199 protein-coding genes, 2 tRNA genes and 5 pseudogenes (2 of these 206 only partly in view) are annotated in these 226,692 nt (G+C 63.7%); 95 read left to right on the top strand and 111 right to left on the bottom strand.

The window, feature by feature from the left end; translation table 11 throughout:
• Positions 1-1,115, top strand: partial view of a serine hydrolase gene (locus LRP30_RS43995; RefSeq protein WP_249758870.1) — the 3' portion only. The gene continues 310 nt to the left of window position 1, outside the view; 1,115 of the gene's 1,425 nt are visible here — the last part of the coding sequence; its start codon lies off the left edge, out of view; the stop codon is at positions 1,113-1,115.
• Between the two features lie 69 nt (positions 1,116-1,184).
• On the opposite strand, the gene LRP30_RS43990 is transcribed toward LRP30_RS43995, so the two are convergent.
• Positions 1,185-2,555: an MmgE/PrpD family protein gene (locus tag LRP30_RS43990; protein ID WP_249758869.1), complete on the bottom strand. Its 1,371-nt coding sequence runs from the start codon at positions 2,553-2,555 to the stop codon at positions 1,185-1,187.
• A gap of 122 nt (positions 2,556-2,677) precedes the next feature.
• Here LRP30_RS43990 and LRP30_RS43985 point away from each other — a divergent pair, with 122 nt between their 5' ends.
• Positions 2,678-3,793 (top strand): FUSC family protein, encoded by a 1,116-nt coding sequence (locus LRP30_RS43985; protein ID WP_249758868.1) that lies wholly within the window; start codon positions 2,678-2,680, stop codon positions 3,791-3,793.
• 1 nt (position 3,794) lies between these two features.
• Here the strand turns inward: LRP30_RS43985 and LRP30_RS43980 are convergent, their stop codons facing one another.
• The 12 genes from LRP30_RS43980 to rpsT form a co-directional block, all read right to left on the bottom strand.
• Positions 3,795-4,445 (bottom strand): 2-hydroxychromene-2-carboxylate isomerase, encoded by a 651-nt coding sequence (locus tag LRP30_RS43980; RefSeq protein WP_249758867.1) that lies wholly within the window; start codon positions 4,443-4,445, stop codon positions 3,795-3,797.
• Positions 4,442-4,930: a DUF2867 domain-containing protein gene (locus tag LRP30_RS43975; protein ID WP_249758866.1), complete on the bottom strand. Its 489-nt coding sequence runs from the start codon at positions 4,928-4,930 to the stop codon at positions 4,442-4,444. The genes LRP30_RS43980 and LRP30_RS43975 overlap by 4 nt, the downstream gene beginning before the upstream one ends.
• The gene (locus LRP30_RS43970; RefSeq protein ID WP_249758865.1) at positions 4,927-6,321 is read right to left on the bottom strand and encodes an MATE family efflux transporter; all 1,395 of its coding nucleotides are present in this window, start codon (positions 6,319-6,321) and stop codon (positions 4,927-4,929) included. Before LRP30_RS43970 ends, LRP30_RS43975 begins: the two co-directional genes overlap by 4 nt.
• A gap of 263 nt (positions 6,322-6,584) precedes the next feature.
• Positions 6,585-7,880 carry a UDP-N-acetylglucosamine 1-carboxyvinyltransferase gene (murA, locus tag LRP30_RS43965; protein WP_249758864.1) on the bottom strand — a complete coding sequence of 432 codons (1,296 nt, stop codon included), beginning with the start codon at positions 7,878-7,880 and terminating at the stop codon, positions 6,585-6,587.
• 124 nt (positions 7,881-8,004) lie between these two features.
• Positions 8,005-8,472, bottom strand: a complete 468-nt coding sequence (locus tag LRP30_RS43960; RefSeq protein ID WP_249758863.1) for a hypothetical protein — start codon at positions 8,470-8,472, stop codon at positions 8,005-8,007.
• A 289-nt stretch (positions 8,473-8,761) separates the two neighbouring features.
• A complete protein-coding gene (gene gyrB, locus LRP30_RS43955) occupies positions 8,762-11,197 on the bottom strand; it encodes a DNA topoisomerase (ATP-hydrolyzing) subunit B (protein WP_249758862.1) in 2,436 nt (811 codons plus the stop codon).
• A 256-nt stretch (positions 11,198-11,453) separates the two neighbouring features.
• Positions 11,454-12,194, bottom strand: coding sequence for a hypothetical protein (locus tag LRP30_RS43950; protein ID WP_249758861.1), 741 nt, complete (start codon positions 12,192-12,194; stop codon positions 11,454-11,456).
• A 109-nt stretch (positions 12,195-12,303) separates the two neighbouring features.
• On the bottom strand, positions 12,304-13,440 hold the full coding sequence (gene recF, locus LRP30_RS43945) for a DNA replication/repair protein RecF (RefSeq protein WP_128930361.1): 1,137 nt from the start codon (positions 13,438-13,440) through the stop codon (positions 12,304-12,306).
• Positions 13,441-13,530: 90 nt separating this feature from the next.
• Positions 13,531-13,896 carry a DUF559 domain-containing protein gene (locus LRP30_RS43940; RefSeq protein ID WP_128930360.1) on the bottom strand — a complete coding sequence of 122 codons (366 nt, stop codon included), beginning with the start codon at positions 13,894-13,896 and terminating at the stop codon, positions 13,531-13,533.
• Between the two features lie 127 nt (positions 13,897-14,023).
• Entirely contained in the window at positions 14,024-15,142 is a 1,119-nt protein-coding gene (gene dnaN / locus LRP30_RS43935; RefSeq protein WP_091898217.1) for a DNA polymerase III subunit beta, read from the bottom strand.
• Between the two features lie 387 nt (positions 15,143-15,529).
• Positions 15,530-16,939, bottom strand: a complete 1,410-nt coding sequence (gene dnaA / locus LRP30_RS43930; RefSeq protein WP_249758860.1) for a chromosomal replication initiator protein DnaA — start codon at positions 16,937-16,939, stop codon at positions 15,530-15,532.
• A gap of 1,246 nt (positions 16,940-18,185) precedes the next feature.
• Complete coding sequence (gene rpsT / locus LRP30_RS43925) at positions 18,186-18,452, bottom strand: 30S ribosomal protein S20 (protein ID WP_028178125.1); 267 nt, start codon at positions 18,450-18,452, stop codon at positions 18,186-18,188.
• A 360-nt stretch (positions 18,453-18,812) separates the two neighbouring features.
• On the opposite strand from rpsT, the gene LRP30_RS43920 reads away from it, so the two are divergent.
• The 3 genes from LRP30_RS43920 (at position 18,813) to LRP30_RS43910 (ending at position 20,955) form a co-directional block, all read left to right on the top strand.
• Positions 18,813-19,130 carry a hypothetical protein gene (locus LRP30_RS43920; protein ID WP_091898220.1) on the top strand — a complete coding sequence of 106 codons (318 nt, stop codon included), beginning with the start codon at positions 18,813-18,815 and terminating at the stop codon, positions 19,128-19,130.
• A 158-nt stretch (positions 19,131-19,288) separates the two neighbouring features.
• Positions 19,289-19,945, top strand: coding sequence for a peptide-methionine (S)-S-oxide reductase MsrA (gene msrA, locus LRP30_RS43915; protein WP_249758859.1), 657 nt, complete (start codon positions 19,289-19,291; stop codon positions 19,943-19,945).
• 263 nt (positions 19,946-20,208) lie between these two features.
• The gene (locus tag LRP30_RS43910) at positions 20,209-20,955 is read left to right on the top strand and encodes a polysaccharide biosynthesis/export family protein (protein WP_249758858.1); all 747 of its coding nucleotides are present in this window, start codon (positions 20,209-20,211) and stop codon (positions 20,953-20,955) included.
• 159 nt (positions 20,956-21,114) lie between these two features.
• Here LRP30_RS43910 and LRP30_RS43905 read toward each other — a convergent pair whose 3' ends face one another.
• The 4 genes from LRP30_RS43905 to LRP30_RS43890 form a co-directional block, all read right to left on the bottom strand.
• Positions 21,115-21,597: a hypothetical protein gene (locus LRP30_RS43905; protein ID WP_249758857.1), complete on the bottom strand. Its 483-nt coding sequence runs from the start codon at positions 21,595-21,597 to the stop codon at positions 21,115-21,117.
• Between the two features lie 238 nt (positions 21,598-21,835).
• Positions 21,836-22,510: a dienelactone hydrolase family protein gene (locus tag LRP30_RS43900; protein WP_249758856.1), complete on the bottom strand. Its 675-nt coding sequence runs from the start codon at positions 22,508-22,510 to the stop codon at positions 21,836-21,838.
• A gap of 178 nt (positions 22,511-22,688) precedes the next feature.
• On the bottom strand, positions 22,689-23,024 hold the full coding sequence (locus LRP30_RS43895; RefSeq protein ID WP_128947860.1) for a hypothetical protein: 336 nt from the start codon (positions 23,022-23,024) through the stop codon (positions 22,689-22,691).
• Between the two features lie 24 nt (positions 23,025-23,048).
• On the bottom strand, positions 23,049-23,813 hold the full coding sequence (locus tag LRP30_RS43890) for an alpha/beta fold hydrolase (RefSeq protein WP_249758855.1): 765 nt from the start codon (positions 23,811-23,813) through the stop codon (positions 23,049-23,051).
• A 503-nt stretch (positions 23,814-24,316) separates the two neighbouring features.
• Between LRP30_RS43890 and LRP30_RS43885 the strand changes: the two genes are divergently transcribed.
• The 3 genes from LRP30_RS43885 (at position 24,317) to LRP30_RS43875 (ending at position 28,591) form a co-directional block, all read left to right on the top strand.
• Entirely contained in the window at positions 24,317-24,808 is a 492-nt protein-coding gene (locus LRP30_RS43885; RefSeq protein ID WP_036002624.1) for a (2Fe-2S)-binding protein, read from the top strand.
• Complete coding sequence (locus tag LRP30_RS43880; protein ID WP_249758854.1) at positions 24,805-27,090, top strand: molybdopterin cofactor-binding domain-containing protein; 2,286 nt, start codon at positions 24,805-24,807, stop codon at positions 27,088-27,090. Before LRP30_RS43885 ends, LRP30_RS43880 begins: the two co-directional genes overlap by 4 nt.
• 406 nt (positions 27,091-27,496) lie before the next feature.
• On the top strand, positions 27,497-28,591 hold the full coding sequence (locus LRP30_RS43875) for an HD domain-containing phosphohydrolase (RefSeq protein WP_091898237.1): 1,095 nt from the start codon (positions 27,497-27,499) through the stop codon (positions 28,589-28,591).
• Positions 28,592-28,643: 52 nt separating this feature from the next.
• Here LRP30_RS43875 and LRP30_RS43870 read toward each other — a convergent pair whose 3' ends face one another.
• Together LRP30_RS43870 and LRP30_RS43865 are read right to left on the bottom strand one after the other, a co-directional pair.
• Positions 28,644-30,224 carry an AMP-binding protein gene (locus tag LRP30_RS43870; RefSeq protein WP_249758853.1) on the bottom strand — a complete coding sequence of 527 codons (1,581 nt, stop codon included), beginning with the start codon at positions 30,222-30,224 and terminating at the stop codon, positions 28,644-28,646.
• Between the two features lie 224 nt (positions 30,225-30,448).
• On the bottom strand, positions 30,449-30,859 hold the full coding sequence (locus LRP30_RS43865; RefSeq protein WP_128947864.1) for a VOC family protein: 411 nt from the start codon (positions 30,857-30,859) through the stop codon (positions 30,449-30,451).
• Positions 30,860-30,986: 127 nt separating this feature from the next.
• Here LRP30_RS43865 and LRP30_RS43860 point away from each other — a divergent pair, with 127 nt between their 5' ends.
• The 5 genes and pseudogenes from LRP30_RS43860 (at position 30,987) to LRP30_RS43840 (ending at position 34,058) form a co-directional block, all read left to right on the top strand.
• The gene (locus tag LRP30_RS43860; protein ID WP_128940656.1) at positions 30,987-31,961 is read left to right on the top strand and encodes a tripartite tricarboxylate transporter substrate binding protein; all 975 of its coding nucleotides are present in this window, start codon (positions 30,987-30,989) and stop codon (positions 31,959-31,961) included.
• Positions 31,962-32,107: 146 nt separating this feature from the next.
• The gene (locus LRP30_RS43855; protein WP_249758852.1) at positions 32,108-32,383 is read left to right on the top strand and encodes a DUF3551 domain-containing protein; all 276 of its coding nucleotides are present in this window, start codon (positions 32,108-32,110) and stop codon (positions 32,381-32,383) included.
• A 107-nt stretch (positions 32,384-32,490) separates the two neighbouring features.
• Positions 32,491-32,955 carry a metalloregulator ArsR/SmtB family transcription factor gene (locus LRP30_RS43850; RefSeq protein WP_249758851.1) on the top strand — a complete coding sequence of 155 codons (465 nt, stop codon included), beginning with the start codon at positions 32,491-32,493 and terminating at the stop codon, positions 32,953-32,955.
• An 11-nt stretch (positions 32,956-32,966) separates the two neighbouring features.
• Positions 32,967-33,299: pseudogene (locus LRP30_RS43845) on the top strand (SRPBCC domain-containing protein); the annotation flags it as partial.
• A gap of 21 nt (positions 33,300-33,320) precedes the next feature.
• On the top strand, positions 33,321-34,058 hold the full coding sequence (locus LRP30_RS43840) for a DUF899 domain-containing protein (protein ID WP_249758850.1): 738 nt from the start codon (positions 33,321-33,323) through the stop codon (positions 34,056-34,058).
• 180 nt (positions 34,059-34,238) lie between these two features.
• Here the strand turns inward: LRP30_RS43840 and LRP30_RS43835 are convergent, their stop codons facing one another.
• Positions 34,239-35,483, bottom strand: coding sequence for a serine protease (locus tag LRP30_RS43835; RefSeq protein WP_249758849.1), 1,245 nt, complete (start codon positions 35,481-35,483; stop codon positions 34,239-34,241).
• Between the two features lie 195 nt (positions 35,484-35,678).
• Between LRP30_RS43835 and LRP30_RS43830 the strand changes: the two genes are divergently transcribed.
• The 4 genes from LRP30_RS43830 to LRP30_RS43815 all read left to right on the top strand — a co-directional run bounded on the left by LRP30_RS43830 (position 35,679) and on the right by LRP30_RS43815 (position 37,993).
• A complete protein-coding gene (locus tag LRP30_RS43830; RefSeq protein ID WP_128940651.1) occupies positions 35,679-36,296 on the top strand; it encodes a hypothetical protein in 618 nt (205 codons plus the stop codon).
• Positions 36,283-36,657, top strand: a complete 375-nt coding sequence (locus LRP30_RS43825) for a transcriptional regulator (RefSeq protein ID WP_130212267.1) — start codon at positions 36,283-36,285, stop codon at positions 36,655-36,657. The genes LRP30_RS43830 and LRP30_RS43825 overlap by 14 nt, the downstream gene beginning before the upstream one ends.
• Positions 36,658-36,683: 26 nt before the next feature.
• Positions 36,684-37,424 carry a di-trans,poly-cis-decaprenylcistransferase gene (locus tag LRP30_RS43820; RefSeq protein WP_091898445.1) on the top strand — a complete coding sequence of 247 codons (741 nt, stop codon included), beginning with the start codon at positions 36,684-36,686 and terminating at the stop codon, positions 37,422-37,424.
• Between the two features lie 83 nt (positions 37,425-37,507).
• The gene (locus LRP30_RS43815) at positions 37,508-37,993 is read left to right on the top strand and encodes a cyclic nucleotide-binding domain-containing protein (RefSeq protein ID WP_249758848.1); all 486 of its coding nucleotides are present in this window, start codon (positions 37,508-37,510) and stop codon (positions 37,991-37,993) included.
• Here LRP30_RS43815 and LRP30_RS43810 read toward each other — a convergent pair.
• Positions 37,932-38,759, bottom strand: coding sequence for a metallophosphoesterase (locus LRP30_RS43810; protein WP_249758847.1), 828 nt, complete (start codon positions 38,757-38,759; stop codon positions 37,932-37,934). The genes LRP30_RS43815 and LRP30_RS43810 overlap by 62 nt on opposite strands.
• A 158-nt stretch (positions 38,760-38,917) precedes the next feature.
• On the opposite strand from LRP30_RS43810, the gene LRP30_RS43805 reads away from it, so the two are divergent.
• Together LRP30_RS43805 and LRP30_RS45335 are read left to right on the top strand one after the other, a co-directional pair.
• On the top strand, positions 38,918-39,604 hold the full coding sequence (locus LRP30_RS43805; protein ID WP_091898451.1) for a DNA-3-methyladenine glycosylase I: 687 nt from the start codon (positions 38,918-38,920) through the stop codon (positions 39,602-39,604).
• 218 nt (positions 39,605-39,822) lie between these two features.
• Positions 39,823-40,116, top strand: a complete 294-nt coding sequence (locus tag LRP30_RS45335) for a hypothetical protein (protein ID WP_091898453.1) — start codon at positions 39,823-39,825, stop codon at positions 40,114-40,116.
• A gap of 170 nt (positions 40,117-40,286) precedes the next feature.
• On the opposite strand, the gene LRP30_RS43795 is transcribed toward LRP30_RS45335, so the two are convergent.
• From LRP30_RS43795 to LRP30_RS43775, 5 genes are all read right to left on the bottom strand, one after another.
• Positions 40,287-40,502 carry a hypothetical protein gene (locus tag LRP30_RS43795; protein WP_249758845.1) on the bottom strand — a complete coding sequence of 72 codons (216 nt, stop codon included), beginning with the start codon at positions 40,500-40,502 and terminating at the stop codon, positions 40,287-40,289.
• A gap of 204 nt (positions 40,503-40,706) precedes the next feature.
• Positions 40,707-42,155: a HAMP domain-containing sensor histidine kinase gene (locus LRP30_RS43790; RefSeq protein ID WP_249761968.1), complete on the bottom strand. Its 1,449-nt coding sequence runs from the start codon at positions 42,153-42,155 to the stop codon at positions 40,707-40,709.
• Between the two features lie 104 nt (positions 42,156-42,259).
• A complete protein-coding gene (gene dinB, locus LRP30_RS43785) occupies positions 42,260-43,360 on the bottom strand; it encodes a DNA polymerase IV (protein WP_249758844.1) in 1,101 nt (366 codons plus the stop codon).
• A gap of 233 nt (positions 43,361-43,593) precedes the next feature.
• Entirely contained in the window at positions 43,594-44,427 is an 834-nt protein-coding gene (locus LRP30_RS43780; RefSeq protein WP_249758843.1) for an alpha/beta hydrolase, read from the bottom strand.
• Between the two features lie 234 nt (positions 44,428-44,661).
• Complete coding sequence (locus LRP30_RS43775; protein WP_249758842.1) at positions 44,662-44,775, bottom strand: DUF305 domain-containing protein; 114 nt, start codon at positions 44,773-44,775, stop codon at positions 44,662-44,664.
• A 592-nt stretch (positions 44,776-45,367) separates the two neighbouring features.
• On the opposite strand from LRP30_RS43775, the gene LRP30_RS43770 reads away from it, so the two are divergent.
• Entirely contained in the window at positions 45,368-45,709 is a 342-nt protein-coding gene (locus tag LRP30_RS43770; RefSeq protein ID WP_249758841.1) for a hypothetical protein, read from the top strand.
• Positions 45,710-45,728: 19 nt separating this feature from the next.
• Here LRP30_RS43770 and LRP30_RS43765 read toward each other — a convergent pair whose 3' ends face one another.
• Positions 45,729-46,076, bottom strand: coding sequence for a hypothetical protein (locus tag LRP30_RS43765; RefSeq protein WP_249758840.1), 348 nt, complete (start codon positions 46,074-46,076; stop codon positions 45,729-45,731).
• 1,013 nt (positions 46,077-47,089) lie between these two features.
• Between LRP30_RS43765 and LRP30_RS43760 the strand changes: the two genes are divergently transcribed.
• Positions 47,090-47,650, top strand: coding sequence for a hypothetical protein (locus tag LRP30_RS43760; protein WP_249758839.1), 561 nt, complete (start codon positions 47,090-47,092; stop codon positions 47,648-47,650).
• On the opposite strand, the gene LRP30_RS43755 is transcribed toward LRP30_RS43760, so the two are convergent.
• The 13 genes from LRP30_RS43755 to LRP30_RS43695 all read right to left on the bottom strand — a co-directional run bounded on the left by LRP30_RS43755 (position 47,621) and on the right by LRP30_RS43695 (position 65,540).
• Positions 47,621-47,697, bottom strand: a tRNA-Arg gene (locus tag LRP30_RS43755). The two genes, LRP30_RS43760 and LRP30_RS43755, sit on opposite strands and share 30 nt — an antisense overlap.
• A 163-nt stretch (positions 47,698-47,860) precedes the next feature.
• Positions 47,861-48,916 (bottom strand): diguanylate cyclase, encoded by a 1,056-nt coding sequence (locus LRP30_RS43750; protein ID WP_249758838.1) that lies wholly within the window; start codon positions 48,914-48,916, stop codon positions 47,861-47,863.
• Positions 48,916-52,005 carry an EAL domain-containing protein gene (locus LRP30_RS43745; protein WP_249758837.1) on the bottom strand — a complete coding sequence of 1,030 codons (3,090 nt, stop codon included), beginning with the start codon at positions 52,003-52,005 and terminating at the stop codon, positions 48,916-48,918. The genes LRP30_RS43750 and LRP30_RS43745 overlap by 1 nt, the downstream gene beginning before the upstream one ends.
• A 169-nt stretch (positions 52,006-52,174) precedes the next feature.
• The gene (locus tag LRP30_RS43740) at positions 52,175-53,260 is read right to left on the bottom strand and encodes a branched-chain amino acid ABC transporter permease (RefSeq protein WP_249758836.1); all 1,086 of its coding nucleotides are present in this window, start codon (positions 53,258-53,260) and stop codon (positions 52,175-52,177) included.
• Complete coding sequence (locus LRP30_RS43735; protein WP_128940641.1) at positions 53,257-54,267, bottom strand: branched-chain amino acid ABC transporter permease; 1,011 nt, start codon at positions 54,265-54,267, stop codon at positions 53,257-53,259. The genes LRP30_RS43740 and LRP30_RS43735 overlap by 4 nt, the downstream gene beginning before the upstream one ends.
• Positions 54,264-54,986 carry an ABC transporter ATP-binding protein gene (locus LRP30_RS43730; protein WP_128940640.1) on the bottom strand — a complete coding sequence of 241 codons (723 nt, stop codon included), beginning with the start codon at positions 54,984-54,986 and terminating at the stop codon, positions 54,264-54,266. Before LRP30_RS43730 ends, LRP30_RS43735 begins: the two co-directional genes overlap by 4 nt.
• Positions 54,983-55,759 carry an ABC transporter ATP-binding protein gene (locus LRP30_RS43725; RefSeq protein WP_249758835.1) on the bottom strand — a complete coding sequence of 259 codons (777 nt, stop codon included), beginning with the start codon at positions 55,757-55,759 and terminating at the stop codon, positions 54,983-54,985. The genes LRP30_RS43730 and LRP30_RS43725 overlap by 4 nt, the downstream gene beginning before the upstream one ends.
• 181 nt (positions 55,760-55,940) lie before the next feature.
• Positions 55,941-57,125, bottom strand: a complete 1,185-nt coding sequence (locus LRP30_RS43720) for a substrate-binding domain-containing protein (RefSeq protein WP_249758834.1) — start codon at positions 57,123-57,125, stop codon at positions 55,941-55,943.
• A 106-nt stretch (positions 57,126-57,231) separates the two neighbouring features.
• Positions 57,232-59,268, bottom strand: a complete 2,037-nt coding sequence (locus tag LRP30_RS43715; RefSeq protein WP_276017366.1) for an acyl CoA:acetate/3-ketoacid CoA transferase — start codon at positions 59,266-59,268, stop codon at positions 57,232-57,234.
• Between the two features lie 107 nt (positions 59,269-59,375).
• The gene (locus LRP30_RS43710) at positions 59,376-60,686 is read right to left on the bottom strand and encodes an MFS transporter (protein WP_249758833.1); all 1,311 of its coding nucleotides are present in this window, start codon (positions 60,684-60,686) and stop codon (positions 59,376-59,378) included.
• Between the two features lie 195 nt (positions 60,687-60,881).
• Entirely contained in the window at positions 60,882-62,318 is a 1,437-nt protein-coding gene (locus LRP30_RS43705) for a sigma 54-interacting transcriptional regulator (protein WP_249758832.1), read from the bottom strand.
• Positions 62,319-62,572: 254 nt separating this feature from the next.
• A complete protein-coding gene (locus LRP30_RS43700) occupies positions 62,573-64,306 on the bottom strand; it encodes an EAL domain-containing protein (RefSeq protein WP_249761966.1) in 1,734 nt (577 codons plus the stop codon).
• A gap of 268 nt (positions 64,307-64,574) precedes the next feature.
• Entirely contained in the window at positions 64,575-65,540 is a 966-nt protein-coding gene (locus LRP30_RS43695) for a sensor histidine kinase (protein WP_128940634.1), read from the bottom strand.
• A 180-nt stretch (positions 65,541-65,720) separates the two neighbouring features.
• Between LRP30_RS43695 and LRP30_RS43690 the strand changes: the two genes are divergently transcribed.
• Positions 65,721-66,560, top strand: coding sequence for a glucose 1-dehydrogenase (locus tag LRP30_RS43690; protein WP_128947889.1), 840 nt, complete (start codon positions 65,721-65,723; stop codon positions 66,558-66,560).
• A 286-nt stretch (positions 66,561-66,846) separates the two neighbouring features.
• Here LRP30_RS43690 and LRP30_RS43685 read toward each other — a convergent pair whose 3' ends face one another.
• Both LRP30_RS43685 and LRP30_RS43680 read right to left on the bottom strand, forming a co-directional pair.
• On the bottom strand, positions 66,847-68,223 hold the full coding sequence (locus LRP30_RS43685) for a cytochrome P450 (protein WP_249758831.1): 1,377 nt from the start codon (positions 68,221-68,223) through the stop codon (positions 66,847-66,849).
• A gap of 222 nt (positions 68,224-68,445) precedes the next feature.
• Positions 68,446-69,681: an LLM class flavin-dependent oxidoreductase gene (locus LRP30_RS43680; protein ID WP_249758830.1), complete on the bottom strand. Its 1,236-nt coding sequence runs from the start codon at positions 69,679-69,681 to the stop codon at positions 68,446-68,448.
• Between the two features lie 379 nt (positions 69,682-70,060).
• On the opposite strand from LRP30_RS43680, the gene LRP30_RS43675 reads away from it, so the two are divergent.
• Positions 70,061-71,473 (top strand): MFS transporter, encoded by a 1,413-nt coding sequence (locus tag LRP30_RS43675; protein WP_249758829.1) that lies wholly within the window; start codon positions 70,061-70,063, stop codon positions 71,471-71,473.
• Between the two features lie 141 nt (positions 71,474-71,614).
• Positions 71,615-72,790: a PHB depolymerase family esterase gene (locus LRP30_RS43670; RefSeq protein ID WP_249758828.1), complete on the top strand. Its 1,176-nt coding sequence runs from the start codon at positions 71,615-71,617 to the stop codon at positions 72,788-72,790.
• 72 nt (positions 72,791-72,862) lie between these two features.
• Here the strand turns inward: LRP30_RS43670 and LRP30_RS43665 are convergent, their stop codons facing one another.
• A complete protein-coding gene (locus LRP30_RS43665; protein WP_249758827.1) occupies positions 72,863-73,165 on the bottom strand; it encodes a hypothetical protein in 303 nt (100 codons plus the stop codon).
• A gap of 193 nt (positions 73,166-73,358) precedes the next feature.
• Here LRP30_RS43665 and LRP30_RS43660 point away from each other — a divergent pair, with 193 nt between their 5' ends.
• Positions 73,359-73,745 carry a helix-turn-helix domain-containing protein gene (locus LRP30_RS43660; RefSeq protein WP_249758826.1) on the top strand — a complete coding sequence of 129 codons (387 nt, stop codon included), beginning with the start codon at positions 73,359-73,361 and terminating at the stop codon, positions 73,743-73,745.
• Between the two features lie 5 nt (positions 73,746-73,750).
• On the opposite strand, the gene LRP30_RS43655 is transcribed toward LRP30_RS43660, so the two are convergent.
• Positions 73,751-74,419 (bottom strand): MBL fold metallo-hydrolase, encoded by a 669-nt coding sequence (locus LRP30_RS43655; RefSeq protein WP_249758825.1) that lies wholly within the window; start codon positions 74,417-74,419, stop codon positions 73,751-73,753.
• Positions 74,420-74,592: 173 nt separating this feature from the next.
• Here LRP30_RS43655 and LRP30_RS43650 point away from each other — a divergent pair, with 173 nt between their 5' ends.
• Complete coding sequence (locus LRP30_RS43650) at positions 74,593-76,194, top strand: alpha-amylase family glycosyl hydrolase (protein WP_249758824.1); 1,602 nt, start codon at positions 74,593-74,595, stop codon at positions 76,192-76,194.
• Between the two features lie 150 nt (positions 76,195-76,344).
• Here LRP30_RS43650 and LRP30_RS43645 read toward each other — a convergent pair whose 3' ends face one another.
• Positions 76,345-78,045: an alpha-amylase family protein gene (locus tag LRP30_RS43645; RefSeq protein WP_249758823.1), complete on the bottom strand. Its 1,701-nt coding sequence runs from the start codon at positions 78,043-78,045 to the stop codon at positions 76,345-76,347.
• A 278-nt stretch (positions 78,046-78,323) separates the two neighbouring features.
• Between LRP30_RS43645 and LRP30_RS43640 the strand changes: the two genes are divergently transcribed.
• Positions 78,324-78,812, top strand: a complete 489-nt coding sequence (locus tag LRP30_RS43640; RefSeq protein WP_249761965.1) for an MmcB family DNA repair protein — start codon at positions 78,324-78,326, stop codon at positions 78,810-78,812.
• Between the two features lie 182 nt (positions 78,813-78,994).
• On the opposite strand, the gene LRP30_RS43635 is transcribed toward LRP30_RS43640, so the two are convergent.
• Both LRP30_RS43635 and LRP30_RS43630 read right to left on the bottom strand, forming a co-directional pair.
• Positions 78,995-79,549 (bottom strand): ActR/PrrA/RegA family redox response regulator transcription factor, encoded by a 555-nt coding sequence (locus tag LRP30_RS43635; protein WP_164934823.1) that lies wholly within the window; start codon positions 79,547-79,549, stop codon positions 78,995-78,997.
• 103 nt (positions 79,550-79,652) lie between these two features.
• On the bottom strand, positions 79,653-80,972 hold the full coding sequence (locus LRP30_RS43630; protein WP_128940626.1) for an ActS/PrrB/RegB family redox-sensitive histidine kinase: 1,320 nt from the start codon (positions 80,970-80,972) through the stop codon (positions 79,653-79,655).
• Between the two features lie 110 nt (positions 80,973-81,082).
• Between LRP30_RS43630 and LRP30_RS43625 the strand changes: the two genes are divergently transcribed.
• The 4 genes from LRP30_RS43625 (at position 81,083) to LRP30_RS43610 (ending at position 85,431) form a co-directional block, all read left to right on the top strand.
• Positions 81,083-81,886: an ABC transporter ATP-binding protein gene (locus LRP30_RS43625; protein ID WP_249758822.1), complete on the top strand. Its 804-nt coding sequence runs from the start codon at positions 81,083-81,085 to the stop codon at positions 81,884-81,886.
• Positions 81,887-82,010: 124 nt separating this feature from the next.
• A complete protein-coding gene (locus LRP30_RS43620) occupies positions 82,011-82,829 on the top strand; it encodes an ABC transporter permease (RefSeq protein WP_128930315.1) in 819 nt (272 codons plus the stop codon).
• A 121-nt stretch (positions 82,830-82,950) separates the two neighbouring features.
• Entirely contained in the window at positions 82,951-84,279 is a 1,329-nt protein-coding gene (gene phaZ, locus LRP30_RS43615) for a polyhydroxyalkanoate depolymerase (RefSeq protein ID WP_128947900.1), read from the top strand.
• Between the two features lie 312 nt (positions 84,280-84,591).
• A complete protein-coding gene (locus LRP30_RS43610; protein ID WP_128930313.1) occupies positions 84,592-85,431 on the top strand; it encodes a SprT family zinc-dependent metalloprotease in 840 nt (279 codons plus the stop codon).
• Between the two features lie 344 nt (positions 85,432-85,775).
• On the opposite strand, the gene LRP30_RS43605 is transcribed toward LRP30_RS43610, so the two are convergent.
• The gene (locus LRP30_RS43605) at positions 85,776-87,989 is read right to left on the bottom strand and encodes a penicillin-binding protein 1A (protein ID WP_249758821.1); all 2,214 of its coding nucleotides are present in this window, start codon (positions 87,987-87,989) and stop codon (positions 85,776-85,778) included.
• 168 nt (positions 87,990-88,157) lie between these two features.
• Here LRP30_RS43605 and LRP30_RS43600 point away from each other — a divergent pair, with 168 nt between their 5' ends.
• Positions 88,158-88,583 carry a DUF1330 domain-containing protein gene (locus LRP30_RS43600; RefSeq protein WP_128947902.1) on the top strand — a complete coding sequence of 142 codons (426 nt, stop codon included), beginning with the start codon at positions 88,158-88,160 and terminating at the stop codon, positions 88,581-88,583.
• Positions 88,584-88,693: 110 nt separating this feature from the next.
• Here LRP30_RS43600 and LRP30_RS43595 read toward each other — a convergent pair whose 3' ends face one another.
• From LRP30_RS43595 to LRP30_RS43585, 3 genes are all read right to left on the bottom strand, one after another.
• Positions 88,694-90,025 (bottom strand): IS1182 family transposase, encoded by a 1,332-nt coding sequence (locus LRP30_RS43595; RefSeq protein WP_091895192.1) that lies wholly within the window; start codon positions 90,023-90,025, stop codon positions 88,694-88,696.
• Positions 90,026-90,229: 204 nt separating this feature from the next.
• A complete protein-coding gene (locus tag LRP30_RS43590; protein ID WP_249758820.1) occupies positions 90,230-91,456 on the bottom strand; it encodes an ABC transporter substrate-binding protein in 1,227 nt (408 codons plus the stop codon).
• A gap of 146 nt (positions 91,457-91,602) precedes the next feature.
• Positions 91,603-92,019 carry a DUF1304 domain-containing protein gene (locus LRP30_RS43585; RefSeq protein WP_206734833.1) on the bottom strand — a complete coding sequence of 139 codons (417 nt, stop codon included), beginning with the start codon at positions 92,017-92,019 and terminating at the stop codon, positions 91,603-91,605.
• A 40-nt stretch (positions 92,020-92,059) separates the two neighbouring features.
• Here LRP30_RS43585 and LRP30_RS43580 point away from each other — a divergent pair, with 40 nt between their 5' ends.
• Positions 92,060-92,590 carry a methylated-DNA--[protein]-cysteine S-methyltransferase gene (locus tag LRP30_RS43580; protein ID WP_249758819.1) on the top strand — a complete coding sequence of 177 codons (531 nt, stop codon included), beginning with the start codon at positions 92,060-92,062 and terminating at the stop codon, positions 92,588-92,590.
• Positions 92,591-92,726: 136 nt separating this feature from the next.
• Here the strand turns inward: LRP30_RS43580 and LRP30_RS43575 are convergent, their stop codons facing one another.
• Positions 92,727-95,516 carry a [protein-PII] uridylyltransferase gene (locus LRP30_RS43575; protein ID WP_128930308.1) on the bottom strand — a complete coding sequence of 930 codons (2,790 nt, stop codon included), beginning with the start codon at positions 95,514-95,516 and terminating at the stop codon, positions 92,727-92,729.
• A gap of 187 nt (positions 95,517-95,703) precedes the next feature.
• Between LRP30_RS43575 and LRP30_RS43570 the strand changes: the two are divergent.
• The 3 genes and pseudogenes from LRP30_RS43570 to LRP30_RS43560 all read left to right on the top strand — a co-directional run bounded on the left by LRP30_RS43570 (position 95,704) and on the right by LRP30_RS43560 (position 97,865).
• Positions 95,704-96,575 (top strand): annotated as a pseudogene (locus tag LRP30_RS43570) (ABC transporter substrate-binding protein).
• A 307-nt stretch (positions 96,576-96,882) separates the two neighbouring features.
• A pseudogene (locus LRP30_RS43565) lies at positions 96,883-97,300 on the top strand (ATP-binding cassette domain-containing protein).
• Positions 97,301-97,355: 55 nt separating this feature from the next.
• On the top strand, positions 97,356-97,865 hold the full coding sequence (locus LRP30_RS43560; RefSeq protein ID WP_164934821.1) for an OsmC family protein: 510 nt from the start codon (positions 97,356-97,358) through the stop codon (positions 97,863-97,865).
• 98 nt (positions 97,866-97,963) lie between these two features.
• On the opposite strand, the gene LRP30_RS43555 is transcribed toward LRP30_RS43560, so the two are convergent.
• The gene (locus tag LRP30_RS43555) at positions 97,964-98,122 is read right to left on the bottom strand and encodes a hypothetical protein (RefSeq protein WP_249761995.1); all 159 of its coding nucleotides are present in this window, start codon (positions 98,120-98,122) and stop codon (positions 97,964-97,966) included.
• On the opposite strand from LRP30_RS43555, the gene LRP30_RS43550 reads away from it, so the two are divergent.
• On the top strand, positions 98,082-98,840 hold the full coding sequence (locus tag LRP30_RS43550) for a hypothetical protein (protein ID WP_249758818.1): 759 nt from the start codon (positions 98,082-98,084) through the stop codon (positions 98,838-98,840). The two genes, LRP30_RS43555 and LRP30_RS43550, sit on opposite strands and share 41 nt — an antisense overlap.
• A gap of 20 nt (positions 98,841-98,860) precedes the next feature.
• On the opposite strand, the gene LRP30_RS43545 is transcribed toward LRP30_RS43550, so the two are convergent.
• Positions 98,861-99,757 (bottom strand): IS110 family transposase, encoded by an 897-nt coding sequence (locus LRP30_RS43545; RefSeq protein ID WP_249761964.1) that lies wholly within the window; start codon positions 99,755-99,757, stop codon positions 98,861-98,863.
• 362 nt (positions 99,758-100,119) lie between these two features.
• Complete coding sequence (gene mutS, locus LRP30_RS43540; protein WP_249758817.1) at positions 100,120-102,861, bottom strand: DNA mismatch repair protein MutS; 2,742 nt, start codon at positions 102,859-102,861, stop codon at positions 100,120-100,122.
• A 216-nt stretch (positions 102,862-103,077) separates the two neighbouring features.
• Here mutS and pcaF point away from each other — a divergent pair, with 216 nt between their 5' ends.
• Complete coding sequence (gene pcaF, locus LRP30_RS43535; RefSeq protein WP_128940398.1) at positions 103,078-104,286, top strand: 3-oxoadipyl-CoA thiolase; 1,209 nt, start codon at positions 103,078-103,080, stop codon at positions 104,284-104,286.
• A gap of 51 nt (positions 104,287-104,337) precedes the next feature.
• Here the strand turns inward: pcaF and LRP30_RS43530 are convergent, their stop codons facing one another.
• Positions 104,338-104,679, bottom strand: a complete 342-nt coding sequence (locus tag LRP30_RS43530; RefSeq protein ID WP_128930302.1) for a hypothetical protein — start codon at positions 104,677-104,679, stop codon at positions 104,338-104,340.
• Positions 104,680-104,873: 194 nt separating this feature from the next.
• Between LRP30_RS43530 and LRP30_RS43525 the strand changes: the two genes are divergently transcribed.
• Positions 104,874-104,963, top strand: a tRNA-Ser gene (locus LRP30_RS43525).
• 193 nt (positions 104,964-105,156) lie between these two features.
• On the opposite strand, the gene LRP30_RS43520 is transcribed toward LRP30_RS43525, so the two are convergent.
• Together LRP30_RS43520 and LRP30_RS43515 are read right to left on the bottom strand one after the other, a co-directional pair.
• On the bottom strand, positions 105,157-105,555 hold the full coding sequence (locus tag LRP30_RS43520) for a hypothetical protein (RefSeq protein ID WP_249758816.1): 399 nt from the start codon (positions 105,553-105,555) through the stop codon (positions 105,157-105,159).
• Positions 105,556-105,700: 145 nt separating this feature from the next.
• On the bottom strand, positions 105,701-106,129 hold the full coding sequence (locus LRP30_RS43515) for a DUF6641 family protein (RefSeq protein WP_249758815.1): 429 nt from the start codon (positions 106,127-106,129) through the stop codon (positions 105,701-105,703).
• Positions 106,130-106,412: 283 nt separating this feature from the next.
• Between LRP30_RS43515 and LRP30_RS43510 the strand changes: the two genes are divergently transcribed.
• A complete protein-coding gene (locus LRP30_RS43510; protein WP_249758814.1) occupies positions 106,413-107,378 on the top strand; it encodes a metallophosphoesterase in 966 nt (321 codons plus the stop codon).
• A gap of 101 nt (positions 107,379-107,479) precedes the next feature.
• Here LRP30_RS43510 and LRP30_RS43505 read toward each other — a convergent pair whose 3' ends face one another.
• The 3 genes from LRP30_RS43505 to LRP30_RS43495 all read right to left on the bottom strand — a co-directional run bounded on the left by LRP30_RS43505 (position 107,480) and on the right by LRP30_RS43495 (position 109,905).
• Positions 107,480-109,069 (bottom strand): IS66 family transposase, encoded by a 1,590-nt coding sequence (locus LRP30_RS43505; RefSeq protein ID WP_249756789.1) that lies wholly within the window; start codon positions 109,067-109,069, stop codon positions 107,480-107,482.
• Positions 109,070-109,138: 69 nt separating this feature from the next.
• The gene (gene tnpB, locus LRP30_RS43500; RefSeq protein WP_249756788.1) at positions 109,139-109,411 is read right to left on the bottom strand and encodes an IS66 family insertion sequence element accessory protein TnpB; all 273 of its coding nucleotides are present in this window, start codon (positions 109,409-109,411) and stop codon (positions 109,139-109,141) included.
• Positions 109,412-109,488: 77 nt separating this feature from the next.
• The gene (locus tag LRP30_RS43495) at positions 109,489-109,905 is read right to left on the bottom strand and encodes a transposase (protein ID WP_249756787.1); all 417 of its coding nucleotides are present in this window, start codon (positions 109,903-109,905) and stop codon (positions 109,489-109,491) included.
• A gap of 187 nt (positions 109,906-110,092) precedes the next feature.
• On the opposite strand from LRP30_RS43495, the gene LRP30_RS43490 reads away from it, so the two are divergent.
• Complete coding sequence (locus LRP30_RS43490) at positions 110,093-112,147, top strand: hypothetical protein (protein WP_249758813.1); 2,055 nt, start codon at positions 110,093-110,095, stop codon at positions 112,145-112,147.
• A gap of 568 nt (positions 112,148-112,715) precedes the next feature.
• Here LRP30_RS43490 and LRP30_RS43485 read toward each other — a convergent pair.
• A complete protein-coding gene (locus tag LRP30_RS43485) occupies positions 112,716-113,618 on the bottom strand; it encodes a LysR family transcriptional regulator (RefSeq protein ID WP_249758812.1) in 903 nt (300 codons plus the stop codon).
• Positions 113,619-113,724: 106 nt separating this feature from the next.
• On the opposite strand from LRP30_RS43485, the gene LRP30_RS43480 reads away from it, so the two are divergent.
• Genes LRP30_RS43480 through LRP30_RS43465 form a run of 4 tightly spaced genes read left to right on the top strand, consistent with a single transcriptional unit; the run spans position 113,725 to position 118,825 of the window.
• Positions 113,725-115,347 (top strand): FAD-dependent monooxygenase, encoded by a 1,623-nt coding sequence (locus tag LRP30_RS43480; protein WP_249758811.1) that lies wholly within the window; start codon positions 113,725-113,727, stop codon positions 115,345-115,347.
• A 17-nt stretch (positions 115,348-115,364) separates the two neighbouring features.
• Positions 115,365-116,216, top strand: a complete 852-nt coding sequence (locus LRP30_RS43475) for an alpha/beta fold hydrolase (RefSeq protein ID WP_249758810.1) — start codon at positions 115,365-115,367, stop codon at positions 116,214-116,216.
• Positions 116,179-117,624: an MFS transporter gene (locus LRP30_RS43470; RefSeq protein WP_249758809.1), complete on the top strand. Its 1,446-nt coding sequence runs from the start codon at positions 116,179-116,181 to the stop codon at positions 117,622-117,624. Before LRP30_RS43475 ends, LRP30_RS43470 begins: the two co-directional genes overlap by 38 nt.
• Positions 117,625-117,637: 13 nt before the next feature.
• Entirely contained in the window at positions 117,638-118,825 is a 1,188-nt protein-coding gene (locus LRP30_RS43465; protein ID WP_249758808.1) for a Xaa-Pro peptidase family protein, read from the top strand.
• Between the two features lie 581 nt (positions 118,826-119,406).
• Here the strand turns inward: LRP30_RS43465 and LRP30_RS43460 are convergent.
• Positions 119,407-120,294, bottom strand: a complete 888-nt coding sequence (locus LRP30_RS43460; RefSeq protein ID WP_249758807.1) for a LysR family transcriptional regulator — start codon at positions 120,292-120,294, stop codon at positions 119,407-119,409.
• A gap of 131 nt (positions 120,295-120,425) precedes the next feature.
• Between LRP30_RS43460 and LRP30_RS43455 the strand changes: the two genes are divergently transcribed.
• The 4 genes from LRP30_RS43455 to atzF all read left to right on the top strand — a co-directional run bounded on the left by LRP30_RS43455 (position 120,426) and on the right by atzF (position 126,489).
• Positions 120,426-122,096 carry an MFS transporter gene (locus LRP30_RS43455; protein ID WP_249758806.1) on the top strand — a complete coding sequence of 557 codons (1,671 nt, stop codon included), beginning with the start codon at positions 120,426-120,428 and terminating at the stop codon, positions 122,094-122,096.
• Between the two features lie 43 nt (positions 122,097-122,139).
• Positions 122,140-123,012 (top strand): MBL fold metallo-hydrolase, encoded by an 873-nt coding sequence (locus tag LRP30_RS43450; RefSeq protein WP_249758805.1) that lies wholly within the window; start codon positions 122,140-122,142, stop codon positions 123,010-123,012.
• Positions 123,013-123,029: 17 nt separating this feature from the next.
• Complete coding sequence (locus LRP30_RS43445; RefSeq protein ID WP_249758804.1) at positions 123,030-124,040, top strand: alpha/beta fold hydrolase; 1,011 nt, start codon at positions 123,030-123,032, stop codon at positions 124,038-124,040.
• 1,066 nt (positions 124,041-125,106) lie between these two features.
• Positions 125,107-126,489, top strand: coding sequence for an allophanate hydrolase (atzF, locus tag LRP30_RS43440; RefSeq protein ID WP_245509258.1), 1,383 nt, complete (start codon positions 125,107-125,109; stop codon positions 126,487-126,489).
• Here atzF and LRP30_RS43435 read toward each other — a convergent pair.
• The 4 genes from LRP30_RS43435 to LRP30_RS43420 all read right to left on the bottom strand — a co-directional run bounded on the left by LRP30_RS43435 (position 126,486) and on the right by LRP30_RS43420 (position 131,111).
• Positions 126,486-127,175, bottom strand: coding sequence for a Crp/Fnr family transcriptional regulator (locus LRP30_RS43435; protein WP_244551260.1), 690 nt, complete (start codon positions 127,173-127,175; stop codon positions 126,486-126,488). The genes atzF and LRP30_RS43435 overlap by 4 nt on opposite strands.
• Positions 127,176-127,278: 103 nt before the next feature.
• A complete protein-coding gene (locus tag LRP30_RS43430) occupies positions 127,279-128,154 on the bottom strand; it encodes an ABC transporter ATP-binding protein (RefSeq protein ID WP_249758803.1) in 876 nt (291 codons plus the stop codon).
• The gene (locus tag LRP30_RS43425; protein WP_249758802.1) at positions 128,142-129,824 is read right to left on the bottom strand and encodes an ABC transporter substrate-binding protein; all 1,683 of its coding nucleotides are present in this window, start codon (positions 129,822-129,824) and stop codon (positions 128,142-128,144) included. The genes LRP30_RS43430 and LRP30_RS43425 overlap by 13 nt, the downstream gene beginning before the upstream one ends.
• A gap of 327 nt (positions 129,825-130,151) precedes the next feature.
• Positions 130,152-131,111 (bottom strand): fatty acid desaturase, encoded by a 960-nt coding sequence (locus LRP30_RS43420; protein ID WP_249758801.1) that lies wholly within the window; start codon positions 131,109-131,111, stop codon positions 130,152-130,154.
• A gap of 1,080 nt (positions 131,112-132,191) precedes the next feature.
• Here LRP30_RS43420 and LRP30_RS43415 point away from each other — a divergent pair.
• The 3 genes from LRP30_RS43415 to LRP30_RS43405 are packed head-to-tail and all read left to right on the top strand — an operon-like array spanning position 132,192 to position 134,153.
• Complete coding sequence (locus LRP30_RS43415) at positions 132,192-133,043, top strand: hypothetical protein (protein WP_249758800.1); 852 nt, start codon at positions 132,192-132,194, stop codon at positions 133,041-133,043.
• Positions 133,044-133,053: 10 nt separating this feature from the next.
• Positions 133,054-133,947, top strand: a complete 894-nt coding sequence (ligD, locus tag LRP30_RS43410) for a non-homologous end-joining DNA ligase (protein ID WP_249758799.1) — start codon at positions 133,054-133,056, stop codon at positions 133,945-133,947.
• A complete protein-coding gene (locus LRP30_RS43405) occupies positions 133,944-134,153 on the top strand; it encodes a hypothetical protein (RefSeq protein ID WP_249758798.1) in 210 nt (69 codons plus the stop codon). The genes ligD and LRP30_RS43405 overlap by 4 nt, the downstream gene beginning before the upstream one ends.
• A 29-nt stretch (positions 134,154-134,182) precedes the next feature.
• Here the strand turns inward: LRP30_RS43405 and LRP30_RS43400 are convergent, their stop codons facing one another.
• From LRP30_RS43400 to LRP30_RS43385, 4 genes are all read right to left on the bottom strand, one after another.
• Positions 134,183-135,382: a site-2 protease family protein gene (locus LRP30_RS43400; protein ID WP_249758797.1), complete on the bottom strand. Its 1,200-nt coding sequence runs from the start codon at positions 135,380-135,382 to the stop codon at positions 134,183-134,185.
• Positions 135,383-135,510: 128 nt separating this feature from the next.
• Complete coding sequence (locus LRP30_RS43395; protein WP_249758796.1) at positions 135,511-135,879, bottom strand: HIT domain-containing protein; 369 nt, start codon at positions 135,877-135,879, stop codon at positions 135,511-135,513.
• Entirely contained in the window at positions 135,876-136,556 is a 681-nt protein-coding gene (locus LRP30_RS43390) for a phosphoribosyltransferase family protein (RefSeq protein ID WP_249758795.1), read from the bottom strand. The genes LRP30_RS43395 and LRP30_RS43390 overlap by 4 nt, the downstream gene beginning before the upstream one ends.
• The gene (locus tag LRP30_RS43385) at positions 136,540-137,250 is read right to left on the bottom strand and encodes a dienelactone hydrolase family protein (protein ID WP_249758794.1); all 711 of its coding nucleotides are present in this window, start codon (positions 137,248-137,250) and stop codon (positions 136,540-136,542) included. The genes LRP30_RS43390 and LRP30_RS43385 overlap by 17 nt, the downstream gene beginning before the upstream one ends.
• Positions 137,251-137,506: 256 nt before the next feature.
• Here LRP30_RS43385 and LRP30_RS43380 point away from each other — a divergent pair, with 256 nt between their 5' ends.
• Positions 137,507-138,637, top strand: a complete 1,131-nt coding sequence (locus LRP30_RS43380) for a hypothetical protein (protein WP_249758793.1) — start codon at positions 137,507-137,509, stop codon at positions 138,635-138,637.
• Here LRP30_RS43380 and prs read toward each other — a convergent pair.
• The 4 genes from prs to LRP30_RS43360 form a co-directional block, all read right to left on the bottom strand.
• Positions 138,549-139,541, bottom strand: coding sequence for a ribose-phosphate diphosphokinase (gene prs, locus LRP30_RS43375; RefSeq protein WP_249758792.1), 993 nt, complete (start codon positions 139,539-139,541; stop codon positions 138,549-138,551). The genes LRP30_RS43380 and prs overlap by 89 nt on opposite strands.
• 183 nt (positions 139,542-139,724) lie before the next feature.
• Entirely contained in the window at positions 139,725-141,008 is a 1,284-nt protein-coding gene (locus LRP30_RS43370) for a PQQ-binding-like beta-propeller repeat protein (RefSeq protein ID WP_249761963.1), read from the bottom strand.
• 315 nt (positions 141,009-141,323) lie between these two features.
• Positions 141,324-141,650, bottom strand: a complete 327-nt coding sequence (locus LRP30_RS43365; RefSeq protein WP_128930284.1) for an antibiotic biosynthesis monooxygenase family protein — start codon at positions 141,648-141,650, stop codon at positions 141,324-141,326.
• Positions 141,651-141,670: 20 nt separating this feature from the next.
• Entirely contained in the window at positions 141,671-142,861 is a 1,191-nt protein-coding gene (locus LRP30_RS43360) for an NADH-quinone oxidoreductase subunit D (RefSeq protein ID WP_091893905.1), read from the bottom strand.
• Positions 142,862-143,074: 213 nt separating this feature from the next.
• On the opposite strand from LRP30_RS43360, the gene LRP30_RS43355 reads away from it, so the two are divergent.
• Both LRP30_RS43355 and LRP30_RS43350 read left to right on the top strand, forming a co-directional pair.
• Positions 143,075-143,860 (top strand): hypothetical protein, encoded by a 786-nt coding sequence (locus tag LRP30_RS43355; RefSeq protein WP_249758791.1) that lies wholly within the window; start codon positions 143,075-143,077, stop codon positions 143,858-143,860.
• 49 nt (positions 143,861-143,909) lie between these two features.
• Complete coding sequence (locus tag LRP30_RS43350; protein WP_249758790.1) at positions 143,910-146,855, top strand: transketolase; 2,946 nt, start codon at positions 143,910-143,912, stop codon at positions 146,853-146,855.
• Between the two features lie 260 nt (positions 146,856-147,115).
• On the opposite strand, the gene LRP30_RS43345 is transcribed toward LRP30_RS43350, so the two are convergent.
• The 3 genes from LRP30_RS43345 to LRP30_RS43335 all read right to left on the bottom strand — a co-directional run bounded on the left by LRP30_RS43345 (position 147,116) and on the right by LRP30_RS43335 (position 149,356).
• The gene (locus tag LRP30_RS43345; protein WP_128930281.1) at positions 147,116-147,556 is read right to left on the bottom strand and encodes a CBS domain-containing protein; all 441 of its coding nucleotides are present in this window, start codon (positions 147,554-147,556) and stop codon (positions 147,116-147,118) included.
• Between the two features lie 142 nt (positions 147,557-147,698).
• Entirely contained in the window at positions 147,699-148,157 is a 459-nt protein-coding gene (locus tag LRP30_RS43340) for a VOC family protein (RefSeq protein WP_249758789.1), read from the bottom strand.
• Positions 148,158-148,402: 245 nt separating this feature from the next.
• The gene (locus tag LRP30_RS43335; RefSeq protein ID WP_249758788.1) at positions 148,403-149,356 is read right to left on the bottom strand and encodes a LysR family transcriptional regulator; all 954 of its coding nucleotides are present in this window, start codon (positions 149,354-149,356) and stop codon (positions 148,403-148,405) included.
• Positions 149,357-149,454: 98 nt separating this feature from the next.
• On the opposite strand from LRP30_RS43335, the gene LRP30_RS43330 reads away from it, so the two are divergent.
• From LRP30_RS43330 to recQ, 6 genes are all read left to right on the top strand, one after another.
• Positions 149,455-150,636, top strand: a complete 1,182-nt coding sequence (locus LRP30_RS43330) for an MFS transporter (protein WP_249758787.1) — start codon at positions 149,455-149,457, stop codon at positions 150,634-150,636.
• Between the two features lie 119 nt (positions 150,637-150,755).
• Positions 150,756-152,315, top strand: coding sequence for an amidase family protein (locus LRP30_RS43325; RefSeq protein ID WP_249758786.1), 1,560 nt, complete (start codon positions 150,756-150,758; stop codon positions 152,313-152,315).
• Between the two features lie 269 nt (positions 152,316-152,584).
• A complete protein-coding gene (locus LRP30_RS43320; RefSeq protein WP_249758785.1) occupies positions 152,585-153,886 on the top strand; it encodes an O-acetylhomoserine aminocarboxypropyltransferase/cysteine synthase family protein in 1,302 nt (433 codons plus the stop codon).
• A 12-nt stretch (positions 153,887-153,898) separates the two neighbouring features.
• Positions 153,899-154,900 carry a homoserine O-succinyltransferase gene (locus LRP30_RS43315; protein WP_249758784.1) on the top strand — a complete coding sequence of 334 codons (1,002 nt, stop codon included), beginning with the start codon at positions 153,899-153,901 and terminating at the stop codon, positions 154,898-154,900.
• A gap of 104 nt (positions 154,901-155,004) precedes the next feature.
• On the top strand, positions 155,005-155,748 hold the full coding sequence (locus LRP30_RS43310) for a polysaccharide deacetylase family protein (RefSeq protein ID WP_128930274.1): 744 nt from the start codon (positions 155,005-155,007) through the stop codon (positions 155,746-155,748).
• Between the two features lie 241 nt (positions 155,749-155,989).
• Positions 155,990-157,855: a DNA helicase RecQ gene (recQ, locus tag LRP30_RS43305; RefSeq protein ID WP_249758783.1), complete on the top strand. Its 1,866-nt coding sequence runs from the start codon at positions 155,990-155,992 to the stop codon at positions 157,853-157,855.
• Positions 157,856-158,054: 199 nt separating this feature from the next.
• Here recQ and LRP30_RS43300 read toward each other — a convergent pair whose 3' ends face one another.
• Entirely contained in the window at positions 158,055-159,068 is a 1,014-nt protein-coding gene (locus LRP30_RS43300) for a 1-aminocyclopropane-1-carboxylate deaminase (protein WP_249761962.1), read from the bottom strand.
• Positions 159,069-159,229: 161 nt separating this feature from the next.
• On the opposite strand from LRP30_RS43300, the gene LRP30_RS43295 reads away from it, so the two are divergent.
• From LRP30_RS43295 to LRP30_RS43285, 3 genes are all read left to right on the top strand, one after another.
• Positions 159,230-159,694, top strand: coding sequence for an Lrp/AsnC family transcriptional regulator (locus LRP30_RS43295; RefSeq protein WP_249758782.1), 465 nt, complete (start codon positions 159,230-159,232; stop codon positions 159,692-159,694).
• Positions 159,695-159,803: 109 nt separating this feature from the next.
• Entirely contained in the window at positions 159,804-160,364 is a 561-nt protein-coding gene (locus LRP30_RS43290) for a carboxymuconolactone decarboxylase family protein (RefSeq protein ID WP_164934775.1), read from the top strand.
• 118 nt (positions 160,365-160,482) lie between these two features.
• Positions 160,483-160,731: a hypothetical protein gene (locus tag LRP30_RS43285; RefSeq protein ID WP_249758781.1), complete on the top strand. Its 249-nt coding sequence runs from the start codon at positions 160,483-160,485 to the stop codon at positions 160,729-160,731.
• 40 nt (positions 160,732-160,771) lie between these two features.
• On the opposite strand, the gene LRP30_RS43280 is transcribed toward LRP30_RS43285, so the two are convergent.
• The gene (locus LRP30_RS43280) at positions 160,772-161,707 is read right to left on the bottom strand and encodes an alpha/beta hydrolase (protein ID WP_249758780.1); all 936 of its coding nucleotides are present in this window, start codon (positions 161,705-161,707) and stop codon (positions 160,772-160,774) included.
• Positions 161,708-161,827: 120 nt separating this feature from the next.
• On the opposite strand from LRP30_RS43280, the gene LRP30_RS43275 reads away from it, so the two are divergent.
• Complete coding sequence (locus LRP30_RS43275) at positions 161,828-162,715, top strand: branched-chain amino acid aminotransferase (RefSeq protein WP_164940673.1); 888 nt, start codon at positions 161,828-161,830, stop codon at positions 162,713-162,715.
• Positions 162,716-162,858: 143 nt separating this feature from the next.
• On the opposite strand, the gene LRP30_RS43270 is transcribed toward LRP30_RS43275, so the two are convergent.
• Together LRP30_RS43270 and phaR are read right to left on the bottom strand one after the other, a co-directional pair.
• Positions 162,859-163,479, bottom strand: coding sequence for a class I SAM-dependent methyltransferase (locus LRP30_RS43270; protein WP_249758779.1), 621 nt, complete (start codon positions 163,477-163,479; stop codon positions 162,859-162,861).
• Between the two features lie 212 nt (positions 163,480-163,691).
• Positions 163,692-164,275 (bottom strand): annotated as a pseudogene (gene phaR, locus LRP30_RS43265) (polyhydroxyalkanoate synthesis repressor PhaR).
• A gap of 304 nt (positions 164,276-164,579) precedes the next feature.
• On the opposite strand from phaR, the gene LRP30_RS43260 reads away from it, so the two are divergent.
• The 3 genes from LRP30_RS43260 to LRP30_RS43250 all read left to right on the top strand — a co-directional run bounded on the left by LRP30_RS43260 (position 164,580) and on the right by LRP30_RS43250 (position 167,765).
• Complete coding sequence (locus LRP30_RS43260) at positions 164,580-165,758, top strand: acetyl-CoA C-acetyltransferase (protein WP_249758778.1); 1,179 nt, start codon at positions 164,580-164,582, stop codon at positions 165,756-165,758.
• 242 nt (positions 165,759-166,000) lie between these two features.
• Positions 166,001-166,726, top strand: coding sequence for an acetoacetyl-CoA reductase (gene phbB / locus LRP30_RS43255; RefSeq protein ID WP_249758777.1), 726 nt, complete (start codon positions 166,001-166,003; stop codon positions 166,724-166,726).
• A 169-nt stretch (positions 166,727-166,895) separates the two neighbouring features.
• A complete protein-coding gene (locus LRP30_RS43250; RefSeq protein ID WP_249758776.1) occupies positions 166,896-167,765 on the top strand; it encodes an EamA family transporter in 870 nt (289 codons plus the stop codon).
• A gap of 94 nt (positions 167,766-167,859) precedes the next feature.
• Here the strand turns inward: LRP30_RS43250 and LRP30_RS43245 are convergent, their stop codons facing one another.
• Positions 167,860-168,282 (bottom strand): cupin domain-containing protein, encoded by a 423-nt coding sequence (locus tag LRP30_RS43245; RefSeq protein ID WP_091893764.1) that lies wholly within the window; start codon positions 168,280-168,282, stop codon positions 167,860-167,862.
• Positions 168,283-168,305: 23 nt separating this feature from the next.
• Positions 168,306-169,073 (bottom strand): hydroxyacylglutathione hydrolase, encoded by a 768-nt coding sequence (gene gloB, locus LRP30_RS43240; RefSeq protein ID WP_128930264.1) that lies wholly within the window; start codon positions 169,071-169,073, stop codon positions 168,306-168,308.
• 108 nt (positions 169,074-169,181) lie between these two features.
• On the opposite strand from gloB, the gene LRP30_RS43235 reads away from it, so the two are divergent.
• Positions 169,182-169,928, top strand: coding sequence for a methyltransferase domain-containing protein (locus LRP30_RS43235; RefSeq protein ID WP_091893760.1), 747 nt, complete (start codon positions 169,182-169,184; stop codon positions 169,926-169,928).
• A gap of 229 nt (positions 169,929-170,157) precedes the next feature.
• On the opposite strand, the gene LRP30_RS43230 is transcribed toward LRP30_RS43235, so the two are convergent.
• The 5 genes from LRP30_RS43230 to LRP30_RS43210 form a co-directional block, all read right to left on the bottom strand.
• On the bottom strand, positions 170,158-170,937 hold the full coding sequence (locus LRP30_RS43230; RefSeq protein ID WP_128930263.1) for a DUF4167 domain-containing protein: 780 nt from the start codon (positions 170,935-170,937) through the stop codon (positions 170,158-170,160).
• Between the two features lie 459 nt (positions 170,938-171,396).
• A complete protein-coding gene (prmC, locus tag LRP30_RS43225; protein WP_249758775.1) occupies positions 171,397-172,278 on the bottom strand; it encodes a peptide chain release factor N(5)-glutamine methyltransferase in 882 nt (293 codons plus the stop codon).
• A gap of 3 nt (positions 172,279-172,281) precedes the next feature.
• Positions 172,282-173,367, bottom strand: coding sequence for a peptide chain release factor 1 (gene prfA, locus LRP30_RS43220; RefSeq protein ID WP_128940358.1), 1,086 nt, complete (start codon positions 173,365-173,367; stop codon positions 172,282-172,284).
• Positions 173,368-173,424: 57 nt separating this feature from the next.
• Complete coding sequence (ptsP, locus tag LRP30_RS43215) at positions 173,425-175,692, bottom strand: phosphoenolpyruvate--protein phosphotransferase (protein ID WP_128940357.1); 2,268 nt, start codon at positions 175,690-175,692, stop codon at positions 173,425-173,427.
• 268 nt (positions 175,693-175,960) lie between these two features.
• Positions 175,961-177,217 carry an aspartate kinase gene (locus LRP30_RS43210; protein ID WP_128930259.1) on the bottom strand — a complete coding sequence of 419 codons (1,257 nt, stop codon included), beginning with the start codon at positions 177,215-177,217 and terminating at the stop codon, positions 175,961-175,963.
• 153 nt (positions 177,218-177,370) lie between these two features.
• On the opposite strand from LRP30_RS43210, the gene LRP30_RS43205 reads away from it, so the two are divergent.
• The 3 genes from LRP30_RS43205 (at position 177,371) to LRP30_RS43195 (ending at position 179,713) form a co-directional block, all read left to right on the top strand.
• The gene (locus LRP30_RS43205; protein ID WP_249758774.1) at positions 177,371-177,838 is read left to right on the top strand and encodes a PH domain-containing protein; all 468 of its coding nucleotides are present in this window, start codon (positions 177,371-177,373) and stop codon (positions 177,836-177,838) included.
• Positions 177,839-177,852: 14 nt separating this feature from the next.
• Positions 177,853-178,626: a bifunctional 2-polyprenyl-6-hydroxyphenol methylase/3-demethylubiquinol 3-O-methyltransferase UbiG gene (gene ubiG, locus LRP30_RS43200; RefSeq protein WP_249758773.1), complete on the top strand. Its 774-nt coding sequence runs from the start codon at positions 177,853-177,855 to the stop codon at positions 178,624-178,626.
• Between the two features lie 187 nt (positions 178,627-178,813).
• Positions 178,814-179,713 (top strand): EamA family transporter, encoded by a 900-nt coding sequence (locus tag LRP30_RS43195; RefSeq protein WP_249758772.1) that lies wholly within the window; start codon positions 178,814-178,816, stop codon positions 179,711-179,713.
• Here LRP30_RS43195 and LRP30_RS43190 read toward each other — a convergent pair.
• The 4 genes from LRP30_RS43190 to LRP30_RS43175 are packed head-to-tail and all read right to left on the bottom strand — an operon-like array spanning position 179,710 to position 182,190.
• Entirely contained in the window at positions 179,710-180,198 is a 489-nt protein-coding gene (locus tag LRP30_RS43190) for a DUF1178 family protein (protein WP_128930256.1), read from the bottom strand. The two genes, LRP30_RS43195 and LRP30_RS43190, sit on opposite strands and share 4 nt — an antisense overlap.
• Positions 180,195-181,073, bottom strand: coding sequence for a carbon-nitrogen hydrolase family protein (locus LRP30_RS43185; protein ID WP_249758771.1), 879 nt, complete (start codon positions 181,071-181,073; stop codon positions 180,195-180,197). Before LRP30_RS43185 ends, LRP30_RS43190 begins: the two co-directional genes overlap by 4 nt.
• Positions 181,070-181,345: a glutaredoxin 3 gene (grxC, locus tag LRP30_RS43180; protein WP_128940408.1), complete on the bottom strand. Its 276-nt coding sequence runs from the start codon at positions 181,343-181,345 to the stop codon at positions 181,070-181,072. Before grxC ends, LRP30_RS43185 begins: the two co-directional genes overlap by 4 nt.
• Positions 181,346-181,392: 47 nt before the next feature.
• On the bottom strand, positions 181,393-182,190 hold the full coding sequence (locus LRP30_RS43175; protein WP_128940353.1) for a ComF family protein: 798 nt from the start codon (positions 182,188-182,190) through the stop codon (positions 181,393-181,395).
• Between the two features lie 231 nt (positions 182,191-182,421).
• Here LRP30_RS43175 and LRP30_RS43170 point away from each other — a divergent pair, with 231 nt between their 5' ends.
• Positions 182,422-183,270 carry a methyltransferase domain-containing protein gene (locus LRP30_RS43170; RefSeq protein WP_249761961.1) on the top strand — a complete coding sequence of 283 codons (849 nt, stop codon included), beginning with the start codon at positions 182,422-182,424 and terminating at the stop codon, positions 183,268-183,270.
• A gap of 132 nt (positions 183,271-183,402) precedes the next feature.
• Here LRP30_RS43170 and mutT read toward each other — a convergent pair whose 3' ends face one another.
• The 3 genes from mutT to LRP30_RS43155 all read right to left on the bottom strand — a co-directional run bounded on the left by mutT (position 183,403) and on the right by LRP30_RS43155 (position 186,086).
• Positions 183,403-183,813, bottom strand: a complete 411-nt coding sequence (gene mutT, locus LRP30_RS43165; RefSeq protein WP_091898958.1) for an 8-oxo-dGTP diphosphatase MutT — start codon at positions 183,811-183,813, stop codon at positions 183,403-183,405.
• A gap of 6 nt (positions 183,814-183,819) precedes the next feature.
• A complete protein-coding gene (gene argJ / locus LRP30_RS43160; RefSeq protein ID WP_249758770.1) occupies positions 183,820-185,061 on the bottom strand; it encodes a bifunctional glutamate N-acetyltransferase/amino-acid acetyltransferase ArgJ in 1,242 nt (413 codons plus the stop codon).
• A 101-nt stretch (positions 185,062-185,162) separates the two neighbouring features.
• Positions 185,163-186,086: a peptidylprolyl isomerase gene (locus LRP30_RS43155; RefSeq protein ID WP_249758769.1), complete on the bottom strand. Its 924-nt coding sequence runs from the start codon at positions 186,084-186,086 to the stop codon at positions 185,163-185,165.
• A gap of 353 nt (positions 186,087-186,439) precedes the next feature.
• On the opposite strand from LRP30_RS43155, the gene secA reads away from it, so the two are divergent.
• Positions 186,440-189,280 (top strand): preprotein translocase subunit SecA, encoded by a 2,841-nt coding sequence (gene secA, locus LRP30_RS43150; protein WP_249758768.1) that lies wholly within the window; start codon positions 186,440-186,442, stop codon positions 189,278-189,280.
• Between the two features lie 335 nt (positions 189,281-189,615).
• On the opposite strand, the gene LRP30_RS43145 is transcribed toward secA, so the two are convergent.
• A complete protein-coding gene (locus tag LRP30_RS43145) occupies positions 189,616-190,059 on the bottom strand; it encodes a MarR family transcriptional regulator (protein ID WP_128930249.1) in 444 nt (147 codons plus the stop codon).
• Between the two features lie 179 nt (positions 190,060-190,238).
• Between LRP30_RS43145 and LRP30_RS43140 the strand changes: the two genes are divergently transcribed.
• The 7 genes from LRP30_RS43140 (at position 190,239) to LRP30_RS43110 (ending at position 197,840) form a co-directional block, all read left to right on the top strand.
• A complete protein-coding gene (locus LRP30_RS43140; protein ID WP_164934772.1) occupies positions 190,239-191,426 on the top strand; it encodes a substrate-binding domain-containing protein in 1,188 nt (395 codons plus the stop codon).
• A 168-nt stretch (positions 191,427-191,594) separates the two neighbouring features.
• On the top strand, positions 191,595-193,109 hold the full coding sequence (locus tag LRP30_RS43135; protein ID WP_249758767.1) for an amidase: 1,515 nt from the start codon (positions 191,595-191,597) through the stop codon (positions 193,107-193,109).
• A gap of 138 nt (positions 193,110-193,247) precedes the next feature.
• On the top strand, positions 193,248-194,105 hold the full coding sequence (locus LRP30_RS43130; RefSeq protein WP_128940348.1) for a branched-chain amino acid ABC transporter permease: 858 nt from the start codon (positions 193,248-193,250) through the stop codon (positions 194,103-194,105).
• A 4-nt stretch (positions 194,106-194,109) separates the two neighbouring features.
• Entirely contained in the window at positions 194,110-195,327 is a 1,218-nt protein-coding gene (locus LRP30_RS43125; protein ID WP_249758766.1) for a substrate-binding protein, read from the top strand.
• 6 nt (positions 195,328-195,333) lie between these two features.
• A complete protein-coding gene (locus LRP30_RS43120; RefSeq protein WP_249758765.1) occupies positions 195,334-196,431 on the top strand; it encodes a branched-chain amino acid ABC transporter permease in 1,098 nt (365 codons plus the stop codon).
• Positions 196,418-197,152, top strand: coding sequence for an ABC transporter ATP-binding protein (locus tag LRP30_RS43115; protein ID WP_249758764.1), 735 nt, complete (start codon positions 196,418-196,420; stop codon positions 197,150-197,152). The genes LRP30_RS43120 and LRP30_RS43115 overlap by 14 nt, the downstream gene beginning before the upstream one ends.
• Positions 197,145-197,840: an ABC transporter ATP-binding protein gene (locus LRP30_RS43110; RefSeq protein ID WP_128930243.1), complete on the top strand. Its 696-nt coding sequence runs from the start codon at positions 197,145-197,147 to the stop codon at positions 197,838-197,840. The genes LRP30_RS43115 and LRP30_RS43110 overlap by 8 nt, the downstream gene beginning before the upstream one ends.
• 228 nt (positions 197,841-198,068) lie before the next feature.
• Here the strand turns inward: LRP30_RS43110 and LRP30_RS43105 are convergent, their stop codons facing one another.
• The 4 genes from LRP30_RS43105 to LRP30_RS43090 all read right to left on the bottom strand — a co-directional run bounded on the left by LRP30_RS43105 (position 198,069) and on the right by LRP30_RS43090 (position 202,654).
• Entirely contained in the window at positions 198,069-199,631 is a 1,563-nt protein-coding gene (locus LRP30_RS43105) for a murein L,D-transpeptidase family protein (RefSeq protein ID WP_249758763.1), read from the bottom strand.
• A gap of 637 nt (positions 199,632-200,268) precedes the next feature.
• Positions 200,269-201,231, bottom strand: coding sequence for an acetyl-CoA carboxylase carboxyltransferase subunit alpha (locus LRP30_RS43100; RefSeq protein WP_249758762.1), 963 nt, complete (start codon positions 201,229-201,231; stop codon positions 200,269-200,271).
• A gap of 302 nt (positions 201,232-201,533) precedes the next feature.
• Positions 201,534-202,490: a site-specific tyrosine recombinase XerD gene (gene xerD / locus LRP30_RS43095; RefSeq protein WP_249758761.1), complete on the bottom strand. Its 957-nt coding sequence runs from the start codon at positions 202,488-202,490 to the stop codon at positions 201,534-201,536.
• Positions 202,491-202,507: 17 nt separating this feature from the next.
• A complete protein-coding gene (locus LRP30_RS43090; RefSeq protein ID WP_074116966.1) occupies positions 202,508-202,654 on the bottom strand; it encodes a histidine kinase in 147 nt (48 codons plus the stop codon).
• Positions 202,655-202,800: 146 nt separating this feature from the next.
• On the opposite strand from LRP30_RS43090, the gene LRP30_RS43085 reads away from it, so the two are divergent.
• The 3 genes from LRP30_RS43085 to LRP30_RS43075 all read left to right on the top strand — a co-directional run bounded on the left by LRP30_RS43085 (position 202,801) and on the right by LRP30_RS43075 (position 205,954).
• The gene (locus LRP30_RS43085) at positions 202,801-203,412 is read left to right on the top strand and encodes a shikimate kinase (protein ID WP_164939658.1); all 612 of its coding nucleotides are present in this window, start codon (positions 202,801-202,803) and stop codon (positions 203,410-203,412) included.
• The gene (gene aroB / locus LRP30_RS43080) at positions 203,409-204,557 is read left to right on the top strand and encodes a 3-dehydroquinate synthase (RefSeq protein WP_249758760.1); all 1,149 of its coding nucleotides are present in this window, start codon (positions 203,409-203,411) and stop codon (positions 204,555-204,557) included. Before LRP30_RS43085 ends, aroB begins: the two co-directional genes overlap by 4 nt.
• A gap of 92 nt (positions 204,558-204,649) precedes the next feature.
• Positions 204,650-205,954, top strand: coding sequence for an HlyC/CorC family transporter (locus LRP30_RS43075; RefSeq protein ID WP_249758759.1), 1,305 nt, complete (start codon positions 204,650-204,652; stop codon positions 205,952-205,954).
• A 50-nt stretch (positions 205,955-206,004) separates the two neighbouring features.
• On the opposite strand, the gene LRP30_RS43070 is transcribed toward LRP30_RS43075, so the two are convergent.
• Entirely contained in the window at positions 206,005-206,274 is a 270-nt protein-coding gene (locus tag LRP30_RS43070; RefSeq protein WP_128940338.1) for a BolA family protein, read from the bottom strand.
• A 129-nt stretch (positions 206,275-206,403) separates the two neighbouring features.
• Here LRP30_RS43070 and LRP30_RS43065 point away from each other — a divergent pair, with 129 nt between their 5' ends.
• On the top strand, positions 206,404-207,036 hold the full coding sequence (locus LRP30_RS43065) for a DnaJ domain-containing protein (protein WP_091893426.1): 633 nt from the start codon (positions 206,404-206,406) through the stop codon (positions 207,034-207,036).
• Between the two features lie 2 nt (positions 207,037-207,038).
• Here the strand turns inward: LRP30_RS43065 and LRP30_RS43060 are convergent, their stop codons facing one another.
• Both LRP30_RS43060 and LRP30_RS43055 read right to left on the bottom strand, forming a co-directional pair.
• On the bottom strand, positions 207,039-208,073 hold the full coding sequence (locus LRP30_RS43060) for a sensor histidine kinase (protein WP_249758758.1): 1,035 nt from the start codon (positions 208,071-208,073) through the stop codon (positions 207,039-207,041).
• A gap of 256 nt (positions 208,074-208,329) precedes the next feature.
• Positions 208,330-209,424 carry a citrate synthase/methylcitrate synthase gene (locus LRP30_RS43055; RefSeq protein ID WP_249758757.1) on the bottom strand — a complete coding sequence of 365 codons (1,095 nt, stop codon included), beginning with the start codon at positions 209,422-209,424 and terminating at the stop codon, positions 208,330-208,332.
• A gap of 77 nt (positions 209,425-209,501) precedes the next feature.
• Between LRP30_RS43055 and LRP30_RS43050 the strand changes: the two genes are divergently transcribed.
• A complete protein-coding gene (locus tag LRP30_RS43050; RefSeq protein WP_128956853.1) occupies positions 209,502-210,722 on the top strand; it encodes a citrate synthase family protein in 1,221 nt (406 codons plus the stop codon).
• 168 nt (positions 210,723-210,890) lie between these two features.
• Here the strand turns inward: LRP30_RS43050 and LRP30_RS43045 are convergent, their stop codons facing one another.
• Positions 210,891-211,550: a DedA family protein gene (locus LRP30_RS43045; RefSeq protein ID WP_128940334.1), complete on the bottom strand. Its 660-nt coding sequence runs from the start codon at positions 211,548-211,550 to the stop codon at positions 210,891-210,893.
• 296 nt (positions 211,551-211,846) lie between these two features.
• On the opposite strand from LRP30_RS43045, the gene cobS reads away from it, so the two are divergent.
• The 6 genes from cobS to LRP30_RS43015 all read left to right on the top strand — a co-directional run bounded on the left by cobS (position 211,847) and on the right by LRP30_RS43015 (position 218,235).
• A complete protein-coding gene (gene cobS / locus LRP30_RS43040; RefSeq protein WP_091893436.1) occupies positions 211,847-212,845 on the top strand; it encodes a cobaltochelatase subunit CobS in 999 nt (332 codons plus the stop codon).
• Between the two features lie 3 nt (positions 212,846-212,848).
• A complete protein-coding gene (locus LRP30_RS43035; RefSeq protein WP_128930232.1) occupies positions 212,849-213,259 on the top strand; it encodes a GNAT family N-acetyltransferase in 411 nt (136 codons plus the stop codon).
• On the top strand, positions 213,256-215,163 hold the full coding sequence (cobT, locus tag LRP30_RS43030) for a cobaltochelatase subunit CobT (protein WP_128940332.1): 1,908 nt from the start codon (positions 213,256-213,258) through the stop codon (positions 215,161-215,163). The genes LRP30_RS43035 and cobT overlap by 4 nt, the downstream gene beginning before the upstream one ends.
• Complete coding sequence (locus LRP30_RS43025; protein ID WP_249758756.1) at positions 215,160-216,251, top strand: esterase-like activity of phytase family protein; 1,092 nt, start codon at positions 215,160-215,162, stop codon at positions 216,249-216,251. The genes cobT and LRP30_RS43025 overlap by 4 nt, the downstream gene beginning before the upstream one ends.
• Positions 216,252-216,479: 228 nt before the next feature.
• Positions 216,480-217,592 carry an NADH:flavin oxidoreductase/NADH oxidase gene (locus LRP30_RS43020; RefSeq protein WP_249758755.1) on the top strand — a complete coding sequence of 371 codons (1,113 nt, stop codon included), beginning with the start codon at positions 216,480-216,482 and terminating at the stop codon, positions 217,590-217,592.
• Between the two features lie 235 nt (positions 217,593-217,827).
• On the top strand, positions 217,828-218,235 hold the full coding sequence (locus LRP30_RS43015) for a hypothetical protein (RefSeq protein WP_128930226.1): 408 nt from the start codon (positions 217,828-217,830) through the stop codon (positions 218,233-218,235).
• A 189-nt stretch (positions 218,236-218,424) separates the two neighbouring features.
• Here the strand turns inward: LRP30_RS43015 and LRP30_RS43010 are convergent.
• From LRP30_RS43010 to LRP30_RS43000, 3 genes and pseudogenes are all read right to left on the bottom strand, one after another.
• Positions 218,425-219,593 (bottom strand): IS3 family transposase gene (locus LRP30_RS43010; protein ID WP_249757655.1). Its coding sequence is split into 2 segments (ribosomal slippage): positions 218,425-219,305 and positions 219,305-219,593, totalling 1,170 coding nucleotides; the frame shifts between segments, so codons are not numbered across the junction.
• A 78-nt stretch (positions 219,594-219,671) separates the two neighbouring features.
• On the bottom strand, positions 219,672-219,923 hold the full coding sequence (locus LRP30_RS43005) for a PilZ domain-containing protein (RefSeq protein WP_091893446.1): 252 nt from the start codon (positions 219,921-219,923) through the stop codon (positions 219,672-219,674).
• 305 nt (positions 219,924-220,228) lie between these two features.
• A pseudogene (locus LRP30_RS43000) lies at positions 220,229-221,515 on the bottom strand (DUF2235 domain-containing protein); the annotation flags it as partial.
• Positions 221,516-221,678: 163 nt separating this feature from the next.
• Between LRP30_RS43000 and LRP30_RS42995 the strand changes: the two are divergent.
• Entirely contained in the window at positions 221,679-222,359 is a 681-nt protein-coding gene (locus LRP30_RS42995) for a hypothetical protein (RefSeq protein ID WP_128946638.1), read from the top strand.
• A 293-nt stretch (positions 222,360-222,652) separates the two neighbouring features.
• Here LRP30_RS42995 and ftsZ read toward each other — a convergent pair whose 3' ends face one another.
• Positions 222,653-223,912 (bottom strand): cell division protein FtsZ, encoded by a 1,260-nt coding sequence (ftsZ, locus tag LRP30_RS42990; RefSeq protein ID WP_128930223.1) that lies wholly within the window; start codon positions 223,910-223,912, stop codon positions 222,653-222,655.
• 52 nt (positions 223,913-223,964) lie between these two features.
• The gene (locus tag LRP30_RS42985; protein WP_249758754.1) at positions 223,965-224,462 is read right to left on the bottom strand and encodes a hypothetical protein; all 498 of its coding nucleotides are present in this window, start codon (positions 224,460-224,462) and stop codon (positions 223,965-223,967) included.
• A 585-nt stretch (positions 224,463-225,047) separates the two neighbouring features.
• Between LRP30_RS42985 and LRP30_RS42980 the strand changes: the two genes are divergently transcribed.
• Together LRP30_RS42980 and LRP30_RS42975 are read left to right on the top strand one after the other, a co-directional pair.
• The gene (locus tag LRP30_RS42980; RefSeq protein ID WP_249758753.1) at positions 225,048-225,323 is read left to right on the top strand and encodes a hypothetical protein; all 276 of its coding nucleotides are present in this window, start codon (positions 225,048-225,050) and stop codon (positions 225,321-225,323) included.
• On the top strand, positions 225,316-226,419 hold the full coding sequence (locus tag LRP30_RS42975) for an ImmA/IrrE family metallo-endopeptidase (protein WP_249758752.1): 1,104 nt from the start codon (positions 225,316-225,318) through the stop codon (positions 226,417-226,419). Before LRP30_RS42980 ends, LRP30_RS42975 begins: the two co-directional genes overlap by 8 nt.
• On the opposite strand, the gene LRP30_RS42970 is transcribed toward LRP30_RS42975, so the two are convergent.
• Positions 226,409-226,692, bottom strand: the end of a protein-coding gene (locus LRP30_RS42970; RefSeq protein ID WP_249758751.1) for a hypothetical protein. It continues 640 nt past the right edge of the window; 284 of the gene's 924 nt are visible here — the last part of the coding sequence; its start codon lies off the right edge, out of view; the stop codon is at positions 226,409-226,411. The two genes, LRP30_RS42975 and LRP30_RS42970, sit on opposite strands and share 11 nt — an antisense overlap.

The following is a 226,692-nucleotide window of genomic DNA, read 5'->3' as shown; positions in this document are numbered from 1 at the left end:
CGCTCGCGCATGGCGAGCCGCTCGCCGAAGTCATGCCGCCGCCGGACGACAGGCAGCCCGCGCTGCTGCCCGAGATCGCCGGTCCGGCGATCGTGCCGCCGCAAAGTCCCGAGCTTGCTACCGCACTCGACCGCGCCTTTGACGAGCCGGCACAGCCGCCTTATCGCCGCACCCGCGCGATCGTCGTGATGAAGGCGGGCCGCGTCATCGCCGAGCGCTACGCCGACGGCATCGGACCGGAGACGCCGCTGCTCGGCTTCTCCATGACCAAATCGGTGATCTCGGCGCTGACAGGCGTGCTGGTGCGCCAGGGCAAGGTCAAGCTCGACGGGCCCGCGCCGGTCGCCGCCTGGAAGCATCCGGATGACCCGCGCTATGCGATCAGCGTCGATCAATTGCTACGCCACACCGCAGGTCTGGCGCTCGGCAGCTCGTTGCAGGCCTCGCTCGGCTCCGCCTTCGAGCCGGTGAACCGCATGAAGTTCGTGGAAGACGACATGGCCGCCTATGCCGCGAGCATGCCGCTCGCGACCGCGCCGGGCACGGCGTGGAATTATCACGACGGCAACACCATCATGCTCTCGCATCTGATCCGCAACACGGTTGGTGGACATCCCGCAGATGCGCTGCGCTTTGCGCGCCGCGAATTGTTCGCCCCGCTCGGCATGCGCCAGGTCACGCTCCAGCTCGACGCTTCAGGCACGATCGAGGGCTCGAGCGAGATGCTGGCATCGGCGCGGGACTGGGCGCGCTTCGGCCAGCTCTATCTCAATGACGGCATCGCCGGCGGCAAGCGCATCCTGCCCGAGGGGTGGGTGAGCTATTCGTCCTCGCCCACGCCGAATGCCTGGGTCGGCATCGGTGCCGGCTTCTGGACCAACCAGGGCGACAGCTTTGGCGCGAAGTTTCGCATCGCGCGCGGCTGGCCGCGCGATGCCTTCTTCGCCAAGGGCACGATCGGGCAGTACACGATCGTGATCCCCTCGGAGCGCCTGGTCATCGTGCGGCTGGGGCGTTCGCCGAACTGGCCGCCCGAAGCAGATGGCGTGTTCGACCTCGTGCGCGACGTGGTGGCCGCAACGCGCGAGAAGGGGAAGATAGCCGGGGCGGATTGAGAGCAGCGGCGGCTCTTCTTACCCTCCCCTGGAGGGCCCTCCAGGGGAGGGTGAGCATGCGCGCTCGAGCTATTGCCTCCCTAGCTCCGTCGCCTTCGCCACGCGGTCGAACCGCTCCAGCGTCATGATCGCATCCGCAAACTTCTCCGCGCGTGCGTTCAGCACGGGCCGCGCCAGCGTCAAAAACTTCTGCTGCATCGCCTTCGTGTCAGGAAACGAATTCGGCTCGCCCGAGGGATCGGCATACAGCCGCTCATGCACGCCATTGTCCGTCGTGATGCTGACGCGGGCGCCGAACGGATGGGTGCGGCCGATTTCGAGGCGGTCGTCCTGCACCACGTCGAACTTGTCGGCGAGGGCGTCGATGGCGGCATCGCCAAGGCGGTTGTAATCGTCCCAGCCGAATGAGCCCTGGTCGAGCGCGAGCGCGCCGGTGAAGAACATCGAGAACTGGCCGCCGACGATCGAGGTCGGATGCCGCTTGGTCGCGGCATCGCCGGTGAGCGTGATGCCGTTACGATGCAGGCCGATCTCGACGCGCTTAACCTGGTCCGGCGTCAGATTGTGCTCGCGCCGCATGGCGATCAGCGCGTCGATCGCCGCATGGGTGTAGCGGCAGCTCGGATAGGGTTTGACGCCGATCTTCATCGTCTCGTAGCTCTTGCCGAGCTCGGCCACCGCTTTGCCCGGATGCGCATCGTCGGTGTAGCCGGCGAGCAGGCCGTGCTTGCCCTCGACCGATTCCGTCGCGCCGACGAAATCGTTGCGCGCCAGTGTCGCGGCGATCACGCCGTTCATCGCGGCGGCGCCGACCTGGTAGCGCTTGTTCCAGGCGCCGTTGACCAGAAATTGCAGCGATCCGGCAGCCTGGCTGCCGGAGACGCCGAAGGCGGCGATGATCTGCTGCTCGGAGAGGCCGAACAGTTTTGCCGCGGCCGCGGCCGCGCCATAGGTGCCGGCGGTCGCGGTCGGATGGAAGCCGCGCGCATAATGCGAGGTTGGATCGAGGGCATTGCCGAGCCGGCAGCAGACTTCATAGCCCACAACGATCGCGGTCAGCACGTCGCGGCCCGACGCGCCGACCATCTCGCCGACCGCGAAGGCGGCCGGCACCACCGGCGCGCTCGGATGCAGCGAGGAGTCGGCGTGCGTGTCGTCGAAGTCGAGCGAATGTCCCAGCGCGCCGTTGAGCAGGGCCGCCACCGCCGGCGTCCAGGTTTTGCCGTCGCCGAACACGGTGGATTCGCCCTTGGCATCGAGCGCAAGCGTTTCCAGCGTCTTCAGCATCGACGGGGTCGATTCCGCCTCGCTGCGGGCGCGGATGGCGCTGCCGAGGAAATCCAGCGTCAGCACTTTGGCGCGATCCAGCACCTCCGCCGGAATATCCTGATATTTCAGATTGAAGACATAGGCGGCGAGCGTTGCGGTTTCGTGGGCCATCGTGTTTCCTCGTTTTGGCCGGCAAGTTAGGCGGGCTGATTTCGCCTTTCAAGCGGCCTTGCGGGGGCGGGCATCAGCCATGCTTTTGCCTGGCGCAAGAGGATCGGACCGGGACGTTGACGATGACACGCGCAAGAGAGCTGCTCGACCGGATCCGGGCGCGACGGACGCAATTGGGGCTGGCGATCCGGGTCACCGTGGCGGCGGTCGCAGCCTATGCCATCGCCACCGCGCTGCATCTGCTCTTGCCGCTCTGGGCGGTGCTGACCTCGCTGATCGTGACCCAGATGAGCGTCGGCCGCTCGCTGAAGGCGACGCGCGACTACATGCTCGGCACTATCGGCGGCGCCATCTATGGCGGCGCCATCGCGATCCTGATCCCGTACTCCGGTGAAGCGGGCCTGTTGGGGCTTCTGGTGCTCTCGGTCGCCCCGCTCGCCTTCATCGCCGCGATCAATCCGAGCCTCAGCGCCGCGACGGTCACGGCCGTGATCGTGCTCCTGGTTCCGACCATGCATCACTCCGATCCCATGACCTCGGCGATCGATCGCGTCAGCGAGGTCGCGGTCGGTGCCATCACGGGCCTGCTCGTCTCCTTCCTGGTGCTGCCCTCGCGCGCGGTGCGGCAGATCCGCGCCAGCGCAGCAAGACTGCTCGAACTGATCGCCGATGCCTTCACCGAACTGCTCGCGGGCCTCACGCGCGGCCGCGACAACGACGCGCTGCACCGGATCCAGGACGGCATCGGCACTGCCATGGTCAGCCTCAACGCGATTGGCTCAGAAGCCGAGCGCGAGCGCGCCGCACGCCTGTCGAGCGGGCCGGATACCGGTCCCTTGCTGCGAACCATCCTGCGGTTGCGGCATGACGTCGTGATGATCGGCCGCGCCACCGTGGTGCCGCTGCCGGCCGAGGTGCAGACGCGGCTCGCAGGTCCACTGACGGAGGTCTCGATGGTGATCGCGCGCTTCCTGCGTTCGGCCGCCGCAGCCTTGCGGGAGGGCGCCGGCGCGCCGCCGCTCCATCCGGTCCACGTTGCGCTCCAGCATTACGCCGAGGCGGTCGCCGCCGTCCGTCACGACGGTCTGATCCGCGGCCAGCCCAGCGACACCGCCGAGCGCTTCTTCGCGCTGGGCTTCTCGCTGGAGCAGATGCACCAGAACCTCTGCGATCTCGATCGCGTCGTCGGCGAGTGGTCGGAGGCGGCGGCCGACAAGCCCGCGCGGGTGGCGGAGTGAGCTAGCGCCGCTTCAGTCCCTTGCCCTGCATGCGCCAGAGCAGGAGGTCGATGCGGTCCTGGCCGAAGAACGGCTCGTTCTCGAACACGAAGGTCGGCACGCCCCAATGGCCGGAGGCGGCGTGGTCCTTTTCGTTCTCCGCGATCACGTGCTCATAGCGATCCGGATCGGCAGTGATCGCGGCGTCCATGGCGGCAAGATCGAAGCCGGCCTTCTCGGCCGCGCGCGCGAGATGATCGCCCTCGTTCCATCCCGCCACCGAACCGTCCCATAGCACGCGCGCGATCGCGTCTGTAAATTCGAGCGAGCGTTCTTCGAGCTGCGCCATCGCGCCCAGCCGGGTCAGGCGGTGGATGTAAGGCTGCTCCACCGCAACGTCGAGCGTCGTCTTGTCCTGCACGATCGGATCGGGCCTCGGGAAGCGGAACGGAATGCCCTCGTGCTGCGCCACGCGCGTGCTGTCGAGCACCACATAGCGAATGAAGTTCGGGCTGGCCTTCTTGAAGAATCCCGGCACGCGGACCGCGAGCGGGTAGACCGGCCGCAGGTTGACCGCGAGGTCATACTCGGCGACGAGCTTCAGTGTCTTGGGCAGGGCCAGATAGCTGAAGGGACTGCGGTAGGAGTAGAAGAGATCGACGGACAGCGTCATCGGGCCGGCTCCACGATGTCTCCCATCATGCTGCGGGCCACGAGCTTGTGGAACGGTACGATCAGCGTGAGGTAGGTACGCCCGAGCAGATTGTTGGTCCGCACCAACGTGGTCAATGTCACCTGATGGTCCGCCCCGTCGCCGGCGACGTCAACCACGACGCGGAAATCGAGATGGTAGTCGTCAAACCCGGCGATGAGCTGTTCCGGCGTTTCGCTCAGCACTGGAAACAGGCCGATCATCCCGTACGGAGCCGGAGCACCTTCGCCTGACGTCTTCAGTCCGAAGGGTTTCACCAGGATGTTGCGCAAGCGCGTCAGCGCATCGATCCAGCGCGGCCCGTGCAGCACCATTCGGGTGCAGGCCTCGCGGGCGCTCAATTGCGTCGCGCCGACCTCTACACGAAAGGCATCGATGAACTGCGCGCCTGATAGCACAGCGCCGGCATCGACATCGGGTGTGACTTCGCGAACCGAGCCTGTCATCCCGCCAGTTTGCGCGTCAGCATGCCAAAGCGCAAGATCAACAGGCCGGCATAAACGAACGATCCGATCGACAGCCCGATCCAGACGCCGACCGCGCCGAGGCTGGCGTGGAAGGCGAGGACCCAGGCGATCGGGAAGCCGACGCACCAATAGCCTGTTGCTGCGAACACAAGCGTCATCTGGGTGTCATTGATGCCGCGCAGGGCGCCGCCCATGATGGTCTGGAGCGCATCGGCGATGAAGAAAGTCGCGCCGACCAGCAAAAGTGTCGCGGTCAGCGCGACGGTCGGCGCGCTGGCCTCGCTGTTGCCGAAGAACAGCCGTCCCAGCTCATAGCGGCCGAGGATGATCGCGACAGTCAGGGCCGCGACGAACGCAATGCCGAGCACGGCGGCAACGAGCCCCGCGCGCCGGACGCCGGCCGGCTCGTTGCGGCCGAAGGCGTGGCCAACGCGCACGGTGGCGGCCATGCCGATGCCGAGCGGCACCATGAACAGCACGGCGGTGACCTGGAGCGCGATCTGATGTGCGGCGAGCGCGGTGGTCGAGATCAGCCCCATCAGCAGCGCCGCCGAGGAGAACAGGCCGTATTCCATCAGCAGCGAGAACGAGATCGGCGCGCCGATCGCGATGAGCTGGCGCATCAGGGGCCAGTCGATCCGCCAGAAATGGGCGAGCGGGTGATAGTCCGCGAACGGCTTTCGCCGTGCGGCAATAGTGAGCGCGGCGAGGAAGGTGCCGAGATTGACCAGCGTGGTCGCAAGCCCCGCGCCGAGCAGGCCGAGCTTCGGCACGCCGAACAGGCCGTGGATCAGGACATAGACCAGCGCGGCATTGGCGGGGATCGCGGCGAGCGTGATCCACAGCGGCGCCTGCGGCCGGTTCACCGCGCTCATCATGCTGCGCAGCGCGATGAAACCGAGCGCCGGCGCAATGCCCCAGGCCAGTCCGTGGAGGTAGCGCTGGGCCAGCGCGGCGGAATCCGGCGCCTGTCCGAGCGCGAGCAGGATCTGCTCGCCATAGAGCGGCGAGGCCATCATCGGCAGCGAGATCAGCAGTGCGACCCACAACCCGACGCGCAAGGAGCGGCGGATCAGCCTGCCGTCGCCAGCGCCGAAGGCCTGCGCGGCGAGCGGTGACACCGCCGACATCAATCCGAGCCCGAAGGTGAAGCTGACGAAATAGACCGTATGCGCCAGCGCCGCCGCGGCCACTGCGTCCTCGCCGAGCCGGCCGATCATCGCGAGATCGGTCGTGATCATCGCGATCTGCCCGAGCTGCGTCAGCATCATCGGCACGGCCAGCCGCAGCGTCTCGGCGAATTCATCGGCGAGATGATTTTGCAGCACGCCGGCTTGCGGCTGCGAATGACGTTGGACGGTGTCGAGCATGGCCGGTCCTTAGCACAGCCGCACGTCGAAAACATGGCCCGCGATCGAGATGCCTCTTCACCCTCTCCCCTTGCGGGAGAGGGTGGCTCGCCGCGTAGCGGCGAGACGGGTGAGGGGTCTCTATCCTCACGAGCGATCTTGCAAGTGGATAGAACCCCTCAACCGGCGCCATAGCCGAAGCTTTGCTTCGGCGTTCTTAAGAACGGCGGCCGAAGGCCGCCTATGCCACCTTCTCCCACAAGGGGAGAAGGAAGAAAGAGCCCTCAGCCCTTCCGTTCCGGCACGCGCTTGATCTTCGCACCCAGTGCGTTCAGCCGTTCCTCGATGCGCTCGTAGCCGCGCTCGATCTGGTCGGCGTTGTTGATGGTCGAGGTGCCCTCGGCGCAGACCGCGGCGAGCAGCATCGCCATGCCGGCGCGGATGTCGGGCGAGGTCATCGGTGCGCCGCCCAGACGGCTGGGGCCGGCGATGATGGCGCGGTGCGGATCGCACAGCACGATGCGCGCGCCCATCGCGATCAGCTTGTCGACGAAGAACATCCGCGATTCGAACATCTTCTCGAACATCAGGATCACGCCCTCGCATTGCGTGGCGGTGACGATCGCGATCGACATCAAATCGGCCGGGAAGGCCGGCCAGGGCTGGTCCTCCAGCTTCGGCACGTGGCCGCCGAAATCGTCCTGGATCTTCAGCGTCTGGTTCGAGGGCACGATGAGATCGTCGCCCTCGACGCGGCAGACGATGCCGAGCCGCTCGAATCCCATGCGGATCGAGCGCAGGTGCTCGACACCGGCACGCACGATGCGCAAGGGCGAGCGCGTCACGGCGGCAAGGCCGATCAGCGAGCCAACCTCGATATGGTCGGGCTGAATGGAGTAGGTCGCTTCCCCCAGCGTCGCCGGGCCGTGCACGATCATGGTGTTGGTGCCGATGCCCTCGATCTTCGCGCCGAGCGCGACCAGGAAATTGGCGAGATCCTGCACATGCGGCTCGGACGCAGCATTGCGCAGGTAAGTGACACCGTCGGCGGCGACCGCTGCGACCAGCGCATTCTCGGTCGCGGTGACGCTCGGCTCGTCCAGGAACACGTCCGCACCGGCGAGCTTCGGCGCACGGAATTCGAGCCGGTCGGTCGCGGTGACCTTGGCCCCCAGCTGCTCCAGCGCCAGCACATGGGTGTCGAGCCGTCGGCGGCCGATCACGTCGCCGCCTGGCGGCGGCAGCATCACTTCGCCGCAGCGGGCGAGCAGGGGACCTGCGAGCAGAATCGAGGCACGGATGCGCACGCACAGCTCGGGGTCGAGATCGGCGGCGCGGATGCTCTTGGCATGGATGCGCAGCGTATTGCGCGCGGTCCACTCCGCCGCGGCGCCGACCGAGCGGATCAGCTCGACCAGCGTCTCGGTGTCGCGGATCCGCGGCACGTTCTGAAGCGTCACCGGATGCTCGGTGAGCAGGGCCGCCGCGATGATCGGCAGCGCCGAGTTCTTGTTGCCGGACGGCTCGATCGAGCCCGAGAGCCGGTGACCGCCCTCGACGATGTATTGGATGGGCGCCACGGGGTTCTCGCTGTCCTGTTGGTGGAGCTGTTTCGGAGGCGGAAACTACAGAGAATTGAGCGCGGGAGCAATTGTGATGGCCGTGGCTCGAGCCCGCCCCTCGGGAGCTTGTGACAGGCGGCCCTTAGAACAACCCGACGATATTTCCGACCACGTAAAGGATGGCAATCAGGATCAGCGCGCCGATCATGACGAAGGAAATTTCGATCGCGATGGCGCCGGTGCCGAGCGTGGCGGCCACGGCGGCGAGGAGCCGCTCTTCACGGAAGATGAGCGCGAGCACCGAGAGCAGGATGGCAAGCAGGCCGAGCGAAATCGCGGTGACTGATGCGGTTTCACTCCAGCTTCGCGCCGCGGATTTTTCGATCCTGGGAGCCTGATACTCGACACCCTTCACCCGCGCCATCACGCGGTCCTTGATGCGATGTCCGGTGTCGACGATGACCTGCTCCGCTGGCGGCGGCGGAAACACGATCGGCACGACCCAACGCGGCAGCACGGCGGCCATCAGCGCCAGCACGCCGACGATGCTGCCGATGATGCCGAGCCGGCGGGATGGCGCGGTGGAACTGGTCATTGCGGAGCTGGTCATGGCGTGAGCGCTTCCCGGCCGGAATGGCCCGCGGGTTCATGCCACTTCGTCGCGCTGGCGGGAGGTGAGGTTCAGGGGAGGCAATGGGAACAGGTCCTCTTGCCACGAGTCGGGTGCGCTCCCTCCCCCGCTTGCGGGGGAGCGTTGGGGAGAGGGTGTCTCCACGATCGAGACAGTCCCTGAGATGAGAGAAGAGAGCCCTCACCCGCCGTGCTCTGCGAGCACGTCGACCTCTCCCGCAAGCGGGAGAGGTGCAGCGAGTGCAGATCAAACCCAACACGACCGGCGATCAGATATCGATCGTCGCACTCAGCGAATGTTCCTGGATGAAGTCGCGGCGCGGCTCGACAACATCGCCCATCAGCTTGGTGAAGATGTCGTCGGCCTCGTCGACCTCCTTGACCTTCACCTGGAGCAGCGAGCGCGCTTCGGAGTCGAGCGTGGTCTCCCAGAGCTGCTCCGGGTTCATTTCGCCGAGACCTTTGTAGCGCTGCAGCGCGATGCCCTTGCGCCCGGAATCGGTGACCGCCTCGAACAGATCGACCGGACCGTGCACCACGTGCTCGCTGTCCTTGCGCCGCAGCTTGCCGGAGCGGGCGTAGACGTCCTGCAGCTTCGTCGTGTACTCGTCGAGCTTGCGGGCCTCGGCCGAGCCGAGCAGCGCATCGTCGATGACAGCCGCTTCCTTGACGCCGCGCACGGTGCGCTCGAACAGGAACCCCTGGCCTTCAACGAATTGACCGACCCAGCCGCGCTCGACCTCCTCGGCCTGGTTGTCCAGCCGGCTCGCGATGTATTGCGCGGCGGCCGCGGCGTTCTCGGGATTGCCGTAGATCGACTTGTTCAGCACGCCGGTGATGGCGGCCTGCTCGACCACCTTGCGGTTATAGCGGCTGTGCAGATTGCGCAGGATGCTGCGAACCACGCGGGCGTCGTCGACCAGCGAGCGCAGGTCGCGGCCGGTGCGGTCGCCGCCGGTGCCGGGAACGAACACGCAATCGTCGAGCCCGGCGTCGATCAGATAATCCTCCAGCGCCCGCTCGTCCTTCAGATATTGCTCGGACTTGCCTCTGGAGACCTTATAGAGCGGCGGCTGGGCGATGTAGAGATAGCCGCCGTCGATGATGTCGCGCATCTGCCGATAGAAGAAGGTGAGCAGCAGCGTGCGGATGTGGGCGCCGTCGACGTCGGCGTCCGTCATCACGATGATCTTGTGATAGCGCAGCTTCTCGACCGAGAAGTCGTCGCTGATGCCGGTGCCGAGCGCGGTGATCAGCGTGCCGATCTGCTCTGACGACAGCATCTTGTCGGGGCGGACGCGTTCGACGTTGAGGATCTTGCCGCGCAGCGGCAGCACCGCCTGGAATTCGCGATTACGACCCTGCTTGGCGCTGCCGCCTGCCGAGTCACCCTCGACGATGAAGAGCTCGGATTTTGCAGGATCCTTTTCCTGACAGTCGGCGAGCTTGCCCGGCAGCGAGGACACCGATAGCGGGCTCTTGCGCGTCAGCTCGCGCGCCTTTCGTGCGGCTTCGCGGGCGGCGGCGGCCTGGATCACCTTGCCGACGATCATCTTGGCTTCGCTCGGGTGCTCCTCGAACCAGGCCTGGAGCGCCTCGTTGAGGACGTTCTCGACCACGGGGCGCACTTCCGAGGACACCAGCTTGTCCTTGGTCTGCGACGAGAACTTTGGATCTGGCACCTTCACCGACAGCACGGCGGTGAGACCTTCGCGGCAGTCGTCGCCGGTCAGTGCGATTTTTTCCTTTTTCGCATTGGCCTCGGCATAGCCGTTGACCTGGCGCGTCAGCGCGCCGCGGAAACCGGCCAGATGGGTGCCGCCGTCACGCTGCGGGATGTTGTTGGTGAAGCACAGCACGTTCTCGTGGTAGCTGTCGTTCCACCACAGTGCGGCCTCGACGCCGATGCCGTTGGCTTCGGAACGCACCATGATCGGCGCCGGCACGATCGCCTTCTTGTTGCGGTCGAGATATTTGACGAACTCCTCGACTCCGCCGGAATAGTGCATCTCCTCGCGCTTCTCGACCGCGTGGCGCGTGTCGGAGAGGATGATGTTGACGCCGGAATTGAGGAAGGCGAGCTCGCGCAGGCGATGCTCGAGCGTGGCGAAATCATATTCGACGTTCTTGAACGTCTGGGTCGAGGCCAGGAACGTCACCTCGGTGCCGCGCTTGCCCGGCGCATCGGCGACGATCTTCAGCGGCGCCACGGCATCGCCATGGGCGAACTCGATGTAGTGCTCCTTGTTGTCGCGCCAGATCCGCAAGCCGAGCTTGCTGGACAGCGCGTTGACGACGGAGACGCCGACGCCGTGCAGGCCACCGGAGACCTTGTAGGAATTCTGGTCGAACTTTCCGCCGGCATGCAGCTGGGTCATGATGACCTCGGCCGCGGAGATGCCTTCGCCCTTGTGGATGTCGACCGGAATGCCGCGGCCGTCGTCGCGCACCGTGACGGAATTGTCGGCGTTGAGGATGACGTCGACGCGCGTGGCGTGGCCCGCCAGCGCCTCGTCAATGGCGTTGTCGACGACCTCGTACACCATGTGGTGCAGGCCCGAGCCGTCGTCGGTATCGCCGATATACATGCCCGGGCGCTTGCGGACGGCATCGAGACCCTTGAGCACGCGGATCGATTCCGCGCCATAGTCGCTCGCGTTGGAGGGCTCGTTTTCGGCACGCGGCTGCCGAGCAGGTTCTGTCATGAGAGGCCTTTGAGATGTCGCCCGAATCAGCGGCGCAAAAGGCGCTGATTTGTAGGCTATTTGTGCCACGAAAGAGGGTTTGCGCCTAGCGCAAAGTATCTCCTCGCAACCCTTTGGGAAGATAGGGTTTTTGGACCGATTTTCAAGGCTTTCGAAAGCCGATACAGGGCGCTGCAAAAAGCGCGATTCGAGGGCCGGTTTGCACCTCGAAAAACCGTTGAATTTGTGGGAACGGAAAGGTCAGTTCCAGGGCCCTTCAATACAGCTGGAGCGGCGGCCACGCCTGACCGTCGCGCCCGACCGTGAGCTCCCAGGTATCGCCGGCGGCGATGGTGAGACTGTTCGCGGTGGCTGGATGGCCCGGCACGCTCAGTCCGTAAGAGTATTTGCCGGGCACGAGATCCAACGCGACCGCGTTCGCGCCGGCGGGGCGCGGGATGGTCCGCTCGTTGATCGTGAGCACGGCTTCCTGCTCGCCGATATTGCTGAACACGAGCTTCGCCTGGCCGGGGCCGGGCAGGACGTTTGCTCGGGTCGCCGCATCCGAATTCTTCTGCACGAGGTGGACCGAGGTGCTGCCGGCCTTGCGGTCGAGCTCCAGCGCTGCCGGCCCGATTGGGGAGACGAAGTCGAGGCGCACGTGGTCGGCGGTGACCACCGTGCCATCCTGTTCCTGCCAGCCGAGCTTTCCGAGCTCGGTGCGATAGAACACGAGGACGTCGCTGAGCCGTGCGGGCACGGTGGCTTCGAGCCTGGTCCGGAGCGGGGCTTCGATGCCCGGCATCACGGTGGTGTGGATCCCGCGATAGCTGTAGCGGGTCGGCGCAGGCAGCTTGGCATCCGGATCCAGCGTGAGCGCGGCAGAAAACAGCGGCGGCAGATTCGACACAAAGGCGCCGGCGCTTGCCGCGAGCAGACAGCTCGCGAAGAGAGCAAGGCCGCACGCAAAAACTTGCCATCGTGCCGGAGCTCGCACCCCAGGCCTCACCGTCGTCATGCTCACGCTCCAAGGATATCGCGCGAGTTGGAAATCTTGCGCGACGGCCGCTTCTCGCGGCCTCAGGCAGCTAGTCGCTGACGGAACCGGGCGGGTTCAATGTGGCGGCCTACCTTCGGGCGGAGACGCGTCCGCTCTCGACGTCAAAGATCTCGCCTCCCGCGCCGATCTCGGCGAAGGCGGCGGGGTCGGCGCCGGTCAGCCAGACCTGCGCGCCGAGCTTCTTCAGCTCCTCGAACAGCGCCGCGCGCCGGTTCGGATCGAGATGGGCGACCACCTCGTCGAGCAGCAGCAGCGGCACGATGCCGGTCATTTCGGCCACCAGCGTCGCATGCGCCAGCACGAGGCCGATCAAGAGCGCCTTCTGCTCGCCGGTCGAGGCATCGCGCGCCGGCATGCTCTTGGGCGCATAGACCACCTGGAGGTCGGTGAGATGCGGGCCGTCGGTGGTGCGGCCGGCGATGGCGTCGCGCGGACGGTTGTCGCGCAGGATCTGGCGGTAGCGGTCCTCGACCGACGTCGCGGTCTCCTGAAGCAGCGCGTTCTCCATCCAGCCGTCGAGCGCGATTTGTGCCGACGGAAACGCCGAGGCTTGCGCGCGCGTATTGAGCATGCCGGTCAGCCGTGCCGCGGTCTGGCCGCGCGTTGCGGCGACCGCGACCGCAAGCTCGGCGGTCTCGCGCTCGATCGCGTCACACCAATGATCGTCGTAATTGCGCGTCTCGAGCAGGCGGTTGCGCGAGCGCAACGAGCGTTCCAGTGCGTTGATCCGGCTGGAATGGTCGCTGTCGATGGCGAGCACCAGGCGGTCGAAGAAGCGCCGCCGCTCCGAGGCCGCGCCCATGAACAGCCCGTCCATCGCCGGCGTCAGCCACACCATGCGGATGTGGTCGCCGAAGGCGGCGGCGGAATTGACCGGCTCGCGGTCGATACGGCAGCGCCGGCTGACGGCGGCGTCAGTGCGCGGCGCATCGATGCCGGTGCCGAGCGTCGCCAGCCCCAGTGCGCCCTCGACCTGCGCCGACACCGCCCAGGAGCCGTCGCCCTGGTTGTCGGCGACGTCTTCCAGCGTCGCGCGCCGCAAGCCCCGCCCCGGCGACAGGAACGAGATCGCCTCGATGCAATTGGTCTTGCCCGCCCCATTCGGCCCGACCAGCGCCACCATGTCAGCCGCCGTCTCGAGCCCCGCCGCCCGATAATTGCGAAACTGCGTCAGCGTCAGGCGATGAATGCGGGAGGGGGTCATATCAGCTCGTCATTGCCGGGCTTTGCTTTCCCTCCCCCCTTGTGGGGGAGGGTGGCGCCTCACGCAGTGAGGCGACGGGTGAGGGGTATCTTACCGCCCGGCAAGCTTTGCAAGAATATCCTCCAATACGGACACGGATTGCTGCAAAACGTCGTTGTTCCAATAGCGCGCGACCGAGAAACCTTCTGCGAAAAGTGCGGCTTCGCGAACTGCATCACGCTGCGATCCCGCATGCTGACTTCCGTCAATCTCGATCACGAGGCGCTTGTCGAAACAGACGAAATCGAGAACGTAGTTCTTGAATGGAACTTGCCGGCGAAACTTGTAGCTGGAGAGCCGACGATCCCTGAGCAAGCGCCACATGGCCGCTTCTGCGTCCGTCGGTTCGTGCCGCATATTCTTCGCAAATTGGCGGAGACGTTTGGGGACTGGCCGATGGGACGGATCTTGCGGCACTAACCCCTCACCCGACCGACTGTGTCTCCTCCAGCCGAGCTGCCCTCTCCCACAAGGGGAGAGGGCATAGCAATGCGCATCGCGTTCGGCTCTAAAGGCAGTCTGCGTTGGCGAGGGAGCACCTCCCTCACACCCGCATCGGCATCAGCACGTACAGTGCGCTCTTGTCGTCGCGGTCTTGCACCAGGGTGGGCGAGCCGGGGTCGGCCAGCCTCAAGGTTGCGACGTCGCCTTCGATCTGGGCGGCGATGTCGAGCAGGTAGCGGGAGTTGAAGCCGATATCGAGGGCGTCGGAGGCGTATTCGACCTCCAGCTCTTCGGTCGCGCTGCCGGAATCCGGATTGGTCACCGACAGCACCAGCTTGCCCGCCGACAGCGACAGTTTCACCGCCCGCCCGCGCTCGCTCGAAATCGTCGAAACACGATCGACCGCGTTCTCAAAATCCTTCTTGTCGACGACGAGCTCCTTGTCGTTGCCCTGCGGGATGACGCGGCCGTAGTCGGGGAAGGTGCCGTCGATCAGCTTCGAGGTCAGCACCACATTGCCGATGGTGAAGCGGATCTTGGCCTGCGACAGCTCGATCGTCATCTCGGCCTCGGTGTCCTCGATCAGGCGCTGCACCTCGCCGACAGTCTTGCGCGGCACGATGACGCCGGGCATGCCCTCGGCGCCCTTGGGCTGGACCAGGTCGAGCTGGGCGAGGCGGTGGCCATCGGTGGCGACGCCGCGCAGGGTCGCCGCCTTGGCGGTGCCGGCGGCGTGCAGATAGATGCCGTTGAGGTAATAGCGCGTCTCCTCGGTCGAGATCGCGAACTGGGTGCGGTCGATCAACCGCTTGACGTCCTTGGCGGCGAGCGAGAACGAGTGCGACATGTCGCCGGCGGCCAGATCCGGGAAATCATTCTCCGGCAGGGTCTGCAGCGTGAAGCGCGAGCGGCCGGCGCGGATCGCCAGCACCGCGCGGTCGCCGTCGGCCTCGAGAACGATCTGCGAGCCGTCCGGCAGCTTGCGGACAATGTCGTAGAACATGTGCGCCGGCACAGTGGTGGAGCCCGCGGTCGCGGTTTCCGCGGGCAGCGTCTCCGTGACCTCAAGGTCGAGGTCGGTCGCCTTCAGCGACAATTTCGCGTTCTCGGCGCGGACCAGCACGTTGCCGAGGATCGGAATCGTGTTGCGGCGCTCGACCACGCGATGGACATGGCCCAGCGACTTCAGCAGTTGCGCGCGTTCGACCGTAACCTTCATTGCACTACTCGCCCGATCCCCAAGGAAAACACAGCGTTGAGAAGGCCGGGCAGCGGGACGCGCGCCACGGCACCGAAGACCCCGAAAAGCCGGATCATTCCTGCCGATATGATCAAAGCTGTCAGGGTCGCGCAAGGTGGCGCGGATGGCCCCCGGATTCAAGGGATCGGGGGCAGTTCCCCACGATTTACCGCCCAAACGAAGGCCGCTGCCCAGGCATAGATATGCTCCCTCGCCCCGCTTGCGGGGAGAGGGTTGGGGTGAGGGGGATTCTCCGCAGGGGAGGTGAGAGTTGGACACGCCGAGAGTCCCCCTCACCCGGAATCCGCGCTGCGCGCGCATTCCGACCTCTCCCCGCAAGCGGGGAGAGGTGAAAGAAATAGGCGTTTATTCCTGAAGCTGGCGCTTCAGCGATTCCACTTCCTCGGACAGCGCGGTGTCCTTGGAGACCAGGGCCTCGATCTTGCGCACGGCGTGCAGCACGGTGGTGTGGTCGCGTCCGCCGAAGCGGCGGCCGATCTCGGGCAGCGAGCGCAGGGTCAGCGTCTTGGCGAGATACATCGCCACCTGGCGCGGGCGCACCACGTTGGCGGTGCGGCGCGAGGACAACAGATCGGAGCGGCTGACGTTGTACTGTCGCGCCACCACGCGCTGGATGTCCTCGATCTTGATCCGCTTGGGCTCCTGTGGCCGGACCAGGTCGCGCACCTCGTGCTCGGCCATCTCCAGCGTCACCGGCCGGTTGTTGAGTTTCGAGTGCGCGAGCAGACGATTGATCGCGCCTTCGAGGTCGCGGCCGTTATGGGTGATGGTGCGCGCCAGATAATGCAGCACCTCCTCGGGCACCTCGAACGTCGCATGGTGGGCGCGGGCCGCGGCAACGCGCGACTTGAGGATGCCGTGCCGCAGCTCCTCGCCGAGCGAGCCCATCTCGACCACGAGGCCGCCGGCGAGCCGCGAGCGGACGCGATCGTCCAGGCTCTCGAGATCGGACGGCGGACGGTCGGCCGCGATCACGACCTGACGGCCGGCGTCGATCAGCGCGTTCAGGGTGTGACAGAACTCGGCCTGGGTCGACTTGCCCTGCAGAAATTGGAGATCGTCGATGACGAGCACGTCGATGCCGCGCAGCGCTTCCTTGAAGGCCAGCGCCGTCTGCGTCTTCAGCGCGGCGACGAAGCCGTACATGAATTTTTCCGCGGTGAGATACAGCACCTTGCGCTCGTTGCCGGAATTGCCGGCCCAGGTCACCGCCTGCAAGAGATGCGTCTTGCCGAGGCCGACGCCGGCATGGATGTAGAGCGGGTTGAACATCACGGGATCACCGCGGCGTCCTTCGGCGACCTGGCGCGCGGCCGCATGCGCCAGCGTGTTGGAGCGGCCGACGACGAAGCTCGCGAAGGTCAGGCGTGGATCGAGCGGCGAGCCGCCGAGCGCGTCGTGATTGGCCGAGACCGGCGCGGTTGCGGTCGAGCGCAGCTCCGGGGTGGGCACGCGGCGCGCCTCGACCGGGGCGGGCGCTTCCTTCGGCTGCGCGACCGGGCGCACCGCCGAGCGGACCGTGAGATCGATACGATGCACTTCCGGCATCTCGGCTTGCCAGCACGACAGCACGCGCTCGGCATAATGGGCCTGAATCCAGCTCTTCAGGAAGCGCGTCGGCACCGAGAGTCGCACGCTCTCGTCCTGCACGCCTTCCAGATCCATGCGCGCAAACCAGCTCGTGTAAACGTCTTCGCCGACGCTCGAGCGCAGCCGACCCTTCACGCGTGACCAGCGATCCTGTTCCATTGTCATCGTCAGAAAACTTCTCTTGAGAGATAAGGTTGCGTTGTGAGCGCCATGCAGGGTTCCTGCCGAAATCCCTGGGGTGGCGCGACCTCAAGCGAGTCCATCATCAGACATGGCTCGACCGTTCGGCGGAAATGCCGCGGGTCAGATCAGCGATGTCAGAGATGGAGGGGTCGCGAGGTCAGCGCGTACTCTGCGCGCCCTCACACGTCGGAGGCTGGTCGCTTGACGGATCGGAGACGGCATCGTCGAAAGAACGAAACTGTGTCAATACCGCGTTGAATCCGTAGGACATGATACCTCCCCGTCCCGCCGTGATTGCTCACGACAAGGTCCTGCGTGTGAAAAGACAGCCGCCCCTGAAAGCCCCAGTCGCGAATGCCCTGCCCGTCTGTACTCGCCGTTCGTTCGGCTTCGCCTCGCGTCTATCGGGGTAGCTTTACGACGTCTCTCATTTGCGCCTGGCGCGAGCGGGACAGTTGAGATCCCGCTTGGAGACATTCAGACAAAGAGCTACCATTCCCACATTGCTATGGGTTTCGAACCGACAATCGCTTGTTGAAGCGTCGCCTACGTGCACACCGCCGCCGATTTGCACGCTCGCCCCGTTTCCAAAACCGCGCTGGTCTCAAGATCGTGGGCGCCGCGAACGACTTAAGGAATACACTAAGCGGAAAGACTCGCAACGAAATTGATTCACACTTGAGGCACCAAAAAACTTGGTCTGCGTTAACGCCGCGCGCGAGTTGTTCACAGGCTCCGAAGCAAGTTTTTGGATTCGTGCGCAGAATCGAAAATGCCGCGCCTCGTGTGACAATTCTCCGCCTACGCCAAAAAACTTTTAAAAATTCGTCACGCACCCGACGCGCGAGCGAATTTTCCAAATGCTTGTCGCTGCTATGTTGATAAGTGATTATTGAGTCATCGCTTTTCGAGACTCGTTTTGCAGGGTAACTCCACGCCGAGACGCGTTCCTGTGAATCTACGGTGTGCAGAAGTTTCGTCGCCCGCGGATTCAATTCGAGCCCGCAGCACAAGGGTTTTTGCAACGCGGTGAAAGTTTCCGCTGTTGCAAAATTTCGGCAGTAAAACTACGGAACGAAGAATAGCGCAGACGTTGCAGATCTTCCAAACCAAAGATCGAACGTGCCGTGGCTGCTTGCGTGAATATGACAGCCAACAAAAAAGCCCGGCGCGATGCCGGGCTGTTTGGCGCGCCGATCGGATCGACCGATCGGATGATGGTGCGAGATTACTTCGCGAGCTTGGCGATCTGCGCGGTGAGGCGCGAGACTTTGCGGCTGGCGTTGTTTTTGTGAATGATGTTGCGCTGGGCGGCGCGCATCAAGGCCGGCTCGGCACTCGCCAGCGCCTTGACGGCAGCGGCGCGATCGCCGGTCTTGATGGCTTCCTCGACGGTGCGCACGGCGCCGCGCATCTGGGTGCGGCGCGACTTGTTGACGGCGGTGCGGCGGGCGATCTTGCGCGTCGCTTTCTTGGCGGAAGTGGTATTGGCCATGGTCTCAATGTCCTTTGCGGTACCGGTCGCGTCTTGGTCGGGTAGCGCCGGCTGCTTGACCGCTGAATCGACGCTCGGATTTAGGGTGTTCGGTTGCTGGGCTGTCCCGGGAACATGAGGCCTCAAAGAGCCTGCACCTGCTCAAAGAACAGCGGCGGCAGGATTGCGCCCACCGCCAGTTGGCGCCCTTATAGAGAGGGTCTTTCGCACCGTCAACGCTTTCGGGAGCTGGAAAACCGGCCTGAACGGGCTGGAGGCGGGCCGTAACGCCCTGAAGAGGTTGAATTTCTGCCGTCGCCCGGCTATTGGCTGGCAACATTCTGGAGGGTCGTCCGATCGCACGACCATGGCAGGTGAGGCATGATCCGCGGCTTTTTCCGACTGATTGGGCTGTTGCTGCTCGCCGGCGGGTTCATCTTCATGGTCTATGACGGCGCCCGCTGGGTGGCCGACCAGACCCTCAAATTCACCCGGTTCGGCCAGTTCTGGAACGACATCAATCAGGCCAGCCAGACCGCGTTCCGGACCTGGGTCGAGGCCAAGGCGCCCTGGCTCTGGACTTCGGTGATCCGCCTGGTGCTGGATCAGCCGGTCTTCGCCGTCCTCGGCATTCTCGGCATTTTGCTGATGATCCTGTTCCGCCCGCGCAAACCGCTGATCGGCTATTCCCGGGATTGAGCTTTCAATTCCGGGGATTGAGCGCGCGCGGGCCGCGTAACAAAGCTGCCTGTCGTTGCGTAGATGCCTATATTCCCACCTGATCGCGAGCACGCCGCCTGAGCGCTCGACCTCTTGAGCTCGCTCACGCGACGGACAGCTCGTTTCGGAGACCAATCATGCTGTTCATGCGCAAGACCACCGCGTTGCCGAGCGCAACTGAGGCGCTGCCCGGCCGTGCGCAAGCCATCCCCACCGCGACCACCCATTTCGTCAACGGCGCGAAGCTGCAGCCGCCTTATCCCGCCGGTCTCGAGCAGGCGGTGTTCGGTCTCGGCTGCTTCTGGGGCGCCGAGCGCAAGTTTTGGGAGCTCGGCGACGGCATCTACACCACCGCGGTCGGTTATGCCGGCGGTCACACGCCGAACCCGACCTATGAAGAGGTCTGTTCGGGCCGCACCGCTCATACCGAAGTGGTGCTGGTCGTGTTCGATCCGAACAAGATCTCCTACGAGAGGCTCTTGAAGACGTTCTGGGAGAGCCACAACCCGACGCAGGGCATGCGCCAGGGCAACGACGTCGGCACGCAGTACCGCAGCGCGATCTATACCTTCAGCGACGCGCAGAAGAAGGCCGCCGAGGAGTCGAAGGCGCTCTATCAGAAGGCGCTCGCCGCAAAAGGGATCGGTGCCATCACCACCGAGATCGCGCCCGCCGGCGAATTCTACTTCGCCGAAGACTACCATCAGCAATATCTGGCGAAGAATCCCGCCGGCTATTGCGGCCTCGGCGGCACCGGAGTGGCCTGCCCGATCGGAGTTGGTGTGAGCGCGTAAGCGTTCACTGCTGCGACAGGCTCGCTGCACCTCTCCCGCTTGCGGGAGAGGTCGCATCGCATCGCAGATGCAATGCGGGTGAGGGCGCTTTCCTCGTCGGGAATCCCTCTGTGGGGACACCCTCACCCCGACCCTCTCCCGCAAGCGGGAGAGGGAGCGCACCAGGGTCCTTGTCGCACTCATGCGTCCAACAACCCGCGCAACGCTTTATTAACCATAACCGGTGCAAGACTGGAGCCGTCTCGTTTCGAGGGATAGGTCCGGTGCCGGTTGCACGCGCGTTTCGATGGTCAATCTTGGCAGCGTCCCTGGCAGCGTCCGCCGCGCTTGCCCTTGGCGGCTGCATGCAGACCGCCGGCCCCGTCACGGTGATGCCGCCGCGCGCCGATCTCGACTCCATGGCCTATGGTCAGCCCTACAGCGCGCCGCAGCCGGTCGTCGTTGCCGACGGTGGCGGCGCCATTGGCGCGCTGCGCAATTCCTTTGCCTCTTCGCCCGCGCCCATGCCGGTCGGCTACGCCGCGCCGATGGCGGCGCCGGTGCGCTATGACTCTTCCTATCATCTCGACGCCGGCGACAGGCTTCGCGTCGTGGTCTACGGCCAGGAAGGTCTCACCAACAGCTATGCGATCGACGCCGGCGGCTCCATCACTATGCCGCTGATCGGTGCGGTGCCCGCGCGCGGCCGCACCACGGCGGGCCTCGCCGGCGAAATCGCCGCACGCCTGCGCAACGGCTATATCCGCGAGCCCTCGGTCGCCGTCGAGATCGAGGCCTATCGCCCGTTCTTCATTCTCGGCGAGGTCCTCGCGCCCGGCCAATATCCTTACGTGCCGAACATGACGGTCGAAAGCGCGGTCGCCATCGCCGGCGGCTTCTCGCCCCGCGCCAAGCGCGACGTGGTTACCGTCACGCACACCGAAGCCGGCGGTGCGATGCGCGCTATCGTCCCCCTCGGCACGCCGCTTGCGCCGGGCGACACGGTGTTCGTCGGCGAGCGCTGGTTCTAGGTTTCCTGGGCGCGCGTAAGCGGGAGCTATGATGCGCAATTGCGCATCAGAGAATCCATTCCTCCACCAACTCTGCCGCACGATGGATTCCGGGCCCGCGCTACGCGCGTCCCGGAATGACAGCTTAGGTGGTATCGACGATTTTTCTCCGCCCGCGACTTACCTTCGAAAATCCAGCCGCCCGTTCGGAAAACACCCGTCGATCCGTGTGGCATCCACCACGCGCCCGACCCATGGCCGTGTGATCGCCGGCGTGGTCAGGTTGATGTACTTGCCGACCAGGCGATCCGCGCCCTCGCGCGCCGCGTCGATCAGTCCGTGCCGGCGGCCATTGTCCCAATCGAAGCGCAGATAGAGGCGGCTTCCTGCGACGCGGATTTCTGCGCGCCCCTGTTTCCATCTGTCCGGCGTGTCGCCCGCAATGGTCGGATCGGCGCCACCGTTCCAGCGGCTCTGCCACCAGCCCTCGAGCGGATCAGAGGGCGAAGCCACGGATGCCCATGCGGCTGCGTTGACGTCGGCTGCATCGCCGGACAGCGATGCTGTCGCGGCATAGGCCCGCACCTCGGAATCGTCAGGCGACGGAACGTCCATGGTTCCGAACGGATTGCGGAGGAAGAGGTGCGTGATGGCGTGCTGCATGACGAAGCTCCGGCGCGAGTTGCTTGATCCGCCAGCTCTATCGCCGCGCGGCATGATGCAGCCACCCGATTTCTGCGAAGCGGGGCAGCGCAACTGTCTCCCAGTCATTCCGGGGCGCGCCTTAGCGCGAACTATGATGCGCAATTGCGCATCAGAGAATCCATTCCACCGCAGAGTCCGCGGCCTAATGGATTCCGGGCCTGCACCGCTTCGCGGCGCATCCCGGAATGACGGCGCGCTACTTCGTCAAATGCTTCGCGAAAAATGCCATGCTGCGCGGCCAAGCGATGTCGGCGCTGGCCTTGTCATAGCTCGCCCGCTCGTCGCAATGGAAGCCGTGCTGCGCGCCCGGATAGACGAAGACCTCCACATCGGGCCGCTTCATCTTGATGGTCTCAACATCGGTCAGGGGAATGCCGGCATCCTTCTCGCCGAAATGCAGCTGCGTCGGCACCTTCGGCGTCTCATCGGCAAAGCGCACGACCGCGCCGCCGTAATAGCCGATCGCGGCCTTGAGGCCCGACAGTCGCGTCGCCGCAACGAAGGCGACGCTGCCGCCAAGGCAAAAGCCGATGATGCCGACGGGGCCGACGCTTCTGGCCGCGTCGATCGCCGCCTGGGCGTCGCGCAGCATCGCGGCCCAGTCCGGATTGGCGACGAATTTGCGCGCCTCCGCGATTTCATCGGGCGAATAGCCCGACTGGAAATTGGGCGCGGTCCGGTCGAAGATCGACGGCGCGATCGCGACATAGCCTTCCCCTGCGAGACGGTCGCAGACCGAGCGGATGTGGTGGTTGACCCCAAAGATCTCCTGGATCACCACCACCGCGCCTTTCGGCGTGCCCAAGGGATCGGCGCGATAGGCGCCCAGCTGGAAATTGTCCGAAGCCGTCAGCTTGATGTCTTGTCCCACGCGGGTTGTCCTTGTTGGTTGATCATTGATTGAGAGTTCGGATTGCTCCACAAACTCGTCATGCCCGGGCTTGTCCCGGGCATCCACGTCTTGTCTCAGCGCGGAAGAACGTGGATGGCCGGGACAAGCCCGGCCATGACGATCCGGAATTGCCGGAATTGTCGGCGCGCAGCCACCCTCACTCCCACATCCAGTTCTCGCCGTAGTCCTCCTTCCATCCTGCCAAGCGTCCATGGCGGAATTGCAGGAACAGGCGGTGGCGATAGGGGATCAAGCCGCTGCCGCCGATGTTGCGCAAAGCGAGGTAGATCTCGTTGCCGGGACGTCCTCGCACATATTGCAGGGGCTGCCCGAGGGCGCGCGCGGTCTGTTCGGCATCCATGCCGAAGGCGAGCGGCGTATTGTTCGACAAGGTCGCGACGAAGGGTCGGCGCGGCGGCATGGTACCGAACGGCTCGGCCTGCGCAGACATCGATAGCAACATCATGCCAGCAGCCAGCATCATCAGCTTCATCGCCTACGTCCTTGCTTGATCGGCCTATCTCGGCAAGTTCTTCAGGAAAGGCTCGACCGCGTCAACAAAAGCCTTGGGCTGATCGATGTTGACGGCATGTCCGGCGGCGGGGATCACGACCTTTTGTGCGCCGGGGATCTTTGCCGCCATGTAGTCGGACGCCGCCAGGAACGGGGTGTCGTCGGCGCCGACCACGATCAGGCTGGGCAACTTGATCTCGGGCAGCAGCTCGATCACGCGCGCGTCGCGCTGGGTCAGCATGCCGCGCGCGGCGAGCGCCAGCCCCCTGGCGTTGCGATGGCTGGCGGTGGCGCGCTCGCGCGTTGCTGATTTCAGCACTTCGAGGCCTTCGCGATCCAGCCGATCGGCGGTGGCAAGCGCCCGCGCGTTCCAGGCTTCGCGGGCGTCGCCCTTCTTGAAACCGGGGCCGGTGTCGATGATCAGCAGCGCGCGGGCGCGCTCTGGGTGGGCGCGATAGAACGCGAGCGACATGTAGCCGCCGAGCGAGAGGCCACCGATGATGGCGCGCTCAGTGCCGACCGCATCGAGGATCGCCGCCATGTCGCCGACAGTCAGCGCTTCACTGTAGGCTTTGGGATCGTCGGGGTAATCGGACTGGCCGTGGCCGCGCATGTCCCACAAGATCAGCTTGTGGTCTTTCGCGAGCGCATCGATCTGCCCATGCCACATCGCCGACGTCGAGGAATAACCGTGAGTGAGCAGCAATGGCGGCCCCTCGCCATGGACTTCGTAATAGATCCCGACGCCGTCCCGATTGATCTTCGGCATTGTTTTCCGCCCTTTCTTTTTTGTTCTAGCCACGACTTCAGTGCTTCACCCTCCCCTGGAGGGGGAGGGTCGGCTCACATTTGAGCGCAGCGAAATGTGAGACGGGGTGGGGTGACAGTCTCTCCACGTCGAACAGTGTTTCTCGTGGAGAGATCACCCCACCCCGCTCGCGCTGCGCGCGATCGACCCTCCCCCTCCAGGGGAGGGTAGGTTCGTCGTTGGCAGCATTCTACTTTGCCAAGTTACCTGGAAGAAACTGCCTGAACGCGATGGCACGCATGTCAGATACACGTGCTGTTGTGTCCAGTGGCTGCGTCGCGCCGTTGGCGCGGCGCACAACGAGCAAGTGCAGAGCTAGCTTTTTCGAGTGCTTCCAAATTGCATTTGCCTCCGCGCGTGAACGCGATCATGCTCGCCGCCAAGGCGGGACGCCAGCCCGGTGGGCGTCCGCCAGACAAGTTGCCGCCGTAAGCGGCTTCATGCACCGGCAGGGGAAGACGCCTATGCCAACTCTCACCATCAACGGGCGGAGTCTGTCCGTGGATGCGGCGAACGACACGCCGCTCCTCTGGGCGATCCGCGAGCAATTGCAGATGACCGGCACCAAGTTCGGCTGCGGTGCCGGGCTGTGCGGGGCCTGCACCGTGCACGTCAACGGCGAAGCCGTGCGCTCGTGCCAGACCATGGTCGGCGACGTCGCCGGCAAGAAGATCACCACCATCGAAGGCCTGTCCGCCAAGGGCGATCATCCCTTGCAGAAAGCGTGGATCGCCGAGCAGGTGCCGCAATGCGGCTACTGCCAGTCCGGGCAGATCATGCAGGCGGCTTCGCTGCTTGCGAAGAATCCCAATCCGACCAAGGAAGAGGTCGTGGCGCATATGGACGGCAATCTCTGCCGTTGCATGACCTATTCGCGGATCCAGAAGGCGATCATGCGCGCCGCATCCGAGATGCGCACCGCGTCCGCCACCTCCAGCGAGCGGAGGCCCACATGAACGAGCATGTGAAGAACATTACCCCCGAGACGACCGATCTCAGCCGCCGCTCCTTCCTGGTCGGCACCGCCGCCACCGGTCTCGTGCTCGGCTGTGCCGGCGTGCCCGGCATCGATTCTGCGGCGGCTGCGGCGCCGGCCAGTTTCGAGCCGAGCGTCTGGTATGCGATCTCGCCCGACGGTCTCGTCACCGTGACCTGCGGCAAGGCCGATATGGGCCAGCACATCGCCTCCACCATGGCGCAGATCGTCTGCGAGGAGTTGGGCGCGAAATGGAGCGACATGCGCGTCGCACTTGCCTCCAACGATCCGAAGTTCAACGATCCCGTGCTGGGCGCGCAGATCACCGGCGGCAGCTGGTCGACCATGATGAACTTTGACGCCATGAGCCGCGCCGGCGCCGCGGGCCGCATGGCACTGACGGAAGGCGCGGCCGCCGCGATGGGTGTGCCGGCCAGCGAGCTCGTGGTGCGCGATTCCATGATCGTGCATCCGAAGTCGAAGAAGCAGATGTCGTTCGCCGAAATCGTGAAAAGCGGCAAAGCGACGAAAACCTTCACGCCGGATGAGCTGAAGGCGATTAAGCTGAAGACGCCGGATCAATACACCATGATCGGCGTCTCGGTGCCGCAGCTCGACATCCCCTCCAAGACCAACGGCACGGCAAAGTACGGCATCGACGTGATGCTGCCGGGCATGGCCTATGGCGCGGTGGTCACGCCGCCGGTGCGCTTCGGCGCCACGGTGAAATCGGTCGACGACAGCGGCGCTAAGAAGGTGCCAGGCTTCATCAAGGCCGTCACGCTCGACGACAAGACCGGAACGACGTCGGGCTGGGTCGTCGCGGTGGCCAGCACCTACGCCAACGCCAAGAAGGCGGCGCAAGCGCTGAAGATCGCCTATGACGGCGGTCCCAACGCCAAGCTGTCGAGCCAGTCGTTGCTCGATGAAGCCATGCGGCTTCAGAAGCTGGAGGATTCCGGCCAGTTCTTCGTCAAGGACGGCGATCCCAACGCCGCGTTCGGCTCGGCGGCAAAAGTGCTGGAGGCGGAATACACCACCAGCATCAACATCCACGCGCCGCTGGAGCCGATGAACGCCACTGCGGAGTTCAAGGGCGACATCCTGCACATCTATTCCGGCAACCAGTTCGCGACGCGCTCCGGCGCGATCGCAGCCGGCGCGGCCGGAATCGATCCGAAGTTCGTGGTCATGCACCAGATGTGGCTCGGCGGCGGCTTCGGCCGCAGGCTCGATGCCGACATGATGATTCCGGCGGTGCAGGCTGCGAAGGCGGTCGGCAAGCCGGTGAAGGTGATCTATACGCGCGAGAACGACATGACGATGGATTTCTCGCGTCCGCTCACCTATCAAAAGGTCAAGGCCGGCGTCGACGGCGATGGCAAGCTCATTGCGATCAGCCACGACGTGGTCTCGGCCTGGCCGACCGCGCGCTGGGGAATCCCCGACTTCCTGACACCATCGGTCGACAAGAAAGGTCCGCTCGATTCCTTCACGGTGAACGGGGCCGACTTCTTCTACACCGTGCCCAACCATTATGTGCGCGCGATCAAGAACGAGCTCGCGCACAACGCCACGCCGTCGGGCCAGCTCCGTTCGGTGGCGCCGGGCTGGACCTTCTGGGCGGTCGAAAGCATGATCGACGAGATCGCGGCGGCGGCGGGCAAGGATCCGGCGCAGTTCCGCATCTCGCTGCTCGATGGCGCGGGCAAGAACGACGGCGGCGCGCAGCGGCTACGCAACACGCTGCTCGCCGCGATGGGGTTGTCCGGCTACGGCACCAAGCAACTCCCCAAGGGAGAAGGCATGGGCGTGGCCTGCGTCTCGTCGCAGGAACGGGCGACTGCGAGCTGGACGGCGTGCGTTGCCCATGTCGCGGTGGCGCCGTCGGGCGCGGTGACCGTGAAGAAGCTCACGGTCGCAACCGACGTCGGCACCCAGGTGCATCCCGACAACATCCGCGCCCAGGTCGAGGGTGCGGCGCTGTGGGGCCTGTCGCTGGCGATGTATGAGAAAGCGACACTCAAGGACGGTGGCATCGAGCAGACCAATTTCGACAGCTACACGCCCTTGCGCATGAGCCAGACGCCCGAGGTCGCCGTCGCCGTGATTGCCAATGGCGAGAAGGCCACCGGCGTCGGCGAGCCCGCGGTGACGGTGGTGGCCCCCGCCATCGGCAACGCCATCTTCAACGCCTCCGGCGCCCGCGTCCGGGCGCTGCCAATCACGGCGGAGGCCGTGAAGGCGAGCATGAAGGCGTGAGGCGGGGCAGGCTGCTCGACAAGGCTGCATGAGATGGTTCGCCGGAGGGCAACCTCCGGCGGATTTCCTTTGGGGTCCCCTGCATCTCCATAACTCGCCGTCATGCCCGGGCTTGTCCCGGGCATCCACGTTCTGCGTGCCGCGGGCAAGACGTGGATGGCCGGGACAAGCCCGGCCATGACGGAGACTGTCAGGGTTAAAAATCCTCTTTGTTATCAATGGCCCGGCTACTGTGCATGGGGTTGTTTTTTCGACTTTTTGTTTGGAGCCGCCCATAGCGGAAATCCCTCAAATTGCGCTCAATTCCGCAGGGTTCCATTGAGCACGCCTCTTAAGGGCCAGAGAACCTGATCCGGCTTAGGCTTAAGGCCAATACTCGTGCTCTCGGTTCCTTTTGGGGAAGTTCATGAACGCCTCAGCCAAACCCGCCGCCAAACGCCGGCTTCTGCTCGCTTCCGACCGGAGCGACGAGAGCAGCGAGCTCGTCAGCATCTTGAAAGCGGTCGGTGAGGTGTCGACGGTCACGACCCAGGACATTCCCGAGAAGCCGTCGCGCGATCTCTCCGGCCTCGTCGTCGACATCAATTTGCGCTCGCCCGAGAGCGTGCAGCGGGTACGCAACAAGCTGCGCGGCGATGCCTATCGGTCGATGCCGCGGCTGTTCGTGCTCGCCGATGCCCTGCATCACGGCACCATGCAGGCCTGGGCGCTGGGCGCCACCGACACCATCTCGCGCCCGCTGCAGGCGGACGCCATCCTTCAGCGCATCCGCTCCGCCTTCCCGGACACCGCCGTCTATGACGCGACCGACCGCGGCAAGACGCTCAACCGCGGCGTCGAGGCGGCGCATGCGGTCCTCGCCAAGATGTTCGAGAAGCTGCCGCTCGGCGTGCCCCTGACCTTCGACGACGTCATTGCCGCCGAGAGCAAGATCCTGAAGGCGATCAAGCACTCCTCGCTGCGCGAATGGCTCACCACGGTCGGCTGCCATCATGTCGGCAGCTATCGGCACTGCCTGTTCGTCACTGGTTTCGCCGTCGCCTTCGCCCAGCATCTCGGCATGCGCGAGGACGACCAGCGCCGCCTGACCCGCGCCGCGCTGCTGCACGACGTCGGCAAGGCCTTCGTTCCCTCCGCGCTGCTCGACAAGCCCGGCAAGCTCACCGACGAGGAGATGGCCGAGGTCCGCCAGCATCCGCGCCGCGGCTATGACGCGCTCGCCGCGCAAGGCGGCTTCCCGCCGGAGATGCTCGACGTCATCCTGCATCACCACGAATTCCTCGACGGCTCGGGCTATCCCAACGGCCTGTCGTCGAACCAGATCAGCGACATCGTGCGGCTGACGACGATCGTCGACATCTACGCCGCCCTGGTGGAGAAGCGTGCCTACCGCATGCCCTTCACCCACTCGCGTGCGTTCACGATGATGGAAGGCATGGGCGGCAAGCTCGACCAGCAGCTGTTGCAGGCGTTCCGCCCGGTGGCGCTGGGGGCGTTTTGATTTCATCGTCGTCCTGGCCTTCGCCAGGACGACGTTGTTGCAAGAGCTCGCGCTACCCCACCATCTTCCTTAGCTCCGCCTTCGCCGCCTTCTCCAGCGTCGAGCGCGGCATGTCGTCGACGAGCCTGATCTCGCGCGGCACCTTGAAGTCGGCAAGGCCAGCGCGGCAGGCCGCCATCACGCGATCATGCAGGTCGGGCGCAGCACCCGCGACGCCGCCCTGCGGGATGATGAAGACGACCGGCACCTCGTCCAGCATCGGATGCGTCTTCGCCACCACCGCCGCCTCGCGCACGCCGGGAACGAGCGCGATCACCTGCTCGATCTCGGAGGCCGCGACGTTCTCGCCGCCGACCTTCAGCATGTCCTTGGCGCGGTCGCCGAATTTGATGTAGCCGTTCTGAAGCCGCTCGACGCGGTCGCCGGTGAGGAAGAAACCGTGCTCGTCAAAACTCTCGCGCGTCGCCTTCTCGTTGTGCAGATATTCGGCGAACAGCGACAGGCCGGGGATGCCCTTGATCGAGAGATTGCCGGTGCCGCCGACGTCCGTCGGCCGGCCGTCGTCGTCGGTGATGCGGATCTGATATTCGCTTGCCGTGCGGCCGATCGACATGGGTATGTTGGGCTGGTCGACCTCGCCGACGATGCCGTGGGTGATGGTCTCCGTCATGCCCCACCAGCCGATGATCTTGACGCCGAACGCGGCGAAGGCCGGCGGCTCGTTGATCGCACTGCCCCACAGGCGGAATTTGTGGTCGTTAGGGATCTCCTGCTCGAGCAGCGCTTTCATGCAGAACGGAATCGTCGAGGTCCAGGTCGAACCGTGCTCGCGCGCGACGCGCCAGAACCGGCTGGCGGAGAAGCGCGGCTGGATCACGCAGGTGGCGCCGACCCACAGCGTCGCCAGCATCGAATAGGCGAGCGCATTGGTGTGGAACAGCGGCAGATAGGTCTGGTGCACGTCGCCGGCATGAAGGTCTTCATGCGCGGCGTTGATCTTGGCGCCCCACAGCGCGTTGGCGTGGGTCCACAGCACCGCCTTTGGGCGCGACGTGGTGCCTGATGTGTACTGCACGCTACACGGCGCGAGTGGATCGGTGGCGCGCCTGGGGCGATCTGCGCTCTCAGTGAACAGGGACTCGAAACTGTCGCCGCGCGCGACCGCTTGCGCCGGCGCTGTGCCCGCATCGTGCGAGGTCACCGCCATCCAGCATATGTTGCGGCAGTTCTGCGCGACAACTTCCGCATAGGCGGGCTGCGTGATCGCGGCGACCGCGCCGCAATGATCGGCGAAGTACGCGATCTCGGCCGGCGCCGAGCGGGTGTTGGTGGTCACCGCGACGGCCCCGAGTTCGACACAGGCAAACCACGCCAGCATCGCCTCGATGCAATTGTCGAGATGGATGAGCACATATTCGCCCGGCCTGACGCCGCGCCTTGCGAGGCCTGCAGCGAGGGCGCCGACCCGCTCGTGAAACTCGCCATAGCTCCAGCGCCGCGCCGGCGCATCGAACGGCGCCCAGATCAGGAACGGATGTGTGCCGCGCACCTCGGCGCGCAGCTTCAGGAGCCATGGCACGTCGAGCCCGTCGAAAGGGCCCACGATTCCGGCGGCGGTCTGTTGAATGGGCATGTGTCCTCCCGTGCAGCCTGCATCTTGATGATGGCTGTCTTTGGATTATTGCGTCTTCCTGCCACCCGATGGCGCGGGAAGCAAATGGCGCGGGGGCGCTCGCTCTCTCCTCCGTCATTGCGAGGAGCCCTTGCGACGAAGCAATCCAGAGTCCCTCCGCGGATGCATTTCTGGATTGCTTCGCTTCGCTCGCAATGACGGCGCTTGAGGCCGGCCGTCAGGCCCTAATCCTCGTACGACGAGATCTCGATCAGGCTGCCATCGGGATCCCGGCAATAGACCGAGCGCAGCGTGCCGCGGGCGCCTTGCCTCGGGCCCGGCCCTTCCTCGATCGCGACGCCATGGGCCTGCAGATGCGCCACCACCTCTTCGGGAGTGGCGGAGGTGAGGAAGCACAGATCCTCGCTGCCGGCGGTTGGGTGGTCCGCGGTGAACCACTCCACCTTGTCGCCATCGCGCGGCCGCACGTTGATCTTCTGGTTACCGAATTGTAGCGAAGTCCGCGGCGCTTTGCCGCCGCCGGGGTCGAACACCTTGACTTCCATGCCGAGAATCTTGCGGTACCACTCCGCGGTGGCCGCAACGTCGGCGACGTTGATCACGAGATGATCGAGAGCTTCGACCTTGACCGGCATGTCTCATCCTTTCGTCGTGATGCGCCCCGTGCACTTTCCGCCTGCGGCAAGCTTTGTTACAACCCCGGCCGACGAACACTTTACAAGATATCCGGCCTTCAAGAACAACACTGGGAGAACCCTTGAGATGATCACTCGCCGTACCGCGCTGGGCCTGCTCGCCGCCAGTCCGCTTGCAGCCACTCCGCTGTCCAAGGCCCTTGCCGCCGATTATCCGGCCCGTCCGGTGAAATGGGTGGTCGGCTATCCGCCGGGCGGGGCCACCGACATCCTGGCGCGGCTGCTCGGCCAGCGGCTGTCGGAACGGCTCGGCCAGCAATTCGTGGTCGAGAACAAACCGGGCGCCGGCAACAATATCGCCACCGAATCGGTCATCAACGCCGAGCCCGACGGCTACACGCTGCAGCTGGTCAACCCGGCCAACTACATCAACGCCTCGCTCTACGCCAACCTGAAGTTCAACTTCGTGCGCGACATCGCGCCGGTCGCCTCATTCCAGCGCGTGCCGAACGTGATGACCGTGAACAAGGACGTGCCGGCCAAGAACGTCGCCGAGTTCATCGAATATGTGAAGGCCAATCCCGGCAAGGTGAACATGGCCTCGTCCGGCAACGGCACCTCGGTGCATCTGTCCGGCGAGATGTTCATGGCCATGACCGGCTGCAAGATGCAGCACGTGCCCTATCGCGGCGCGGCGCCCGCAATCACCGACATGCTCGGCGGCCAGGTGCAGGTGATCTTCGACAACATGCCCTCGATCATCCAGCACATCCGCTCCGGCAGCTTGCGCGCAATCGGCGTCACCACCACGGAACGCTCGCCGCAATTGCCCGACGTGCAGCCGATTGCCGACACCGTCAAGGGCTATGAGGCCAGCGCGCTGTTCGGCATGGGCGCGCCGAAGAACACGCCGAAGGAGATCATCGCCAAGCTCAACAACGAGATCAACACGCTGATGAAGGAGCCCGACATGGCCAAGCGTCTGGTCGAGCTCGGCGGCGAGCCGCGGGTGCAGACGCCCGAGGCGTTCGGCGAGGAGATCAAGGCGGAGACCGAGAAGTGGAAGAAGGTCGTCGAGTTCGCCGGCCTGAAGGTCGAGTAGCGATCTTGTGATGAGCGTGATTGGAGCCCTGCCGTTCGGCAGGGCTTTTTTCTTGCGCGCGCGATACACTTGATCTGGAATAAACCGGCGCGACGAAACCTCGTGAGGATGGTGGTGTATCTCGCCAGCAAGAGAGGAGTTGGATCATGCGCAACACCCAATTGGCGCTGCTGACGCTTGGCGTGACGGTCCTTGCCGGTTTCGCCACTATTCCCCCAGCCGCCGCACGCGACTATCCCTGGTGCGCGCAAGGCGGCGAGTACGACTATCCCGGCGAATGCGCCTACAGCACCTATGAGCAGTGCCAGGCCAGCATCTCCGGCCGGCTGTTGTACTGCGGTCGCAATCCTCGCTTTGGCTACGGCCAGATGCAACCTCAGCCGCGAGTGCACAGCCGCACGCGCGCCGTCGCGCCGTACTAGCGCAACCCACGTTCCCCACTGACCCGCTGCCTGATCACGCGCTCGTGCAGAACCGCGTGCGGAGGTTCTGGCTTGACGCATCCCGATTCGCATTTATACTAAACCTAATGGTTAAGTATCAAGATGAGACGCTGGACCGGACCTTTGCGGCGCTATCCGACCCGACGCGGCGTGCCCTGCTGGCACGGCTTGGCGAGCAGGACAGCCTGTCGGTGAGCCAGCTGGCCGCACCGTTCCCGATCTCGCTGCCGGCGATCATGAAGCATCTCGACGTGCTCACGGATGCGGGCCTGATCCTGCGGGAGAAGACCGGGCGCACGGTCGCCTGCCGGCTCACCGCGCAGCCGATGGAGCAGGCGATGAACTGGCTCAATCGCTATGCGCAATTCTGGTCCGACAATCTCGATCGCCTCGCCGCCTTCGTGGAGGAAGAGACATGGCCAACGCAGCCGTCAACGCCGATCTCAGCGCCGCCGAGCGCCCAACGGAACGCCCAAGCCTCACGCTCACGCGCCGGCTCCGCGCGCGGCCGGAAAAGGTCTACGCGGCCTGGACGCAAGCCGAGCAGCTAGCGCAATGGTTCGGGCCGCCGAACATGAAGCCTGCGACGGTTCGAGCCGAGCTCGACGTCCGCACCGGCGGCAGCTTTCGCATCAGCTTCACCCGTGATGACGGCGAATATTTCGAGGCCGGCGGTACCTATCGCGACGTCGTGCCGAACGAGCGGCTGGTCTTCACCTGGGCCTGGCATTCAACGCCGGAGCGCGAATCGCTGGTGACGATCACGCTGAAGCCGGACAGCGCCGGCACCTTGATGGTCTTCCATCACGCCCAGTTCTTCGACGAAACCGCCCGCGACAACCATTTGCGCGGCTGGAGCTCGTTCTTCGACAAGCTCGATGCCTTTGTCGCCTGATCCCGATCAGAGGAGGACACCATGCAGCAACATCAGATCGTCTCGCGCGAGCAATGGATCGCCGCCCGCAAGGCGCATCTCGCCCATGAGAAGGAGCTCACCGCGGCCCGCGAGCGTCTGGCCGAGGAGCGCCGTGCATTGCCCTGGGTCAAGGTCGACAAGAACTACGTGTTCGACGGACCGAACGGCAAGCTGACGCTCGGCGATCTCTTCAAGGGCCGGCCGCAGCTCGTGGTGCAGCACGTGATGTTCGCACCCGATTGGGACGCCGCCTGCAAGAGCTGCTCGTTCTGGGCCGACGGCTTCGAGCGCATGGTGCCGCATCTGGCCGCGCGCGATACCAGCATGGTTGCGATTTCGCTCGCGCCTGTTGCCAAGCTCGACGCGTTCAAGAAGCGGATGGGCTGGACCTTCGACTGGGTCTCCTCGGGAAGCAACGACTTCAACTACGATTACGAAGTCTCGTTCACACCCGAGCAGATCGACAAGGGCGTGCCGAAGTACAATTTCGGCACCACGCCGTTCTACGGGCCCGATCTGCCTGGCATCAGCGTGTTCTTTCGCAACGAGGCCGGCGAGATCTTCCACACCTACTCATGCTTCGCCCGCGGCCTCGATATGATGAACGCCGCCTATCAGTACCTCGACCTCACGCCGCTCGGCCGTCACGAGGACGGCTTGCCCTATCCGATGGACTGGGTTCGCCTGCGCGACCAGTACGAACCGCAGGCGACCAAGGAGGCGTGCTGCCACGGGTGAGGGGAGCGGTTCGTTTCTCGATGTCGTCCTGGCGAAGGCCAGGACCCATACCGCGGAATCTATCGATGGCGCTCGGTTGTCGTACCGAACGACCAATCTTCGCCAAACCCCTTGTTGGGGTAATGGGTCCTGGCTTTCGCCAGGACGACGTCGGAGGTTAGGCGCGGTCGGTGCCCGCCTTCACCGCTTCGCGTCGGCCTGTTCGGTCGCGTTGCACGAGATCAGCATCGTATAGGGCCGGGCGTTGCCGGCGATGTCGGTCGTCTTGAGCTCGCCCTTCGGCTCGGCGGTCTGGTAGGGCACCACGGAATTGTCGAGGAAGTCGCGCAGCGCGCCGGTCTTGATGGCGAAGTTGATGTTTTCGGGGAGGTTCCCGGTTGCGACCGCGATCCGCAGATTGTCGAGCTTTCCGGTGACCACACCCACGACCTGCCCGGTGGTGTCGAACAGCGGGCCTCCGCTATTGCCGGGCTGCACGGGCGCGCTGATCTGCAGGAAACGCGAATCGTTGCGCATGCCACTGAGCGAGCTCACGATACCGGTGGTCACGGTGAAGTCCGAGCTCAGCAGCCCGTGATAGGGAAAGCCGATCGCGACGACGGAATCGCCGGAGCGGATCGAGCGGTCGCGAATCCGGGCAAACTCCTTGAACGTCGCTGTCGACGGCGCCTGCAAGAGGGCCAGATCGTTGTTTGCATCGCTCGATACGACGCGCAACACCATTGCGGCCTCGCCCGTGAGATTGCCCTTGAGGTCGCTGCAACCCTCGATCACATGGTTGTTCGTGACGATGTGCCCATTGGCGCTGACCACGAAGCCGGTGCCGCTCTTGGATTTGGCGGACTTGCTGGCCGGCGGTGGTGCCTGCTTGTCCGCTGTGGCCGCTGGCTTCGCTGTACCCTTGGTGAAGTCCCCGGCCTTGCTGAGCCCGTCCGCCTTCACCCGCGTGACGCAGTTCGCCAGCGCCGCGACCATGGGTGCCGTCGACGTCAACACGAACTGGAGTGGCTTGCTGCCGTTGGTCGTCACTACCATCAGGCTTGCCTTCTGGAAGGTGCGAGCGACATTGAGGGGCAGGATGGTCGTCACCATGTTGGGGGCGTTGGAGGTCGCAAACAACCTGGCCTGCTCCTGGCCGTCGAAGATGAAGTCGACGGGCGCGGTATCGCCCTTGTTGAAGCGAAAGCCGGGGCTGGCAAGGCTCAGAAGCCAGGAGCCGGCCGCATTCTGCGCGACGACGAGACTCACCCCGTTGGCGTAAGGCGCGGTGGCCGCACAATGCGAGAACGCTCCCGTCTCATCATTGCTGAAAGCACCGCCGATCCAGTTGCCGACATTGACGGAGCCGAACGGTCCCGCCGCATGCGCGACGCTGACGACACCCACGTGCAACAAAGACGCAACGACAAATGACTTAAGCCACATACCAGCCCCCGGAAATGCTTTTCGCTCCATCTTATCTGTGGGACGCGGTGTCGCGCAACCGCCAGTTGTTCTTTCAAGTTCGATCTGGCTGTCGCGACATCCGGGCTTGCCTTTACTCTGCAGTGCTATATACTTTGCAATACAAAGTAACAGGGCTCTGGGTAGCAGGGGCGGAACGAGGTTTTGGCGTTGCCAATGCGCGATCTCGACAAGGCGCTGGCCGACATCGTGACGATCCGCAGCCAGATCGCGGCGGGCACCGCGTTCCGCGGCTACGGCCCGGCGACAATGGCGGCGACAGGTGCCGTCGCGCTCATCACCGCGGTTCTGCAATTCTGGTTGCTCGGCGATCCCACCAGCGAGCCGCTCGACTTCTTCATCGGCTGGTTCATCGCCGCGGTGCTCTCCGGCCTGATCATCGGGATCGAGATGCGCGCGCGCTCGCGCCGCCATCATTCGGGCCTGGCCGATGCCATGATCTATCAGGCGGTCGAGCATTTCCTGCCCGCAGGCGTCGCCGGCGTGCTGCTCGCTGTGGTGATGTGGAAATTTGCAGCGGAAACGCTGTGGCTGTTGCCCGGCTTGTGGCAGATCCTGGTGTCGCTCGGCATCTTCGCCTCCGTCCGCTCGCTGCCGCGTACCGTCGCGCTCGCCGGCGCCTGGTATTTCGTGTCAGGCTTTGCAGTGGTGGTGCACGCCAGCCAAACTCACACGCTATCGCCATGGACCATGGGTCTGCCCTTCGTGATCGGGCAGTCGGTGATGGCCGCCATTCTGTATGTCGCGTCCGGAGACCATGATGTCGAAGTCTGACAGCGCGCCGTTCTCCTATGAAGGGCTCGATCGCGTCATCCACGAGAAGGCGAGGCTCGGCCTGCTGACCTCGTTGATGGCGCATCCCAAGGGGCTGGCATTCGCCGACCTCAAGCAGCTTTGCGGCCTCACCGACGGCAATCTCAGCCGGCACCTTGCCGTGCTGCAGGAGGCCGGCCTCGTCGAGGTGACCAAGGGTTATGAGGGCAATCGCCCGCACACGACCTGTCGCCTCACCAAGTCCGGCCGCCGCCGTTTCCTCGATTATCTCGCCGTGCTCGAACGCCTCGTGCGCGATGCCGCCAAGGCCGCCGGCCGCGAGGCGCCGCCGCTCGGACGCCTCGGTTTCGTTTCGACCTGATCCCCCTTTTGACCGGAGACTTTGTAATGCAAAGTAACCCTGTGTCCTGCGACGACAAGCTTCACGTCGGCATCATCATGGACGGCAACGGCAGATGGGCGACGCGGCGCGGTCTGTCGCGCCTGCGCGGCCACGAGGCTGGCGTCGAGACGATCCGACGCATCGTCGAGGCCGCGCCCAAGCAGGGCATTGGCACGCTGACGCTCTATGCCTTCTCCACCGACAATTGGCGCAGGCCCAAGGCCGAGGTCGCCGCGCTGATGACGCTGCTTCGCTTCTACCTTTCCAATGAAGTGCAGAGCCTGGTCAAGAACGGCGTGCGCCTCACCGTGATCGGCCGCCGCGACCGCCTGCCCGACGGCATCGCCAGCGCGATCGCGCGCGCCGAAGAGGCGACCGCCCAAGGCAGTACGCTGCATTTGCGCATCGCGGTCGATTATTCCGCGCGCGACGCCATCCTCAACGCCGCGGCGAAGGCCGCGGCGCTGACTAGCCTCACCCGCGAAGCGTTCTCGCAGCTCGTCACCGGCGAGGCCGGCCTGCGCGACGTCGATCTCATCATCCGCACCTCGGGCGAGAAGCGGCTGTCGGACTTCCTGCTCTGGGAAGGCGCCTATGCCGAGCTGCACTTCACCGAGCGGATGTGGCCTGAATTCGATGCCGGCGATCTCGCCGAGGCGCTCGCCGCCTTCCATGGCCGCGAGCGCCGTTTCGGCGGCCTCCAGGCGATCATGCCCGAGGAGGTGCCTGCGCTCTCACGCGCGTGACGCCGGCCTTCACTTGGTGTAATTTTGAGCAAGCGCAGGGCGTGGATCCTGCTCTACTGTCGCCGTGAGGGGAGCCTTTGGCGATGCGCGCAGTTCTGGATTATTGCAGCGGCGGGACGGAGCGGCAGGTCAAAGCCGGTACCGTGGTGATCACCGAGGGCGGCACCAGCGGCCATCTCTACGTGCTGATGCAGGGCAAGCTCGAGGTGCTCAAGGGCGAGATGGTGGTCGCCACCGTCACCGAGCCGGGCGCTGTGCTCGGCGAAATGTCGGTGCTGCTGGGCCAGCCACATACCGCGACGGTGCGGGCCTGCTCCGACGCGGTCATCTACGAATTCGAAGATGCCGCCTCGTTGCTCGAGCAGCAGCCCGGCATGGCGCTTCTGATCGCGAAGATGCTGGCCCAGCGGCTCAACGCCGCCAACACCTATCTCGCCGACCTCAAGCGGCAATATGCCGACCACGGCTCCCATCTGGCCATGATCGGCGAGGTGCTGCAGAGCATGATCAACCTGCCGCCGCAGGAGGTCTCGCCAGGCTCGGATCGGCAATCCGATCCAAGGATGTGAGCCAGCCCGGCGGCGTCTCGATGGGCGCGGCGGGTCGCTTTAGCGGCGCGCTCAGGTCGATCCATTGCGCTTCCCCGGCCGCAAGCCAGAACGCCTTGTCCGCACCGAGATCGAGCACGATGTAGGTCGGCGGCCGGCCGGGTTGTAGGCCCGTGTTGAAGACCCAGCTCTCGCCGAGCCGGTCGAACCAAGAGCCATCCCTGATGAAGGGCGACTGATGCACATGGCCGGAGATCACCATCGCCGGCTGATACTGCATGATCCATTGCACCAGCTCGATGTCGCCGAAAAAGCGCTTGCCGCCCCAGCTCGTCGGTGATTCTGCCGGCGGCGCATGGTGCACCCAGATCCAGCGCCGTGGGCGATTGGTGGCGGCGTCACGGAGCTGGTCGACGAGGCGCTGCTTGATCAGCGGTCCATCCCACCATGGGCACACCGTGAACAAGGTGTCGCCGATGGTGAGGCCGTCGCCGTCGCAGGCAATCCCAAGCTCTCGTACCTCCGAGATCCAGCGCGAGATCTTCTCGCCGTCCGCATTGCGTTCATCGAGGTCGTGATTGCCGGAGCAGAGGATCACGCGGGTCTTCGTGGCGAGCAGCGCGAGGTACTTCTTCACCACCACGATCTGCGCGCGGAAATCCACCATCGAGCCGATGTCGAGCGCATCGCCGGCGAAGATCACGAGGTCGAATTGCGGAGCGGCGCTGACCAGCCAGTCGAGCTGAGGCAGCGAATAATGCAGGTCGGCGACGACCAGGCAGCGCATTAAAATCCGTCCGCGGAGGATTGAATATGTCAGGAAATACCAAATGTCATGAAGCAAGAAGCAGGCCAGCACGTCACTCCTTCTTGTCAATCCGCGCAGGCTAGACCGGATCATCGAATTCTGATCTCGTGGCGCACCCTTCAACCGCTCGTGTCCGCATGACCCCCTTCAAGACCATTCGTGCCCGCGCCGAGAAACGCAAGGGCGGGCCTAAGGCGCTGGAGAAGCTGATGCCTAACAAGCCAGACCTCAAGCGGCTGGCGAAGCTCGGCGACGACCGCATCCTCGCCGAGATGACGAAGCGAGTGTTTTGCGCCGGCTTTGCCTGGAGCGTGATCGAGACGAAATGGGACGGTTTCGAAGACGCCTTCCTGCATTTCCAGCCGGCCAAGCTCAGCTTCCAGCCCGAGGAGTATTGGGAAGCCCTGCTGCGCGATGCACGCATCGTACGCAACGGCGCCAAGATCATGTCGGTGCGCGACAATGCCGCTTTCGTGCAGGAGATCGCGAAGGAACACGGCAGCTTCGGCAAGTTTCTGGCGAAATGGCCATCGTCCGACGAGATTGGGCTGCTCGATCTCCTCGCCAAGCGCGGCAGCCGGTTAGGCGGCAACACCGGCCAGATGCTGCTGCGCTTCGTCGGCTGGGACGGTTTTGTGACCTCCAAGGACGTGGTGGCTTGCCTGCGCGATGCGGGTCTCGACATTGCCGAAGAGGTGAAGTCGAAGGGCGATCTCGCCAAAGTGCAGGCGCAATTCAACGCCTGGTCCGAGGAGACCGGCCTGCCCTACACGTATCTGTCACGCATCTGCGCATTGTCGATCGGTGAGGACAGGAGCGAGTAGCAGGCCGATAGAAGGCCATTGGCCGCCGGATCGTGGACATCCTGTGGCGATCCCGTGCCATGAGCGCGGCAGAGGCAGCGCTCGATCACGAAATACATTTCTCAGGAACATTTGTGCGCAGCACTTGTTCGAAGTTTGAGCCAGGCGGCACACCGGCGCAGGGAACGTCCGCTCTGGCTCAGCTCAATGAAACCCGACGTGACAGAACGGAGCAGCTCATGAAGCTCACATCCGAACAAGTGAAGCAGACTGTCAACCAACTCGGTGCTCAGGTGCTGCCCGACGAACATCCCGCCATGCCGCAGCTTAACAGCATGTTCGGTGAGCACACCTTCTTCGTCGACGAGATGGGCCTCAAAGTTCTCGAGCCCACACCGTCGCTCGGTACCGATCGCGAGAGCGGCGAAGTCGTCAGCCTCGCCGATTGGGGCGATTCCGACCTGACCCGCCTGATGGCGCACGAGCCGGAACCGACCGGCGTGATCGTGGTGTTCGAGCATGTGAGGCATTGATCGGCCCGAGCGGGACATTTTGAGACACGTGCGCCACGGTCGGCGAACCGCGGTTCGCTGCTGTGGCGCACGGCTTTAGCGTGCCCGGTCACGTGACAATCAGCTCGGTTGTCTTGTCAACGCGTGTCTTGTCAACAAGTATCTTGCCAACGAGCTTGGTGCCGATCGTGTCATCCGCCACTGACGCTGCGTGCGTAGCGCCACATTTCTCCGCGACGGGCCGGAAACAGCGCGATGATCGTGAGCGAGACCGCATACGAAAGGCAGAAGCAGGCTGCCAAATCGGGAATCTCGTCGATCGAACATGCCAGCAGCCAGCGATGCAGCAGACACACAGTCACGACTGAAGCGAGGGCACCGGCGAGATGAGGCCCGACGACCTTCATGAGGTCTCGATGACGCACCGGGCCGCTTCGCCCAATCAGCCACCACAGGATGGGCGTGCGCACCACTCGCATCGACGTTCGACGCTTGCGCCGGCGGGATCCTCGTGAGAGGCGATTGGGAAAAGACCGAGCTCGAGCTACAGAAGAGGCTGATCGCATCAAGAAACCTGCCGGCTCATTCATTGGGAACCGCGCGTAATAGCGTCAAGCCTCGAGACTTCGCTGTTCTCTTACACTGTTGGTTGCTTCAGCGGGAATCTCGATGGCGATCTGAGTTCCCGGACCCGCCTTGCTCTCGAGTCGCAAGCGCCCGTTGAGCGATGAGGCGACTAAATTGAACGCGATGTGGAGGCCCAGGCCGGCGTTGCCACGCTCCCGGCTGGTCGTAACGAACGGATCGAAGATGTGAGCCTGCAATGGCTCGGGGATTCCGACGCCTTCATCGGCGCAGACCAAGCGGACTGATTTCGGGTCCGGCTGGCTCACCGTGATGACAAACCTGCCGCCGCTTTTGTCAGGATAGGCATGCCCGGCAGTGTTGAGAGCGAGATTGCTGATCACCTGAGCAAGCGCTCCGGGATAGCTGTTGAGCGTGATTCCCGCCGGGCATTGTACGTCGACCGCCAGGCCATGGTGCGACAGCAGCGGTCCAAGCTTGGACGTCAACTCCGACAACCAATCCCTGAGCTCGAACGTGCGCCGGTCCTCATCGGCCTGATGCACGGCGACCTGCCTGAAACTATGCACCATCTCGGATGCGCGGTGCAGGTTGTCGAAGGTCAGGTTGAGCCCCTGCTTGAGCCGGTCAATCCCCTTGGTCAGATCGGATCGCCGGACCGACGCTCCGCCCAATGCATCAGCCATTGCTTGCAGATCAGTCTGCATGGCTGTCGAGGTCGTCAAGGCGAGGCCAAGCGGAGTGCTGACCTCGTGAGCGACGCCTGCCACCAATTGCCCGAGCGAGGCGAGCTTCTCTGCCTGCACGAGGTGCTCTTGGGTTGCGCGGAGATCGCGTAGCGATTTCTCCGAGCGTTCTTTCTCCCGTTGCAGCGCCTCGGACGTTCGGAATTGCTTTCGGGCCCGGTACTCGCGCGCAGCCACGGCATAGAGCGACAATGCGTAGGCGTTTCCGACGAGAGAATGATTGATGAATCGCAGGCCCGTCGGCATCGTCAGCGCGAACGTCTCGGCGACCAGCAGCGCCACCCACGACAGCAGGCAGAAAATCGCCAGCGAGCCGATCCGCAATGGCAGCATGGTCGAGACGAACAGGATGATCATCATCATGCCCGGAGCGGCAAACGTGAAGCCTGACGGCAGCACGAGATAAATGCTCGGCAGGATGCAGCCGGGAATGACGCAGTAGACGAGGAAAATCGTCTCTGCCCACGGCTTCATCCATCGCCGTGACAGCAGCGCGGTCAGCGGGAGCAGCACGAACAGGGCAGTGCCACCGCGGATTGCAAGGGTGGTCGGAACGACTTCGGGGTAGAGCACCCAATCCCAGATGGTGTAGCCGGCATAGGTGGCGGCACCGAGCAGCATCGCGATCTGCGTCCACCCGAGACTGCCTCGGACGTACTGATCGACAAACCGCCGCTCCTCGATGCGGTCTTCGAAGCGCAGTCCGAGGCGTATCAATAAGGCAAGCATCCCAACATCAATCGCGAAAAGGCATGTTTTGATGTCTCTACGACAGGTTTGGCGGCGCGTCGCGGATAAAGATGTCGCGTTCGCCGGGGGGCCGCCGGTCGCGTTCAAATACCCAAGGTCAGCTGAGGCTCCGAAGCGCCGCCGACCTGGAGCGAAGACAGCGAGACCCCCAGTAGCCTGACCCGCTTGGGCAGCGGCATCTCGGCTTCGAGCAGGCCGCAGGCCAGCCGCTCCAGTTCGTCCCGTCCCGCAACCGCCGCTGCGACGGACCTGCTGCGCGTGATGATCTCGAAGTCGGCAAACTTGATCTTCAGGGTGACGGTGCGGCCGCGATTGCCGGTGGCCTCGCAATGCCGCCAGACCTTGTCGACGAGAGGTTCGAGCTCGGCGGCCAGCGCGTCGAACTCGGTGAGATCGGTTGAGAACGTGTTCTCCGCGCCGATCGACTTGCGGATCCGGTTGGCCCGGACCGGACGTTCGTCGACACCGCGCGAGATCCAGTAGTAATAGGCGCCCGACTTGCCGAAATTCGCATTCATGAACTCCAGCGTCTGGTTGCGGATGTCGAGGCCGATGAACATGCCGAGCGCGTTCATCTTCGCACTCGTCGCCGGGCCTATTCCGTGGAACTTGCCGACGGGCAGAGCCTCGACGAAAGCGGGGCCCATTTCCGGGGAGATCACGAACTGACCGTTGGGCTTGCGATGATCGGAGGCGAGCTTTGCCAGAAACTTGTTGTAGGAGATGCCCGCCGAAGCGTTGAGGCCCGTCTCGGCCTTGATCTTCTCGCGGATGCGCAGGGCGATGTCCCGCGCCAGCGGGATGCCTTGCAGGTTTTCCGTCACGTCGAGATAGGCCTCGTCGAGCGACAATGGCTCGATGATGGACGTATGCTCGGCAAAGATGTCGCGGATCTGCCGGCTGATTGCCTTGTAGACCTCGAAGCGCGGCTTCACGAAGATCAGATCGGGACACTGCCGCTTCGCAGTCACGGAAGGCATGGCAGAGCGAACCCCGAACTTGCGTGCTTCATAGCTGGCGGCCGCGACCACGCCGCGTTCCGCAGAGCCTCCGACTGCGACCGGCTTGCCGCGCAGGTCCGGATTGTCGCGCTGCTCCACGGACGCATAGAAAGCATCCATGTCGATATGGATGATCTTGCGGACGGGCGAGGCTTCGCCGGTCACCGTGTCGGATTCGCTCATGGAATGATGATACAATTGAGCGGAGCGAAGCGCGAGGTGGCCCGTGCCCACGCTTCAATGGACGCTTTCGAATGTGCCGCATGATGCATTTCTGCGACCCGTTCGAGCCCGGTGCGCCGTTTGCCGATGCGGCAGGCGCCCGAAGCTGACTTCATCCTGCGGCATGCGCTCTCGCAAGGAACGCGATTCAGAACAAGCAGGTCTTTAAAACAAGCGCTTTCGCAGCGATGCGGTTAGCTCCTCGGGTCCAGCCGGCCCCAAAAGTCAAGGGCCGCGGCGACGATCGCCTCCGGTGCGTCCTCCTGGACGAGGTGCTTCGCATCGGGAATGACTGTGAACGAAGAGTCCGGAATGCGTCGGGCGAGTTCCTTGCCATCTACCAATGGAATGAACTCGTCCTCCTCGCCCCACAGAATGGCGACGGGGCACCGGATCTCGCCGTACCGCCCTTCCACCTCATGCGAATATCTGTCGTCCATCTGTGCGATCTGCCGCCAGAAGGCATTCTGCCCCTCGTCGCCAAGCCATGGCTCTATGTAGGCCCGCATATCCTCCTCGCGCAGGCGGTACTTCACCGCGGCGCTTATGTAGGCGCGCAGAATCGCCTCGTGCACGTAGGCTGGCAATCCGGAGAACACACCCGGGTGCGCCTTTGCTGCCTGGACGAGCACTGAGCCTTGCGGGCTGATCGCGACGGGATCGATCAGCATGAGGCTGCGGTACTCGACGCCGTCCAGTAGATGCGCGCGCAGCGCGGCCGAACCGCCGAAGTCGTGGGCAATAATGTCCGGCCGGTCGATGCGCCAGTGACGCGCGAGAGCGGCGAGCAGGCCGTTCTGGGCTTCGTGGAGGACGTCCGCATCTGGCTTGGCCGATTGGCCGTAGCCCAAAAGGTCGTAGTAGAAAACGCGTCGGTGCCGAGCGAGCCAGGGCACAATCCGACGCCATTCACGCGAGGAGAAGGGCGAGCCATGCACGACAACGGCCGGCCGCCCCTCGCCCGCAACGCCCCAGGCGATGCTCTGTCCCTCAAATGAGAACCGATCCCGTAAGTCCCATCGCGCCATTGCCGTCCTTTCGAATCCAGGAGTCACCGCGATTCAGGTAACGCTGCGGCCAGAGTGCCGAGGTCAGTTCTGATGTGGGCGAGCACAACCTCGATAAGGAACATGGAGCGGGTTGCCACTCCGCTTAGAGAACATATCGACATCGCGATGTGTTCCACGGTTCAGCGCGCCGAGCACAAGACGAAGGAACTCGTGCCGATGGGCAGATTAGCGCGAGCTGCTTTGCGCTGATTTCTACTCGCTGTTGAGCAAGTCCTTCATCTGGACAATCTCAGAAAGCTGGCTTTCGGTGATGCTGCTGCAGAGCTTCTTGATGCGGTCGTCGGTAAGATTGGCTTTGCGGCACATGAGTACGGCGCCTGAGTGTTGGGAAATCATGAAACGGCGCACTACGGCACCACGCGCGCGGTGCATTCGATGCTGGGCTACTCACCGGGCCGTGGGCGATTGGTTGGGTTCTTGACTGGCGCGGCGGATGCTCTGCGACAGGTGGGCGAGTGCCTTTGCCTTCATAGCCGCTGTGATGGTGGTAGCTTTGATCTCGTAGTGGCCTGCTGGGATCGCGATTAACCGATGCAACGATGGAGGCGGAGATCAACTCGATGATCGTCGAAAGAGCCTAATTCCATTGATTGGCTTACCCCATCGCTTACGCAAGCGAAGAGATCGAACGGCCGGACGGCCCCTAACCAATTGAATTTATTGGCGCGCCACGACCGATGAAGATGGGCACTACTGCTTCGCCGTTGCGCTATGATGCCGCGGCCGCCGACGCGATCCGGCCGGATAACCAGCGACGGACTGCGATCTTGCGCTACGCCTCGTGGCGGCTGTCTTCCCGATTTTCGCGGGTGGTCCGGTTCCCTTCGATGGACCAGATCCGGACATATGAACCAAGCATGTGGTACGATTTGTTAGCCGAGTGAATGGCAGGCGGAAAATGGATATTGCCAAGAAGATCATCACAAAGCTCCCGCTGGAGGAGCTATGGAACGAAAAGGGCACTCTGAACGCACGACGCGTCTCGTCGTGCCTGAATGCGGCTGACGTAATAGAGATGCTAAAGGTAGGGACGACCTTTGTCGTCGCTGACGTGGGGAGACCGCCCTACTGGATAGATCCATCGCATCGCTTCGAGTTCTGGAAAACTGAGGTGAAGCCCCGACTTGCAGATTTCGATCAGGCTTTCCTTGACCAATACCCAGGCGGTTATTGCTATTTCGCCTCAAAGTGGCAGCTCGCTGATGAGCTTGCACTGATAGTCGTCGAACGACACCACTGATCGGCAAGCGTGGCACCGATCATGGCCGTCCAGCGGACGGGTGGAACCGTGTCAGAAACTCAGCAATCTCGCTATCACTCGCCTGCCAACGTGGCCCACGTTCGCTTCTCAATAGGGAGAGGCCGAGGAGTTCTAACGGGCAATCGGCCATAAGCTGGAGCGTTCCTTTCTTCGCGATCCAGCGCTCCTCGCCGTCCTTATCGATACGATCAACGGAATATCCAAGTTCGATCAGTGCGAGATACGCTGGGACTTCCGTATTGCCTGCGGCCGCAATGCTTTCTTGCGCCATCTCATCCCCCGTGCCGTCCAGATAGTGTTTGAGTATCGCCTCGTGCTCGCGATCGACCTTGCCTGCGGTCCGCAATGACCGCAATTGCACAAGGGCGCACGTTAGCCCGCGATGCGCATCGGGTGCTTTGGGTTGCGGCGTATGAATTCGTCAACGTCCCGCAATCGTTCTGGCAATGGTTCAGCGTCGGGGTGGCTTCGATAGCTCCAGAAGCGGAAACCTGCTGACCAGAGGGCTTGCACCTTCTGCCATTGTTCGGCGTCGGACCGCTTCGGAGCTTTGAACGACCGACCCATCTCATGGAGACAAGAGCCGCACTGCGGACAAGTCGCGCCCATGTCCGCCCGCACCTTCCACGATTTCCGACACTCGAAGCAGGCATGGGCTATGAGGTAATCGCCTCCGCGCGCCGCACGAGGCGGACGCGGGTCGGCGCGCGTGCCAGTGGAGCGCCGCAAATCCATCCGTCGAGCTTTTTCCCAGCCGCCTACCATCCGGGGAGAATGACAGCGGACCCCAATGTCTGCAATGGGGGCCATTCGCATCGATATTACTAAGTCCACCTTCTCGACCGCTATCGACAATACCCGACCTTACCGACCGAGAGCTGGGCGCGGATCTCGACCGATTAGGACGGCGAGATAAAAGCGACGGTGTCGCTCCATGCCGTCGGAGGTCGTAAGTGTCTGTCTGCACGTCGCTTTGGATGGCACTGCAGCGGCTCCATATGAAGTGGCCTGGTGCCGCTCGAGCCGCAAAAGCATTCAAAATCAACGTTCCGAGCGCCATCGTTCGCAGCGTAGCGTCTTCTTGCGCGTACTCGGCGGATGTCCGGCCACGATCGCATGGAAGGCCACTGCCGGACCAACGGCACGCCGTCAAGGCTCGCGCTGCGCGCGACCGGCTCCGCCGGCTTGCGGCCTTGACTGCGCTTCGCTGGCCCGGCTCTTTTGCTTCCATGCGTTCATGGCCCGCTCTGCGCGATCGCGCTCATGCTGCAGAGAAAGTGCGAGTTCGCAGGGCTACAGCGTGACTTGGCGTAGACATCGGCCGTTCTGCGGATCGGCCCGGCTTGCCACAGTGGCGCCATGGCTCCTCCTCACATCGAGCAGCGCCTTTTACAGCCCAAGCGTCTCGAGGAAGTCTTATCAGGCGTCCTACATCGCCGGAAAGAACGCGCCGAGCGCCGAACGACGCATATCGCCGAATTGCGCAAGCGTGCGGCTGAGGCAGAAGCCAAACTCAAGCGGCTGTACGACGCCATCGAAAACGGGATCGCTGACGTGTCGGACCCAATGCTCAAGGAGCGTGTGACCGAGCTAAAGTCGATCCGCGATCAGGCCCGCGCCGACGCGGAGCGGGCCGAGGGTGCGCTGGATCGGGCTGGGCCGAGCATCACGCCCCAGGCGCTGAAAACCTTCGCCAGCCAAGCCCGCAAGCGGATGCGGACCGAATCCGGCGGCTACCGGCGCGACCACCTCCGCGCGCTCGCCCAGCGTATCGAGGTGGACGCGAAAGAGATTCGCATCATGGGGTCGAAAAGCGTGCTCCCGCGCACGCTTGTCGCCGCATCGAGCGCAAAAACGGCAGGTTTTGGAGTGCCCAGTTTTGTACCGAAGTGGCGCACCCGACACGATTCGAACGTGTGACCTTTGCCTTCGGAGGGCAACGCTCTATCCAGCTGAGCTACGGGTGCTAGTCGAGGCTTCATGTAGCCGATTGGCGAGGGGCGGGCAACCGGTTCTCACCGGCTCGCGCTGGAAGCGTTTTCGAGCGAAATGGATCCGGTTCGCGTAAAGAAAACGCGTCAAAACAAGAATCTAGAGCCCCGTTCCGATTCTATCGGAACGGAAATGGCACTAAGCCGATTTGCGCCGGCCAGGGGCCGGAACCGCTGCGGCCTCCCGGCCGAGGGCGGCGAACTCGGCCAGCACCCGTTCGGCGCAGATGACGCGGTTGCGGCCGAGCCGTTTGGCCACATAGAGCGCCTCGTCGGCCGCGCCGAGCAGCCGGTCGGGGCCGCCATCGGCACCACTGGGAATGTGGCTTGCGACGCCGACGCTGAGGGTGACGTGCTCGCCGGCGCCCATGGCGCCGTGGGCGATCTGCAAGGCCAGGACGGCGCAGCGGATCTCCTCGGCGACGGCGCAGGCGGTATCGCAATCCATGTCCGGCAGGATCAGCGCGAACTCCTCGCCGCCATAGCGGCCGGCGAGGTCGAGCGGGCGCATGGCGTGGCGGCTGACGGCAGCGGCGACCGCGCGCAGGCATTCGTCGCCGCTCTGGTGGCCGTGCCGGTCGTTGAACAGCTTGAAATGGTCGACGTCGACGAATAGCAGCGCCAGCGGCTTCTGCGTGCGCTGGGCGCGGGCCCATTCGCTCATCAGCATCTGGTCGAAGGCGCGGCGGTTCGACAGGCCGGTCAGCCCGTCCTTGGTGGCGAGCTCCTTCAGCGCCATCTCGGCGCGCTTCTGGTCGGTGAGGTCGCGCAGCGTCTCCACCACGGCGATCAGCTGGCCGGCCTCGTCGTGGATCGGGCCGGCGTCGATGGCGAGATAGAGCTGGCTGCCGAGCTTCGGCATCACGCACCAGTTCTCGGCGCTGAAGCCGAGGCCGTTATGGCCGCGCGCGGCATATTCCGAATAGTACTCCGGAAGCTGCTCCGGGCGGTCGAGCGCGACCAGGTCGGCGAGGCAGGGGCGCTTGGTCTCGTAGAAGGCCTGCCAGTGCTTATTGGTGCCGATCACCTCCGAGGCGGTGACGCCGGTCAGCCGCTCGCAGGCTCTGTTCCAGATCACGACGCGGCGCTTCGGGTCGATCACGAAGGTCGGCACCACCAGATGCTGCATCAGCCGCACGGCATAGGAATCGGCGACATCGACGGTCTTGGCCGGCGTCTTCCCTGGCTTCGCCATCAGGCCACCGCCGCCACCGGCAAGACGCCGGGCAAGCCATCGCCGGTGCCGAACAGCTTTCGCACTTCGGTGGCCGGCTTCGGCGCGCTGAACAGATAACCCTGCATCTCCGTGCAGCCGAGGTTGCGCAGCATCTCGCGCTGGGCCTCGGTCTCGACGCCCTCGGCGACCGTGGTCATGCTGCTGGCGGCGGCGATGTTGACCACGGCCTGCACGATGACAGGCGCGCCGTCCGCCTCCGCAATGTCGGCGACGAAGCAGCGGTCGATCTTGATCTTGTCGAACGGGAAGCGCTTCAGATAGCTGAGCGAGGAGTAGCCGGTGCCGAAATCGTCGAGCGCGATGCGCACGCCGACGGCGCGGAGCTGGTGCAGGATCGAGAGCGCCGCATCGTCGTCGCGGATCAGCACGGCCTCGGTGATCTCGAGCTCGAGCCGGCGCGGGTCGAGCCCGGAGGCGGCGAGCGCGCCGGCGATCCGCAAGGCCAGCGTGTCACATTTGAGCTGCACCGGCGAGACATTGACCGCAACGCGGACATGCGCAGGCCAGGTCGCGGCCTCGTTGCAGGCCATGCGCAGCACCCAGTCGCCGAGCTCGCTGATCAGGCCGGTGTCTTCGGCGACCGGAATGAACTCCGCCGGCGACACCATGCCGCGCTCGGGATGGCGCCAGCGCAGCAACGCCTCGCAGCCGGAGACCTCGCCCGAGCGCAGATCGACCAGCGGTTGGTAGTGAATCTCGAAGCCGCCGTTGACGAGGGCCTGGCGCAGATCCTGCTCCATGGCCAGGCGCGCCTTGGCACAGGCGTCCATCGCCGGCTCGAAGAAGCGGTGGGTGCGGCGTCCTTCGGCCTTGGCGCCGTACATCGCAAGGTCGGCATTCTTGATGAGCTGATCGAGATCGGAGCCGTCCTGCGGCGCCAGCGCGATCCCGATGCTCGCGTCGGTGGAGAGCTGATGGCCGAGACAGTGATAGGGCTGCCGGATCGCTTCGTAGATCCGCGTCACGAACGACACCACGTCGGCGGAGGACTGGATCCCGGTCTGGATGACCGCGAATTCGTCGCCGCCGAGCCGCGCAATCAGGTCGTCCTGCTTGAGGCAGCCGCGCAGACGGCCCGCGATCGCTTTCAACAGCTCGTCGCCGACATGGTGGCCGAGCGAATCGTTGATGCCCTTGAATTCGTCGACGTCGATGTAAAGCAGCGCGAACTGCCCGCCGCTGGCAACCTTCGCCAGCTCGCGTTCGATCTGCTCGCGGAACAGGGTGCGGTTCGACAGGTCGGTCAGCGCATCGTAGTGCGCCATATGCGCGATCTTCTCGTGGGCGCGCCGCCGCTCGGTGACGTCATCGACGACGTGGATGAGATAGCGCGGCTCGCCGGCCTTGTCGCGGAGGCCGATCCGGGTCGAGGTGATGTAGCGCAGCCCCATGGCCTGGGTCTGCCAGGGATGCTCGTCCTTGAAGAGCCCCTTGAGAGATTGCAGTGCCTTGTTGTCGTCCTCGGTCACCACCATCGCTGACGGCGTCGGGAAGATGTCGAAGGCGGTCTTGCCGACGACGTCCTCGCGTGACTGGCCGAATTGCTGCTCGGCGACGCCGTTGATCAGCAGATACTGCCGCGTGCGCGCGTCCTTCACCGTGATCTGCGAGGGGATGTGGTCGATGATCTCGCTCAGGAAGGTGTGGTTGCGGTCGCGCTCCTGCTCCAGGTTACGGCGCTCGGTGATGTCTTCAATCGTGGCGACCCAGCCGCCCTGCGCGAGCGGGGTGTTGATGACTTGGAAGGCGCGGCCGTCGGCCAGCTGATGAATTCTCGTGGAGACCGTGCCTTCGGCGACGATCCGCATGACGTCGGCGCAAAATTCCTCGACATTGCCGTCGAACGCGCCACGCTCCTTGCGATGATACATCGCCTCGCGGATGTGACAGCCGGGCTTGATGACATCGTGGGAGAGGCCGAACATGTCAGCGTAGCGGCAGTTGCAAATGACGATGTATCCGGCGGCATCGTACAGGATCAGCCCCTGCGACATGTTGTTGAGGGCGGTGTCCAGCCTCTGCCGCTCGGCCTCGATTCGCTCCTGGGCCTCGCGATTCTGCCGGTTGATCTGTCGGATGATCAGATACAGGATCAGCGCGATTATGGCGGCCGAGAGCGCCGCCGTCGTGACCATGAAGCCGGTCTGCTGCCGCCAGTCCGCGAGTGCAGCCGACATGGTATTGGTCGCGACGATGACCAGGGGAAAATGATTCAGGGACGCGGCCGAGCCGAGCCGCTCCTCGCCGTCGACCGGACTCCTGACGCGGAGCGTGTGCTGACCGCCCTTGGCCAGCACCTTCTGCATCAGCGGCGCATTCTTGAAGCTTCGTCCGATCATCTCTTCGAGATGCGGATAGCGCGCCAGCATCTTGCCTTCGCGATCGAACAGCGAGATCGCCGTGCCCTCGGCAAGCGCGACGGATGCGAAGTACTGCTGGTAGCTGTCCGGATCGATTCGCCGCACCATCGCGCCGAGGAAGGCTCCGTCGGCGCCGTTCAGCCGGCGCGCGACGATCGTGGTCCATTTGTCGATGATGAAGCTGCGGACGGATTCCAGGATGACCGGCTCGGCCGTCGGATCGGATTTGAACGTCTGGAAGTAAGCGCGCGAGGAGACGTTGATCTTCGGCAGCGGCTGGGCCCGCGACCAGTTGATCAGCTCGCCGTCGGCGTCGTAGATCGCGATGTCGCCGAGATAGGACGCCGAACTGATCTTGCTGCGCAGCATCTGGTTCGTCGCGAGCCCGGACATGCGCTCCCGAAACATCGCGGGCGAGGTGATCTCCGGCAGGTTCATCTGCCCGATCACATCGGCAGCGACGACGTCGGAATCTTCAAATTGCTGATCGAAGTGCCGCGCGATCAGCTGCACCGTGTTTTCCAGCTCGCGCTCGCGGTTGGCGAGGGTCCGCTCGCGGAATTCGCCGATGGCCATGGCGGTGACGATGAAGATGCCCGCGACCAGCAACACGCCGCACAGGGTCAACCACAGCACCGGCCCGCGCCGAAGCGCTGCCTCCCAGCCGTTCTTCGCGGCTAGGGACATTCCGGCTGCGATCCCTGACAAGACGTGGCGCATTCCCCCTCCCTGGAAGGGCAGGAATACACCACACAAATGGCCTAAACCTTAGGAAAGCCAGTTACCTAGGCATTAATCCCATTGCGAGATCGCATCCCCATGCAACGACCCGCCGCGCTGCACCATTAATCTTCGCTTAATGCGAGGCGCCGGCGCTCTTGTCGCCGCCGGCCTTGCGCAGCCGTCCGACCACGCCGGTCGGAAAGAAGTAGACGCTGGCGATGAACAGCAGCCCGAGCCACAGCAGCCAGCGGTCGGGATGCAACAGGCCCGGCAGCAGCGGCAGACCGGCTTCCGACGCCGCCGTGGACGCGACGCCCATCAGCGACTGCAAATAGTTCTGGGCGAGGATGAAGATGGTGGCTCCGATGATCGCGCCGTAGATCGTGCCCATGCCGCCGATCACGACCATCAGCAGGATATCCAGCATGATCGAGAAGCTGAGCGAGGTGTCGGGCCCGGCATAACGCAACCACAGCGCATTCAGGATGCCGGCGCTCGCGGCGACCAGCGCCGCGAGGCAGTTGGCGTAGGTCAAATGGAAGACGGTGCGGAAGCCGAGCGCCTCGGCGCGGAAACGATTCTCGCGGATCGCCTGAAGCACGCGCCCGAACGGCGAGTTCACCACCCGCAGCAGAGCCAGGATCATCAGGGCGGAGATGGCGAACACAAGGTAGAAGGTCAGGATGCGGCCGTTGATCTCGAAGCCGAACAGGCTCTTGGAGACCAGCACCGTGCCGGGCCGCAGTAGCTCGGGCAGCTGAAAACTGCGCCCGTCCTCGCCGCCGGTCAGCCAGGAGAGCTGCGAGGCCAGCACCTGGAAGGCGGAGGCGACCGCGAGCGTGATCATGGCAAAGAAGATCGCGGCGACCCGCAGCGAGAACAGCCCGATCGCGAGCGCGAGCAGAGCTGCGAGCGGCAGGCCAATGACGATGCCGGTTGCGACCGCGGTCCAGTTCGGGCCCATCCCGTACAGCGCGATCGCGATCGCGTAGCTGCCGATGCCGTAGAACATGGTGTGGGCGAACGACACCGAGCCGGTATAGCCGAGCAACAGGTCGTAGGACGCGACCAGGGCGGCGAAGACGCAGATCTTGGCCGCGACGTTCAGCGCCTTGGCGCCTGGGAACAGGAACGGCGTCGCCGCCAGCGCCAGGATGATGAGGACGAGAACGAGCGTGAGGACACGGCTGCGCGGCGGGTCACCGGAGAGGATCATCATCGGCTGGTCACCGCATAGAGGCCGCGCGGCCGCCACATCAGAATGGCGACCATCAGCAGGATGTTGGAGACGAGGGCGAGTTTCGGCACGAGGAAGCCGCCGTAATTGGCAACCATGGCCACCAGGATCGCGCCGATGAAGCAGCCGCCGATCGACCCGAGCCCGCCGATGATGACGACGATGAAGATCAGCACGGTGAGGTCGTCGCTCATGGAGGCGTGAACCTGCTCGCGATAGAGCGCCCACATCACGCCGCCGAGGCCCGCGAGTGCCGATCCCGTCATGAACACGCCGAGGAATAGGCGGCGAATGCGGTAGCCGAGCGCCTCGACCATCTCGCGGTTCTCGACGCCGGCGCGGATCAGGAGGCCGAGCTTGGTGCGGTTGAGCACGAGCTGGATCGCGATGAAGACGGCGAGGCCGATCAGCATCGCCAGCACACGGTATTTGGCAATTGCGACGTCGCCGAGGATGAAGGAGCCTCGCAGCGAGGTGGGCAGCGGCATCGGGATGATCTGCGGTCCCCACAGCGCATACAGCGTCTGCTCGGCGACGATCAGGCCGCCCGTCGTCATCAGGATCTGCTTCAGATGCTGGCCGTAAACGGGCAGGATCAGCACGCGCTCGACGATCAGGCCGAGCGCGCCTGATACTGCCATCGACAGCAGCGCTGCCGGTGCCAGCACCGCGAGGTTCACCCACAGCGAATCGGCTTGGATCGAGGCCGCAAACGGCGCCAGCACCAGGGTCGCGACATAGGCGCCGACCGCGATGAAGGCGCCGTGGCCGAAATTGAGCACGTCCATCAGGCCGAACACCAATGTAAGTCCCGATGCCATGATGAAGATCATCATGCCCATGGCGAGGCTCGCGGCGGTCAGCGTCAGCCACGAGCTGGTCGAGCCGATCAGCGGGATCATGAGAAGCGCGAGCGCGACCGGCAGCAGGATCGGCGCGATGTCGCGCTTCGGCTTCGGCAGCGGATCATTTGCGGCGAGTTCAGTCACTGATGCGCCTCCAGGCTCAGGCCGAGCAGTCGCTCTTGCAGCGGCACGTCGGCGGCCAGCGCCGCCATCTCGCCGCGATGGACGATGGTGCCGTTGTCCATCACCAGCACGTTGTCGCCGAGCTCGCGGGCGGCAAAGAAATTCTGCTCGACCAGAAGGATGGTCGCGCCCTTGCGCTTGATCTCCTTCAGGCACTCGATCAGCGCCATCACGATGGCGGGCGCGAGGCCCTTGGTCGGCTCGTCGATCAAAAGCAGCTTGCGCGGCTCGATGATGGCGCGCGCGATGGACAACATCTGCTTCTGCCCGCCCGAGAGGCTTCCCGCCCGCGACAGCCAGAATCGGCGCAGCGCCGGGAAGAAGCCAAAAATCCAGTCGAGCTGGGCATCGTCCAGCGGCCCGTCGCGCGCCGCCAGCACCAAATTCTCTTTCACCGTGAGATCGGAAAACACCGCCATGCTCTCCGGCACGTAGCCGACGCCGAGCCGCGCGATGTCCGGCGTGGCGCGGTTCTCGATGCGTTCGCCGGCGAGGGTAATCTCGCCGTGCGAGGCCTGCCAGAGGCCCATGATGGTGCGCAGCGTCGTGGTCTTGCCGGCGCCGTTGCGGCCGAGCAGCATCGTGGTCTGCCCCTGCGGAACTGCGAGATCGATGCCCTGGAGAATGTGATAGCGGCCGATATGGGTGTGCACGCCGGAGAGTTTCAAAAGGTCGGTCATGCTGCACTCCCTGCAGCCGTCTTGGGTGCTACGCCGAGATAGGCCTCCTGCACGATTGACGAGGCGATCACTTCGGCAGGCGGGCCGTCCGCAACCAGCTGGCCGTTATGCAGCACGATGATGCGGTCGGCGAGCGAGCGCACCACGTCCATCTTGTGCTCGACGAGCAGGATGATCTTGCTCCGGTCCTGCTTGAGCTGGGCGATCAGGTTGAGAACGACAGGCACCTCGTCGATGCTCATGCCGGCGGTTGGCTCGTCGAACATGAAGACATCAGGCTCCAGCGCGATCATCAGCGCTACCTCGAGTTTGCGCTGGTCGCCATGCGACAGCGCGGTCGCGGCGACGCCGCGCCGGCTGCCGAGCGCGACCTGGTCGAGGATGGCGTCGGCACGCGCGATCAGGTCGCGGCGGACCATCCAGGGCCGCAGCATGTCGTAATGGGTGCCGTTCGCCGCTTGCACCGCGAGGCGGACGTTCTCCTCCACGGTGAGGTTCGGGAAAAGATTCGTGAGCTGGAATGCGCGCCCGAGGCCTGCGCGCGTGCGCATCGGCGCGGAATGCTGGGTGATGTCGGTGCCGTCGAACAGGATGCTGCCGCTGGATGCGCGCAGCTGACCCGAGATCAAATTGAAATAGGTGGTCTTGCCGGCGCCGTTCGGCCCGACGATGGCCGTGAGCTCGCCCGGGCGGAACGTGCAGGTGACGTTGTTGACCGCGACATGGCCGCCAAAGCGGATGGTGAGGTCGCGGGTTTCGAGGGTTAGCGGCATTGGAGTCCGGCGAATGATGGGAACGGAGATATATCCGCGATCACGCTGCGCTCCCTCCCCCGCTTGCGGGGGAGGGTAGGGGAGAGGGTGTCGCTGCAGGCGAGAACCCCCAAGAGGAGAAAGCCCTCACCCGGCGCTACGCGCCGACCTCTCCCGCAAGCGGGAGAGGTGAGCACCACACTCACCGCTTGTTGCGAACCGGCACGTCCATGTCCTCGATCTTCAGCTCACGCACCGGCTCGAGCACGGCCCAGGCGACGTTCGGATCGACCTTGACCTTGAAGTGATACATGCTCTGCAGCGCCTGATGGTCCTCTTTGCGGAACACCATCTTGCCCTTCGGGGTGTCGAACTCCAGGCCTTCCATCGCCGTGATCAGCTTTTCAGTGTCGGTCGACTTCGCCTTGGTGACGGCGGCGACGACGGACATCGCGGCGGCAAAGCCGCCCGCGGTGAAGAAGTCCGGCGGCGCGTTGAAGCGCTTCTGGTGCTCGGCGACCAACCAGTCGTTCACCGGGTTCTTCGGGATCGCATAGAAATAGTACGTCGCGCCTTCCATGCCGGGCAGGCCCTTATAGGCGGCGAGCGCCGGCAGGATGTTGCCGCCGGTCGACAGCTCGATGCCGTAGCGCTTCGGATCCATGTCCTGGAGCTTGGCCAGCGGATTGCCGGCGCCGGCCCAGATCACCCAGATCACCTTGCGGCCCGGCTTGTCCTTCAGCGCGTCGAACAGGCGCTGGCCGACAGCGGTGAAGTCGGTGGTCGAGGTCGGGGCATATTCCTCGGCGGCGAGCGTCGCGCCGGTCTTGGCAAGCGCCTCCTTGAAGGCGGCGACGCCGTCGCGGCCGAAGGCGTAGTCCTGCGCCAGCGTCGCCACGGTGACGCCCTGCTTGCCGATCGCGACCGCGTTGGAGATCGCGTCCTGCGAGGAGTTGCGCGCCGTGCGGAAGATGTAGCGATTCCACTTCTCGCCGGTAATCTGATCCGCGACCGCGGGCTCGACGATCAGGATCTTCTTGTTCTCCTCGGCGACGGGGAGAATGGCAAGCGCGGCGGCCGACGAGGTCGTGCCGATCGCGATGTCGGCCTTGTCGTCCTGATAGGCTTCCGCGAGCGCCGCCTTGGCAAGGTCCGGCTTGCCCTGGTCGTCCTTGGTGATGACGACGATCTTGCGGCCGTCGAGCGTCATGGTGCCCTTGGTGGCGTATTCAAAGCCCATTTTCAGGCCGGTCTCAGTCTGCTTGGCATAGGCCTCGAGCGGACCGGTCTTGCCGTAGATCAGCGCGATCTTGAGATCGTCGGCCCGTGCGGATGCGCCCGCGGCGAGCGCGAGGATGGTTGTTGTTATGATGAGTGATCGACGCACGATGGTCCCTCCTGATTTAAAGCTTCTGGCAACAGCGATTTGCACAACACTACGAACATTGCAATTGAACCTTCCGGCGAAGCGGATTTGGCTTTGCCAGCATGCATCATTTTTGGGCCTGCTGCATGGCGCGCGCAACGTCGGCGCCTTCGACCTGCCGCCGATCGGACTGCGCTTCGTCCGCACTCTCGAAGATATGCGGCGCAACGCCGCGCTTCTCTAGGGCTTCGCCGAGCTTGATGCGCAGGAAGCCCGACGTGGTGTAGCGCGATACGCCGGAATAGAAGCGATCGACGAGACTGCGGACCATGGCCGAATAATCGTCCATCAGCTCCGGCAGGATGGAAAAATTGTCATAATTGACGATGGCGTAGACGCGGCGCCCGAGCGGGGCGAGCCTCGCCTCGACGATGGAGGCGATGGTGTCGATCTCGGCCTTGCTACGCAGCGGGTAGCGCTCCAGATTGACGAAGAACAGGTTCTGCTGCTCGTCCAGCGTGAAGCGCTGGTCGAGCGGGATGGTGAGCAGGCGCTCGCGTAGATCCATGAGATCTTCGCGGAAGATGCGGTCGTCCATCAGAACAGGATCGCGCGGGATCAGCGGCTTGAAATCCATCAGGCGCAGGATGTCGCGCTCGACGTCGATGCCGGGCGCAACTTCCGTCAGCTCGAGGCCGTCAGGCCTGAGCTCGAACACGCAGCGCTCGGTGACGTACAGCGTGCGCTGCTTGCGCGCGGCGGCAAACGGACCGCTGAAGGTGACGTGCTCGACGCTATCGACGAACTTGCGTGATTTGGCTTCGTCGAGGATGACGAGCTTGCCCTCATTCACCGCAATGCGCTGCTTGCCCGCGCCGAAGGTGCCGACGAAGATGACCTCCTTGGCATTCTGGCTGATATTGATGAAGCCGCCGGCACCCGCAAGTTTTGGCCCGAACTTGCTGACATTAAGGTTGCCGGCGCGGTCAACCTGGGCGAGGCCGAGGAAGGCGGCATCCAAGCCGCCGCCGTCGTAGAAATCGAACTGATAGGGCTGGTCGATCACCGCCTGTGTGTTGATCGCCGCGCCGAAATCGATGCCGCTCGCCGGGATGCCGCCGATCACGCCCGGCTCCGCCGTCAGCGTGATCAGATCGATGATCCGCTCCTCGTTGGCGACCGAGGCGATCCCCTCGGGCATGCCGATGCCGAGATTGACGACGCTGTTGGCCTTCAATTCGAGAGCGGCCCGGCGGGCGATGATCTTGCGCTCGCTGACCGGCATCACCGGCAGCGAGGCGGCACGGACGCGGATCTCGCTCGAGAACGCCGGATTGTATGGCGTGCCGAAGGTCTGCCAATGGTTCTCCGGCTTTGCCACGACGACGCAGTCAACGAGAATGCCGGGAATCTTCACTTGGCGCGGATTGAGGCTGCCGGCTTCGGCGACGCGCTCGACCTGGGCGATGACGATGCCGCCGGAATTATGCGCGGCCATAGCGATGGCCAGCGCCTCCAGCGTCAGCGCCTCCTTCTCCATGGTGAGGTTGCCGTCGGGATCGCCGGTGGTGGCGCGGATGATCCCGACATTGATCGGAAACGTCCTGTAGAGCAGGCACTCCTCGCCGCGCAGCGTGATCAGCTCCACCATGTCCTCGGTGGTGCGCGCGTTCAGCTTGCCGCCGCCGTGCCGGGGATCGACGAAGGTGCCCATGCCGACGCGGGTGATGTGGCCGGGCCGCCGCGCCGCGATGTCGCGGAACAGATGGGTGATGACGCCCTGCGGCAGGTTATAGGCTTCGATCTGGTTCGCGATCGCGAGCTGCTGCAATTTCGGCGCAAGGCCCCAATGCCCGCCGATCACGCGGCGGACCAGGCCCTCATGCGCGAAATGATTGAGGCCGCGCTGCTTGCCGTCGCCCTGGCCGGCCGCGTAGACCAGCGTCAAATTGCGCGGCTTGCCCTGCGTGTAGGGCGCATCGCCCTCGTTGGAGAGATAGAGCTCCTCCAGTGCGATGGCGATCTCCTCGGCAAAGCCGATGCCGACGAAGCCGCCGGTCGCCACCGTATCGCCGTCGCGGATCAGCATGACCGCCTCGGCCGCTGTGACGACCTTGCCCTTCTCGGAATTGCGCAGGTAAGGCAGAGCTGGGTGCTGGCTCACGGCGTTCCTCCCGATCGTTTCGACCGCATGCCGTTGGTGCCTGATCCTATCGCGAGAAGCCGCCCTGGAACAGGCTGCTCCTCGCGCCGGAAGGCCTGATGGGACAATCAGCCCTGAACTATCTTGCGCGTTTCGGTGGCAAAGTAGACCGACACGACAGTGATGAGTGCCAGCGCGATCATGTAGAGCGAGATCGGCCAGGTCGCCGGCGCGTAGGCCGTCATCAATCCCGTCGCGATCAGCGGCGACAGCGCGCCGGCGAAGATCGAGGCGAGGTTGTAGCCGAGCGAGACGCCGCTATAGCGCACCTTGGTGCCGAACAGCTCCGACAGGAAGCTTGCCTGCGGGCCATACATCGCGGCGTGGCCGACGGCGAGGCCCAGCACGATCGCGATCCAGGCATATTGCGGGTTCTTGGTCGCCAGCAGCATGAACAGCGGGAACGACATCAGCGCCGAGAACACCGCGCCGAAGATGTAGATCGGCCGCCGTCCGACGCGGTCGGAGAGCGCGCCGAAGGCCGGAATGGTGAAGGTCTCGATCGCCGCGCCGATCAAGACGCCGTTGAGCATGTCCTGCTTGTTCATGCCGAGCGATTGCGTGGCATAAGCGAGCACGAAGGTTGCGTAGATGTAGAAGAAGCCGTTCTCGGCAAAGCGCGCGCCCATCGCCAGCAGGATGTTCTTGGGATACATCCGGATCGCGTCGACGATCGGCATCCTCACTTCTTGCTTGGTATCCTTGACCTTCTGGAACTCCGGCGATTCCGCGATGGTGAAGCGGATCCACAGGCCGACCAGCACCAGCGCGATCGAGAACAGGAACGGGATACGCCAGCCCCAGGCATAGAGCTGCGCGTCGGTCAGCATCGAAGACACCACCGAGAATACCAGCGTGCCGAGCACGAGGCCGAGCGGTGCGCCGAGTTGCGGCCAGCTGCCGTAGAAGCCCTTCTTGTCGGCGGGCGCATGCTCGACCGCCATCAGCACCGCGCCGCCCCATTCGCCCCCTAAGCCAAAGCCCTGGATCAGGCGGCAGGTGACGAGCAGGATCGCAGCCCAGATGCCGGCGGTCTCGTAGGTCGGCAGAAAGCCGATCGCCGCGGTGGCGGCGCCCATGATCAACAGCGTCAGATAAAGCATGGTCTTGCGGCCGATCTTGTCGCCGTAATGGCCGAATACGACGCCGCCGAGCGGGCGCGCGATGAAGCCGAGCGCGTAGGTCGCGAACGCCAGCAGCGTTCCCATCATCGGATCGAAGGTCGGAAAGAACAGCTTGTTGAAGATCAGCGCCGCGGCAGTGCCGTAGAGGAAGAAGTCGTACCACTCGATGGCCGTGCCGATCAGGCTCGCGGTGGCGACGGTGACGTGCGAGGGCTGTTTGGCCTGAAGCTGATGGACCGAGATCGCTTCACTCATCTTGCGTCCTCCCTGGTTGCGAATGCGCGTGTGCAGCACGCGTCATTGTGCAAGAGCGAAGAGCAAGGTCCGCGCCAGATGGCGTCAATTGGTGCAAATGGGCGAAAACACAGCAATTTCAGTGGAGTCATCCGGACAAAGCGGCAAGCTGCGCTGTCCGGAATCTGAGACTCCGGACAGTCCGTGTCTCGAAACTCAGACGGAAGCCGGCCCCGCGGCGAGGCCGAACTTGGCGAGCTTCTTGTAGAAGGTGGCGCGCGAGATCCGCAGCATCCTGGCGGCCTCGGAGATCTGGCCGTTGCTGGCGGCGAGCGCCTGTTCGAGCGTGTGCTTCTCGAACTCGGCCTCGGCTTCGGCATAGGGCACGACCGTTCCGGCCGGGCGTTCGGGCGCAGCTAGCCTGACGTCGGCACCGACGGGAAGGATGCGAACGAAATCCTCGCCGGTCAGCCGCCCGGAATCGCTGAGGATCAGCGCCCGCTCCAGGATGTTGCGCAGCTCGCGCACGTTGCCCGGCCAGTCATAGCGCGCCAGTGCGGCGAGCGCGCTCGGCGTGATCCGGGCGCTGACATAGTCGCCGGACGCGCTGATGTCCTCGAGCAGCCGGGTGCAGATATCGGGAAGATCATCCAGGCACCGGCGCAGCGGCGGCAGGTCGATCGAGAGCACGTTGAGGCGATAGTAAAGATCGGGGCGGAACGTGCCCTCGCTGACGCGCTTGCGCAGATCCACATTGGTCGCGGCGACCACGCGCACGTCGACCCTGGAAATCTTGTCCGAGCCGAGCGGCTCGATCTCGCGCTCCTGCAGCACGCGCAGCAGCTTGGCCTGCAATTGCAGCGGCATCTCCCCGATCTCGTCGAGGAACAGCGTGCCGCCGTCGGCAATGCGGAATTTGCCCTCGCGCCCCCTGCGGTCGGCGCCGGTATAGGCGCCCGGCGCGGTGCCGAAGAATTCCGACTCGATCAGCGTGTCGGGAATCGCGGCGACATTGACGCTGACGAACGGCTTCTCGGCCCGCGACGAGGCGTTGTGGATCGCCTGCGCCAGCATCTCCTTGCCCGTTCCGGTCTCGCCGGTGAGCAGCACCGTGACGCTCTGCCGCGCGGCGCGGCCTGCCAGCTCCTTGGCCTGTGCGATGGCCGGTGTCGTGCCGACGAAGTCGGCGAAGGTGAAGCGCGCCGCGCGGGCGTTGGACAATTGCCGCCGCGCCAGCCGCAGATCGCTCTCGAGCTGGGCGACGCGGGCGAGCAGGGGTTTCAGGCTTTCGAGGTGGTCATAGAGCACGAAGCCGATCGCGCCGATCACCTTGCCGTTCTCGTCCTCGATCGGCATGCGGGTGACGACCAGTTGCTCGCCGCCGAGCTCCATGATGTCGAGTAGGATCGGCTCGCCGGTCTCGGCCACCTTCCGCATCAGGCTGTTCGGAATGACCTCCTCGATGGGACGGCCGATCGCCTCAGAGGTCCGCTTGAGCCCGAGTGCTGTGAGGTATTTCTCGTTGACGTAGACGACCCGCCCGCCCCGATCGATCGCGATCGCGCCCTCGCAGAGCTTTTCCAGCCGCTCGAACAGCGTCTCCATCGCGCGCGCACGAAGATAGGCGGGGTCGCTGATGGAGGAGGCGGGCATGACGTACCTCGCGGGAAGTCTGGCTGTGTATTACCAAAAGGGCAGTAATTTCAAAGGGGGAATTGGGTTGCTTGCCGGGTCGTCCATTCCCGGCGTCGTCCTGGACAAGCGCAGCGAAGCGGAGTGCAGATCCAGGACCCATTACCCAAAAGGTGGTTTGGCTTCGTGGTTACCAGCTCGCGCCACAACCCCTTCCCGGGGTAATGGGTCCTGGCTTTCGCCCGGACGACATTGAGGGTGTTGCCGTCGCACCCCTACCTTCGATACCCGCTCGCCCGCGAATAGCCCTGGCGGTTCTGCTGCATCGGGCGGCTTGCCACGTTGACCCGCGCTTCGCTGGCCACCGTCGTTGCGAACTTCAGCTCCTCCAGGAAGATCGGCCGGGAGAAGTAATAGCCCTGAGCGTAGCGGATCTTGGTTGCGGCCTGGAGATAGGCGAGCTCCTCGTAGGATTCGAGGCCCTCGGCAATCACGGTCATGCCGAGCGCTTCGCTCAAGGATTCGATCGCGCGCAGAATGCCCTGGCTGCGCGGACGCTTATGGATGTCGGTGATGAAGGAGCGGTCGATCTTGATCTCGTCGGCGGTGATGTCGGCGAGCGCCGAGAGCGAGGAATAGCCGGTACCGAAATCGTCGATCGAGATGCCGACGCCGAGCTTGCGGAACATCGGCAGGATCTCGTCCTGGAAATGATTCTTGGCGACGAAGGCGTCTTCCGTCAGCTCGATCATGAAACGCTGCGGAAAACCGGTGTCGTCCAGCGCCTGCGCGAAGCTGCGCATGAATTCGGGGTTGCCGGCCTGCTTGGCGGCGACGTTGATGCTGATGGTCGCTTCCGCGCCGAACGTCTCGTTGATCAGGTCGATCGACTTGACGATCTCGGCCAGCACGAGATGGGTCAGCTCGTCGATCAGCCCGAGCTCGCTGGCGAGGTTGATGAACGAGCCGGGCGCCTGGATCACGCCGTCGTCGTCGCGCAGGCGCACCAGGGCCTCGATACCCTTCACCGCTTGCGTTCTGATGTCGACCTTGGATTGGAAAGCGCAGCAGAAGCGCTTCTCGAGGATCGCGAGCCGCAGCGACTGCTCGACCTTCATCCGCGCCAGCGCCTCGCGCTCCATGCTGGAATCGAAGAAGGCCGCCGACCCCTTGCCGTCGTTCTTGATGCGGTACATCGCGATGTCGGCGTTCTGGCGCAGGGTCTCGAAGCTGCTGCCGTGATCGGGGTAGAGGCTGATGCCGACCGAGGTGGAGGCGAAGATTTCCGAATGGTCGATGAAGAACGGCGCGGTCAGCCGCTGCAGCGTCGATTGCATGAATTCGGCGACTTCTTCCTGGCTCTGGATCGGCGACAGCAGCAGCAGGAATTCGTCGCCGGAGATGCGCGAGAGCATGTCGGAATCGCGCAAGCCGCGTCCGAGTCGCTTCGACAGCTCGACCAGCAGCGCATCGCCGACGGCGTGGCCGTAATAGTCGTTGATGTGCTTGAAATTGTCGACGTCGAGAAAGGCCAGCGCGAAACGCTCGCCGCCATCGCGTGCGAGCAGGCCGTTGGCGCGATGCTCGATCACGCGCCGCGAGGGCAGCCCGGTCAGCTCGTCGAAATAAGCCGAGCGGAACAGCTGGTCCTCGAAATTCTTCTGCTCGGTGATGTCGGAGGATGCCGAGATCAGGAGCTGGCGTCCGGCGAGGCGGACGGGACGATGGGTCGTGAGCAGCACCTGCCGCGCGGCGCCGTTGTGAAGGGCTTCCTCGGTGACGACCGCCTGGCCGGCGCTCAGCGCCTGTCGGCAGGCTTCGCGACGCGGCGCGAGATCGGGCGAGGGACGGCTGCCGTCCATGCCGAGCTGGGAAGCCGCGGCATCGTTAACCAGCAAAAGCTCGCCGTGCGCGTCCTGCACGGTGAGGCCGGCCGGCAGCATTCTAACGATTTCCTTGAGAAATCCGAGCTCGGCTTCGCTCGCGCCAAAATATTCGTTGTCGTTCATAGAAGCCATGAATCTTGTTGTTTCAGCGCGCTTTTGCAATGGGCGCGATCTAGCGCGGTTCCCTCTTAAGTTTGGTTAAGGGGTCCGAAGAAATACGGGGGTGTTTTGGACGAAACTTGCGACGATCCGACGCGCGACGTCGATCGTCATTAACAGAGGGTCAATGCGCCCGCCAAACTGCGAGCGGAGCGCGCGGTTCTCTTTCGCTTGTATCGAACCTGATCGCGCGATGAGCTTGGGTTGAAACGTGCGAGCCGTTTGCTGTCCGTCAGCCGCCCTTGGGGATACGGCATTGCATGATGCAATGGAGGCCCGTCTTCAAGAATGAGAGCTCGGTCTTGCCGTCGAAGGCGGTTAGCGCCGACTTCAGCAATTTGGTGCCGAAGCCGGGTGCCGACACCTCGCCGATGCTTGGTCCCTCGGTCTCGTCCCAGGTGATGGTCAGGCGATCGCCGGTGACTGTCCATGACACCTGCAACAATCCGCGCGGCGCGGAGAACGCGCCATATTTGCCGGCGTTGGTGGCGAGCTCGTGAAACATCAGTGACAGCGTGACCGCGAGCTTCGGCGGCAGGAACAGCCGGTCGCCATTGAGCGTGAAGCGGACGTGGCCGTAAGGCCCGAGCTCCGCGATCAGGAGATCGCGGATGTCGCAGCCCGCCTTGTCGATCCGCGAGATCAAATCGTCGGTCGTGGCCAGCGACCGCAGCCTCGGATCGATGCGGGCCCAGACTTGCGGCTGGTCGTGCAGCACCTGGTGCAGCACGGCGTGCACCGTCGACAGCTTGTTCTTCAGCCGGTGTTGGAGCTCATCGACCAGCAGCTTGCGATAGTCTTCTTCCTCGATCAGGCGCTTGGAAATCCGGCGCTGCTCGATCAGCAGCGAGCGATAATGCTCGACACCCCAGATCGTCAGCGCGCTCACGGCCCAGTAAAGCGCCAGCAAGGCAAATCGCGCGTGATCGGCAAAGGCATCGCTGAAATTGACGACGACGCCGAGCACGCCGCCGACGAGTGCCGTCACGACGCCGATCCGGAAGCCGCCGAACGCGGCGGCAAAGAACACGGCCGGGAAATACGGGGTGAAGTAGACGTCGGGCCGGACCTGCGCGAGACCCCAGCGCGCCGCCGTCGCAATCAGCAGGCAGGCGGCCGCGAAGGCGATGCTCAGACCGAGCGATGGCGGTGCCACGCCCTGCCAGCCTTTGCGGAACTCGTCGATCAGCTTCCCCATGCCCCGCCCGGTCGCGATGCCCGTTCGAAAGTCGAGCCATGGTTGCGAATGTTACGCATGTCGGACGCGCAAGCAAAGCTTGCCTTGCCGCGGGCCGGCGGGAATAGTGACCGTCGCGGCGCCGTCATCTGTCAGTGTCCGCCATCTGAAAATCAAATCATTCAAAAACGGGAACATTCCATGGGCAGGCTAGACGGCAAGGTTGCGGTCATCACCGGCGCGACAAGCGGGATCGGATTGCGTACCGCGGAAGTCTTCGTTGCCGAAGGTGCCAAAATTGTGATCGCGGGTCGGCGCGTGCCGGAAGGCGAGGCGCTGGCGAAGCAGCTCGGGGCGACTTGCATCTTCCGCCAGACCGACGTCACCGTCGAAGCGCAGATGCAGGCGCTGATCACGCTCGCGGTCGACAGATTCGGCCGGATCGACTGCCTGTTCAATAATGCGGGCGGCCCAGCGCAGACCGGCGGCATCGAGGGCCTCGAGGCCGAGCGGTTCGATGCGGCGATGGCGACGCTGGTGCGCAGCGTCATGCTCGGCATGAAGCACGCCGCGCCCCACATGAAGAAGCAGGGTTTTGGCAGCATCATCAACAATGGCAGCATCGCCGGCCGTCTCGCCGGGTTCTCGTCCTCGATGGTCTATAGCGCGGCCAAGGCGGCGGTGATCCATCTCACCAAATGCGTAGCGATGGAGCTCGGCGAGTCCAATGTGCGCGTCAACTCGATCTCGCCCGGCGCGATCGCAACCGGCATCTTCGGCAAGGCGCTGGGGCTGTCGACCGACGCGGCCGAGAAGACGCCGGCGGTGATGCGCGAGGTCTACAAGACCGCGCAGCCGATCCCGCGCGCCGGTCTCCCTGATGACATCGCCCATGCCGCGGTGTTCCTGGCGAGCGACGAATCCAGCTTCATCAACGGCCACGACCTCGTCATCGACGGTGCCATGACCGGTGGCCGCAACTGGAGCCAGCAGCAGCAGGGTTATGTGGCCTTGCGCAAGGCGTTCGATCAGGGGGCGTAGTTGCTGAGGGCAACGCTGCCGTAGGGTGGGCAAAGGCGCGCTCTTTCGCGCGCCGTGCCCACCGTCGGTGTTCAAACCGGGAGAGACATGGTGGGCTGTCGTCGTACGCGCGACCCGGTGGCTTTGCCCACCCTAGGATATCTCGCCAAGGAGTTCTCGTGCCCCGGACGCAGCGCAGCGCTCCTTCAGCGGTGCGCTGCAGAGCCGGGGCCCATCTCTCCGAGCTGAACCTATCGCAAGATTCTGGGTCCCGGCTCGCGCTTTGCGCGTCCGGGACACGGGAGGCTCAAACCGCCTTCACCCGCACCCGCAAACCATCCCGCGGCTTCGGGATCGGCCACATCTGCCAGTCCGGCTTGTAGCCTGGCGCCAGCGATACCTCGATGTTCTGCAGGAAATGCCGCGCGAAGCATTTCGCCTGCATGTAGGCGAAGTGCAGGCCGAGGCACATATGTGCGCCGCCGCCGAAGGGCACAAAGGCGAAGCGGTGGCGGCCACGCTGCGCCTCCTCGGTGAAGCGCATTGGATCAAACCGGTCTGGCTCCGGCCAGATGTCCTTCATGTGGTGCGTGTAGAGCGGATTGACGCCGACGGCGGTGCCGGCCGGAATCGTAAAGCCCTTGAAAGTGAAATCGCGCATCGCGCGGCGCGGCATCGAGGGCACCGGCGGCTTGATCCGCAGCGCCTCCTTGAACGCCATCTCCGTCAGCGGCATCTTCTCGAGATCGTCGAAGCTGCTCGGCGCATCCGGGGCGAGGCCGAGCGCGAGAACCTCCGCCCGCAGCCTGTCCTGCCAGTCCGGATTTGCGGCGAGCTCGCCGATGAAGGAGGTCAGCGACGAGGTCAGCGTGTCGTGCGCCGCCATCATCAGGAAGCTCATATGGTCGATGATGTCCTGCTCCGAGAGCAGCGCGCCGTCCTCGTGGGTCGCGCGGCAGAGCTGCGAGAACAGGTCATCGCCGCCGTGATTGCCGCGTCGCAGCGGGATCTGCTCGCGGAAATAGGCGACGATGCGCTTGCGTCCCTTCACCCCTCGCGCCATTTGGGTGCCGGGCAGGGGGCGGCGGACCGGGGCGACGGCGGCCGCGACCATGTCGACGAAGGCACGGTTGATCTCGTCGACCTCGGGGCCGATGTCGGCGCCGAGGAACGAGGCCGCAGCGAGATCGAGCGTGAGCTGCTTCATCGCCGGATAGAGCTGCATCTCGCCGGGCTTGGCCTTCCACTGCGCGACGCGCGCGGAAATGCCGCGATCGAGATTGCTGAGATATGACTTCATCGGCCCGGCCTTGAACGCGACCGACAGCGCCTTGCGATGCAGGCGGTGCTCGTCGAAATCGAGCAGCATCAAGCCGCGCGGAAACAACAGGCCGAGCACCTTGTTCCAGCCATGCGTCGACGAGAACAGTTTCTGCTGGTCGAACAGCACGAGCTCGTTGGCCTCGGGCCCGAGCAGCACGACATTGGTCTCGCCGAAAATGTGCGTGCGGTAGACCGGGCCGTATTTGGCGCCGTTCGCCTCGATGTGCCCCTTGGGGTCGGCGAGCACCTGCAAGGTCTTGCCGATGATCGGCCAGCCTTCGTCGCCGGGGATGTGGGTCAGCTCATTGCGCCTGGGCGGGGTGAAGCCAAGCGCAGGGGCGGCCACATTCTGCATCGACATGACGATTGCTCCGGTTGGCAAGCTCCGCGAGCATAGCACGATCCGGTGGTCTTGCGCGCAAGCACGAACCATCGTCGTCCCGGCCTAGTGCGCAATTGCGCACGGGGGCCGGGACCCATAACCCCAGGAAGTAGTTTGTTGCGAGCTGGCAATTACCAATCATCGCCAAACACAAATCGGTGGCTATGGGTCCCGGCTTTCGCCGGGACGACGGAGATAGACCTACCGCTTCGCCGCTTCCTTCTGCAAATCCGGGGCGTTGACGGCGGGGATGGCGACGCGGCCGGGGCCGGTCACCTTCAGCGCCTCGGCGGCCTTCTCGTTCTCCATGATCTTGGCCATCACGGCCTGGCCCGCACGCTCGAAGATCGCACGATTCTCGATCACGAATTTTTGCGACTTGCGAAGACCGTCGATGTAGCCGTTGATCTCCGGCACGACGTAGCGCGCCACCATGTCCCAGCTGCGGCGGGTGTTTTCCGGATTGGCCCAGTCGTGCACGAAGCCGATGATGGCGCCGACCCCGCCGGACACCTGCATCACGTTTTTGATGGTTTTGACGAGATCGTCGGGTGTGCCGATGGTGGAGGCTGCGCCCTCGACGAAGGCGGTCTTATCCACGGCTTCATCGGGCGAGGAGAACGCGGTGAGGCCCGGCCGCTGCAGCGTGCCGACATTATATTCGTTGTGCCAGCGCATCAGCCCGGCGCCCGCTTCGCGGCGCGCCTGTTCGCGGGTTTCGGCGATATGCCAGGTCAGGAGCACGCGCCAGTCGGCGCGGCTCACCCTGGTGCCGTGTTTTTTCGCCGCGTCCTCGGCGAACTGCCATTGCTGTTGCAGCGACATCAGCCCCTGCGTCGTCATCGAGCCCAGCGAGATGATGCCGATGCCGTATTTGCCGGCCAGCGTCATGCCGGACGGAGAGATCTGCGAGGCCACCACGAACGGCATCTCCTCCTGCAGCGGCAGGATCTGCAGCGCGGCGTCGTTCATGGTGAACCAGTCGCTCTTCGCGGTGACGCGCTCGCCGTTGAAGAGGCGGCGGATCACAGCGATCGCCTCGTCCTGGCGGTCGCGCTGCGTCATCGGGTCGATGCCGAGCGTATGCGCGTCGGAGGCGAGCGCGCCGGGACCGGAGCCGAAGATGGCGCGGCCGCCGGTCATGTGATCGAGCTGCACCATGCGCTGGGCGACGTTGAAGGGGTGGTGGTAAGGCAACGACACCACGCCGGTGCCGAGCTTGATTCGCTTGGTGCGCTCGCCGGCCGCGGCCAGGAACATCTCGGGCGATGCGATCATCTCCCAGCCGGAAGAATGATGCTCGCCGCACCAGAACTCGTCATAGCCGAGGCTATCAAGCTGCTCGACCAGATCGAGATCGCGCCGGAACTGGAGCATTGGATGCTCCCCGATCGGGTGATGCGGGGCAAGAAAGGCTCCGAATTTCAGGCGCGCCATGGCGTTCTCTCCGGCTTCGATTTTATGTTTGTTGAGGCGGCGAGGCTACGTGCTCGCGGAAGCGAACGCAATCGCACGATGTCCCGCGCGGCGGAATGCAGGCATGCGCGGAGGCGCGATGAGATGTCTCGTCTCCCTCTCCCCGTTCTTACGGGGAGAGGGCGGGGGTGAGGGGCTGCTTCCGCAAATTCAATGGCAGTGCGACTTGCGGAAGCTCCCCCCCACCCGGAATTCAAACTGCGTTTGAATTCCGGCCTCTCCCCGAACGCGGGGAGAGGCGAAGCAACCGCGGAAGCGCGGGAATCCTACCTGCGAGGTAATCGCGACACCGCGTGCGATCTGAAATTATCGAGCAACGATAGTCCAGGGTCCCGCGCCGATGCACCAAACCGTCACACGACAGCTTGATTCCTCGCGCCGCTGGTGGGTGCTGGCCATCGTCGTCGCAGCCCAGTTCATGTTCGGCGTCGACGCCTTCGTAGTCAACGTCGCCATTCCCACCATCGCGGTCGATCTGAAAGCGTCGCCGGCGCAGATCGAATCCGTGATTGCGATCTACCTGATCGCCTATGCCACGCTGGTCGTCACCGGCGGCCGGCTCGGCGACATCCACGGCACGAAGAGCGTCTTCCTCGCCGGCGTGCTGGGTTTCACGCTGACCTCGCTGTGGTGCGGGCTCGCGCAATCCGGCGCGGAGCTGATCATCGCTCGGCTGGCGCAGGGCGCGACCGCGGCGCTGATGGTGCCGCAGGTGCTGGCGACGCTGCATCTGCTCTTCACCGACGAGACGCGCAGCCGCGCCTTCGCCATCTATGGCATCGTGCTCGGGCTTGCGGGCGCGGCGGGCTTCCTGCTCGGCGGTCTCCTCGTCACGCTCGATCTCGCCGGCACCGGCTGGCGCTCAGTGTTCTTCGTCAACGTGCCCAGCGGCCTCGCCATCGCCACTGCCGCCTGGCGCATCATGCCGTCGGTGCCGCGGCAATCAGGTACAAAGCTCGACGTCAAAGGCAGCGTGGTGCTGTTCGCAGGCTTGTTGTGCCTGATCGGTCCGCTGCTGTTCGGTCACGATGTCGGCTGGGCGCCGTGGTTGTGGGCGGTGATGGCAATCGGCGGCGCGATCCTCGCCGCGTTCCTGAAGCTGGAGCACGCGATCGCGCGCGACGGCGGCATGCCGCTGGTCGATCTGACGCTGCTGTCGGATGCAGCCTTCCTGCGCGGGCTCGGCGCGGCGTTGTTCTTTTTCATCGCCAACCTCTCATTCTACCTGGTGATGACGCTGTACATGCAGCGCGGCCTGAAAATTCCACCGCTCGCCGCCGGCATCGCCTTCATCCCGCTCGCACTTGCCTTCGTCGTGGCCTCGCGGCACAGCGGCGCGCGGGCGCGGCATCGCGGCACCAAGGTGCTGCTCGAGGGCTGCGCGCTCCAGATCGCAGGCCTCGCCGCGCTCGCGCTCGTCGCGTTCTATGTCGATGCACCGACGCCGCTTGCGCTGGCGCTCACGATGATCGTCTTCGGCTACGGTCAGGGATTGGTGATGGCGCCGTTGTCGGGCGCGGTGCTCGCGAGCGTAAAACCTGTCGCCGCAGGCTCGGCCTCCGGCATGTACGGCACCACGGCGCAGATCGGAAATGCGGCCGGAGTGGCCGCAATCGGCGCATTGTTCTTCGCCGTCGAATCGTTGCAATCAGCGCGCGCAGGATTTCTCGTCTCGCTTGCGCTGTTTGTGACATTAGTCATGATCTGCGCCGCATTTCTGGCCTGGATGCGCCGCGCCTCTGCACCAAGTTGAGGCATTGCGGTTAATACATGCGGATTCCGCGGGAAATCCCGGCGATTTTCGCGCGATTGACAGCGCACGGTCTTTTTATTTTGCAACGCAGCAACTATCTGGTTTGGCTGAACGTTGGAAGTTGCCCACCAGGAAGTTGCCGTGTCACTAGCCCGAAATGTCGATCTGTTGAGACGTCTGCCCAAGCTGGACGGTCTGCGCTTTGCCGAGCTCGGCCGCAGCGCTGATTCATCCAGCCCGCTGCAAGAGGTCACGAATTTCGGTGACAATCCCGGCGCGTTGCGCATGCTCGCCTTCGTGCCGGCGCAGCTGCAGAAGCCGCGCGCGCTCGTCGTGGTGCTGCACGGCTGCGGCCAGACCGCTTCCGGCTACGATCTCGGCGCCGGCTGGTCGACGCTGGCGAAGCATTACGGCTTCGCGCTGCTGATGCCCGAGCAGCAGCGCATCAACAACGGCAACACCTGCTTCAACTGGTTCAATCCGGAGGACACCGCGCGGGACAGCGGCGAGGCGCGGTCGATTCGCGAGATGATCGCGCACATGGTGCAAGCGCATCGCATCGATCAGAGGCGCATCTTCATCACCGGCCTGTCCGCCGGCGGCGGCATGACATCGGTGATGCTCGCGACCTATCCGGAAGTTTTCGCAGCCGGCGCGGTGATCGCGGGCTTGCCCTATGGCATCGCGTCGAACCTGCGCGAGGCGCTGGACGGCATGTTCCATTCACCCGTGCGTCCCGCGCGTGAGCTCGGCGATCTCGTGCGCAACGCCACCCACCATCGTGGCCCCTGGCCGAAGGTGTCGGTGTGGCACGGCAGCGCCGACCGCACCGTCAATCCCGGCAATGCCAACGAGATCGTCAAGCAGTGGCTCGATCTGCATGATCTGCCCGACGTGCCGATGGCCGAGACCAATGTCGACGGCTATCCGCGCCAGGCTTGGTGGAACCAGGACGGCGAGACGCTGGTCGAATCCTACGCCATCACCGACATGGCGCACGGCACGCCGCTTGGGCTAGCCGACAACGATCAGCGTTACGGCATGGAAGGCGCATTCCTGATCGAGGCCGGCATCTCCTCGTCCTACCACATCGCAAAATTCTTCGGCCTCACCGGCTGGATTGCGGAGGCGGCGCCGAAGGCGGAGGCAAAGCCTGCGACGCCGAAGCCGGCGCTGACGCCCGCGCCGCATCTCGCCCGTTCGATCCGCGCCGCGGTCGCCGCACAGCCGGCCGCGGCAAAGCGCGAGCGGACACGCAGCTTCGATCTCGGCCAGATCATCACGCGCGCGCTGACGGCGGCGCGGTTGATGAAGTAAGCGCTGTCGTCCCGGCCTTCGCCGGGACGACAACGGAGTTTGTGGCGACGCCGTTGGTTCAGCTCAGCGAAGCTAGCCCGTCTGATCGATCCACTCGATCGGTGTCACCGTGACCTCGCCGCCGGCCACCTTCCGCGTCATCTCCTGATAGGCCCTAAAGAACTCGCGCGATTGCAGGGTTTTTTGCGCGGCATCGTCGGTGACGCTGGCGAGATGGATATAGCTACCGTCATCGCGGTGCTTCAGGACACGATAGCCGATCCGCCCTTTCAGCTCCGGATCGCCGTCGATCGCCTTGATGAAGCGGCCGATCTCCTGATGCCAGGCCTCCGTCGTGCCGTTCCTGAATTCGTATGTGATCATGAAGTGCTTCATGTGGCGCTCCTTACTTCGTCTTGTGCGTCATCATCTGCGGCTTGCAAGCGATCCTGCAAGTATGGACAAAATTGATAGTATGGACTTTTTCGGCGTCCCTCCTATCCTCGGCCAGAGCGTTTTCGAGCGAAGTGAAGACCGGTTCGCATAAAGAAGCGCGTCAAAACAGGAACTCCGCGCATGGAGGAGCGACATGACCAAGGCAATGGCGAAGGCAAGAGCGACCCCCTCGCGCGCCTGTCCGGTCGCGGCGTTTCAGAAGATGATCAGCGGCAAGTACAAGCTCCGCATCGTCTGGGACCTCAAGGACGGTCCGCGCCGCTATGGTGAGATCAGGAGCGGCCTGCTGCGCGGCACGGAAGGCAGCGCCGAGATCACCCCGCGCGTGCTCAGCCGCGAATTGAAGGCGCTGACGCAAAGCGGCCTGATCGACCGCAAGGATTTCGGCGAGGTGCCGCCCAAGGTCGAATATCGCCTGACCCGCAAGGGCAGAAGTTTTGTGCCGGTCGTCGCCGCGATCCGCGAATGGGGCGAGCGTAACCTCGGCGAACCCGCGGCGCTGGCGGACGCCGCCGAGTAAAACGCTTACATTTCGCCGGTGATGAACGGATTGGTCATCCGCTCCTGGCCGATGCTCGAGCCGGCGCCGTGGCCGCAGATGAAGCCGACGTCGTCGCCGAGCGGCAGCAGCTTGGTTAGAATCGAGTTGATCAGCGTGGCATGACTGCCGCCGGGCAGGTCGGTGCGTCCGACTGAACCTGCGAACAGGACGTCGCCGACATGGGCAAAACGCAACTCCTTGTTGAAGAACACCACGCTGCCCGGCGAGTGGCCGGGGCAGTGATAGATGTCGAACTGCAGGCCGCCGATCGAGACGCTGTCGCCTTCGTTGAGCCAGCGGTCCGGCGCAAAGTTGCGCACCCCGGTCATGCCGAAGCGCGCGCCGCTCTCGACCACGTTGTCGAGCAGGAACTTGTCCGCTTCATGCGGGCCCTCGATCGGCACCTTCAGCGCGTCGCGCAAGTCGGCAGCGCCGCCGACATGGTCGATATGACCATGGGTCAGCCAGATCTTCTCCACGCTGACGCCGGTCTGCTTGATCGCGTCCAGAATCTTCGGCACGTCGCCGCCGGGATCGATCACCACGGCCTTCTTGGAAGGCTCGTCCCAGATGATGGTGCAGTTCTGCTCGAACAACGTCACGGGAACGATGATCGCGCCGGCTTTGGCTTTGGTGTCATTTTGTTCGGTCATGGTCGCACAATGCCGATTTTTGCCAGGCCGCCAAGCAAAAGATTCGGGCCAAACAGTCGGAACGAGCTCGGGAACAACCGTCACACGGCCGTCCCAATTGACCTGCCACTTTGAACCGGGGCGTCGCTGTCGCGTTCTCCCGCGCGAGGCGCAGATTTGGGTGGTCTTTCGGCATGGCTCAAGGCAACGAGAATTGGTGGCGCGACGGCATCTTCTATCAGATCTATCCGCGCTCCTTTCAGGACTCGGATGGCGATGGCGTCGGCGATCTCGCTGGCATCCTCAGACGGCTGCCTCACGTCAAATCGCTCGGCGTCGACGCGATCTGGCTGTCGCCGATCTTTCCCTCGCCGATGGCGGATTTTGGCTACGACATTTCGGACTATACCGCCATCGAGCCGCTGTTCGGCACGATGGCCGATTTCGATGCGCTGCTCGCCGCCGCCCATGACAACGGCCTGAAGCTGATCCTCGATCTCGTGCCGAACCACACCTCGGACCAGCATCCCTGGTTCATCGAGAGCCGGTCCTCACGCGACAATCCCAAGCGCGATTGGTACATCTGGCGCGATCCGGCGCCCGATGGCGGCGTGCCGAACAACTGGCTGTCCGAGTTCGGTGGCAGCGCCTGGCAATTCGACGAGACCACGGGGCAATATTACTACCACGCCTTCCTCGCGCAGCAGCCGGACCTCAACTGGCGCAATCCGGATGTTCGCGCTGCGATCTATGACGTGATGCGGTTCTGGCTGGAGAAGGGCGTCGACGGCTTCCGCGTCGACGTGATCTGGCACCTAATCAAGGACGTCGAATTCCGCGACAATCCGCCGAACCCACATTACGTCGAGGGCCGGCCGCCGAACGAGAAGATCCTGACGCAATACTCGACCGATCAGCCCGAGGTGCATGCCGTGATCGCGCAGATGCGGCGTCTCACCGATGGCTTTGGCGCGCGCGTCTTGATCGGCGAGATCTATCTGCCGCTGCATCGCTTGATGGCCTACTATGGCAACGATCTCACCGGCGCGCAGATGCCGTTCAACTTCGCGCTGCTCTCGACCTTCTGGAGCGCGCGCTCGATCGAGAAGATCATCGAGGATTACGAGAAGGCGCTGCCGCGCGGCGCTTGGCCGAACTGGGTGCTCGGCAATCACGACCGTCCGCGCGTCGCAAGCCGGGTTGGTCCCGAACAGGCCCGTGTCGCCGCCATGCTGCTGCTGACGCTACGCGGCACGCCGACGCTCTACTACGGCGACGAGATCGGCATGCATCAGCTCGCGATCGCGCCGGAGGACGTGCGCGACCCCTTCGAGAAGAACGTGCCCGGCATCGGTGTCGGCCGCGACGGCTGCCGCACGCCGATGCAGTGGGATTCCTCGAACTTCGCCGGCTTCTCGGAGGTCCGGCCGTGGCTGCCGTTGCCGGAGGATCACATCCGCGAGAACGTCGTCGATCTCGAAGCCGATCCGCGCTCGATCCTGACGCTGTACAAGCGCCTGATCGCCTTGCGGAAGGCCTCGCCGCCGCTGATGGCAGGCGACTATCATCCGATCTCGGCGCAAGGCGATCTCCTGCTCTATCGCCGCGAGGCTGGCGGCAGAGCGGTGGTCGTGGCGCTCAATCTCGGCCCCGATCCGATCGCCGTCACCACCAGCGCCATCCGCTTCGGCAGCGAGATCCTGCTGTCGACGTTTCTCGATCGGGAAGGCGAGCGGCTGGAGGGCGTGCTGGATTTGCGGGGGAATGAGGGCGTGGTGGTGGCGGCGCCATCCTAGCCCGCGACTCCGATGATCTCTTTCGTCATTCCGGGGCCCGAGCGGAGCGAGGGAGCCCGGAATCCATCGGGCCGCAGCGTCCTTGGATAAATGGATTCCGGGCTCGCGACTTCGTCGCGCCCCGGAATGACATTGCCCCCAACGATGCACCTACCCCGGATGCTTCCTCCCCCGCACCGTATTCGCGTCGATGTCGCTCCGCTTCAACAGATAATCCAGCCCGCCGACGCGATACCAGCGATAGCCGTAGGGCTCCAGCACGACACGGTGCTGGCCGCGCTTGTCGGCGTGGCTGTGATCTTCCGCGAGCAGGTTGATGAGGTGCGCGCCGGCCCCATCAGGCAGCCCCGCCGAGAACGCGATCTCGCGTGGCTTCTCGTCGAGATTGTGCATGAACAGCACCGAATTGTTGCGCCAGTCATAGCGCATGATGAACACGGCGGGATCGCGCACAGGAATGATGGTGAAATCGCCCCAACCGACTTCCGGCACCTCCTTGCGCATGCGCACGATGCGTTCAGTCCAGTTCAGCATCGAATTGGGATCGCGTCGCTGTTTTGCGACGTTGACATGCGGATAGCCGTACGGCCCCTTGTCGATGACGGGGCATGCCGGCTTGTCGCTCTTGGTGAAGCCGCCATGCGGCTCGGTCGACCATTGCATCGGCGTGCGCGCGCAATCGCGTTCGGGCAGCGACAGGTCATCACCCATCGCGATCTCGTCGCCATAGCGGATCACGGGCGTTCCCGGCAATGTGCATACCAGGCTGTAGGCGAGCTCGAGCCGCCGGCGGTCGCCGCCCAGCATCGGTGCGAGGCGACGGCGGATGCCGCGATCGTAGAGCTGCATCTCCTTGTCGGGTCCGAAGCATTTGAACACGACCTCGCGCTGCGCCTTGGTCAACCGTCCGAGATCGAGCTCGTCGTGATTGCGCAGGAACAGGCCCCATTGCGCCGTCGCCGGCCGCGGCTTGGTCGCCTTCAGCGCCTTCGCCAGCGGACGCGAATCGGCCGAGGCCAGCGCATAGAACAGATGCTGGTTGACCTGGAAGTTGAACATCATGTGCATGCGGTCGGCGTCGCGGCCGAAATATTCCATGTCCGTCTTCGGCAGCACATTGGCTTCGGCGAGGATGATGGCGTCGCCCTGCCGCCATTGCAGGAATTCGCGGAACGCGCGCAGCATGTCGTACTGTTCGACCGGTTTCTTCACCTTGGCGCCCTTGGTCGCGATCACGAATGGCACCGCATCCATGCGAAAGCCGGAGACACCGAGCTGGATCCAGAAGCCCATGATCTTCAGGATCTCGGCCTGCACGTGCGGGTTCGAGGTGTTGAGATCGGGCTGGAAATCGTAGAAGCGATGAAAATACCAGGCGCCGGCTTCCTTGTCGCGCGTCCAGGTCGATTTCTGCACGCCGGGAAACACCATGCCCTCGTGGGCGTTGGCCGGCTTCTTGTCGGACCAGACATACCAGTCGCGATAGGGCGAGTTCTTGTCGCGCCGCGCCTCCTTGAACCAGTGATGCTGGTCCGAGGTGTGGTTGACGACGAGATCGATGATGACGCGGATGCCACGTTGCTTGCAGCCATGGGTGAACTCGACGAAATCGCCGAGCGTGCCGTAGCGGGAATCGACGCTGTAATAGTCCGCAATGTCGTAGCCATCGTCGCGCTGCGGCGAAATCTGGAACGGCATCAGCCAGATCGTGGTGATGCCGAGGCCGTGCAGATAATCGAGCCGGCGCAAGAGGCCCTTGAAGTCGCCGACGCCGTCGCCATCGGCATCCATATAGGAGCCGACGGAGAGGCAGTAGATCACGCCGTTCTTGTACCAGAGATCTTCGATCATGCGCGCGCGGCCTCGTGGGCCGCCGAGGTGCGGCGGCTGCGTGATAAGTTTTAAAGGCAAAAGCGGTTCCGCAATGTCGTCCTGGACAAGCGAAGCACAGATCCAGGACCCATTACCACAGGAAGTCGCTTGGCGAAGATTGGTGGTTATCAGCTCGCGCTACAACAAACCCTTGGGGTAATGGGTCCTGGCTTTCGCCAGGACGACATTTGAGAATGAGCAACGGCTCGACCATTCTCGGCAGTGTGCATCCCGACGGAATCCGCTATCCTCCCCCCATGGACAACACCGCCCGCAATATCGCCCTACCGCCGCCGGACCGCCGCCAGTCGGAGACCGCACTGGCGGTCGCGCGCGGCACCGCGCGACTGCTGCGCTCGCTGGGCTTCTCCTGCATTAGCGAATTGCCGCTGCCCTCGGGCCGCCGTGCCGACCTCGTCGCGTTGAACGAGCGCGGCGAGATCTGGATCGTGGAGATCAAATCGTCGGTGGAGGATCTGCGCGCTGATCAGAAATGGCACGAATACCGCGCCCATTGCGACCGGCTGTTCTTCGCCTTCACGCAGGATCTGCCGTGCGAGATCTTTCCTGAAGACACCGGCCTGATCGTCGCTGACGCCTATGGCGCGCACATGCATTGCGAGGCGCCCGAGCACAAGCTTGCTGCCGCCACGCGCAAGCAGATGACGGTGCGCTTTGCGATGGCGGCTGCGCTGCGGATCAACCGTTTGGTTGATCCGCAGGGCTACGCGGATTTTTGGGAGTAGCCAAAAGAACGAAACTGTATCCCCGTCATCCTGAGGCGCGAGTGACGGGGCGCGGAGCGTCCCGTCGGGAGCCTCGAAGGATGCACGGCCGCGATGCAGCCGGACCGTCGCCCTTCGAGGCTCGCCTTGCTTTGCAAGGCGAGCGCCTCAGGATGACCGGGATAGAGGATTGAGCGTAGTAACTACCGCGGCGCGCGCTTGGCCAGAATGCGCTGCAACGTGCGGCGGTGCATGTTGAGCCGGCGCGCCGTCTCCGAGACGTTGCGGTTGCACATTTCGTAGATGCGCTGGATGTGCTCCCAGCGCACGCGGTCGGCGGACATCGGGTTGGTCGGCAGCTCGGATTTCTCCGCGCTGGTCGAGAGCAGCGCGGCGACGACGTCGTCGGCGTCGGCCGGCTTCGACAGATAATCGATCGCGCCCATCTTCACTGCGGTCACGGCGGTGGCGATGTTGCCATAGCCGGTCAGCACGATCGCGCGCGCATCGGGGCGCTTCTTCTTCAGCGCCGAGACCACGTCGAGACCGTTGCCGTCGCCGAGCCGCAGATCCACTACCGCGAAGGCCGGTGCCGATTTGCCGATCTGCGCAAGCCCGTCGGAGACGGTGTCGCACGATGTTACGGCAAAGCCCCGTGTCTCCATCGCGCGCGACAGCCGCTCCAGAAACGGCTTGTCGTCCTCAACGATAAGAAGCGAGCGGTCGGTCTGTTCGTTCAGTTCGGCGATGGCGTTCAAGGTGTTGTCCTCTCTCCAGCGCATTGACATATGGCGTCGCAATCGATCGGTGCCAAGGCGGCAAATGGTCGATCGGCCCCGTTGTGCGACGCAAGGTCGCGGCCTATCCTATTGTTTCTTCTAGCGTCTCGATAGCCTCAAAACGCTCTCGCGGCCAATTGATCTGGACCACCGCGCCGTGGTCAGGAAAGGTCCGGTTGGTGAACGAGACCTTGGCGCCGGTGCGTTCGAGCAGCGTGCGCGCGATGAACACGCCGAGGCCAAGGCCGCGCCGCTCGCCGCCTTCATCCTGGGTCCGCCGCCGCGACAGATAGGGCTCGCCGATCCGTTTGAGGATGTCGGGCGGGATGCCGGGGCCGTCGTCGGAGATCACGAGCTCGATATCGTCCTTGTTCCACCAGGCATTCACCTCGACGGTGGTGTGGGCGAAATCGACCGCGTTCTCGACGATGTTGCCGATGCCGTAAAGGATCGCCGGATTGCGCGAGCCGACCGGCTCGGCCGCGACCGCCACCGCGATCCGCACCTTGATGTCGACACCGAAATCGCGATGCGGCGCCACCACTTCCTCGATCAGCTCCGACAGCTTCATGCGGTCGAACGGTGCGCCGGTGGAGGACAGTTGGGTGATTTTGCTCAGGATGTCGCGGCAGCGCTGGGTCTGCTCGCGCAGTGTTTTCAGGTCCGCGGCAAAGCTCGGGTCCTTCACCGTTTTTTCCAGCTCACGCGAGATCAGGAAGATGGTCGCGAGCGGCGTGCCGAGCTCGTGCGCGGCTGCGGCAGCCAATCCGTCGAGTTGGGTCAGATGCTGCTCGCGCGTCAACACCAGCTCGGTTGCGGCCAGCGCGTCCGCGAGCTTGCGCGCCTCCTCGGTGACCTGGAAGGAGTAGAGGCTGGTGACACCGATCGCGAGTGCGATCGAGAGCCAGACACCGACGAGGTAGATCGGTGGCAGCACCAGCGGATCGTCGGAATCCCACGGCAGCGGCGAATGGAAGAAGAACAGGACCGAGGCGCAGGCCACAGCGAGGAGGCCGAGGCCGAAGGTGAAGCGGGCCGGCAGCGCCGTGGCCGAGATCAGCACGGGCGCGAGGAACAGGAACGAGAACGGGTTCTGGAGGCCGCCGGTAAAGAATAACAGACCAGCCAATTCCACGATGTTCAGCGCCAGCAGCCCGGCCGCCTGCATCGGCTCCAGCCGCTGCATCGGATTGGCCGCGGTCTGGAGCGCCAGATTGAGCGCCGCGGACAGGGCGATGATGCTGACGCAGGGGACGATCTCGACATTGAACTCCAGCCCCTGCGCCACGATGAAGATCGCGGCGAGCTGCCCCAGCACCGCGAGCCAGCGCAGCCGCAGGATCGTGTCCAGCCGGATATGCCGCTGCGCGTGGCGAAAGTCGGAATCGGCAATTTCGGTCATATCGGCCAATGTGGCGGTGCCTTCTAAGGGTCACAAACGCGCGGCTCACGGAACCAGCCAGGAATTACAAGCCTTGCGCTATCGGCTGCAATAGCAGAAGAACGGCCAGCATGACCGAGAATGACAAGGCTTCAAGCTGGCCGACTGTCGCGGATCGCAGCGCACCCGCGGCGATTGCGGTCGATCATCTCGTCAAGGTCTACAAGCAGACCCGCGCCGTCGACGATATCTCCTTTTCGCTTTCGCGCGGCAGCATCACCGGGCTGCTCGGCGGCAACGGCGCCGGCAAAACCACGACCATTGCGATGATCATGGGCCTGGTGCTGCCGACCTCCGGCCGTGTGCAGGTGCTCGGTCATCGCATGCCCGAGGAGAGCGCGTCCGTGCTGGGGCGGATGAATTTCGAGAGCCCCTATGTCGACATGCCGATGCGGCTCACGGTGCGGCAGAACCTCACCGTGTTCGGCAAGCTCTATGCGGTGAAGAACCTCGCTGGCCGCATCGCCGGGCTCACCGACGATCTCGACCTCGGCGATTTCATCGACCGCGCCAACGGCAAGCTCTCCGCCGGGCAGAAGACCCGTGTTGCGCTCGCGAAGGCGCTGATCAACCAGCCCGAGCTGCTGCTCCTGGACGAGCCGACCGCCTCGCTCGATCCTGATACCGCCGATTGGGTGCGGGCGCATCTGGAGCGCTATCGCAAGCAGCACAACGCCACCATCCTGCTGGCGTCGCACAACATGCTCGAGGTCGAGCGGCTCTGCGACCGCGTCATCATCATGAAGCGCGGCCGCATCGAGGACGACGACACGCCGGAAGCCATCATGGCACGTTACAACCGCACCACGCTGGAGGAGGTGTTTTTGGACGTCGCGCGCGGCCGGGTGAACGGCGCGAAGGAGGCGGCACGGTGAGAAGGAGTCGTAGCCCTGATGGAGCGCAGCGTAATCCGGGGTTCTCGTGTCTGGATAGGCTGATCCCGGATTGCGCTGCGCTCCATTCGGGCTACTGGTTGCGGCCGGGCTACCAGAGGCCGCCATGACCGAGCTGTCCCTCCACCGCGGCATCTCCGTCCATCGCATCGGCGCGATGATCCTGCGCTATTGGTACCTCTTGATGTCGTCCTGGCCGCGGCTGCTCGAGCTCTTGTACTGGCCGGCGCTGCAAGTCATCACCTGGGGCTTTCTTCAGCTCTACATCGCCGAAAATGCCAATTTCTTCGCGCGCGCCGGCGGCACGCTGATCGGCGCCGTCATCCTCTGGGACATCCTGTTCCGCGGGCAGCTCGGCTTCTCCATCTCGTTCCTGGAGGAGATGTGGGCGCGCAACATCGGCAATCTCATGATGAGCCCGCTGAAGCCGATCGAGTTTCTGCTGTCGCTGATGGTCATGAGCCTGATCCGGCTCGCCATCGGCATCATCCCGATGACGCTGCTCGCGCTGTTCCTGTTTCACTTCAACGTCTATGCCCTCGGCCTGCCGCTGATCGCCTTCTTCTGCAATCTGATCTTCACGAGCTGGTCAGTCGGCATCTTCGTCTCGGGCCTGGTGCTGCGAAACGGCCTCGGCGCCGAGAGCATCGTCTGGACCTTGATGTTCGCCATCCTGCCGCTGGCGTGCGTCTACTATCCCGTCAGCGTGCTGCCGGCCTGGTTGCAATACGTCGCCTGGGCGTTGCCGCCGACCTACGCCTTCGAGGGCATGCGCGCGCTCCTGATCGAGCAAACCTTTCGGACCGATCTGATGCTGGAGGCATTGGCCATCAACGCAGTACTGCTGGTTGCATCTTTTGGGGCATTCCTTGCCCTGTTGCGAAGCGCCAGGAAGCACGGCTCGCTGCTCTCGGCTGGTGAATAACGTCACTTTCCCGTGGATTCAGGCTGGTTTTGGCTTTCCCAACACGTAGATGTACGGAACCATGCATTGACGCAATATTGCGCATTCGGCAGTATGCTGCGATGCGAAGAGGAATATAGCGATGCCTATTGGTGAGTTTGGCGGCGCGCCGCCCCTGGCGGCTGAAGGCAGTCCGGTCCTGACGACGCCGATGTACTGGATGTACGAGATGGCGCATGCCTCTCTCAATCCGGCCCGCGCGGTCACCGATGCGACCAAGCTCCTGTTTCAGAATCCCCTCAATCCCTTGGCGCGCACCGAGGTCGGCAAGTCGGTCGCCGCGGCCTGCGAATTGTTCGAGCGCACCACGCGCCGCTACGGCAAGCCGGAATGGGGCCTCAACGACACCGAGGTCAACGGCATCCGCGTGCCCGTCGAGATCCGCTCGGTCTGGGAAAAGCCGTTCTGCCAGCTGCTCTACTTCGATCGCAAGTTCGCCCGTCCCTTGCGCAGCCCGCAGCCGCGCGTGCTAATCGTCGCGCCGATGTCCGGCCATTATGCCACGCTGCTGCGCGGCACGGTGGAAGCCCTCCTGCCCGCGCATGAGGTCTACATCACCGATTGGGCCGATGCCCGCATGGTGCCGCTCAGCGAAGGCCGCTTCGACCTCGACGACTACATCGACTATGTCATCGAGATGCTGCACGTCCTCGGCGGCAACACCCATGTCATGGCGGTGTGCCAGCCCTCCGTGCCCGTCGTCGCCGCCGTCTCGATCATGGAAGCGCGGCGCGATCCCTTCGTGCCCACCTCGATGACGCTGATGGGCGGGCCGATCGATACCCGCCGCAATCCGACCGCGGTGAACAACCTCGCTCAGGAGCGCGGCATCGACTGGTTCCGCAACCATGTCATCACCAAGGTGCCGTTCCCGCATCCGGGCATGATGCGCGACGTCTATCCGGGATTCCTGCAGCTCAACGGCTTCATCAGCATGAATCTCGACCGGCACATGGATGCGCACAAGCAGCTCTTCGCCAATCTGGTGAAGGGCGACGGTGACCTCGTCGACAAGCATCGCGAGTTCTACGATGAATATCTCGCGGTCATGGACCTCTCCGCCGAGTATTATCTGCAAACCGTCGACACCGTATTCGTGAAGCACGCGCTGCCCAAGGGCGAGATGACTCACCGTGGAACACGCGTCGATCCCTCCAAGATCACGCGCGTGGCGTTGATGACGGTCGAAGGCGAGAAGGACGACATCTCCGGTCTCGGTCAGACCGAAGCAACGCACACATTGTGCAGCGCGATTCCCGATCATCGCCGCGTTCATTACGTCCAGAAGGGTGTCGGACATTACGGCGTGTTCAACGGTTCGCGTTTCAAGTCGGAAATCTTGCCGCGGATTCATGATTTCATGGTCTCGGCGGCGAATCCGAGCTCATTGCAGGCGCTCGCGGCCGAATAGAGCGTTTTTCGAGCGAAGTGGCGACCGGTTCGCGTAGAGAAAACGCGTCAAAACAGGAAACAAGAGCCGCTCCGATTTCATCGGTGCGGCTCTGGTCGCGTATTTCGGCTTTCCCGTCGAAAATTCAGGCCCTGTCGGAGGCTCCGACAGGGGTCGCTTCCCTCCAGATTCGCGGTATTTAGGTAGCCTTATAGGAGTGAGTCGACACTCAGCCCTTGGGGGTGCCGCATGCGTCCAGCGGGGGCGAAAAAAACGGGTTCCAACCCCAGTCTGTAGGGTCTCCCGGACGCTTGACCGCTGTATATTGGGCAAATGATTTGTTTTTGCGCCGAGCGCTTTCCATGGCGGCGGTTATGGCAGAATCCGGGCGCCCTCCTGCCCCCCGGACTGACAGACATGGCCACTCGCGCGCTCCTTTATCGGCGGCCCCACGAACCGAAGACCCTCGTCATCACCCACGGATCGCAGTTTTTCGCGATCAGGTTGCGCCGACACAGACGCGCGCGCCGCTACACGCTCAGAATTCATCCGAGCGACCGCGAAGCCATCCTCACCATGCCGCCGCGTGGCACTCTCGTCGAGGCCAAGGACTTCGCGCAGCGTCACGGTGCGTGGATCGCTGCACGTCTCGGTCGCTTGCCGAAGGCCGCTCCGTTCCAGTCGGGAACGGTGATACCGCTGCGCGGCGTTCCCCATCGCATCGTTCACCGCGCCGGTGAGCGTGGCACGGTGTGGACCGAGATGCGCGACAGCGGTGAACGCATTCTCTGCGTTGCCGGCGGCTTCGACTATGTCGACCGCCGCGTCAGCGACTTCCTCAAGCGCGAGGCGCGCCGGGACCTTCAGCGCTCGGCGGAAGCCTACGCGGCCGAGCTCGGCGTCAGGGTCAAGCGGCTCTCGATCCGCGACCAGTCCAGCCGTTGGGGTTCCTGCACCTCGGCCGGCTCGCTGTCGTTCTCCTGGCGCCTGATCCTCGCGCCGCCCTTCGTGCTCGACTACCTCGCCGCCCACGAGGTCGCCCATCTCGTCGAGATGAACCACTCGGCGCGGTTCTGGCGTGTGTGCGGAAAAGTCTGCCCGTCAATGGAGCGCGCCAAGAAGTGGCTCGATACGTACGGCAATGACCTGCATCGGTATGGAGCCGAGGATTAGGCCTCGTTGCGGGTTAAGCGCCACTACCAGCACAGCATTCGATGTCGTCGCCCGGCTTGACCGGGCGACGACAGTATTCCAGAGACGGTTGTTGTCGGCCGAGACGCCTGGCGAACGGGATTCCCCGCCCTCGCGGGAATGACAGGGCAGGGTGGAGCAACACCCAAGCCTCTCGCTCGATTTTCGCCACACTTCGCGACGATTGCGCGTCTCGCTCGTTTAGTCCCGCCGCATCAAACGCTTCGCATCATCAGCCGCGCATCGCGCCGGCGATTGCCGGCTACTGTGCATGGGGTTGTTTTCGCAGTTTTTGTTTCAAGGGGCCCAAGGCCCTCGGCTCGAACCTATCGGTTTCCGCCAAACAGGCGGTCCATCAGCCAGCCATCGAGCCCTGCCGCCGCCTCGGGGCGCACATTGGCGCGCGTGGGGGACGGCGGGCGATAGCTGCCATTGTTCGCCGGTGCCGGCCCAGGCGCTGTCGGCGGAGACACCTGCGAAGCCGCCTGCGCGAGGTTCGACAGGCCCCAGCTGGCTTGTGAATTCGGCAAGGCGGCCACGGGCACGCCCTCGTGCGCCGTGCGCATGAAGCGCGTCCAGACTTCAACCGGCAGGCCGCCGCCAGTCGCCTTCTTGGTCGGCGAGTTGTCGTCATTGCCGAGCCAGACGCCGGTGACGAGGTTGGCGGTGTAGCCGATGAACCAGGCGTCGCGGTAATCCTGGCTGGTGCCGGTCTTGCCGGCCGCCGGCCAGCCGGGGATTTCGGCCTTCTTGGCGGTGCCGTTGATCAAGGTCTCCCGCATCATCGTGTTCATCATGCCGACATAGCGGGGGTCGATCACCTGGTTGCGCTCGTCCGGCTGGCGCATGTAGAGCAGCTTGCCACTGAGCGTCCTGATCCGCGTCACGACATGCGGCGTCACCGCGAGGCCGCCATTGGCGAAGGGGGCATAGGCGCCGACCAGCTCGACCATGGAGACTTCCGAGGTGCCCAGCGCGATCGAGGCATTGGGCTCGAGTTTCGAGGAGATGCCGAGCCGGTGCGCGGTGCGCACCACGTTCTTCGGCCCGACCTCGAGGCCGAGGCGTATGGCAACCGTGTTGAGCGACATCGCCAGCGCCTGCGTCAGCGTCACCGCGCCGAAATATTCGTGGGTGTAGTTTTCGGGTCTCCAGCCCTTCACCTCGATCGGCGCGTCCTGGCGGACGGTATCCGGCGTCAGCCCCTGCTCGAGCGCGGTGAGGTACACGAACGGCTTGAACGAGGAGCCCGGCTGGCGTTTTGCCGTGACCGCGCGGTTGTACTGGCTCTCGGAATAGTTCCGCCCGCCCACCATGGCGCGCACGGCGCCATCGGGCGCCATCGCCACCAGTGCGCCCTGGCTGACGTTGAACTTAACGCTCTTGGCCGCGAGCTCGTCGATGATGGCGGCTTCCGCCACGCTCTGGAGCCTTGGATCGATCGTGGTTTCGACCTTGATGCTCTCGTCGATCTGGCCGACCAGGTCGTCCAGCACTTCGCCGATCCAGTCGGCGACGTAATTGACCGTGCCGGCGCCGACCGGCTTCACCTCGTAGGAGGGATGGCCGATCGAGGCCTTGGCCTGCGCGTCGGTGATGAACTTTGCATCCGCCATCGCCGCCAGCACGATTTGCGCGCGCGCTTCCGCGCCCTCGGGATTGCGGTTCGGCGCAAGGCGCGAGGGCGATTTGACGAGGCCGGCCAGCATGGCCGCTTCAGCGATCGTCACGTTCTTCGCCGACTTGCCGAAATATTTCTGCGCGGCAGCTTCGACGCCGTAGGCGCCGGAGCCGAAATAGACGCGGTTCAGATAGAGCTCCAGAATCTCGTTCTTGGAATGCTTGCGCTCCAGCCAGATCGCGAGCTCTGCCTCCTGCAGCTTGCGCTGCATGGTGCGCTCCTGGGTCAGGAACAGGTTTTTCGCGAGCTGCTGGGTTAGCGTCGAGCCGCCCTGCGAGACGCCGCGATGGAGCACATTGGTGACGAGGGCGCGCAGGATGCCGACCGGGTCAATGCCGAAATGCGAATAGAAGCGGCGGTCCTCGATGGCGATGAATGCCTTGGGGAGATAGGGCGGCAAATCCTTCAGCGCGATATTGGCGCCGGCCATCTCGCCGCGCTGCGCCAGCATGCTGCCGTCGATGCCGACGATCTGAATCGTCGGTGGCCGCTTAGGGATCTCCAGCGACTGGATCGGCGGCAGATGGGCGCCGACATAGATCACGATGCCGATCACGGCGATGACGCCCCACAGGCCGAGCACCGCGCCCCAATAGACCAGGCGGCCGAGGCTAAAGCCTCCGCGCGATTTCGATCGGCGTTTGGCGCCGCTGCGACCGGCCGGAGCCTTGCGCTCGCGCGGCGGCGGCTCGTCGCCGGCATCCTCGCTCTTGCGCTTGGCGGATGCTTTCGCTGACTTCTTGGGCTTGTCCTCGCCGCCGGGAATGCGGTCCGCCGCGGTCAGGCGCAGATCGGCGAGCGCCGCGGGCAAGCCGAACAACGGCTCCTTCCGCCCACCCTTTTTCTTTCCCCACGCCATACGCCAAACGCCCGGTCAGCCCGCCCCGCCGCACGCTAGCGGTCGCTGTTTAAGGCCCGGTTACACAAAGCTTAACGCGCGATTAGGAGGTGCGGCATTCGCCGGTCGCAGTTCCGCTTCTGAGGCGCCGGAGCTAGGATCGCCCGCATCAAGAAAGAGGGAACTCGCATGGGCCACATCGATCCAACCAAGGAGATCTTCGCGCAATTCCGGGACAACGACCGCCCGGGCCCGATCCACATGCTCAACCTGGTGCGGTTGCGCAAGGAGGCGGCCTATCCGGACGGCCGCAAGGCGAGCGGCGCGGAAGCCTATGCGGCCTATGGCCGCGAGAGCGGCCCGGTGTTCGAGCGCCTCGGCGGCCGCATCGTCTGGCAGGGCAGGTTCGAGCTGATGCTGATCGGTCCGCAGGACGAGCGCTGGGACCATTGCTTCATCGCCGAATATCCCAGCGTTGCTGCCTTCGTCGAGATGATCCGCGATCCCGTCTATCGCGAAGCGGTGAAGCATAGGCAGGCAGCGGTGGAGGATTCGCGTCTGATTCGGCATGCAGTGCTGCCGGTGGGGAAGAACTTTGGCGAGATACCGACGTAGTCCGTAGAGCCTGTGAGCCAATTCGTTTGTTTCGGCATGGACCTCAAGGGGCGTTAGCGTCCCTTGAGGTCGAAGCCGGCGGCGTCAGGCCGTCGGTATGCTGCCGCGGTCTATGCCTTTACGAGACGGTGTCCCTGCAGGATGTTGTTGGTGAGGGCGTACCAGAGCACAACGGCACGGACCTTCGCGATACCGCGCACGGTTAATTGCCTGAGGTCCCAGTTCCGCCATCGGGCATGGATGCATTCGCAGATTGTGCGGGCTTGGTACTGTGCCTTGCCGGCTTCGCTGGCCATGCGAGCACGCCAGGCCGCTACGCCAGGACCGTCGTTGCTCCGGGGTAAAAAGGGATCGACACCGCTCCTGGATTTGGGAGGAGGACAGTAAACCTCGATACCTTCGCCATGCGCCCATTCGATGTCCTCGCCACTGCAAAACCCGCCATCGGCGAGGTAGCGGCGTGGCAAGCGCTTCAGCCGAGCGCGCGTTCGCTCCAGCATCGGTCGCATCAAGCCGCGATCTGAGCCGCTGTTGTCGACATCGATCGCGACCACGATCAGTTCGCCGGCCGCGCTAGCCACCTGCACATTGTAGGCCGGACGGAAGCCGGCATCCGCCATCTTCATCACCCGTGCCTGCGGGTCGGTGGTAGAGGCCCGTGGCTCTTTTGGCTTTTTGCCGTTGCCGCCCTTGTCATCGAGCTGTTTTCGCTTGCGCTTGATCTCAGCCAGCGCCGCTTGCGCGGCCTGCACCCGCTCGCTGCGTTCCCGCGCCGCGCGCTCCTTAGCGGCCCGGATCCGCCGATTGCTGGCTTCCGGATCCGCATCGACCTCGCGCTTGAGCTCTTCCACCACGGCCCCGGCCTGTGCCATCTGCCGATCCAGCGTCGCCTCCCGCCGGAACGATCCGGTTCCCGCACTCGCCCGTATCCGCACCCCGTCCTGGGTCAGCTTCTCCAGATCAACCAACCCTGCCTCGTTCAGGGCCACCAGATGTTCGACCAGCAAACGGTCAAGCAAGTCGGCACAGCCGACCCGGAAGTCCGATAGCGTATGATGGTTCAAAGACACGCCGCCGCAGAGCCAGCGGTAGACGTCGTGACTGTCGCAGAGCCGGTCCAGCGCCCGCGCGCTGCCAACGCCATCGCTCGTGGCGTACAGCCAAAGCGCCAGCAGCAACCGTGGCGATGGCGCCGGATAACCCGGCCTGTTCTCCCGCGCCTTGACGCGATCTTCCAGCTCGCTCAAGTCGAGCCCTTCGACATAAGCCCAGATCACCCGCACCGGATGATCCTGCCCGATCAGGCTATCGATATCGACCGCTCGCAATTCGACCTGATCGCGCACAGGCTCGCGCAGCCGAGGTGCCCCCCGCGGCACCACTTCGGTGCATGGCGCCGACTGTTCCGGCAATTCGCCAAAAAGTCCGTCGTCAGCCATCATTCTCTCCAGCAAATCAATCTGCTTAGAGAATCATATCCGCCTGACGCTCGATACGGAAAAGAGTCACAGCCTCGTAGCGTGGGCAAAGCGCCGGAGTGCGCGAATGCGCATTCCGGCGCGTGCCCACCACGTCTCATGCGATCGTGGAGAGGTGGTGGGCACGGCGCTGCGCGCCTATGCCCACCCCACCCTACGAGGCCAACACTAACCCGACGGCCCGGTGTCTGCGATGATCGGTCCGAACAGCTCCCAGCGCTCGCCGTTGAACTTCATCATCTGCATCTGCTTGTTGATGCGATAGTCGTTCGGGCCCGTGGTGATCTTGATGCCGGGCAGCGCCAGGCTCGGCGTATAGCCCTTGATGCCGGCGACCTGCTTCATGACGTTCTCACGCGTCAGGTTGTCGCCGCATTGCTTCAGAACCTGCACCAGCAGCTCGGCCACCGAATAGGCGTAGGTGTTGACGGTGTTGAGCTTGTCGCCTTCCGGAAAATACTTGTCCATGAAGGCGAAGAAGGCCTTCACGCCCGGATCGTCCTTCCACTGGGGATCGCCGGGGTCCTTGCCGTAATTGGTGGAGATGATGCCCTTGGAGATGTCGAGGCCTGCTGGCTTCAACGTCGCCGACACCGGGCTCGCATTGATGTCGAGGATATGCACCGGGCTCCAGCCGAGGTCGGCAAGCTTTTTGATCGCCTGCGCTGCGAATTTCGGCGTCGACGCGTCATAGAACAGGTCGGCGCCCATCGATTTCAGCTTGACCACCTGCGAGTCGACGGTCGGGTCGGTGACCTCATAGGAGACCTCGCCGACGATCATGCTGGCGGCCTTGTCGCCGAGACCGCTCTTGAGGCCCGCGAGATAGTCGCGGCCCATATCGTCGTTCTGATAGAGCACGCCGATCCTGGCGTTGGGATGATTGGCGAGAATGTATTTTGCGTAGATGCGCCCCTCGGACACGTAGTTGGGATTATAGGCGATGGTCCAGGGATAGTTCTGCGGGTCGTTGAACCGCGCCGCGCCGGTCGAGGCGAGGAGCTGTGGGATCTTCTTGCCGTTGAGATATTTCTGCACGGCGGCGTTCGCAGCGGTGCCGATCAGCTGGAAAGTGAACAGCACCTCGTCGCCTTCGACCAGCTTGCGCACCTGCTCGACAGTCTTCGGCGGCGAATAGGCGTCGTCATACTGGATCAAATTGATCTTGCGACCGTTGATGCCGCCCTGATCGTTGATCATCTTGAAATAGGCGGCCTGGGTCTTGCCGATATTGGCGTAGACCGAATAGGCGCCGGAGAACGGGACGGTCTGGCCGATCTTGATCTCGGTGTCGCTCGCGCCGGTGTCGTATTTCTTCTGGGCGAGGGCTTGGCTCGCGGAGAACGCGAAGGCGAGCGCCGTCGTGGCAGCTAGGAAGGCTCTGCGATTGGTCATATTGGGTCGTTCCTCCTGACGGAATTTTCGATCGATGGTCTTTGTCCGTTGATTGCAACGGTCGCCATCGCTGCCAAAGATTGTGGAGGAACGTTCGCCGCCGCGCAAGGATCACGGCGCTGCGCCGTAGCGCCTCAGGCCAAAAGCTAGGCCAGGAACAATGCCACCAGCGCAATCGCCGCCGGCAGCGCCTGCACCATCAGGATGCGTGAGCTGACGGTCGCGGCGCCATAAGCGCCAGCCACGATCACGCAAAGCAGGAAGAACGCCTTGATCTGGAACGCGAAGGCAGGATTGCCGTGAACGAGACCCCAGATCAGGCCGGCGGCGAGGAAGCCGTTATAGAGGCCCTGATTGGCGGCCAGCACCTTCGTCATCTCGGCCTTGTCAGGCGTGTTGCGAAACACCTTCAAGCCCAGCGGCTTGTCCCAGAGAAACATCTCCAGGATCAGGAAGAAGACATGCAGGATGGCGACCAGCGCCACCAGAAGATTGGCGATCAAAATCAAGTTGAGCTCCCCCAAAAGCGTCAGCTTTCGGGTGGACGTTAGCACAGCCGGCATGGCAAGTGCGACGGACGTATTTCGATGCAACGGTGCCGCAATGCCCGCTCGATCAACCAAAACGCCTGAACGCTTCGGTCTCGGTCGCCTGGCAACGCCGATCGGCATCGCGCTGCTCGTCACCGACGCCGAGGGCGTGTTGCGCGCGCTCGATTGGGAAGACTACGAGCACCGTATGCGCGAGCTGTTGCGGCTGCATTATGGTGCGGTGGACCTCCGCGATCAGCCTGCACCGACGCAGATGCGGACTGCGCTGTCGGGCTATTTTGAAGGCGACCTCGGCCAGCTCTCGGCCATCGCATGGCGCATCGCCGGCACGTCGTTCCAGCAAAAGGTTTGGACCGCGCTCGCACAAATCCCCACTGGGACCACGATGAGCTATGGCGCGCTCGCCGCAAGGATCGACATGCCCAAAGCGATTCGCGCCGTCGGCCACGCCAACGGCTCCAATCCGATCAGCGTGGTGCTGCCCTGCCACCGCCTGATCGGCGCCGATGGCTCACTGGTGAAATACGGCGGTGGCCTCGAGCGCAAGCGCTGGCTGCTGCGGCATGAAGGGGTGGAGGTGTAGTCCGGCCGTCATTCCGGGGCGCCGCGGAGCGGCGAGCTATGGTGCGCAATTGCGCACCTGAGAATCTATGGCGCCACCGACTCTGCGGATGAATGGATTCCGGGCTCGCGCTACGCGCGCCCCGGAACCACGAGGGTCACGCCGCCGGCTGCACCGCCTTGTCGCCGGCCATCACATGGGTTAGCGCGCTCTTGATTGCGGCCTGCCGTGTCGGCGCGTTGATCTGCGCGCCGAGGAGGTCGGTGACGTAGAACACGTCGCGCGCGCGCTCGCCGAAGGTCGCGACATGGGCCGAGGCGATGTTGAGGTTGAGCTTCGAGATCGCGGTGGTCAGCTCGTAGAGCAGGCCGGGCCGGTCGAGGCCGGAGACCTCGATCACCGTGTAACGGTCGGACCATTGGTTGTTGATGGTCACTTCCGGCTCGATCACGAAGGGCTTCGCCTTGCTGCGCACGGTGCGCCGCGCCACCACCTCCGGCAGGCGCAGCTTGCCCTCCAGCACGTCCTCGATCATCTCGCCGATCCGCGTGGCGCGCCTCCCCTCGTCCTCGTCGCGGTCATATTCCCGGGAGATCGAGATCGTATCGAGCGCGCGGCCGTCGGTGGTGGTGTAGATCTGGGCGTCGACGATGTTGGCGCCGGCCGAGGCGCAGGCGCCGGCGATGATCGACAGCAGCCAGGGATGGTCGGCCGCGAAGATCGTGAGCTCGGTGACGCCGCGCACCTCGTCGAAGCCGACATTGATCGCGAGCTTGTGGCCGGCCTGCTCGCTGGAGCGGACGAAGCGGGCATGGCGAATCTTGCGCGGCAGCTCGACCTTGAGCCAATAGGCCGGATAGTGCCGGCCGATATAGGCATCGAGCTCATCCTCCGGCCATTCGGCGAAGGCCATGCGGAATTCGGCGTAGGCGGCCGCGAGGCGCTTGCCGCGATCGACCTCCGAGAAGCCGCCGGTCAGTACCGGCTCAGTCTCGTAATAGAGCGAGCGCAGCAGCTGCGCCTTCCAGCCGTTCCACACGCCCGGGCCGACGCCGCGGATATCGGCGGTGGTGAGAATCGTCAGCAGCTTCATCTGCTCGACCGACTGCACCACGGCGGCGAAATTCTCGATGGTCTTGCGATCCGACAAGTCGCGCGACTGCGCGACCGTCGACATCGTCAGGTGTTCCTCGATCAGCCAGGCCACAAGCTCGGTATCGGCCGGACTGAAGCCGAGCCGCGGGCACAGCCGCCGCGCCACCTTGGCGCCGGCGATGGAGTGATCCTCCAGCCGGCCCTTGGCGACGTCGTGCAGCAGCGTCGCGATGTAGATCACCGCGCGGTGCTCGGGCCTCGTCTTGCGCATGAGGTCGCTGGCGAGCGCGAACTCCTCGATGCCGCCGCGCTCGATGTCCTGGAGGAAGCCGATGCAGCGGATCAGATGCTCGTCAACGGTGTAGTGATGATACATGTTGAACTGCATCATCGAGACGATCTTGCCGAAGGCGCGGATGAAGTGACCGAGCACGCCGGTCTCGTTCATCCGTCGCAGCACGGTCTCGGCGTCGTTGGAGGTCAGGATCTCCATGAACAGCCGATTGGCCTCGGGATTCTCGCGAAGCTGCCCGTTGATCAGGCCGAGCGAGCGCGTCACGTCGCGCATCGCATCCGGATGAAAGGCGAGGTTGTTCTTCTGCGCCAGGCGAAAGATCCGGATCAAATTGACCGGATCGTGCTTGAAGACATCGGGCGCAGCGATGTTGATGCGGTTGTTGTCGACGATGAAGTCGTCGCTATCAGGTACGCGCCGCTTCACGGTGCTGGGCCGCAGCCGCGCCATCATCCGGCTCAGCACCGGCGCCGGCTTGGCCTGCTGGTCCTCGAGCTTGGCGCAGAGGATGGCGGTGAGGTTGCCGACTTCCTTGGCGACCAGGAAGTAGTGCTTCATGAAGCGCTCGACGTCCTGCATGCCGGGATGCGAGGTGTAGCCGAGCCGGACCGCGATCTCGCGCTGCAGGTCGAAGGAGAGGCGCTCCTCGGCGCGATTGCAGTAGAAATGCAGATTGCAGCGCACCGACCAGAGGAAATCGGCGCAGCGGCGGAAGCTGCGATATTCCTGCGCGTCGAACACGCCGCGCTCGACCAGCTCGTCGGTGTCGCGGACGCGATAGACGTACTTGGCGATCCAGAACAGCGTGTGCAGGTCGCGCAGGGCGCCCTTGCCGTCCTTGACGTTGGGTTCGACCAGATAGCGCGACTGGCCGCCGCGGCGATGCCGCTCCTCGCGCTCGGCGAGTTTTGCGGTAACGAATTCGGACGCGGTGCCCTGCACCACCTCCTTGTCGAAGCGCTCGACCAATTCGTCATAGAGCGGCTTGTCGCCGGTCAGGAAGCGCGTCTCCAGGATCGCGGTGCGGATCGTCATGTCGCCGCGCGCCTGGCGGATCGATTCGTCGACCGAGCGGGTGGCGTGGCCGACCTTCAGCCCCATGTCCCAGAGGCAGTAGAGGATGGCTTCGGCGACCTGCTCGCCCCAGGCGGTCTGCTTGTAGGGCAGGATAAACAAGAGATCGATGTCGGATTCGGGCGCCATCAGGCCGCGGCCATAGCCGCCGGTCGCCACCACCGCCATGCGCTCGGCGCCGCTCGGGATCGGCGAGCGGTAGAGATGCCGCGTTGCCGCTGAATAGAGGACGCGGATGATCTCGTCCTGGACATGGCACAGCCGCTCGGCGCAGCGCCTTCCGTGACGGTCCTTCAAAAGGATCGCCTGTGCCGCGGCGCGCGAGGCGATCAGCTCAGCCTTGAGCAATTGCGCCATGGCCGTGCGGAACGTGTCCTCTCGGCCCTCGTGCTTTTCGGCGAGCGCATCGACCGCGGCGGTGATCCGCGCGGTGTCGAAGCGGTCATCCGTCTCTGGCTTCTTTTCAATCGCGACGCTGTCCATATCTCACCGGATATAAGAGGCGGCAGGCGCTGTCACCCGCCATTCTCTGGCAATAGCCGTTCCATGCTGGAAAGCTGCGGCTTTGGGCAAATCTGTTCTCGGGCCGCGCGCTCGCAAGGGACGGATTTTCTCGTTGACCTCTAGCCATAACTCCTTGAAAAACAATGAAGTTTTTGAGGAGTCGGGCATTGCCAGGATTACACGACGCATTCTGTTGGCGGGAGCCGTCGCGCTCGCAATGACCCCTGCGGCACGGGCGGCGGATCCGCTCAAGGAGATCCGCATCGACTGGGCGACCTACAATCCGGTTTCGATGGTCCTGAAGCAGAAGGGCCTGCTGGAGAAAGAGTTCGCCAAGGAGGGGATCACCGTCACCTGGGTGCAGTCGGCCGGCTCCAACAAGGCGCTCGAATTCCTCAACGCCGGCTCGATCGATTTCGGCTCGACCGCGGGCTCGGCGGCGCTGGTGGCCCGCATCAACGGCAATCCGATCAAGTCGATCTATGTCTATTCGCGTCCTTCTTCCTGATCCGCGCGCTGTTAGGTGCGGGCCTGACGGAAAAAGACATCACCCCGGTGCTGCTCCAGCATGCCGACGGCAAGACTGCGCTGATCCGCGGCGACGTCGACGCCTGGGCCGGACTCGATCCCATGATGGCCCAGGCGGAGATTGAGGAAGGCGCAAAACTGTTCTACCGCAAGGCCGACGCCAACACCTGGGGCATCCTCAATGTGCGCGAGCAGTTCTTGAGGGACTATCCCGACATTGTGCGCCGCGTCCTCGCGGTCTACGAGGAGGCGCGCAAATATTCGCTGACGAATTACGACGAGCTGAAGAAGATCTTCATCGCGGTCACGAAACTGCCTGAGGCTGTCGTCGACAAGCAGCTCAAGGAGCGCACCGAGCTCACCCACAGCCGCATCGGCGCGCCGCAACGCGCATCGCTTCTCGCCGCCGGCCTTGCCCTGCAACAGGCCGGTGTCGTCGATGCCAAGATCGACGTGAAGGCGACGCTGGACGCCCTGATCGACGACCAGGTCCCGCTGCCGACGAATTAGTTCGCAGGGAAGAGGCACGCGCGCAGCAAATTCCGCCGTCGTCCCGGGCAAGCGTAAGCGCAGACCTGGGACCCATAATCACAGGGAGTGGTTGTGGCGTGAAGACGGTCACTCCGAGTCCTCGCAACCACGTCTTCCTGTGGCTAGGGTCCCGGATCGGCGCGCGCTGGAGGCGCGCTTGTCCGGGACGACAATGGAGATTGCCTCGCGCCCTTGCATTCCCCGACCAGACGCGGTTCCTACCGGCCATGATCTCCCACGCGCCAGTGCTGCAACGATCATCGGAACCAACCGAGAGCGCGGCCGCCTGGCGCTCGACCGGATCAGCAAGACCTATCCCAACGGCGTCGAGGCGCTGGCGCGTTTCTCCGCCGAGATCAGGCAGGGCGAGATCATCGCCATCATCGTCGGCTGCGGCTGCGGCAAGTCAGCATTGCTCCGCGCCATCGCCGGCCTCGATCGGGCCAGCTCGGGCACGGTGACGCTCGACGACGAGGCGATCAGTTCGCCGCATGCCAATGCTCGACGAGCCGTTCTCCGCGCTCGATGCCTTCACCCGCAGGGATCTGCAGGATCATCTGTTCGACCTCTGGGCCGACACGCAGCCGACCTTGATCCTCGTCACGCATGTGCTGACGTTGCTGACGTCACTCGACCGTTCGCTCGACCGTAGCGTACCCGACCGTGACGCAACCCAGGGTCCCGGTCAGGCCCTGTGGTGGTGACAATCCGCCTTCAAGCCGGTACATCGAGAGGCGATCTTTCCGGGAGAGAACGAACATGGACGCTGCCCAATTGCGCCAGATGCAGGCCCCGCTCAAGGAGCGCTACAAGACCGATCCCAAGGCTGCGCTGATCACGCTGAAGGCCAAGGGCTCCACCGACAGCGATGGCATCGCCTGCAAGGTCGAAACCGGCCGCGCCATCGCGATGGCTGGTCTGCATCCCGCCACCGGCGGCTCCGGCCTCGAGCTCTGCTCCGGCGACATGTTGCTGGAAGCGCTGGTCGCCTGTGCCGGCGTCACGCTGAAATCGGTTGCGACCGCGATCGAGGTGCCGCTTAGGACCGGCAATGTCTATGCCGAGGGCGACCTCGACTTCCGCGGCACGCTCGGTGTCGACAAGGAGACCCCGGTCGGCTTCGCCGAGATCCGCCTACGCTTCGAGGTCGACACTGATGCGCCGCAAGACAAGCTCGATCTGTTGCTGAAACTCACCGAGCGCTATTGCGTGGTCTATCAGACCATCAAGAACGGCCCGAAGGTATCGGTGTCGATGCAGCGGATGTGACTCTCTTACCCTCCCCTGGAGGGGGAGGGTCGATCGCGCGCAGCGCGAGCGGGGTGGGGTGATCTCTCCACTCGGGCACCGTCTCCGTCGAGAGACTGTCACCCCACCGCCGCATATTTCGCTGCGCTCAATATGAGCCGACCCTCCCCCTCCAGGGGAGGGTAAGAAGCCAAAAATGTCCCCGACATCCACTTCATCTTCTTCCTTCTCCTGCGCATGGCGATCGCGGCGGCGTTCGTCGTGACGGCGTCGATCATCACTGAACGCTCGGGGCCGGTGATCGGGGCGCTGGTGGCGACGCTGCCGATCTCGGCGGGACCTTCCTACGTCTTCCTCGCGCTCGACCATGACGCCGCCTTCATCGCGCAAGGCGCGCTGTCGAGCCTTCCGGTGAACGCCGCGACGATCGTGCTTGGCCTCTGCTATGTCGTGCTGGCGCAGCGGAACAATCTGCTGGTGAGTGCAGGCAGCGCGATAGCGGTGTGGATCGTGCTGGCCTCCCTCATCCGCCTGTTCGACTGGACCTTGACGGCCGGGCTCGCCGTGAACCTGATTGCGTTCGGCATCTGCATTCCGCTGCTCGCTAAGTACCGCCATGTGAAGATGCCGTTGGTCACGCGTCGCTGGTACGACATTCCGTTCCGCGCCGCGCTGGTGGCGACACTGGTCGCGATCGTGGTTTCGACGTCGGGCTGGGTCGGCCCGCGGGTGTCCGGCGTCATCGCGCTCTACCCGATCGTCTTCACCAGCATGATGGTGATCCTGCACCCGCGCATCGGCGGCCCGCCAACCGCCGCGGTGCTCGCCAACTCCGCCTGGGGCCTGCTCGGGTTCGGTATGGCGATCGCGGTGATGCATCTCGGCGCCGCAAACTTCGGCTCCGCGATCGGTCTCAGCATGGGTCTCGCCACCTGCATCGTCTGGAATCTGACGCTGTGGTGGAACGGGCGAAGGAAGCGGCTGGCTGCGGCGTGAGCTTCGTACCGTAGCAACCATTAAACGCCGAGGAGTTTTTCAGTCCACGGCGTTCCGCGTTGCACGACGGTGTTGGCATAGATGAGCAGCTTGCGCGCGCATGCGATGAGAGCGGCATTGTGAGCCTTTCCGGCCGCAGTCAGGCGGGCATAGAGGGCCATGACGGCCTTATTCCAGCGGAAGGCCGCAGGCAGGGCTGCCGCAAACAGAGAGCGACGCAGGCGAGCGCGGCCGCCGGCGATACGGCGTTGGCCCGTGTACTGCCCGCTATCGTTGTCGAAGGGAGCCAGCCCGGCAAGGGCTGCGACTTCCTCCCGGCTGACACGGCCGAGTTCAGGCATGCGGACCAGGAGGGCCAGTGCCGTGCGCTCACCGATCCCGGGAATGCTCATCACGAGGTCAAGGCGGACAGCGAGATCGTGGTGAGCGCGTAGTTGCTTGGCGATGTGACGGATTTGGGAGAGCCGCCTTGCCTTCAACCGGGCAATGTCATCCAGCACGATGCGGCGTAGCCCAGGCTTATCGAGATGCTCGAGCCGGGTCTTGAAGCGCTTGATGTCGTCCTCGATCTGCTCGAGGAAGGTGAGCTGCTCGGCGAGCTCCGCCAAGCGCGGATCCGGCGCACTCCTCACCTCTTCGAGCGATGCCGCGCAGGCAGCAATCAGCGCGGCATCCAGCGTATCGTTCTTGGCGCGACGCAATCGGGAGCGGCCGAACGCCTTGACCTGGATCGGCTGCAGCACCAGCACGATGACGCCGGCCGCACGCAAATGCTCCACTACCCCACGCTCGTAACCGCCGGTCGCTTCGATCCCGACTCGCTTGACGCCAGCTTTGGTCAGCAGTTGCACCAGCTTCCGCCAACCGGGAAGGTCGTTGGCGACCTCCCAACCCTCGTCTCGACCATGAACTACAATGTCGAGCTTCGCCTTGGACGTATCGATTCCGCTGTCGTCGTGCTAGTCTGTGCCATCTTCGTCGACCCTGCCTTGTGAAGCGAACCTGATTGTTCCGGCAACCATCCGGGTCCGATGAAGGTGCTGGCGCGATCCTGCTACGGGGCAGCCACAAACTGCTCAGGGTGGGCGCGATCCGATCGCCAGCGGCCTGCCGCGGGTTGCAGCCGCGGCAGGCCATTCCTCACGGAACACGCCGACAATATCTGATTGCGCTATTACAAGGGTGGGCAAAGGCGCGCATTTCGCGCGCCGTGCCCACCATCTGCCTGCGGATTCGCCGTTGCATGGTGGGCACGCTTCGCTTTGCCCACCCTACGGCACTATGACTGCTTCGGCAGTTTCGCCTTCAACGCATACAGCGCATCCAGCGCCTCGCGTGGCGACATCTCGTCGGGATGTAACGCCTTCACCGCTTCCATCAAAAGCTCCGCTTCGCTCGGCGGCGCGGCTTCCGCTGCGGCGCGCGAAGGCACGGCGAACAGCGGCAGATCGTCGGCGAGCGCGCGGGCGGTCTGGCCGCGGTCCTGGGCCTCCAGCTTCGCCAACACCGATTTGGCCCGCGTGATTACGGCCGGCGGCAGGCCGGCGAGCTTGGCGACCTGGATGCCGTAGGAGCGGTCGGCCGAGCCCGGCAGCACCTCGTGCAGGAACACGACATTGCCCTGCCACTCCTTCACCCGCACGGTGGCGTTGAACATGCGCGGCAGTTTTGCCGAGAGCGCGGTCAGCTCGTGATAGTGCGTCGCGAACAGCGTGCGGCAGCGATTGCTCTCGTGCAGATGCTCGATCGCGGCCCAGGCGATCGAGAGTCCGTCGAAGGTCGCGGTGCCGCGGCCGATCTCGTCGAGGATCACGAGTGCGCGCTCGCCGGCCTGGTTCAGGATCGCCGCGGTCTCGACCATCTCGACCATGAAGGTGGAGCGGCCGCGGGCGAGATCGTCGGCGGCGCCGACGCGCGAGAACAGGCGATCGACGATGCCGATCCGCGCCCGCGTCGCCGGCACGAAGCTGCCGATCTGCGCCATCAGGGCAATCAGCGCGTTCTGGCGCAGAAAGGTCGATTTACCGGCCATGTTGGGACCGGTGAGCAGCCAGAGCTGGCCGGACTTCTGTCCGGGCGCCGGCGACAGATCGCAGGCATTGGCGATGAACGGCTCGCCATTGCGCTTGAGCGCCTGCTCCACCACGGGATGGCGGCCGGCCTCGATGGCGAAGCCGAGCGAGGTATCGACCTCGGGCCGCACATAGCTCTGGTCGACCGCCAGCTTGGCGAGGGACGTCGCGACATCGAGCAGCGCAAAGCCGTGCGCGGCGGCGCGCAAATCTTCACTGATCTCGAGCGCCTTGGCGGACAGCCGCTCGAAGATTTCGAGCTCGAGCCCGAGCGCACGGTCGCCGGCATTGGCGATCTTGGCCTCGATCTCACCGAGTTCGGAGGTCGTGAAGCGCACCTGGCCAGCCAGCGTCTGGCGATGAATGAAAGTCGCATTCAGGGGCGGCGACATCAGCTTGTCGCCGTGCTGCGCGGTCACCTCGACGAAATAGCCGAGCACGTTGTTGTGCCGGATCTTCAGGGCCTTCACGCCGGTGTGGTCGGCGTAGCGGGCCTGCATCGAGGCCACCACCAGGCGCGAGGCATCGCGCAGGTTGCGGGCTTCGTCGAGCGCGGGTTCAAAGCCTTGACGCACGAAGCCGCCGTCGCGCTTGATCAGCGGCAATTGCTCGTCGAGTGCGCTGGCAAACTCGGATGCGAGCTCGCGCGACGGCGTTTGCAGCGCCGCCATCACCGCCGCGATCTCCTGCGGCGGCTGGTCGAGTTCGGATAGCCGCGTCAGCACCTGGTCCGCTGCGATGATGCCGTCGCGGATGCCGGCGAGATCGCGTGGGCCGCCACGTCCGACCGACAGCCGCGCCAAGGCGCGCGACATGTCGGGGGCGCCGCGCAGGATGCTGCGGATGTCTTCGCGCGTTGCCGAATCGGCAACGAAGGTGCTGACGGCGTCGAGCCGCCGCGCGATCGCCGGCGCATCGGTCAGCGGCGCCGCCAGACGCTGCGCCAGCAGGCGCGAGCCGGCCGAGGTCACGGTGCAGTCGATGGCGTCGAGCAGCGAGCCACGGCGTTCGCCGGCGAGCGTGCGCGTCAATTCGAGATTGGCGCGGGTGGCGGGATCGATCGCCATGGTCGCGCCCGAGGCCTCGCGCGCTGGCGGCGACAGCGGCGGATGCTTGCCGACCTGGGTGCGGTCGACATAGGTGACGGCGGCGGCCGCAGCCGTGGCTTCCAGCCGCGTGAGCTGCGCCAGCCCGTCCATGGTCGCGACCGCGAAATAATCGCACAGCCGCTTTTCGGCGGTGGCGCCGTCGAAGACGTCGCGGGTCAGCGGCGTCACCGCCGGCAGCTCGCCCAGGGTCTGTCCGAGCTCGCTGTCGTTGTAGAGCGCGTCGGTGACGATCGCCTCGTTCGGATTGATGCGCGCCAGCGTCGCGGCGAGCTCGCCGCCCGAAACTTCGGTGACCATGAATTCGGCGGTCGAGATGTCGATCCAGGCAAGGCCAAAGCGGTCGGCGCCGGCGGAGGAGCGGGCGCGCGCGACCGCCAACAGATAATTGTTGGCACGCGCGTCGAGCAGCGTGTCCTCGGTCAGCGTGCCCGGCGTGACCAGCCGCACCACGCCGCGGCGCACCACGCTCTTGTTGCCGCGCGCTTTCGCCGCAGCGGGGTCCTCGGTCTGCTCGCACACCGCGACGCGGTGGCCGGCTGATATCAGGCGGTGCAGATAATCCTCGGAGCGCTCGACCGGCACGCCGCACATCGGGATATCCGCGCCCTGATGCTTGCCGCGTTTGGTCAAGACGATGCCGAGCGTCTTGGAGGCAATCTCGGCGTCCTCGAAGAACAATTCGTAAAAGTCGCCCATCCGGTAGAACAGCAGCAAGCCCTGATGCGCCGCTTTGATTTCAAGGTACTGTTCCATCATCGGCGTCACGCGCGCGGCGGCTTCCGCTGGCGGAGCGGGCGTGGATTCGGGCTCTGGCGCGGGAATGGGCTGTTGCATTGTCATGGGCGGCGCAACCTACAAAATTTCGTCCCTTGCTCCTATCGCTTTGGCCGGAGAGGCGAGGTTTTCCACGTTGTCCGCACCGCGGCATGCGTGGCGAATGGCAGGCCCCTGCAAAACGCACGCGAAACCGTCAATTGACCTGCCGCGGGCGCCCTCCTAAAACTCCGCGGACATTGAAGAATTTGGGCCGGATCGCGGCATTCAGGGAGAACAACGATGCGTGACGTCTTTATCTGCGATGCCGTGCGGACCCCGATCGGCCGTTTCGGCGGCTCGCTCGCCAAGGTGCGCGCCGATGACCTCGCCGCCACCCCGATCAAGGCGCTGATGGCCAAGCATCCCAATCTCGACTGGGCCCAGGTCGACGAAGTGTTCTTCGGCTGCGCCAATCAGGCCGGCGAGGACAATCGCAACGTCGCACGCATGGCGCTTCTGCTTGCGGGCTTGCCGGATTCGGTTCCCGGCCAGACCCTGAACCGGCTCTGCGCCTCCGGCCTGGATGCGGTCGGCGCTGCGGGGCGCGCGATCCGCTCCGGCGAGATCGAGCTTGCGATTGCCGGCGGCGTCGAGTCGATGACCCGCGCGCCCTTCGTGATGGGCAAGGCACAGGAGGCGTTCTCGCGCTCTGCCGAGATCTTCGACACCACGATCGGCTGGCGCTTCATCAATCCGCTGCTCAAGGCGCAGTACGGCGTCGATGCGATGCCCGAGACCGGCGAGAACGTCGCCGAGGAATTCCAGGTCTCGCGCGCCGACCAGGATGCCTTCGCCATCCGCTCGCAGCAGCGTGCGGGCGCGGCGATTGCCGCCGGCTATTTTGCGGAAGAGATCACGCCGATCACGATTCCCGGCGGCAAGGCCGGCCCCATCACAGTCGACAAGGACGAGCATCCGCGGCCCGAGACGACGCTGGAGGGCCTCGCCAAGCTGAAGCCGATCGTGCGCAATCCGGGCACGGTCACCGCCGGCAACGCCTCCGGCGTCAATGACGGCGCCGCCGCGATGATCCTCGCATCCGAAGCCGCAGTGAAGAGGCACGGCCTGACGCCCCGCGCACGCATTCTCGGCCTCGCCTCGGCCGGCGTGCCACCGCGCATCATGGGCATTGGACCTGTGCCGGCGACCCGCAAGCTGATGGAGCGGCTCGGCAAGAAGATCAGCGATTTCGATTTGATCGAGCTGAACGAAGCTTTCGCCTCGCAGGGCATCGCCTGCATGCGTCAGCTCGGCGTGCCTGATGATGCCGACTTCGTCAATCCGCATGGTGGCGCCATCGCGCTCGGCCATCCCCTCGGCATGAGCGGCGCCCGTCTCGCGCTCACCGCCGTGCATGGCATGGAAAAGCGCGGCGGCAAGCTCGCGCTGGCCACCATGTGCGTCGGCGTCGGCCAGGGTGTCGCGGTTGCGATCGAGAAGCTGAATTGAGGTCTCCCCCTCTCTCTCCCCGTTCTTACGGGGAGAGAGAGAACGACTGCGTCAATAGCAATACGACACGCCGTCCAGAATCGCGCACTGCCGCTTGTTCGGTGCATTGGGATCGTCCAGCGGCACGATGCCCTTGCCCTGGCCGACGAACACGCCGGGCCCGACATGCACCGAGCTCTTGTTGCCGATGATCACGCTCGGATGCGGCGTCGAGCTCGAGCGGGTGCCGTCCGGCCAGATGATGGCATCGCCCGAAAGCACCCCGCGCCGCCCGTCGTCGCAGTTCACGTCAACGCCCTGCCGGGTGCAGACCTGCGCCATCGCCGGCGTGGCGAGGGCGACACCCAGGGCCGAAATCAGGCTCAGCGCAGTGATGGTCTTGCAGACGGTCATGGCATCCCCCTGGCGGTTTGGCGTCCTCACGTGAATCGTCGCCCCAAACCCGCCGCAGGTTCAGCTGACGGGCGGATCGGGCGTCGATCGGCATCAGATATTCTCTCGTAAATACAATATGTTGCGGAAAATTCGCCCGATTTACCCGCGATCCCTTGCAAAATCGTCGGCGCCCCTTCAAGAGAGGGCGCTCCGGAGAGATGGCCGAGTGGCTTAAGGCGCACGCTTGGAAAGCGTGTGTGCGGGAAACCGTACCGTGGGTTCGAATCCCACTCTCTCCGCCACGAATTCCAAACAAGTTATTGTTGGAGTTTGGTTTTATCGAATGGCGGGTCGGCTACCCCCACATTCCACCCCGCATAACATTTTGGCTAGGTCCGCTGTGATAGTGGGCCTGCACGCCCAAAACTCTTTGCTCAACCTGCGGCTCCTCCGGTCCAAGTGCCTTTATCGGTCACAATCTTCAGAGTCACGGGTTCACAGCTCAGCCCGATGCCATAAGCATCCCCAGTCTTTGATCGTCTTTTCAGTCACATTGATGAATTGCGCTGCCATCAGCATTACGAGCCCATTGTTCGAAACGCACTCTGGCCTGCCGTTAACGAGAACCTGCTCGATGGTAATTGGCTGTTCGTTCATGGACACAATTTTCAAATGACTCCAACACTGCGTCGCCTTTGGGTCCAAGTACCTGCACTCGTGGGAGACCCTAAGTGACGGCCCGTTTGGCGGAACGTAGCCAGTAGCCACATCGATAGCATTTGCGATCGCTGGCTTTAGCGCTGGAAACCAAGTGTACAGCGTTTGGATATTGGCAACGGCGAGCGGAATACCCAGCAGCAGAAGCAGGGTTACTGTAGCGCTGATCTTTTTCATTCAAATCCCTTGTCCACGATGCGGATCGGCAGCTGATATTTTTGAGGCTTTAAAGCCGTGGGCGAATAAACCACAGGTTGGTTGGGTCCGTACATGGACCTTCGCCACTGGGAAGCCGTATAGCCGCCCAGCCCAAATAGAAGGATCACGCGGCCTTGCGTGACTTGCCGATGCCGCCCGTCTTGGCAGCCTGGCTGAAGTGCTCGTCCAGCTCGCCCGCCCGGACGGCCCCGATCAGGGCATCGATGACGGCCGGCAGCTTGTCCTTGGAGCCAACCACGATGCCAGCCTTGCCTTTCTCAAACTCGATTGGCTTTGCGCCGAACTTGATTGCCATGACCACCTGTCCGCTTGCGTCGGTCTTCCACCAGGGCCGAACGGCCTGCTGCTTGGTCGTGGCCTGGCGCTCGCCGTTGACCTTGGTCCAGCGCTGGACGGTCCGGACGTGATTGGGGTCGTTGAGGAGCAGTTTCTGCTCTTCCAGTTTGGTGATGAACTTGGTTCGGCGCATCTGGACCGGGTCGTTCCCAGCCTTTGGCAACGCAGTAAACGAGAGCGACTTAAGGATCGGCATCTGGGTTCTCCGTTGTTGGATAAACCCGCCTGACTCTAATTGTGAACATGATCTTGTACATGCCAAGGCTCATGGAACTGACGTGCGATTTTCAGCATCAATCACCATTGTCTGCGCACAGCCGTCCCGCGGAAAACTGGGGCATGAGCAATAGGTAGAGGTTTGCTTTCCCGCCAGGGTAGAGCAAAATGAACGCAATTTGCTTGGGGGAAACATGCCGCCTAACACCAGCACAACATCGACGTCCTTTACCTGGCTCCACATCACGGACCTACATGTCGGCATGGCGGGTCAAGAATGGCTGTGGCCAACGCTTAAACACGCGTTATTTCAAGACCTGTCCAAGGTGTTCAAGCTCGCGGGTAAGTGGGATCTCGTTATATTTTCTGGTGACCTAGTTCAAAGCGGCGAAAAAGCCGAATTCGACCGGCTGACGACAGTCTTGCAGGAGCTTTGGAGCGAATTCGGTAAGCTCGGCTTTTCACCCGACCTCGTAGTCCTGCCCGGCAACCACGACATCAAGCGGCCGCAGGTCACAGGCTCCATTCGAAGCTTGCTGCATTGGTGGGATGACTCTGACCTGCAGGCAGAATTCTTTAAAACTTCAAAAAATGAGTATCGCGCCGCCATTGAGAAGTCTCTTCGCAACTACACAGACTGGACCACACGAGCCACAGGACTTGGTATCGGATTGAAAACCGGCACGCCTGGACTGCTGCCTGGTGATCAGTCGCTGACTTTTGAAGTCAACGGACTGAAAGTCGGTGTAGTTGCGCTCAACTCTACATGGCTCCAACTGACCGGACAAAATTACGAAGGGCAGCTACACGTCGATACGCGTCAACTTCTAAACGTCACCAATGGTGATGCCGATCAGTGGTGTTCGCATAATGATTTAAACCTCCTGGTTACACACCATCCCACGAACTGGCTGCATGAACAAAGCCTCGATTATTGGAACAGTGAGATTAACCCGCCCGGACGGTTCGATGCCCATATATTTGGACATGTCCACGAGGCTTCAGCTCAACAAGGTGCCCATGGGGGAAATGTTCCTCGCATCGAGCTGCAGGGCATCTCAACTTCTGGCAAAAATCGGCAACAAGCTAGACCGTGCTCACGGCTATTCTGCCGTCCGTTACAATGTCGGCGATTCGCGCACGTTCAAGATATGGCCTCGACGATCTTATCCCGCGATCGGTGGCGGCTACAATATCGGGTCCGAAAACGGCTTCAACCTCGACTCTGATCAGTCGTTTAGTATCCTGCTGACCCCCAAAACGCGCGCCACATCTCTGTCTAATGAGTCAGATTCGCTTCAAGTCATACCGTAAGCGCTTAGCCATGACCCTATTGAAGCTGGCTTGACGTTTTGCGGAATCGCCACGGCATGAGGTCATCGATCCTGCTGTGGGGATGGCCGTCGATGATCGCCTCGAGTGTTTCAGCGATGTAGGCAACCGGGTTGACGCTGTTGAGCTTGCAGGTGGCGACGATCGACGCCAGCATGGCCCAGTTTTCGGCCCCGATTTCATGGCCCGCGAAGAGCGCATTTTTTCTGGTTAGGCAGACCGGCCGGATGGCGTTCTCGACCGGGTTGGTGTCGAGTTCGAGACGCCCGTCTTCGAGGAAGCGGGTCAGCCCCTGCCAGTGATTGAGCGCATAGCGGATGTCCTCGGCGAGCGTTGAGCCGCTGGAGATCATAGAAAGCTGCTTCTCAAACCACGGTTTTAAAGCCGCGATGAGGGGCAGCGAGTGCTCCTTGCGCGTGGCCAACCGGACGTCCGGCGACGAGCCGCGCACCATGGCTTCGATGGCGTAAAGCTGCGCGATGTGTCGAACGGCGGCCTCGGCGATCGGAGACTTGCTGTTGCGCACCAATTTGACGAAGCGCCGGCGCAAATGGCTCCAGCAATGCACGAGCGTCCACGGCCCTTGCGGTCGAACGACCTCGGTCAGCCGGTCATAACCGTCATAGGCATCGCATTGCAGGTAGCGTCCGCCAAAACCGTCGAGGAACTGCTCAGCAAAGGCACCGCTGCGACCAGGGGCATATCGGAACAGCACGATCGGCGGACTTGGCCCGCTGTGGCCGCGGTCGTCTGAGGCGATCGCCCAGAAGTAGCCTTTCTTCGTTTGGCCGCGCCCCGGATCGAGTACCGGCGCCCTGGTCTCATCCATGAACAGCCGATCCGCCATAGCCAGGTGGTGGCGCATGTGGTCCGCGATGGGCTGAAGATGGAAGCAGGCGCGGCCAGACCAGTTGCCCAGTGTCGCCCGATCAAGCCGGATCCCCTGGCGCGCATAGATCTCGGCCTGACGGTAAAATGGCGTGTGGTCGCCAAATTTGGAGACGATCACGTGCGCGATGGCCGCTTCGGTCGGCAGCCCGCCGGGCACGACGTGCTCCGGTGCGTGCGCCTGCACGACGGGGCCCGAGCAGCGGCGACAGATATATTTCGGGCGGCGCGTGACCAACACCCTCCATTGCGCCGGGATCACGTCCAGGCGTTTGCTGACGTCCTCGCCGATCTTCGCCATGGCGCCGCAACCGCACGGACAGAGCGTGCTTGCGGGCTCGATGATCCGTTCCACCTGCGGCAAATGGGCAGGCAAGCAGCCGCGATTGCGATGAGGACCTTGATCCGGCACGTTCCGCGATCGGCCGTTGATCACAGCCTCGGCTCTCTCCTGCGCCGCGTCCAAGATGCCTTGCGCGATCTCCACGTCTTCCAGCGGTAAGTGATACTGATCTGGCCGCAGCTTCTCGGACTTCGAGCCGAACTTCTCGCGGCGCAATTCGCCGAGAATGATCTCTAGCCGACGCCGCGCTTCCTCCGACGCCGCCAGCGCCCCCTGATGCTCGCTCAAGGCCGCCTGCGTTTGCGCCAAAAGCGCCTTGAGGCGTTCGTTTTCGTCGCGCAGCGCCGCGATGCTCATGTGCTATTTCGAGCACATCGGCGCCACACGTGCCACGCTCAAAATAGCGGCCGAGTCATTCTGCCGCAGTTATCCAGCGACCTGCGGCCGCCGCGCTTCTTCCGGGCGGACCAACCTCCAATCCAGCCCCTCGAACAAGGCCGCGAACATCGCCGGCGACATCCGCATCACGCCGTCCGCGATCGTTGGCCAAACGAACTTGCAACCTTCGAGGCGCTTGTGAACCAACACCAGGCCCGTTCGGTCCCACACCAAAATCTTGATTCGGTCCGCTCGTTTCGATCGGAACACGAAGGCTGCGCCGCTGAACGGGTCAAGACGAAGCATCTCCTGCACCTTCACCGCAAGCCCATCGTGGCCACAGCGGAAGTCGATCGGCCGCGTTGCAACGTAAATCTTCAGATCAGCACCGGCCGCAATCATCGTGATGCTCGCAGCACGCGGATCACCCGGGACAGCTGCTCGGCATCAATGGCCGTATCCGTCCGCAGCACGATATCACCAATCGCGATCTCAAGCTTGATGGCCGGAGCCTGACGCTCTTCCAACGCACCTCCCACCACCAGCGGCGCGAATGTCGGCTGGGACGCTTCGCACGCCGGCAGCAGGCCTCGCTGTCGAAAGCGCCGTCGCCAATCGTAGATCTGCCAGCGCGTCGCTCCGTGCTTGCGCGCCACCTCGGCCACCTGGGCACCGGGCAACAGACTCTCGGCGACGATCCGAGCTCTCTCAGCTTCCGAGCGCACGCGCCGCCCCGACGGTCCTTCCAGAACTTCCAACCGGCTCAGCGACCCTGGGCCGTCTAAATGGACGTCCTTTTTGCTGTCCAATCCCATCTCAAACCTCCGTCCAACCCGGAGGCTTCTTCGCACAGCTATTCCGATCCCGAAGCAAGGGTTCCGGCTAAGCGCTTACGTCATACCAAGCCTTGGGACCGTCAAAGCCTCACTGGTCGAGCTAGAATATGCGCCGGCTGTTGCTCCTGCCTACGCCAAGGTTCGTACTGTCGAACACAAACTCATCATGGATGCCATTAGTACAAAGCGCGCTTGTTGGGTGGTTGCTGAATGGGGGCTCGGCGAGGAAGCATTCATAGCAAAAATCAAATCCGAGCTATCCGGCGCAGCCTATCGACTCGACATGAGTACGTTTCAAAACCGCGGACAATTTTCGGAGACGCTACGTCAAGCCTTTGGATTCAACTTCGAACGCTTTGTACAACTCCTATCCGAAAGTGGGGCCGCACTAATACTGTTGGACAACATTCTTCAGATTGATAGCAAGCAGCCGGAGGAGGTCGCATCGGAAATCGAAGGAATGGTCGATGTGATTCTTGAATACTGCACTGAAATCCGTGTCTTGCTACGGAGCTATCGAGCGCCATTAAGCATCGCATATGACATGGTCCAGCTCAGCCCCTTGGACGCTCCGGATGTACGGAATTACATCGAGGACCATCCGGATGGTGTGGAGTTCAGGGCGTCACCGGTAGCCGTCGATCAGATGCATCGTCACACCGAAGGAATTCCGGCCCGGATTGATCAAGCGTTGCGTGAACTGCGAGTCGTCTCGTTGTCTGATCTCGTAAGCTCGGATGTTGATTTCGCTGAGCCCGATCACATTGTGCCAAAAGTTCACGATGGCTTAAGATCCGTCATTTCTCAACTTGCTAATAGCGGGGATACGGCAGATCAGCGAGCGTTTTCTCTGCTGAAAGTGCTCTCGCTCTTTCCGCAAGGAGAAAGGCTAAAGCGGATTGAACGGTTTTATCCTACTAATAAATTTCACAGGGCGCTGGCGGCAGACCTTCGATCCAAAGGTCTCATCGAGGTGGTCACCGAGCAGACGCAGGGACTCGGAGGAACGTTTTTTGATGGAGATTCAGAGAAGAAGCTTAAGATCGGGCTCCCTGCCCGGGAATGCATATGGGATCTGCTGAGGAAAGATGAACCTTACGAACTAAATCGGCGCGCCGCAGAGCTATATTTCGGCTCGTCTTGGCATAGTGGACAATTTAAGCCACCGCGATCGTATCGATTTGACTCACCTGGCTGCCTGCCGGCCGACATTGTAAATGCAAACACAATCCTAGTCCGCTTGCTAAGAGAAGCGATTGCTATCGGCACAGAAGCCAATGTTGAGCGAGTTCTTGGACTTTCGATTACATACATCAGAGCGTTAGTGCGTGGCGATCACTACACGAGCGCTGCAGAGTTGGCGGGGGATCTATTATCGCTGATTCCGAGCGGAGATTTTGATGACCAAACCGCCCAGCTATCAGCGGAGTATGGCGGCGCGTTGAGGATGTGCGGGGACCATGAAAAGGCAAAAAGTGTCTTAGAGGGCATCCTCGACCACGATTTCCCTAAATCAAGACGGCAAAGGATATTAATAGACCTGACGTTGTGTCACGAACGCGCTGGCGAGCTATTGGATGCGCGGGAGGTCGCCAAACAAGTGATCGAGATTGACCCGAACTCCTACTCTGCCATGCAAGCAGAAGCTACACTGATCGAACTTGATACGAGCGATCCGCGGCGGATGGAGAAACTTGAAGCTCTCGAAGCCCGGGCGCGGCGAGAAGATGCGACCGTCGTCGCAGGAAATATTGCTCTGAGCCGGGCCAAGCATGGAAATAAGACCCCGGAAGAAGTACGAGATATTCTTGCTCCGCTCATAAACTCCAAGCGCGCTTCGGATCACTACAATCGAGCACGTGCAGCAGTCGATGTGGCAGAGGCTACGCTTAGGAACGGATTGGCACTAACTGACTCCGATAGAAGTCAGCTCGTCAGGGCCTATCACTACACATTCAACGAGCATATGCCCAATTTATTCGATCGCCTGCACGATGCGTTGTGGAAGGATTTTACGAGTCGCGGCGACATATCAAACTTGCTCATTCTATTTCGCCACAGCTCGCTACGCTGGAGATTGAGGGGCGAGGATGATGAGGAGCTGAAGTACCTCAGCAAACTGAAAGTAGTGGTGGGTGACGTCGTAACGAGAGCAATTAGTGAGATTCAGAAAGAAGTGACATACTTTTTGGTTCGCATTACTCACTTTGATAAACCTTAGCTGGGAGGCCATTGGGTTACCGAAGTCTATTCCTTGCAGCAGGTCATGTTCCTTTTGAACTGATGATAGAATAACCCTTCTATCATCAGTCCCTACAAGTCCCTGACCGGTGGGCGTTTTGAAGACTGGGGAGAGGCGACCTCTTCTCGGACCGATCACAATCCAGTATTGCCCTGGCGTTTCATAACGGGTCGCAAGAGCTGGCGAGGTGCAAGGCTTGGCTCGTCACATTGAGCTATGGACGAAGGGGGCCGGGGGTTGCCGAAAATGGGTCCCCGGAAAGGGTAGCACAGCAACCAACGATCCTTCGTTGCGATATCCTCAAGCCATTGCCCCACTTGTCCAGAATCTTTCACCTGCAAGGCAAACGTCTGCTCTCGGCCAAGTAGCGGAGAACGAGGCCGCGCTTCGCCACGTCGCCTAAGGGGCCAGGAGCGGAAGTCGCGATGCAACTTAATTGAGTGGGGCCGCCACAGCTTGCTTTCGGGATCGTCATTCGCTCATTGAAGCTGAGGCCCGAATACGCGTAGGGCGCCTATCCGAACCGGCATGAAGGAATAGCTTTGGTTTAGCGCGATCTCGCGCGCGTCGGCATCGTCAGGATCTTGCCGTCGTCGATAAGATTGCTGCAGACCTCCTTTAAAGCTGCAACGACTTCGCGGGTGGCGCGGCTAACGGGCCGGCCCCGCGGCAGGGCGAGGACGCGGTCGGCGCGCATCCATGGCAAGAGCGCCGCCGACAGGGTGCCGGCCGCCACTTCCTGGTGAATCCCCGAGAACGGCAACAGCCCGTAGCCAAGTCCCGAGCCCACGATCTGTTTCATCGGCGTGGTGCTCTCGACCCGCAAGGAGAACGGCACGTCTGGCGGGAACGGGTTGCGGCTGAGCGGTACGACGGCGGTCGGCAGATCATTGACCTCCTTGCGCGTCAGCCGGCCGCGCCTGAGCCTGGGATCGCGCGGCGGACCGATCAGGAAGACCGGCTCGACCACCAGCGTTTCGTAGTCGAGATGGTCGTTGGGTTGCGGCGTGGTGACGATGGCGAGGTCGAGCTCCGCGCGCAGCAGATGATCGCACATCGTCTCGGTCAGGCCCTCGCTCAACTCCAGCCGGACGCGTGGAAAGCGCGTGGTGAATATCTTTGCCAGCGGCGCGTAGAAGTTGTCGGCGAGGCTCGAGGGCGCTCCCAGCCGCACCGTGCCGCTGGGCTCGCGGTTTTCCGTGCGTACCTCCGCCTTGACGTCATCGATGGCGCCGAGCAGCCAGCGCCCGCGCGCCAACAGCACCTTGCCGGACTCGGTTACCGAGACGCCGCGCGCGCCGCGCTCGAGCAAGGCGCCTCCCAATTCGTGCTCGAGTTCCTTGACGTGGCGGCTGAGCGCCGACTGCGCGACGTTGAGGGCGCTGGCCGCGGCGCCGAAGCCGCCGCGCTCGGCCACCGCCACGAAATAGCGAAGCTGCCGCAGGTCCATTCCATCCTCCATCTCGGTCTGAGATGGAGATCATATCAAACATATTCTTGTGAGATACTAAGAACCGGGCAGTCTGCTGCCAAAAGTAGATCGAGAGGAAACGAGCATGGACATCGTCGCGGAAGCACCCCGCCGGACGTCGGTATTTATTGTTGGCGGCGGACCGGTTGGCCTCGCCATGGGGCTGTTGCTCGACCGCTTCGGGATCGACGCCGTCATCGTCGAGAAGAGCCCGACCACGACAGATCATCCGAAATCGCGCGGCTGCTGGGTCCGCACCATGGAGATCTTCCGGCAATGGGGGATCGAGCAGGCGATCCGCGACCGCGGGCTGCAGGATGATTCCGACATGTTCGTGCAGGTCGAAAGCATCGCCGGCCGCGAGATCAGCCGGTCGCGCCCGGAGCCCAATCTCGGGCAGACGCCCGCGTGGAAATGCCTGGTGGCGCAGGATGCGGTGGAAGAGGAGATCTACCGGGTCATCGAGCATTCCAACCTGGTGCAGGTGCAATTCTCGACCGAATTCGTCGGCTTCGAGGAAGTCGAGGACGGTGTCATCTGCGAGATCCGCTCGATTGAAACCGGCCGCAGCGAACATTGGCACGCTAGGTATCTGCTGGCCTGCGACGGCGCCGGCAGCCAGACGCGCCGGGCCGCCGGCATCGACATGGTGGGGCCGGCCTGCCTGTCGGTGCTGCAGAACGAATACTGGCGCGCCGATCTTTCGCGCTTTCCATTGGCGCGCGAGGCCGCCGGCTATCAGGTCTACTCAAAAACGCCGGGCGTGCCGCCGCGCGCCGGCATTCTCAACACCAACGGCCGCGACCGCTGGCTGTCCATCATCCAGATCGGCGAGCAGAAGGACGATCGGCCGCGGCCCTGGACCGATGCCGAGATGATCGAGATCATCCGCGCCCATGTCGGCGTTCCCGATCTCGAAGTGACGTTGCTCAACCGCTCGGTCTGGCGCATGAGCAAGCAGGTCGCGGCGAGTTTTCGCAAGAGCCGCGTGTTTCTCGTCGGCGATGCCGCGCATCGCTTTCCGCCGACCGGCGGTTTTGGCCTCAACTCGGGCGTTCAGGACGCGCACAACCTGGCCTGGAAGCTCGTCTATGTGCTGCGCGGCTGGGCGTCGGAGAAGCTGCTCAACAGCTACGACCTCGAACGCCGGCCGGTGGGGCAATCGAACGCGGATTTCAGTTTTGGCAACATGATCCGCTTCCGGCGGATCGACGAAGCCGTCCGCTCCGGCAACGAGGATCACATCCGCTTCTGGGTGAACGATCTCGACAACCATTTGCACAGCATCGGCCAGGCGCTCGGCTTCACCTATGAAGAGGGCGCGGTCATTCCCGACGGTACGCCGCATGGCGGGCATCTGACCCGCGTCTACCGGCCGTCCGACCGGCCGGGCGGACGCTTTCCCCACATGTGGCTCGACATGCCGCGCAAGCGCTCGACGCTCGACTGGTTCGACAAGGAGTTTACAGTCGTTGCCGGTCCGCAAGGCGAGGCGTGGCTCGAGGCCGGCCGCAACGTGTCGGCGAAAACCGGGCTGCAGCTCAATTTGCAGCAACTCCCCCACGCCCATCCCGCCGACGGCATTCAGATGGGACCGCGCGGCGCGGTGCTGGTGCGTCCCGACGGCCACGTCGCCTGGCGCATGCCCTACATCCCCTCCGATCCCGCGCGCGAATTGGCCGGCGCGCTCGAAACCGTGCTGCATTAGTCATGGATACGATAGCCATGGATACAATCGAAGCCAACGGCACCACGATTGCCTTCAAGCGCAGCGGGGAGGGACCGCCGCTATTGCTTCTGCATGGCGCCGAAGCCGACCACTCGATGTTCCATGCCTTCGGCGCGCTACTGGCGCCGCATTTCACCGTGATCGCCTACGACCAGCGCGATTCCGGCGCGACCCGTAATCCGCCGCAGCCCTACGGTCTCGAGGAACTCGCCGACGATGCTGCCGCGCTGATCGCAGCGCTTGGCTATCGGCGCGCCCATGTGTTCGGCGCCTCGCTCGGCGGGGTCATCGCGCAGGTGCTGGCCGCACGTCACGCCGGGCGCATCGATCGCCTGGTGCTGTCGAGCACCTTCCGGCCCGGTGCGTCGGTGATGTCGATCAATCCGGAAGGCTTCCCGGCGTTTGCGGCGCTGCGCAATCGCATGCCGGAATCGGTCCGCGAGTTCGCCGAGTATTTCGTGCCGCGCGATTACATCGCGGCGCATCCGGAGGTGCTGGCGATCTTCACCAGCAGCAAGCGCGATGCCGAACAGAAGCAGCGCCGCGGCGCCATCCTGACGCAGCCGATCGCGTTCGAGCCCGGCGCGATCACGGCGCCAACGCTGGTGCTGGCTGGTGGTGCCGACCGCCTGATCCCGCCGGCGCATACGCTGTCGCTGGCGCGGGAGATCGCGGGCGCGAAGACCGCGACCATCGCCGGCATCGGCCACATCGGGACCATTCAAGATCCTGCCGCGGTCGCGGCGGAGGTACGGGCATTTTTGCGAGGCGACCAGACAAAACAACGACAAAACACGGAGGAGGATGACCATGGAGACCAAAGGGGAGGATCTCGTCACGCTCTATGACGAGGCGCCGCTCAATGCCCGTTACTGGGTCAGCATGGCGCTCGCCGTCACGACAAGCATCTTTGATTTTTTCGACTTCTTCATCGTGGGCTTCCTGGTGGCGGTGCTGGCCCCGCAATGGCACCTGACGTTCGGCCAGACCTCGGTCATGCTGCTCAGCGCCGGCGTCGGCGCGATCGTCGGATCGCTGGCCTGGGGCGCGCTGGCGGATCATTTTGGCCGCAAGACGTTGACGGTCGCGGGCGTGGTGCTTTGCGCGCTGGGCGCAGGCTCCATCTCGATCATCCCGGATGGCGCGTGGATCCTGTTCGCATGCCTGCGCTTCGTCGTCGGCTTCGGCATCGGCGCGGTTGCCGCGGTCGCGCTGCCACTGATCGTCGAATATACGCCGACACGGCACCGCACGATCCTGACCAGCGTCACGGTGATCCCGGTCTCGCTCGGAATCCTCGCGGCGTCGCTCACAGCCGCGACGCTGTTGCAGTTGATCGGCTGGCGCGGCCTCGCGGCGCTGGGTTTCTTGCCGCTGGCTCCGGCCATTCTGATCGCGCTCGTTATGCCGGAGTCCGTGCGCTGGCTGGTATCGCGCGGGCGTCACGCCGAGGCGAGCCGCATCGTCGGCCGGGCATTAAACGTGCCGCCGGATAATTTGCCGCAGCCGGCTATCGCGCCGGCAGGCCATGTGCGGTCGCCGGCCTCGAGCTTCGCCGATCTGTTGGCCAAGCCAAAACTGTTCTGGCTCACGGTGATCGTCTGGTTCGGCGCGAGCACGGCCAATTACGGCGTGTTCCTGTGGGGGCCCACGATCGTCGCGCTGTTGATGGGCGTGTCGCCGATGCAGGCCGCCCATCTCTTCGTCTTCGTCAGCCTGACCGGCATGCTCGGCCGTACCGCGTTCTCGTTCCTGCCGCAATGGATTGGGCGGCGGCGCTGCGGTGAGATCATGGGCTATGGCATCGCGCTTTCGCTCGGCGCGGCGGCGCTGTTCTTCGACCGCATCATCTTTGGCTATCCGGCGTTCGTCGTGCTGTTGATCCCGGCTGCGTTGTTCTTCGACGGCGGTTTTTCCAACATCGCGCCGTATTCCGCCGAGATCTTTCCGGTGCGGCTAAGCGCGCGCGGCGTGGGACTGGCGCAGGCCGCCAACGGTGTCGGAAAGATTTCGGGACCGCTCTGCCTCGCGCTGATCGCCGGCGCGTCGAATCTGATCACGCCCAAGGCCACCATCGAGGCCGTCACGCCGGCGTTTCTGTTCTTGGCCGCCTGCGGCCTCGCGATCGGGCTCGCCTTCAGCCTGCTTGGTATCGAAACCCATGGCAAGCCGCTGGCGCTAGAGAGCGGCGATCCGGCCGTAGCACCGCGCGAAACGGTGCCGGTGCGCGAGCACGCCACGACCCAGCGAGCATGATTGGAGCAAGGGGATGAATGTAGCGGACAGGAAGATCACAGCGCGCGCGCCGTTCGATACCGAAAAGCTCGACCGGCTGATGCACGAGGCGGGGCTCGACGCGCTGGTCGTCACGTCCCGCCACAACGTTCAGTATCTGCTCGGCGGCTATCGCTTTTTCTTCTTCGACGCGATGGAGGCGATCGGCGTCAGCCGCTATTTGCCGGTGTACGTCTATCAGCGCGGGCGTCCGGAGAATGCGCTCTATATCGGCAACCGCATGGAAGGGTTCGAGAAGGAACTCGGCCGCATTGCGGCGCCCGCGGTCAAGACCGCTTCCTGGGGTAGCATGGACGCGATCCGTCTCGCCATCGATCACATCAAGGCGCTGGGCGCCGACGTGAAACGCGTCGGGTTCGAGCCGAGTTTCCTGCCGTCCGATGCCAAGGATCTCCTGAGCAAAGAGCTCGGCGGTGCGTCGCTGGCGGACGCGCAATTCGTGCTGGAACGGCTGCGCGCGGTCAAGACCGCGGAAGAGCTTGACCTGGTGCGTGAAGCTTCCGAGCGCGTGGTGAACGCGATGACGGCGACCTTCGACATCTGCACGCCGGGCATGAGCAAGCACGATATCGTCGATCGGCTGCGGCGCGAGGAACACGACAGGGACCTTGTGTTCGAGTACTGCCTGATTGCTGCCGGCAACAGCCACAATCGCGCACCCTCCGATCAGCGCTTGAAGGCGGGCGACGTGATCTCGCTCGATTCCGGCGGCAACTATAAAGGCTATATCGGCGACCTCAGCCGCATGGGCGTGGTGGGCGAGCCCGACGCGGAATTGCACGACCTGCTGCACGAGATCGAGGAGATCCAGCAGGTAGCGCGCGGCGCGATCAGCCCCGGTGCGCGTGGCGGCGAAATCATCGCCGCCGGCGAAGAGGCGGTGCGCCGGGCGCCGCATGGCAATGTGCTGGACTACACGGCGCACGGCATCGGCCTTGTCAGTCACGAGGCGCCGCGGCTCACCGGACGTGGGCCGGTGCCTTATGCGCCTTACGATGCCGATCGGCCGCTGCAGCCCGGGATGGTGATCTCGGTCGAGACCGCGATGCTCCATCCTTCGCGCGGCTACATCAAGCTCGAGGATACGCTGATCGTCACTGAGGATGGCTGGGAAGCCCCCGGCGACATCGCACGCGGATGGAACATCGCGGGCAAAGCCTGAGTTTTCGAAATGGTGGGCATGGATTTCTGGTCGGGAATGCTGTTTGCCGCGTTCGGGATCGCCGCTCTCGCGCTTCGGCCATGACCTGCGGATCGGTTCTGCGGCACGCACGGGGCTGGGATTTGTGCCCCATGCGCGCGACGGCAATTTGCCTTTCGCTTGTCGCTCGATGGGGTTGTTGTCGATGATGGGCCATTGGCTGAACAGGCTTTTCCCGGCGGCGAAATCCCATTTCGGGCCGTAGCTCGAATGGTGGGTTTTGGTCTATGAAGGTCGAAAATGCTTTATTGTTCAATGGGAGTTGACTGACACTCTCTCCGCCATTTGCGCGATTTCGTGCGCCAAACTACGATTTGGCGCGTTTGAATTCGTTAGCTTGGCCGAATGTACGAAATGGCTGGCCTGACGGAGTCCAATATCATCGTCGCCATCAACAAGGACGAGGGCCTCTCTTCCAGCTCGTCGGCCAGACCGCGACACACAGGCGGCCCGGAGTTGGCTGAAATGTCGAAGAAATCTTGAGTCTTCTTCGGCCGGGGCGCTGCGTCAAATGAGCAAGTGGTTCACTTCAGCTCGCGTTGCTAGCCTGCGGCGCAGTCCTTGAGTTGCCGCCGAAGCCATTGATGCCCGCGATCGTTATCGAATCTGGCGTGCCAGGTGGCGTGCAGCGTAAAGGGCCTCGTATCGAAGGGCAGGGGCAGGGATTGCAGGACATCACGGTAGCGGTTGAGAAAACGCTGCGGAAGAGTGCAAACGAGGTCGGTCGACTGTAGCAAGAGCGGCACGACGCTGTAGTGCTGAACTGACACGGCGACGCGACGCGTCAGCCCGTCCTTCGCCAGGACATCGTCGATGAAGCCGCGAAAGCCGCCGCCTTCTCCCGAAACGATGACGTGCTCCAGGCGCGAATACTCTCTCATCGTGGGCCGCCGCAATCCGCGCGGATGATCCTTACGCTGGGCCATCATGAACCGTTCTTCGAGCAGCGGCTGGGACGGCATTCCGCTTGGGACCGCATCTTTCGAAACCAGCGCAACGTCGAGATCTCCCGCCTCGAGTTGGCCGGCCAATTTCGTCACATCGATCGAGCGGAAAGCGAACCGGATGCCCAATAAGCCATCCCGTCGCGAGAACGCAACCAGGCGCGATCCAACGATAGCGGTTGCGTTGTCGTTCGCGCCGATGGTGAAAGTTCGATCCGATTTCTTTGGGTCGAAGCCAGATGGTGCGCCGATAACATCTTGCAGATTCTGCAGAGCCAGTCGCAGGGGTTCCTTGAGCTCATTTCCCCGCGGGGTGAGGACCATGCCTTTTCCCGAGGCGGCAGGCGTCAGCAACTGATCCTTGAAGATATCGCGAAGCCTGGCCAGTTGGGCGGAAAGTGCCGGTTGGCTGATGCCAAGCCGTGCGGCCGCGCGGGTGACGTTCCTCTCATCGAGCATCACCTTGAGCGAGACAAGCAGAGGCATGTCGTGTGCCCTGACATCCACCTGGATTATACCTCCTATCTCATCTATCGATTTCAAATATCCCACGACGGAGGACATCAACGCAAGCCGGATCGAGCCGCGAACGCGGACAACACAGTTGGGGGTTACAGATGAGGAAGCTGCCAAACGCCGGTCCTGCCGTGGCAGAGCCCACCATCGAGTTGCAGCGAAGGGTCATGATCGCGGCGACCGTCGGTACGGTCATCGAGTGGTACGATTTCTTCATGTATATCTCGGTGGCTTCGGCCATCTCGGTCAACTTCTTCTCGAGCAACAATCCGGTTTGGGCCAACGTCTTCGCGCTTCTCACCTTCGGCACGGGCTATCTCGTTCGGCCGTTTGGAGCGCTGGTGTTCGGTCGCATCGGCGACATGATCGGACGCAAGCAAACCTTTCTCACCACGATCCTGATGATGGGATTTGCAACCGTTGCCGTCGGTCTGGTGCCGAGCTATGCGTCGATCGGCCTATGGGCGCCTTCGATCTTGATCTTGCTGCGAATGATCCAGGGATTGGCGCTTGGCGGTGAGTATGGCGGTGCTGCGACCTACATCGCAGAGCATGCCCCGCAGGGTCGCCGCGGCTGGCTAACGTCCTGGCTGCAAACGTCTGCACCGATCGGCTTCGTTCTTTCGATGCTATCCGTGTATCTCATGCGCGCCAGCATGACGCCCGAGGCATTCAATGACTGGGGCTGGCGCATCCTGTTCATCAGTTCGGTGTTGCCGCTCGCGATCTCGGTCTGGATTCGGTTGAAGCTGCAGGAATCGCCGCTCTTCCTCAAGATGAAGAACGAGGGAACGCTCTCGAAGTCTCCGATCTACGACACCCTCCGGGTGCTGCCGAATCTGAAACGCGTGTTGATCGCGATGTTTGCGATGGTCGTCCCCCAGAGCGTGCTGCTGGTCGGTGCTCAGATCTATTCTCTGGTGTTTCTCACCGGCACGGCCAAGGTCGATCCGCAGATCGCGAGTCTCCTGGTCGGTGCGGCCCTGATGCTGACGCTGCCGGTGATGATCTTCTTCGGTTGGTTGAGCGACCGCTACGGTACCAAGATATTTATCCTGGCCGCCTGCGTCATCGGCACGTTCACCTACCTCCCGCTCTACAAGGCACTTATCTTCTATGCCAACCCTGCGCTGTATACGGCGCAAGCCGTCGTCCCGGTCACCGTTGCAGCGGATGCATCGGAGTGTTCCTTCCAATTCAATCCGGTCGGAACGGCGAAGTTCGCCACGGGGTGCGACATCGCCAAGAACGCCTTGATCCGGCTCGGCGCTCCCTATTCGACCAGGTCCGAAGCAAAAGGGGCGGTCGCGACGGTTTTCGTTGGCACCAAGGCAATTCCGGTTGCCACGACAGGGCAGGCTCCGGACGTTGCGGCGTTCACCGGCAAGCTGAAGCATGCGCTGGAGGAGGCTGGATATCCGAGCCGTGCCGATCCAAGTGCGATGAATTTCGCCATGATCATCCTGGTGCTGGCGGCGCTGAGCACGGTTGCCGGCATGATCTTCGGTCCGTTGGCGTCGGCGATGACCGATCTGTTTCCGCCCCAGGTGCGCTACACGTCGGTCTCGTTCAGCTATCATGTGGGTAACGGCTATTTCGGTGGCCTCTTGCCGGCGATCGCCGCGGCACTCCAGATCTCGAGCGGCGACATATACGCCGGTCTTTACTACGTGATGGTCGTTTCGGCGATCTCGTTCTTCCTCGGCTTGTTCTGGCTTCAATCGGTGCCGGCAGCGGCCAAGGTCGAGTCAGTCGCGACCGTCACGGCCTAGCGGTCACGCTTCAATCTGCCCAAAGCACGAAAGCCTGTTTCAAATGACCGCAGTGCACGCGATCGGCAACGTTGCCATTCGTCAGGTTATCGAAATCCGAGGTCCGGGTTTCACCCCGGACTTCCTCTTCCCGGATTGGGATCAGTCGGTTCTGGAGAAGCACCGGGCATTGATGATCCCGGATTGCTTCGACGAGGCGGAGGGGCGCTTCATCGCGAGCATCCACACCTGGGTTCTGAAGACGCAGCACCACACGATCTTGATCGACAGCTGCGCGGGCAACGACAAGAACCGTCCGATGCTGCCGCGCTTTCATCAGTTGAATCTGCCGTTCCTCGACCGGCTGGCGGAAGCCGGCGTCTCACCCGAACAGGTCGACTATGTCTGCTGTACCCACCTGCACGCGGATCATTGCGGCTGGAACACGCGACTCCTCAACGGCCGCTGGGTGCCGACGTTCCCGAATGCCAAGTACGTCTTCTCCAAGGCCGAGTACGATCATTGGTCCGGCCCGGCTGGCAAGGAAGGCTTTAGCGCGGGCGTATTCGAGGACAGCGTTCTTCCTGTTATCCAGAGCGGACAGGCCGAGATCGTCGATGGCGAGGCTGCGATCGGGGACGGTCTTACGTTCCATCCGACCCCGGGGCACAGCCCCGGTCACGTCGCTATCCAGCTCTCTGACCAGGGACAGAAGGCACTCTTCAGCGGCGACATCATGCATCAGCCCCTTCAGATCTATCGTCCGGACTGGAACAGCGCGTTTTGTGAGCACGAGGAGCGCGCCCGCGCATCGCGCCGCTGGCTTCTCGAACAGGCCGCGGAAGATCGTTCGACTGTTTTCACGGCTCATTTCGCCAACACTTCAGCCGGACACGTCACGCGCAGCGGCGATAGGTTCGACTGGCGGTTCGTGTAACCTGGGAGGACACCGAGATGCATAAATCGATCGCCGACGCCATCATCAGCGAAGAGATGATGATCCCGAGCGACACCGCAGGGATCGAACTCTTCGTTCGCAACAAGCGACGGTCCGACCTGGTCCGGTTCTCGGCCGACAAGACGGTCTTGTTCGTAGCGGGATCGACCTATCCGGCGTCGGCTTCGTTCGACCTTCGCCTGGGTGGCTTGTCCTGGATGGATCATCTGGCCCAGGAGGGCTATGACGTCTATCTCGTCGATGTCCGTGGCTATGGCAGGTCGACCCGTCCGCATGAAATGGAAGCACCGGCGTCCGACAATCAGCCGATCGTGCGCACGCCTGTCGCTGTGCGCGACGTCGCCAGCGCTGCTACGTTCATCCGGTCGCGGCGAAGTGTCGACAAGATCAACCTGATCGGGTGGTCGTGGGGTACGACGCTGATGTCACGCTACGCCTCGGAGAACCTGGCGCACGTCAATAAGCTTGTTCTGATCGCGCCGCAGTGGCTACGGACGACCCCGAGCGCGGCTGATTCCGGCGGCCCCCTCGGAGCCTACCGTATCGTCGAACGCTCGGCGACCAAGAGCCGCTGGCTCAACGGTGTTCCCGATGAGAAGAAGGATGCGATACTGCCGGCAGCCTGGTTCGGTGCGTGGGCAGAGGCGACCTTTGCCACGACCGGACTCGGGCCGGACAAACTGCGTGCGCCGAACGGAACGGTTCAGGACAGCCGGGAATATTGGGCGTCCGGCAAGCCGCTCTATGATCCTACCCTGCTCACGGTACCGGTCTTGATCGTCCACGCCGAATGGGATCGCGACTGCCCGATGGATATGGCGCAGACGGTGTTCAGCAAGCTCTCGGCGGCACCCTATCGCCGATGGGTCGAGATCGGCGAAGGCACCCATTCGGTCTTCATGGAGAAAAATCGCTGGCAGGTCTTCAGTGCTGTCGACGGTTTCCTTGGTGAGCGGCCTGCAGCCTGGAGAGAGCACGCCGCGATTGCCCAGCTCCCGAAATGGTAAGTTTAACGACGTGGCCCCTGACGCGAAGCCCGATCTCTTGTTCTCCCCGAGGCGCCGGCGTCACGGCTGCTGGTCTTACCACATTGAATGAAGCTTCGGACACGAACTCCTAAGGTTCGGACCCGGCGCCTGCCACAAGTCCTGGTTACAGAACTGACTGGAAGCGAACCCGTGCTGGCAGTAGCTCAAACGGTAGGTTTCTGGCCCATGAAGGTCAAAACTGCTTTATCTTTCAATGGGGATTGACTGACACTCTCTCCGCCATTTGCGCGATTCTGTTCGCCACTGCGATCTAGGATACTTACGAACCGCGCAATTCCCGACGTGAATGCCGGGTATATTGCGCGACACAAGCTCCTCGAGGACCATCTCCGCAGTCAGCTGCAGGCGATTGGCCGCGCCCTGTTTGCGGCTTTCGGGCCGTCGCTTACCGACAGCACTGCAAGATTACTGGGACGCGGTACATGCCGACGAGCGACTCAGGATATTGCGATGCGGCCGGTCAATCTGGATGCGGAACAACGGATACGGCAGGCCGCCTAGCATTCCTGCTCTCCGAAGGTGAAGGCCACACGTTCGAATCGTGTCGGGAGTCCCGACAACATCGATGCGTGATTTCGACTGGCTGCTGACAAAGCGAGGCTCATCAAAGACCTACCAAGATTCGGACAACGCAGCCGCGAGGCCGGCGGTTTAGATCGCCCCGCGTGGTCTGCGCTCCATGACGAGATCGGCAGTCGAAGGGATCAGCTGCGCAACCCGATCTAATTGGTAGGTTCAATTCGTGGATAGTGTTTTGAACCTATGACCTTCAGGTTACGTGTCTGAACGTCTCGCCTCATCCGCACCGGTTTCGCACCAGAAACAGCCCGAAACGAACCGTGACGAACGCGATCGAACCCGAACGAAAACGCAGGGAAATCGACAAGGCCGGTCGATAGTCTGCCGCTCATAATGGTTTGGTTGCAAGCTCGAGTCCTGCCGGTGCGGCCGAGGCGCTTAGTTGCTTTCATTACAGGGCAGCGGCTTCATATTTATGGGGTCATGCCCCTCAGGAGTTTATTCCGTGCCGCAAGCTATCTTATCCGCGCAGAGTCGACCTCTACGTTCGCCTGCCGAGCTAGCCTCCATCATCACAACCGTCTATGAGCGCATCGAACGGGACCGGCGCCGCAACTGCTGGATCTATGTGCGGCCCATAGAAGAAGCGCTGGCCGAGGCTGATGCCCTTGTGCAGCGAGCGGAGGAGGGTGAAGTCCTGCCGCTCCTTGGCGTGCCATTCGGCGTCAAGGACAACATTGATGTTGAGGACATGCCAACGACAGCTGCCTGTCCGTCATTCGAATATGTGGCTGCGCAATCGGCCAGATGCGTCGAGAGATTGACGGCCGCGGGTGCGATCTGTCTTGGCAAAACCAACCTAGATCAATTCGCAACCGGACTGTCCGGCACCCGCTCCCCCTATGGTGCCTGTTCCAGCGCTGCTAACGATCTGTATATTTCCGGCGGTTCGAGCTCCGGTTCGGCTGCTGCCGTAGCATCCGGCCATGTTGCCTTCGCTCTCGGCACAGATACCGGCGGCTCGGGCAGGATTCCCGCAGGCTTCAATGGGATCATCGGGATCAAGCCAACCGTCGGCCTCGTCTCATCCCGGGGGCTTGTGCCGAACTGTCCGACGCTCGATTGCCCCTCGATTTTCTGCAATTCCATTGCCGAGGGTCGAATTCTGCTCGGGTTGATCGAAGGATTCGACGACAGCGATCCTTATAGCCGCCAACGGATTGCCTCGTCCTCTCCATCTCCTCGCAAATTCCGGTTCGGCCAGGTCTCTGCCGGTCATCTGAATTCATTCGGAATGCCGGAATGCAATGATCTTTACAGGCAGGCCTGCACGAGGCTTTCGGGACTGGGAGGCCAAGCCAGGCAAATTGACTTCGCGCCTTTCGCCGAAGCCGGTGAAATGCTCTTTTCAGGGCCTTGGATTGCCGAACGTCATGCGGCGATCAGCGCGCTCCTGGACATCGACCATGGAAACCTGCTTGACGTCATCCGCAACGTGCTGAGCGCAGCTGTCCGGTTTTCCGCAATAGATGCTTTCGCCGCGCAACATCGACTCTTGAAGCTGCGACGCCAGATCCAATCGCTTTTCGAGGAGATCGATGTCTTGGTAGTACCTACCGCGCCACGCCCCTTTACGATCTCGGAGATGATGGAAGATCCTATCACGCTCAATAGTCGCCTCGGTTATTACTCTTATTTTGCCAATCTCGTGGACTTGTGCGCGGTGGCAGTTCCCAACGCAACGCTCGGCAACGGCATGCCGATGGGCATCACTTTGCTAGCGCCTGCGTGGTACGACTATGCTCTTCTCGACCTTGCCGAGCGATGGCTGCCCGATGCGAAGGCTGCACTGTTCGATCCAAGAGTATATCCGAAGGCCGCGTCCTAGACGACTTCGAGATCGAGAGCGCGCGGATTGAGGATTACAATCAGGCCTCGGTGATAACGGATGACACCCCTTGCCTGCATGCGGGAAAGCTGCACCGTAACCCATTGGCGTGTTGAACCGATCAGATTGGCGAGATCACCATGTGTGAACGGGATCCCGATCACGATCTCACGGCCCTGCTGCGAGCCGTAGATCTTCGAGAGGAAGACCAACAGACGATGCAACCGCTCGGTCACCGAGCGGGTCCCCAGCATTTGCGCCATGGCCGAATAGCACCGTGCCTTGAAGGCGAGCGCATCCAGCAGCGCGACCGCGATACTAGCCGATTGAAGCGCCAGTGCGCGCAGGGCCGGGCCGGGCAAGAACGTAACCTGGCTCCGTTCCACCGCGACCGAAGACCATACGTGGGCACCAGTACCGAACAGATCCGGGCCGCCGACGAAATTGCCGGCGAACCAGTAGGCCAACGTCACCTCGCGTCCGGAAGGAGCCGCGTAGTAGCTGCGAATACGCCCCTCTTCGATCAGATAAATGCCGTTCTGCAGATCGCCCTGGCGCCAGACATGCTTGCCTGCCTGCAGGACCTCCTCGCGGCCGATGGCGAGGACACGACGCCGGTCAGCCTCACACAACGGATCCAACAAGCTGGGCAGCGACCCGACCAGAGCATCCGATCCCGCCAGCATGATGCCGGTCGTATTCCTGAGACTTGCCGCTGACATCTGCTCGCTCCCTTGCCCGCCGCAAGGAAAGCCATTCAAGAGCCATGCCAGAGCTGTCGTCAGGCGCCTACGCCTTGACTTCCATTTGCTCGAAGGCCCGGCGGCCTTCCGAGCGGATCAGGTCAAGGCAATCCCGCTTGAGGCCGAGATAGGCAGCCTCCGCAACGATGGCGCTGGAGCGCGGTCGCGGCAGACTCACCTGAAGATCCTTGAGGATGCGGCCTGGTCCCGCGCTCATGATCAGCACACGGTCAGAGAGAAGGATCGCTTCATCGATGTCGTGTGTGACGAAGACGATTGTTGCGTTGATCCGCTCGCGGAGCTCGAGCAGATTGTCCTGCATGACCGCCCGGGTCTGTGCATCCAGCGCTCCGAACGGCTCGTCCATCAACAGCACGCGCGGCTGGTTGGCGAGGGCACGGGCAATCGCAACCCGCTGCTGCATGCCTCCAGATAGCGTGTGCGGATATGCCGACGCAAATTTGGTCAGCCCGATCATCTCGATGAGGTCGTCGGCAATCCGCAGCGCCTCCGCTTTCGGCTTGCCGAGGGCGCGCGGCCCGTGCGCGATGTTCCGGCGTACCGATTTCCACGGAAACAGATGTGGCTGCTGGAAGACCATCCCGATCTCGGGTCGTGGTGCGCGCATTGCTTTGCCGGCCATGAGCACTTGGCCCTCGAACGGCCGCTCGAGGCCGGCCATCGCATTCAGGAGCGTGGACTTGCCGCAGCCGGATGGACCGACGATCGAGACGAATTCTCCCTGGGCTACCGCCAGGGATACGCGATCGACCGCGATGACCTGTCCGCTCGGCGCATCGAAGACGATGCTCAAATCCTCGACCCGGATGATCGCCTGACGCGCCGGGGCGGACGGCGAATACGTATCCACGAGCCTGAGCGACTGGTCTGGACGAAGCAGGCTCGGGGTCATCGCCACCACACGGCACGTTCGGCAAGAGCCGCGAAGGAACGGTCGGCGACGAAGGAAAGCAGCCCGAGAGCCGCCAACCCGCCCATGACCTGACCCGTTTGCATGTTCTGTTGCGCAATTTCGATACGGTAGACGATGCCGGCGAACGCTCCCGCCAATTCGGCGGCGACCAGCGTGTAGAAGGAGATGCTTACCGCGGTCCGAAGACCGACCGTGATATAGGGCAGCGCGCCAAGAAGGACGATCTCCCACAGCATCTGTGGCTGCGGCGTGCCGAGCATCTGGGCGGCACGGATAAGTTCGCGGTCGACTTTCTGCACCCCGATGTGGGTCGCGAGCCATACCGTGAAGAACACTCCCCAAACGACCAGGAAAAGCTTGCCTGTCTCCGAGAGGCCAAACCAAAGGATGACGATCGGCACGAAGGCGACGGGAGGAATTGGACGAAGGATGTGAAACAAGGGTGAAAGCAGGCTGGACACCAGCCGAAACCGGCCAGTCAGCACGCCGAGCACGATCCCGCCCGCGGCCCCGATCGCAAATCCCCCGGCCACGCGCGAGAGGCTCGCCATCAGGTCGGCGAAGAACTGTCCGCTGCGAATCCATTCGAGAATGGCGACAGCGACGGTCGATGGCGGCGGAAACAGCACGGCGTTCACGATGCCGGAGCGCGCAACCAGTTCCCACACGCCTGTGAAGGCGGGCACGGAGAGGACGGCGAACAGTACGCTCAGCCGTGCGGTCGCGCTCGCGCTGCTGCGTCTTCCGACACTCACGGGCGCGCCTCCAACGTGACGCGAGCTGGATCGAGCGTCTTCAGCGGCGCCGTCACCAGGACTTTCGAGAAATCGGGCATGCTCGCTCCAGGGGGATGATTGCCGGTCTCGAGCCGCCAGGCAGCATGGGTTTTCAGAGTCGTGAGAATCCTGTCGTCGAGGCGCACACGGTAGACATAGTCCGGCCAGATCGAAGCCATCGTCGCGTTTCATCCCGGTCGCTGTGGCGATGACGTCGATCGCATCATCCGGATGCGCCTTGAGCCAGCCCTCGGCTTCGATAAGGGACGCCAGGAACTTGCTCACGATCGCCGGGTTGGCCGCGAGGTAAGGCTGCGTCACGACAATGTTGAAGGTCTCCGAGTAGAGACCTTTGGTCTCAAGCGGGATCGCGCCTTCGCCAAGAGCCTTCTTCGCATTCGCGACGTGCGGCTCCCACGTATCGAACGCGTCGATGCTGCCGGCCGCCATGGCGGGGAGCATCTCCTGAGGTCGCAGGTTGACGAGCGTCACGTCCTTCGAAGTCAGGCCCGCCGCTTTCAACAGAACCGACGTGTAAACTTCGCTGCCGGTTCCGGCCGTAAAGGCGATTCGCTTTCCACGCAGATCGGCCTTCGTCTTGATCCCGGCAGAAGCCGCGGTCATGGTCTTGAGATCCGAATATTCCATCCCCGCCACGAAGGCGATCGGCTGTTGCGCCATCGCGGCCGCCGTGACCGGCGCCTCGGCAGTTGTCGCGATATCCGCCCCTCCTCCAAGCACCGTATCGAGGCATTGCTTCCCGCTGGTGAAATTGGAGACCGAGATGTCGAGCCCCTGCCTGGCGAAAATGCCCTTCGCATTGGCGACAATCGCCAGTCCCGAGATCGGCCCAAGATTCTGGGCGAGCCGCGCCTTCAGCAATTCTTCGGCGGTCGCGCGCTGAGGCGTCGCAAACAGGAAGGACGCAGTAAGCACGAACACGGCAGAGCGAAGAGCGGTTGTTGATCGCATGCCAAACCCCTGTGATGCCGGCGACCGGAGTGATCGACCGTGACGAGAGGGTCGTCTCAAGACGGGAGACCGTGAAGCAATTAATCGACAAGGCTCGATGCTGTCCAATTTTTGCGCAAGCAGACCAGCTTCCGACTGTGACTGGTGCAATAAATTCATCAAGCTGCTCACACCTTGGGCGCTTCGTAGCCTGCGAGAACGGCGCTCTGCTGGCCTTCGCCAAGCCCTAATCCCGATTCAATCAGAACCGATCGAGCTTTCGATGCCGTTGCGTGCGCGGCGAAACCAGGCCCACGTCTGCCGCGTCACTGCGATGTAGCCTGGGCCCCTGTAGACGATCTGATCGGCGACGATCCCGTTCAGTTTCGGCAGCGCATGGAACGGAATCGAAGGATAGGCATGGTGCTCGACATGATAGGGCATGTTCCATGCAAACCAGCGCACGAACATGGCGGTATAGGTGGTGCGGGTATTCTGGAAGGCGCTGCGCGTACGATCGCAACCGGTGTGTTCGGCAAGGAGATACGGACGCAGAAACAATTGACCGACGAACACGGGGACGACCCAGACCCACAACAGGAACAAGGTGTGCAGCGCGACCGATGCCAGCAGCAGCGCGACGTAGCCTGCCAGATAGAGGCGTGCTTCCCTCACGACAACGCAGCGCTTGCTTTCCGGAATCCAGGGTGACGTGGCGTTGCCGGTCAACGCATGGCGAAGCATCAGCCACACCCGGAAGGCAACTTGCCGCAGACCGCTGTAGACGATCACCAGTTGCGCGTCCGAGGTCGGGATCGGAACCGACAGCAATTCTGGGTCCCTCTTTGGATCCTGCGTATACCGATGATGATCCCAGTGGAACAGGCAGTAATATTCGTAAGGCAAGCCGACCGCGAACGAGGAGAGATGACCGAAGGCGAGATTAAGAGCGCGGCTGCGAAACGCCGTCTTGTGGGCGGTCTCGTGTACCACCATGAACAGGAATGCGACAAAGTAACCTTGGACGACGACCAGCGGCAACGTCCAGACGATTCCGTATCGCGACGAGACCAGCCAGATCAGCGCGCCGACAACGATGATGACGCCGTAGTGGCTGACCGCACGGACCAGACCTCGCCAATTGCACCGCATCGACAACTCGCGCAGCATGGCCGGAGTTAGCGGCTTCTCTCCGGTGGCAGTGATGGCATTGCTCATGATCGTAGTCGCCTCTTTCCGGGATCACGCACTTGACCGTGCTCGTGCGGACGTTGGAATTCGTCAAGCACAGGCCGACCCTAGGGAGCGACGTCGCAATGCAGAAGCAATTAATTTCGCGGGCGTTGGCCGCTCGGCATCCCGAGATTTGCGGCCCTCGCTTCATCGCATCGACCCGGCGACGGATTGGCCGCTAGTGCCGTTATGGGCGGTCAGGTCTAAATCCTATTCCGCGGGCGCTGCGTGCGGCAGATCGACGTGCGCGGTAAGGGTACGCTGACGCCGGTTTTTCCCAGCGAGCGGTGCGTGAATACGAGTCGCGCGGCGTTGCGGGGATTACATCGAGGACCAGTTGGCGCCGAAGCGAGAGTTCGTCGCGGCGCTCATGCCGCCGGTGAAAAATTGACGGATCGGGTCAGTCGCTTCGATGTGCCACGAGAGTTTCGATGAAAAGATCGGGCGTGAAGCGCCGGTTTTCGGCGGTAGCTCGAATGGTGGGTTTTGGCCTAGGAAGAACAAAAATGCTTGATCTTTCAAAGCGGATTGACTGACACTCTCTTCGCCATTTGGTCGATTTCATGCGCCAAACCACGATTTCGCGCGCTTGGGTTCGGTAGCCCATTGCTATGCGTCGACTGCGCCCGCCGCAGATTGGGATATTGGTGCGAGCAGATCGGACATCCGCGCGACCAGAGTATCTCGCAGCGCGCCGACAGAACTCGAACCCGAACCGTGCGCCGAAGAGCAATCAACGTCGGAGGGTCCAAGCCACAAGCGCCACGATCTGTGCTGTCAATACAGCACGACAGTGGCGGAACGATCTCATGATCGCTGATGACCTTGCACTTCATTGATCGTGCTCATTCAAGAGGGATCACCCGAGGGTCGACAAGACATGCAATCTTGCGGTTCAAATCGAAGAGCTTGGATGCAACACCGCGAATCCCCGTCTTCTAACCGGATGTGTCGACGGCCGAGGGCTCAAGGCGTCGGCAGTACGCCCTGTCGAGATCCTCAACCACGATTTGGATCCAAACGAACTGCCGAGTCGTTCCAGGCCCGGCGTAGATCGGCGACCGCGTGACGCCAGGCGTCGCCGTTCCGTCCGCCGAAGCGGCGGACGTAAGCTGGATGGAAAGTGATGCGGAGCGGGTGACCTTCAAATTGGAGCTTTGCCCTGCGCGTCACGCGGATCGATTGCGACTCGCCGAACAGGCGAGCCGCTGTGCTGCCAAGAGCAACGATCACGCCTGGCCTGGAACGCCGAATGTCGATCAGCACTGCTGCGCCAAAGCGATCGACTTCCTCGATTGTTGGGCTGCGATTACGTGGCTTCCGATCTTTGGAATGCGCGATTGGCCGGAAAGGAATGGCGTTTGCCAAACGCACCTGTTGGGGATCGATCCCAGCTTCATCCAGCATCTCGCGCAACGCCCTGCCGGCCGGACCGACAAAAGGCCTGCCCTGCGCAGCTTCCTCTGCGCCGGGTGCCTCGCCAACCACGTAGAGCCGCGGTCGTCGGAACGGGCCTTCAGGCGCGACACGACGGTGATCGAGATGTGTATTGGCGACGCGTGCCTTGGCCATTGGTTCCGGCGCCAAGCCTGGCAATGCAAATGCTCTGGCTCTATCAACTGCCGTCGCGCCACTGATTTCCAACAGCGCCAAGACCGGCCGCCGATTCGCCTTGGAACCGACGGCATTGACGCGAGTTTTCGACGCGCAGGGCTCGTTGAAAAATGGGACGGCGGCACTTACGAAGCCGAGGGCGCGACCAGCGCAGCAGAGAGCGAGCGAACCATGCGAGCAGGCTTGCGGCGAGGACGCATGAGCTTCGTTCTCAAGGGAAGCAAGTTTCGCGGGGCATATTCGCTCGTGCGCCTGAAGAGCCCGACGCAATGGCTGTTGATCAAGACGCATGCGAAAAAGTGACCTCAGGCCAATGCTGGCGACCCTCATCGACGCGCCATTCGATGACAAGGAGTGGATCTTCGAGACGAAATGGGACGGCTTCCGGCTTGTCGCAAAAACCGGAGGCAGAAATGGCTCCCTCTACTCGCGCAATGGCAACGACGTGACCAAGCGTTATGCCCCGGTCGCCGAAGCGCTCGATATCATCAAGCGCAATGCCGTGATTGACGGCGAACTGGTGGCGCTCGACGCGGAGGGCCGATCCCGATTCCAGCTGCTGCAGAACGCGCTGAAAGGCAAGGCGCGTCTCCGCTATTATGTGTTCGATCTGCTCTTCCTCGATGGCCGCGATCTGCGTGGCAAGCCGTTGCTTGAGCGCAAGGGCCGTTTGCACGCCATCCTTACCCGGCACCCACTCGTCCACTACAGCGGACACAGAAAGCGGCATGGCAAGGCGGCGTTCAACAAAGCGCGACGAGCGGGGGAGGAGGGCATCATCGCGAAGCGTGCCGCAAGTCTCTACCACTCGGGCAGGCGCACGAAAGATTGGCTCAAGATCAAGGCCGACCAAGAACAGGAAGCCATTGTCGTCGGCTTCACCGAGCCGCGCGGGAGCCGCCAGCACTTTGGCTCGCTGGTGCTTGGCGTGTACGACAAGGGCAAGCTTGTCTATGTTGGCCACAGCGGTGGGGGATTCCCCCGAGAGATGCTTGCGACGCTGCACGCGCGCATGATGAAGTTGAGGACAGACAAGAAGCCGTTTTCGGACGTTCCGCACGAGGACCAGACCACGTGGATCAAGCCGCGGCTCGTGTGCCAGGTCAAGTTCACGGAATGGACCCGCGAGGGGGAGATGCGCCATCCGGTGTTTCTCGGCATGCGCAGCGACAAGCCCGCGCGGCAAGTCAGACGGGAGCGCGCATGATCGTGAAGCTTACCCACCTCGACAAGACATTCTGGCCCAAGGAGCGATACACCAAGGGTGACGTGATCGCCTACTATGAAAAGATCGCGCCTTACCTGCTTCCTTATCTCAAGAACCGAGCCGAAGTCCTCAATCGCTTCCCCAACGGGATCAAAGGCAATTGCGGACAATGCGTTCCCTGTTGCCATCCGCTAAACGCAATCTGAGCGAATTTGCTTGGATACTGGCTCGCGCGTTAGCGGGCGGGATGCACGTAGTGGGCAGATCCCGCATCACGGGTCTTGGCAGCGCTCCATGGCAGATCCTGCATGTTTTGGTCGAGCTCCTGCTTGAGCGAGAGGTATTGAAGCATATCGGACAAGGCCAGGACGCCGATAAGCCGTCCCTGTTCAACCACGAGCAGACGACTGTGCCGACCGCCCTGCATCCTTGCAAGCGCCTCCAGTGCATCCAGATGCGGAGGGACAATGATCTCCGGCGAGCAGGGGCGCATGACATCAGCGACGCGGCGCTGGGTGGTGTCGGAGGGACCAAGATCGCGGACATCCTTCGCCATGATGCAGCCAATGAGTTCGCCGTCGCGCAGCACGGGGAAAGCCTTGAAGTAATACTTGTAAAAGTAATCCTCGACCAATTCCGCAATGGAAATATCCGGGGCGACGCCGATCGGGTTGCGTTGCATGAGCGTGGAAACGGGAAGCCCGCCGAAGGTGTGGCGTAGCGTCAACTCGTGCCGTGCCGCGCCGGCGGCGCCGTGCAGGAACAAGCCAATAAAGAACAGCCAGACGCCACTGATTGTGCTGCCGGTGATGAATTCCAGGATCCCGTACAGGATCATGGCAAGGCCGAAGAACTCGCCACTGCCGGCGGCAATGCGCGTGGCCCGTCCAAAATCGTTCATCCAGCCCCAAAGGCCAGCGCGCAGCACCCGTCCGCCGTCCAGCGGGAAGGCGGGAATGAGATTGAACAGTGCCAAGATCCAATTGAGGCCGCCAAGGTAGTCGAGCACCCCGAATGCGGCGGGCGAAACGGTCTTCTCGCTTGCGGCAGCGACTAGGAGCAGGATGGTGCCAAGCACCATGCTGGCGATCGGCCCACCGATCGCCATAAGGAATTCTGCCTTGGCGCTGCTCGGCTCCTTGTTCAGTTCGGCGACCCCGCCGAAGATGAATAGCGTAATGCCGGCAATCGGCATGTCGTAACGCCGCGCAATCAGCGCATGGCTCAGCTCATGCAGGATAATCGAGATGAACAGGCCGATCGTGCCTGCGAATCCCATCCACCAGTATGTGGCGGCGGACAAATTCGGAACCGTGCGAGGGAACTCGCCGAGCGCCAGCGTCCAGATCAACAGCGCTGCCAGGATAAGCCAAGAGATGTCGATCCATATCGTGAACCCGGCGAGCGTGAGGATTTTGATCCGGTGCAGGAACATCGCTGCCTCGCAAGCAGTGGCGCTGATGGGAAAACATCGCGTCGAGGGCGCTTGTTCCTAAGGCTGAACACGGCGCATCAGGCCGCTGCACGATGAATGTCGGCGAACGTGATGCCCAGAACTCCGGATCATTGCGGCTCAAGTGCGTCGCGAATTGCCTTCGCATTCCGCTCAAAATCTCTCGGGTCGCCTTTCGCCCTGCCTGGAGCGGGATACAGCCAAATGTGCGCATGCGGCACCTCTTCGCCCATGATGCGGGAATGTATTTCCTCGCAGAACGCGTTCTGCATTGCGCGCGCAACCGTCCGTACGACTTCGAAATACGCGCCAACGTTCGGTACGTCCCAGACCCAGCGCTGGTGCTTCTTTGGGATGATGAGAGTGTGCCCGGGGGATTGCGGGCGAATGTCGAGAAAGGCGAGATGTTCCTCGTCCTCATACACTTTCGCTGACGCAATCTCGCCGCTGACGATTTTGCAGAAAGGACAGTCGATCATGGCTGGGCTCTTTCCCGCGACTGGCGCGGATCGGACGAAATCGGAAAGCGTCGTAACATGTCGAGCACCTCGCCGTCGGAGACCTGCCCGAAATCCCGATAGTAGTAGCCGATGGCGGCGAACGCGGTATGTTCCTCAAGACATACGAAATCATCACATTCTGCGCGCATTTGCGGGACAATCTCGGTCGGTGCAACGGGAACCGCGAGGACGAGCCGGCTTGGATTTCGTTTTCGCGTCGCCTGCAAGGCGGCCCGCGTGGTGGCGCCGGTCGCAATGCCATCGTCGATAACGATTGCCGTCCGACCGGAAATCTCAAGACGTTGACGATCTCCCAAATAGCGCTGACGCCGCCTCTCTATCTCGGCAATCTCCTTGCGGCACTCGGCTTGGAAATCGGCTTCGCTGACGCCTCCGAGCCGAATGACATCATCATTGCGCACCACGATCGGTGCGCCACCATCTACGACGGCACCCATTGCCAACTCGTTTTGGAACGGGACGCCGACCTTGCGAACGATGATGAGATCGAGCGGCGCATGCAGCGCGGCTGCGACCTCAGCTGCCACGGGCACGCCACCCCGAGGGAGCGCCAGAATGGCTGGGTGCTGGTTCCCGTACGTGGCGAGGGGCGCCGCCAACTTTCGACCCGCTTCGATTCTATCTCTGAACGGCATGTCGCTGTCCTGCCTTCGAACCTGCTCCTGGAGCCATAGGAGTGAGGTAACGGGCGAACCATCGTGCTGCGTGGTCTGTCACTTGTTCGAGGGCTCCCGGTTCCGAAAAGAGATGACTGGCTCCCGGAACGATCTCGATTGCCTTGGGTTCTCGAAGCCGCGCAAATGCATCTTGATTGAGTTCGATCACCCCGAAGTCATTGCCGCCGATCACGAAGAGGGTTGGAGCATTGACTTGATCGATTGCATCGCCGGCGAGATCGGGACGGCCGCCGCGTGAGACGATAGCGCCGATTCGGCTGCGGAGCCGGGCTGCTGCCATGAGCGCTGCTGCTGCTCCCGTGCTCGAGCCGAACAGACCTACCGCAAACCGAGCCATGGTCCGGTCCTGATCCAGCCAGCGCACCGCATCGAGCAAACGGTCGGCCAGCAGCTCAATGTTGAATACATTCGCGCGGTTCGCTTCTTCATCGAAGGTCAAGAGGTCCAACAGCAGGGTCGCTAGCGCATGATCATTGAGAGCGGCGGCAACTGCCGTATTGCGCGGGCTGAAGCGACTCGATCCGCTTCCATGGGCAAAGACGACTACGGCACGGCTGCCTTCGGGAATGTGTAATATGCCGGCAAGCCCCCTAGGTGGAATGGAAACGTCCCGGACCTCACTGCTCCGTCCCGGTCGAGCACGAGCAACCATTTTCGCTCTCACTTCTTATTTCCTTTGCTACCAACGGGCGCTGCCAGCTTTGGTTTCGCAGCTCCGGAAGGCCTTCGCGTCGGCTTCGACAAGCCGCCCGGCGACGGGGCGGGAACCGCTCCTGTGGTATCGCTCGCCCAGATTGGGCGGCCCAGATTGGGATCCAGATTGGATGAAGGCCTCTAAGGTGCAGGCGATCAATGCAACTCGGCAAGCGGGGGCTGCGCCGTTCCTGCAGCGTTGATGGACGCCAGCAATGGAAGCGCGAGAGCAGATCGAGAGCGAAATCCGCGAGCTGCGGCTGCGTGACAAAGTACACTTTCTGAGCCGGCGAAATGTGTATCCGGAAGGCGCAGCCACCATCACCACTCGCGAGACCCATATGTCATGGGTCTTTCTCGTCGGGGATAAAGTCTACAAGCTGAAGAAGCCGGTCCGCTTTCCATATCTTGACTTTTCCAGCGTGGCCAAACGTGAGGCTGCATGCCGGGCTGAGCTGCGCCTCAATCGCCGCCTCGCCCAGGACGTATATCTCGACGTCGTGCCGCTGGTCTGGTCTCCCAAGGGGCTTGCCATCGGTGGCCCAGGGGAGGCGGTAGATTGGCTCGTCATGATGCGTCGCCTCGACGAGCGGAATATGCTGGACAACAGCATTGTTGATGGGGATGTCAAAACTTGGGAGCTTGATCGGCTGGCCGCTGTCCTTGCCCAGTTCTATCGGCGTGCACAGCCTACCTTCATTTCGTCGGCCGTCCGACTAGCCGAATGGTACCGAAGCCTCGACTACAATCGGCGCGTCCTTCTTGACAGGCGGCTCGCGATGCCGGCAGGGCTGATACAGTGGATCGACCAGATGCAACGCCGTTTCCTCGATCGCCGATCAGACCTCCTCGCCGATCGCATCCGTCGCCGAAAGATCATTGATGGTCACGGCGACCTGCGGCCCGAGCACATCTGGCTTGGCGATCCAGTTCGCATCATTGACTGCATCGAATTCAATCCGCGCCTGCGTGCGGTCGATCCATTTGACGAGATCGCTTTCCTTGACCTTGAATGCGAGCGCCTTGGGGCAGGATGGATCGGCGAGTACATTACACGACGGATGCGGCAAGAACTCAAGGACAGTCCGGGCGACGAGCTAATGACGTTCTATCGGTGTCATCGTGCAACATTGCGCGCCCGTCTTGCGATCGCCCATCTCCTCGAGCCCGAGCCGCGCAGTCCCGAGAAGTGGCCGCGGGTCGCGCGCCAATATCTTCGCCTGGCGGCATCGGACGCAATCAAGCTGGTTGGATTGCTCAGAAGACCAGGAGGTCGGCGAGATCGCGGTTCTCGTGCAGCCGGCGTATCGTCTCGGCGAGCAGTGGGGCGACAGGGAGGACTTTGACCTTGGCGCGCGCAGCAGCATCGTCAATTCGAACGGGCACCGCATCGGTCACGACAAACTGCTCAATGTCAGGATTCGCAACGACCTCGGCGGAGCCAGGCATGAATAGCCCATGTGTCACGAAAGCCAATACGCGACGGGCGCCGGCGCGCCGGGCCGCCTGCGCGGCACGCAGCAGCGTGGTTCCGGTACTGATCAGATCGTCAATGATGAGCACTGTCGCATCGGCTGCATCGCCGACCAAGAGATCGCCCGAAACCACGCCGGCGCTGCGGTGCTTGTCGACGTACCCCTTGCCGATCGGACGATGCAGCGTGGCTTCCAACGCTTCTCGCAAGAGTTGTGCGCGCTTCACGCCACCGGGATCCGGAGACACCACGCTGAAGCTTTCATCCATTAATTGCGCGGCAAACTTAACGAATAGCGTTGTCGACGTGAGGGCGACGGTCCGGCAGCGGAAGGCATTTTCGAACGCAACCGGATTGTGCACCTCAAGGGCGACGACGGCGTCGGTACCAACAGCCTCAAAGAGGCTGCCAATGTAGCGCGTCGTTACCGGGTCGTTGAGCTTGGTGCGGCGATCCTTTCGCGCATAGCAAAGATACGGCACGACCGCGGTGACGCGAGCGGCGCCGCAGTCTTTGAGAGCGCCGATGAAGAAGAGCAATCGGCATAGCTTGTCGTTTACGCTCTGGTTTGGCCCGTTATGCAGGGTTTGTATCACGTATGCGTCTGTGCCACGGACCGAATCGAGGGGGCGCGCCTTGTGCTCGCCATCCTCGAACTCACGCTCCTCGTGTGCAGCAAGCGACCAACCCAACGCCTGAGCCGTGGCTTTGCCAAGATCGGCCGTCGCGTTCAGCGCGAACAGCCGCATCTCGGAGTGACAGGCCAATTCCGCCATCTATAGCTCCGTTCGCGAGATGACCGGCCCCGAGCGGGATGGGATCACTTCCGCGTTGGCAGGGCTGCAAACGCGAGACCCCAGCTTCAAGGGGATCTCACCATTGAACAAATGAGGCCAATGCTGAGTTCCCGGTATGGGAGAGGTGCCATCCGGTCTCGTGAAGCTGCATATGCGTGCCTTTCAAAAATGAAAGGCGTAAATGCGCCCGTCGGCGCCCACATAGAGGCGGTCCTGCGTCGCGATCAGCGTCTGGAAGCGTCGGAGGCCGCTCAAGGCCTCGCTTACAAAAATCGGTTCGCCGGTATCGCCGCGGAACGCGTGCAGCCGATTGTCGCCTTCGGCGCCAACAATCCAAACAATCGGGTTGGAATGGCCGTCCGTGGTGGTCGCAACGGGGGAGCCGCGGCCGCGGAGCGCACCGCACCAGGCAGTGGCCATCGCCGGCGGGGAGCCCGCTGCGATCTTCAAGACCGTCAAATCGTGACCTCGGCCGGGCTGCGGGCAATGCGCTCCGGAGGCCTGGAAGGCAACAAAGACATCATCGCCGACGCGATAGGCGGCCGGCGAGGTGACGATCGACGACTGGGCTACTGTTTCGACCGCCAGCTGGCCGCCGACGCCGCCGAGACTATTTCGATCGAGAAGATAAGCCTTGCCATCCTTCCCCAGCGCCAGAATCAGAGCGCGGTCCCCGCCCGCTCCGGATATGTTGAAAGTAAGCGGATTGCTGCCCCCGAGATCCGCATCGGCGGCATCGAGTGTTTTCCAATCCGATGGCGCAAAATAGTCCCTCTTGTCGTCTCTGCGGCGCAGGTCGGGTCCAAAGTGAAACACGGCTTCACCGTCGCTCCAGGTCGGCGCGCCGAGCGTATTCCCAGTCGCAAAGTAGATGTCCTGCTCCGAGACGCTCAGACCGCCCGGCGCCCAGATCCCGCCCCCTCGCCCACGCGTTTCGAAGCTGACATGCTTGCCGGGCTCGCGCAGGGAAAGTCCGACCACCCAGCCGTGATAGTTCCCGCAATCACCAAAATGGCCACTGAAGGCGACATAGACAGTGTCGTCGAGAAGCGTGAGCGCCGCGCGCTGGTTGTGGACGCTCGGGTCGAAATGTCGTCCTGCCTTTTGCAGAAGGTCGGCCACATCGATCGGCCAGCCGGGGAGAACGCTGCCATCCTTTGTCGAAAGCGCGAACACTTCGTGGCGCGGGCCGTTTCCTCGCTCCACGGCAGCATCGAAATAGATGGCTTGGGTTGCAGGGTCGATCACCGGCGTCCCGGTAATACCAAGCGGATCGATATTTCCGCACGGCAGCGACGAACGGCGCACTGGACGCCCGACCACGCGCCTCCACAATTCCTTACCGGTCGTCGCGTCGAGGGCCTGGACGACGTCGTCCTCGGTGGCCACGAATAGCATCCCGGCGTTCGCGCCAGGAGGACGCCAGTACAGCGGCTGAGCGTACATCGAGCCCGCGACACGGGCGTTGAACGTGCGATCCAGCTGAACCGATCTGGCTTTATCCCAGGATAGCGCGGGAACGACGTACTGGCCGCTTCGGCTGTTGTCGCCATGATAGGTCAGAACGGAGCCGTCTTGAGCAAGGGCGGATAGCGGCGATAGCGCAAGTGCAAATAGTCCCACCTTCCAGGCAGGACGGGCTGTCCTCGAAAAAGCGCGTCGGATGTTCATGTGCGCCTAACAGCCCCGTGCTGCTCCAGTTCCATCATCGTGGGCACATGAGCTGAGGCGTTTCGCTCTCGCGCTCATCGAGCGCCGGTTTCACTCGCTCTTCGCGAGGACGTCGGCGACCTCGTACAAATGAGGATCGATATCGTCGGTGAGACTTCCGAACTGACTCCAGGCTTTGCGAAATTCAGGTGACTGGTGCGCGGCCCGTAGGAGATCACGGCTTTCCCATTGAATGTAATTCACGATACGACGCCCATCGAGGCTGCGATGCAGGCTGACGGAAATGAACCCCGGCTGACGCTGCATGAAGCGAGCTCGCTCCCTCATGAGCGATAGGGCCTCGGCCTGCTTCTCTGGTTCGGCTTCGATGATCGTAATTTGCGTGACCGGCTGCTGGCCGATCTGGATCTGTGGCATGGCGATCTCCTTTCACGGTATTATCGATCGATCTCCCCAAACACGATGTCCAGCGACCCGATGATCGCCGAGACGTCGGCGAGCAAGTGGCCGCGGCAGAGTAGGTCCATCGCCTGCAGATGCGCGAACGATGGAGCGCGGATCTTGCACCTGTAGGGTTGGTTGGTCCCATCGGAAACCAGATACACGCCGAACTCGCCCTTGGGGGCTTCCACTGCCGCATAGATCTCCCCGGCAGGCACGTGAAAGCCTTCTGTGTAAAGCTTGAAATGATGGATCAGGGCTTCCATCGAGCGCTTCATCTCGCCGCGGCGCGGAGGAAAGATCTTGTTGTCCTGCACTGCGACCGGACCTTGCCCGTCAGGAGCGCGGAGTTTGGCGATGCACTGTCGCATGATGCGCACCGACTGGCGCATTTCTTCCATGCGGACCAGATAGCGGTCATAACAGTCACCGTTCTTGCCAATCGGAATGTCGAAATCCATCTCCGGATAGCATTCATAGGGCTGCGCCTTGCGAAGGTCCCAGGCGGCGCCTGAGCCACGCACCATGACGCCCGAAAATCCCCACTCCCAGGCTTGCTTCAATGTCACCCTGCCGATATCGACGTTGCGCTGCTTGAAGATACGAAGTCCCGTCAGCAGCCGATCCAGATCGTCCACCACGCGCAGGAACGGATCGCAAAAGGCTTCGATGTCATCGATCAGCTTCGGTGGCAGGTCTTGATGCACGCCTCCGACACGGAAGTAATTTGCGTGCATGCGCGCACCGGACGCGCGTTCATAGAACACCATCAGCTTCTCACGCTCTTCGAACCCCCACAGCGGTGGGGTGAGCGCCCCGACGTCCATCGCCTGGGTCGTGATGTTGAGCAGATGCGAGAGCAGGCGTCCGATTTCACAGAACAGCACGCGAATCAGTTGGCCGCGGCGCGGCACTTCCAGGCCAAGCAGCCGCTCCGCTGCGAGGCAGAACGCATGCTCCTGGTTCATCGGTGCGACATAGTCGAGCCGGTCGAAATACCCGATCGATTGCTGATAGGTCTTGTTTTCGATCAGTTTTTCGGTTCCGCGATGGAGCAGGCCGATGTGAGGATCGACGCGACGGACCACCTCGCCATCAAGCTCCAGCACCAGGCGCAGCACGCCGTGAGCCGCAGGATGCTGCGGCCCAAAATTGATGGTGAAATTGCGGAGGCCTTCTTCCTCCATGGCGAACTCACGGCTGCGGCTGCGGGTCCGCGCCCGGCGTAGCAGCAACGCGGCTCAAGCCTTGGTCGTTCCTAAAGCCCCGTAGCCTCCTCCAGCCCCGTTGCGAGGAACTACACGGCCGCACCGCGTCCCGGCCCGAACCTAGGAACACGTGCGTTTGCATTCCGTTGAGCAGGGTGCAGGGCAGAAGAGTTGAGCACGATTGGCTGCGACATGGTTTCTGTGCGACGGAGGCGCGGCGACCCGGAGGCGGAGGTCTCGGAGGAGATCGTCGAAAAAGGCGACATCTATTTTGCCTACCGACCCCGGATCGAGGAAGATAAGGCCGAAGACCTCGGCGACATCCAGCGCTTTTACATGGTGATGAAGCCGGAACGACAGGCCCGGCTTCGTGTGGCGGTGCTTGGGCGCAAGCGGCTGCCCGAGGCGCGCGATCATGAACGCATCTGGGGGTTCATCGAAGCGATCAAGTCCGGCCCGGCCGTCGAGGACGAATTCCGTGAGCATCATTATGCGACCAGGACGCGCGGTGAACGCACGCTGCCGCCGGTCCGGCCCGCCGGCGAAGGCGTCTATGCGCTAATCAAGCGCGGTCGCAATCTCCACTTGAGCTATGAACTCGAACTGCCACGGCGGCCCGGCGAAGTCCAGGAGGAGCTGAATATCGAGCGCCAGGCGGCGTACATTCTGTCTATCAAGAACCCCGAGGCCGGGTCTCCGCCCGGCGCAGGACTGTCAGAGCGGGAAGAGGCGCATTACCCCAAACCGGTCGAGCGGCAATTCCGCGGCCGGCGGTTCGCATCCGAAGACCCGCATCTGCTCGACTATGAAGGCGCCGAGTTCATCCTGATCGGCGCGCGCGTTGATCCTGAGCGCGCCTATGGGATCGATATCGAGACCGAACACGAGACGGCCCGCAATGCCGACATTTTCCGCCAGCTCAAGATGTCGCCGCGCGAGCATCCCATCGGTCCGCTGATCAAGGGCGAATGGCAATAAAGGCAGTGCGTGGTCGGCTTTCCAGGTGCTTGAACCAAGGAGACCGCATATGAACCGGACGATCGAACTGTTGGCGCAAGGCCAGAGCTGCTGGATGGATGATCTCACCCGGCGAATGATCGATAGCGGCGATCTGGCACGGCGGGTTGGCGAGGAAGGCTTGCGTGGTATCACGTCGAATCCGGCCATCTTCGAGAAGGCGGTCGCGGAAGGCGCGGATTACGACGACGACATCGCTCGCGCAGCCGTGGCGGGCCGATCCCCAGCCGGCATCTATGAAGAACTCATTACCAGCGACGTACGGAACGCCTGTGATATCCTGCGCCCGGTGTACGAGGAGACCGCGGGCGTCGACGGTTTTGTGAGCCTCGAAGTATCGCCCCACCTCGCGCACGACACAGAGGCCTCGATCGAGGAGGCGCGGAGGCTGTGGACACTGGTCGACCGGCCCAACCTGTTCATCAAGATTCCCGGCACTCCGGCAGGGGTTCCGGCCATCGAGCAGCTGCTGTTCGAAGGCATCAACGTCAACATCACGCTGCTGTTCTCGATCGCCCGCTACGAGGCGGTGGCCGAGGCCTACCTGCGAGCGCTTGAACGGCGGCTGGACGCAGGCCAGCCGATCGAACGCATCGCTTCGGTCGCAAGTTTTTTCCTCAGTCGCATCGATGTGCTCGTCGATCGACTGTTGCGGCAGCGCATCGTGCCCGACCGCCTGCCTCCCGATCCTGATCCACGCAGCCTTCTGGGCAAGGTCGCGACCGCGAACGCCAAGCTCGCCTATCAGGCATTTAGCCATATCCGGTCGAGTAACCGCTGGATGGCGCTCGCCGAGAAAGGCGCGCGGGTACAGCGGATGCTATGGGCAAGCACCAGCACCAAGAACCCGGACTATCCGGATCTCATGTATGTCGAACCGTTGATCGGTCCAATGACCATCAACACGATGACGCGCAAGACCATCGCAGGGTTCCGCGACCACGGCACTGTGCAGGCCACGGTCACGCACGATGTGCAGCGCGCGCGGCGCGTCATGGAAGATCTGGGTCGGCTTGGGGTGTCGTTCGATCTGGTCACGGCCCAGCTCGAGAACGACGCGGTCCAGAAGTTCATCGATCCGTTCGACTCGCTGCTCAAGCTATTCGCCGCCAAGGGTGAGCGCGCTGTGGCGTTCCGTGATGCGGCCGATCTGCGCGCAGAGGCCCGCCGGCTGCGGCGACTGGTGATCCGCATGACGACGGAAGCGGGCTCGGGTCATCCCACCTCTTGCATGTCGTGCGCCGATATCGTGGCAGCGCTGTTCTTCCGCGAGATGCGCTGGGATCCGCTCGACGCAGCCGCGCGCAATGTCGATACGTTCGTTCTGTCGAAGGGCCATGCGGCGCCAATCCTGTGGGCGGCCTTGCACGAAGCCGGCGCCATCAGCGAGGATCCGCTGTCGCTGCGGCGGATCGATAGCACGTTGGAAGGCCATCCGACGCCGCTCAATCCATGGGTCAGGGTCGCGACCGGATCGCTCGGACAGGGGCTTGCGGCGGCCAACGGGCTCGCAGCGGCGAACCGCCTGGACCGCATCGATGCCCGCGTGTTCTGCCTGCTTGGCGACGGCGAATGCTCGGAAGGCTCAGTGTGGGAGGCCGCGCAGTTTGCTTCGCTCAATGGCCTTGCGAACGTGACGGCGATCGTTGACATCAACGGTCTCGGCCAGAGCGAGGCGGCGCCCTATCACCACGATACCGCGGTGTTCGCGCGTCGGTTCGCGAGCTTCGGCTGGCGCACCATCGAGATCGACGGTCACGATATGACAGCGATCCTTGCGGCATTTCGGACCGCGCATGACGGTGGCCCGACCGCCCTCCTCGCGCGTACCATCAAGGGCAAAGGGGTCTCGTTCCTGGAAGGAGCGGACGGATGGCACGGCAAACCGCTCGACCGCAAGCAGATGTCGCAGGCACTCGACGAACTCGGCGATGAGACGCAGGCGCCGCCCGTCGTCGAGCCACGTCGGGTCGGCCAGATGGCGCGCCCGCAGCGCGTGGCCGCGACACACTCCCCTCCCGCCTATCGGCTGGGTGATAAGGTCGCCACCCGCGAGGCGTTCGGGCACGCGCTGGAGAAGCTCGCTGGCGAGGAGCCAGCGCTGGTAGCGCTTGACGGCGACGTGAAGAACTCCACCGGAACAGAGCCGTTCGCGGCCCGATACCCGGAACGGTTCTTCGAGAGTTTCATCGCCGAGCAGAACATGGTCGGCGTCGCCCTCGGACTCGCAGCGGCGGGCAAGATCCCATGTGCAGCGACGTTCGCCTGCTTCCTCACGCGCGCTTATGATTTTATCCGCATGGCGCAGTATTCGCGGCCCGCCCATCTCGTCCTGTGCGGCAGCCATTGCGGCGTGTCGATTGGCGAGGACGGCCCGTCGCAGATGGGCCTTGAGGATCTCGCCATGTTCCGCGCCCTGATCGAAAGTACGGTTTTGTATCCGGCAGATGCGGTGAGCGCCGAGCAGCTGACCGGGATGGCGGCGCGTACCAATGGCATCGTCTACATCCGGACGACACGGCCCAAGACGCCGGTGATCTACTCCAATGCGGAGGAGTTTCCGATCGGTGGCAGCAAGGTGCTGCGCTCGTCGCTGCAAGATCGGCTCACTGTCGTTGCGGCTGGTATTACGGTGCATGAGGCGTTGGCCGCTTCCGACATGCTCGATGCACGTGGGATTTCGATCCGCGTGATTGATGCCTACTCGGTGAAGCCTATCGATGTCGTCACGCTATCGGCAGCCGCTCGTGACACCGAGGGGCTGATTGTCGTCGAGGACCACGCGATCGATGGCGGGCTGGGCGATGCCGTGTCGACCGCGGTTGGCTCGACGGCGCCGGTGCATCGGCTGGGGATTGCACGACTGCCGCGCTCTGGCACGAAAGACGAATTGCTCGACAGGTACGGCATTTCGCGCCGCTCGATTGAAGAGAAGGTCCTGCAGTTGGCTGCCTGAAACAAAAATAAACCCCGCCATCCAATGATTGGAATGACGGGGCTCGAGCTTTCACTTTTTCAAGGATTCCACCTTTCAAAAGTTACTTGCTCTAACTGGATAACTGCCACACGGCGCAGTCGTTCCCGGAAATTTTCGTCCGCGGCCTGTGTTAATGCAGCTCAGTTCCCCGGCATCCAAATAAGAAGTTCCCGGAGCACCGTGCTGAACCTGCCCCTTGAATCAGAGGAACACGCCCCGCTGCAGGGTCGGTGTTGGACTCAGGCGGTGGCGGAACTCTGGTTGTGCTGCTGGCTCGGCCGCGCGATTCCATGCAGCGCCTTGGCAGTCCCTGCCGACTGGCGCACCAAATCGCTAAGCGACACGATCCCGACCAGGCGCTTGTTCCGGTCTACCACGGGCAACCGTCGTACCTGGATCTCACTCATGTTCGTACAGACGTGAGATATGTCCTCGTCTTCGAAGCAGTATTTCACCTCTTGGGTCATCGCGTCACGGACCTTGCTGTTCGGGCCTTTGCCGTCCGCGATGCAGCGCACCGCAATATCGCGGTCTGTGATCATGCCCACGAGGCGGTCACCTTCACCCACGGGCAATACGCCACAATCGCACTCTTTCATCAGCTTTGCTGCATTCTGTATCGTGTCGTTAGGATTTACGACTTTCGCGTCGCGCGTCATCACCTCGCTGATCTTCTTCATGGTCAACTCCTATGCCGATCTGCCCCAACAGATTTCGGGGGCTTCTTCGATTGATATGTCAACACAACGGAGGCGACCATCGCGCGTTCCAAAGACGACACTGGTTCTGATCCGTGCAGAGATAAGAGCGTCACGGCCTGTTTCAGCCTGGCCCCGCCGCCATGCCCTTCTCGGCGAGTTCCTTCTTCGCATGCTCGTTCTTGCCGAGGTGTGTCAGGCGCATCCCGCGCAGCACGTTCGGAGCCTTGGTGAACTGGACGTTGTCATAACCAACGATCTCGATGCGGTTGCCCCACGGATCGCGAAAATCGAGGAAGGGTCCATCGATCACGGCGACACCTGCGGCATCCAGTGCCTTGCGCGCCGCTTCCTTGTCGTCGACCACGAGCCCGAAATGGCGGCCGTCGTCCGCTGCTTGCCGGCGGCCTTTCTGCAGCGCGATGAACTGGTCGCCCAGATCGATGAAGGCCATGGTGTCGGTCTTGCCACGTAGCTCGAAGCTGAACAGACGACCGTAGAATGCTAGTGCTTCTTCGATCTCTCCGACCTCCAAAGCTATGTGGTTGAAGCCAATGGCGCGCGGCCTTGCGAACTCAGTCATTGGATTCTCCTCTTTTGCCTACCTATCGATCAGGTGGGTAGACTCAGCCCAGGCCGCAATCGGGTATGAGTGCCCCAGCCACGGCGGACCTCGAGCGATCAGAAAGCGAATTCATGTCACAGCGCGTTGCTCCTCATTACGTTGCCTTGGGAACAGCGCTGACACGGCTGCATTTTGTCAGGGAAGAGATAGGTTCCTTGCGATGGCGGCGCCCGGTTGACTGACATTCTGTTAGCCATCGGGCCTCATCCCACCAATTTCCACCTTCCATCCCCCACGCGCTTCAGGGCCGGGTCGCTCACCCGCACATGCTCGGCGAGGAAATCGATGAACGCGCGGACGCGTGCGGGGAGCGGCGCGGTGTGGCCGACATAGACGGCGTGGATGTCTTCGCGGTCGCCGGGATTGTAGCTTTGCAGCACCGGCACGAGGCGGCCCGTTTCAATGTCGGGGCCGATGTGGAAGAGGGCGAGGCGCGCGAGCCCGACGCCGCCGAGCGCAAGGCGGCGCGCGGCTTCGCCGTCGCTGGCGCGCGCGACGGGCGGCGGCACCGCTTCCTCGGTGTGGTCGCCGCGCTTGAATGGCCAGCCGCGGATACTGCGCGGAAAGGTCCAGCCGATGCCACGGTGATCGGCGAGATCCGCCGGCGTCTTCGGCGTGCCGCAGCGTGCGAGATAGTCCGGCGCGCCGACCACGACCATGCGGCTGGTGCCGAGTTTCCGTGCGACGAGGCGCGACGCACGCAATGGACCGACACGGATCGCGACGTCGGCGCGTTCCTGCATCAGGTCGATCAGCGTGTCCGTGAACACGAGATCGAGCGTGACTTCGGGATGCGCTTCCAGGAAGCGCGGGATCAGCGGCATCACATGCAGCATGCCGAACGGAATGTTGCTGTTCACCGTGAGGCGGCCGCGCGGGGCCGAACCGGAGGCCGCCTCGCGTTCGGCTTCCTCCATCTCTGCGAGGATCCGCACGGCCCGCTGGTAGAACGCCTGGCCTTCTTCGGTCAGGGTCAGCTTGCGCGTGGTGCGGTTGACCAGGCGCGAGCCGAGCCGTGCCTCGAGCCGCGAGATCAACTTGCTCACGCCCGACGGCGTCAGGCGTAGCTTTCGTGCGGCCTGCGTGAAGCCGCCTAAGTCGACGACGCGGACGAAAACCTCCATCTCGGCGGAGCGGTTGGTGTCGAAGCGGGCCATGTTGAATTCACGTCACAAATGATTGGATTGCGGACATTCTAATGGTTTTGCTGCGGTGCGGCTATCTGCGTGGCTCGTCTCATCCATCGGAGCCACGCATGCCTCCCGCCGTCCTTGCGCTCACCGCTGGTGCCTTCGGCATCGGCACCACCGAATTCATCATCATGGGCCTCTTGCTCCAGGTCGCCGCCGAGATGCATGTCTCGGTGCCGGTCGCGGGCCTGCTCATCTCCGGCTATGCGCTCGGCGTGTTCGTCGGCGCGCCGGTGCTGACGCTCGCCACACGGCGCATGCCGCGGAAGTCCGTGCTGCTGGCGCTGATGGCGATCTTCACGCTGGGCAATGCCGCCTGCGCACTGGCGCCGAACTACGAGCTGCTGATGGCGGCCCGCGTGCTGACATCGCTCGCCCACGGGACCTTCTTCGGCGTCGGGTCGGTGGTGGCGACGAGCCTCGTCGCCGAGGACAAGCGGGCCTCGGCGATTGCTACCATGTTCATCGGCCTCACGGTCGCGACACTGCTGGGTGTGCCCTTCGGCGCCTGGTTCGGCCTGGTGCTCGGCTGGCGCGCGGCGTTCTGGGCCGTGACGGTCATGGGCGTGATCGCCTTTGCTGTGGTCGCCGCGCTCGTGCCCGGCCATGTCGGCAACGGCGACAAGCCGGTCTCGCTTGCCGAGGAAGTCTCGGTGCTCGGCCGCCCGCAGGTGCTGCTCGGCCTTGCCATGACCGTGTTCGGCTTTGCCGGCCTGTTCGTCGTCTTCACCTATATCCAGCCGATCCTGACGCGTTTCACCGGCTTTTCGGAGGCCGCAGTCTCGCCGATCCTGCTGGTGTTCGGCGTCGGGCTCGCGATCGGCAACGTCGCCGGCGGCAAGCTCGCCGACCGTGGCCTCGCCGGCGCGCTGATCGGAACGCTCGCCGCGCTCGCCATGGTGCTTCTTGGCCTTGCCGCCGTGCTGTCGGTCAAGATCCCGGCGGTCGTGCTGATCCTGCTGCTGGGCATCGCCGCTTTTGCGACCGTCGCCCCGCTCCAGCTTCGCGTGCTGGAAGCGGCAGGCCCCAATGGCCGCACGCTCGCCTCCAGCCTCAACATCGCCGCGTTCAATCTTGGCAACGCCCTCGGTGCCTGGGCCGGCGGTGTCACCATCGATCGCGGGCTCGGCCTTTCGGCGCTCCCTCTGGTCGCATCCGGCATCACCGCTGTCGGTCTCGTGCTGGCGCTGTGGAGCCTCCGGCTGGACCGCGCGCAAGCCGCCGTTGCGGCTTGTCCGGCGGAATAGCGCAGCGGCGCGTTCGCGGACAATTCGCCGCGCCGCGCCATCGCGCCATGCAGAAAACGCACCTGTACACGTCCTTTCGCCATCCGTAACGTCTGCGACGCAATTTCAGGAGATGCGACGTGGCGAAGACGACGACCAAGAAGAAAGCGGCTTCGAAGAAACCGGCTAAGACCTCGAACAAGAAAGGCGCAAGCCGCAAGGGCATCGTTGCGAAGAAGGCAAAGAACGCCACGCGGCTCGAGCCGGCCTCATCGCGCCGTCCCAAGGGGCCGGCCTGGCAATGGTCGGCGGTCGAGACCGCGGCTGCCATCCGCTCCGGTGCAATCTCCGCCGTCGAGACGGTCGAAGCGCATCTCGAACGGATGCACGCCATCAATCCGAGGCTGAACGCCGTCGTCGTCGATCTCTCGGAAGAGGCGTTGAAGGCTGCGCATGCGGCCGACAGGCAGCGCGCCAAGGGCGGCGAGCTCGGCCTCCTGCATGGCGTGCCTGTAACCATCAAGGAGAATGTCGACTACGAAGGCCGACCAAATTTCAACGGCGTTCCTGCCAACGAGGACCTCATCGCGCCGTCGGATTCCCCCGTGGTGCGCAACTTGAAAAAGGCCGGCGCGATCGTCATCGGGCTCACCAATACGCCGGAATTCTCCTTCCGCGGCTTCACCGACAATCCTCTGCACGGGCTGACGCTGAACCCATGGGATCCGAACATCACCTGCGGCGGCTCCTCCGGCGGCGCTGGCTCGGCGGTCGCCGCCGGCATTGGCACCATCGCCCATGGCAACGACATCGGCGGCTCCTTGCGCTGGCCAGCGCATTGCAATGGCATTGCCACCATCAAGCCGACGCAGGGACGCATCCCCGCTTTTAACGGAAGCGCCACCGCGGAGCGGCCGATGCTGGCCCATCTGATGTCGGCGCAGGGGCCGCTCGCCCGTCACGTTGCCGACGTTCGCCTCGCACTGGAGGTGATGAGCCAACGCGATCCCCGCGATCCCTGGTGGGTGCCGGCGCCGCTGGCCGGGCCGAAGCCGAAGGGACCGATCAAGGTCGCGCTGGCAAAGATCCCCGATGACATGGACGTCGATCCGCAGGTCACCGCGGCGCTGCGCCAGGCCGCGGATCATCTCGAGCGGTCCGGCTATCGCGTCAGCGAGGTCGAGGTGCCCGACATCAACGGCGTCTGGCAGACCTGGTGCGACATCATCACCAACGAGACCGTGGTGATGCAGGAAGCCAGCATGCTGAAGGTCACCTCCGAGGATTTTCACAAGGCCTGGGGCGGCATGAAGACCAAGGCCAACGTGCTCGATCTCAAAGCCTGGATGCAGGCGACGGCCGCGCGCAATGGCCACATCCGCGCCTGGCAATTGTTCTTCGAGGAGTATCCGGTCGTGCTGGCGCCGACCACGGTGAAGCCGACGCCGGGCCCGCGCGAGGACACGGTCAGTCCCGAGCGCGTGCGCGAGATCTTCTGGGGCGAGATCCGCTTCATTTCCGCGATCAACGTGCTGGGCCTGCCCGGCGCAGTGGTGCCGGTGGCCCTCCACGACGGCAAGCCGATCGGCGTCCAGCTCATTGCCGGGCGCTATCGCGAGGATCTTGCGCTCGATGCTGCGGCCGCGATCGAGAAGCGCGCCGGCGTGCTCGCCCACAGGCTGTGGGAGCAGATGGCTTAGGTGTAGCCTGGCTATCGCCGCGTTGACCTGCCTTCTCCCCCAAAGGGGGAGAAGGCAAAAGTAACGCCGCTGTCGCAGCAAACCTCGTCAATTCGTTAATCCAGTTTAACCCGAATTCTGGCCACCTCGCCAACGAGCGTTAGGGTTACTTCCTCGATCTCTAGGCGAATTATTGTCCGCTTTACCACCCGCCTCTAACAGGAGGATGGCGGACAACGCACATGCCGTGAGGCCAATAAGTGCGGCCCGCCACACGCGGAGGTGGCACGATGCGCAACGAGACGATCGCTATTCACGCCGGCTACGAACCGGAAGCCACCACGCACGCCGTCGCCGTGCCGATCTACCAGACCGCGGCCTACGCCTTCGACAGCGCCGATCATGGCGCGGCGCTCTTTAATCTGGAGGCCGAGGGCTTTCGTTACAGCCGCATCGCCAATCCGACCAGCGCGGTGCTGGAGAAGCGCATCGCGCAGCTCGAAGGCGGCGTCGGCGCGCTCGCGGTTGCGACCGGCCAGGCGGCGCTGCACTTCGCCTTTGTCAATGTCGCCGATCACGGCGGCAACATCGTTTCCGTGCCGCAGCTCTACGGCACCACGCACACGCTGCTCTCGCACATCCTGCCGCGGCAGGGCATCACCGGCCGCTTCGCCGAGAGCGACAAGCTAGATGCGATCGAGAAGCTGATCGACGAGAATACCCGCGCCGTGTTCGCCGAGACCATCGGCAATCCTGCCGGTAATGTCTGCGACATCGAGGCGCTGGCGAAAATCGCACACGCGCATGGCGTGCCGCTGATCGTCGACAACACGGTCGCGACGCCCATTCTGCTTAAGCCGTTCGACTACGGCGCCGACATCGCCGTGCATTCGCTGACTAAGTTTTTGGGCGGCCACGGCACCACGCTCGGTGGCGCCATCGTTGATTCCGGAAACTTCCCGTGGGCGAAATACGCCGACCGTTTCCCGGCTTACAACAAGCCGGACGCGTCCTATCATGGCCTCGTCTATGCCGAGCGCTTTGGTAGGACCGCCTATATCGAGCGCGCGCGCAGCGTCTATCAGCGCACAATGGGCTCGGTGCTCTCGCCGTTCAACGCCTTCCTGCTGCTCCAGGGCATCGAGACCGTGGCGCTGCGCATGGAGCGCCACGTCGAGAACGCCCGCAAGGTCGCCGAATTCCTCCGTGGTGACCCGCGCGTCGCCTGGGTCAATTACACCGGATTCCCGGACAGCCCCTATTATCCGCTGGTGCAGAAATATCTGAACGGTAACGCCTCCTCGCTGTTCACCTTCGGCATCAAGGGCGGCATGGAAGCCGGCAAGACCTTCTACGATGCGCTGAAGCTGATCACGCGCCTCGTCAACATCGGCGATGCCAAGTCGCTCGCCTGCCATCCGGCCTCGACCACGCACCGGCAGATGTCGGTGGAGCAGCAGCGCACAGCTGGCGTGCTGCCCGAGACGATCCGCCTGTCGATCGGCATCGAGCATTCCGCCGACATCATCGAGGACATCGACCAGGCGCTGGAAAAGGCCTGCCCGTCGTCGCGCCTCCAGGCCGCGGAGTAGGCCAGGGCGCCGATGACGATCTTGATCGACAGGGATCAACTCATGTCGAGCCCGGCACTGGTGCCGGCCGGGGGTGATCTCGCGCTTGATCGGGGCGGCGCCGAGCTGACCATCGGGCTGATCAACAACATGCCGGACCCGGCGCTGAAGGCGACCGAGCGACAATTCATGAGGCTGCTCCAGGCCGCAGCGGGCCCGCGCCGCATCCGCTTCCACTGCTTCTCGCTTCCCAGCGTGAAACGCTCACCGGAAGCCAAGTGGCATGTCGAGAATGAATATTCCGATCTTGCGGATCTCAAGCGCCAGAGATTCAACGGGCTGATCGTGACCGGCGCCGAGCCGGTCGCGCCCGAGCTCGACCAGGAGCCGTACTGGCGCGACCTGACCGACCTCGTCGACTGGGCCAAGGTCAACACGCGCTCGACGATCTGGTCGTGCCTCGCCGCGCATGCGGCGGTGCTGCATCTCGACCGAATCGAACGACGGCGACTGCCGGCCAAATGTCACGGCATCTTCGACTGCGAAGCTGTGACGCATGATCCCCTGACGCGCGGTGCGCCTACGCCGCTCAAGGTCTCGCATTCGCGCCTGAACGAGATCGCCGAGGACGACCTCGTTCAGGCCGGATACCAGGTGCTGACACGTTCGGAGGAGGCTGGCGTCGATGTCTTCGTCCGCCAATATGCCAGCCGTTTCGTGTTCTTCCAGGGCCACCCGGAATACGATGCCTTATCGCTCCAGCGCGAATATCTGCGCGACATCGGCCGCTATCTCGCGCGTGAGCGCGAGACTTATCCGAACCTGCCCGTGAGTTATTTTGACGCAGCGACGGAAGAGAAGCTGGCCCGCTTCGAGAAGCAGGCGCGGCACCAGCGCCATCCGGCGCTCACCAACGAATTGCCTGCGCTGAATTTGCGCGCCGATATCGCCGCCGGCAGCGCCGCGGCGGCATTGTTCCGGAACTGGCTGCAATATCTCGGCGCGGATGCCGACGCGCCGGTCTCGGCGCGCTAGCCAAAGGATGTTGGTTTCGCGTTAGGATTACTTGAGCGTTAGGCTTGCCTCAACCAGCGCACGAATGTTTCAGTAGAGAAATACGAAATCGCAGGAAACGCAGTGTGTGGTCGGAACTCCAGGGACGCGTGAGCAATCGGCTGGCCCGGCATTTCCGCGCCGCGCCGCACCGGTTGCCTGCGCGCGCGCCGATGGTGAGCTTCACCTTCGACGATGCCCCCGATAGCGCCGCAGGCGAGGGTGCCGAACTCCTGGAGCAGCATGACGGCCGCGGCACGTTCTACCTCTCCGGCAGCTTGATCGATCAGCCGTCGGACCATTGGCATGGGCTGTCGAATGACGCGATCGTGCGGCTTCACCGGACCGGTCACGAGATTGCCTGCCACACCTTCTCGCACCAGTGCGCGGTCGATCTTGACGCGGCCGCCATGGCCCGCGAGATCGAGCGAAACCGCAACTATTTCCGCAGCATCGATTCCTCGATCGTGCTGCAGAACTTCGCCTATCCGTATGGCCTCGCCTCGGTCTGGCGCAAGCCGCAGCTCACAAGGGCCTACCGTTCGGCGCGCGGCATCCTTCCCGGCGTTAACAGCGACGTCATCGACCTCCAGTTCCTGCGCGCGTCGCCTTTGATCGATTGCGAGATCGATCTGGCTGGCATCGATCGCTATTTCGATGAGGCGGTCGAAAGCGGTGGGTGGCTGATCTTCTACGGCCACGACGTCGCCAACGCGCCGAGCCCCTTTGGCTGCACGCCGCAATTGATGCGCCATGCGCTGAAGGCGGCCCGGAAACGCAACATGCCGATCGTGACGGTCGCGGAAGCGTTGCGACGGATCGGGGTGTAGCTGCTCTCTTCCTTCTCCCCTTGACGGAAGAAGGTGGCGCGAAGCGCCGGATGAGGGGTTGTCTCGGCATAGTAGTCTCTATCGAATTCGCGGATAGAACCCCTCACCCGCCGAGCTTCGCTCGGCACCCTCTCCCGCAGGGGAGGGAAGACTGCCTTTGCCCCGCAAACGGCCTTGCCACGCCCGCGTCAGCATGCGACTGGCCTTGTGACGAATCCACGGCCTTGTTCCAGACACGCCCATGTCCTCCCCTTCCACCGCTCCACTGCCAGCGCCGGCCAACGGCCGCGATGCGTTGTCGGTGCTGCATTCGGTGTTCGGACTGCCGGGGTTCCGCGGCGCGCAGGGCGAGATCATCCGGCACGTGACGGATGGCGGCAATTGTCTGGTGCTGATGCCGACTGGCGGCGGCAAGTCGCTCTGCTATCAGCTCCCCTCACTGCTGCGCGAGGGCTGCGGCATCGTGGTCTCGCCGCTGATCGCGCTGATGCGCGACCAGGTCGCCGGCCTGATCGAAGCCGGCGTCAACGCGGCCGCGCTGAACTCGTCGCTGACCCCGCAGGAGGCCTCGGAGGTGGAGCGGCGCCTGATCGCGGGCGATCTCGACCTGCTCTATGTTGCGCCGGAACGGCTGGTGACGCCGCGCTGCCTGTCGATGCTGGCGCAGGCGAAGGTGGCGCTGTTCGCGATCGACGAAGCCCATTGCGTCTCGCAATGGGGCCACGATTTCCGGCCCGAATATGTCGGTCTGTCCATCATCGCCGAGCGCTTTCCCGACGTCCCCCGCATCGCGCTGACCGCGACCGCCGACGAGCTGACGCGCAAGGAGATCGTGGCGCGGCTTCAGCTAACAGGCGCCCCGCAATTCGTCTCCAGCTTCGACCGGCCCAACATCCGATACGAGATCGTCGACAAGCGCAATGCGGTCTCGCAGCTGAAGGAATTCATCCGCGAGCGTCACATGGGCGATGCCGGCGTGGTCTATTGCCTGTCCCGCAACCGCGTCGAGGAGGTCGCAGCCGCGCTTCAAGACGCCGGCATTGCCGCGCTGCCCTATCATGCCGGCCTCGATAGCAGCGTGCGTTCGCGGAACCAGGACCGCTTCCTCAACGAAGACGGCATCGTCATCGTTGCGACCATCGCGTTCGGCATGGGCATCGACAAGCCCGACGTGCGCTTCGTCGCCCATCTCGATCTGCCCAAGAGCATCGAGGCCTATTATCAGGAGACGGGACGCGCCGGCCGCGACGGCAAGCCGTCGGCCGCCTGGATGGCGTATGGCCTCTCGGACATCGTGCAGCAGCGCCGCATGATCGACGAATCGGCTGCGTCTGACGATTTCAAGCGGGTCTCGATCGGCAAGCTCGACGCGCTGGTCGGTCTTGCCGAGACGCCGCACTGCCGGCGCCGGCGGCTGCTCGCCTATTTCGGCGAGATCGTGATGGGTGAGAGTTGCGGTAATTGCGATAATTGCCTGACGCCGCCGAAGATGCGCGACGGCAAGGTGCTGGCGCAGAAGCTTTTGTCCTGCGTCTACCGCACCGGGCAACGTTTTGGCGCGATGCACCTGATCGACGTGCTGGTCGGGCGCCTGACCGAGAAGGTGACGCAGTTCGGCCACGACAAGCTGTCGGTGTTCGGCATCGGCCGCGAGCTCAACGAAAAGCAGTGGCGCACGGTGCTGCGGCAATTGGTGGCAATGGGGCATTTGCAGAGCGACAGCGAAGCATTCGGCGCGCTGAAGCTGACGGATTCTTCGCGCGGCGTGCTGCGCGGTGAAGCGGAGGTGTGGCTGCGCGAGGAAGCGCCCGGCACCCGCATCCGCTCGAGCCGGGCCAAATCGCGCCGCGGCGACCTCGCGCCCGCGGCGAGCGCGCCGCAAGGCGATGTCGATCCCGAATTGCGCGCGCGGCTGCGCTCCTGGCGTTCCGACATCGCCCGCGAGCGCGGCGTGCCCGCCTATGTCGTGCTGCACGATGCCACCATCGACGGCATCGTCCGGGCCTGGCCGACGACGCTGGACGAACTGCGCAACGTGCCCGGCATCGGCGACAAGAAGCTCGAGCACTACGGCGACGAGCTGCTGCAGATCATCAGGACGAGGTAGGGCGCGCGCCCTATCCCCGATCGTCATCCCGGACAAGCGCGTCTAAAGCGCGCGCAGATCCGGGATCCATACCGCGTGATTTGTCGATTGCCTTCGGTAGCAGTACCGAACTTCGAGTGTTCGCCAAACGAGGCGCGGTGGTTATGGGTCCCGGCCTTCGCTGGGACGACAACTGTGTATGAGGCGAGAGCTGAGCGCCTCACCCATTCCGGAACGCATACGCATACCCGTTCAGCGCAGGCGCGCCGCCGAGATGGGCGTAGAGGATCTTCGCGCCCTTCTCGAAATAGCTTTTCTTCGCAAGATCGATCAGGCCCTGCATCGACTTGCCCTCGTAGACGGGGTCGGTGATCATGCCTTCGAGACGCGCGGTGAGGCGGATCGCGTCCTTGGTTTCTTCCGACGGCACGCCATAGGCGGGATAGGCGTAGTCCTCGATCAGCACGACGTCATCGGCGACGAGCTCCTTGCCGAGCTCGACGAGCTTGGCCGTGTTCTGCGCGATCTCGAGCACCTGCGCCTTGGTCTGCGCCGGCGTAAAGGACGCGTCGATGCCGATGACCTTTCGCGCACGGCCGTCCGCCGCAAAGCCGACCAGCATGCCGGCATGGGTCGAGCCGGTGACGGTGCAGACGACGATGTAATCGAACTTGAAGCCGAGCTCTTTCTCCTGCTTGCGGACTTCCTCGGCGAAGCCGACATAGCCGAGGCCGCCGAATTTGTGCACGGAGGCGCCGGCGGGAATCGCGTAAGGCTTGCCGCCGGCCGCCTTCACCTCTTCGATCGCCTGCTCCCAGCTCTTGCGGATGCCAATGTCGAAGCCGTCATCGACCAGGCGCACGTCGGCGCCCATGATGCGCGAGAGCATGATGTTGCCGACGCGGTCATAGACCGCGTCCTCGTGCGGCACCCAGGCTTCCTGCACCAGACGGCACTTCATGCCGAGCTTGGCGGCGACCGCCGCGATCATGCGGGTGTGGTTGGATTGCACGCCGCCGATCGACACCAGCGTGTCGGCGTTGGACGCGATCGCGTCCGGAATGATGTATTCGAGCTTGCGCAGCTTGTTGCCGCCATAGGCAAGGCCCGAATTGCAGTCCTCACGCTTGGCATAGACCTCGACCTGGCCGCCGAGATGTTTTGACAACCGCTCCAGCTTCTCGATCGGCGTCGGGCCGAAGGTGAGCGGATAGCGCGCGAATTTTTCCAGCATCATGGGTCATCCCGATTGGCGTTGGTGTTTCGCGGCTGCCTAGCATCGCCCGAGGAAAATGTGCTCTCGATATTGCGATCATATCGCGCCTATTCTTGCGCAATGGCCGGCCAGTGCTAATAATTCTTCCAAGAAAACGCTGTATCATGGAAGCTTCTTTCATGGCCACTCGGCTCGATCGCACCGACCTTAAGATCTTGAGATTGCTGCAAAATAACGGACGGCTCAGCAATGCCGAGCTGGCCGAAACCGTCGCAATCAGCCCCGCCACCTGCCATCGCCGCACCCAGCGCCTGTTCGAGGACGGCTTCATTGTCGCCGTGCGCGCCATGGTGGCGCCGAAGAAAGTGGCAAAGGGCACGCTGGTGATGGTCGGCGTCGTGCTCGATCGCTCCACCCCGGAGAGCTTTGCCACCTTCGAACAGGCGATTGCGAAGTTGAAATTCGTGCTCGACTGCCACCTCGTCGCCGGCGACTTCGACTATTTCCTCAAGATCCGGGTCGGCGACATGGAGGACTTCAACCGCATCCACGGCGAGCAGCTCATCGCGCTGCCCGGCGTGCGCCAGACCCGCACCTTCTTCGTGATGAAGGAGGTCGTCGACAACGCGCCGCTGGAGTTTTGAACGGTCAGACCTCGCAATGCGTCGATCAGGGACGTCGTCACAGCAACTTCACTTGCCTTGCACAGGCTTGCCGGTGACGGTTGCGTCCTCTCAACGAGGAGACCTCACCGTGCGCCTTCCCATTCTCGATCCCAAGGATCTGACCGACGAACAGAAGCCGCTCTATGACGACATGCGAGCCGGCATCAAGGACCACTTCAAGGGTTTTGTGAACATGCGCGAGGACGGCGCGCTGCTCGGCCCCTGGAATCCCTGGATCCGCGAGCCGCGCTTCGGCAAGCCGGTGTGGGAGCTGGTCAAGGCGATCGCGTCGAACCCGCTGCTGCCGGCGCCGGTGCGCGAGGTCGCCATCCTCGTCACCGGCTCGCATTTCCGTTCCGGCTACGAGCTCTACGCCCATGTGCTGGTCGCCGAGCAGCGCGGCCTGTCGGACGAGAAGCTCGCGACCATCGTCGCCGGACAGCGGCCGGTCGATCTCACCAGGCAGGAGGCCGTCGCCTATGACGTGGCGTCCGCGCTGGTCGGCGGCGGCGTTCTGCCGGAATTGACCTGGCGCGCCGCCGTGAAGGAGTTTGGCGAGCACGGCGCGGCCGAACTCTCCTACCTCGTCGGCGTTTACTGCATGGTCTCGGTCACGCTCAACACGTTCGACGTGCCGGTGCCGGACTAGCTTGCCACATTTGCGCTTCTGGACCGGGCGGAAGCGGAGCGCTACCTTGTCGCACGCATTCTCCGCTCATGATTGCAAGCGCAAGAGAAACAAGACAGGGCAACAGGAAATGACAGCCATGAAAACGTCACGCCGCATCTTGCTCACTGGACTGGCGGGGCTCGTCGTCGCCCCGACCGCAGCGGTAGCCGCCGCGCCGCAGCTTGCCACGGACGACGCCACCGTTGCCGAAGAGCGCTTTGCGCGCATGATTGCAGCAGCCCATGCGCCTGACGTTGCTGGTGCGCGCCAGGCCGAGCGTTATGCGAACGCGCATTGGCCTGAGTACGTGACCGCGGCGCGTGCGGTGATCGGCGCAAGGGCGTGATGCTGCTTTCTTCGTCCACAACGGGATGAGGAGAAAGACCTCACCTCGCAACCGCGCGCCTGACCTGCTCGCCGATCTGCGATAGCACGAGCTGCGCCTGCGGCAGGATCGCGCCCATGGCGTGGAAATTGTGGACCATGCCGTCGTGGCAGACATGCTCGACGACGACGCCTGCGGCGAGCAGTTTGCGGGCATAGGCATTGCCTTCGTCGCGCATCGGATCGAACTCGGCGGTGTGGATGATCGCCGTCGGCAGGCCTGTGAGCCGCGTCGCGCGCAGGGGTGAGATGCGGGGACTGGCGGCATTCAGGCCGCCAGGCAGATAGTCGGCGAGATCGGCTTCGATGGTGGCGCGGTCGATCAGATGACCCTCGGCGAATTCCTCGCGCGAAGGCGAGGTCTCTTCGAAATCCAGCACCGGGCAAATCAGGCATTGCGCGACGATGGAGAGGCTTGCGTTCTGAACCGCCTCCTGGCACACGATCGCAGCCAGCGTGGCGCCGGCAGAATCGCCGCCGACCACCAGCCGTTCGGCGTCGATGCCGAGTGTTGGTGCTTCGCGCGCGACCCACTCGGTGGCGGCAACCGCGTCGTCGACCGCGGCGGGAAATTTGTGCTCGGGCGCGAGCCGGTAGTCGACCGAGACGAGGCGGCAGCCGGTCGCATGCGCCAGCGCTGCCGCGATGCGGTCATGCGTGGCAATGCTGCCGGCGACGAGGCCGCCGCCGTGAAAGAACACGAAGCCCGGCGCGCGTCCACCGGCGCTTGCGGGCGAATAGAGGCGATAGGGCAGCTCGCCGCCAGGGCCGGACAGCATGCCGTCGGACGTCATCACATCCGGCGCATCAGCTCGCGCGAACTGCATCAGCTTGGTCAGTGACTGCCGCCGTGCATTCACGCTCGGCCGGCTTCGTGCCTGCGGCGCGGCGGCAGCCATCATGGTCAACAAGCGCTTTGCGAGTGGATCGAGCGGCATGGATCTCTCGTTCTCCCACAAGGGAAGAGGGTAACTCACCATCTTCCCGCAGGGAATCATTTAGAAATTATGACCAATAGTGCCGCTATAATGCGGCATCACGCCAAGGAGAGGCCGGTCATGGCCGAGATCAAGAAGCCCATCGAATATTCGCCGAGCTGGACCTTCTTCGAGGGCAAATGGCACGACGGCAATGTGCCGATCATGGGCCCGCGCACGCATGCGGCCTGGCTCGGCTCGATCGTATTCGACGGCGCGCGCGCGTTCGAGGGTGTGGCGCCCGATCTCGACCGCCACGTCGCCCGCGCCAATCAATCGGCGGTCAATTTTGGCCTGAAGCCGGTGGTCGATACCGACACCTGGCTCACGCTCGCGCGCGAGGGCATTGCGCGCTTTGCGGCCAATGCCGAGCTCTATGTCCGTCCGATGTATTGGGCGCAGAACGGCTCGGGCGGCGGCGTGCTGTTCGACCCCGAGACCACCAATTGGTGCCTGTGCATCTACGAGGCGCCGATGCCAAAACCCGTCGGCAACGCCATCACGCTGTCGCCGTTCCGCAGGCCCACCGCCGAATGCGCCCCGGTCGAGGCCAAGGCCGCCTGCCTCTATCCGAACAATTCGCGCGCGCTCGCCGAGGCCGCCTCGCGCGGCTTTCAGAACGCGTTGATGCTCGACATGCTCGGCAACGTCGCCGAGTTCGGCAATTCCAACGTGTTCATGGCCAAGGACGGTGTGGTCTACACGCCGGTGCCCAACGGCACGTTCCTCAACGGCATCACGCGCCAGCGCGTCATCAGCCTGCTTCGCGGCGACGGCATCACCGTGGTCGAGAAGACGCTGCGCTATGCCGATTTCCTCGCCGCCGACGAGATCTTTTCATCCGGCAATTTCGCCAAGGTCGCGCCGGTTGTCCGCATCGACGAGCGTGAGCTGAAGCCGGGCCCGTTCTACACCCGGGCGCGAAAACTCTATTGGGATTTTGCGCATGCGGTGAAGCTGGCGGCTTGAGCTGCGAGCTCCGTCATTGCGAGCGCAGCGAAGCAATCCAGAATCTTACCGCGGACGCAGTCTGGATTGCTTCGCTGCGCTCGCAATGACGAATTGCGGAAGCACCGCGAAGCTACGGGCCGGAGCGTGCGCGGGGCCACACCTTAAGCAGCCCGTCGCCGAAACCGGCTGAACTGAAACGCCTGCGTCGAATCCCACGGCGTGCGATGCGTCTCGCGGCGCGTTTCGATCAGTTCGAACTCCGCCCCCAACTCCGCCAAAAGGCTCGCGCTGTCATGGCGCTGCACTGGCAGACCGCTGCATTTCTCCGGGCCGTCGGGCGCGAACGTCGCGATGATGACGTGACCGCCAGGCGCAAGTGCTGACCGCAGGCGCTCGACATAGGCGGCTCTGTCGCGGGATTCGGTCAGGAAGTGAAATGCCGCACGATCGTGCCATAGATCGTATGTCTTTGCCGGGCGCCATGTCGTGGCGTCGGCAACGATCCACTCGACCGCTGACGCGGCGGCGCCGAGTCGCTTCTTCGCTACGTCAAGCGCGTTGCTGGAGAGATCCAGCACGGCGACGTTGCGATGTCCGTCCTGCAACAGAGCATCGACGAGCCGCGATGCGCCGCCGCCAATGTCGATGATGGCGGCCTCGGGGTCTAGGTTTGCTGCTCTGATCATCGCGAGCGAGGTCGTTGGGCTGCTCTGAAACCAGCTGACCTCGGCCTCGCCCTTGGTGGCGTAGACGTTGTCCCAATGCGCGCTTCGATCGGACATGGCGGCATGCCTCTCCAGCGTCGTCCTGGCGAAAGTCAGGACCCATTATCACCACTCGATATTGTGGTCGCAATTTATGGCCTCAGCCCGCATCAACAACCACCGCCTCGGAGTATGGGTCCTGACCTTCGCCAGGACGACATTGGGAAGCAGTCGGTCAAAGCGGCCGATCGTCCGCCCGTGGCACGGCGGGTTGGCGCCAATGAGAGGACCTACTCGTCCTTCTTCGACATCCGCTCGAGGCGTTCCTGCATTTCCTTCATCTGCTGGCGCAGATCGTCGATGTTGCTGTCCTTCGGCGCCTCGGCATTTGCATCGGGCTCTGGCTCCGCGCTGGCCGCGGGGCGGCGAAGGGCTTGAACATCGAGAAGGTCTGCTGGAATAGCTCCATGTTGCGGCGGACCTGCTCCTCGAGCGGAGCAAAGGGTGTGCCGGACAGCGTGTTGGCGATCTGCTTACGGAACTTCTCCTGCTCCTGGGTCAGGGTCGCGATCGACTGTTCCAGATATTTCGGCACCACCATCTGCATGCTGTCGCCGTAGAAGCGGATGAGCTGGCGCAGGAAGGTGGTCGGGAGCAGGTTCTGGCCGGCCTTGTTCTCCTGCTCGAAGATGATCTGGGCGAGCACGGAGCGGGTGATGTCGTCGCCGGTCTTGGCGTCGTAGACCAGGAAATCCTCGCCGTCCTTGACCATGGCGGCAAGGTCCTCGAGCGTCACATAAGTGCTCGTTCCGGTATTATAGAGCCGGCGGTTCGCGTATTTCTTGATGGTGGTGGGTTGGTCTGATTTCGCCATGGGCTCTCACTTGCAAGCGCGGAGAACAGGAACCCGGCGGGCAATGCCGCAGGGCGGGAAGAGTACGCAACGCAACAAAATAAGCATTTTCAAAGGGGTCACGCTACCGTTTTGTGCGCCACGGTTAATCGGGCAGCAAAAACGTGCTTGCGAAAGCGCCAAGAACACTATTTTGAATGCGCTGCGGCATGAATTCGGTCTCCGGCCGATTGACATGCCGCAACGACGTTAACAGGATGCCGTCCGAGACTGGCGAGCCGTTTTCCCAGCCCCGCCTGCCCCCAATCAACCTCAGGAGATGCCCATGTCAGACGATGTCGTCATCGTCAGCGCCGCCCGCACCCCGGTCGGAAGCTTCAACGGAGCGTTCGCGACCCTTCCCGCCCATGATCTCGGCGCCATCGCCATCAAGGCGGCGCTGGAGCGCGGTGGCATCGAGCCCGGCCGCGTCTCGGAAGTCATCATGGGTCAGATTCTGACCGCCGCTCAGGGCCAGAACCCGGCCCGCCAAGCCTCGATCGGCGCCGGCATTCCGGTGGAGAGCCCGGCCTGGGGCGTCAACCAGCTCTGCGGCTCCGGCCTGCGCACCGTCGCGCTCGGCTACCAGGCGCTGCTCAACGGCGATTCCGAGATCGTGGTCGCCGGCGGACAGGAGTCCATGAGCATGGCCCCGCACGCCCAGCACCTGCGCGGCGGCGTCAAGATGGGCGGCCTCGAATTGGTCGACACCATGATCAAGGACGGCCTGTGGGATGCCTTCAACGGCTATCACATGGGCAACACCGCTGAGAACGTCGCGCGGCAGTGGCAGATCACCCGCGCCCAGCAGGACGAGTTCGCGGTCGCCTCGCAGCAGAAGGCCGAGGCCGCGCAGAAGGCCGGCAGGTTCAACGACGAGATCGTTCCCGTCACCATCAAGACCCGCAAGGGCGACGTCGTCGTCAGCGCCGACGAATATCCGCGCCATGGCGCGACGCTCGACGGGATGGCCAAGCTCAAGCCGGCCTTCGAGAAGGACGGCACGGTCACCGCGGGTTCGGCTTCCGGTATCAATGACGGCGCTGCCGCCGTGGTGCTCATGACCGCGAAGCAGGCCGCCAAGGAAGGCAAGAAGCCGCTTGCGCGCATCGCGTCGTGGGCGCAGGCCGGCGTCGATCCGAAGATCATGGGCTCGGGCCCGATCCCGGCTTCGCGCGCCGCGCTGAAGAAGGCCGGCTGGAGTGTCGGCGATCTCGACCTGATCGAGGCCAACGAAGCTTTTGCGGCGCAGGCCTGCGCCGTCAACAAGGACCTCGGCTGGGACACGTCCAAGGTCAACGTCAATGGCGGCGCGATCGCAATCGGCCATCCGATCGGTGCATCCGGCGCGCGTGTGCTGGTGACGCTGCTGCATGAAATGCAGAAGCGCGATTCGAAGAAGGGCCTCGCCACGCTGTGCATCGGCGGCGGCATGGGCATCGCGATGTGTCTGGCACGCGACTGAGGAAAGCCTGACATGTAACTGACGCGTGCGCTGCACACGCGACTGAGTGCGTTGCACGCGATTAAAAAGGCGGCGGTTGCAAATCAAATATTCTTCGCAACTGCGCACGCCTCGACTAAAGAGAAACGCCCGGCTCATGCCGGGCGTTTTGTTCTTGATGTCCGTCAAACCTCCCGCATAATCCGCAGTTAAAAAACGATCGCGTCAGAAACGTCCGAAGAGTCCAAGGGAAGGAATACGATATGGCACGTGTTGCATTGGTCACGGGTGGTACGCGGGGCATCGGTGCTGCGATCAGCAAGGCGCTGAAGGCGGCCGGCTACAAGGTTGCGGCGAGTTATGCCGGCAATGATGCTGCGGCGGAGAAGTTCAAGGCCGAGACCGGCATCGCGGTCTACAAATGGGACGTCAGCAGTTTCGATGCCTGCGCCGAGGGCGTGAAGAAGGTCGAGGCCGAGGTCGGTCCGATCGACGTGCTCGTCAACAACGCCGGCATCACCAAGGACGGCGCCTTCCACAAGATGACCCTCGAGCAATGGAACGCCGTGATCGGCACCAATCTCGGCTCGCTGTTCAACATGTCGCGCCAGGTGATCGAAGGCATGCGCGGGCGCAAGTTCGGCCGCATCATCAACATCTCCTCGATCAACGGCCAGAAGGGCCAGTTCGGCCAGGTGAACTATTCTGCGGCGAAAGCCGGCGAGATCGGCTTCACCAAGGCCTTGGCGCTGGAGAACGCCAAAGGCGGCGTCACCGTGAACGCGATCTGCCCGGGCTACATCAATACCGAGATGGTGCAGGCGGTGCCGAAGGACGTGCTGGAAAAGGCGATCCTGCCGCTGATCCCGATCGGCCGTCTCGGCGAGCCCGAGGAGATCGCACGCGCCGTCGTGTTCCTCGCCGCCGATGAGGCCGGCGCCATCACCGGCTCGACGCTGACCGTCAACGGCGGCCAATACATGGTGTGATGCGTCGGCATCACGCGGACTGATATTGGCAACATCGCCATGCCCGGGCTTGTCCCGGGCATTTGTCCATGCACTGTCATTTCCGGGCGCCGCGACAGCGGCGGACCCGGGATCTCGAGATTCCGGGTTCGGCGCTACGCGCCATCCCGGAATGACGAGGCCTTCCACAATGACTCCCCGCACCGCGACGCTGGTCGGATTGACCGCGATCCTGATGTGGTCGCTGCTCTCAGTGATGACGGTGGCGACCGGAAAGATTCCGGCATTCCAGCTCGCCGCGATGACCTTCGCGATCGGCGGTCTCGTCGGCCTGCTCACCTGGATCGGCCGCCGCGAGGCGGCGAACAGCCTGCGCCAGCCGCTCGTCGTCTGGGTCGTCGGCGTTGGCGGCCTGTTCGGCTATCACGCGCTCTATTTCCTCGCGCTGCGCTTCGCGCCGCCGGCTGAAGCCGGCCTCTTGAACTATCTCTGGCCGCTGCTGATCGTGCTGTTCTCGTCCTTCCTGCCGGGCGAGCGGCTGTTCCTGCATCACATCATCGGCGCCGTGCTCGGTCTCGTCGGCACCGTGCTGCTGTTTGCCGGCAATAGCAGCGGCTTTGCGCCGGGGGCGGTGCCGGGACTGGTCGCGGCTTTCATCGCCGCTTTCGTCTGGGCGAGTTATTCGGTGCTGTCGCGGCGATTGAAGACGGTGCCGACCGATGCGGTCGCCGGATTCTGCCTCGCGACCGCGGCGCTCGCCGCGCTGATGCATGCAGCGCTCGAGACCACCGTCTGGCCGGAGACCACGCTGCAATGGCTTTCCGTGGTCGCGCTCGGCATCGGTCCCGTCGGTGCTGCCTTCTACGCCTGGGACATCGGCATGAAGCGCGGTGACATCCGCGTGCTCGGCGCCGCCTCCTACGCGACGCCGCTGCTCTCCACCGGCTTCCTCATCGCCGCGGGCTTTGCAAAGGCCAGCGCCAACATCGCCATCGCCGCCATCCTGATCGCCGGCGGCGGCCTGATCGCGGCGAAGGACATGGTGCTGCGGAAGCGATGATTGTCATTCCGGGGCGCGCGAAGCGCGAACTATGATGCGCAACTGCGCATCATAGTTCGCCGCTTGCGCGGCGCCCCGGAATGACTGTGTGGAGCTACGGCTCCCAGCCCTGTGGCGCGAGCTCGAAGGTCGCGAACTCGAACGCGGGCGCGACGGTGCAGCCGACCAGGGTCCACTCGCCGGTCGTCTCCGCCATCTGCCAGGCATTCGCCGGCACGATCGCCTGCGGCCGCTGGCCGCTGACGAGGTCCGTGCCGAGCTGCACCTCGTGCTGGGAGCAGCCGTCATGCGCGATGCGTAGCGTCAGCGGGCTGCCGGCGTAATAGTGCCAAGTCTCGACCGCATCGATGCGATGCCAATGCGAGCGCTCGCCGCGCGCGAGCAGGAAGTAGATCGAGGTCGAGCGCGAGCGTCCTTGCGCGTCGGTCGCTTGGTCGCGAAACGTCTCGCGGTAGTGCCCGCCTTCGGGATGCGGTCGGAGTTCGAGGCGAGCGATGATCTCGGCTGCGGTCGGCATCGGTCCCCGTCAGGACTTGTTCTTCAAGATTTGTTCTTGCGCTCGCGCAACTCGCCGAACACCGCAGCGGCATCCGCGCCCTTCATGTGCAGCCTGGCCGCAACGGAGGGCTCGTCGGCGCGCAGGAAGACGTTTGCACGCTTCTCGTCGCCGAGCAGCACGGGAATGGTCGGTTTGTTCTCGGCCCGGAGCCTCGCGACCTCCGCCGCGCGGGCCTGGAGCGCCGCATTGTCAGGGTCGACGGTGAGCGCGAACTTGACGTTGGATGCCGTGTATTCGTGGCCGCAATAGAGCTTGAAGTCGTCGGGCAGGGCCCGCAGCTTCAACAGCGAATCCCACATCATCGGATAGTTGCCTTCGAACACGCGGCCGCAGCCGATCGAGAACAGCGTGTCGGCGGCGAACACGGTCTTCTCATTGTCGAACACGTAGGAGACGTGGTCGAGCGTGTGGCCGGGCGTCTCCACGACGCGCGCCAGCAGGTTGCCGATCTTGACCACGTCGGCATTGGCGACGCGCAAATCGACGTTGGCAATCTTCGTGGTCTTGTCATGCGGCGCGACGACGCGGCAATTGAATTTCTGCTTGAGTTCGGCGACCCCGCCGACATGATCGCCATGATGATGGGTGATCAGGATGTCGGTGAGTTGCCAGCCCTCGCGCTCCAGCGCCTTGAGGATGGGACCTGCCTCGGGCGCGTCGATCGACGCCGTCGCCTTGGTTTCCACATCGTGGATCAAATAACCGAAATTGTCGTTTAAACAGGTGAAAGTACGAATTTCGGCGGCCATGACATCTCCATCGCGCTCAGCCCCGCCAGACAAATATGGCGTTAACGTTGCGCAGGCAATGCAATATTCCGCGCGCAGCAGCGGCCTTACGCGTGTTACATTGCCGTCATGACCATCGACGTCGTCGACCTCCGCGAGTTCTATTCCCGCCGCCTCGGGATCGTGGCGCGGCAAATGATCAATCGCGGCATCAGGCAGCGCTGGCCGGGCGCCGAGGGTCAGCGCGTGCTCGGCATCGGCTACCCCACGCCCTATCTCGGACTGTTCCGCGAGGATGCCGAGCGCTGCATCGCGTTCATGCCGGCGGCCCAGGGCGTCCTGAAATGGCCGACCGGGCGGCCGGCGCTGGCCTCGCTGGTCGACGAGTTCTCGCTGCCGCTTCCTGACGCCGCGGTCGACCGCATTCTCCTGGTCCATGCGTTGGAGATGTCGGACGATCCGGCTGCGCTGCTGCGCGAAGTCTGGCGCGTGCTGGCGCCGTCCGGCCGCGTCATCGCGGTGATCCCGAATCGGCGTGGGGTGTGGACGCGCACCGACAGCACGCCGTTCGGCCATGGCCGGCCCTATTCGCGCTCGCAGATCACCGAGCTGCTGCGCCAGACCTGGTTCACGCCGACGGCCTGGGGCGAGGCGTTGTTCATGCCGCCTTATGCCGGCGGCTGGGTGTTGAAATCGGCGCAGATGTGGGAGCGGGCCGGCGCGGCGCTGTCACTGCCTTTTGCCGGCGTGCACATCGTCGAAGCCACCAAGCAGGTCTACCGCGCCATCCCCGCCAAGCGCGAGCGGGCACGGCTGATTCCCTCATTGGCGAAGCCCGTGCTGGTGCCGTCCTCGACGACGGTGACACGGAGCTGAGCCATCGGCGTTGCCGCGAAGACGGTGCGCTCCCTCTCCCGCTTGCGGGAGAGGGGTGGGGAGAGGGTGCCTCCGCAGAGAGATTCGCCAAGAGGAGAGAACCCTCACCCGGCGCTTCGCGCCGACCTCTCCCGCAAGCGGGAGAGGTGCAATTCAGCCAACGCGCATCGCCAAAAACAAATCGTCCCGGCGTGGCCGGGACGATGCAGTTCACGAAATCGGAAGAAGCTTACTCGCCGGTCGCGAGATCGTCGCTGGACGCGACCGGGGCGGCTTCGCGCTCGGGACGCGGGCCATGCGGCCGGCGACGCCGCCGCGGATAGCGCTCGCCACCGCCGCCGCCACCCTCGAAACCGCCCTGGCCGCCATTCGCGCCGACATTCACTTGCGGCTGCGCGCCGGTGATGAAGGAGGGCAGGCGATCGACGCTGCCGGCATCGGAGATGACGGGCTGCGGCTGATTCTGCGGCTGCGGCTGATATTGCGGCTGCGGACGATGCTCGCGTTCGCGGTGCTCGCGCGGCTGCTGCTGATCGCGCTGATAGGGCTGCTGGTTGTCGCGCGGCTGATGATCGCGCTGATGGTGATCACGCTGGCCATCGCGGTCGCGCATGAAAGGCTGCTGCGGCGGCTGCGGGACGAAGCCCGGCTCCTGGCCGAAGGCCGAGAAATTCTCGCCATCGTCCTCGCTGTCATCGCTGCTGGCGATGGGCTCGTCACCGCGCGGCTGCTGCTGGTTCTGGCGGAACTGCTCCTGGGCGGCCGCGATCAGGCGGAAATAATGCTCGGCATGCTGGTAGTAGTTCTCGGCCGCAACGGGGTCGCCGGAGGAGCGCGCATCGCGCGCGAGCTGAAGATATTTTTCAGCGATGTGCGAAGCCGTGCCGCGGATCTTGATGTCGGGCCCGTTGGACTCGAAGACCCGGGTCATCGGGTTCTGGCCGCGCCGGTTGTTGTTGTTATTGTTGTTGCGGTTGCGCATCCGCTGCTTGTTCTGACCGTTTCTCATGTCCTGCCTTTAATTCCAGCCCTAAAGGTTGCACGCATTACTGATTGCTCGGAGTGACCTGGTGACAACGGTTCACGATTCTCGCACGCACCGCGTGCAAGAGCAGCCTGAACCCTGCCGATGTTCGTCGACCGTCGCGTTCAACAAAGACGCGTTCCCCACCCGCCAGCATTCATTGCCAGCGAACCCATTCATATCGCCTGCCGAAACAGGCCCAGCTTTCTTGCGTAAGTCTTCAAGCGCAATAGGCTTTCGTTCACGTTGCGGTCGGAGAGCAGCGCAGCTCCACTGGCCATCGCGCTCAACAGGACCTGCGGCTTGGAACCTATAATCAGTAAAGCTCTCGCCCGAGAGCCCGGCTTTCGCCCGTAGGTCTACGGGGCCGGCACCGATGTGTTGACCGAAACGTAGTCGTTCCCACGGGATATTCCAAGAGGTTTTTACAGGCCAATCCGGCTTTTATGGGGGCATTTTTCGGGCCGAAACGGCCCGCGGAATACCCGCCAGATCGGCCTTGGGTGGCCTGTCCGGCACTAACGCGGCAGCCGCCATCAAGGTTTCAATATTTCGGGCCTGGCCCTGTCCGGCCTCGACGATCAGCGCGCCCCCGGGGGCGAGGCGTTCGCTCGCCTGCGGGATCAGGGCGCGATAGGCGTCGTATCCGTCATTGCCACCGTCGAGTGCCAGATGCGGATCGTGCTCGCGCACCTCGATGCTCAATTTCGGGATTTCGGCCGAGGGAATATAGGGCGGGTTCGACACGATGAGATCGAACGGGCCCGAGAGCGCCGCCGCATAGGAGCAGGCGACGAAGGCGGCGCGGTCGGCGAGGCCGAGAGCCCTGGCATTGTCCCTGGCCGTGACGAGCGCGGTCAGGCTGAGGTCGGTGCCGACGCCGAAGGCATCAGGAATTTCGTGCAGCAGCGCAAGCAGGATCGCGCCGGATCCGGTGCCGACGTCGGCGATGCGGGGTGGATGAGATGCCTTCTGCTCGCGAAAGATTTCGAGTGCGAGCTCGACCACGGTCTCGGTATCGGGACGCGGGACCAGGGTCGCTTCGGACAGGCGAAATGGCAGCCCCCAGAATTCGCGTGTGCCGAGAATGCGCGCCACCGGCTCGCCGGCGATGCGACGCTGTAAATGCTGTGCGAGCCGCGACGCCTCGGCTTCCGTGAGGGGGCGGGCGGCCTGCGCGATCAGGCCAGTGAGGTCGAGGCCGAGCGCCGCGCCGAGCAGGATGCGGGCATCGAGCTCAGCTTCGTCGAGCTGGGCCGATCTCAATTGCGTGGCCAGCGTGCGCCGCGCGCTCTCGATCGATTGTCCGGTGAAGGGATTGCTCACGCGTTAGGCCGCCGCGCCCTGCGCGGCGAGCTGCGCGGCCTGGTGCTCTGTGGTCAGCGCGTCGATCAGCTCGCCGAGTGCTTCCCCCGCGATCACCTGCGGCAGCTTGTAGAGCGTCAGATTGATGCGATGGTCGGTCACGCGCCCCTGCGGGAAGTTATAGGTGCGGATGCGCTCGCTGCGGTCGCCGGAGCCGACCTTCTCCTTGCGCTCGGCCGAGCGCGCGGCGTCGACGCGCTGGCGCTCGGCGTCATAGATGCGCGAGCGCAGAATGTTCATGGCGGAGGCGCGGTTCTTGTGCTGCGAGCGGCTGTCCTGCATCATCACCACGATCCCGGTCGGGATGTGGGTGATGCGGATCGCCGATTCGGTCTTGTTGACGTGCTGGCCGCCGGCACCCTGCGCGCGCATGGTCTCGATGCGCAGATCCTCGTTCTTGATATCGACGTCGACATCCTCGACCTCCGGCAGCACCGCGACCGTCGCCGCGGAGGTGTGGATGCGCCCTTGCGTCTCCGTATCGGGCACGCGCTGCACCCGGTGCACGCCGGATTCGAACTTCAGCTTGGAGAACGCGCCGCGGCCCTGCACCTCCGCGATGATCTCCTTGTAGCCGCCAACGGTGCCTTCGCTGGCCGAGATCACCTCGACCTTCCAGCCCTGAAGGCTGGCGAAGCGCTCGTACATCCGGAACAGATCGCCGGCGAACAGCGAAGCCTCGTCGCCGCCGGTGCCGGCGCGGATTTCCAGCATCACGTTGCGGTCGTCCATGGCGTCCTTGGGCAGCAGCGCGACGCGGATCTTCTGGACCAGCTCCTCGATCCTGGCCGTCAGCTCGTCGCGCTCGGCTTCCGCCATGCCGCGCATCTCGGCATCGGTCGCGGGATCGGCGATCAGGGCTTCGGTATCGGCGAGCTCCTTGACCGCGGAACGATAGGTCTTCACCGCCTCGATCAGCGGCGTGATCTCGGCGAGCTCGCGCGTGATCTGCACATAACGGTCGGAGGCGAGCTGGCCCAGCGATTCGGCCTCGAGCGAGGCGTGATGCGCGAGCAGAACGTCCAGTTTGGCTTCGGGGAGTGACGACATCGGTACAGTCTCAAATGGGCGGACGGAGGCGAGGGGAGCGGAAGCGGCGCAGGCCCGCTACAACGCCAGGCCTTCGGCCTCGGCAAATTCCGTCAGCTTCTGCCGGATCGCGACGCTGCCCGCGGGCGCGTCCAGCAACGGGCCGAGCATGGCTTCGGCCTTTTTGGCGTCGAGGTCGAGCACCATCGCCTTGACCGGGCCGAGGGCGGTGGCCGAGAGCGACAGCGAACGATAACCCAGTGCGATCAGCGCCAGCGCGCCGATCGGCTTGGAGGCCATTTCGCCGCAGAGCGACAGCGACTTCTTCGCCGCATGGGACTTGCGTGCGATGTCGCGCAGCGCGCGCAGGATCGGCGCCGACATCGTGTCGAAGCGCTCGGAGACTTTTGCGTTGCCGCGGTCGACCGCGAACAGGAACTGGAACAGATCGTTGGAGCCGACCGAGATGAAGTCGACCTTCTTCAGCAGCTCGTCGAGCTGATAGAGCAGGGCCGGCACCTCGACCATGGTGCCGATGTCGATTCTTTCAGGCAGCGTGTGGCCGTGCTGGCGCAAATATGTGAGCTCGCGCTCGACCAGCGCCTTGGCCGCATCGAATTCGGCGACCTCCGAGATCATCGGGAACATGATGCGCAACGCGCGGCCGCCGCCGGCACGCAACAGCGCGCGGATTTGGCCGCGCAACAGGCCGGGACGATCGAGCCCGAGCCGGATCGCGCGCCAGCCGAGCGCGGGATTCTCCTCGATCACCGCTTCCATGTAGGGCAGCGCCTTGTCGCCGCCGATGTCGAGGGTGCGGAAGGTGACGGGCTTGCTGCCGGCCGCATCCAGCACGGTGCGATAGAGCGCGAGCTGGTCGCTGGTGCGCGGCAGGCTCTGGCCGACCATGAATTGCAATTCGGTGCGGAACAGGCCGATGCCGGCACTGCCGGTGTCGTCGATATGCGGCAGGTCGATGGCCAACCCAGCGTTGATCATCAGTTCGACCTTCTGGCCGTCCTTGGTAACGCAAGGCCGATCGCGCAGCGCCAGATATTGCGCCTGGCGGCGGGCGCGGAAGCGCACGCGCTCGGCGAAGGCGGCCTCGATCTCCTGCGAGGGGCGCACATAGATCGAGCCCGACGTGCCGTCGACGATGATGGCGTCGCCGGGATCGGCGATGCCAGGGGCGTTCGGGACTTCGCCGACCGCAGGGATTCCGAGCGCGCGCGCCACGATCGAGACGTGGGAATTGGCGGTGCCTTCCTCCAACACGATGCCGCGCAGGCGCTTGCGGTCGTAGTCGAGCAGCGCCGCCGGGCCCATCGCACGGGCGATGACGATGGCGTTGTCCGGCAATTGCTCGCGTGAAGGCGCGTGGTCCTGGCCGACCAGCTGTCGCATCAGGCGGTAGCCGAGATCTTCCAGGTCGTGCAGGCGGTCGCGCAGATACGGATCGGTCGAGCGCAGCATGCGCGCGCGGGTGTCGGACTGCACGCGCTCGACGGCGGCTTCCGCGGTGAGGCCGGTGGCGACCGCCTCGTGCAGCTTGTGCGACCAGCCCTGGTCGTTGGCGAACATGCGGTAGGCTTCCAGCACGTCGCGGTGCTCGCCGCCGTCGGCGACGTCGCCGCGCTCCAGCATGCGGTCGAGATCGGCGCGCAGCTTGGCGAGCGCGGTGTCGAGCCGCTTGATTTCCTTCGGCAGATCCTCGGCGATATAGTCCTTGATGACCACGCGCGGCTCGTGCAGCACGACATGGCCGAGCGCGATGCCTTCCGACAGGATGGCGCCGACCTTCTGCGCGGAATGGCGCGCGGCAGGCTCCTGGCCCGGCTGGGCGAGCGCGGACAGTTCGCCGGAGGCAATCAGCTCTGCCAGCACCATGGCGGTGGTCTGGAGCGCCTCGAGCTCCTCCTCGACATAGTTCCGCTTGGCGCGGTTCTGCACCACCAGCACGCCGAGCGTGTTGCCGGCCCGCAGGATCGGCACGCCGAGGAAGGAGTGGTAGATTTCTTCGCCGGTCTCGGGGCGGAACGAGAAGGCCGGGTGGCTCTGTGCATCGTTTAAGTTGAGCGGCGTCGCCTCGCTGGCGACGAGACCGACCAGGCCCTCATGGGCGCTGAGCACGGTGTGGTGCACCGCCTCGCGGTTGAGACCCTCGGTGGCGTAGAGCTCCAGCGTATTGTCGATGCGCAGCACATAGACTGAGCACACCTCGGCCACCATGTTGGCGGCAATCAGCACCACGATCTTGTCCAGCCGCTCCTGGGCTGAGACCTGCTCCGCCATGGTTTCGCGGAGCCGTCTCAACAAGACGCGGGGACCTCCCGACGCGCTCCGCATGTACCGTCAATCTCCTCCGTCTGCCGGGCCCCGAAGGGCCGTCGGCGGCTCGCCCGGAAATCCAGAAAAACAACAAGCTTGCTCGTCCGGCGCCGGCCCTGGTGGTTGCCAGAGCCGAATCGGCATCGCCTCAACTGGGGCACAGTATCTGGCAGCCCACCCTGTCCGCCTATAGCGAATTGGGGCTTGTTTTGCCAAGCAAAACGCCTGCCAAACGCGAATGTGTGGACACCTTCGCGTTTGCTGCGACCGCTAACAGAAAATTCGCCTAAGTCTGATCGAGGCCGTAGAGCGTGTGCAGGGTGCGCACTGCAAGCTCGGTATAGGCGGTGTCGATCAAAACCGAGAATTTGATCTCGGAGGTTGTAATGGCCCGGATGTTGATATTCCGTCCGGCGAGGGCCGAGAACGCCTGGGCGGCGACGCCGGCATGGCTGCGCATGCCACTGCCGATCACCGAAATCTTGGCGACGTCGGTGGCGGTATCGAGCCGGGCATAGCCGATCTTGGCCTTGGCGGCGGTAATCGTGTCCTTGGCGCGGGTGTAGTCGGCGGCCGGCACCGTGAAGGTGAGGTCGGTGGTCTTGCCGTCCTCCGAGACGTTCTGCACGATCATGTCGACGTTGATGTTGGCATCCGCCAGCGGGCCGAAGATCGAGGCCGCCACGCCCGGCTTGTCCTCGACCTGGCGCACCGAAATCTGGGCCTCGTCCTTGGAGAAGGCGATACCGGTGACGACGTGGCTTTCCATGATCTCCTCCTCGCTGCAGATCAGCGTGCCGGGCGGCTGGTTGGCATGCGGGTCGATATCCTCGGGCTTGTCGAAGCTCGAGCGGACGAAGATCGGCATGTTGTGGACCATGCCGAGTTCCACCGAGCGGACCTGGAGCACTTTGGCGCCCTGGGAGGCCAGTTCCAGCATGTCTTCGAACGCGATCTTATCAAGCCTCTTGGCCTTCGGCACGATTCGCGGATCGGTGGTGTAGACCCCGTCGACATCGGTGTAGATATCGCAGCGGTCCGCCTTGACGGCGGCGGCGATCGCCACGGCCGAGGTGTCGGAGCCGCCACGGCCGAGCGTGGTGATGCGATCCGTATCTGGGTTGATACCCTGGAAGCCGGCGATGACCGCGACCTCCTTGCGTTCCCTAAAGCGCTTGATGATCTCGCTGCCGTCGATGTCCTCGATCCGGGCCGAGGCATGAGCGTCGCTGGTCTTGATCGGGATCTGCCAGCCCTGCCAGGAGCGGGCCTGGATGCCCATGCCCTGCAGCACGATGGCAAGCAGGCCGGACGTCACCTGTTCGCCGGAGGCGACGACGGCGTCGTACTCGCGCGCATCATGCATGGGCGAGGCCTCGGTGCACCAGGCCACCAGCTCGTTGGTCTTGCCGGACATCGCCGAGACGACCACGGCCACTTCATGGCCGGCGTCGACCTCACGCTTCACATGGCGCGCGACGTTGCGGATACGTTCGATGTTGGCGACGGACGTGCCGCCGAATTTCATCACGAGGCGGCTCATGACGACGCGTGCATTCCCTCATAAGGATCAGTATGGTGACCGCACCGGACGGGTGCCTCGCGGATACCGACCGCGCGTATACAGAGCGGCGAGGCCGGGGGCAAGCGGGTTCCTGCGGGGGCAGGGTGCGGTGGTAGTGGGTTAACCGAGGTCATGGCGCGTTATATCGACGAGATCCTGCAACCGGGCGAGCGGGTGCTGTATTCGACCAATGCGCACTGGATCTTTTATTTTCCGGCCATCGTGGCCTGGATCGTAACGTTGGCCCTGCTGATCCTGTCGCGGCAGGTCACGGCCGACGGGCTCGTTTTGCTTTGCCTTACAGCCGCGGGTCTCGTGGCTCTGGCGGCCCTGTACTGGACCATCAAGGGCTGGTTCCATCGCTTCACCACCGAAACCGACGTCACCAACCTCCGGGTCGTGCACAAGACCGGGTTCATCAAGCGCCGCACCTTCGAGATGGCGCTGGACAAGGTCGAGAGCGTCGACGTCGACCAGAGCATTCTTGGACGGATTCTCAATTATGGTGACGTGACGATTCGCGGCGTTGGCGAGGGAATCGAGACGATCAAGACCATCGCCTCGCCGCTCGCCTTCCGTAGTTCGATCACCACGCGGTAGGACCGCGCGTAACCATGAGCATGCAGCAAAATCCTTCCGCAACCGCCACCGCCCAGCCGGGTTCGACCGTCGACGCCGCGGAGATCGCGAAATTCTCAAAACTCTCGGCGGAGTGGTGGGACCCCAGGGGCAAGATGGCGCCGCTGCACCGGATCAATCCGCTGCGGCTTGGCTACATCCGTGACGCCGCCTGCCGCAAGTTCGAACGCAATGTGCGCAGCCTCAGCTGCCTCGGCGGCCTGCGCGTGCTCGACATCGGCTGCGGCGCCGGCCTGCTCTGCGAGCCGCTGTCGCGCTTGGGGGCGCAGGTCATCGGCATCGACCCCTCGGCGAGCAACATCGCCGCCGCGAAACTGCATGCCGACAAGAGCCATCTCGCGATCGACTACCGCTGCACCATCGTGGAAGAGATCGATCCGCGCGAGCGCTTCGACATCGTGCTGGCGATGGAAGTGATTGAGCACGTCACGGACGTCGGCGTCTTCCTGAAGCGCTGTGCGGCGATGCTGAAGCCGAACGGTCTGATGGTGGTCTCGACACTGAATCGGAATTGGAAGAGCTTCGCACTCGCCATCGTCGGCGCCGAATACGTCCTGCGCTGGCTGCCGCGCGGCACCCACGAGTGGAACAAGTTCGTCACTCCCGATGAGCTCACAAAATACCTGCTCGACAACCGCCTCGTCATCACCGAGCAGACTGGCGTCGTCTACAGCCCATTCGCTGACAAATGGACCCTCTCCTCCGACATGGACGTGAACTATATGGTCGTGGCGGAAGGGATGGTGTGAGGGTTGAGTAGGGGCGCTGCGAACACAAAAACGGTGTCGTCCCGGCCCCTGTGCGCAATTGCGCACTAGGCCGGGACGACGGCGGAGCGTGTGGCGAAAGCATCGCTCCCATGACTTGCGCGTGATTGACCTGCTTCGCCGCTAGCGGCACGTTGCCGCAATCTTCCCTGCTCCCCATCCCACCCCCATGTTCACCATCGCCAGCCTCTGGATTCCCTTCACCATCATTGCCGCGCTCGGGCAAGTCGCGCGCAATGCGATGCAGCGGTCGCTGACGAAGCCGCTGGGGACCTGGGGCGCGACCAACATCCGCTTCCTGTTCGGCTTCCCGTTCTCGCTGCTGTTTCTCGCGGTGGTGCTGGTCGCCACCGGCGATCACATCGGCATGCCGCCGTTCGTGTTCTGGCCATGGCTCTTGCTCGGCGCACTCAGCCAGATCGTCGCCACCGGGCTGATGCTACTCGCCATGAACGACCGCTCCTTCGTGGTGACGACGGCCTACCTCAAGACCGAAGCGATCCAGACCGCGATCTTCGGCTTCGTCTTTCTCGGCGATCACTTGACCTGGCTGAAGGTGCTGGCGATCGTGATCGCGACCGTCGGCGTCGTCATCACGGCGCTCCGGCCCGGCGGCGAGAAAAGCTTTGCGGAATTGAAGCCGACCATCACGGGGCTCGTCGCCGCGGCGGCCTTCGCGCTCTCCGCGGTCGGCTTTCGCGGCGCCATCATCACGGTGCCGGGCGTGTCGTTCGTGACGGCTTCGTCGTTCACGCTGGTGCTCGGCCTGTTCGTGCAGACGCTGGTGCTGACGATCTATCTGCTCTGGCGCGCGCCAGACGTGTTGCGGGGAATCCTCGGATTGTGGCGGCCGTCGATGCTCGCGGGCTTCACGGGCGCCTTCGCCTCGCAGTTCTGGTTCCTGGCGTTCGCGCTCACGGCGGCCGCTAATGTCCGCACGCTCGCTTTGATCGAGGTGCTGTTCGCGCAAGCCGTGGCTTATTACTCGTTCAAGCAGCCGATCGCGCCGCGCGAGCTTGCAGGCATCGCGTTGATCGTGGTTGGCGTGGCTGTGCTGGTAGGGGTTTAGTTCCGGTCTTCCGGCAGCACCGGCAACGGTGACACCTCGATGCCTTCATCGATCAGCGACTTGGCTTCGTCAGGCGAGGCCTCGCCATAGATCGGACGGTGCTCCTTGTCGCCGTAGTGCATGGCGCGGGCTTCGTTGGCAAAGCGCTCGCCGACATTGTCGGCGTTCTTGACGATGTGATCGCGCAGCTCCTTCAGCTTCGTGCGCAGCTCTTTCTCCTGCGCCATCAGTAGTGAGGTTGGTCCCGACGGCGCAGCCTCGGGCGCAGGCGTGGCGCTCGCCGTGGCCTCCGCTGGCGGCGTAGCGCGGCCGCGCCCCTTCTTGCCGACGATGCGCGGGGCCATGATCGCCTTGTCGACCTTGGCCGAGCCGCAGATCGGGCAGGTCACGAGCTTGCGCTTCACCTGTGAATCGTACGCGGACGAACTCTGAAACCAGCTTTCGAAAGCGTGGTTCCGGTCGCAGTGCAGTGCGTAGCGGATCATGCCGATCCCCGTACGAGATGCAGATGGTCCGGCCCGGCCTTGGCATCGGCGACGCCGAAGCGGCGGCCGTGCTGGAGCGAGGGAATCGCCCGGCGCGCCGTCTCGACCTTGGCTGGGTCGACCTTGGCCATGATGACGCCGGGCTCGACGCCGCCCTCGGCGAGGATCTCGCCCCAGGGGTCGATGATCAGGGAGTGGCCGTAGGTCTCGCGCTTGTTCTCGTGCAGGCCAGCCTGCGCCGCGGCGAAGATGAAGCAGCCGGTCTCGATCGCGCGCGAACGCAGCAGCACGTGCCAATGCGCTTCCCCGGTCTTGCGGGTGAAGGCCGAGGGTACGGTGATGAAGGACGCGCCGCTCTCGGCCAGCGCGCGGTAGAGCGCGGGGAAACGGACATCGTAGCAAATTGTCAGACCGACGCGGCCCCAGGGCAGGTCGGAGATCACGGCGGTCTCGCCTGGCTGGTAATTGGCGGATTCGCGATAGCTCTCGCCGTCCGGCAGCTCGATGTCGAACATGTGTATCTTGTCGTAGCTCGCGAGCACGTTGCCCTCGGGCCCGATCAGGAAGGAGCGGTTGACCGCCTTCTCAGGCGAGAATCGGAGCGCGAGCGAGCCGACATGGATGTGGATTCCGAGTTCCGCTGCGAGGGCCCGATATGCCTTCAGAGAGGTGTCGTCCTCTTCGCTCTGAAGATGCTCGAACAACGCCTTGCGGTTCAGCTGCATCATGTTGCTGACTTCGGGCGTCTGCACGTAGTCGGCGCCGTCCGCCGCCGCCTGCCGGATCAGCTTGGTAGCGTGCTCAAGGCTCGGGCCGGGCATTAGGCCGGTGCGCATCTGCACCATGGCGGCGGTGAAGATCCGATCCTCGCTCATGAGACGGCCTTGATACTGTTGAGCATGCCGTCGAGCTTGCCTTCGCGGTCGAGCGCGTAGAGCTCGTCGCAGCCTCCGACATGGGTTCCACCGATCCAGATCTGCGGAAACGTCGAGCCTTCGCCGGCGCGGCCGTACATGTCCTGGCGCCAGGACGGGTTCTTGGCAATGTCGAACTCGGTGAAGGTCGCCTTCTTGCGGCTCAACAACGACTTGGCGGCGGAACAATAGCCGCAGCCCGGCCTCGTGTAGATCTCGATGGCAGCAGTCATCTCGTCTGGCGCTCTCATGTCATGAATTCGTTGAATTATATGGGACTTTACCGGGTCTCCACAACCCGGGCAAAGACCAGCACGTCGACCTGGGCGGCCTTGGCGCGCAGCAGGGCCCGCGCGCAGGCGTCCAGCGTGGCGCCCGATGTCAAGACATCGTCGACCAGGACGATGCGGCGGCCCTGAATCTCGGCCTGACGGTCGGGGGATACCTGGAACGCGCCCTGTACATTGGTGGCGCGCTGGGCCCGCGACAGGCCGATCTGTTGCTCGGTGGCACGCACCCGCCGCAACACCTCGCCTCGGGCCTCGACGCCGCTCTGCCGCGCGATGATCCGCGCCAGCGCCCCGGACTGGTTGTAGCGGCGCCGCCAGGCCCGGCGCCAATGCAGGGGAACGGGGATCAGCATGTCGGCGCCAGAGAGCAGCTCGCCGCCGGCGCGCGCCATCCAGCGGCCCATGGCGGGCGCCAAATCGGTGCGGTCCTGGTATTTCAGCGCATGCACCAGCGTGCGCGCGACGTCATCATAACGCACCGCCGCGCGTGCCCGCTGGTAGGCCGGCGGGCTCGCGATCGCCTCCATCGACAGCATGTCGGGACCGGGGTCATACACAAAGGGAATGCCGAGCCGCGGGCAATAGGGTCGTTCAATGAACGACAGCCGCGCCCAACAGGCAGCGCACACGCCCTCGCCATCGACCGGCTCATGGCAGGACACACACTGCGTCGGCAGTGCGATGTCGAGGGCAAGCCGCGCCGCGCGCGACAGCACCTGGCGGCCAGCCGTCCACGCAGCACGCAGAGGGGCGGCGAAGGATCGGGCGGGGGCGGTTTCGACTTCCATGCGGGGAAGGCTAGCGTTCCGCACTTATCCGCTCAAGCCACGCTCTCGTGCCCCGGACGCAGCGCGGCGCCTCTTCGGCGGTGCGCTGCAGAGCCGGGGCCCATCGCGTGGCATCATCCGCTGTTGCCGACTGGGTCCCGGCTCTGCGCTGCAGCGCTAAGAGCGCTGCAGCGCGTCCGGGACACGAGAGAGGACATTGCAATAGCCGTCGTGATCGGCGTAACCAGCGGCATGGCTCAAGCTCCGCAATCTCCTCCCGCTTTGTTCGATCGCGCTTTGTTGCACGCGCGGCAGGGTCGCGCGCGGGCGCAAGGTCCGGTCGCCTTCCTGCTCGATCGTGTCGCCGAGGACATGTCCGACCGGCTGGCCGCGGTGATGCGGGAATTCCAGGCACCGGCCGATCTTTGGACGCCCGGCGAAGGGCTCGTGGGACTGCGCACGAGGCTACCTGCCATCGAGCACATCGCGCTCGATGCCGCGGGTTCGGAGAAGCTTCCCTTTGCACCCGAAAGCCTCGACCTGATCGTCTCCGCGCTGGCGCTGCAATTCGTCAACGACTTGCCGGGTGTGCTCGCGCAGGTGCGCCGCGCATTGAGGCCGGACGGGTTGCTGCTCGCCGCCATGATCGGCGGCGACAGCCTGACCGAGCTGCGTCAGGCGTTTGCGGCCGCCGAAGCCGAATGTGAAGGCGGCGTGTCGCCGCGGGTCGCGCCGTTCGCGGACTTGCGCGATATCGGCGCGCTGTTGCAGCGGGCGGGCTTTGCGCTGCCGGTCACCGACGTCGACCGTGTCGTGGTGCGCTATGCCAATGCGTTTGCGCTGATGCAGGATCTCCGCCGCATGGGTGCGGCCAATGTGCTGATCGAGCGGCGGCGCGTGCCGAGCCGTCGCGCGACGCTGCTGCGGATGGCCGAGATCTATGCCGAGCGCTTCGCCGATGCCGACGGCCGCATCCGTGCGACGTTCGATATCATCTGGCTCTCCGGCTGGGCCCCGCATGCGAGCCAGCAGCAGCCGCTCAAGCCCGGCTCAGCCAAGGCGAGTCTGGCCGAGGCGGTGAAGAAGGCTCGGCGAGACTAGCGTGTCCCGGACGCGGCGCAGCACCCAGGTGATACGCTGCAGAGCCGGGACCCAGCTCCGCGGCAAGCATGGGCCCCAGCTCTGCAGCGCACCGCTGAAGAAGCGCTGCGCTGCGTCCGGGGCACGGCATTGTCACATCAACAAATCAATCAAATGCGGGATCAGCGGGATGTCCGCGGGCGGCATCGGGTAGTCGCGCAGTTTGTTGGCACGGACCCAGGCGAGGTTTTGGCCTTCGCGCGCCGTGACCTGCCCCTCCCAGCGCCGGCAGATGTAGAGCGGCATCAACAGGTGGAAGGTCTCGTAGCCGTAGCTCGCAAAGGTCAGCGGGGCCAGGCACGGCTCGGCGACTGTGATGCCCAGCTCCTCGTGGAGCTCGCGGATCAGGCTCTGCTCGGGCCGCTCGCCCAGCTCGAGCTTGCCGCCCGGGAATTCCCAGAGGCCGGCCAGCGCCTTGCCCTCGGGGCGTTGCGCGATCAGGACGCGCTTGTCCGCGTCGACCAGCGCGCAGGCCACCACCAATGTGAGCTTGAGATCGGCCATGCTGCCTTACGACCTGTAATCCCCGTTGATCGCGACATATTCCTTGGTGAGGTCGCAGGTCATGACGCGGTCGCGGCCCTTGCCGAGGCCGAGCGAGACCTTGATCGCGATCTCCGGCGCCTTCATCGCCTCCGACACCTGCGCTTCGTCGTAGGACGGATCGCGCGCGCCGCTCTTGGCGACGCGGATACCGTTGAAGGAGATCGAGAGCTTGTCGCGATCGGCCGGCTCGCCGGCCTTGCCGACCGCCATCACCACACGGCCCCAATTGGCGTCCTCGCCGGCGATCGCGGTCTTGACCAACGGCGAGTTGGCGATCGACATCGCGATCTTGCGCGCCGAAGCCTTGGTCTTGGCGCCCTCGACCGTGATCTCGACCAGCTTGCGCGCGCCTTCGCCGTCGCGGGCCACCTGCTCGGACAAATTGGCGAGCACCTGGTTGAATGCCTTGACGAAGGCCTTCAGGCGCGGGTCGCTGGCGCGGCTGATCTTTGGCGCACCATGCGCGGCGGCGGCGCCGGTTGCGAAGGCGAGCAGCGTGTCCGAGGTCGAGGTGTCGCCGTCGATCGTCACCGCGTTGAAGGTGTCCTCGACGCCGCTCTTGAGCAGGGCTTGCAGCGCGGCGGGCGCGATCGGCGCGTCGGTGAAGATGAAGGACAGCATGGTCGCCATGTCGGGCGCGATCATGCCGGCACCCTTGGCCATGCCGTTGATGGAGACCTTGGCCTTGCCGAGCTTCACGGTCGCGGTCGCGACCTTCGGGAAGGTGTCGGTGGTCATGATTGCCTTAGCCGCGGCGAGATAATCGCCGGGCTCGGCGGTCTCGGCGAGGCGGCCCAGCACGCCGTCGAACTTGGTCGCGTCCAGCGGCTCGCCGATCACGCCGGTCGAGGCGAGGAAGATCTCGCTCTCGCTGCACCCGACGGCCTTGGCGGCGATCTTCGCGGTCAGTGCCGTGGATGCGCGGCCGGTCTTGCCGGTGAAGGCATTGGCGTTGCCGGAATTGACGACGAGGGCACGGGCCTTGCCGCCCTTCAATTTGGCGCGGCACCATTCGACCGGCGCGGAGGGGCATTTCGACTTGGTGAAGACGCCGGCCACGGCCGTGCCCTTGTCCATCACCGCCAGCAGCACGTCGGTGCGGTTCTTGTAGCGGATGCCGGCCTCGGCGGTCGCAAGACGGACGCCCGCGATCACGGGCATGTCGGGAACGTGTTTCGGGGCGAGGGGAGAGACGGAGGAGGACATCGCGGGGCGCCTTGGTGGGTCTGGATATGCAGATGGCCGGGCATGTGCCCGGCCATTGCGACGTTAGATACTATTGGCGTCCGCGAAGTGACAGCGAATTCTTACTTCTTCGCAGGCGGCGCCATCTTGCTGTCGGACGGCTTGGCCGCATCGGCCGGCTTGGCGTCCTTTGCCGCATCCGCCGGCTGGTCCAGCCGCTCGACCTTGGCCTCGGCACGGAGCTTGGCGACGTACTCGGCCTGGGCCTTGCGGGTGACGTAGTTCTCGATCTGGGCCTTGACCTGCTCGAAGTCCGGCGCCTTGCGGTTGCGCTTTTCCTCGACCTTGATGACGTGCCAGCCGAACTGCGACTTCACTGGATCGGAGATCTTGCCCGGCTCGAGCGCGAAGGCGACGGCTGAGAATTCCGGCACCATCTGCTCCTTGGTGAAGAAGCCGAGATCGCCGCCGTCGGCGGAGCCCGGATCCTTGGATTTCTTCTTGGCGAGATCGGCGAAATCGGCGCCCTTGTCGAGCTCGGCCTTCACCGCCTTGGCCTCGTCCTCGGTCTCGACCAGGATGTGGCGGGCGCGCACCTCCTGCTCGCCGGTGATCTGCTTGGAGGCCTCCTCATAGACCTTCTTCATGGCGTCGGGGGTGGTGGCGGCCTTGCCCTCGCCCGCGAGCAGGCTGTCCATCAGAAGCCGGTTGCGGGCGAATGCCAGGCGCTTCTTGAACTCCTCGCTGTCGGCGACCTTCTTGTCCTCGGCAGCCTTGCTGACGATCTTCATGTCGATCAGGAACGACAGGACATTCTCGTCCTTGGTCGCCGGGTCCATCTGGGCGAGGCTCGGTCCGAGTTCTTCCTCGGCCATGGCGACGTCGCTTTTCTTGATTTCCGCGCCATTGACCTTCGCCAGCACCGGATCGTCGGCGGCGCGGAGCGGCCCGACGAACGCCAGGGACAGCGCCAGAGCGAGGCAGCCGGCCAGAGCGGACGCATGGCGGAAACGCTGGCCGGTGGTTACCGGGAACGAGGTGGTCATGGAAAATCCTTATGTTGAAGCAGGGGGCTGCTCGAGCGGGGCGGACACTCGCCCAATCAGGGGGGCTTGGCAACGCGAAAAGTCTGTCAAAATGATGAATTAGCCGCAATGCGGCCGCCGTTGACAAGGCTAGGGGCCGGCCATATCTCTGGCCGGTCGCGTCCATGGCGATGGCGTTTATTTTGCTGCGTTTTTGGCCGTTGAACCCAGACTTGCTCAATTCCCACCCATATGGCGGACGACCCCCGCAGTCCGGGCTGAAGGCGCCATCGGCGTCACGGTGAGTTGAATAGGCAGGCGGGTGACAACTTCTTGGCTGCAACGCGGTTAAATCGCGAACACAGGAACTAGGCATGATCGGCGCGCTCGCCCGCAAGTTTTTCGGCTCCGCCAACGACCGGCGGGTGAAGGGATATCAGTCCCGCGTCAACGCGATCAACGCGCTGGAGCCTGAAGTCTCGAAACTCTCCGACGAGGCGCTCAAGGCCCGCACCGCCGAGTTCAGGAAGCAGATCTCCGAAGGCAAGACCCTCGACGACCTCCTGGTGCCCGCCTTCGCCACGGTGCGCGAGGCGGCCAAACGCACGCTCGGCCAACGCCATTTCGACGTCCAGCTGATCGGCGGCATGGTGCTGCACGAGGGCGACATCGCCGAGATGAAGACCGGCGAAGGCAAGACGCTGGTGGCAACGCTCGCGGTCTACCTCAACGCGCTCGCCGGCAAGGGCGTCCACGTCGTCACCGTCAACGACTACCTCGCCCGGCGCGACTCCGGCTGGATGGGCCAGATCTACGGCTTTCTCGGCATGACCACCGGCGTGATCGTGCACGGCCTCGACGATGCCGAGCGCAAGGCGGCCTATGCCTGCGACATCACCTACGGCACCAACAACGAATACGGCTTCGATTATTTGCGCGACAACATGAAGTACCGGCTCGAGGACATGGTCCAGCGGCCGCACTTCTTCGCCATCGTCGACGAAGTCGACTCCATCCTGATCGACGAAGCGCGCACGCCGCTGATCATCTCCGGTCCGCTCGACGACCGCTCCGACTTCTACAACACCATCGACAGCTTCCTGCCCAAGCTCGACAAGACCGATTATGAGGTCGACGAGAAGCAGCGCACGGTGACGTTGACCGAAGCCGGCATGGAGAAGATCGAGACTCTGCTGCGCGACGCCGGGCAGCTCAAGGGCGAGTCGCTCTACGACGTCGAGAACGTCTCCGTCGTGCACCACATCAACCAGGCACTGCGCGCCCACACGCTGTTCACGCGCGACAAGGACTACATCGTCCGCGACAACGAGGTCGTCATCATCGACGAGTTCACCGGCCGCATGATGCCGGGCCGCCGCTATTCGGAAGGCCTGCACCAGGCGCTGGAAGCCAAGGAGCACGTCCAGGTCCAGCCCGAGAACCAGACGCTGGCCTCGATCACCTTCCAGAACTACTTCCGCATGTACGAGAAGCTTGCGGGCATGACCGGCACAGCCGCGACCGAAGCGGACGAATTGTTCGACATCTACAAGCTCGAGGTCGTGGAGATCCCGACCAACCTGCCGATCGCGCGCCTCGACGAGGACGACGAGGTCTACCGCACCCAGCAGGAAAAATACGGTGCGATCCTCGCCGAGATCGAGCGGGCCAATTCGCGGCTCCAGCCGGTGCTGGTTGGCACGGCGTCGATCGAAAAGTCGGAAGTGCTCGCCGAATTCCTCAAGAAGAACGGCTATAAGCAGATCGACTTCGGCAAGGACAACGCGCTCGACAAGCTCTATGCCGCGGCCCGCGCCGGCAAGCCGGCAAAGCTGTTTGCGGTGCTGAACGCGCGTTTCCACGAACAGGAAGCCTATATCGTGGCCGAAGCCGGTGTGCCCGGCGCAATCACGATCGCGACCAACATGGCCGGCCGCGGCACCGACATCAAGCTCGGCGGCTCGCTCGAGATGCGCATCCAGCAAGAGACCGCCAGCATTGAGGACGAGGCCGAGAAGGCCAAGAAGATCGAGCAGATCAAGGCCGATATCGCGCATTTCCGCGACATCGTGCTGAAGGCCGAGGAGACCGTCGAGATCGAGCCGGCGAAGGGGAGCAAGCCCGGCAAGACCGTGAACAAGCCCGGCGGCCTCTACATCATCGGCTCTGAGCGGCATGAATCCCGCCGCATCGACAACCAGCTGCGCGGCCGTTCCGGCCGTCAGGGCGACCCCGGCCGGTCAAAGTTCTTCCTGTCGCTCGAAGACGACCTGATGCGCATCTTCGGCTCAGACCGTCTCGACAGCATGCTCCAGCGTCTCGGCCTGCAAGAGGGCGAGGCCATCATCCATCCCTGGATCAACAAGGCGCTCGAGAAGGCGCAGCAGAAGGTCGAGGCGCGCAACTTCGACATCCGCAAGAACCTCCTCAAGTTCGACAACGTCCAGAACGACCAGCGCAAGGTGATCTTCGATCAGCGCGTCGAGTTGATGAGGGACGAGAGCGTCGCCGAGACCATCGCCGACATGCGCCACGCCTTCATCGACGATCTCGTCGCCAAGCACGTGCCCGAGCACGCCTATGCCGAGCAGTGGGACGTCGCCGGGCTGAAGGATGAATTGAAGCGTGTGCTCGATCTCGACCTGCCGGTCGACGAATGGGCCAAGGAAGAGGGCATCGCCGACGAGGAGCTGCTGACCCGCATCGAGACCAAAGCCGACGAGCACATGGCGGCCAAGGTCGCGCAATGGGGTCCCGACGTGATGCGTTACGTCGAGAAGACCATTCTCTTGCAGACGCTCGATCATCTCTGGCGCGAGCATCTGATCATGCTGGACCATCTGCGCCAGGTCATCGGCCTGCGCGGCTACGGCCAGCGCGATCCCTTGCAGGAATACAAGACCGAGGCCTTCAACCTCTTCCAGGAGATGAGCGCGCATCTGCGCGAGGCCGTGACGGCGCAGCTGATGCGCGTCGAGATCGTCCCGCCGGAGCAGGAGGCTCCCATTCTGCCGGCGATGGAGGCGCACAAGTTCGACCCGAACACCGGCGAAGACGAGATGGCCCTTGCCAGCGTCACGCTCGGTGCCCAGGCCACCGACGCGGCCCTTCGCGATCCCAAGAACCCGGCAAGCTGGGGCAAGGTCGGCCGCAACGAGGACTGCCCGTGCGGCTCGGGCAAGAAGTACAAGCACTGCCACGGCAAGTATGCGTAGGGCTTGAATGTATTTGTGAGGCGCGACGTCAACGCCTCATTCCCCGCTGTCGTCGCCCGGCTTGACCGGGCGACCGAGTCCGCCGCAGCCCCTCAGCTCAATCACAGCTTTCTCTGGAATACTGGATCGCCCGCGGGCGCTGACGCTACGTTGTGACGCGCGGCTTCTCCACATCGTCGTCCTGGCGAAAGCCAGGACCCATTACCCCAGGGAGAATTACGCGAAGCTCGTCACCACGGTCTTCGCCAAACTGCGCCCTGTGGTAATGGGTCCTGGATCTGCGCTTCGCTTGTCCAGGACGACGTGAGTTGAGAGATCGCGTCTGATACGACAGCTCAATTCGAGCTGTCGATCAAGCTCTCCAAGAGCCGCTTCAATTCGCTGGTCGACTTGTCGCCGTAGCTCTCCAGGATGTGCTCCTCCTGGTCCACCGCGAGCGAATTGAGCTTCTTGCTCAGCACCTTGCCACGGTCGGAGATGAACATCAGCACCTTGCGGCGGTCGTTGGGGTCCTGCACGCGGTAGACCAACGTGTCGGAGACCATGCGGTCGATCATCTTGGTCAGCGTCGGATGGTTGAGCAGCACGGCATCGGCAAGCTCGCCCATCGAATGGCCGTTGCCATCCGACAGCACTTTCAAGATGCGCCATTGCTCGACCGGCACGCCCTCCTTGCTCAACCGCAGTTCGAGCTGCCGGTTGATTTCGCGGTTGGCTTGCGCGAGCAGGTAGGCGAGGTGTTCGGTGATCGGGGAGTTTTCTTTCGATGGTTTTGCCACGGCTAAGACTTCGTCTTGACCCAAATGAGTGAATGTCTTGCAATCAATGCTGCATCTATATGCACTTCAATTGTTGAATATTCAATATTTTCAAAATAGGATCATTGCCCAACAAAAGGGCGGAAGCCGCGGCCGCCTGCTCAATGTGCTTTCAGGTCTGGTCCCAGACAGGAGTTGGCGTGCGCGCGACGGTAAACTTCCCGGCTCACGGCGGCCCGGCGTTGCCGCCGTCCTTGCTGTTCAGGAATCTGTCGTCGTCATCGGCGGCTGATGGTGTCTTGTCGCCCAGGGATCACGCCTTCTTCCGGCGGCGCGGCGCGAACAAGCTGCGGGTCGGCGGCTTCATCTGCTGCACCGGCTCGCCCGGGGTCTGGGGCCCCTGTGCGACCAACAGTGCCAAGCTCGCCGTCGCCGAGATCAACAAGCGGGGCGGCGTCCTCGGGCGCGAAATCGAGCTTTCCATTTACGACGCCGGCGGTCCGCTTGACGAGGTGTTGGACCGCGCCGAGCAGGCGATCGCATTCGACGAGGTCGATCTCATCGTCGGGCTGCACACGAGTGCGATCCGTGTCGGCTTGCGCGACGTCACCACGCGTCATCGCATCCCCTACATCTACACGCCGGTCTACGAGGGTGGCGAGCGCACGCCGGGCGTGATGGCGATCGGCGAGACGCCGCGCTGGCAGAGCCGGCCCTCGATCCACTGGCTCGCTGACGTCAAGAAGGCGTCGCGCTGGTACCTGATCGGCAGCGACTATGTCTGGCCCTGGCAGTCGCATCGCGCCGTGAAGAACTACATCAAGGAGACCGGCGGGCAGGTCGTCGGCGAGGAGTTCGTCCCCCTCGGCGAGGATAATCACGAGCCGCATCTGGCGCGCATCCGCGCCACGAGGCCCGATGTCGTGCTGATCTCGCTGATCGGCACCGACAGCATCACCTTTAACCGTGCCTTCGGCGAATGCGGGCTCGCCGCGACGACGCTGCGGCTCGCGGGCGCGATGGACGAGACCGTGCTGCTCGGCATCGGCGCCGACAACAGCGAGAACATGTTCTGCGCCTCCGGCTATTTCCCCGGCATCGGCTCGCGGGCCAACGACGACTTCCAGAGCCGCTATCGCACGATGTTCGGACCGAACGCTCCGCCGATTGGCTCGCTCGGCCAATCCACTTACGAAGGCCTGCGTTTCCTCGAAGCCGTCGCGAACAAGGCAGGTTCGCTGTCCATGGCTCCCATGCTCGCGGCGGGGCGCAACGTCGTTTATGGCGGCGCGCGTGGCCCGGTCACCGTTCGCAACGGTCACGCCCGCATGCAGATGTATCTCGCCGAGGCTGACGGGCTCGACTTCAAGCTGATCAAGCCGGTCTGAAGCGAGATTATCCATCGGCCGACGCGGATCTTCGAAATAATACTTGAAAAGGAAAATATTTCCGTCTGTAATATCGAGGTGAAGCCGGTTGGTTCCGCGCTGTGCAGGCGCGGTGCCCATGCGGCTTCCGTCCACGCCAGGGATCAAGAAGCCTTTGAGGAGAGCGCCGTGACAGTTGTCCTTCCCACGCCAGCCCAACTTCGCAGCGTCGCCGAGCAGTGCGGCCTTTCGCTGACCGACGACGACGTCGCCTCGTTCCGCGGCCTGATGCAGGGCTCGATCGAGGCTTACAATCTCGTGGCCACGATGCCGGACGAGGTGCCGGAGGTGAAATATCCCCGCACGCCGGGCTACCGGCCCTCGGCCGAAGAGAACCCGCGCAATGCCTGGTATCGCAAATCGACCGTGAAGGGCGCCGCCAGCGGCAAGCTCAAGGGCAAGACCGTCGCGCTGAAAGACAACATCATGCTGGCCGGCGTGCCCATGACCAACGGCTCGTCGACGCTGGAAGGCTATGTGCCCGATTTCGACGCCACCATCGTCACGCGCATGCTCGATGCCGGTGCCGAGATTGTCGGTAAAACCCATTGCGAGCATTTCTGCCTGTCCGGCGGCAGCCACACCGGCTCCTACGGGCCGGTGCACAATCCGCACAAGATGGGTTACTCGGCCGGCGGCTCGTCGTCAGGCTCGGGCGTCGTGGTCGCGCTCGGCGAGGTCGACATGGCGATCGGCGGCGATCAGGGCGGCTCGATCCGCATGCCGTCATCGTTCTGCGGCATCTATGGCATGAAGCCGACCTGGGGACTCGTGCCCTATACCGGAATCATGCCGATCGAGATCTATGTCGACCACACCGGTCCGATGACCGCGACGGTGGCCGACAATGCGCTGCTGCTGGAGGTGATTGCCGGCGACGACGGCTACGATCCCAGGATCAAGGCGCCGAAGGTCGAGGAATACACCAAGGCGCTCGGCCAGGGCGTCAAGGGCATGAAGATCGGCATCCTCAAGGAAGGCTTTGAGCAGCCGGGTGCAGAGGCCGCGGTGAACGAGAGCGTGCGCGCAGCGGCGAAACGCTTCCGGGATCTTGGAGCCAGCGTTGAGACGGTGTCGATCCCGATGCACCTCCTGGGCGGCGCGATCTGGACCCCGATCGGCACCGAAGGCCTGACCCAGACCATGATGTTCGGCGACGGCTACGGCCTCAGCCGCGGCGATCTCTATTCGACCTCGCTGATGGACTTTCATCGCGGCTGGCGCCGGCAGGCCGATTCGCTGTCCGAGACCACGAAATTGTTCATGATGCTCGGCACCTACATCAACAACAATTTCGGCCCACGCTTCTACGGCAAGGCGCTCAACATCTCGCGACGGCTGACCGCGGCCTACGACAAGGCGTTCGGGGATTACGATCTGCTGCTGATGCCGACCACGCCGATGAAGGCGACGCCGCTGCCGGCTCCCAATGCCAGCCGCGAGGATTACGTTGCCCGCGCGCTCGAGATGATCTCCAACACCGCGCCGTTCGACATCACCCATCATCCCGCGATGTCGCTGCCCTGCGGCATGGTCGATGGCCTGCCCGTCGGCCTGATGCTGGTCGGCCGCATGTTCGAGGAAGCCACGATCTATCGCGCCGCCCATGCCTTCGAGCAGATCGGCGACTGGAAGAAGATATGAGCGAGGCTTCGATGCAGGCGAACGGAGCGCCAGAGCGTTTTCGAGCGAAGTGGATACTGGTTCGCGTCAAGAAAACGCGTCAAAACAAGAATCCAGAGCCCCGTTCCGATTCCATCGGAGCGGGAAAGGCTCCGGCGCATGGCTAACGCGTTCGTCGCGGCGTTCGAGATCCTGAGCTTTGGCGCGATCATCGTCCTGATCGTGCTGGGGCTCGGGATCATCGCCAGCATGATGGGCATTTTCAACTTCGCGCAGGGCGAGTTCGTCCTGCTCGGGGCCTACATCACCTATCTCGCCTATGCCAAGGGACTGCCGATCTGGGCCGGCATGGCTGCGGCGCCCTTCGTGGTCGGCGCGCTCGGCTTCGTGCTGGAGGCGCTGATCATCCGCCGCTTCTACGCCGCGCCCATCGTCGCCATGCTCGGCACCTATGCGCTCGGCCTCATCATCCGCGAATCCGTGCGCGGCCTGATCGGCGGCTTCTATCTCACCGTGCCCGAACCAATCGGCGGCTCGATCGACATCGGCGCCATGCACATCTCGGCCTGGCGTTTCACCATCATCGTCATCACGCTCTTGGTGATGGGCGGCTGCTATCTGCTGCTGTCGCGCACGAGCTTTGGCCTGCGCGTGAGGGCGACGCTGGAGAATCCGTCGCTGGCGCGTGCGTCGGGCATCTCCACGCCACTGATCTATGGCGCCACCTTTGCGTTTGGCGCAGCGCTGGCCGGCCTTGCCGGTGCGCTGATCGTGCCGGTGTTCAGCCTGTTTGCCGATCTCGGCCTGCGCTTCCTGATCCAGGGTTTTGTCGCGGTCATGGTCGGCGGCGTCGGCTCCTTCATCGGCCCGGTCGCCGGCGCGGGCGTCATCGGCACGCTCAGCGCCGCGCTGCCCTGGGTGATGGCGCCCGTCGTCGCCGACGTGCTCGTCTTCGTGCTCGCCATTGTCTTCATCAAATTCCGCCCGCAGGGCCTCATCGCTGGAAAAGGGGTTTAGTCACATGTTCGATCGCACTCAGCTCTCACGGCGCCGCTTCCTCTCCAACTCCGCCTTTGCGTCCGGTGCGGTCGCAACCGGCGTCGGCAGCTGGGTGATCCCGGCGCCCTGGGCCAATGCGGCCGAAGCCCCGATCAAGGTCGGCATCGCCACCGACCTCACCGGCCCGATCGCCTATGCCGGCAATGCCGATGCCAACGTCGCCAAGATGGTGATCAAAGAGATCAACGCCGCCGGCGGCCTGCTCGGCCGCCCGCTCGAGCTCTATATCGAGGATACCGCCTCGAACGAATCGGTCGCGGTCGGCAACGTGCGAAAACTGATCCAGCGCGACAAGGTCGACATGGTGCTGGGCGGCATCACCTCCTCGATGCGCAACGCGATCAAGGATCCGATCGTGGCGCGCGGCAAGACGCTCTACATCTATCCGCAGCTTTACGAGGGCAAGGAGTGCACGCCCTACCTGTTCTGCACCGGCCCGACGCCGGCGCAGCAATGCGACGAGTTCATCCCCTGGCTGATCAAGAACGGCGGCAAGAAATTCGCGCTGCCGAGCGCCAACTATGTCTGGCCGCACACGCTCAACATCTATGCCCGCAAGGTGATCGAGGCGAATGGCGGCGAGGTCGTGTTCGAGGAATATTACCCGCTCGACCAGATCGACTTCTCCGCGACCGTCAACCGCATCATCTCCAACAAGGTCGACGTCGTCTTCAACACCGTCATTCCGCCGGGCGTCGGACCATTCTTCAAGCAGCTCTATGAAGCTGGCTTTCTCAAGAACGGCGGACGGCTCGCCTGCGTCTACTATGACGAGAACACGCTCAACATCAACCAGGCCGCCGAGATCGAGGGCCTCGCCAGCTGCCTCGACTATTTCAAGGTGCTGACCAAGGAGAACCCGTTCGACGCAAAGATCCAGGCGGCCTACGAGAAGGATTTCCCGGGCAACTTCCTGTTCGCCGCCGGCAGCGCCGCCACCGGCACCTATCGCGGCCTCAAGCTGTGGGAAGCCGCGGTCAAGGAGGCCGGCAAGATCGACCGCGAGTCGGTAGCCGCCGCGCTCGACCACGCCAAGATCGCCGAAGGTCCCGGCGGACCTGCCGAGATGATGCCAGGCAAGCGGCACTGCAAGATGAAGATGTACACCGCGGTCGCCAAGGGCGGAAACTACGAGATCGTCGCCCGCAGCAGCGGGCTCGTCGATCCCAAGGAATGCTGAGGCGGAATGCTGAAGCCGATGAGTGTGGTAAGAGAGGCCATCGCCGGCGACGAAGCGGACGACGCGATGGCTGAACGCGTGGCAGCGGGACGGGCCAAGGAACAAGTCAAGGCAGGACCAAAGGTCCTGCCGATCGTCGAAGGGGGCGTGCTCGTCGCCGCACTGCTCGCGCCGCTGGTGCTGCAGGACTATCTCACGGTATTCGCAACGCGCGTGATCATTCTCGCGCTGTTCGCACTGTCGTTCGACCTCGTCTGGGGCTACGCCGGGATCATGAGCTTCGGCCAGGCCCTGTTCTTCGGCTCGGCCGGCTACGGCGTCGCGCTGCTCGCGCGCGACCTCGACATCACCAACATCTTTCTGGTGCTGCCGGCGGGCACGTTGATCGGTCTCGCCTTCGCGCTGCTGCTCGGCGGCTTCCTGCTGCTAGGACGGCACCCCTCCAGCGTGATCTTCGTCTCGCTGGGCACGTTGACCGGCTCCTACGCCGCCGATCGCCTGGCGCGCGGCTGGTATTATCTCGGCGGCCAGAACGGCATCCCCTCGATCGCGCCGATGTCGCTTGGTTCATACGAATTCTCGGAAGGGCCGGCGTTCTACTATCTCGTGCTCGGCATCCTCGTCGTGGTCTACCTGCTCTGCCGCTTCCTGGTGCGCTCGCAATTCGGCCTGGCGCTCGCAGGCCTGCGCGAGAACGAGCAGCGCATCGCTTTCTTCGGCTACAAGGCCCAGCATCTCAAAGCCATCATCTTCACCATCGGCGGCGCCATCGCAGGACTTGCCGGCAGCCTCTATGCCTTCCACGAAGGTTTCGTCTGGCCCAATATGGTCGGCGTCGTGGTCTCGACCCAGGTGGTGCTCTACGTGCTGTTCGGCGGCTCCGGCACGCTGATCGGCGCCATCATCGGCACCGTCATCGTCGAGGGCGTCAGCTTCTGGCTGTCGGACAATTACCGCGACGTCTGGCCGATCATCCTGGGCTTGCTGCTGCTGCTCGTGATCCTATTCCGGCCGCTCGGGTTGATCAGTTTCGTGCTCGGCGAGCGCGAGCGGGTCGGCAGCTTTGGTGAAAAACCAAAGGAGAAGCGCAATGCCGCTTCTTGAGGCCGCCGGCATCAAAAAGGTCTTCGGCAAGCTCACCGCGCTCGATGGCGCGGCGCTCACCGTCGGCGAGAATGAGTTCCACGGGCTGATCGGTCCGAACGGCTCCGGCAAGAGCACGCTGATGAAATGCATCGCTGGCGCCGAAGTGCCGACGCAGGGCAAGGTGAGCTTCGTCAACACCGACATCACTGCGTTCACCCCGACCGAGCGCGCCCGCGCCGGCATGAGCCTGAAGTTCCAGATCACGAGCGTGCTGCCGTCGCTGACGCTGTACGACAACATCCTGCTCGCGCTGCAGGCACAGTGCTCGCTGTTCGACCTCGTGCTCTCGCGCACGCGCAGGCTGCTGCACGACCAGGTCATGACCATGCTGAGGCAATTTCGCCTCGCCGACCGCGCCTTCGACGCGGCCGCCGCGCTGTCGCACGGCCAGCAGCAATGGCTGGAAATCGCGATGGCGCTGGCGGGCAAGCCGAAACTGCTGCTGCTGGACGAGCCGACCGGCGGCATGAGCCTCGAGGAGCGCCGCGTCACCGGCGAACTGCTCCAGCCGATCAAGCAGCATTGCTCGCTCGTCATCGTCGAGCACGATCTCGATTTCATCCGCGACATCTGCGATCGCCTCACCGTGCTCGACCAGGGCAGGGTGCTGGCGTCGGGCACGGTGTCCGAGATCCAGGCCAACACATCCGTCCAGGAGATTTATCTGCGCCGTGCCTGAATTTTTGGACATCAAGCATCTCGACGCCGGTTATGGCCGCAGCCAGGTGCTGTTCGACGTCAGCCTCGGCATTCCCTGGCGCGGCGGCGTCGCCGTGCTCGGCCGCAACGGTGCTGGCAAGACCACGCTGATGAAGACCATCGTCGGCGAGCTGCCGGCCTGGAAGGGCGAGGTCGCCTTCGACGGCCGCGACATCAGCCGCCGCGCCACCCAGGAGCGCGTGCGCGCCGGCATCGGCTACGTGCCGCAGGAGCATTCGGTGTTCGCGCGCCTGTCGGTGCGCGACAATCTCGCGGTCGGCTCGCTCGCGAGGAAGGATAGCTCTGCGGTCGATCGGGTCCTGACCATCTTCCCAAAACTCGGCCAGCGCCTCGACCAGCCCGCCGGCACGCTCTCCGGCGGCGAGCGCAAGATGCTCGCCATCGGCCGCGCCATGCTGGGCGATCCAAAACTGCTGCTGCTCGACGAGCCGACCGAAGGCGTCTGGATCGGCGTGATCGAGGAGATCACCGAGCGCCTGATCGAACTCGCAAAGACCATCGCCGTGATCATCGTCGAGCAGCACCTCGACTTGGCGCTGCGCGTCGCCGACTACGCCTACGTGCTCGACCGCGGCAGGGTCGCGCTGCAAGGCGAGGCGGGTGAGGTGAGGGGCAATCCGGAGCTGATGCGGTATCTGGCGCCGTAGACGACGGCACGCAATGGCTTCCAAATCCTTAACCTGCACCCTGCCAGTTCCGTCATCCTGAGGCGCGAGCCGCGCGGTGCAAGCGCACCGCACCGCGAGCCTCGAAGGATGCGCGGCCGAGCTGGTAGTCGGGCCGTCGCCCTTCGAGGGCCGCTGAAGAAGCGGCCACCTCAGGGTGACGGCGAGACGCTGTCGATCGAACGAGACTGGACCGAAAGTCGCGGTGGGTTACTTCACCGCCCCAAACCGGCTGTCGAACGAGTTCGACTGCACCACCGGTGCGGCGCCGGCCAGCTGCCCGCTGTCACCCGCGCCATCCGACACCGACGGCTTCAGCGCCGGGCGCGTTGCGGCGAGGCGGGTGTCGGGCTTGGCCGGCTCGGCGGGCTTGGCGGCTACGGCCGGCTTCGGCGCGTCCTTGGCCGCATCCTTGGATTTGTCATGCCCCGGCACGAAGCGGGTCACTGCGGCCTTCAGCCTCGACGCTGCCGTGGGAGGCGTCGTGGGCGTGGTGGCCGGCGCGACGGACGCCGTGGCTTGCGGCGGAGGCGTGGTCGCCGTGGTGTCGGCCGTGCCGAAGCCCATCTTGCGGCCGAGGTTGGAGAAGAAGCCGCCGCCTTGAGATTTCTCTTGCGATTTCTCGGCCGGCGCAGCCGTGGCGACGCGCGTGTTGGTCGCGGGTGCGCTGCTAGCTGTGACCGGCTCTTCTTGCGGCGCGGACGCTGCCGCATCGAGGTTCGGCTTGGGCGGATTGACGTGGCCGGGAATCGTGCCGGGCGCCTTCGCCATCGTCAGCATCTGCAGCGTGGTGCCTTCAGCGCCCTCCGACAGGCCGGTCGAGCCTTCCGGAATCTTGGCAGCGAAGATCTTGTTCATGCCGCCGTCGATGCCGGTGTTCATGCGCGCCACCGGCGTGCCTTTGGCGACGAGCTTGGCGTATTCGGCTTCGTCCTTGACCTGCTTCTCGCGCACGGCGCTGGCGATGTCCTCGGGGATCACGTAGGCCGGGCACTTCGCCGAGGCGTCGAACACCGGGTCGCGCTTGGCGTCCGCCGGCTTCGCTGCATCGAACACGTATTTCTTCTCGCAGAAATCGACTTTCGGCTCCTGCCGCGTCACCTCGAAATGATCATAGCCTTCCTTGATCATCTTCCAGAAGGCCATGTTCGGATTGTTCCGGTGCTTGGCCATGTTCACCGGCGTCATCTTGAACGGATAGGCTTGGAGCTGGAACGCCTTCTGGCCGCCGAAGAAGGATTCGCGGCCGAGCGAATAGATCTCGGCGATCTGCTCGTCGGTCATAGCGTAACAGCCGCGCGACGAGCAATCGCCATGCACCATCAGTTGCGAGCCGGTGCGGCCGAGCGCCTTGTCGAACGCGTTCGGATATCCGGTGTTGAACGACAGGTAATAAGCCGATTGCGGATTCATCTGGCTCGGATTGATCGAGTAGAATCCTTCCGGCGCCTGGCGATCGCCTTCGCGGACCTTGGGGCCGAGATCGCCCGACCAGCGGCAGATCGGATAGGTCTTGAGCAGGGCGAACTGGCCTGAGCGGGTCTGCTTCCAGACCTCGAGCTCGGCCTCCTGCTTGAACAGGCGGACCAGGATCGGCGATTGCAGGTCCATGTTCTTCTCGACCATCGCGGCGAGAAGCTTTGGCGGCACCGGCTGGTTGGCCTTGGCGTTGGTCGCGAGCGAAACCTGGTCGGTGTCGCAGCCGGCCAGCACGACGCTGGCGGCAAGCGCAGCCGAAGCCAAAAGCGCGCGAGCAAGCGAACGAGAAATCAAGATGGACCCCACACCGTGCCGGGCAGCGAGCGCGAACCCCAATTCTTCTGGAGCACGGCCTGACCGGAAATCCGGACCCGTCACGACGGGCTTTTTCAGACCACGCCCCAGCGCTTATGCCCTGAAGCCATTGATTAAAATTCTAACCTCTGGGTCATGTGGTCGCAACCCGAGCGGAGATCACGAGCCCGTTGGCCCAGTGGCATGGTCAACGAAGACTGAATGGACGCGACTTTGGACGTAACTTGGGACGTAACTTGGGCCTTTCGGCCGAATTGGAACAGAGATCGCTGATTTGGGCAAAAAAAGGGTTAATGCGGGGTTACCGGGAAGGTGGGGTTGCCCCAGCGTCAAACTCGGTGTCGTCCTGGCGAAAGCCAGGACCCATAACCACAGGGAGTGGTTTGGCGAAGACTCGTGGTTCGGTACTCCCAGCGTCCCCAATCGCGAGATTCCGCGGTATGGGTCCTGGCTTTCGCCAGGACGACGAGCTGAGAGCCATATTTGTCGTCGAACCCGGCCGAATCAGCCCAGCCGGTCGCGTCGCTGGGAATGGTGGGCACGCTTCCGCCTTCGCTCTTCGAGCTACGGCGGACAAGTCGCTTTGCCCACCCAGCGAGACCGAGATCGGGACGAATCAGCCCAGTTTCCGGCCGATATCGAGGAATTTCTGCCGCCGCTGCTTGCGGATGGCGTCGCCGTCGAGGCTCCGGAGCTCGTCGAAAGCCTTGGCGATGGCATCGCCGGTGGTGGCGATCATGGCGGCGGGGTCGCGGTGGGCGCCGCCGACCGGCTCTTTCAAAATGCTGTCGATCACGCCGAAGCGGAGCATGTCCTGGGCGGTGATCTTCATGTTGTTGGCGGCTTCCTGCGCCTTGGTGCCGTCGCGCCAGAGGATAGAGGAGGCGGCCTCCGGTGAGATCACGCTGTAGATCGCGTGCTCCAGCATCAACACTCTGTTGGCAGTGGTGATGGCGATGGCGCCGCCCGACATGCCCTCGCCGGTGATGATGGCGACGTTCGGCACCGTCAGCGCCAGACAGGCATCCGTCGAGCGCGCGATCGCCTCGGCTTGTCCCCGCTCCTCGGCGCCGATGCCGGGATAGGCGCCGGCGGAATCGGCGAGCGACAGCACCGGCAGGCCGAACCGCTCGGCCATCTCCATCAGCCGCACGCATTTGCGATAGCCTTCGGGCCGCGCCATGCCGAAATTGTGCCGGATGCGGCTTTCGGTGGAATCGCCCTTCTCCTGGCCCATCACGCAGATCGGCTCGCCGCGGAAGCGGCCGAAGCCGGCGACCAGCGCCTCGTCCTCGCCGAATTTGCGGTCGCCGGCTAGCGGCGTGAATTCGGTGATCAGGCCCTTGATGAAGTCGTTGAAATGCGGCCGCTGCGGGTGCCGCGCCACCAGCATCTTCTGCCACGGCGTCAGGTTCAGATAGAGGTCGGCCAGCGCCTGCGCCGCCTTGTCCTCGATCCGCCCGATCTCCTCGGCGATGTCGGTGCCGGAGGCCGCCAACATCCTGAGCTCGTCGACCTTGGAGTCGAGCTCGGCGACGGGCTTTTCGAAGTCGAGATAGCTGCGCATCTGGTCTGGCATCAACTCAATATAAGGGGACGGGGCGAGAGAGCGAAACGAGGTTAGGGTTGTGGAAAGAAGTGTAGCTTCTTCAATGGTTTGGCTTGTGTGCTCGTGAGACGCCAGCCAAATCAATCGTGAGGCCACGGCTCTTTCCGCGGAGATGTGGCCGAAGTCAAGGCGGATCGTCACCTCTCCCGCTTGCGGGAGAGGTCGCGCCGAAGGCGCGGGTGAGGGCTTTCTCCTCTTGGGGATTGTCCCTTTGCGGAGACACCCTCTCCCCAATCCCGCAAGCGGGAGAGGGAGTGCACCTCCCGCAAAAATTACTTCTCCGCCAGCGGGTGGAGGTCGCGCACCAGACTCTTCAGCCGCTCCTCGACCACATGGGTGTAGATCTGGGTCGTGGAGATGTCGGTGTGGCCGAGCAGGGTTTGCACGATGCGCAAATCGGCACCGTTATGCAGCAGGTGGCTGGCAAAGGCGTGGCGCAGCACGTGCGGGGAGACCAGCCGGGCCTGAAGCCCGGAGGCGACCGCGAGCTCCTTCAGATCGCGGGCAAAATGCTGGCGCGTCAGATGTCCGCTCTCGCCGAAGGAGGGAAACAGCCATTTCGAGGCGGCCACGCTGTTCTTCTTGTCAGCCTTTGCAGCTTCCGTCGCCGCGAGATAATCGGCCATCGCCTGCCGCGCGGCGTCGTTGAGCGGCACCAGGCGTTCCTTGTTGCCCTTGCCGCGCACCACGATCATGCGCGCATCGCGCTTGGCGGCCGAGCGCGGCAGTGCCACCAGCTCGGAGACGCGCAGGCCGGTGGCGTAGAGCACCTCGAGCAGGCAATAGAGCCTCAGAGCGCGCAGCCGTTTCGACGGCGAGGCATCCGCCGCCTCGCTCAATTCCTTGGCGCGGCGGAGCATGCGGTCGACATCGGCAATCGACAGCACTTTTGGCAGGCCGCGGCCGCGCTTGGGTCCCGACAGGATCGCTGCGGGATCCTCGCTACGGATGCGCTCGTTGAGGAGGAAGCGGAACAGATGCCGCACCGCCGACAGCCGCCGCGCGACGCTGGTGGATTTGAAGCCGCGCGCATCGAGATCGGCGAGATAGTCGCGCAGGACTTGCGTCTCCGCATCCACAAAACTGTGGCCGGCGCGGCCCAAAAATTCCGAGAAATCGGTGAGGTCGCGGCGGTAGGCATCGAGCGTATTGGGCCCGGCACCCTGTTCCGCCGCGAGCATATCGAGGAACAGGCCGGTGAGCTTGCTATCGGAGGGCTTGGTGCGCATGCCCTGGAGCCTAGCTGCTATTTCTTGAGAAACTTGTCAGGCGGGATCGTCACCGTCATTTCCCGCGGCTTTGGACTGACGAAATTCGCCAGCGCGAAGACCACGCCATAGACGATGCCGGCGATCACGGCGACGACCGTCAGGAAGCGGAACAGGCTGGGCATCGTGCTGGGGTCCGGAGGCCAAATTAACCAATGAAATCATCCAACATGTTCGCCGTTTCGTGGCAAGAGTCCTCTGGCGAGGCCCCCTGCGGGGTCGTATAGGTGGCGAAAGCATGCCGCCTTTGGCGGCAGATCGAGCGAGATCCATGTCCGACGCCGCGTTGCCGCTATCCGGTTCGCCTGAGGCCGACATCCTGTCGGCGCTCGGGGCGCGCTCGATCGTGCTGGTCGGCATGATGGGGGTGGGCAAATCCACCATCGGCCGCCGCATGGCGGCGCGGCTCAAGCTGCCTTTCGTCGACGCCGACACCGAGATCGAGGCGGCGGCCGGCATGACCATACCGGAAATTTTCGAGCGCCATGGCGAGCCGCATTTCCGCGACGGCGAGGCCCGCGTGATCGCGCGGCTGCTGGACGGTGGGCCGATCGTACTCGCGACCGGCGGCGGCGCCTTCATGCGCGAGGAGACGCGCGCGCGCATCGCCGCGAAAGCGGTCTCGATCTGGCTCAAGGCCGACCACGACGTCATCATGCGTCGGGTGCGGCGCCGTGCCGATCGCCCGCTGCTCCAGACCGCCGATCCCGAAGGAACCGTGACGCGCCTGCTCACCGAGCGCGAGCCGGTCTATCGCCATGCCGACCTCACCATCGCCTCGCGCGACGTGCCGCACGACAAGATCGTCGAGGAATGCATCGAGACGCTGCACGCCCATCTCTGCGGCGTGCCGCCTGCTGACGTTGCGAGTGCCGTACGATGACTGCGCCCTTGAAACATTCCGATCCTGTCAATGTCGATGTCGCGCTGGGCGAGCGCGCCTATGACATCGTCATCGGCCGCGGCGTGCTGGTCTCGCTCGGCGAGCGCGTCGCGCGCTTGCGCCCCGGCGTGCGCACCGCTGTAGTGACCGACCGCACCGTTGCGAAATATTGGCTCGAACCCACCGAAGCTTCGCTTGCTGCCGCCGGAATCCCGACCGAGCGCATCGTGGTCGAGGAAGGCGAGATCTCCAAGACCTATGCCGGCCTGGAAAAGGTCAGCGAGGCCCTGATCGCCGCAAAAATCGAGCGCAACGATCTCGTCATCGCGCTCGGCGGCGGCGTGGTCGGCGATCTCGCCGGCTTTGCCGCGGCGATCCTGCGCCGCGGCGTCGATTTCGTGCAGGTGCCGACCTCGCTGCTGGCGCAGGTCGATTCATCCGTCGGCGGCAAGACCGGCATCAACTCGCCGCAGGGCAAGAACCTGCTCGGCGCCTTCCACCAGCCGGTGCTGGTCATCGCCGACACCGCCGTGCTCGATACGCTGTCGCCGCGGCAATTCCGCGCCGGCTATGCCGAGGTCGCCAAATATGGCGTGCTCGGCGACGAAGCTTTCTTCAGCTGGCTGGAGAAGAACCATGCCGACATCTTCAGGGGTGGCTCGGCGCGCGAGCATGCCATCGCGACGTCGTGCCGCGCCAAGGCCGGCGTCGTCTCGCGCGATGAGCGCGAAACCGGCGAGCGCGCGCTGCTCAATCTCGGCCATACCTTTGGTCACGCACTGGAAGCGGCGACCGGCTTCTCCGACCGCCTGTTCCACGGCGAGGGCGTCGCCATCGGCATGACGCTGGCGGCGCAGTTCTCGGCCAGGCTCGGCATGATCGGCGAGCAGGACGCGACGCGCGTCGAGCGGCATCTGGTCGAGGCTGGCCTGCCGACGCGTTTGCAGGACATCGCGGGTTTTGCCCAGGAAGGGCTTGCCGATGCCGACGCTCTGATGGCGCTGATGGCGCAGGACAAGAAGGTCAAGCGCGGCAAGCTCATCTTCATCCTGCTGGAGGCCGTCGGTCGCGCAGTGATCGCCAAGGATGTCGAGCCCGCCCCGGTGCGCGATTTCCTGCAAGAGAAGCTTGCGCAGAAGGCGTGATGCGCGGCTGAACGGCGCCAAAGCGTTTTCGCGCGAAGTGGATACCGGTTCGCGTCAAGTCAACGCGTCCAAACAAGAAGCTAGAGTGGTGCATGGACTGGCTCGGATTCACCATCGTTGTCCTCTGCCTCCTGGTCTCGGCGTTCTTCGCCGCGAGCGAGACCGCGCTGACCGGCGCCTCGCGCTCCAGCATGCTCAGGCTCTCCAAGCAGGGCAATCACGACGCCGACGTCGTCTCGCAGCTGCTCGACATGCGCGAGCGCCTGATCGGCGCGCTGCTGCTCGGCAACAACATCGCCAATATCGGCTCCTCCGCGATCGCCACCGCGATATTCACGGCCTGGTTCGGTGATGTCGGCGTGCTCTATGCGACCGGGGTGATGACGGCGCTGGTCGTGATCTTCGCGGAGGTTCTGCCGAAGACCATCGCCATCAACGCGCCGGACCGCGTGGCGCTTGCGGTCGCACGCCCGATGCGGCTGACCATGTACGTGCTGGGGCCGCTGCTGCGCATCGTGGAAGTCATTGTGCGCCTGTTGCTGCGCCTGTTTGGCCTCGCCGGCGAGCATCAGGCGATCCTGTCGCCGACCGAGCGCCTGCGCGGCGCGGTCGACCTGTTGCACCACGAAGGCAAGTTCGAGAAGCATGACCGCGACATGCTTGGCGGCCTGCTCGATCTGCGCGAGCTCCAGGTCTCCGACGTCATGATCCATCGCACCGAGATGATGATGATCAATGCCGATTTGCCGCCGGAAGAGCTGGTGCGCGAGGTGCTGGCGACCGAATACACCCGCATCCCGCTCTGGCGCGAGAAGCCCGAGAACATCATCGGCGTGCTCCACGCCAAGGATCTCCTGCGCGCAATCCGTGCCTCCGACGGCGACACCTCGCGGATCGATGTCTCCACCATCGCGCTGCCGCCCTGGTTCGTGCCGGAGATGCGCCCGGTCTCCGAGCAGCTCAAGGCGTTTCGCCGCCGCAAGACCCATTTCGCGCTCGTCGTCGACGAGTACGGCGAGGTTGAAGGGCTCGTGACGCTGGAAGACATTTTGGAGGAGATCGTCGGCGATATCTCCGACGAGCACGACGTCGTGGTCGCCGGCGTGCGCGCCCAGCCGGACGGCTCGGTCGTGGTCGACGGCTCGGTGCCGATCCGCGATCTCAACCGCGCCATGGACTGGCACCTGCCCGACGAGGAGGCGACCACGGCGGCCGGCCTCGTCATTCACGAGGCCCGCTCGATCCCCGACCGCGGCCAGAGCTTCACCTTCCACGGCTTCCGTTTCCGCGTCCTCCGCCGCGAACGCAACCGCATCACCGCGCTCCGCATCTCACCGGTGCCGCGCGAGGCGGAGCTGGAGGAGGCAAAGCCGAGGCGGGCCGGGACGTCGTTTTGATGTCGCTTACCCTCCCCTGGAGGGGCCCATCAGGGGAGGGTAAGAGGAGATCACCCTTCCCCCGGCGCCTTCGCGTGGATCGCGAGCGCGTGGACGCCGCCGGCGAGTTCCGCAGCCAGCGCCGAATTTATCATGCGGTGGCGATCGACCCGGCTCTTCCCTTTGAAGGCCTCAGACACGATATAGACACGGAAGTGCGTCTCGCCGCTCGGCCGATGGCCGGCGTGACCCTCATGCAAATGTGACTCGTCGACGACCTGCAGGCTTTCCGGCTTGAAAGCTTCTTGCAACCTGTTGCTGATAGTGTCTCTGATAGCCATGTGTGTGCCATTAAGGTGCGCGGTCGCACCCCGTCAATACCCGGGAGTCCCAGGTAATTGCGACCGGGTTTCTAGCTAATTGCAATGTCAAGACTTGAAGGTTTTTGCATTGCGTAGTCAAAGTCAGCCATGCCGATCGATTCATCAAAGTTCTTCGACTCCATCCGCGTCAAGCCGCGCGGCAAGCAGCCGGAAGCGAAGCCGCGCGAGACCGTGGTCGCCTGCGAATGGACCGGCTGTCAGAACAAGGGCAGCCACCGCGCGCCGAAGGGGCGCGAGAATTCGCGCGAGTACTGGCACTTCTGCCTGGAGCACGTCCGCGAGTACAACCAGAACTACAATTTTTTCTCCGGCATGAATGCCGATGCGGTCGCGCGCTACCAGAAGGATGCGCTGACCGGCCACCGACCGACCTGGAAGATGGGGGCCAACGGCGGCAAGAAAGCTTCGGAAGCCGAGATCGATGGCGCGTTCGATCCGTTCAGCATGTTCAGTGAGATCAACGGCCGCGCCAGCTGGCGCCGCGGTCCCGAGGCTCAGCCCAAGGCCGAGACGCGCAAGGTGATGAACGCCGAGCGCAAGGCGCTCCAGGTCATGGGCCTCGGCCCCGACGCCACGCTCGCCGACGTCAAGACCAAGTACAAGGCCCTGGTGAAGCAGCACCACCCCGATGCCAATGGCGGCGACCGCTCGACCGAAGACCGCCTGATCGAGATCATCAAGGCGTATAATTATCTGAAGACGGTGGTGCGGGAGGCGTAAGGCTACGCCTCCGGGAAGGACAGTTCGCAAACCAGTCCTTCCGGCTTCCACCACCGGGTCACCCGTCCGCGCAAGGTCCGGATGATGCCATCGACCGCGCCGATGCCAAAGCCCTTGCGCGTCGGCGGCTCGTTGACCCTGGGACCGCCGCGCTCCGACCAGTGCAGTACGAGAGGTTCTGCACCATTGGCCTCCCAGCGGATCTCCAGCCGGCCCGAAGGCGTCGATAGCGAGCCGTATTTGGCGGCGTTGGTCGCAAGCTCGTGCACGGCGACCGCGATCGATTGGGCGAGCGTCGCCGGCAGGCGGATGTCGTCTCCAGTGATACTGATACGTTCGCCGTCTCCGCCTGCGTACGGCCGGAGTTCGTCTTCGACGATGGTCTTCAGACTCGCACCGGTCCAGCGCGACGCCGAGAACAGCCTCTGCACGTTGGCAAGCGCACTAAGTCGGCCTTGAAACGCGGCCTGGAATTCTGCAGCGGTCTCGGCCTTCGTTAGCCGCAGCATCGCCTGCGTCACCGCGAGCAGATTGTTCGAACGATGATCGACCTCGTAGGCGAGGAGCATCATCCGCTGCTCGGCCTGCTTGCGAGCCGTGATGTCGACCAGCATGTTCACTGCGCCGACCAGTCGGCCGCGTTCGTCGCGCAGGGGCGTCGGATAGGGCATGAAGCAAATCCGCGAGCCGTCCGGCCGTTCGGCCACGGCCTCGACGTCGCGCACCGGCCGGTTCTGCTTGAGCGCGATTGCCATGGGGCACTCATCGTGGGGGAGCGGCGTGCCGTCGGGCAGATAGAGCTTCCATGTCACGCACCACATCGCGCCGACCTCTGGCGTCCGTCCGGCAAAATCGATGCAGGCTTGATTGAAGAAGGTGATGCGGCCTTCTGCGTCGGTCGTATAGATCGCGGCGGGCAGCGCCTGGAGCAAGTCCCGGAATCGCCTCTCGGAATCCGCGCCAGCGCTCCTGCTCGCTGCTTGCCTCGCGATCTCGCCGATCCTGGCCTCGTCAGAATGTCCAAGCAAGTCCAGCATCGCGTTCCTCTGCGGGGCCAGCTCAGGCAATTCGCCGGCCGCGCATTCGTTCCACGGTGCTCGTCGGAGACGTATAGACCCCTCTCAACCTGTCGTAGATCAAGGCTTTGCCTGCACGACAGCGGAGTGGGAGCTCCGCTGTCGCCTTTCCCTTAGTCCTCAGCCGCGTAGCCTGGATGGAGCGTCAGCGTAATCCGGGTCTTTCTTACACAAGCGACTTTCCCGGATTTCGCTTCGCTCCATCCAGGCTACTTCATCATTCCTTCGGCATGGCCCCCACATAGGACGAACTCGGCCGGATCAGCCGTCCCGTGCGCTGCTGCTCGCGCGCATGCGCGGTCCATCCTGCCACACGCGCCACCGCGAAGATCGGCGTGAAGGCCTGCCTCGGAATTGCGAGTGCATCGAGCAGGATGGCGGTGAAGAACTCGACATTGGTCTCCAGCGGCCGATCCGGATTCTTCTTGCGCAGCGCGCTGCGGATATAGGCTTCGACCTCGCCGGCAAAGGGCAGGTCGGCGCCGTTGGAAGCCAGTGCCTCGATCGCGGTCTTCAGCACGTCGGCACGCGGGTCGCGCACGCGATAGACGCGGTGACCAAAGCCCATCATCCGCTCGCCGCGTGCCAGCGCCGCATCGACCCAGCTCTGGATGCATTCGCGCGAGCCGATCGCATCGAGCATCTCAAGCACCGGCTCCGGCGCGCCGCCATGCAAGGGGCCGGTGAGCGCGCAATAGCCCGCGGTCACGGCGGCGAACAGATCGGCTTGCGTCGAGGCCACCACGCGCGTCGTGAAGGTCGAGGCATTCATGCCGTGGTCGCAGACGGTGACGAGATAGGCATCGAGCGCGGTGACCTCGCGCGTTGCAGGCGCCCGCCCGTGCAGCATGCGCAGCGTGTCGGCGGCGTGGCTCACGCTGGGATCGGGCGCGACCGGCTCGAGCCCTTTTGCGCAGCGGACCAGCGCGCCGGCGATCACTGGAAACGCGCCGACGATGGTCGCTTCGTGCTCCAGTCCATGTTCGGCGCGAAGTCCCGCGACCGCCGCGCGAAACCCGTCGACGATGCCCATGCCTTGTGTCGCCGGCAACAGATCCGGCAATCGCGCGAAGGCGCGCTCACGCGCGGCACCCAGGCTCGTCCGCACATTGCCTTCGCTTAAGCTGGTCTTGCTGGCGCCGTTCCAGAGCCGGGCGGTGACGCCCTCGAAGCTCGATTTGGCGGCGAGGCTGCCGACATGCTCGCCGGCGATGATCAGCTCGCCGCGCTCGCCATCGACATGGCTCAGCACGGTCTCCGCCGCGGGAACGCCGTCCAGCCCGATCTGGCTTTTGGTGAGGTGGATGTTCATGGCCCAATCTCCTGTTTGACGCATGGGAAAGGTCGGGCCTCTCGACAGGTTGATCAATCTTGATTACATAAATCAATATGAAAAATTCCGATGGGCTCTACCTCTCCGCCCGGGAAGCCGCCGCCGAGCTCGCGATCTCGCCAGCCACGCTCTACGCCTATGTCAGCCGCGGCCTGATCCGCTCCGAGCCGACAACGGATTCCCGCAGGAACCGCTACCGCGCCGAGGACGTCCGCGCCCTGAAGGAGCGCCGGGTGCCGTCGCCGGAGCCAAGGGGCCTGCGCAGCTTCGACGCCGACCTGCCGGTGATGGACACGGAGATCTCGACCATCACCGAGGAGGGCGCGATCTACCGTGGGGTCAACTGCGTCGATCTCGCCGAGAGCGACACGCTGGAGCACACGGCGACGCTGCTGTGGGACGTCTCCGGCGTCGATCCGTTCGATCAGGACAATCAGCCCTTTCTCTCCGAGGAGATGCGGACGATCGGGCAGGCCGCGCGGCGGGCGGCGCCGATCGACCGCGCTATCGCCGTGCTCGCGCTGGCTGCGAGCGCCGATCCTCGCGCCTTCACCCGCGCGCCGGATGGCCGCGCCATGGTCGGCGCGCGCATCGTCCGTCTGCTGGTCGCGACCATGCTCAATGCCGAGCCATCGGCCGAGCCGCTGCATCAGCAGGTTGCGAAAGCGTGGGCGGCCGACAACAAGCATGCTCCCGATCTGATCCGCCGCGCGCTGGTGCTGCTCGCCGACCATGAATTGAACGCCTCGACCTTCACCGCGCGTTGTGCCGCCTCGACCGGCCTCAATCTCTATGACTCGGTGATCGCCGGCCTCGCCGCGCTGAAAGGGCCCAAGCATGGCGGCGCCGGCGTGCTGGCCTCTCAGCTCGTGAAGACGCTGATCGATCGCGATGTCGAGCCGATGGTGCGCGAGCGCGTCGCGCTCGGCGAGCGTTTTGCCGGCTTCGGCCATGGCGTCTACAAGCGCGGCGATCCCCGCGCGCAATCGCTGCTGAATGCCTTGTCGCGCGCCGGCGCACCGCGAAAGTTCACCCGCGAGGTGCCGGAGCGGATCGCGGAGGCGACCGGGGAGTTCGTCAACATCGACTACGCACTCGCCGTGCTCGTGCACGCCCTGCGCCTGCCCGTCGGCAGCGAGCTCGCTTTGTTCGCCATGGCCCGCAGCGTCGGCTGGATCGCCCATGCCAGCGAGCAATTGCAGTTCGGCAAGCTGATCAGGCCGCGGGCAAGGTATGTGGGACCGGCGCCGGGACGGAGGGCGGGGGGTGTTGGTTAGGGACGTTGCGAGAGCGGCCCTCTTCGCCGTCGTCCTGGCGAAGGCCAGGACCCATACCGCGGAATCTACCGATGCGGACGCTAGGAGTACCGAGCGCCCAATCTTCGCCAAACAACGCATTGGGGTAATGGGTCCTGGCTTTCGCCAGGACGACTCGAAGGAAAGTCCTCAACCCCGCGGCTTCGCCTCCGCGACACCGCTGCCGTGCCTTCGGCGGATGAACCAGAGCCCAACGCCCACCACGATCGCCACGCCCACCACGGTCAAAATCCAGATGTGCTTGCCGACATGCCCATGATGATGCAGCCCGGCATATTCGTGCAGCGCTGAGATCGCGAGCACTCCCGGCAGCACATGCGCGGGGGCCCAGGCCAGGATCGCAGGGATGTTCACCGCGTAGAATTTCGCCGGCGCCATGCCGAGCGCGCCGGCGGTAACAGGCACGAAGGCGCGGATCGGGGGTACGAAGCGGGCGAAGAACACCGCCCAGGTGCCGAAGCGATGGAAGAAGCTCTCGCTCTGCGCGACCAGCCGCGGATAGTTCATCAGCGGCCAGGTGTTGAGGATCTCCCGTTGCTGCCGGTGCCCGATCCAATAGGCCGATCCGTCCCCGAGCACCGCGCCGAGTGCGGCCGCCAGCAGCACCCATGGCAGCTTCAGCTCGCCGCCCGGAACCAGCGCGCTCAGCGCCAGGATGATGGTCGAGCCGGGGATTACCGACCCGACGACCGGCACCGCTTCGAGCAGCGCCGCCAGGAACAGGGTCAGATAGGCCAGCCACGCATGGGCCGAGACGAAGGCGATGAGGGGATCGAGGAAGGATGTCACGTCGTCTCTGTAGCGGGCTGGAGTACTGGAATTCAGACCCTACATAGGTAAGCACATGCGGCAACAGTGCCATCCGCGCAGGCAGAGGCGTCAACCGCCTGAGATTCGAGCGTGATTCGCAAGGCAGCCCTCCAAAAACTGCGTTCCTTGCCTATCTAAATGAAAAGACAAAGGAACTTTGATTGGTGGGCGGGCTTCTGCCGGCCACTTGTCTCTGATAGGTTGAGTTTCAGCACCCAGCCGCAGCCAACGTGCGAATAACCGGTTTCGGGACCGCCCGGGACCTCGGAGGATTGATGACGACCGCCGCCCTGTCCAAAGTTGAGGAAGTTTCCGGTCAGCCCGACATGAAAGTGTCGGTGCGCCAGGTGTTCGGGATCGACAGCGATCTCGAAGTCCCGGCCTATTCCGAAGTCGATCCTCATGTGCCCGAAGTGGATTCCGACTACCGCTTCGACCGCGCCACCACGCTCGCCATTCTCGCGGGCTTTGCCAAGAACCGCCGCGTGATGGTGACCGGCTATCACGGCACCGGCAAATCCACCCATATCGAGCAGGTCGCCGCGCGCCTGAACTGGCCCTGCGTGCGCGTCAACCTCGACAGCCACATCAGCCGTATCGACCTCGTCGGCAAGGACTCGATCGTGGTCAAGGACGGCAAGCAGGTCACCGAATTCCGCGACGGCATTTTGCCCTGGGCGCTGCAGAACAACGTCGCGCTGGTGTTCGACGAATACGACGCCGGCCGCCCGGACGTGATGTTCGTGATCCAGCGCGTGCTGGAGGTCTCCGGCCGCCTGACGCTCTTGGACCAGAACAAGGTGATCAAGCCGCATCCGGCGTTCCGCCTGTTCGCCACGGCGAACACCGTCGGCCTCGGCGATACCTCCGGCCTCTATCACGGCACCCAGCAGATCAACCAGGGCCAGATGGACCGCTGGTCGATCGTCACCACGCTGAACTATCTCAGCCATGACGAGGAAGTGGAGATCGTGCTGGCCAAGGCCAAGCACTATCGCACTCAGGAGGGCCGCGACATCGTCAACAAGATGGTGCGCCTCGCTGACCTCACCCGCAACGCCTTCGCCAACGGCGATCTGTCGACGGTGATGAGCCCGCGCACGGTGATCACCTGGGCGGAGAACTCCGACATCTTCGGCGATATCGGCTTCGCCTTCCGCGTCACCTTCCTCAACAAATGCGACGAGCTCGAGCGTCCGCTGGTCGCCGAGTTCTACCAGCGCTGCTTCAACGCGGAGCTGCCGGAATCGGCGGTGAACGTGGCGCTGAGCTAGACCATGCCAACCATCTCCGTCGAGCGCACCATTGGGACCACCAAGAAGGCTGTGCTCGCCGGGCTCGCTGGCTACAACCACGAGCACATGGGGACGCAGAGACTGAAGGGCCTTGCTGTCTCGCTAAAGGACCGTGGCAAAATCGTCGGTGGGGTCGTCGGTCAGATCTGGACAACGGTTCTGTTCATTCAGTTCTTCTGGATCGAGCAGAAACATCGCGGCCAAGGTCATGGAACGAAGTTGATCGCGGCGATCGAGGACGAGGCAAGACGGCTCGGCGCAATCCGATCCCATGTGGACACGATGAGTTTCCAGGCGCCGGGCTTCTATCGTTCCTGCGGGTACGACGAATTCGGCGCCATTGACGGCTATCCCGGCGGCGTGACGCGCCATTCGTTTACGAAGTCGCTATGAGCACATCATCATCCAACTCCAAATTCCGCAGCAACAAGGAAGCGCCGACCGAGCCGTTCAAGCGCTCGGTCGCCTCCTGCCTCAAGGCGATCGCGAAATCGCCCGAGCTCGACATCTCATTTGCGGCCGAGCGCCCGGGCCTTGCGCCCGGCAAGGCGCGGCTGCCCGAGCCTGCGCGCAAGATGACCAGGCGTGATGCGGCGATCGTTCGCGGCCACGCCGATTCCATCGCGCTCAAGCTCGCCTGTCACGATCCGAAAGTTCACCGCAAGCTGATGCCGGGCAATCCGCAGGCGCGGGGCGTGTTCGAGGCGGTGGAGCAGGCGAGGGTGGAGGCGATCGGCGCGCGCCGCATGGCGGGCGTTGCGAAAAACCTCACCGCGATGCTCGATGATCACTTCCATCGCGGCAAGTTCGACGAGATCACCGACCGCGCCGATGCGCCGTTGGCCGACGCGCTGGCGATGCTGGTGCGCGAGCGCCTGACCGGGATGGCGCCGCCGGCGGCCGCCAAGAAGATGGTCGACCTCTGGCGGCCGATTCTCGAAGACAAGATCGGCAGGCGGCTCGACCGGCTCGACGGCGTCCTCGAGGACCAGACCCGGTTCGGCGATGCCGTGCATGATCTGCTGTCGGCGCTCGAGCTTGGCGACGAGCGCAACGCCGACACCGAGGACAATGACGAGAACGACGAGAACCAGGACGGCGACAACGACCAGTCCGGCGCGGAGGGCTCGCCCGATTCCGATGCCGCGCAGGAGATGAGCGCCGACCAGGCGCAGGCGACATCGGAGGAGATGAGCGAGAGCGCGATGGAAAGCGCGCAGGCCTCGACCTCGGATACCTTCGACGACGGCGAGCTCGGCGACGACGAGACCCCGGGCGAGGCGACGCGTCCGAACCAGCACGGCCGGAACGAGCCGCGCGGGCCGGAATACCACGCCTTCGCGCCCAAGTTCGACGAGGTCATCGCCGCCGAAGACCTCTGCGACCATGACGAGCTGGAGCGTCTGCGCGCCTATCTCGACAAGCAGCTCGCGCATCTGCAAGGCATCGTCGCCCGCCTCGCCAACCGGCTGCAGCGCCGGCTGATGGCGCAGCAGAACCGCGCCTGGGAGTTCGATCTCGAAGAGGGCATCCTCGATCCCGCGCGCCTGTCGCGCGTCGTCACCGATCCCTATCACCCGCTGTCCTTCATGCACGAGAAGGAGGCGACGTTCCGCGACACCGTGGTGACGCTGCTGCTCGACAATTCCGGCTCGATGCGCGGACGCCCGATCACGGTCGCCGCGACCTGCGCGGACATCCTGGCGCGTACGCTGGAGCGTTGCGGCGTCAAGGTCGAGATTCTGGGCTTCACCACGCGCGCCTGGAAGGGCGGGCAATCGCGCGAGGCCTGGCTTGCCGCCGGCAAGCCGGCCAATCCCGGCCGTCTCAACGATCTCCGCCACATCATCTACAAATCGGCCGACGCCCCCTGGCGTCGTGCGCGAAAGAATCTCGGGCTGATGATGCGCGAAGGCCTCCTGAAGGAGAACATCGACGGCGAGGCGCTGGACTGGGCGCACAAGCGCCTGCTCGGCCGGCCCGAGCAGCGCAAGATCCTGATGATGATCTCGGACGGCGCGCCGGTCGACGATTCCACGCTGTCGGTAAATCCCGGCAATTATCTCGAGCGGCACCTGCGCCACATCATCGAGGAGATCGAGACCCGCTCGCCGGTCGAGCTGATCGCGATCGGCATCGGTCATGACGTGACGCGTTATTATCGCCGCGCGGTGACGATCGTCGACGCAGAGGAGCTCGGCGGCGCCATCACCGAGAAGCTCGCCGAGCTCTTCAGCGAGACCAACACCGCGCCGACACAAGCGCCCGGCCGGCCGCGCCGCAAATTGCATTCGTGAGCAACCATCAATCCCGCCGCAGCTTTCTCGGCCACGCGGCGGCGGGATTTTCCATTCTGACGATGCCGCGATTGGCGCGGGCGCGGGCGCAGGCGCAGCCCGCGACCGAGCCGCCGCCGCGCGCCCTCCAGCTCGAGCACGCCGTCGCTGCGCCCGTCAGCGTCGAGGTCAACGCGCGCAGCATTCCCAATTTCGAGCCGCGCGACCGTTCGCGGACGCGCTTCGGCTCGCTGGATTTTCGCAGCGGCCTGGTGCTGACCTCGCCCTATCGCGGTTTTGGCGGCCTGTCCGGCCTCCGCTTTCTCGACAACAAAGGTGAACGCTTCCTCGCGATCTCCGACCAGGGCGGCTGGTTCACCGGCACCATCCGCTATTCCGGCCGCGAGATGGTTGGGCTCGCGGACGTCGAGGCCGCGCCGCTGCTCGGTGCTGACGGGCGGCCGATCACGGATAAGCGGCTCTGGTACGACAGCGAGTCGCTCGCGCGCGACGGCAACCTCGTCTATGTCGGGCTCGAGCGCGTCAACCAGATCCTGCGTTACGATTTCGCCAAGGGCGGCACCCGCGCCCGCGGCGAGGTGATCGCAGTGCCGCCTGCGGTCCGCAAGTTGCCCAACAACAAGGGGCTCGAAGCGCTCGTCGTCGTGCCCAAGAACCAGAACCAGGTGCTCGCGGGCACGCTGATCGCGTTCTCCGAGCGCGGGCTCGACGCCGACGGCAATTTGGTCGCCTTCCTGATCGGCGGTCCGACGCCGGGCCAGTTCAGCGTGCGGCGCTCCGAGAACTTCGACATCAGCGACGCGGTGCTGCTGGCCTCGGGCGATCTCCTCATCCTCGAACGCAAATTCTCCTGGTTCACCGGCGTCAACATCCGCATCCGCGCGATCCCGCTGAAGTCGATCGCGCCGGGCGCGCTGGTCGACGGCCTCACGCTGTTTTCCGCCGATCTCGGCCACGAGATCGACAACATGGAAGGCATCGACGCCCATGTCACGGCCGAGGGCGACACCGTGCTGACCCTGATCTCCGACGACAATTTCTCGATGCTGCAGCGGACATTGTTGCTGCAATTCACGCTGGTGGAGTAGGGCGGTCTCTCCCCCGTCATTGCGAGCGCAGCGAAGCAATCCAGTCTGCCTCCACGGAGGGATTCTGGATTGCTTCGCTGCGCTCGCAATGACGCTGGGAGGCAGGCTCGCACCAAGCCAGCACCGCAATGCATGGCCCTACGGGCCGCCATTCCCGCCACGCGCCTAGCAATCCGCCGCCCGCTCACTACACTCCCTGCAGCATCCTCCATCCCCCGGAACTCCCGCATGAGCGCCCTATTTTCCCCGATCAAGCTGCGCGGACTGACGTTGAAGAACCGCGTCATCGTGTCGCCGATGTGCCAATATTCGGCCGATGACGGCGTCGCCACGGATTGGCACTTCACCCACATCAACAATCTCAGCCTGTCGGGCGCGGCGATGTTCTGCATCGAGGCGACGCATGTCGAGGCGATCGGCCGCATCACGGCGGGCTGCCTCGGGCTCTACAGCGATGCCTGCGAAGCCGCCTTGAAGCCGATCCTCCATTCGGTGCGCAAGCATTCCTCCACGGCGATCGGGATGCAGCTTGCCCATGCCGGCCGCAAAGCCTCGAGCGCGCGGCCCTGGGAGGGCGGCCAGCTGATTCCGATCGAGCAGGGCGGCTGGCGGGCGGTTGCGCCATCGGCGGTGCCGCACAAGGAGGGCGAGGCCGCCCCGCTCGCGCTCGATGCCGCCGGTCTCAAGCGCATCCGCGAGGCCTTCGTCGATTGCACCAAGCGCGCTGCGCGGCTCGGCATCGATGCCATCGAGGTCCATGGCGCGCACGGCTATCTCCTGCATCAGTTCCTGTCGCCGATCTCGAACAGGCGCACCGACGAATATGGCGGCTCGCTCGAAAACCGCATGCGCTTTCCGCTGGAGGTGTTCGACGCGGTGCGCGCCGCATTCCCCGCCGACAAGCCGGTCGGCATGCGGGTGTCGTCGACCGACTGGGTCGAGGGCGGTTGGGATCTGGCGCAGACCATCGCCTTTGCCAAAGCGCTGAAGGCACGCGGCATCGACTGGATCGATGCCTCCTCGGGCGGCGTCTCGCCGCTGCAGAAGATTCCGCTCGGCCCCGGCTATCAGGTGCAATTTGCAGAAGCCATCAAGCGCGAGACCGGATTGCCCACCATCGCCGTCGGCCTGATCAGCGAAGCCAGGCATGCGGAAGAGATCGTCGCCAGCGGCAAGGCCGACATGGTCGCGCTCGCCCGCGGCATGCTCTACGATCCGCGGTGGGCCTGGCACGCCGCCGCGGACGTCGGCGGCGAGGTCGAAGCCCCGCCGCAATACTGGCGCTCGCAGCCCTCGACGCAAAAGGCGCTGTTCGGCAGGACCACGTTCGGGGCGCGGTGAGTTCTTCACCTCTCCCCGCTCGCGGGAAGAGGTCGGATCGCATCGCAGACGCGATCCGGGTGAGGGGGTACAGGTGCGGCGTTACGCTCGTGTGGGGAGAGAGGCCCCTCACCCCAACCCTCTCCCCGTAAGAACGGGGAGAGGGAGTAAACTCACGCATCCGTAAAACTCCTCGCCTTCCACGCACCCCAAAACTGGCCTAACCTGTCTCCTCAACGCCTCACGGAGGCCGGCCATGCGTTTTGGTGTTCGCAAAACTGCCCATGTGTTCGAGCGCGTGGGTCTTGCGATGGCGGGGGCGGCGTGCGGATTGTTCGTCGGCGCCTATGTGGGATCGGCGATCTCCTCGCTCACCACGCAGGGGTTCCTGTTGGTGATGATGGTGCTCGGCTTCATCGGCTTCTATCTCGGCATCGACACGCCGCAAATGCCCTTCGACGACGCGCACAACGCCATCGACGCCGCGGAATTTCTGAGCTCGGCCGGCACGCTCTGCGCCACGCTCACCGCGCTCGCCTCCGTCGCCGTCATCGTGCTCCGGCTCGATCCGCATATCAACTTCGCCTGGCTTGCTCTGCTCGGCTGGTCCGCCGGCGTCGCCATGCAGATCGTCGCGGGCGCGAAGGCCAGGATGCGGAAGTAGGCCTGCTTACCCTCCCCTGGAGGGGGAGGGTCGGCTCATATTGAGCGCAGCGAAATATGAGACGGGTGGGGTGACGGTCCCTCCGCGACGTACGGTGCCCGAGTGGAGAGATCACCCCACCCCGCTCGCGCTTCGCGCGATCGACCTCTCCTCCAGGGGAGTGATCTTCCCCCGAAAAAGTGGAGGGGTTTAAGCGGCTTTTAGCTCCATCTCGATCGGGGCGATATATCCGATCGCGGAATGGAGCCGGGTGCGGTTGTAGAAGCCCTCGATGAAGGCGAAGATATCGCGCTGGGCCTCGGCGCGGGTCTGGTAGTCGCGATGGTGAACGAGCTCGGTCTTCAGGGTATGGAAGAAGCTCTCCATCGGGGCATTGTCGTAGCAATCGGCCTTGCGGCTCATCGATGCAACGATGCCGGCGCCCGTGAGAGCGTCGCGATAGGCGTGTGAGGCATACTGCACGCCGCGATCGGAGTGGTGGATCAATCCGGCCTGCGGCCGTTGCTGCTGGATGGCCATCGTCAACGCCGCGGATGCGAGTTCGACTTGCATGTGATCCCGCATGGCCCAGCCGACGATCTTTCGACTGAAGAGATCCATGACGGCCGCCAGATACAGCCAGCCCTCCGCGGTCGGGATGTAGGTGATATCGGCGAGCCAAACGCGGTTCGGGGCTTCCGCTGTGAAGTCGCGCGCGATCAGGTTCGGGGCGATCGGCAGGTCGTGACGGCTGTCGGTGGTGCGCACCCGGCGCGGCGGCGCCGTGATGGCGCGGATACCGTGCCGGCGCATCATCCGCTCGATCCGGCCGCGGCTGGCGCCACGGCCCTGCGTCCGCAGCACGGCATGGACGCGGGGACTGCCGTAGCGTCCGCTGCTGTCGTGATGGGCCTGCCGGATCGCAGCCAGCAGCGTGGCATTGGATTTGGTCCGCTGACTCGCCGGGCGATCGCGCCAGGCGTAATAGCCGGCCGGCGAGACCTCGAGCACGGCGCACATTAATCGTACCGGATAGGCGTCGCGATGGTCCTCGATGAAGCGGAAGCTCATGTCCGGGTTCCGGCAAAGATCGCGATCGACTTTTTTAAAATGTCGCGCTCCATGCGCAGCCGTTCGTTCTCCTGGCGCAACCGGGCGATCTCCGAAGCCTGGTCCGCCGACATCGGCGTCGCCTGCGTGGTGGGGCGCCACGCCGCCGATGCCGGCTGCTGCCCGGCCTTATCCACCCAGCGCCGCAGCACCGAGTCGCGCAGCCCGAGTTCCTTGCCTACCGACGTGATCGAGCGACCGCTCGACACCACCAGCTCAACGGCCTGGCGCTTGTACTCTTCGGTAAATGACCGACGTTGACGTTCCATTCGACACCTCCGGGCTCAATGAGCCTACTACAGATGTCCACTCATTCGGAGGAGGTTCAGAGGGTCAGCACGCAGCCCCTAAAACACCACGCCCACCCGCGTTCCGCGCTTCCAGGCGATGCGGCAGCGCTTCTTGGTGTTGACGTGCAGCAGCTCGAACCGATCGGGGATGCTCACCTGTCCGCCGAGATCGACGCAGGCCCCGCCGGGCGAATAGTCGATCAGCGTGCAGGGAATCACGGGCGCGCGCGGGTCGGTGATGATCTTGGCCTGGCGCGAGACCAGCCCCGAAGGCTTCACGCGGGCATATTTGCGCGGATAGTGCGGCACGTCTCCTCCAGCTCCGCTGTCTCGCGGGGATCGGAGGCGATGATGGAACAGAGTTGATGCGATCCCGCTAAGCCGGGCCGAAGAATTTTAATGAAAAGCTGCCGTGACTGCAGAAAGCGGCGGTAACGGGGTGGGGCGGCGCGCCTGCCTCTTCCACCGTCATTGCGAGGGCTCTTGCGACGAAGCAATCCAGACTGCTTCCGCAGCGGCAGTCTGGATTGCTTCGCTGCGCTCGCAATGACGAGCGGTGAAAGCCACCCCTCACACCCCTCCATCTCCCCCGCCACCTCCGCATGCTGAGGCCCCACCGGCATCGGCACCGTCACATAATCCTTCGGCAGATTCACCGGCCGATAGTCCGGTTCCACCGCCATGCGCTTCAACACGCTCTCATGCACATGCGCGCCTTCGGGGATGACGCGCGGCTCGCTGTCGGGAATGTAGAAGCCGAGCGCCACCTTCCGCTCCGGCCATTCCTTGTACGTCGCGCTCTTCGGCAAATACTCCAGCACGCGCCAGCCCGCCGTCATGGAGTTGTGCAGCACGCCGCTCTTGCCCGTAAAGGCGGGCGCGACATAGCTGAACGGCGAGTTCTTGCGTTGGATGCCGAAGGCGAGCTGGTTCACCGTGCGCGGATTGAAGTTCAGCCCCGCCTTCGCGGCCTCCTCGATCATCCAGATCAGCGGATATTTCGACTCCCCGCTCTCGGCTTCCGGATAGCCGCCGCCGACGTCGCTGTGCACGCCGGCGAACCACACCTGCAGAATGTCCTGTGGCACCTTCTTCTCGTCCGGCACATAGCGATTGCTCCAGAACTCCTGCGGCTCCCTGTATTGCTTCAGGCGGAACATGCAGCGCCGCTCGTCGATCGCGATCGCCTGCCGGAAGATCTTGACGCTCGGATTGCGCAGCGTGAAGGCGAGCTCCTCGAAGCTCGGCCAATACAGCCGGTCGGCGCGCGGCACGATCACGCTCGCCACCGTGTCCCAGACGCCGATGAAGTGGATGGTCGGCCAGCGCGTCGAGGTGATGCGCGCGAACTGCGCGGCGAGATCGAATTGGTCCTTCGGCAGCGGCCCCTGCTCGTCGACAGCGACGTCCGCGAGGTCTTCGACGTCGTTGCCGCGCCCGGTGCCGGAATATTGCTTGTAGGCGATGAGGCCCGAGCCTGCGAGGTTCACCTGCTCCGGCGAGATCAGCCCCACCTTGTGGATCAGCCCCGCCAGCACCCGCACCGTATAGGCCCCGCGCGAGAAGCCGAACAGATAGATCTTGTCGCCCGGCGTATAATGCTGAACTAGGAAGCAATAGGCTGACAGCACGTTGTCATCGAGCCCGTAGCCGGTGGCGAGCCCCAGCACCAGGTTGATATTGGCTTTCCAGCGATTCCACGTCGTCGGCTCCGTCACCGTGCCGACCCCGGGATCGTAAAACACCATCTGCCGCGGCTGCGTCTTGTCGGTCTTGCGCAGGCAGCGGTAGAGCTTCAGGACGTTGGAGATGTTCTCGCTGATCTCGTTGCCGGTGCCGTCACAGCAGATGACGATGTTCTTCGGCTCTGGCTTGGCTGCGGTGGTGTGGGCGGGTTCCATGGGATGCGCCTCGGGGTGATGCTACCGGGGCGAGTATAGCGGAAATGGAGGGCAGCGAGCAGCCGAAGGCGGCGTCGCCGGCATTTTGCCCCATCTCTCACCTGTTGACATTAACAACTTGTTAACCATGCCGTCGCCTAATGTGGACGAGTGGGGGATCACCATGTCGGCCCATGTGACGCGACCGAAATTGATGCCTGTTTCGGCCGATCCAGCCTTTCGTTCGCTTGCCAGGCTGGCGGTTCGCGCCAAGGCCGTCCTGCAGACCAAAACGGCTGTCGTACGGAGCAAAGCCATGTTTGGAAAGGACGACTTAGTGGACAATCTCAGCCGCGATCTCGATCGCGCGCGCGGAAGACGCGATGCACTCGCATCCGAAGCCACGACCCTGACGGCCCAGATCGCCGAAATTGAAGCCCGCCTTTCCGAGGAGAAGAAAAGGCGGGAGCGTGAGCGCGTCTTGTGCGAGATCGAAGCGATCAAAACCCGAGTCAAGCAAGCCGCCGGCGCGTTTGCACCCGTCGTCGATGGTCTCTCCAAGGCGATCGAGTCGGCTGCGGCCGTCGTGCCCGAGGCGCGCGAGCTCAATAGCTTCCTGGTGTCGGTGGCGACCGAAATCGACAGCGTGCTCGATCCCCTGTTGCGCGAACTGGATCAGCGCGCGGATGCGGTGCGAACAGGCCACGTCGCGCTGGACCTGCCGAGTTCGGCCAATGAAGCGCCGCCCATCGAGCTGCCGAAAGACAGCAACGAACGCCTGCTTCGTTTTCCAGCATGGCTGTCTCGCGACAAGGAGACGGACAAGAAGGAATCAGCGGAGAGCCCGCGCAGCACGGCCGCGTGAGCGATCGGCGCGCCGCGCAGCTTAAGAAGCTCGTCTGCAGGTTCCGCAAGCGCAGGGCAATCGCATATGACGCGAGCGCTTGGGGTGCTGAAGTTTCCACATCGTCATGGCCGGGCTTGTCCCGGCCATCCACGCCTTACCCCGCAGCACAAGGAACGTGGATGCCCGGGACAAGCCCGGGCATGACGACCTCTTGTTGATGCTCATATGCGGTTACCCTCTCCCGCAAGCGGTGGAGCCGCGTAGCAGCGGTCCATGTCCGGTTGGAGACGAGCCCCGACTCCCGCGACCGCTCAGTTGGCGGCGCGGCGCAGGAAGGCCGGGATATCGAGAACGGCCTCGTCGGGCGCATTGCGCGCAGCGGTGCGGCCGTAGGGATCGAGCGGCCGGTCGGCCGCGTGGCGCGCATGTTCCAGGCTCGGCCTTGCCGGTGGCCCCACGGGGTGGTGCGGCTGCGGGCGCAGCGGCGGGCTTTCCACTTGCGCAAGGGGAGCACTGCGCTCGATGCGATCGGCGATGCGGCGGCCGTCGTTGCGCAGTCTGCCGGCGAGCTGGGTGAGGGCGGTTTCCACCGGTTGCGCCTGCGGTGCCGGGTCGAGATTATCGATACCGGTCGCCACCACCGAGACGCGGACGATGCCTTCGAGGCTGTCGTCAAACGACGCGCCGACGATGATGTTGGCGTCCGGATCGGCCTCGTCGCGAATGCGGGTCGCGGCTTCGTCGACCTCGTACAGCATCAGATCCTTGCCGCCGGTGATGGAGATGATGAGGCCACTGGCGCGCTTGATCGAGGGATTCTCGATCAATGGATTGGAGATCGCGGCCACGGCGGCGGCAAGCACGCGCTTCTCGCCGGAAGCCTCGCCACGTCCCATCATGGCCTTGCCCTTCTCCTTCATGACGGAGAGGACGTCGGCAAAATCGAGGTTGATCAGGCCTTCCTTGACGATGAGATCGCTGATGCAGGCCACGCCCGAATAAAGCACCTGGTCGGCAAGGGCAAAGGCGTCGGCGAATGTGGTCTTGTCGCTGGCCACCCGGAACAGGTTCTGGTTCGGGATGATCAAGAGGGTGTCGACCGTCTTCAGCAACTCCTCGATGCCGGCTTCGGCAAAGCGCATGCGGCGCTGGCCCTCGAAGTAGAACGGCTTGGTGACGACGCCGATGGTGAGGATGCCGAGCTCGCGCGCGGCCCTGGCGACGATGGGAGCCGCCCCGGTGCCGGTGCCGCCGCCCATGCCGGCCGTCACGAACACCATGTGTGCGCCGGTCAATTGATCGCGGATCGTATCGATCGCCTCTTCGGCTGCGGCGCGTCCCAATTCCGGCTGCGAGCCGGCGCCGAGGCCCGCGGTCACCTTTGTGCCGAGCTGGATCAGGTGCCTCGCCTTCGACATGGCCAGCGCCTGCGCGTCGGTATTGGCGACCACGAACTCGACGCCTTGCAGCCCGGCCGTGATCATGTTGTTGACCGCATTGCCGCCGGCGCCGCCGACCCCGAACACGACGATGCGGGCCTTCATTTCGTGGATATCGGTGATGCCAGTCATGCTTCCCTCGTGATTGCTCCGGCATGCCGGGGATGGAGAAAGTTTTCGAGTGCTACCTGCAAGCCGCGCGGTCTGCTTGCACGATCGCAGCGGCCAGATGTCCCAATCGACGCGCGGCGTATCCTGCGATCGCGCCGCCCACCCTGCCACCGGTCCGCAGAACCGCCACTTCGTCTTCCAGTCGTGCCGCCCACGCATTGGCTGCCGCCGTCTCGGCGGCCGCCTGCATCAGCTCGACTTTGAGCCGATCGGCACGCTCGCGCTCGCGCTCGAAATCGGCCCGGGTGTTGGCTGCCACTATTTCGAGCCGCGCGACCTCCGCCTTGAACGCCTCGATCTTGAAGGCCTCGATCTTGGCTAGGGAGGCATCGATCGGATCTGCCCGGCGGCCGCGCCGCGGGCGGGGTGTGTAGCGGAGCTCGGAGAAATCAACGCTCACCAGCGCCTTGCCGTCCTCCGACCGCGAGCGCGGCAACCGGCGGCGTCGCGCCAGCGAACGCGCGGCCTCTCGGGAGATATCGAGGCGGGCACTGAGATCGGCATACGTCAACAACTCAACGCACATCGGCGCTTCTCCTGGAGCGAACCGGGAAGGCATTTCGAGCTAGTGATGGCTGGACGATTGCAGCAGGCTAGGCTGCGTTGGTTAATGGACAGTTAACGCGCGAGGGGGGATGTTTACGAGTGCCGTCACGGTGCCACGCCGGGGATCGTTGGGCAGCATCTACCGCGGCTGCGTCTTATCCGTCTTGCGCAGGCAGCGGAGAGCTTCAGGACGTTGGAGATGCTCTCCGAGATCTCGTTGCCGGTGCCGTCACAGCGGATGGCGAGGTTTTGGGCACGGTCTTTGGTGCGTGTTTCCATGGGACGCACCTGCGGGTGATGCCACCGGGCGACTAGAGCGGAAAACGGCGAAGCGGCGGACGATACGCAAACGAAATGGGGCGGGCAGCAGCATGCCTGGCTTTGCTCCTCCCTGCACCGCAGCAAAATACGACCAAAGGTTGCGCGAATCGGAACTTTGGGTAAAAGTACAAATAATTTTTTGACAAGAGTGCAGGCGTATCTAAAAGGCGGTCGATTGATTCTTAACTTTTCCACGGAAGAGGTGAGGGACATTTGTGAGAAGCGAAGCGTGGCGAGAACGGCGCTTGGATCAAACGGAGCGCTGGAACTTGCTCAGGTGCTGGCTGATATTGACGCGTGCGCCAACTTCTCTGAACTTACTGCAATTCATCCCGCGTCGATCGTCAATCTCAGCACTAACGAGAAGGCCATAGATCTCATCTGCGGTTCTCGGTTGATCATTCGCTCGGGTCATCCGACTTACCCAAATCCGCCGGCCGCAGTCACAGATTGGGATCAAGTGACCAGACTACGAATCGTGTCGATCGAGACAACCAATGGCTGATCTGTCGTTTCAACCGGATTGGTTCTCTAAACCAGGTGACACGCTGCTCACTTTGATGGAGCATCGCGATCTCACTTCAGATGTCCTTGCACAGAAACTTGGTCGGAGCGTCACCATCATCTCGGGGCTTCTCTCCGGAAGCGTAGAGATCGATGGTGAGTTGGCCGACGGTCTGGCTAAGCACGTCGGCGGTACGGCCTCGTTTTGGCTGACGAGGCAGTCAAAATACGCAGGCGCGCTCAATCGCGCCGCGAGTGCCGTTTCGAATGAAGCTGGAGACAAGTGGCTCAAACAGTTCCCCCACAGCGATATCTCAAATTATGGCTGGGTCAGTCCTAAACGGCGTGAAGACCGTCTCAAGACATATCTCGCATATTTTGGCGTCAGCGATCCGCAAGAATGGATTGAAAGATACGCAAATCCGTTGGGCGTCTCTTTTCGAACCTCTCCTTCATTCGCTTCGAAGGCTGGTGCCCTTTCAGCATGGTTGCGGCGCGGCGAGTTGGAAGCCGCTGCTGTTCCTACGTCAAAATGGAATCCTCAGAAGCTTCGGCAACATCTATTGGAAATGCGTGCGCTGACGAGGGCTAATGCGCCAGCTCATTTCCTACCGCGCATTCGGCGGATATGTGCGGACGCAGGTGTAGCTCTTGTTTTTGTGCGTGCTCCTTCTGGATGTCGTGCGAGTGGCGCTACGCGGTTTTTATCGCCCAACAAAGCAATGGTGATTCAGAGCTTCAGGCATCTTTCTGACGATCACTTCTGGTTCACTTTCTTCCATGAGCTCGGGCATCTCTTGCTGCATGGAACGTCCGCCACATTTATCGATGGTGGAATTGAGAACGTCACTAAGCAGGAAAGCGAAGCGAATGAATTCTCCGCTTCTGTTCTGATCCCGCCTGAGCAGAAGGACGAATTGCTCGATCTAAAGCCAAAGACTGAGCAAGTGATCAAGTTTGCTTTTTCGCTTGGCGTTTCTCCAGGCGTCGTGGTTGGGCAATTGCAACACAACCGGATTATCAAGCCAAGCCAGCTAAACTTTCTCAAGCGCCGTTTTACGTGGGATCAAATATCGGCTGCGCTATCTAACCCTTGAAATGCTTAAATGCGGAAGGGCTCTTTTGCCAGTTGCAGATAGAGTCCTCCATGACTTGCATGCCGACTCCAAGTCTCTCATCAAGGCTTTTCAGGATGCAGTCGACATCTGGTGCGGTCCGCTTAGAACTAAGGTCTCCATCGATCAGAAGCCGTCCGCCGCGAAGGGGGCCTGTAGCTCCATCAAGATAGGCGGATCCAGGTGACATTGGGACTAAGTCCAAACGACCAAGCAGCGCCAGGAAGTCAAATCTCGCAAGTCTTCCAAACCGTT

The sequence above is a fragment of the Bradyrhizobium sp. C-145 genome (genome assembly GCF_023375135.1).
Lineage (GTDB): Bacteria > Pseudomonadota > Alphaproteobacteria > Rhizobiales > Xanthobacteraceae > Bradyrhizobium > Bradyrhizobium zhanjiangense.
The sequence above is the reverse complement of the archived record's forward strand: the minus strand, read 5'-3'. Positions and strand labels throughout refer to the sequence as shown.

What these genes read in the sequence shown, in the direction of transcription:
- LRP30_RS43975 (WP_249758866.1), bottom strand. Translation starts at nt 4,930, where the DNA reads ATGACAGGCTCGGTTCGCGAAGTCACACCCGATGTCGATGCCGGCGCT.
- LRP30_RS43690 (WP_128947889.1), top strand. Translation starts at nt 65,721, where the DNA reads ATGGGCAGGCTAGACGGCAAGGTTGCGGTCATCACCGGCGCGACAAGC.
- LRP30_RS43115 (WP_249758764.1), top strand. Translation starts at nt 196,418, where the DNA reads ATGCCGCTTCTTGAGGCCGCCGGCATCAAAAAGGTCTTCGGCAAGCTC.
- ligD (WP_249758799.1), top strand. Translation starts at nt 133,054, where the DNA reads ATGCTGGCGACCCTCATCGACGCGCCATTCGATGACAAGGAGTGGATC.
- recF (WP_128930361.1), bottom strand. Translation starts at nt 13,440, where the DNA reads ATGACCCCCTCCCGCATTCATCGCCTGACGCTGACGCAGTTTCGCAAT.
- LRP30_RS43490 (WP_249758813.1), top strand. Translation starts at nt 110,093, where the DNA reads ATGGATGCCATTAGTACAAAGCGCGCTTGTTGGGTGGTTGCTGAATGG.
- LRP30_RS43465 (WP_249758808.1), top strand. Translation starts at nt 117,638, where the DNA reads ATGAATGTAGCGGACAGGAAGATCACAGCGCGCGCGCCGTTCGATACC.
- LRP30_RS43680 (WP_249758830.1), bottom strand. Translation starts at nt 69,681, where the DNA reads ATGGCGCGCCTGAAATTCGGAGCCTTTCTTGCCCCGCATCACCCGATC.
- pcaF (WP_128940398.1), top strand. Translation starts at nt 103,078, where the DNA reads ATGCGTGACGTCTTTATCTGCGATGCCGTGCGGACCCCGATCGGCCGT.
- LRP30_RS43285 (WP_249758781.1), top strand. Translation starts at nt 160,483, where the DNA reads ATGAAAACGTCACGCCGCATCTTGCTCACTGGACTGGCGGGGCTCGTC.
- LRP30_RS43360 (WP_091893905.1), bottom strand. Translation starts at nt 142,861, where the DNA reads ATGGAGGAAGAAGGCCTCCGCAATTTCACCATCAATTTTGGGCCGCAG.
- LRP30_RS43980 (WP_249758867.1), bottom strand. Translation starts at nt 4,445, where the DNA reads ATGACGCTGTCCGTCGATCTCTTCTACTCCTACCGCAGTCCCTTCAGC.
- LRP30_RS43770 (WP_249758841.1), top strand. Translation starts at nt 45,368, where the DNA reads ATGGATATTGCCAAGAAGATCATCACAAAGCTCCCGCTGGAGGAGCTA.
- LRP30_RS43835 (WP_249758849.1), bottom strand. Translation starts at nt 35,483, where the DNA reads ATGTGGCTTAAGTCATTTGTCGTTGCGTCTTTGTTGCACGTGGGTGTC.
- LRP30_RS43895 (WP_128947860.1), bottom strand. Translation starts at nt 23,024, where the DNA reads ATGAAGCTGATGATGCTGGCTGCTGGCATGATGTTGCTATCGATGTCT.
- LRP30_RS43885 (WP_036002624.1), top strand. Translation starts at nt 24,317, where the DNA reads ATGCCAACTCTCACCATCAACGGGCGGAGTCTGTCCGTGGATGCGGCG.
- LRP30_RS43830 (WP_128940651.1), top strand. Translation starts at nt 35,679, where the DNA reads ATGCGCGATCTCGACAAGGCGCTGGCCGACATCGTGACGATCCGCAGC.
- LRP30_RS43455 (WP_249758806.1), top strand. Translation starts at nt 120,426, where the DNA reads ATGAGGAAGCTGCCAAACGCCGGTCCTGCCGTGGCAGAGCCCACCATC.
- ftsZ (WP_128930223.1), bottom strand. Translation starts at nt 223,912, where the DNA reads ATGACTGGCATCACCGATATCCACGAAATGAAGGCCCGCATCGTCGTG.
- LRP30_RS43605 (WP_249758821.1), bottom strand. Translation starts at nt 87,989, where the DNA reads ATGGCGTGGGGAAAGAAAAAGGGTGGGCGGAAGGAGCCGTTGTTCGGC.
- LRP30_RS43685 (WP_249758831.1), bottom strand. Translation starts at nt 68,223, where the DNA reads ATGTCGATGCAGAATGTGGCCGCCCCTGCGCTTGGCTTCACCCCGCCC.
- LRP30_RS43555 (WP_249761995.1), bottom strand. Translation starts at nt 98,122, where the DNA reads ATGATCGACGCCGTCACGACGAACGCCGCCGCGATCGCCATGCGCAGG.
- LRP30_RS43015 (WP_128930226.1), top strand. Translation starts at nt 217,828, where the DNA reads ATGCGTTTTGGTGTTCGCAAAACTGCCCATGTGTTCGAGCGCGTGGGT.
- LRP30_RS43400 (WP_249758797.1), bottom strand. Translation starts at nt 135,382, where the DNA reads ATGTTCCTGCACCGGATCAAAATCCTCACGCTCGCCGGGTTCACGATA.
- LRP30_RS43345 (WP_128930281.1), bottom strand. Translation starts at nt 147,556, where the DNA reads ATGAAGAAGATCAGCGAGGTGATGACGCGCGACGCGAAAGTCGTAAAT.
- rpsT (WP_028178125.1), bottom strand. Translation starts at nt 18,452, where the DNA reads ATGGCCAATACCACTTCCGCCAAGAAAGCGACGCGCAAGATCGCCCGC.
- LRP30_RS43090 (WP_074116966.1), bottom strand. Translation starts at nt 202,654, where the DNA reads ATGCCCAGCCTGTTCCGCTTCCTGACGGTCGTCGCCGTGATCGCCGGC.
- gloB (WP_128930264.1), bottom strand. Translation starts at nt 169,073, where the DNA reads ATGGCCGCCGAAATTCGTACTTTCACCTGTTTAAACGACAATTTCGGT.
- LRP30_RS43880 (WP_249758854.1), top strand. Translation starts at nt 24,805, where the DNA reads ATGAACGAGCATGTGAAGAACATTACCCCCGAGACGACCGATCTCAGC.
- cobT (WP_128940332.1), top strand. Translation starts at nt 213,256, where the DNA reads ATGAGCACATCATCATCCAACTCCAAATTCCGCAGCAACAAGGAAGCG.
- LRP30_RS43790 (WP_249761968.1), bottom strand. Translation starts at nt 42,155, where the DNA reads ATGCTTGCCTTATTGATACGCCTCGGACTGCGCTTCGAAGACCGCATC.
- grxC (WP_128940408.1), bottom strand. Translation starts at nt 181,345, where the DNA reads ATGACTGCTGCCATCGAGATCTACACGAGGCCGGGCTGCGGCTATTGT.
- LRP30_RS43100 (WP_249758762.1), bottom strand. Translation starts at nt 201,231, where the DNA reads ATGCCAGACCAGATGCGCAGCTATCTCGACTTCGAAAAGCCCGTCGCC.
- LRP30_RS43745 (WP_249758837.1), bottom strand. Translation starts at nt 52,005, where the DNA reads ATGTCCCTAGCCGCGAAGAACGGCTGGGAGGCAGCGCTTCGGCGCGGG.
- LRP30_RS43395 (WP_249758796.1), bottom strand. Translation starts at nt 135,879, where the DNA reads ATGATCGACTGTCCTTTCTGCAAAATCGTCAGCGGCGAGATTGCGTCA.
- prs (WP_249758792.1), bottom strand. Translation starts at nt 139,541, where the DNA reads ATGGCGGAATTGGCCTGTCACTCCGAGATGCGGCTGTTCGCGCTGAAC.
- LRP30_RS43695 (WP_128940634.1), bottom strand. Translation starts at nt 65,540, where the DNA reads ATGGGGAAGCTGATCGACGAGTTCCGCAAAGGCTGGCAGGGCGTGGCA.
- LRP30_RS43575 (WP_128930308.1), bottom strand. Translation starts at nt 95,516, where the DNA reads ATGGACAGCGTCGCGATTGAAAAGAAGCCAGAGACGGATGACCGCTTC.
- LRP30_RS43820 (WP_091898445.1), top strand. Translation starts at nt 36,684, where the DNA reads ATGCAAAGTAACCCTGTGTCCTGCGACGACAAGCTTCACGTCGGCATC.
- LRP30_RS43185 (WP_249758771.1), bottom strand. Translation starts at nt 181,073, where the DNA reads ATGAGCGAGGATCGGATCTTCACCGCCGCCATGGTGCAGATGCGCACC.
- aroB (WP_249758760.1), top strand. Translation starts at nt 203,409, where the DNA reads ATGACTGCGCCCTTGAAACATTCCGATCCTGTCAATGTCGATGTCGCG.
- LRP30_RS43055 (WP_249758757.1), bottom strand. Translation starts at nt 209,424, where the DNA reads ATGAACATCCACCTCACCAAAAGCCAGATCGGGCTGGACGGCGTTCCC.
- LRP30_RS43260 (WP_249758778.1), top strand. Translation starts at nt 164,580, where the DNA reads ATGTCAGACGATGTCGTCATCGTCAGCGCCGCCCGCACCCCGGTCGGA.
- LRP30_RS43450 (WP_249758805.1), top strand. Translation starts at nt 122,140, where the DNA reads ATGACCGCAGTGCACGCGATCGGCAACGTTGCCATTCGTCAGGTTATC.
- LRP30_RS43125 (WP_249758766.1), top strand. Translation starts at nt 194,110, where the DNA reads ATGTTCGATCGCACTCAGCTCTCACGGCGCCGCTTCCTCTCCAACTCC.
- LRP30_RS43340 (WP_249758789.1), bottom strand. Translation starts at nt 148,157, where the DNA reads ATGACTGAGTTCGCAAGGCCGCGCGCCATTGGCTTCAACCACATAGCT.
- LRP30_RS43515 (WP_249758815.1), bottom strand. Translation starts at nt 106,129, where the DNA reads ATGCCGATCCTTAAGTCGCTCTCGTTTACTGCGTTGCCAAAGGCTGGG.
- LRP30_RS43970 (WP_249758865.1), bottom strand. Translation starts at nt 6,321, where the DNA reads ATGCTCGACACCGTCCAACGTCATTCGCAGCCGCAAGCCGGCGTGCTG.
- LRP30_RS43335 (WP_249758788.1), bottom strand. Translation starts at nt 149,356, where the DNA reads ATGGCCCGCTTCGACACCAACCGCTCCGCCGAGATGGAGGTTTTCGTC.
- LRP30_RS43520 (WP_249758816.1), bottom strand. Translation starts at nt 105,555, where the DNA reads ATGAAAAAGATCAGCGCTACAGTAACCCTGCTTCTGCTGCTGGGTATT.
- LRP30_RS43580 (WP_249758819.1), top strand. Translation starts at nt 92,060, where the DNA reads ATGCCCGCTCGATCAACCAAAACGCCTGAACGCTTCGGTCTCGGTCGC.
- argJ (WP_249758770.1), bottom strand. Translation starts at nt 185,061, where the DNA reads ATGTCCTCCTCCGTCTCTCCCCTCGCCCCGAAACACGTTCCCGACATG.
- LRP30_RS43300 (WP_249761962.1), bottom strand. Translation starts at nt 159,068, where the DNA reads ATGCTGGAAAAATTCGCGCGCTATCCGCTCACCTTCGGCCCGACGCCG.
- dinB (WP_249758844.1), bottom strand. Translation starts at nt 43,360, where the DNA reads ATGAGCGAATCCGACACGGTGACCGGCGAAGCCTCGCCCGTCCGCAAG.
- LRP30_RS43480 (WP_249758811.1), top strand. Translation starts at nt 113,725, where the DNA reads ATGGACATCGTCGCGGAAGCACCCCGCCGGACGTCGGTATTTATTGTT.
- LRP30_RS43750 (WP_249758838.1), bottom strand. Translation starts at nt 48,916, where the DNA reads ATGGCGAAGCCAGGGAAGACGCCGGCCAAGACCGTCGATGTCGCCGAT.
- LRP30_RS43810 (WP_249758847.1), bottom strand. Translation starts at nt 38,759, where the DNA reads ATGCGCTGCCTGGTCGTCGCCGACCTGCATTATTCGCTGCCTCAGCTC.
- LRP30_RS45335 (WP_091898453.1), top strand. Translation starts at nt 39,823, where the DNA reads ATGAAGCTCACATCCGAACAAGTGAAGCAGACTGTCAACCAACTCGGT.
- LRP30_RS43245 (WP_091893764.1), bottom strand. Translation starts at nt 168,282, where the DNA reads ATGCCGACCGCAGCCGAGATCATCGCTCGCCTCGAACTCCGACCGCAT.
- phbB (WP_249758777.1), top strand. Translation starts at nt 166,001, where the DNA reads ATGGCACGTGTTGCATTGGTCACGGGTGGTACGCGGGGCATCGGTGCT.
- LRP30_RS43860 (WP_128940656.1), top strand. Translation starts at nt 30,987, where the DNA reads ATGATCACTCGCCGTACCGCGCTGGGCCTGCTCGCCGCCAGTCCGCTT.
- LRP30_RS43460 (WP_249758807.1), bottom strand. Translation starts at nt 120,294, where the DNA reads ATGCCTCTGCTTGTCTCGCTCAAGGTGATGCTCGATGAGAGGAACGTC.
- LRP30_RS43660 (WP_249758826.1), top strand. Translation starts at nt 73,359, where the DNA reads ATGACCAAGGCAATGGCGAAGGCAAGAGCGACCCCCTCGCGCGCCTGT.
- LRP30_RS43780 (WP_249758843.1), bottom strand. Translation starts at nt 44,427, where the DNA reads ATGGCGCGATGGGACTTACGGGATCGGTTCTCATTTGAGGGACAGAGC.
- msrA (WP_249758859.1), top strand. Translation starts at nt 19,289, where the DNA reads ATGCTGTTCATGCGCAAGACCACCGCGTTGCCGAGCGCAACTGAGGCG.
- LRP30_RS43600 (WP_128947902.1), top strand. Translation starts at nt 88,158, where the DNA reads ATGGGCCACATCGATCCAACCAAGGAGATCTTCGCGCAATTCCGGGAC.
- LRP30_RS43815 (WP_249758848.1), top strand. Translation starts at nt 37,508, where the DNA reads ATGCGCGCAGTTCTGGATTATTGCAGCGGCGGGACGGAGCGGCAGGTC.
- LRP30_RS43155 (WP_249758769.1), bottom strand. Translation starts at nt 186,086, where the DNA reads ATGACCACCTCGTTCCCGGTAACCACCGGCCAGCGTTTCCGCCATGCG.
- LRP30_RS43250 (WP_249758776.1), top strand. Translation starts at nt 166,896, where the DNA reads ATGACTCCCCGCACCGCGACGCTGGTCGGATTGACCGCGATCCTGATG.
- LRP30_RS43760 (WP_249758839.1), top strand. Translation starts at nt 47,090, where the DNA reads ATGGCTCCTCCTCACATCGAGCAGCGCCTTTTACAGCCCAAGCGTCTC.
- LRP30_RS43020 (WP_249758755.1), top strand. Translation starts at nt 216,480, where the DNA reads ATGAGCGCCCTATTTTCCCCGATCAAGCTGCGCGGACTGACGTTGAAG.
- LRP30_RS43120 (WP_249758765.1), top strand. Translation starts at nt 195,334, where the DNA reads ATGCTGAAGCCGATGAGTGTGGTAAGAGAGGCCATCGCCGGCGACGAA.
- LRP30_RS43175 (WP_128940353.1), bottom strand. Translation starts at nt 182,190, where the DNA reads ATGGAAGTCGAAACCGCCCCCGCCCGATCCTTCGCCGCCCCTCTGCGT.
- LRP30_RS43505 (WP_249756789.1), bottom strand. Translation starts at nt 109,069, where the DNA reads ATGAGCATCGCGGCGCTGCGCGACGAAAACGAACGCCTCAAGGCGCTT.
- LRP30_RS43495 (WP_249756787.1), bottom strand. Translation starts at nt 109,905, where the DNA reads ATGGGATTGGACAGCAAAAAGGACGTCCATTTAGACGGCCCAGGGTCG.
- LRP30_RS43350 (WP_249758790.1), top strand. Translation starts at nt 143,910, where the DNA reads ATGAACCGGACGATCGAACTGTTGGCGCAAGGCCAGAGCTGCTGGATG.
- LRP30_RS43665 (WP_249758827.1), bottom strand. Translation starts at nt 73,165, where the DNA reads ATGAAGCACTTCATGATCACATACGAATTCAGGAACGGCACGACGGAG.
- cobS (WP_091893436.1), top strand. Translation starts at nt 211,847, where the DNA reads ATGACGACCGCCGCCCTGTCCAAAGTTGAGGAAGTTTCCGGTCAGCCC.
- LRP30_RS43865 (WP_128947864.1), bottom strand. Translation starts at nt 30,859, where the DNA reads ATGCCGGTCAAGGTCGAAGCTCTCGATCATCTCGTGATCAACGTCGCC.
- LRP30_RS43470 (WP_249758809.1), top strand. Translation starts at nt 116,179, where the DNA reads ATGGAGACCAAAGGGGAGGATCTCGTCACGCTCTATGACGAGGCGCCG.
- LRP30_RS43320 (WP_249758785.1), top strand. Translation starts at nt 152,585, where the DNA reads ATGCGCAACGAGACGATCGCTATTCACGCCGGCTACGAACCGGAAGCC.
- LRP30_RS43330 (WP_249758787.1), top strand. Translation starts at nt 149,455, where the DNA reads ATGCCTCCCGCCGTCCTTGCGCTCACCGCTGGTGCCTTCGGCATCGGC.
- LRP30_RS42975 (WP_249758752.1), top strand. Translation starts at nt 225,316, where the DNA reads ATGGCTGATCTGTCGTTTCAACCGGATTGGTTCTCTAAACCAGGTGAC.
- LRP30_RS43475 (WP_249758810.1), top strand. Translation starts at nt 115,365, where the DNA reads ATGGATACAATCGAAGCCAACGGCACCACGATTGCCTTCAAGCGCAGC.
- LRP30_RS43170 (WP_249761961.1), top strand. Translation starts at nt 182,422, where the DNA reads ATGGCTCAAGCTCCGCAATCTCCTCCCGCTTTGTTCGATCGCGCTTTG.
- LRP30_RS43530 (WP_128930302.1), bottom strand. Translation starts at nt 104,679, where the DNA reads ATGACCGTCTGCAAGACCATCACTGCGCTGAGCCTGATTTCGGCCCTG.
- LRP30_RS43295 (WP_249758782.1), top strand. Translation starts at nt 159,230, where the DNA reads ATGGCCACTCGGCTCGATCGCACCGACCTTAAGATCTTGAGATTGCTG.
- LRP30_RS43385 (WP_249758794.1), bottom strand. Translation starts at nt 137,250, where the DNA reads ATGGTTGCTCGTGCTCGACCGGGACGGAGCAGTGAGGTCCGGGACGTT.
- phaZ (WP_128947900.1), top strand. Translation starts at nt 82,951, where the DNA reads ATGCCTATTGGTGAGTTTGGCGGCGCGCCGCCCCTGGCGGCTGAAGGC.
- LRP30_RS43805 (WP_091898451.1), top strand. Translation starts at nt 38,918, where the DNA reads ATGACCCCCTTCAAGACCATTCGTGCCCGCGCCGAGAAACGCAAGGGC.
- LRP30_RS43035 (WP_128930232.1), top strand. Translation starts at nt 212,849, where the DNA reads ATGCCAACCATCTCCGTCGAGCGCACCATTGGGACCACCAAGAAGGCT.
- gyrB (WP_249758862.1), bottom strand. Translation starts at nt 11,197, where the DNA reads ATGACAGAACCTGCTCGGCAGCCGCGTGCCGAAAACGAGCCCTCCAAC.
- LRP30_RS43775 (WP_249758842.1), bottom strand. Translation starts at nt 44,775, where the DNA reads ATGTGCCGCAAAGCCAATCTTACCGACGACCGCATCAAGAAGCTCTGC.
- LRP30_RS43585 (WP_206734833.1), bottom strand. Translation starts at nt 92,019, where the DNA reads ATGCCGGCTGTGCTAACGTCCACCCGAAAGCTGACGCTTTTGGGGGAG.
- LRP30_RS43365 (WP_128930284.1), bottom strand. Translation starts at nt 141,650, where the DNA reads ATGCCACAGATCCAGATCGGCCAGCAGCCGGTCACGCAAATTACGATC.
- LRP30_RS43725 (WP_249758835.1), bottom strand. Translation starts at nt 55,759, where the DNA reads ATGCCGCTAACCCTCGAAACCCGCGACCTCACCATCCGCTTTGGCGGC.
- LRP30_RS43130 (WP_128940348.1), top strand. Translation starts at nt 193,248, where the DNA reads ATGGCTAACGCGTTCGTCGCGGCGTTCGAGATCCTGAGCTTTGGCGCG.
- LRP30_RS43420 (WP_249758801.1), bottom strand. Translation starts at nt 131,111, where the DNA reads ATGAGCAATGCCATCACTGCCACCGGAGAGAAGCCGCTAACTCCGGCC.
- LRP30_RS43355 (WP_249758791.1), top strand. Translation starts at nt 143,075, where the DNA reads ATGGTTTCTGTGCGACGGAGGCGCGGCGACCCGGAGGCGGAGGTCTCG.
- LRP30_RS43700 (WP_249761966.1), bottom strand. Translation starts at nt 64,306, where the DNA reads ATGAACGACAACGAATATTTTGGCGCGAGCGAAGCCGAGCTCGGATTT.
- LRP30_RS43960 (WP_249758863.1), bottom strand. Translation starts at nt 8,472, where the DNA reads ATGACCAGCTCCGCAATGACCAGTTCCACCGCGCCATCCCGCCGGCTC.
- LRP30_RS43655 (WP_249758825.1), bottom strand. Translation starts at nt 74,419, where the DNA reads ATGACCGAACAAAATGACACCAAAGCCAAAGCCGGCGCGATCATCGTT.
- LRP30_RS43850 (WP_249758851.1), top strand. Translation starts at nt 32,491, where the DNA reads ATGGTTAAGTATCAAGATGAGACGCTGGACCGGACCTTTGCGGCGCTA.
- LRP30_RS43050 (WP_128956853.1), top strand. Translation starts at nt 209,502, where the DNA reads ATGAAAAATTCCGATGGGCTCTACCTCTCCGCCCGGGAAGCCGCCGCC.
- LRP30_RS43640 (WP_249761965.1), top strand. Translation starts at nt 78,324, where the DNA reads ATGGACAACACCGCCCGCAATATCGCCCTACCGCCGCCGGACCGCCGC.
- LRP30_RS42995 (WP_128946638.1), top strand. Translation starts at nt 221,679, where the DNA reads ATGTCGGCCCATGTGACGCGACCGAAATTGATGCCTGTTTCGGCCGAT.
- LRP30_RS43485 (WP_249758812.1), bottom strand. Translation starts at nt 113,618, where the DNA reads ATGGACCTGCGGCAGCTTCGCTATTTCGTGGCGGTGGCCGAGCGCGGC.
- LRP30_RS43315 (WP_249758784.1), top strand. Translation starts at nt 153,899, where the DNA reads ATGACGATCTTGATCGACAGGGATCAACTCATGTCGAGCCCGGCACTG.
- LRP30_RS43435 (WP_244551260.1), bottom strand. Translation starts at nt 127,175, where the DNA reads ATGCTGGCGGGATCGGATGCTCTGGTCGGGTCGCTGCCCAGCTTGTTG.
- LRP30_RS43065 (WP_091893426.1), top strand. Translation starts at nt 206,404, where the DNA reads ATGCCGATCGATTCATCAAAGTTCTTCGACTCCATCCGCGTCAAGCCG.
- LRP30_RS43195 (WP_249758772.1), top strand. Translation starts at nt 178,814, where the DNA reads ATGTTCACCATCGCCAGCCTCTGGATTCCCTTCACCATCATTGCCGCG.
- LRP30_RS43985 (WP_249758868.1), top strand. Translation starts at nt 2,678, where the DNA reads ATGACACGCGCAAGAGAGCTGCTCGACCGGATCCGGGCGCGACGGACG.
- ubiG (WP_249758773.1), top strand. Translation starts at nt 177,853, where the DNA reads ATGAGCATGCAGCAAAATCCTTCCGCAACCGCCACCGCCCAGCCGGGT.
- LRP30_RS43070 (WP_128940338.1), bottom strand. Translation starts at nt 206,274, where the DNA reads ATGGCTATCAGAGACACTATCAGCAACAGGTTGCAAGAAGCTTTCAAG.
- dnaN (WP_091898217.1), bottom strand. Translation starts at nt 15,142, where the DNA reads ATGAAGGTTACGGTCGAACGCGCGCAACTGCTGAAGTCGCTGGGCCAT.
- LRP30_RS43905 (WP_249758857.1), bottom strand. Translation starts at nt 21,597, where the DNA reads ATGCAGCACGCCATCACGCACCTCTTCCTCCGCAATCCGTTCGGAACC.
- LRP30_RS43445 (WP_249758804.1), top strand. Translation starts at nt 123,030, where the DNA reads ATGCATAAATCGATCGCCGACGCCATCATCAGCGAAGAGATGATGATC.
- mutT (WP_091898958.1), bottom strand. Translation starts at nt 183,813, where the DNA reads ATGGCCGATCTCAAGCTCACATTGGTGGTGGCCTGCGCGCTGGTCGAC.
- LRP30_RS43710 (WP_249758833.1), bottom strand. Translation starts at nt 60,686, where the DNA reads ATGAGTGAAGCGATCTCGGTCCATCAGCTTCAGGCCAAACAGCCCTCG.
- LRP30_RS43990 (WP_249758869.1), bottom strand. Translation starts at nt 2,555, where the DNA reads ATGGCCCACGAAACCGCAACGCTCGCCGCCTATGTCTTCAATCTGAAA.
- dnaA (WP_249758860.1), bottom strand. Translation starts at nt 16,939, where the DNA reads ATGACAATGGAACAGGATCGCTGGTCACGCGTGAAGGGTCGGCTGCGC.
- LRP30_RS43230 (WP_128930263.1), bottom strand. Translation starts at nt 170,937, where the DNA reads ATGAGAAACGGTCAGAACAAGCAGCGGATGCGCAACCGCAACAACAAT.
- LRP30_RS43590 (WP_249758820.1), bottom strand. Translation starts at nt 91,456, where the DNA reads ATGACCAATCGCAGAGCCTTCCTAGCTGCCACGACGGCGCTCGCCTTC.
- LRP30_RS43075 (WP_249758759.1), top strand. Translation starts at nt 204,650, where the DNA reads ATGGACTGGCTCGGATTCACCATCGTTGTCCTCTGCCTCCTGGTCTCG.
- LRP30_RS43875 (WP_091898237.1), top strand. Translation starts at nt 27,497, where the DNA reads ATGAACGCCTCAGCCAAACCCGCCGCCAAACGCCGGCTTCTGCTCGCT.
- LRP30_RS43950 (WP_249758861.1), bottom strand. Translation starts at nt 12,194, where the DNA reads ATGACGACGGTGAGGCCTGGGGTGCGAGCTCCGGCACGATGGCAAGTT.
- LRP30_RS43620 (WP_128930315.1), top strand. Translation starts at nt 82,011, where the DNA reads ATGACCGAGCTGTCCCTCCACCGCGGCATCTCCGTCCATCGCATCGGC.
- LRP30_RS43855 (WP_249758852.1), top strand. Translation starts at nt 32,108, where the DNA reads ATGCGCAACACCCAATTGGCGCTGCTGACGCTTGGCGTGACGGTCCTT.
- LRP30_RS43795 (WP_249758845.1), bottom strand. Translation starts at nt 40,502, where the DNA reads ATGAAGGTCGTCGGGCCTCATCTCGCCGGTGCCCTCGCTTCAGTCGTG.
- LRP30_RS43705 (WP_249758832.1), bottom strand. Translation starts at nt 62,318, where the DNA reads ATGCCCGCCTCCTCCATCAGCGACCCCGCCTATCTTCGTGCGCGCGCG.
- prfA (WP_128940358.1), bottom strand. Translation starts at nt 173,367, where the DNA reads ATGTCGTCACTCCCCGAAGCCAAACTGGACGTTCTGCTCGCGCATCAC.
- LRP30_RS43405 (WP_249758798.1), top strand. Translation starts at nt 133,944, where the DNA reads ATGATCGTGAAGCTTACCCACCTCGACAAGACATTCTGGCCCAAGGAG.
- LRP30_RS43275 (WP_164940673.1), top strand. Translation starts at nt 161,828, where the DNA reads ATGGCCGAGATCAAGAAGCCCATCGAATATTCGCCGAGCTGGACCTTC.
- LRP30_RS43190 (WP_128930256.1), bottom strand. Translation starts at nt 180,198, where the DNA reads ATGATCCGCTACGCACTGCACTGCGACCGGAACCACGCTTTCGAAAGC.
- LRP30_RS43085 (WP_164939658.1), top strand. Translation starts at nt 202,801, where the DNA reads ATGTCCGACGCCGCGTTGCCGCTATCCGGTTCGCCTGAGGCCGACATC.
- LRP30_RS43675 (WP_249758829.1), top strand. Translation starts at nt 70,061, where the DNA reads ATGCACCAAACCGTCACACGACAGCTTGATTCCTCGCGCCGCTGGTGG.
- LRP30_RS43235 (WP_091893760.1), top strand. Translation starts at nt 169,182, where the DNA reads ATGACCATCGACGTCGTCGACCTCCGCGAGTTCTATTCCCGCCGCCTC.
- recQ (WP_249758783.1), top strand. Translation starts at nt 155,990, where the DNA reads ATGTCCTCCCCTTCCACCGCTCCACTGCCAGCGCCGGCCAACGGCCGC.
- mutS (WP_249758817.1), bottom strand. Translation starts at nt 102,861, where the DNA reads ATGACAATGCAACAGCCCATTCCCGCGCCAGAGCCCGAATCCACGCCC.
- LRP30_RS43060 (WP_249758758.1), bottom strand. Translation starts at nt 208,073, where the DNA reads ATGCTGGACTTGCTTGGACATTCTGACGAGGCCAGGATCGGCGAGATC.
- ptsP (WP_128940357.1), bottom strand. Translation starts at nt 175,692, where the DNA reads ATGCGGAGCGCGTCGGGAGGTCCCCGCGTCTTGTTGAGACGGCTCCGC.
- LRP30_RS43270 (WP_249758779.1), bottom strand. Translation starts at nt 163,479, where the DNA reads ATGTCCGATCGAAGCGCGCATTGGGACAACGTCTACGCCACCAAGGGC.
- LRP30_RS43645 (WP_249758823.1), bottom strand. Translation starts at nt 78,045, where the DNA reads ATGATCGAAGATCTCTGGTACAAGAACGGCGTGATCTACTGCCTCTCC.
- LRP30_RS43205 (WP_249758774.1), top strand. Translation starts at nt 177,371, where the DNA reads ATGGCGCGTTATATCGACGAGATCCTGCAACCGGGCGAGCGGGTGCTG.
- xerD (WP_249758761.1), bottom strand. Translation starts at nt 202,490, where the DNA reads ATGCGCACCAAGCCCTCCGATAGCAAGCTCACCGGCCTGTTCCTCGAT.
- secA (WP_249758768.1), top strand. Translation starts at nt 186,440, where the DNA reads ATGATCGGCGCGCTCGCCCGCAAGTTTTTCGGCTCCGCCAACGACCGG.
- LRP30_RS43390 (WP_249758795.1), bottom strand. Translation starts at nt 136,556, where the DNA reads ATGCCGTTCAGAGATAGAATCGAAGCGGGTCGAAAGTTGGCGGCGCCC.
- LRP30_RS43380 (WP_249758793.1), top strand. Translation starts at nt 137,507, where the DNA reads ATGGAAGCGCGAGAGCAGATCGAGAGCGAAATCCGCGAGCTGCGGCTG.
- LRP30_RS43650 (WP_249758824.1), top strand. Translation starts at nt 74,593, where the DNA reads ATGGCTCAAGGCAACGAGAATTGGTGGCGCGACGGCATCTTCTATCAG.
- LRP30_RS43560 (WP_164934821.1), top strand. Translation starts at nt 97,356, where the DNA reads ATGGACGCTGCCCAATTGCGCCAGATGCAGGCCCCGCTCAAGGAGCGC.
- LRP30_RS43740 (WP_249758836.1), bottom strand. Translation starts at nt 53,260, where the DNA reads ATGATGATCCTCTCCGGTGACCCGCCGCGCAGCCGTGTCCTCACGCTC.
- LRP30_RS43595 (WP_091895192.1), bottom strand. Translation starts at nt 90,025, where the DNA reads ATGATGGCTGACGACGGACTTTTTGGCGAATTGCCGGAACAGTCGGCG.
- LRP30_RS43210 (WP_128930259.1), bottom strand. Translation starts at nt 177,217, where the DNA reads ATGAGCCGCCTCGTGATGAAATTCGGCGGCACGTCCGTCGCCAACATC.
- LRP30_RS43840 (WP_249758850.1), top strand. Translation starts at nt 33,321, where the DNA reads ATGCAGCAACATCAGATCGTCTCGCGCGAGCAATGGATCGCCGCCCGC.
- LRP30_RS43825 (WP_130212267.1), top strand. Translation starts at nt 36,283, where the DNA reads ATGTCGAAGTCTGACAGCGCGCCGTTCTCCTATGAAGGGCTCGATCGC.
- LRP30_RS43550 (WP_249758818.1), top strand. Translation starts at nt 98,082, where the DNA reads ATGGCGATCGCGGCGGCGTTCGTCGTGACGGCGTCGATCATCACTGAA.
- LRP30_RS43510 (WP_249758814.1), top strand. Translation starts at nt 106,413, where the DNA reads ATGGCGGGTCAAGAATGGCTGTGGCCAACGCTTAAACACGCGTTATTT.
- LRP30_RS43370 (WP_249761963.1), bottom strand. Translation starts at nt 141,008, where the DNA reads ATGTACGCTCAGCCGCTGTACTGGCGTCCTCCTGGCGCGAACGCCGGG.
- LRP30_RS43890 (WP_249758855.1), bottom strand. Translation starts at nt 23,813, where the DNA reads ATGCCGAAGATCAATCGGGACGGCGTCGGGATCTATTACGAAGTCCAT.
- LRP30_RS43630 (WP_128940626.1), bottom strand. Translation starts at nt 80,972, where the DNA reads ATGACCGAAATTGCCGATTCCGACTTTCGCCACGCGCAGCGGCATATC.
- LRP30_RS43870 (WP_249758853.1), bottom strand. Translation starts at nt 30,224, where the DNA reads ATGCCCATTCAACAGACCGCCGCCGGAATCGTGGGCCCTTTCGACGGG.
- LRP30_RS43625 (WP_249758822.1), top strand. Translation starts at nt 81,083, where the DNA reads ATGACCGAGAATGACAAGGCTTCAAGCTGGCCGACTGTCGCGGATCGC.
- LRP30_RS43730 (WP_128940640.1), bottom strand. Translation starts at nt 54,986, where the DNA reads ATGACCGACCTTTTGAAACTCTCCGGCGTGCACACCCATATCGGCCGC.
- LRP30_RS43610 (WP_128930313.1), top strand. Translation starts at nt 84,592, where the DNA reads ATGATTTGTTTTTGCGCCGAGCGCTTTCCATGGCGGCGGTTATGGCAG.
- LRP30_RS43920 (WP_091898220.1), top strand. Translation starts at nt 18,813, where the DNA reads ATGATCCGCGGCTTTTTCCGACTGATTGGGCTGTTGCTGCTCGCCGGC.
- LRP30_RS43280 (WP_249758780.1), bottom strand. Translation starts at nt 161,707, where the DNA reads ATGCCGCTCGATCCACTCGCAAAGCGCTTGTTGACCATGATGGCTGCC.